Origin of the sequence: Bradyrhizobium sp. UFLA03-84 (genome assembly GCF_002289535.1) — a bacterium.
GTDB lineage: Bacteria > Pseudomonadota > Alphaproteobacteria > Rhizobiales > Xanthobacteraceae > Bradyrhizobium > Bradyrhizobium viridifuturi.
In genome coordinates, this window is sequence record NZ_NSJY01000013.1 from 1,019,624 (window position 1) to 1,245,139 (window position 225,516).

Annotated in this window: 216 protein-coding genes, 1 tRNA gene and 4 pseudogenes (2 of these 221 only partly in view); 114 read left to right on the forward strand and 107 right to left on the reverse strand. The window is 64.4% G+C overall.

The window, feature by feature from the left end; genetic code table 11:
• The 4 genes from CK489_RS18930 to CK489_RS18945 form a co-directional block, all read right to left on the reverse strand.
• A protein-coding gene (locus CK489_RS18930; protein ID WP_095733282.1) for an aspartate/glutamate racemase family protein crosses the window boundary here: on the reverse strand, nt 1–426 show its 5' portion. It extends 210 nt beyond the left edge of the window; the window shows 426 of its 636 coding nt (coding positions 1–426); it begins with the start codon at nt 424–426; its stop codon lies off the left edge, out of view.
• A 171-nt stretch (nt 427–597) separates the two neighbouring features.
• Nucleotides 598–1,608: an amino acid ABC transporter substrate-binding protein gene (locus tag CK489_RS18935; protein ID WP_095733283.1), complete on the reverse strand. Its 1,011-nt coding sequence runs from the start codon at nt 1,606–1,608 to the stop codon at nt 598–600.
• Nucleotides 1,609–1,620: 12 nt separating this feature from the next.
• Nucleotides 1,621–2,970 (reverse strand): aspartate aminotransferase family protein, encoded by a 1,350-nt coding sequence (locus CK489_RS18940; RefSeq protein ID WP_095733284.1) that lies wholly within the window; start codon nt 2,968–2,970, stop codon nt 1,621–1,623.
• 5 nt (nt 2,971–2,975) lie between these two features.
• Nucleotides 2,976–3,851, reverse strand: a complete 876-nt coding sequence (locus CK489_RS18945) for a MurR/RpiR family transcriptional regulator (protein ID WP_095733285.1) — start codon at nt 3,849–3,851, stop codon at nt 2,976–2,978.
• Between the two features lie 95 nt (nt 3,852–3,946).
• Here CK489_RS18945 and CK489_RS18950 point away from each other — a divergent pair, with 95 nt between their 5' ends.
• The 14 genes from CK489_RS18950 (at nt 3,947) to hemC (ending at nt 19,507) form a co-directional block, all read left to right on the forward strand.
• Nucleotides 3,947–5,134 (forward strand): amino acid ABC transporter permease, encoded by a 1,188-nt coding sequence (locus tag CK489_RS18950; protein WP_095733286.1) that lies wholly within the window; start codon nt 3,947–3,949, stop codon nt 5,132–5,134.
• 1 nt (nt 5,135) lies between these two features.
• Nucleotides 5,136–6,254 carry an amino acid ABC transporter permease gene (locus CK489_RS18955; RefSeq protein WP_095733287.1) on the forward strand — a complete coding sequence of 373 codons (1,119 nt, stop codon included), beginning with the start codon at nt 5,136–5,138 and terminating at the stop codon, nt 6,252–6,254.
• A gap of 124 nt (nt 6,255–6,378) precedes the next feature.
• The gene (locus CK489_RS18960) at nt 6,379–7,173 is read left to right on the forward strand and encodes a FadR/GntR family transcriptional regulator (RefSeq protein ID WP_158226472.1); all 795 of its coding nucleotides are present in this window, start codon (nt 6,379–6,381) and stop codon (nt 7,171–7,173) included.
• A gap of 24 nt (nt 7,174–7,197) precedes the next feature.
• Entirely contained in the window at nt 7,198–8,616 is a 1,419-nt protein-coding gene (locus tag CK489_RS18965; protein ID WP_095733289.1) for an amidase family protein, read from the forward strand.
• Nucleotides 8,617–10,086: an amidase family protein gene (locus tag CK489_RS18970; protein ID WP_502694134.1), complete on the forward strand. Its 1,470-nt coding sequence runs from the start codon at nt 8,617–8,619 to the stop codon at nt 10,084–10,086.
• Nucleotides 10,087–10,320: 234 nt separating this feature from the next.
• On the forward strand, nt 10,321–11,541 hold the full coding sequence (locus CK489_RS18975; protein WP_095733291.1) for an ABC transporter substrate-binding protein: 1,221 nt from the start codon (nt 10,321–10,323) through the stop codon (nt 11,539–11,541).
• 502 nt (nt 11,542–12,043) lie between these two features.
• Complete coding sequence (gene cnbZ, locus CK489_RS18980; protein ID WP_095733292.1) at nt 12,044–12,796, forward strand: 2-amino-5-chloromuconate deaminase CnbZ; 753 nt, start codon at nt 12,044–12,046, stop codon at nt 12,794–12,796.
• 124 nt (nt 12,797–12,920) lie between these two features.
• Nucleotides 12,921–14,513 (forward strand): NAD(P)/FAD-dependent oxidoreductase, encoded by a 1,593-nt coding sequence (locus CK489_RS18985; RefSeq protein WP_095733293.1) that lies wholly within the window; start codon nt 12,921–12,923, stop codon nt 14,511–14,513.
• Nucleotides 14,510–14,920: a c-type cytochrome gene (locus CK489_RS18990; protein ID WP_050627662.1), complete on the forward strand. Its 411-nt coding sequence runs from the start codon at nt 14,510–14,512 to the stop codon at nt 14,918–14,920. Before CK489_RS18985 ends, CK489_RS18990 begins: the two co-directional genes overlap by 4 nt.
• A gap of 25 nt (nt 14,921–14,945) precedes the next feature.
• Nucleotides 14,946–15,446, forward strand: a complete 501-nt coding sequence (locus CK489_RS18995) for a RidA family protein (RefSeq protein WP_063781815.1) — start codon at nt 14,946–14,948, stop codon at nt 15,444–15,446.
• A 130-nt stretch (nt 15,447–15,576) separates the two neighbouring features.
• Nucleotides 15,577–16,995 carry a M20/M25/M40 family metallo-hydrolase gene (locus CK489_RS19000; RefSeq protein ID WP_095733711.1) on the forward strand — a complete coding sequence of 473 codons (1,419 nt, stop codon included), beginning with the start codon at nt 15,577–15,579 and terminating at the stop codon, nt 16,993–16,995.
• Complete coding sequence (locus tag CK489_RS19005) at nt 16,995–17,813, forward strand: aspartate dehydrogenase (protein ID WP_095733294.1); 819 nt, start codon at nt 16,995–16,997, stop codon at nt 17,811–17,813. The genes CK489_RS19000 and CK489_RS19005 overlap by 1 nt, the downstream gene beginning before the upstream one ends.
• Nucleotides 17,813–18,433 (forward strand): bifunctional nicotinamidase/pyrazinamidase, encoded by a 621-nt coding sequence (pncA, locus tag CK489_RS19010; RefSeq protein WP_095733712.1) that lies wholly within the window; start codon nt 17,813–17,815, stop codon nt 18,431–18,433. The genes CK489_RS19005 and pncA overlap by 1 nt, the downstream gene beginning before the upstream one ends.
• A gap of 102 nt (nt 18,434–18,535) precedes the next feature.
• Entirely contained in the window at nt 18,536–19,507 is a 972-nt protein-coding gene (gene hemC / locus CK489_RS19015) for a hydroxymethylbilane synthase (protein WP_095733295.1), read from the forward strand.
• A gap of 8 nt (nt 19,508–19,515) precedes the next feature.
• On the opposite strand, the gene CK489_RS19020 is transcribed toward hemC, so the two are convergent.
• Nucleotides 19,516–20,304, reverse strand: a complete 789-nt coding sequence (locus CK489_RS19020; RefSeq protein ID WP_095733296.1) for a crotonase/enoyl-CoA hydratase family protein — start codon at nt 20,302–20,304, stop codon at nt 19,516–19,518.
• A 30-nt stretch (nt 20,305–20,334) separates the two neighbouring features.
• Nucleotides 20,335–21,465, reverse strand: coding sequence for an aromatic ring-hydroxylating oxygenase subunit alpha (locus tag CK489_RS19025; RefSeq protein ID WP_245350423.1), 1,131 nt, complete (start codon nt 21,463–21,465; stop codon nt 20,335–20,337).
• Between the two features lie 170 nt (nt 21,466–21,635).
• On the opposite strand from CK489_RS19025, the gene CK489_RS19030 reads away from it, so the two are divergent.
• Complete coding sequence (locus CK489_RS19030; RefSeq protein ID WP_245350424.1) at nt 21,636–22,556, forward strand: LysR substrate-binding domain-containing protein; 921 nt, start codon at nt 21,636–21,638, stop codon at nt 22,554–22,556.
• Between the two features lie 26 nt (nt 22,557–22,582).
• Here the strand turns inward: CK489_RS19030 and CK489_RS19035 are convergent, their stop codons facing one another.
• From CK489_RS19035 to CK489_RS19045, 3 genes are read right to left on the reverse strand one after another with little or no spacing between them, the layout of a single operon-like run.
• On the reverse strand, nt 22,583–23,275 hold the full coding sequence (locus tag CK489_RS19035; RefSeq protein ID WP_095733297.1) for a DUF1045 domain-containing protein: 693 nt from the start codon (nt 23,273–23,275) through the stop codon (nt 22,583–22,585).
• A gap of 9 nt (nt 23,276–23,284) precedes the next feature.
• Nucleotides 23,285–24,457 carry an alpha-D-ribose 1-methylphosphonate 5-triphosphate diphosphatase gene (locus CK489_RS19040; RefSeq protein ID WP_095733298.1) on the reverse strand — a complete coding sequence of 391 codons (1,173 nt, stop codon included), beginning with the start codon at nt 24,455–24,457 and terminating at the stop codon, nt 23,285–23,287.
• Nucleotides 24,454–25,119, reverse strand: a complete 666-nt coding sequence (locus CK489_RS19045) for an LbetaH domain-containing protein (RefSeq protein WP_095733299.1) — start codon at nt 25,117–25,119, stop codon at nt 24,454–24,456. The genes CK489_RS19040 and CK489_RS19045 overlap by 4 nt, the downstream gene beginning before the upstream one ends.
• A 210-nt stretch (nt 25,120–25,329) precedes the next feature.
• Between CK489_RS19045 and phnC the strand changes: the two genes are divergently transcribed.
• The 4 genes from phnC (at nt 25,330) to phnE (CK489_RS19065) (ending at nt 28,961) form a co-directional block, all read left to right on the forward strand.
• Nucleotides 25,330–26,145 carry a phosphonate ABC transporter ATP-binding protein gene (gene phnC / locus CK489_RS19050; RefSeq protein WP_021076809.1) on the forward strand — a complete coding sequence of 272 codons (816 nt, stop codon included), beginning with the start codon at nt 25,330–25,332 and terminating at the stop codon, nt 26,143–26,145.
• Nucleotides 26,146–26,220: 75 nt separating this feature from the next.
• Nucleotides 26,221–27,150, forward strand: a complete 930-nt coding sequence (gene phnD / locus CK489_RS19055) for a phosphonate ABC transporter substrate-binding protein (RefSeq protein WP_095733300.1) — start codon at nt 26,221–26,223, stop codon at nt 27,148–27,150.
• Nucleotides 27,151–27,231: 81 nt separating this feature from the next.
• A complete protein-coding gene (gene phnE / locus CK489_RS19060) occupies nt 27,232–28,116 on the forward strand; it encodes a phosphonate ABC transporter, permease protein PhnE (RefSeq protein ID WP_095733301.1) in 885 nt (294 codons plus the stop codon).
• A complete protein-coding gene (gene phnE, locus CK489_RS19065) occupies nt 28,113–28,961 on the forward strand; it encodes a phosphonate ABC transporter, permease protein PhnE (protein ID WP_095733302.1) in 849 nt (282 codons plus the stop codon). The genes phnE (CK489_RS19060) and phnE (CK489_RS19065) overlap by 4 nt, the downstream gene beginning before the upstream one ends.
• A gap of 181 nt (nt 28,962–29,142) precedes the next feature.
• Here phnE (CK489_RS19065) and phnF read toward each other — a convergent pair whose 3' ends face one another.
• On the reverse strand, nt 29,143–29,868 hold the full coding sequence (gene phnF / locus CK489_RS19070) for a phosphonate metabolism transcriptional regulator PhnF (RefSeq protein WP_050627652.1): 726 nt from the start codon (nt 29,866–29,868) through the stop codon (nt 29,143–29,145).
• 104 nt (nt 29,869–29,972) lie between these two features.
• Here phnF and phnG point away from each other — a divergent pair, with 104 nt between their 5' ends.
• The 9 genes from phnG to CK489_RS19115 are packed head-to-tail and all read left to right on the forward strand — an operon-like array spanning nt 29,973 to nt 36,946.
• Nucleotides 29,973–30,443 (forward strand): phosphonate C-P lyase system protein PhnG, encoded by a 471-nt coding sequence (gene phnG, locus CK489_RS19075; RefSeq protein WP_094193865.1) that lies wholly within the window; start codon nt 29,973–29,975, stop codon nt 30,441–30,443.
• Between the two features lie 4 nt (nt 30,444–30,447).
• Complete coding sequence (gene phnH / locus CK489_RS19080; protein ID WP_198960958.1) at nt 30,448–31,056, forward strand: phosphonate C-P lyase system protein PhnH; 609 nt, start codon at nt 30,448–30,450, stop codon at nt 31,054–31,056.
• Between the two features lie 3 nt (nt 31,057–31,059).
• Nucleotides 31,060–32,163 (forward strand): carbon-phosphorus lyase complex subunit, encoded by a 1,104-nt coding sequence (locus tag CK489_RS19085; protein WP_095733304.1) that lies wholly within the window; start codon nt 31,060–31,062, stop codon nt 32,161–32,163.
• On the forward strand, nt 32,160–33,044 hold the full coding sequence (locus CK489_RS19090; protein WP_050627649.1) for an alpha-D-ribose 1-methylphosphonate 5-phosphate C-P-lyase PhnJ: 885 nt from the start codon (nt 32,160–32,162) through the stop codon (nt 33,042–33,044). Before CK489_RS19085 ends, CK489_RS19090 begins: the two co-directional genes overlap by 4 nt.
• A complete protein-coding gene (gene phnK, locus CK489_RS19095; RefSeq protein WP_095733305.1) occupies nt 33,037–33,834 on the forward strand; it encodes a phosphonate C-P lyase system protein PhnK in 798 nt (265 codons plus the stop codon). The genes CK489_RS19090 and phnK overlap by 8 nt, the downstream gene beginning before the upstream one ends.
• An 8-nt stretch (nt 33,835–33,842) precedes the next feature.
• Nucleotides 33,843–34,541, forward strand: a complete 699-nt coding sequence (gene phnL / locus CK489_RS19100) for a phosphonate C-P lyase system protein PhnL (RefSeq protein WP_050627647.1) — start codon at nt 33,843–33,845, stop codon at nt 34,539–34,541.
• 13 nt (nt 34,542–34,554) lie between these two features.
• The gene (locus CK489_RS19105) at nt 34,555–35,709 is read left to right on the forward strand and encodes an alpha-D-ribose 1-methylphosphonate 5-triphosphate diphosphatase (protein WP_050627646.1); all 1,155 of its coding nucleotides are present in this window, start codon (nt 34,555–34,557) and stop codon (nt 35,707–35,709) included.
• On the forward strand, nt 35,706–36,299 hold the full coding sequence (gene phnN / locus CK489_RS19110) for a phosphonate metabolism protein/1,5-bisphosphokinase (PRPP-forming) PhnN (RefSeq protein ID WP_095733306.1): 594 nt from the start codon (nt 35,706–35,708) through the stop codon (nt 36,297–36,299). The genes CK489_RS19105 and phnN overlap by 4 nt, the downstream gene beginning before the upstream one ends.
• 35 nt (nt 36,300–36,334) lie before the next feature.
• Nucleotides 36,335–36,946: a pyridoxamine 5'-phosphate oxidase family protein gene (locus CK489_RS19115; protein WP_095733307.1), complete on the forward strand. Its 612-nt coding sequence runs from the start codon at nt 36,335–36,337 to the stop codon at nt 36,944–36,946.
• A gap of 191 nt (nt 36,947–37,137) precedes the next feature.
• Here the strand turns inward: CK489_RS19115 and CK489_RS19120 are convergent, their stop codons facing one another.
• The gene (locus CK489_RS19120) at nt 37,138–37,737 is read right to left on the reverse strand and encodes a TetR/AcrR family transcriptional regulator (protein WP_095733308.1); all 600 of its coding nucleotides are present in this window, start codon (nt 37,735–37,737) and stop codon (nt 37,138–37,140) included.
• Nucleotides 37,738–37,941: 204 nt separating this feature from the next.
• On the opposite strand from CK489_RS19120, the gene CK489_RS19125 reads away from it, so the two are divergent.
• Both CK489_RS19125 and CK489_RS19130 read left to right on the forward strand, forming a co-directional pair.
• Entirely contained in the window at nt 37,942–39,186 is a 1,245-nt protein-coding gene (locus CK489_RS19125) for an efflux RND transporter periplasmic adaptor subunit (RefSeq protein ID WP_050630894.1), read from the forward strand.
• 23 nt (nt 39,187–39,209) lie between these two features.
• Nucleotides 39,210–42,392 carry an efflux RND transporter permease subunit gene (locus CK489_RS19130; RefSeq protein WP_095733309.1) on the forward strand — a complete coding sequence of 1,061 codons (3,183 nt, stop codon included), beginning with the start codon at nt 39,210–39,212 and terminating at the stop codon, nt 42,390–42,392.
• 37 nt (nt 42,393–42,429) lie between these two features.
• On the opposite strand, the gene CK489_RS19135 is transcribed toward CK489_RS19130, so the two are convergent.
• The 4 genes from CK489_RS19135 to CK489_RS19150 form a co-directional block, all read right to left on the reverse strand.
• On the reverse strand, nt 42,430–42,648 hold the full coding sequence (locus CK489_RS19135; RefSeq protein WP_050423097.1) for a hypothetical protein: 219 nt from the start codon (nt 42,646–42,648) through the stop codon (nt 42,430–42,432).
• A gap of 216 nt (nt 42,649–42,864) precedes the next feature.
• The gene (locus CK489_RS19140; protein ID WP_050630896.1) at nt 42,865–43,665 is read right to left on the reverse strand and encodes an SDR family NAD(P)-dependent oxidoreductase; all 801 of its coding nucleotides are present in this window, start codon (nt 43,663–43,665) and stop codon (nt 42,865–42,867) included.
• A gap of 1 nt (nt 43,666) precedes the next feature.
• On the reverse strand, nt 43,667–44,221 hold the full coding sequence (locus CK489_RS19145; protein ID WP_095733310.1) for a carboxymuconolactone decarboxylase family protein: 555 nt from the start codon (nt 44,219–44,221) through the stop codon (nt 43,667–43,669).
• Between the two features lie 60 nt (nt 44,222–44,281).
• Nucleotides 44,282–45,232 carry a hotdog family protein gene (locus CK489_RS19150; RefSeq protein WP_095733311.1) on the reverse strand — a complete coding sequence of 317 codons (951 nt, stop codon included), beginning with the start codon at nt 45,230–45,232 and terminating at the stop codon, nt 44,282–44,284.
• Between the two features lie 224 nt (nt 45,233–45,456).
• On the opposite strand from CK489_RS19150, the gene CK489_RS19155 reads away from it, so the two are divergent.
• The 4 genes from CK489_RS19155 to CK489_RS19170 all read left to right on the forward strand — a co-directional run bounded on the left by CK489_RS19155 (nt 45,457) and on the right by CK489_RS19170 (nt 52,381).
• Nucleotides 45,457–48,930: an indolepyruvate ferredoxin oxidoreductase family protein gene (locus CK489_RS19155; RefSeq protein WP_095733312.1), complete on the forward strand. Its 3,474-nt coding sequence runs from the start codon at nt 45,457–45,459 to the stop codon at nt 48,928–48,930.
• Between the two features lie 145 nt (nt 48,931–49,075).
• A complete protein-coding gene (locus CK489_RS19160) occupies nt 49,076–49,501 on the forward strand; it encodes a hypothetical protein (protein WP_245350461.1) in 426 nt (141 codons plus the stop codon).
• A gap of 311 nt (nt 49,502–49,812) precedes the next feature.
• Nucleotides 49,813–51,393, forward strand: a complete 1,581-nt coding sequence (locus tag CK489_RS19165; RefSeq protein ID WP_095733313.1) for an alkaline phosphatase D family protein — start codon at nt 49,813–49,815, stop codon at nt 51,391–51,393.
• A 169-nt stretch (nt 51,394–51,562) separates the two neighbouring features.
• Nucleotides 51,563–52,381, forward strand: a complete 819-nt coding sequence (locus CK489_RS19170) for an aldo/keto reductase (protein WP_095733314.1) — start codon at nt 51,563–51,565, stop codon at nt 52,379–52,381.
• 85 nt (nt 52,382–52,466) lie between these two features.
• On the opposite strand, the gene CK489_RS19175 is transcribed toward CK489_RS19170, so the two are convergent.
• Entirely contained in the window at nt 52,467–52,682 is a 216-nt protein-coding gene (locus CK489_RS19175; RefSeq protein WP_050630900.1) for a hypothetical protein, read from the reverse strand.
• A 161-nt stretch (nt 52,683–52,843) separates the two neighbouring features.
• Here CK489_RS19175 and CK489_RS19180 point away from each other — a divergent pair, with 161 nt between their 5' ends.
• From CK489_RS19180 to hpaD, 3 genes are all read left to right on the forward strand, one after another.
• Nucleotides 52,844–54,124, forward strand: coding sequence for an amidohydrolase family protein (locus CK489_RS19180; protein ID WP_095733315.1), 1,281 nt, complete (start codon nt 52,844–52,846; stop codon nt 54,122–54,124).
• Between the two features lie 90 nt (nt 54,125–54,214).
• On the forward strand, nt 54,215–54,487 hold the full coding sequence (locus tag CK489_RS40880) for a helix-turn-helix domain-containing protein (protein ID WP_143278188.1): 273 nt from the start codon (nt 54,215–54,217) through the stop codon (nt 54,485–54,487).
• A 22-nt stretch (nt 54,488–54,509) separates the two neighbouring features.
• Nucleotides 54,510–55,388, forward strand: a complete 879-nt coding sequence (gene hpaD / locus CK489_RS19190; RefSeq protein ID WP_095733716.1) for a 3,4-dihydroxyphenylacetate 2,3-dioxygenase — start codon at nt 54,510–54,512, stop codon at nt 55,386–55,388.
• Between the two features lie 95 nt (nt 55,389–55,483).
• Here hpaD and CK489_RS19195 read toward each other — a convergent pair whose 3' ends face one another.
• Both CK489_RS19195 and CK489_RS19200 read right to left on the reverse strand, forming a co-directional pair.
• A complete protein-coding gene (locus CK489_RS19195) occupies nt 55,484–56,722 on the reverse strand; it encodes an aminotransferase-like domain-containing protein (protein ID WP_095733316.1) in 1,239 nt (412 codons plus the stop codon).
• Nucleotides 56,723–56,793: 71 nt separating this feature from the next.
• Nucleotides 56,794–57,336: a DUF3124 domain-containing protein gene (locus tag CK489_RS19200; RefSeq protein WP_050630903.1), complete on the reverse strand. Its 543-nt coding sequence runs from the start codon at nt 57,334–57,336 to the stop codon at nt 56,794–56,796.
• A 59-nt stretch (nt 57,337–57,395) separates the two neighbouring features.
• Between CK489_RS19200 and CK489_RS19205 the strand changes: the two genes are divergently transcribed.
• The 4 genes from CK489_RS19205 to CK489_RS19220 all read left to right on the forward strand — a co-directional run bounded on the left by CK489_RS19205 (nt 57,396) and on the right by CK489_RS19220 (nt 62,890).
• The gene (locus CK489_RS19205) at nt 57,396–59,117 is read left to right on the forward strand and encodes a cation:proton antiporter domain-containing protein (protein ID WP_095733317.1); all 1,722 of its coding nucleotides are present in this window, start codon (nt 57,396–57,398) and stop codon (nt 59,115–59,117) included.
• A 326-nt stretch (nt 59,118–59,443) separates the two neighbouring features.
• A complete protein-coding gene (gene ribB, locus CK489_RS19210) occupies nt 59,444–60,520 on the forward strand; it encodes a 3,4-dihydroxy-2-butanone-4-phosphate synthase (RefSeq protein WP_050630904.1) in 1,077 nt (358 codons plus the stop codon).
• A gap of 126 nt (nt 60,521–60,646) precedes the next feature.
• Nucleotides 60,647–61,861, forward strand: coding sequence for an acyl-CoA dehydrogenase (locus CK489_RS19215; protein ID WP_050402375.1), 1,215 nt, complete (start codon nt 60,647–60,649; stop codon nt 61,859–61,861).
• A 111-nt stretch (nt 61,862–61,972) separates the two neighbouring features.
• Complete coding sequence (locus CK489_RS19220; RefSeq protein ID WP_095733318.1) at nt 61,973–62,890, forward strand: MBL fold metallo-hydrolase; 918 nt, start codon at nt 61,973–61,975, stop codon at nt 62,888–62,890.
• 90 nt (nt 62,891–62,980) lie between these two features.
• On the opposite strand, the gene CK489_RS19225 is transcribed toward CK489_RS19220, so the two are convergent.
• Entirely contained in the window at nt 62,981–63,838 is an 858-nt protein-coding gene (locus tag CK489_RS19225; protein WP_050630906.1) for a DUF1499 domain-containing protein, read from the reverse strand.
• Nucleotides 63,839–64,095: 257 nt separating this feature from the next.
• On the reverse strand, nt 64,096–65,724 hold the full coding sequence (locus CK489_RS19230) for a fatty-acid--CoA ligase (RefSeq protein WP_095733319.1): 1,629 nt from the start codon (nt 65,722–65,724) through the stop codon (nt 64,096–64,098).
• 76 nt (nt 65,725–65,800) lie between these two features.
• Between CK489_RS19230 and CK489_RS19235 the strand changes: the two genes are divergently transcribed.
• The gene (locus tag CK489_RS19235; RefSeq protein ID WP_245350426.1) at nt 65,801–66,958 is read left to right on the forward strand and encodes an extensin family protein; all 1,158 of its coding nucleotides are present in this window, start codon (nt 65,801–65,803) and stop codon (nt 66,956–66,958) included.
• A 23-nt stretch (nt 66,959–66,981) separates the two neighbouring features.
• On the opposite strand, the gene CK489_RS19240 is transcribed toward CK489_RS19235, so the two are convergent.
• Nucleotides 66,982–67,659, reverse strand: coding sequence for a L,D-transpeptidase (locus CK489_RS19240; protein WP_095733321.1), 678 nt, complete (start codon nt 67,657–67,659; stop codon nt 66,982–66,984).
• 350 nt (nt 67,660–68,009) lie between these two features.
• On the opposite strand from CK489_RS19240, the pseudogene CK489_RS19245 reads away from it, so the two are divergent.
• Both CK489_RS19245 and CK489_RS19250 read left to right on the forward strand, forming a co-directional pair.
• Nucleotides 68,010–68,987 (forward strand): annotated as a pseudogene (locus tag CK489_RS19245) (magnesium transporter CorA family protein).
• A 130-nt stretch (nt 68,988–69,117) separates the two neighbouring features.
• Nucleotides 69,118–69,339 carry a hypothetical protein gene (locus CK489_RS19250; RefSeq protein WP_021076769.1) on the forward strand — a complete coding sequence of 74 codons (222 nt, stop codon included), beginning with the start codon at nt 69,118–69,120 and terminating at the stop codon, nt 69,337–69,339.
• Nucleotides 69,340–69,477: 138 nt separating this feature from the next.
• On the opposite strand, the gene CK489_RS19255 is transcribed toward CK489_RS19250, so the two are convergent.
• On the reverse strand, nt 69,478–70,230 hold the full coding sequence (locus CK489_RS19255; RefSeq protein ID WP_050630910.1) for an SDR family NAD(P)-dependent oxidoreductase: 753 nt from the start codon (nt 70,228–70,230) through the stop codon (nt 69,478–69,480).
• A 151-nt stretch (nt 70,231–70,381) separates the two neighbouring features.
• On the reverse strand, nt 70,382–71,023 hold the full coding sequence (gene pdxH, locus CK489_RS19260; protein ID WP_050630911.1) for a pyridoxamine 5'-phosphate oxidase: 642 nt from the start codon (nt 71,021–71,023) through the stop codon (nt 70,382–70,384).
• A 108-nt stretch (nt 71,024–71,131) separates the two neighbouring features.
• Here pdxH and CK489_RS19265 point away from each other — a divergent pair, with 108 nt between their 5' ends.
• Both CK489_RS19265 and CK489_RS19270 read left to right on the forward strand, forming a co-directional pair.
• A complete protein-coding gene (locus tag CK489_RS19265; RefSeq protein WP_050630953.1) occupies nt 71,132–71,539 on the forward strand; it encodes an RT0821/Lpp0805 family surface protein in 408 nt (135 codons plus the stop codon).
• A 124-nt stretch (nt 71,540–71,663) separates the two neighbouring features.
• Nucleotides 71,664–72,623, forward strand: coding sequence for a DnaJ C-terminal domain-containing protein (locus tag CK489_RS19270; RefSeq protein ID WP_095733322.1), 960 nt, complete (start codon nt 71,664–71,666; stop codon nt 72,621–72,623).
• Between the two features lie 388 nt (nt 72,624–73,011).
• On the opposite strand, the gene CK489_RS19275 is transcribed toward CK489_RS19270, so the two are convergent.
• A complete protein-coding gene (locus CK489_RS19275) occupies nt 73,012–73,776 on the reverse strand; it encodes an anti-sigma factor family protein (RefSeq protein WP_050630912.1) in 765 nt (254 codons plus the stop codon).
• 66 nt (nt 73,777–73,842) lie between these two features.
• Entirely contained in the window at nt 73,843–74,331 is a 489-nt protein-coding gene (locus tag CK489_RS19280) for a sigma-70 family RNA polymerase sigma factor (RefSeq protein ID WP_050402366.1), read from the reverse strand.
• Between the two features lie 244 nt (nt 74,332–74,575).
• Here CK489_RS19280 and CK489_RS19285 point away from each other — a divergent pair, with 244 nt between their 5' ends.
• The 4 genes from CK489_RS19285 to CK489_RS19300 all read left to right on the forward strand — a co-directional run bounded on the left by CK489_RS19285 (nt 74,576) and on the right by CK489_RS19300 (nt 78,547).
• Nucleotides 74,576–75,175 (forward strand): histidine phosphatase family protein, encoded by a 600-nt coding sequence (locus CK489_RS19285; protein ID WP_095733323.1) that lies wholly within the window; start codon nt 74,576–74,578, stop codon nt 75,173–75,175.
• Nucleotides 75,176–75,322: 147 nt separating this feature from the next.
• On the forward strand, nt 75,323–76,411 hold the full coding sequence (aroC, locus tag CK489_RS19290) for a chorismate synthase (protein WP_095733324.1): 1,089 nt from the start codon (nt 75,323–75,325) through the stop codon (nt 76,409–76,411).
• Between the two features lie 43 nt (nt 76,412–76,454).
• Nucleotides 76,455–77,648, forward strand: coding sequence for an adenylate/guanylate cyclase domain-containing protein (locus tag CK489_RS19295; RefSeq protein ID WP_095733325.1), 1,194 nt, complete (start codon nt 76,455–76,457; stop codon nt 77,646–77,648).
• An 11-nt stretch (nt 77,649–77,659) separates the two neighbouring features.
• Nucleotides 77,660–78,547 (forward strand): DMT family transporter, encoded by an 888-nt coding sequence (locus CK489_RS19300; RefSeq protein WP_050630916.1) that lies wholly within the window; start codon nt 77,660–77,662, stop codon nt 78,545–78,547.
• Nucleotides 78,548–78,554: 7 nt separating this feature from the next.
• Here the strand turns inward: CK489_RS19300 and CK489_RS19305 are convergent, their stop codons facing one another.
• Both CK489_RS19305 and clpS read right to left on the reverse strand, forming a co-directional pair.
• Complete coding sequence (locus CK489_RS19305; protein ID WP_095733326.1) at nt 78,555–79,217, reverse strand: hypothetical protein; 663 nt, start codon at nt 79,215–79,217, stop codon at nt 78,555–78,557.
• Nucleotides 79,218–79,406: 189 nt separating this feature from the next.
• On the reverse strand, nt 79,407–79,712 hold the full coding sequence (gene clpS, locus CK489_RS19310) for an ATP-dependent Clp protease adapter ClpS (RefSeq protein ID WP_024580653.1): 306 nt from the start codon (nt 79,710–79,712) through the stop codon (nt 79,407–79,409).
• Between the two features lie 221 nt (nt 79,713–79,933).
• Between clpS and CK489_RS19315 the strand changes: the two genes are divergently transcribed.
• Nucleotides 79,934–80,785 (forward strand): DUF1194 domain-containing protein, encoded by an 852-nt coding sequence (locus CK489_RS19315; RefSeq protein ID WP_050630918.1) that lies wholly within the window; start codon nt 79,934–79,936, stop codon nt 80,783–80,785.
• 87 nt (nt 80,786–80,872) lie between these two features.
• Here the strand turns inward: CK489_RS19315 and CK489_RS19320 are convergent, their stop codons facing one another.
• From CK489_RS19320 to CK489_RS19370, 11 genes are all read right to left on the reverse strand, one after another.
• A complete protein-coding gene (locus CK489_RS19320) occupies nt 80,873–81,706 on the reverse strand; it encodes a nucleotidyltransferase domain-containing protein (RefSeq protein ID WP_095733327.1) in 834 nt (277 codons plus the stop codon).
• A 53-nt stretch (nt 81,707–81,759) separates the two neighbouring features.
• Nucleotides 81,760–83,001: a class I SAM-dependent RNA methyltransferase gene (locus CK489_RS19325; RefSeq protein ID WP_095733328.1), complete on the reverse strand. Its 1,242-nt coding sequence runs from the start codon at nt 82,999–83,001 to the stop codon at nt 81,760–81,762.
• Nucleotides 82,994–83,767 (reverse strand): TlyA family RNA methyltransferase, encoded by a 774-nt coding sequence (locus CK489_RS19330; protein WP_244486353.1) that lies wholly within the window; start codon nt 83,765–83,767, stop codon nt 82,994–82,996. Before CK489_RS19330 ends, CK489_RS19325 begins: the two co-directional genes overlap by 8 nt.
• Nucleotides 83,764–84,327, reverse strand: coding sequence for a nucleoside 2-deoxyribosyltransferase (locus tag CK489_RS19335; RefSeq protein WP_095733329.1), 564 nt, complete (start codon nt 84,325–84,327; stop codon nt 83,764–83,766). Before CK489_RS19335 ends, CK489_RS19330 begins: the two co-directional genes overlap by 4 nt.
• A 96-nt stretch (nt 84,328–84,423) precedes the next feature.
• On the reverse strand, nt 84,424–86,352 hold the full coding sequence (gene dxs / locus CK489_RS19340) for a 1-deoxy-D-xylulose-5-phosphate synthase (RefSeq protein ID WP_050630922.1): 1,929 nt from the start codon (nt 86,350–86,352) through the stop codon (nt 84,424–84,426).
• A gap of 541 nt (nt 86,353–86,893) precedes the next feature.
• On the reverse strand, nt 86,894–87,145 hold the full coding sequence (locus tag CK489_RS19345; RefSeq protein ID WP_050630923.1) for an exodeoxyribonuclease VII small subunit: 252 nt from the start codon (nt 87,143–87,145) through the stop codon (nt 86,894–86,896).
• 125 nt (nt 87,146–87,270) lie between these two features.
• The gene (locus CK489_RS19350) at nt 87,271–88,197 is read right to left on the reverse strand and encodes a histone deacetylase family protein (RefSeq protein ID WP_095733330.1); all 927 of its coding nucleotides are present in this window, start codon (nt 88,195–88,197) and stop codon (nt 87,271–87,273) included.
• Between the two features lie 189 nt (nt 88,198–88,386).
• On the reverse strand, nt 88,387–90,060 hold the full coding sequence (locus CK489_RS19355) for a bifunctional metallophosphatase/5'-nucleotidase (protein WP_095733331.1): 1,674 nt from the start codon (nt 90,058–90,060) through the stop codon (nt 88,387–88,389).
• Nucleotides 90,061–90,139: 79 nt separating this feature from the next.
• Nucleotides 90,140–90,901 (reverse strand): crotonase/enoyl-CoA hydratase family protein, encoded by a 762-nt coding sequence (locus CK489_RS19360; RefSeq protein WP_095733717.1) that lies wholly within the window; start codon nt 90,899–90,901, stop codon nt 90,140–90,142.
• A gap of 209 nt (nt 90,902–91,110) precedes the next feature.
• Nucleotides 91,111–91,839 carry an alpha/beta fold hydrolase gene (locus CK489_RS19365; RefSeq protein ID WP_095733332.1) on the reverse strand — a complete coding sequence of 243 codons (729 nt, stop codon included), beginning with the start codon at nt 91,837–91,839 and terminating at the stop codon, nt 91,111–91,113.
• A gap of 106 nt (nt 91,840–91,945) precedes the next feature.
• A complete protein-coding gene (locus CK489_RS19370; protein ID WP_050630926.1) occupies nt 91,946–92,509 on the reverse strand; it encodes a DinB family protein in 564 nt (187 codons plus the stop codon).
• A gap of 121 nt (nt 92,510–92,630) precedes the next feature.
• On the opposite strand from CK489_RS19370, the gene CK489_RS19375 reads away from it, so the two are divergent.
• Nucleotides 92,631–93,314, forward strand: coding sequence for a VOC family protein (locus CK489_RS19375; protein ID WP_050630927.1), 684 nt, complete (start codon nt 92,631–92,633; stop codon nt 93,312–93,314).
• Nucleotides 93,315–93,349: 35 nt separating this feature from the next.
• On the opposite strand, the gene CK489_RS41415 is transcribed toward CK489_RS19375, so the two are convergent.
• Nucleotides 93,350–93,619, reverse strand: coding sequence for a hypothetical protein (locus tag CK489_RS41415; protein ID WP_158226473.1), 270 nt, complete (start codon nt 93,617–93,619; stop codon nt 93,350–93,352).
• Between the two features lie 90 nt (nt 93,620–93,709).
• Between CK489_RS41415 and CK489_RS19380 the strand changes: the two genes are divergently transcribed.
• Complete coding sequence (locus tag CK489_RS19380) at nt 93,710–94,444, forward strand: lytic transglycosylase domain-containing protein (protein ID WP_158226474.1); 735 nt, start codon at nt 93,710–93,712, stop codon at nt 94,442–94,444.
• Nucleotides 94,445–94,488: 44 nt separating this feature from the next.
• Here the strand turns inward: CK489_RS19380 and CK489_RS19385 are convergent, their stop codons facing one another.
• Nucleotides 94,489–94,893 carry a DUF1330 domain-containing protein gene (locus CK489_RS19385; protein ID WP_245350427.1) on the reverse strand — a complete coding sequence of 135 codons (405 nt, stop codon included), beginning with the start codon at nt 94,891–94,893 and terminating at the stop codon, nt 94,489–94,491.
• 117 nt (nt 94,894–95,010) lie between these two features.
• Between CK489_RS19385 and CK489_RS19390 the strand changes: the two genes are divergently transcribed.
• Complete coding sequence (locus tag CK489_RS19390; RefSeq protein WP_245350428.1) at nt 95,011–95,997, forward strand: LysR family transcriptional regulator; 987 nt, start codon at nt 95,011–95,013, stop codon at nt 95,995–95,997.
• Nucleotides 95,998–96,147: 150 nt separating this feature from the next.
• Here CK489_RS19390 and CK489_RS19395 read toward each other — a convergent pair whose 3' ends face one another.
• A complete protein-coding gene (locus CK489_RS19395; RefSeq protein WP_095733334.1) occupies nt 96,148–97,926 on the reverse strand; it encodes an acyl-CoA dehydrogenase family protein in 1,779 nt (592 codons plus the stop codon).
• 220 nt (nt 97,927–98,146) lie between these two features.
• Here CK489_RS19395 and CK489_RS19400 point away from each other — a divergent pair.
• Nucleotides 98,147–98,221: transfer RNA gene (locus tag CK489_RS19400), tRNA-Gln, on the forward strand.
• A gap of 322 nt (nt 98,222–98,543) precedes the next feature.
• Here CK489_RS19400 and CK489_RS19405 read toward each other — a convergent pair.
• The 3 genes from CK489_RS19405 to CK489_RS19415 all read right to left on the reverse strand — a co-directional run bounded on the left by CK489_RS19405 (nt 98,544) and on the right by CK489_RS19415 (nt 100,453).
• Nucleotides 98,544–99,623 (reverse strand): YeeE/YedE family protein, encoded by a 1,080-nt coding sequence (locus CK489_RS19405; protein ID WP_095733335.1) that lies wholly within the window; start codon nt 99,621–99,623, stop codon nt 98,544–98,546.
• Nucleotides 99,624–99,693: 70 nt separating this feature from the next.
• Nucleotides 99,694–100,044 carry an ArsR/SmtB family transcription factor gene (locus CK489_RS19410; RefSeq protein WP_095733336.1) on the reverse strand — a complete coding sequence of 117 codons (351 nt, stop codon included), beginning with the start codon at nt 100,042–100,044 and terminating at the stop codon, nt 99,694–99,696.
• A 37-nt stretch (nt 100,045–100,081) separates the two neighbouring features.
• Nucleotides 100,082–100,453 carry a thioredoxin domain-containing protein gene (locus tag CK489_RS19415; protein ID WP_095733337.1) on the reverse strand — a complete coding sequence of 124 codons (372 nt, stop codon included), beginning with the start codon at nt 100,451–100,453 and terminating at the stop codon, nt 100,082–100,084.
• Nucleotides 100,454–100,527: 74 nt separating this feature from the next.
• Here CK489_RS19415 and CK489_RS19420 point away from each other — a divergent pair, with 74 nt between their 5' ends.
• Nucleotides 100,528–101,259 carry a cytochrome c biogenesis CcdA family protein gene (locus CK489_RS19420; protein WP_095733338.1) on the forward strand — a complete coding sequence of 244 codons (732 nt, stop codon included), beginning with the start codon at nt 100,528–100,530 and terminating at the stop codon, nt 101,257–101,259.
• A 3-nt stretch (nt 101,260–101,262) separates the two neighbouring features.
• On the opposite strand, the gene CK489_RS19425 is transcribed toward CK489_RS19420, so the two are convergent.
• Entirely contained in the window at nt 101,263–101,976 is a 714-nt protein-coding gene (locus CK489_RS19425; RefSeq protein WP_198960959.1) for a hypothetical protein, read from the reverse strand.
• 47 nt (nt 101,977–102,023) lie between these two features.
• Here CK489_RS19425 and CK489_RS19430 point away from each other — a divergent pair, with 47 nt between their 5' ends.
• The 16 genes from CK489_RS19430 to CK489_RS19500 all read left to right on the forward strand — a co-directional run bounded on the left by CK489_RS19430 (nt 102,024) and on the right by CK489_RS19500 (nt 113,418).
• Nucleotides 102,024–102,644 (forward strand): SoxW family protein, encoded by a 621-nt coding sequence (locus CK489_RS19430; protein ID WP_095733339.1) that lies wholly within the window; start codon nt 102,024–102,026, stop codon nt 102,642–102,644.
• A gap of 127 nt (nt 102,645–102,771) precedes the next feature.
• A complete protein-coding gene (gene soxX, locus CK489_RS19435; protein ID WP_095733340.1) occupies nt 102,772–103,227 on the forward strand; it encodes a sulfur oxidation c-type cytochrome SoxX in 456 nt (151 codons plus the stop codon).
• 18 nt (nt 103,228–103,245) lie between these two features.
• Nucleotides 103,246–103,698 carry a thiosulfate oxidation carrier protein SoxY gene (gene soxY, locus CK489_RS19440; RefSeq protein WP_095733341.1) on the forward strand — a complete coding sequence of 151 codons (453 nt, stop codon included), beginning with the start codon at nt 103,246–103,248 and terminating at the stop codon, nt 103,696–103,698.
• A gap of 18 nt (nt 103,699–103,716) precedes the next feature.
• A complete protein-coding gene (gene soxZ, locus CK489_RS19445; protein WP_050630935.1) occupies nt 103,717–104,043 on the forward strand; it encodes a thiosulfate oxidation carrier complex protein SoxZ in 327 nt (108 codons plus the stop codon).
• A 29-nt stretch (nt 104,044–104,072) separates the two neighbouring features.
• Nucleotides 104,073–104,894 (forward strand): sulfur oxidation c-type cytochrome SoxA, encoded by an 822-nt coding sequence (soxA, locus tag CK489_RS19450; protein WP_095733342.1) that lies wholly within the window; start codon nt 104,073–104,075, stop codon nt 104,892–104,894.
• Nucleotides 104,895–104,921: 27 nt separating this feature from the next.
• Nucleotides 104,922–106,613 carry a thiosulfohydrolase SoxB gene (soxB, locus tag CK489_RS19455; protein WP_095733343.1) on the forward strand — a complete coding sequence of 564 codons (1,692 nt, stop codon included), beginning with the start codon at nt 104,922–104,924 and terminating at the stop codon, nt 106,611–106,613.
• Nucleotides 106,614–106,619: 6 nt separating this feature from the next.
• Nucleotides 106,620–107,891, forward strand: coding sequence for a sulfite dehydrogenase (soxC, locus tag CK489_RS19460; RefSeq protein WP_095733344.1), 1,272 nt, complete (start codon nt 106,620–106,622; stop codon nt 107,889–107,891).
• Nucleotides 107,875–108,567, forward strand: a complete 693-nt coding sequence (locus CK489_RS19465) for a c-type cytochrome (RefSeq protein WP_245350429.1) — start codon at nt 107,875–107,877, stop codon at nt 108,565–108,567. Before soxC ends, CK489_RS19465 begins: the two co-directional genes overlap by 17 nt.
• On the forward strand, nt 108,564–109,028 hold the full coding sequence (locus CK489_RS19470; RefSeq protein WP_095733345.1) for a DsrE family protein: 465 nt from the start codon (nt 108,564–108,566) through the stop codon (nt 109,026–109,028). Before CK489_RS19465 ends, CK489_RS19470 begins: the two co-directional genes overlap by 4 nt.
• Nucleotides 109,029–109,042: 14 nt before the next feature.
• Nucleotides 109,043–109,948: an alpha/beta hydrolase gene (locus CK489_RS19475; RefSeq protein ID WP_095733346.1), complete on the forward strand. Its 906-nt coding sequence runs from the start codon at nt 109,043–109,045 to the stop codon at nt 109,946–109,948.
• A gap of 8 nt (nt 109,949–109,956) precedes the next feature.
• Nucleotides 109,957–110,400 carry a DsrE family protein gene (locus CK489_RS19480; protein ID WP_095733347.1) on the forward strand — a complete coding sequence of 148 codons (444 nt, stop codon included), beginning with the start codon at nt 109,957–109,959 and terminating at the stop codon, nt 110,398–110,400.
• Between the two features lie 414 nt (nt 110,401–110,814).
• The gene (locus CK489_RS19485) at nt 110,815–112,068 is read left to right on the forward strand and encodes an aromatic ring-hydroxylating oxygenase subunit alpha (protein ID WP_095733348.1); all 1,254 of its coding nucleotides are present in this window, start codon (nt 110,815–110,817) and stop codon (nt 112,066–112,068) included.
• A gap of 8 nt (nt 112,069–112,076) precedes the next feature.
• Entirely contained in the window at nt 112,077–112,595 is a 519-nt protein-coding gene (locus CK489_RS19490) for an aromatic-ring-hydroxylating dioxygenase subunit beta (RefSeq protein WP_094194256.1), read from the forward strand.
• Between the two features lie 12 nt (nt 112,596–112,607).
• Nucleotides 112,608–112,766, forward strand: coding sequence for a hypothetical protein (locus CK489_RS42315; RefSeq protein ID WP_245350430.1), 159 nt, complete (start codon nt 112,608–112,610; stop codon nt 112,764–112,766).
• Nucleotides 112,766–113,152 (forward strand): Clp protease/crotonase-like domain-containing protein, encoded by a 387-nt coding sequence (locus CK489_RS19495; RefSeq protein ID WP_245350431.1) that lies wholly within the window; start codon nt 112,766–112,768, stop codon nt 113,150–113,152. The genes CK489_RS42315 and CK489_RS19495 overlap by 1 nt, the downstream gene beginning before the upstream one ends.
• Nucleotides 113,125–113,418, forward strand: coding sequence for an SDR family NAD(P)-dependent oxidoreductase (locus CK489_RS19500; protein WP_094194257.1), 294 nt, complete (start codon nt 113,125–113,127; stop codon nt 113,416–113,418). The genes CK489_RS19495 and CK489_RS19500 overlap by 28 nt, the downstream gene beginning before the upstream one ends.
• Here the strand turns inward: CK489_RS19500 and CK489_RS19505 are convergent.
• Both CK489_RS19505 and CK489_RS19510 read right to left on the reverse strand, forming a co-directional pair.
• Nucleotides 113,386–113,988 (reverse strand): TetR/AcrR family transcriptional regulator, encoded by a 603-nt coding sequence (locus CK489_RS19505; RefSeq protein ID WP_095733349.1) that lies wholly within the window; start codon nt 113,986–113,988, stop codon nt 113,386–113,388. The genes CK489_RS19500 and CK489_RS19505 overlap by 33 nt on opposite strands.
• 73 nt (nt 113,989–114,061) lie before the next feature.
• Nucleotides 114,062–115,402, reverse strand: coding sequence for a phenylacetate--CoA ligase family protein (locus CK489_RS19510; protein ID WP_095733350.1), 1,341 nt, complete (start codon nt 115,400–115,402; stop codon nt 114,062–114,064).
• A gap of 199 nt (nt 115,403–115,601) precedes the next feature.
• Between CK489_RS19510 and CK489_RS19515 the strand changes: the two genes are divergently transcribed.
• From CK489_RS19515 to CK489_RS19545, 7 genes are read left to right on the forward strand one after another with little or no spacing between them, the layout of a single operon-like run.
• The gene (locus CK489_RS19515; RefSeq protein ID WP_050630946.1) at nt 115,602–116,744 is read left to right on the forward strand and encodes an ABC transporter substrate-binding protein; all 1,143 of its coding nucleotides are present in this window, start codon (nt 115,602–115,604) and stop codon (nt 116,742–116,744) included.
• A gap of 55 nt (nt 116,745–116,799) precedes the next feature.
• Nucleotides 116,800–117,840 carry a branched-chain amino acid ABC transporter permease gene (locus tag CK489_RS19520; protein WP_095733352.1) on the forward strand — a complete coding sequence of 347 codons (1,041 nt, stop codon included), beginning with the start codon at nt 116,800–116,802 and terminating at the stop codon, nt 117,838–117,840.
• Nucleotides 117,837–119,609 (forward strand): branched-chain amino acid ABC transporter ATP-binding protein/permease, encoded by a 1,773-nt coding sequence (locus CK489_RS19525; RefSeq protein ID WP_095733353.1) that lies wholly within the window; start codon nt 117,837–117,839, stop codon nt 119,607–119,609. The genes CK489_RS19520 and CK489_RS19525 overlap by 4 nt, the downstream gene beginning before the upstream one ends.
• Entirely contained in the window at nt 119,606–120,370 is a 765-nt protein-coding gene (locus tag CK489_RS19530) for an ABC transporter ATP-binding protein (RefSeq protein ID WP_095733354.1), read from the forward strand. Before CK489_RS19525 ends, CK489_RS19530 begins: the two co-directional genes overlap by 4 nt.
• Nucleotides 120,370–121,767: an FAD-binding oxidoreductase gene (locus tag CK489_RS19535; protein WP_244486359.1), complete on the forward strand. Its 1,398-nt coding sequence runs from the start codon at nt 120,370–120,372 to the stop codon at nt 121,765–121,767. The genes CK489_RS19530 and CK489_RS19535 overlap by 1 nt, the downstream gene beginning before the upstream one ends.
• Before the next feature lie 53 nt (nt 121,768–121,820).
• The gene (locus CK489_RS19540; protein ID WP_095733355.1) at nt 121,821–125,315 is read left to right on the forward strand and encodes an indolepyruvate ferredoxin oxidoreductase family protein; all 3,495 of its coding nucleotides are present in this window, start codon (nt 121,821–121,823) and stop codon (nt 125,313–125,315) included.
• 7 nt (nt 125,316–125,322) lie between these two features.
• A complete protein-coding gene (locus CK489_RS19545; RefSeq protein WP_158226475.1) occupies nt 125,323–125,697 on the forward strand; it encodes a YciI family protein in 375 nt (124 codons plus the stop codon).
• Nucleotides 125,698–125,923: 226 nt separating this feature from the next.
• Here the strand turns inward: CK489_RS19545 and CK489_RS19550 are convergent, their stop codons facing one another.
• The 3 genes from CK489_RS19550 to CK489_RS42930 all read right to left on the reverse strand — a co-directional run bounded on the left by CK489_RS19550 (nt 125,924) and on the right by CK489_RS42930 (nt 127,794).
• Nucleotides 125,924–127,378 (reverse strand): multicopper oxidase family protein, encoded by a 1,455-nt coding sequence (locus tag CK489_RS19550; protein ID WP_095733357.1) that lies wholly within the window; start codon nt 127,376–127,378, stop codon nt 125,924–125,926.
• A gap of 114 nt (nt 127,379–127,492) precedes the next feature.
• Nucleotides 127,493–127,711, reverse strand: coding sequence for a PadR family transcriptional regulator (locus CK489_RS42780; protein WP_502694135.1), 219 nt, complete (start codon nt 127,709–127,711; stop codon nt 127,493–127,495).
• Complete coding sequence (locus tag CK489_RS42930) at nt 127,648–127,794, reverse strand: hypothetical protein (RefSeq protein ID WP_283807283.1); 147 nt, start codon at nt 127,792–127,794, stop codon at nt 127,648–127,650. The genes CK489_RS42780 and CK489_RS42930 overlap by 64 nt, the downstream gene beginning before the upstream one ends.
• 74 nt (nt 127,795–127,868) lie before the next feature.
• Between CK489_RS42930 and CK489_RS19560 the strand changes: the two genes are divergently transcribed.
• A complete protein-coding gene (locus CK489_RS19560; RefSeq protein ID WP_143278198.1) occupies nt 127,869–128,996 on the forward strand; it encodes an MFS transporter in 1,128 nt (375 codons plus the stop codon).
• Between the two features lie 223 nt (nt 128,997–129,219).
• On the opposite strand, the gene CK489_RS19565 is transcribed toward CK489_RS19560, so the two are convergent.
• The 3 genes from CK489_RS19565 to CK489_RS19575 all read right to left on the reverse strand — a co-directional run bounded on the left by CK489_RS19565 (nt 129,220) and on the right by CK489_RS19575 (nt 130,979).
• A complete protein-coding gene (locus CK489_RS19565) occupies nt 129,220–129,648 on the reverse strand; it encodes a universal stress protein (protein WP_095733358.1) in 429 nt (142 codons plus the stop codon).
• A gap of 207 nt (nt 129,649–129,855) precedes the next feature.
• Nucleotides 129,856–130,533 (reverse strand): dienelactone hydrolase family protein, encoded by a 678-nt coding sequence (locus CK489_RS19570; RefSeq protein ID WP_095733359.1) that lies wholly within the window; start codon nt 130,531–130,533, stop codon nt 129,856–129,858.
• 17 nt (nt 130,534–130,550) lie between these two features.
• On the reverse strand, nt 130,551–130,979 hold the full coding sequence (locus CK489_RS19575) for a DUF2267 domain-containing protein (RefSeq protein WP_050631650.1): 429 nt from the start codon (nt 130,977–130,979) through the stop codon (nt 130,551–130,553).
• 211 nt (nt 130,980–131,190) lie between these two features.
• On the opposite strand from CK489_RS19575, the gene CK489_RS19580 reads away from it, so the two are divergent.
• Both CK489_RS19580 and CK489_RS19585 read left to right on the forward strand, forming a co-directional pair.
• Nucleotides 131,191–131,757, forward strand: coding sequence for an HPF/RaiA family ribosome-associated protein (locus CK489_RS19580; RefSeq protein WP_095733722.1), 567 nt, complete (start codon nt 131,191–131,193; stop codon nt 131,755–131,757).
• 64 nt (nt 131,758–131,821) lie between these two features.
• On the forward strand, nt 131,822–132,817 hold the full coding sequence (locus CK489_RS19585; protein WP_095733360.1) for a ribose-phosphate diphosphokinase: 996 nt from the start codon (nt 131,822–131,824) through the stop codon (nt 132,815–132,817).
• A 16-nt stretch (nt 132,818–132,833) separates the two neighbouring features.
• Here the strand turns inward: CK489_RS19585 and CK489_RS19590 are convergent, their stop codons facing one another.
• Nucleotides 132,834–133,901: a hypothetical protein gene (locus tag CK489_RS19590; protein ID WP_095733361.1), complete on the reverse strand. Its 1,068-nt coding sequence runs from the start codon at nt 133,899–133,901 to the stop codon at nt 132,834–132,836.
• A gap of 103 nt (nt 133,902–134,004) precedes the next feature.
• Between CK489_RS19590 and CK489_RS19595 the strand changes: the two genes are divergently transcribed.
• Complete coding sequence (locus tag CK489_RS19595) at nt 134,005–134,673, forward strand: phosphoribosyltransferase (RefSeq protein WP_095733362.1); 669 nt, start codon at nt 134,005–134,007, stop codon at nt 134,671–134,673.
• A 79-nt stretch (nt 134,674–134,752) separates the two neighbouring features.
• Nucleotides 134,753–134,971: a hypothetical protein gene (locus CK489_RS19600; protein ID WP_095733363.1), complete on the forward strand. Its 219-nt coding sequence runs from the start codon at nt 134,753–134,755 to the stop codon at nt 134,969–134,971.
• 170 nt (nt 134,972–135,141) lie between these two features.
• Here CK489_RS19600 and CK489_RS19605 read toward each other — a convergent pair whose 3' ends face one another.
• The 4 genes from CK489_RS19605 to CK489_RS19620 all read right to left on the reverse strand — a co-directional run bounded on the left by CK489_RS19605 (nt 135,142) and on the right by CK489_RS19620 (nt 137,367).
• Nucleotides 135,142–135,609 (reverse strand): hypothetical protein, encoded by a 468-nt coding sequence (locus tag CK489_RS19605; RefSeq protein ID WP_095733364.1) that lies wholly within the window; start codon nt 135,607–135,609, stop codon nt 135,142–135,144.
• Between the two features lie 191 nt (nt 135,610–135,800).
• Entirely contained in the window at nt 135,801–136,643 is an 843-nt protein-coding gene (locus tag CK489_RS19610) for a universal stress protein (protein WP_095733365.1), read from the reverse strand.
• 62 nt (nt 136,644–136,705) lie between these two features.
• Complete coding sequence (locus CK489_RS19615; protein WP_094194365.1) at nt 136,706–136,945, reverse strand: ChaB family protein; 240 nt, start codon at nt 136,943–136,945, stop codon at nt 136,706–136,708.
• Nucleotides 136,946–136,950: 5 nt separating this feature from the next.
• The gene (locus CK489_RS19620) at nt 136,951–137,367 is read right to left on the reverse strand and encodes a DUF3775 domain-containing protein (protein WP_095733723.1); all 417 of its coding nucleotides are present in this window, start codon (nt 137,365–137,367) and stop codon (nt 136,951–136,953) included.
• Between the two features lie 180 nt (nt 137,368–137,547).
• On the opposite strand from CK489_RS19620, the gene CK489_RS19625 reads away from it, so the two are divergent.
• Nucleotides 137,548–138,003 (forward strand): baeRF12 domain-containing protein, encoded by a 456-nt coding sequence (locus CK489_RS19625; protein WP_050631646.1) that lies wholly within the window; start codon nt 137,548–137,550, stop codon nt 138,001–138,003.
• 264 nt (nt 138,004–138,267) lie between these two features.
• On the opposite strand, the gene ppsA is transcribed toward CK489_RS19625, so the two are convergent.
• Entirely contained in the window at nt 138,268–140,679 is a 2,412-nt protein-coding gene (gene ppsA, locus CK489_RS19630; protein ID WP_095733724.1) for a phosphoenolpyruvate synthase, read from the reverse strand.
• A 134-nt stretch (nt 140,680–140,813) separates the two neighbouring features.
• Between ppsA and CK489_RS19635 the strand changes: the two genes are divergently transcribed.
• The gene (locus CK489_RS19635) at nt 140,814–141,950 is read left to right on the forward strand and encodes an SbmA/BacA-like family transporter (RefSeq protein ID WP_095733366.1); all 1,137 of its coding nucleotides are present in this window, start codon (nt 140,814–140,816) and stop codon (nt 141,948–141,950) included.
• Here the strand turns inward: CK489_RS19635 and CK489_RS19640 are convergent.
• The 4 genes from CK489_RS19640 to CK489_RS19655 form a co-directional block, all read right to left on the reverse strand.
• Nucleotides 141,934–142,872 carry a 1-phosphofructokinase family hexose kinase gene (locus tag CK489_RS19640; protein ID WP_095733367.1) on the reverse strand — a complete coding sequence of 313 codons (939 nt, stop codon included), beginning with the start codon at nt 142,870–142,872 and terminating at the stop codon, nt 141,934–141,936. The two genes, CK489_RS19635 and CK489_RS19640, sit on opposite strands and share 17 nt — an antisense overlap.
• The gene (locus tag CK489_RS19645) at nt 142,869–144,212 is read right to left on the reverse strand and encodes a GH1 family beta-glucosidase (RefSeq protein ID WP_095733368.1); all 1,344 of its coding nucleotides are present in this window, start codon (nt 144,210–144,212) and stop codon (nt 142,869–142,871) included. The genes CK489_RS19640 and CK489_RS19645 overlap by 4 nt, the downstream gene beginning before the upstream one ends.
• 13 nt (nt 144,213–144,225) lie before the next feature.
• Nucleotides 144,226–145,851 (reverse strand): chaperonin GroEL, encoded by a 1,626-nt coding sequence (gene groL / locus CK489_RS19650; protein WP_095733369.1) that lies wholly within the window; start codon nt 145,849–145,851, stop codon nt 144,226–144,228.
• A gap of 177 nt (nt 145,852–146,028) precedes the next feature.
• The gene (locus tag CK489_RS19655) at nt 146,029–146,391 is read right to left on the reverse strand and encodes a hypothetical protein (RefSeq protein WP_349626935.1); all 363 of its coding nucleotides are present in this window, start codon (nt 146,389–146,391) and stop codon (nt 146,029–146,031) included.
• Nucleotides 146,392–147,725: 1,334 nt separating this feature from the next.
• Between CK489_RS19655 and CK489_RS41775 the strand changes: the two genes are divergently transcribed.
• The gene (locus tag CK489_RS41775; RefSeq protein ID WP_198960962.1) at nt 147,726–147,881 is read left to right on the forward strand and encodes a hypothetical protein; all 156 of its coding nucleotides are present in this window, start codon (nt 147,726–147,728) and stop codon (nt 147,879–147,881) included.
• Nucleotides 147,882–148,375: 494 nt separating this feature from the next.
• Here CK489_RS41775 and CK489_RS19660 read toward each other — a convergent pair whose 3' ends face one another.
• A complete protein-coding gene (locus tag CK489_RS19660; RefSeq protein WP_095733370.1) occupies nt 148,376–148,606 on the reverse strand; it encodes a hypothetical protein in 231 nt (76 codons plus the stop codon).
• Between the two features lie 233 nt (nt 148,607–148,839).
• Between CK489_RS19660 and CK489_RS19665 the strand changes: the two genes are divergently transcribed.
• The 3 genes from CK489_RS19665 to pucL all read left to right on the forward strand — a co-directional run bounded on the left by CK489_RS19665 (nt 148,840) and on the right by pucL (nt 151,229).
• Nucleotides 148,840–149,124, forward strand: a complete 285-nt coding sequence (locus CK489_RS19665; RefSeq protein WP_095733371.1) for a hypothetical protein — start codon at nt 148,840–148,842, stop codon at nt 149,122–149,124.
• Between the two features lie 146 nt (nt 149,125–149,270).
• Entirely contained in the window at nt 149,271–150,155 is an 885-nt protein-coding gene (gene uraD, locus CK489_RS19670) for a 2-oxo-4-hydroxy-4-carboxy-5-ureidoimidazoline decarboxylase (protein WP_502694127.1), read from the forward strand.
• 231 nt (nt 150,156–150,386) lie between these two features.
• Nucleotides 150,387–151,229, forward strand: a complete 843-nt coding sequence (gene pucL / locus CK489_RS19675) for a factor-independent urate hydroxylase (protein WP_050631636.1) — start codon at nt 150,387–150,389, stop codon at nt 151,227–151,229.
• A gap of 54 nt (nt 151,230–151,283) precedes the next feature.
• Here pucL and CK489_RS19680 read toward each other — a convergent pair whose 3' ends face one another.
• Both CK489_RS19680 and CK489_RS19685 read right to left on the reverse strand, forming a co-directional pair.
• Complete coding sequence (locus CK489_RS19680) at nt 151,284–154,007, reverse strand: molybdopterin-dependent oxidoreductase (protein WP_095733372.1); 2,724 nt, start codon at nt 154,005–154,007, stop codon at nt 151,284–151,286.
• A gap of 13 nt (nt 154,008–154,020) precedes the next feature.
• A complete protein-coding gene (locus CK489_RS19685; RefSeq protein ID WP_095733373.1) occupies nt 154,021–154,842 on the reverse strand; it encodes an FAD binding domain-containing protein in 822 nt (273 codons plus the stop codon).
• Between the two features lie 134 nt (nt 154,843–154,976).
• Here CK489_RS19685 and CK489_RS19690 point away from each other — a divergent pair, with 134 nt between their 5' ends.
• Nucleotides 154,977–156,326, forward strand: coding sequence for an 8-oxoguanine deaminase (locus CK489_RS19690; RefSeq protein WP_095733374.1), 1,350 nt, complete (start codon nt 154,977–154,979; stop codon nt 156,324–156,326).
• 79 nt (nt 156,327–156,405) lie between these two features.
• On the opposite strand, the gene CK489_RS19695 is transcribed toward CK489_RS19690, so the two are convergent.
• The 4 genes from CK489_RS19695 to CK489_RS19710 form a co-directional block, all read right to left on the reverse strand.
• Nucleotides 156,406–157,485, reverse strand: coding sequence for a BMP family ABC transporter substrate-binding protein (locus CK489_RS19695; protein ID WP_050631654.1), 1,080 nt, complete (start codon nt 157,483–157,485; stop codon nt 156,406–156,408).
• Nucleotides 157,486–157,564: 79 nt separating this feature from the next.
• Nucleotides 157,565–158,482, reverse strand: a complete 918-nt coding sequence (locus CK489_RS19700) for an ABC transporter permease (RefSeq protein ID WP_050631633.1) — start codon at nt 158,480–158,482, stop codon at nt 157,565–157,567.
• On the reverse strand, nt 158,469–159,560 hold the full coding sequence (locus CK489_RS19705; protein ID WP_050631632.1) for an ABC transporter permease: 1,092 nt from the start codon (nt 159,558–159,560) through the stop codon (nt 158,469–158,471). The genes CK489_RS19700 and CK489_RS19705 overlap by 14 nt, the downstream gene beginning before the upstream one ends.
• Nucleotides 159,544–161,115, reverse strand: a complete 1,572-nt coding sequence (locus tag CK489_RS19710) for an ABC transporter ATP-binding protein (protein ID WP_095733375.1) — start codon at nt 161,113–161,115, stop codon at nt 159,544–159,546. The genes CK489_RS19705 and CK489_RS19710 overlap by 17 nt, the downstream gene beginning before the upstream one ends.
• Before the next feature lie 551 nt (nt 161,116–161,666).
• On the opposite strand from CK489_RS19710, the gene CK489_RS19715 reads away from it, so the two are divergent.
• Nucleotides 161,667–162,764, forward strand: a complete 1,098-nt coding sequence (locus CK489_RS19715) for a hypothetical protein (RefSeq protein WP_050631653.1) — start codon at nt 161,667–161,669, stop codon at nt 162,762–162,764.
• Between the two features lie 100 nt (nt 162,765–162,864).
• On the opposite strand, the gene CK489_RS19720 is transcribed toward CK489_RS19715, so the two are convergent.
• The 5 genes from CK489_RS19720 to CK489_RS19740 all read right to left on the reverse strand — a co-directional run bounded on the left by CK489_RS19720 (nt 162,865) and on the right by CK489_RS19740 (nt 167,675).
• Nucleotides 162,865–163,368: a nucleoside deaminase gene (locus CK489_RS19720; protein WP_095733376.1), complete on the reverse strand. Its 504-nt coding sequence runs from the start codon at nt 163,366–163,368 to the stop codon at nt 162,865–162,867.
• A 128-nt stretch (nt 163,369–163,496) separates the two neighbouring features.
• Complete coding sequence (locus CK489_RS19725) at nt 163,497–164,375, reverse strand: ABC transporter permease (RefSeq protein ID WP_095733377.1); 879 nt, start codon at nt 164,373–164,375, stop codon at nt 163,497–163,499.
• A gap of 1 nt (nt 164,376) precedes the next feature.
• Nucleotides 164,377–165,258, reverse strand: a complete 882-nt coding sequence (locus CK489_RS19730) for an ABC transporter permease (protein WP_095733726.1) — start codon at nt 165,256–165,258, stop codon at nt 164,377–164,379.
• Between the two features lie 72 nt (nt 165,259–165,330).
• Nucleotides 165,331–166,623 (reverse strand): ABC transporter substrate-binding protein, encoded by a 1,293-nt coding sequence (locus tag CK489_RS19735; protein ID WP_095733378.1) that lies wholly within the window; start codon nt 166,621–166,623, stop codon nt 165,331–165,333.
• 17 nt (nt 166,624–166,640) lie between these two features.
• Entirely contained in the window at nt 166,641–167,675 is a 1,035-nt protein-coding gene (locus tag CK489_RS19740) for an ABC transporter ATP-binding protein (protein ID WP_095733379.1), read from the reverse strand.
• 302 nt (nt 167,676–167,977) lie between these two features.
• Here CK489_RS19740 and CK489_RS19745 point away from each other — a divergent pair.
• Nucleotides 167,978–169,037: pseudogene (locus CK489_RS19745) on the forward strand (ring-opening amidohydrolase).
• Nucleotides 169,038–169,114: 77 nt separating this feature from the next.
• Here CK489_RS19745 and upp read toward each other — a convergent pair.
• A complete protein-coding gene (gene upp / locus CK489_RS19750; RefSeq protein WP_095733380.1) occupies nt 169,115–169,750 on the reverse strand; it encodes a uracil phosphoribosyltransferase in 636 nt (211 codons plus the stop codon).
• Nucleotides 169,751–170,044: 294 nt separating this feature from the next.
• Between upp and CK489_RS19755 the strand changes: the two genes are divergently transcribed.
• The 5 genes and pseudogenes from CK489_RS19755 to CK489_RS19775 all read left to right on the forward strand — a co-directional run bounded on the left by CK489_RS19755 (nt 170,045) and on the right by CK489_RS19775 (nt 178,359).
• Nucleotides 170,045–171,292: a GTP cyclohydrolase II gene (locus CK489_RS19755; RefSeq protein WP_095733381.1), complete on the forward strand. Its 1,248-nt coding sequence runs from the start codon at nt 170,045–170,047 to the stop codon at nt 171,290–171,292.
• Nucleotides 171,293–171,300: 8 nt separating this feature from the next.
• Nucleotides 171,301–172,545 carry a URC4/urg3 family protein gene (locus CK489_RS19760; protein ID WP_245350433.1) on the forward strand — a complete coding sequence of 415 codons (1,245 nt, stop codon included), beginning with the start codon at nt 171,301–171,303 and terminating at the stop codon, nt 172,543–172,545.
• A gap of 28 nt (nt 172,546–172,573) precedes the next feature.
• Nucleotides 172,574–172,690, forward strand: a pseudogene (locus tag CK489_RS42785) (uracil phosphoribosyltransferase); the annotation flags it as partial.
• Nucleotides 172,691–172,888: 198 nt separating this feature from the next.
• Nucleotides 172,889–175,993, forward strand: coding sequence for a helicase-related protein (locus CK489_RS19770; RefSeq protein ID WP_095733383.1), 3,105 nt, complete (start codon nt 172,889–172,891; stop codon nt 175,991–175,993).
• An 815-nt stretch (nt 175,994–176,808) separates the two neighbouring features.
• A complete protein-coding gene (locus CK489_RS19775) occupies nt 176,809–178,359 on the forward strand; it encodes a porin (protein ID WP_095733384.1) in 1,551 nt (516 codons plus the stop codon).
• Nucleotides 178,360–178,857: 498 nt separating this feature from the next.
• Here the strand turns inward: CK489_RS19775 and CK489_RS19780 are convergent, their stop codons facing one another.
• From CK489_RS19780 to CK489_RS19795, 4 genes are all read right to left on the reverse strand, one after another.
• Nucleotides 178,858–179,892 carry an LLM class flavin-dependent oxidoreductase gene (locus tag CK489_RS19780; protein WP_095733385.1) on the reverse strand — a complete coding sequence of 345 codons (1,035 nt, stop codon included), beginning with the start codon at nt 179,890–179,892 and terminating at the stop codon, nt 178,858–178,860.
• 226 nt (nt 179,893–180,118) lie between these two features.
• Complete coding sequence (locus CK489_RS19785; protein WP_095733386.1) at nt 180,119–181,042, reverse strand: glutathione S-transferase family protein; 924 nt, start codon at nt 181,040–181,042, stop codon at nt 180,119–180,121.
• 107 nt (nt 181,043–181,149) lie between these two features.
• Nucleotides 181,150–181,908 (reverse strand): SDR family NAD(P)-dependent oxidoreductase, encoded by a 759-nt coding sequence (locus CK489_RS19790; RefSeq protein ID WP_050631231.1) that lies wholly within the window; start codon nt 181,906–181,908, stop codon nt 181,150–181,152.
• Nucleotides 181,909–182,004: 96 nt separating this feature from the next.
• A complete protein-coding gene (locus CK489_RS19795) occupies nt 182,005–182,574 on the reverse strand; it encodes a TetR/AcrR family transcriptional regulator (protein ID WP_050631221.1) in 570 nt (189 codons plus the stop codon).
• 104 nt (nt 182,575–182,678) lie between these two features.
• Here CK489_RS19795 and CK489_RS19800 point away from each other — a divergent pair, with 104 nt between their 5' ends.
• Nucleotides 182,679–183,467: a crotonase/enoyl-CoA hydratase family protein gene (locus tag CK489_RS19800; RefSeq protein ID WP_050631220.1), complete on the forward strand. Its 789-nt coding sequence runs from the start codon at nt 182,679–182,681 to the stop codon at nt 183,465–183,467.
• A 208-nt stretch (nt 183,468–183,675) separates the two neighbouring features.
• Nucleotides 183,676–184,527, forward strand: coding sequence for a division plane positioning ATPase MipZ (locus CK489_RS19805; RefSeq protein ID WP_094194312.1), 852 nt, complete (start codon nt 183,676–183,678; stop codon nt 184,525–184,527).
• Nucleotides 184,528–184,543: 16 nt separating this feature from the next.
• Here the strand turns inward: CK489_RS19805 and CK489_RS19810 are convergent, their stop codons facing one another.
• The 4 genes from CK489_RS19810 to CK489_RS19825 form a co-directional block, all read right to left on the reverse strand.
• Complete coding sequence (locus CK489_RS19810; protein ID WP_245350434.1) at nt 184,544–185,989, reverse strand: glycosyl hydrolase family 79 N-terminal domain-containing protein; 1,446 nt, start codon at nt 185,987–185,989, stop codon at nt 184,544–184,546.
• 129 nt (nt 185,990–186,118) lie between these two features.
• Complete coding sequence (locus CK489_RS19815; RefSeq protein WP_095733387.1) at nt 186,119–186,979, reverse strand: sugar phosphate isomerase/epimerase family protein; 861 nt, start codon at nt 186,977–186,979, stop codon at nt 186,119–186,121.
• Nucleotides 186,980–186,982: 3 nt separating this feature from the next.
• Nucleotides 186,983–188,326, reverse strand: a complete 1,344-nt coding sequence (locus tag CK489_RS19820; RefSeq protein ID WP_095733388.1) for an MFS transporter — start codon at nt 188,324–188,326, stop codon at nt 186,983–186,985.
• A gap of 78 nt (nt 188,327–188,404) precedes the next feature.
• Nucleotides 188,405–189,277 (reverse strand): phytanoyl-CoA dioxygenase family protein, encoded by an 873-nt coding sequence (locus tag CK489_RS19825; protein ID WP_095733389.1) that lies wholly within the window; start codon nt 189,275–189,277, stop codon nt 188,405–188,407.
• Between the two features lie 97 nt (nt 189,278–189,374).
• On the opposite strand from CK489_RS19825, the gene CK489_RS19830 reads away from it, so the two are divergent.
• Nucleotides 189,375–190,385, forward strand: coding sequence for a LacI family DNA-binding transcriptional regulator (locus tag CK489_RS19830; RefSeq protein WP_158226476.1), 1,011 nt, complete (start codon nt 189,375–189,377; stop codon nt 190,383–190,385).
• A gap of 35 nt (nt 190,386–190,420) precedes the next feature.
• Here CK489_RS19830 and CK489_RS19835 read toward each other — a convergent pair.
• Both CK489_RS19835 and CK489_RS19840 read right to left on the reverse strand, forming a co-directional pair.
• Nucleotides 190,421–191,662: pseudogene (locus tag CK489_RS19835) on the reverse strand (SulP family inorganic anion transporter); the annotation flags it as partial.
• A gap of 69 nt (nt 191,663–191,731) precedes the next feature.
• Nucleotides 191,732–192,631 (reverse strand): CHAD domain-containing protein, encoded by a 900-nt coding sequence (locus CK489_RS19840; RefSeq protein WP_245350435.1) that lies wholly within the window; start codon nt 192,629–192,631, stop codon nt 191,732–191,734.
• 9 nt (nt 192,632–192,640) lie between these two features.
• Here CK489_RS19840 and CK489_RS40890 point away from each other — a divergent pair, with 9 nt between their 5' ends.
• The 4 genes from CK489_RS40890 to CK489_RS19855 all read left to right on the forward strand — a co-directional run bounded on the left by CK489_RS40890 (nt 192,641) and on the right by CK489_RS19855 (nt 195,200).
• Nucleotides 192,641–192,910 carry a hypothetical protein gene (locus tag CK489_RS40890; protein ID WP_143278189.1) on the forward strand — a complete coding sequence of 90 codons (270 nt, stop codon included), beginning with the start codon at nt 192,641–192,643 and terminating at the stop codon, nt 192,908–192,910.
• A gap of 7 nt (nt 192,911–192,917) precedes the next feature.
• Nucleotides 192,918–193,352 (forward strand): MarR family winged helix-turn-helix transcriptional regulator, encoded by a 435-nt coding sequence (locus tag CK489_RS19845; RefSeq protein ID WP_095733393.1) that lies wholly within the window; start codon nt 192,918–192,920, stop codon nt 193,350–193,352.
• A 76-nt stretch (nt 193,353–193,428) separates the two neighbouring features.
• A complete protein-coding gene (locus tag CK489_RS19850) occupies nt 193,429–194,196 on the forward strand; it encodes an enoyl-CoA hydratase-related protein (protein ID WP_050631212.1) in 768 nt (255 codons plus the stop codon).
• A gap of 113 nt (nt 194,197–194,309) precedes the next feature.
• Nucleotides 194,310–195,200, forward strand: a complete 891-nt coding sequence (locus CK489_RS19855) for an aldose 1-epimerase family protein (RefSeq protein ID WP_095733394.1) — start codon at nt 194,310–194,312, stop codon at nt 195,198–195,200.
• 27 nt (nt 195,201–195,227) lie between these two features.
• Here CK489_RS19855 and CK489_RS19860 read toward each other — a convergent pair whose 3' ends face one another.
• From CK489_RS19860 to CK489_RS19870, 3 genes are all read right to left on the reverse strand, one after another.
• Complete coding sequence (locus CK489_RS19860) at nt 195,228–195,428, reverse strand: hypothetical protein (protein ID WP_095733728.1); 201 nt, start codon at nt 195,426–195,428, stop codon at nt 195,228–195,230.
• A 129-nt stretch (nt 195,429–195,557) separates the two neighbouring features.
• Entirely contained in the window at nt 195,558–196,559 is a 1,002-nt protein-coding gene (gene trpS / locus CK489_RS19865; protein ID WP_095733395.1) for a tryptophan--tRNA ligase, read from the reverse strand.
• A 205-nt stretch (nt 196,560–196,764) separates the two neighbouring features.
• Nucleotides 196,765–197,499, reverse strand: a complete 735-nt coding sequence (locus tag CK489_RS19870; RefSeq protein WP_050631210.1) for an SDR family NAD(P)-dependent oxidoreductase — start codon at nt 197,497–197,499, stop codon at nt 196,765–196,767.
• A 196-nt stretch (nt 197,500–197,695) separates the two neighbouring features.
• Between CK489_RS19870 and CK489_RS19875 the strand changes: the two genes are divergently transcribed.
• Together CK489_RS19875 and puuE are read left to right on the forward strand one after the other, a co-directional pair.
• Complete coding sequence (locus tag CK489_RS19875) at nt 197,696–198,109, forward strand: DUF3830 family protein (RefSeq protein ID WP_050631209.1); 414 nt, start codon at nt 197,696–197,698, stop codon at nt 198,107–198,109.
• A gap of 1 nt (nt 198,110) precedes the next feature.
• Complete coding sequence (gene puuE / locus CK489_RS19880; protein WP_050631208.1) at nt 198,111–199,049, forward strand: allantoinase PuuE; 939 nt, start codon at nt 198,111–198,113, stop codon at nt 199,047–199,049.
• A 9-nt stretch (nt 199,050–199,058) separates the two neighbouring features.
• Here puuE and CK489_RS19885 read toward each other — a convergent pair whose 3' ends face one another.
• The 5 genes from CK489_RS19885 to CK489_RS19905 are packed head-to-tail and all read right to left on the reverse strand — an operon-like array spanning nt 199,059 to nt 204,433.
• A complete protein-coding gene (locus CK489_RS19885) occupies nt 199,059–200,591 on the reverse strand; it encodes an ABC transporter ATP-binding protein (RefSeq protein ID WP_050631207.1) in 1,533 nt (510 codons plus the stop codon).
• On the reverse strand, nt 200,588–201,271 hold the full coding sequence (biuH, locus tag CK489_RS19890; RefSeq protein WP_050631206.1) for a biuret amidohydrolase: 684 nt from the start codon (nt 201,269–201,271) through the stop codon (nt 200,588–200,590). The genes CK489_RS19885 and biuH overlap by 4 nt, the downstream gene beginning before the upstream one ends.
• Nucleotides 201,272–201,289: 18 nt before the next feature.
• Nucleotides 201,290–202,216, reverse strand: a complete 927-nt coding sequence (locus CK489_RS19895; protein ID WP_095733396.1) for an ABC transporter permease — start codon at nt 202,214–202,216, stop codon at nt 201,290–201,292.
• Nucleotide 202,217: 1 nt separating this feature from the next.
• Entirely contained in the window at nt 202,218–203,327 is a 1,110-nt protein-coding gene (locus CK489_RS19900; RefSeq protein WP_095733397.1) for an ABC transporter permease, read from the reverse strand.
• Nucleotides 203,324–204,433 (reverse strand): BMP family ABC transporter substrate-binding protein, encoded by a 1,110-nt coding sequence (locus CK489_RS19905; RefSeq protein ID WP_095733398.1) that lies wholly within the window; start codon nt 204,431–204,433, stop codon nt 203,324–203,326. The genes CK489_RS19900 and CK489_RS19905 overlap by 4 nt, the downstream gene beginning before the upstream one ends.
• A gap of 371 nt (nt 204,434–204,804) precedes the next feature.
• Here CK489_RS19905 and CK489_RS19910 point away from each other — a divergent pair, with 371 nt between their 5' ends.
• The 3 genes from CK489_RS19910 (at nt 204,805) to CK489_RS19920 (ending at nt 207,847) form a co-directional block, all read left to right on the forward strand.
• Nucleotides 204,805–206,088 carry an allantoate amidohydrolase gene (locus tag CK489_RS19910; RefSeq protein ID WP_095733399.1) on the forward strand — a complete coding sequence of 428 codons (1,284 nt, stop codon included), beginning with the start codon at nt 204,805–204,807 and terminating at the stop codon, nt 206,086–206,088.
• Between the two features lie 149 nt (nt 206,089–206,237).
• Nucleotides 206,238–207,476 carry an ATP-binding protein gene (locus CK489_RS19915; protein ID WP_095733400.1) on the forward strand — a complete coding sequence of 413 codons (1,239 nt, stop codon included), beginning with the start codon at nt 206,238–206,240 and terminating at the stop codon, nt 207,474–207,476.
• 149 nt (nt 207,477–207,625) lie between these two features.
• Nucleotides 207,626–207,847, forward strand: a complete 222-nt coding sequence (locus CK489_RS19920; protein WP_245350436.1) for a hypothetical protein — start codon at nt 207,626–207,628, stop codon at nt 207,845–207,847.
• On the opposite strand, the gene CK489_RS19925 is transcribed toward CK489_RS19920, so the two are convergent.
• A complete protein-coding gene (locus tag CK489_RS19925) occupies nt 207,795–208,766 on the reverse strand; it encodes a LysR substrate-binding domain-containing protein (RefSeq protein ID WP_095733402.1) in 972 nt (323 codons plus the stop codon). The two genes, CK489_RS19920 and CK489_RS19925, sit on opposite strands and share 53 nt — an antisense overlap.
• A 125-nt stretch (nt 208,767–208,891) precedes the next feature.
• Between CK489_RS19925 and CK489_RS19930 the strand changes: the two genes are divergently transcribed.
• A complete protein-coding gene (locus CK489_RS19930; protein ID WP_198960963.1) occupies nt 208,892–209,920 on the forward strand; it encodes a YeiH family protein in 1,029 nt (342 codons plus the stop codon).
• 138 nt (nt 209,921–210,058) lie between these two features.
• On the opposite strand, the gene CK489_RS19935 is transcribed toward CK489_RS19930, so the two are convergent.
• Nucleotides 210,059–211,072, reverse strand: coding sequence for a formamidase (locus CK489_RS19935; RefSeq protein WP_050631197.1), 1,014 nt, complete (start codon nt 211,070–211,072; stop codon nt 210,059–210,061).
• Nucleotides 211,073–211,273: 201 nt separating this feature from the next.
• Here CK489_RS19935 and CK489_RS19940 point away from each other — a divergent pair, with 201 nt between their 5' ends.
• Nucleotides 211,274–211,951, forward strand: coding sequence for a cysteine hydrolase family protein (locus tag CK489_RS19940; protein WP_095733404.1), 678 nt, complete (start codon nt 211,274–211,276; stop codon nt 211,949–211,951).
• Between the two features lie 609 nt (nt 211,952–212,560).
• Here the strand turns inward: CK489_RS19940 and CK489_RS19950 are convergent.
• The 3 genes from CK489_RS19950 to CK489_RS19960 form a co-directional block, all read right to left on the reverse strand.
• Nucleotides 212,561–213,253, reverse strand: a complete 693-nt coding sequence (locus tag CK489_RS19950) for an alpha/beta fold hydrolase (protein ID WP_245350437.1) — start codon at nt 213,251–213,253, stop codon at nt 212,561–212,563.
• Between the two features lie 369 nt (nt 213,254–213,622).
• Nucleotides 213,623–214,156, reverse strand: a complete 534-nt coding sequence (locus tag CK489_RS19955) for a hypothetical protein (protein ID WP_095733406.1) — start codon at nt 214,154–214,156, stop codon at nt 213,623–213,625.
• A 73-nt stretch (nt 214,157–214,229) separates the two neighbouring features.
• Nucleotides 214,230–215,000 (reverse strand): alpha/beta hydrolase, encoded by a 771-nt coding sequence (locus CK489_RS19960; protein ID WP_050631192.1) that lies wholly within the window; start codon nt 214,998–215,000, stop codon nt 214,230–214,232.
• 216 nt (nt 215,001–215,216) lie between these two features.
• Between CK489_RS19960 and CK489_RS19965 the strand changes: the two genes are divergently transcribed.
• Complete coding sequence (locus CK489_RS19965; RefSeq protein WP_050631191.1) at nt 215,217–216,179, forward strand: AraC family transcriptional regulator; 963 nt, start codon at nt 215,217–215,219, stop codon at nt 216,177–216,179.
• Nucleotides 216,180–216,366: 187 nt separating this feature from the next.
• Here the strand turns inward: CK489_RS19965 and CK489_RS19970 are convergent, their stop codons facing one another.
• The 4 genes from CK489_RS19970 to CK489_RS19985 all read right to left on the reverse strand — a co-directional run bounded on the left by CK489_RS19970 (nt 216,367) and on the right by CK489_RS19985 (nt 220,485).
• Complete coding sequence (locus CK489_RS19970; protein ID WP_050631190.1) at nt 216,367–217,191, reverse strand: carbohydrate ABC transporter permease; 825 nt, start codon at nt 217,189–217,191, stop codon at nt 216,367–216,369.
• Nucleotides 217,188–218,126, reverse strand: a complete 939-nt coding sequence (locus CK489_RS19975; RefSeq protein ID WP_050631189.1) for a carbohydrate ABC transporter permease — start codon at nt 218,124–218,126, stop codon at nt 217,188–217,190. The genes CK489_RS19970 and CK489_RS19975 overlap by 4 nt, the downstream gene beginning before the upstream one ends.
• Entirely contained in the window at nt 218,123–219,445 is a 1,323-nt protein-coding gene (locus CK489_RS19980) for an ABC transporter substrate-binding protein (RefSeq protein ID WP_050631188.1), read from the reverse strand. The genes CK489_RS19975 and CK489_RS19980 overlap by 4 nt, the downstream gene beginning before the upstream one ends.
• A gap of 185 nt (nt 219,446–219,630) precedes the next feature.
• Nucleotides 219,631–220,485 carry a VOC family protein gene (locus CK489_RS19985; RefSeq protein ID WP_095733407.1) on the reverse strand — a complete coding sequence of 285 codons (855 nt, stop codon included), beginning with the start codon at nt 220,483–220,485 and terminating at the stop codon, nt 219,631–219,633.
• 78 nt (nt 220,486–220,563) lie between these two features.
• Here CK489_RS19985 and CK489_RS19990 point away from each other — a divergent pair, with 78 nt between their 5' ends.
• Entirely contained in the window at nt 220,564–221,931 is a 1,368-nt protein-coding gene (locus CK489_RS19990) for an NAD(P)/FAD-dependent oxidoreductase (protein WP_095733730.1), read from the forward strand.
• 14 nt (nt 221,932–221,945) lie between these two features.
• Here CK489_RS19990 and CK489_RS19995 read toward each other — a convergent pair whose 3' ends face one another.
• The 4 genes in view from CK489_RS19995 to CK489_RS20010 are tightly spaced (at most 23 nt apart) and all read right to left on the reverse strand, a layout consistent with a single transcriptional unit that may run on beyond the window.
• Entirely contained in the window at nt 221,946–223,571 is a 1,626-nt protein-coding gene (locus CK489_RS19995; protein ID WP_095733408.1) for an ABC transporter ATP-binding protein, read from the reverse strand.
• Nucleotides 223,568–224,398 (reverse strand): ABC transporter permease, encoded by an 831-nt coding sequence (locus CK489_RS20000; RefSeq protein ID WP_095733409.1) that lies wholly within the window; start codon nt 224,396–224,398, stop codon nt 223,568–223,570. The genes CK489_RS19995 and CK489_RS20000 overlap by 4 nt, the downstream gene beginning before the upstream one ends.
• 2 nt (nt 224,399–224,400) lie before the next feature.
• Nucleotides 224,401–225,378, reverse strand: coding sequence for an ABC transporter permease (locus CK489_RS20005; protein WP_050631185.1), 978 nt, complete (start codon nt 225,376–225,378; stop codon nt 224,401–224,403).
• A gap of 23 nt (nt 225,379–225,401) precedes the next feature.
• Nucleotides 225,402–225,516, reverse strand: partial view of an ABC transporter substrate-binding protein gene (locus CK489_RS20010; protein WP_095733410.1) — the 3' portion only. Its footprint extends 1,499 nt past the window's final position; the window shows 115 of its 1,614 coding nt (coding positions 1,500–1,614); the start codon falls outside the window, past its right edge; it ends in the stop codon at nt 225,402–225,404.

The following is a 225,516-nucleotide window of genomic DNA, read 5'->3' on the forward strand; positions in this document are numbered from 1 at the left end:
CGCGCCCTCGGCGAGCTTCGGCACCAGCGTTACGGACGACGGAAATTCCGGCGGCATCGACACCAGCGTCGGCGGGAAGGTCGAGAGCAGGCCGATCCGCTTTCCCCGTGCGATCGCCTGTTCGATCATCGCCTCGTTCGGCTTCAGCACCGGCATCGGCGCGTGCGCGCGTGCCACCGCCTCGATGCAGGGCCCGAATGCCGAGCAGGTGAACAGAATGCCGTTGGCGCCGGTGCCGGCCGCATAGCGGCCCATCGTGAGGAAGCGTTCGGTCATGCGCTCGGTCAGCCTGCCATCGCGCGCGAGATCGGCCGAAAGACTGTCGTCGAGCAGGTTCATCAGCCGCGCCTCCGGCCAATGCCGTGCGAACGAGGCCTCGATCGGCACGATCGAGTGCTTCAGGGCATGAATGAGGGTGATGCGCATGATTTTCTTCTCCCTCTCTCCGCAAGTCGGGGAGGTTGGAGGCTGATCCATCAACTCGTCATTGCGAGGAGCGATAGCGACGAAGCAATCCATCGCCGTACTTGTGGCGCGATGGATTGCTTCGCTTCGCTCGCAATGACGGGAGCAACAGGTTCAAGGCTTCTCAGGCCGTCACTTGAACGGGATCGCGTACATCAAGCCGCCCTTGCTCCAGGTGGCGTTGAGGCCGCGCTCGAGCTTTAGCGGGCTAGCCTTGCCGACATTGCGCTCGAAGATCTCGCCGTAATTGCCGCCGGCCTTGATCGCCGCCACCAGCCATTTGTTGTCGAGGCCGAGCCGGGAGCCGAGATCGCCGGACGCGCCGAGCAGGCGCTGGATCGCCGGCACCTGCGACTTCGTCATCTCGTCGACATTGGCCTGCGTGACACCGAGCTCCTCGGCCTCGACCAGGCCGTAATGCAGCCAGGTGATGATGTCGCTCCACACCTCGTCGCCGTTGCGGGTGAACGGGCCGAGCGGCTCCTTGCTGATGGTCTGCGGCAGCACGACGTAGTCGTCGGCCTTTGGCGCTGCGGTCGCGACCGCGCCGGCGAGCGCGGAGGCGTCCTGGGTCATGGCATCGCAGCGGCCGCCGAAGAAGGTCTGGTACATGGTGTCGGGACGATCGAACACCAAAGGCTTCCAATCGATGCCGTTGGCGCGGCCGTAATCGCCGAGCGTCACCTCATGCGTGGTGCCCTGCGCGACGCAGACGGTGGCGCCCTTGAGATCCTTCAGCTCCTTCACGCCGAGGTCCTTCTTCACCACAAAGCCCTGGCCGTCGTAGAAATTGACCGGACCCTGGCGCAGCCCGAGCGTGGTGCCGCGCAGATAGGTCTGCGTCGAGTTGCGGTAGAGCACGTCGATCTCGCCGGACTGCAGCGCGGTGAAGCGGTTCTGCGCGGTCAGCGCGACGTAGCGCACCTTGGCGGGATCGCCGAGGATGCCGGCGGCGAGCGCGCGGCAATAATCGACGTCGAGGCCCTTGAAATTGCCTTGCGAGTCCGGCGCCGAGAAGCCGGCAAAGCCGGTCGAGACGCCGCACACCAGCGTGCCGCGCTGCTTGATGGTGTCGAGCATCGCCGCGCCTGCGGTTGAGACACTTGCGACGAGCAGGCTCGCCGCGATCAGTACGTTCCTCATTCTGTCCTCCTCCTAATGACCGACGTCTTTCAATGCGCTGTCTACTGCAGCGCCGAGCCTTTCGACGATCATGTCGATGTCGCCGGAAGTTGCGATATAGGGCGGGGCGAGCAGCACGTGGTCGCCGCGCTGGCCGTCGGCGGTGCCGCCCGACGGATAGCAGCCGAGCCCGCCGGCGAACGCCGCGGACTTGATCCGCTGATGCAGCTTCAGCTTGGGATCGAACGACTGCCGCGTGCCGCGATCGGCGACCAGCTCGATGCCCCAGAACAGGCCGCGGCCCCTGATGTCGCCGACATGGCGGTGATTGCCGAAGCGTTCGATCAACCGCTGCTCGAGCTGGCGGCCGCGCTCCTTGACCTGATCGAGCAGCTTCTCCTCGGCGATCGTCTTCTGCACCTCGAGCGCGGCGGCGCAGGCGAGCGGATGCGCCAGGTAGGTATGGCCGTGTTGAAACGCGCCGGAGCCGTTGCGTACGGTGTCGACGATGCTGCCGCTCGCAAGCATCGCGCCGATCGGCTGATAGCCGCCGCCGAGGCCCTTGGCGATCGCCTGGATGTCGGGCGAGATGCCTTCCTGCTCCCACGCATGCAGCGTGCCGGTGCGGCCCATGCCGCACATCACCTCGTCGAGGATCAGGAGCGCGCCGTGCCGGCTGCAGATCTCGCGCGCCGCCTTGAAGTAGCCCTCCGGCGCCGGCACGCAGCCGGCGGTGGCGCCGACCACCGGCTCGGCGATGAAGGCGGCGACGTTCTCGGGGCCGAGCCGCTGGAATTCGGCATCGAGTTCAGCGGCAAGGCGCGCCACGAACGCGGCCTCCGATTCATCGTCGCGCTTCTCGTGATAGGCAAAAGCTGGGGTGACATGGCTGAACGACGGCGACAGCAGCGGTGCATAGGGCTCACGGCGCCAGGCATTGCCGCCGGCCGACAGCGCGCCGAGTGTGTTGCCGTGATAGCTCTGGCGGCGAGCGATGAAGCGCGCGCGCTTCGGCTCGCCGCGCTCGATGAAATATTGCCGCGCCAGCTTGATCGAAGCCTCGATCGCCTCCGATCCGCCGCTGACGAAGTAGACATAGCCGAGGCCGCCGGGCTCGTGGCCGACCAGCCGTTCGGCGAGCTCTTCGGCGGGCTCGGAGGAGAAGAAGCCGGTGTGTGCATAGGCGATCTTCGACGCTTGCTTGGCGATCGCGGCGAGAATGCGCGGGTGCTGATGGCCGAGGCACGACACCGCCGCGCCGCCCGAGGAGTCGAGAATGCGGTGGCCATCCTCCGCGATCAGCCAGACGCCGTCGCCGCCGATCGCTTTCGGCGGGGTTTCGCGCAGGCTGCGATGCATCACGCGGCTCTTGTTGGCTGCCATGACACTCATCCTTTCTCGACAGTATATTGCGACATCCTGGCAAGCCGGCCTTCGGTTTCTTCCAGCTTGCGTTTCGCTCCGGCGCCGCCGAGCGTGAAGGCGACGGCGGCGAGCGACTGCGCCACCGCGATCGCGCCGGTGAGGCTCGGGAAGAAGCCGGGCGAGGAGGCGGCCTCGAACAGCAAGAGATGATCGGCGCCCTCGGCCATCGGCGCACTGATCGTGTCGGCGATCGCGATCAGCGTGGCGCGCGCCTGATGCGCCGCACGCGCCGTCTCGACGCTGACCCAAGTGTAGGGCGCAAAGCCGATCACGACCACGGCATCCTCGGCGCGAAAGGCGCCATGGTCGAGATCGAACGGACCGGAACCGCCGACCAGCTGCACGGCGTCGGGACGGAACAGGCGGAGCTGATAGGTCAGCAGTTCCGCCACGCTGCGGCAGCTGCGAAAGCCCGTGATCCAGATCCGGTTTGCCGTGTGCAGCGTACGCGCGGCGTCCGCTATTGCGTTCGCGGAAATGCGTGCTAGCCCGGCGGCTTCGGCTTCGAGCTTGTCGTGAACCAGTTTGACGTCGGCATTCGGTCCGCCGCGGCGGCTTTTCGCGCGACCGGAGAACGGCGAGCCCTGCGCCGGCCGTCGCGCCTCGGTGAGTGCGGCGCGCAATTCGTCCCAGCCGGAATAGCCGAGCGCTTTTGCCAGACGGGTAAAGGAGGCGGGATCGGCGCCGGCGACGGATGCGAGTTCGCGCATCGAGCGGGTGGTGGCGTCGTAATCGTTGGCTGCGACAAACCGACCAACCTCCTGCAAGCGCATTGGCAGCGACGGCAATGCGCTGCACAATTCGGTCAAGGGCGATGGTTTCGGCTGAGCCTGGGCCATGAAACATATGTTGCACAGTTATCAATTTGGTGCAACATATGACGCGCGCACATAGCGCATGGCAGAAGATCGCTTCTCACCGGGATCCTTGTGCTGTGACGACATCGACGCCGAAACGCCCACCCGCCCGGCCTTGGCGGCTTTCGCTCAGCGATCCCCGCGTCGCCGGCCTGTTCTGGCAGGTCCTGGTGGTTGCCATTGCAGTCGCCGTCGTCGCGTTCCTGTGGTCGAACGCGGTCCATAATCTCTCGGTACGGCGCATCTCGACCGGCTTCGCCTTCCTCGGCCGCGAGGCCGGCATGCCGATCGCCGACAGCTGGATCGACTACACGCCGAAGGACACCTATCTGCGCGCCTTCATCGTCGGCGTCGTCAACACGCTGCGTGTCGCCGTGATCGGCATCGTGCTGGCGACCGTGATCGGCACGCTGGTCGGCATCGCGCGGCTGTCGTCGAACTGGCTGCTGGCGCGACTTGCCGCCGTCTATGTCGAGGTGCTGCGCGACCTGCCGCTGCTGCTTCAGCTCTTGTTCTGGTACGTGCTGATGCAGGGCTTGCCGGCGGCGCGCCAGGCGTGGAAGCCGATCGGGGGCGTCTTTCTCTCCAATCGCGGATTGATCCTGCCTTCGGTCCCGCTGCATGAGGCCAATTGGTGGACGGTCCTCGCGCTGGTCGCCGGCGTTGTCGCCTTCACGATCGTGAGGCGCCGTCTGATCGCGCAGCAGGTGCGCGACGGCCGGGCGCGGCCGGCCTGGCCCTACGCGCTCGGCCTCATCGTCGCGCTGCCCGCGCTGGTGTCTTTCCTCTCGGGCGCGAGCTGGAGCATCACGCTGCCGGAGCTGCGCGGCTTCAACTTCGTCGGCGGCCTGACCCTGGCGCCGGAATATTTCGCGCTGCTGATCGCGCTCGTCACCTACACCTCGGCCTTCATCGCCGAGATCGTGCGCAGTGGCATCCAGGCGGTGCCGCGCGGCCAGTCGGAGGCGGCCAAGGCGCTCGGGCTGAAGCGCGGCTTCGTGCTGCAACACATCGTGCTGCCGCAGGCGCTGCGCGTCATCATCCCGCCGATGACCAGCCAGTATCTGAACCTGACCAAGAACTCCTCGCTCGCGGTCGCGGTCGGCTACCAGGACATCGTGTCGGTCGCCAACACCACGCTGAACCAGACCGGGCAGGCGATCGAGTCGATCGCGCTGATCATGATGGTGTTCCTCACCATCAGCCTCGGCATCAGCCTGTTCATGAACTGGTACAACGCGCGGATCGCGCTGGTGGAGCGCTGACATGAGCTCGGTCGCCCACGTCCCGCAGGATCCGCTGCCGATCGGCCCGCGCCCCGCCCCGCGCGCGCTCGGCGGTCCCATCGGCTGGCTGCGCGCCAATTTGTTCGCCTCGATCCCGTCGAGCATCATGACCTTGCTGTTGCTGTTCGTGCTCGGCAAGGCCTGCATCGGGCTCTGGCAATGGGGCATCGCCAACGCGGTCTGGCTCGTCTCCGGCAACGACACCAGCGCCTGCCGCGCGCTGCGCGGCGTCGGTGCCTGCTGGGCCGTCGTCCCCGAGAAGTACCGCTTCATCCTGTTCGGCACCTATCCGTTCGACGAACAGTGGAGGCCGGCGCTCGCGGTGCTGATCTTCATCGCATTGTTCGCGGTCTCGAGCCGCCGCAGCTTCTGGCGCAAGGAGCTGTTCCTGCTGTGGGCCGCCGCATTGATCGTGATCGGCTGCCTGATGTGGGGCGGCTTCCTGGGTCTCAGCTTCGTCACCCAGGACCGCTGGGGCGGGCTGCCGGTGACGTTGATCCTGGCGACGTTCGGATTGGCGTTCGGCTTCCCGCTCGGCATCCTGGTCGCGCTCGGCCGCCGCTCGAAATTGCCGGCGATCCGCTCGCTCTGCGTACTCTATGTCGAACTGATCCGCGGCGTGCCGCTGATCAGCCTGTTGTTCATGGCGAGCGTGATGTTTCCGCTGTTCATGCCCGACGGCGTCAACATCGACAAACTGTTGCGCGCGCAGATCGCCTTTATCCTCTATGCCGGCGCCTATCTCGCCGAAGTCGTGCGCGGCGGCCTGCAGGCGGTGCCGCGTGGACAATATGAAGCGGGCGATGCACTCGGCCTGTCCTATTGGGAGAAGCACGCGCTGATCGTGCTGCCGCAGGCGATCCGCCACGTCATCCCGCCGCTGGTCAACACCTTCATCGCCTTCTTCAAGGACACCAGCCTGGTCCTGATCATCGGCATCTTCGACCTGCTCACGACGGCGAAGACCGCGATCGTCGATCCGGCCTGGCAGTCGTTCAGCGTCGAGGTCTACGTCTTCGTCGGCGTGATCTACTTCGTGTTCTGCTTCGCGATGTCGCGCTACAGCCGCAGCCTCGAGGCGCAGCGCGGAACGAGCTGAGCGATCGTCGCTCGCCAATTCCTGAATGTTGGGTTTGCCGCCATGCCCGGATGAGCTCCGGGCATGGGCCTTTTGGGGCGATCGCCCCTTGCCAATCCGTTCCGATCTTATTTATGATCATAAAATGGATAAATCGGCTCTGCCACCCCTGGACCCGTCCCGGCGCGCCTCGATCAAGCGCAAGCGCTCCGACGCCGTCGCGGACCTGATCCGCGGCCACATCTTCCAGGCCGGGTTGCAGCCCAACGACCGGCTGCCCCAGGAGGGCGAGTTGATCGAGATGTTCGGCTGCAGCCGCTCGACCATCCGAGAGGCGCTCAAATCGTTGGAAGTGCAGGGGTTGGTGCAGAACACCACTGGGCCCGGCGGCGGCGCGCGGGTCGCGCCGGTGTCGATCAACCGGATCGTCGGCCTGCTCAGCAACTACTTCTATTTCCAGTCGATCAGTACGGCGCAGATCTACCAGATCCGTCGCCTGATCGAGCCGGAGCTCGCCTTCAGCGTGGTCGGCCACCTCACGGCGGCGCATTTTGCGGCGCTCGACAGGGCGATCGCGGTTCAGGAGCATCATCCCGGCGGCGCGGAAGACTGGGAGCACCACCGCCACGCCGAGATCGACTTCCACGACATCCTGATCGAGGCCTGTCCCAATCCGCTGCTCGGCCTGGTCGCCCGCTTCGTCAACGAGGCGATCCGCCATCTGATCGGCAAGCTCGGCGTGCAGGAATTCGCATCGAGCTTCACCTGCGAGAACATCGAGTTTCACAAGCGACTGATGGCTGCGTTCCGCTCCGGCAACGCCGCGCGCGCCCGCCGCGTCATGCTCGATCACGTGCTGAGCGCCGAGGCCGTGGTCGTCCCCGCGGAAGACCGCCGCATGGACCTGCCGGTCTTTCACCAGCCGTTGCGGCTCGACTGAAGATTTGCGTAGGAGGCAACGACAATGGTCACGCAGCGCGAGAATGAGTTGTGGAGTTGGTCGGCGGTCGATCTGGCGCGTGCGATCGCGACGCGTGCGATCTCGAGCCGCGAAGCGGTGCAGTCGAGCCTCGATCGCATCACGCAGGTCAATCCGGCGCTGAACGCCGTGGTCGAGGTGCTGACGGACGAAGCGCTGGCGGCCGCGGATGCAGCGGACGCCGCAGTGAAATCCGGCGCGGAGCTCGGCGTGCTGCATGGCGTGCCGGTGACCATCAAGGTCAATGTCGATCAGCGCGGTCACGCCACCACCAATGGCGTCGTCGCCTTCCGCGACGTCGTCGCCGCCGAGGACAGCCCGGTGGTCGCGAACTTCCGCAAGGCCGGCGCCGTCATCGTCGGCCGCACCAACACGCCGGCGTTCTCGCACCGCTGGTTCACCAACAACGATCTGCACGGCGCGACCTACAATCCGTGGAGCCGCCGGCTGACGCCGGGAGGCTCCAGCGGCGGCGCCGCATCCGCGGTCGCTTCCGGCATGGGCGCGATCGCGCATGGCAATGATTTTGGCGGCTCGATCCGTTATCCGGCTTACGCCTGCGGCGTCGCCGGGTTGCGTCCGACCCCGGGCCGGGTTCCGTCGTTCAATCCGTCCGCGACCAGCGATCGGCCGATCACCGCGCAGATGATGTCGGTGCAGGGGCCGCTCGCCCGCTCGGTTGCCGATCTCGGCGTCGCGCTCGCCGCGATGGCGCAGCCGGACGCGCGCGACGGCACCTGGCTGTCGGTGCCGCTGCAAGGCGCACAGCTCAAGCGGCCGATCGGGGTTGCGATCGCGCCGGCGCCGTTCGGCGACGAGGCGCCGGAGGTGAGCGCTGCGGTCCGCGCTGCCGGACGCTGGCTCGCGGAGGCCGGCTTTGCGGTGGAGGAGACCTTGCCGCCGCGGCTCGCGGAGGCCGCCGATCTCTGGCACCGCCTCGTCATCAATGAGGAGCGGCGCGTGCTGGCGCCGATGATCCGCAAATTCGGCGACGCGAGGTCTCGCTACAATCTGGATTGCCACATCGCCTATGCGCCCGAACTCGACGGCGATCAGGTGCTGGCCTGTTTCGAGCAGCGGCTTTCGATCGTGCGGGCTTGGCAGTTGTTCCAGGAGCGTTGCCCCGTGATCATCTTGCCGGTTTCGGCGCAACTGCCGTTCCGTTTCGACCAGGATCAGGAGGACGCTGACGTCGTCCGCGCGCTGCTCGATGCCCAGCGGCCACTGCTCGCGGTGCCCGCGCTCGGCTTTCCCTCGGTCGTGGTGCCGACCGGGACCGCCGGTGGCGTGCCGGTCGGCGTGCAGGTGATCGCCGGCCGCTTCCGGGAGGACATCTGTCTCGCGGTGGCCGCCGTGATCGAGGCGCGCGCCTCGACGCTGACGCCGATCGATCCGCGCGACTGAATCAACAACAAGGCTCTGAGCACAACGGGAGAACACCAAGTGACGAATGCACCGATCTGGCAATGGTCCGCCGTCGAGACCGCCGCGGCGATCAGGAACAACAAGGTAACGTCGGAAGAGGTGGTCCGCGCCCATCTCGACCGCATGCATGCCGCCAACCCGGCGCTCAACGCCGTGGTCGTCGACCTCGGCGCGTCGGCGATGCAGGCCGCCAAAGCCGCCGACGAGACGCTGGCGGCGAGCAAGCGTGACGGCGGCGAGGTCGGCCCGCTGCACGGCGTGCCGGTGACGATCAAAATCAATATCGACGTCGAAGGTCAGGCTAATTCCAACGGCGTGGTCGCCTTCAAGGACAATATCGCGCCGGGCGATTCGCCGGTGACGGCCAATCTCAGGAAGGCCGGCGCCGTCATCATTGGTCTGACCAACACGCCGGAATTCTCGCTGCGCGGCTTCACCGACAATCCGCTGCACGGCCTGACGCGCAATCCCTGGAACGCGGAGGTGACCTGCGGCGGATCATCCGGCGGCGCCGGCGCGTCGATCGCGGCCGGCATCGGCACCATCGCGCATGGCAACGACATCGGCGGCTCGCTGCGCTGGCCGGCGCATTGCAACGGCATTGCCACCATCAAGCCGACCCAGGGCCGCATTCCGGCGTTCAATCCCTCAGCCACAGCTGAACGGCCGCTGATGGCGCAGTTCATGTCGTCGCAGGGACCGCTCGCGCGCCATGTCGCCGACGTGCGCCTCGGCCTCGAGGTGATGGCGCAGCGCGATCCGCGCGATCCCTGGTACGTGCCGGCGCCGCTACAGGGTCCGAAGCCTGCCTCGCCGGTCAAGGTCGCGCTCGCGAAGATCCCTGAGGACATGGTGACCGATCGCGGCGTGATCGCGCTTCAACGCAAGGCGGCCGATCATCTCGCCGATGCCGGCTATGCGGTGAGCGAGGTCGAGGTCCCTGATCTGAACAAGGTCTGGCAGCTCTGGTGCGACCTGATCATGACCGAGACCCGCGTGTTGCAGCAGGACCAGATGCTGGCGGTGAGCAGCGCCGACTTCCAGAAGACGTTCCACGGCTTCATCGCGCTGGCAAATCAGTTGGACCAGGCCGGCTACATGAAGGCGATCGCCGCGCGGTCGGGCCACATCAGGAACTGGATGACCTTCCTCGAGCAGTATCCGCTGGTGCTGATGCCGACCTCGGTGCGCAAGACGCCGGAGGTCAACGCCGATCTCGGTGGCGATCAGCGCGTCAAGGAGCTGTTCTGGAACGACCTGCGCTTCATTTCGTCGATGAACGTGCTGGGGCTGCCAGCGGCCGTGGTGCCAGTCGGCCTGCATGAGGGATTGCCGGTCGGCGTCCAGATCGTCGGCCCGCGCTATCGCGAGGACATGTGCCTCGACGCCGCCGAGGCGATCGAGCGCAAGGCCGGCATTTTGACCAGGCAATTGTGGGAACGGCGCTGAGACGATCTCGACGCCATCTCACATAGTCCATTGGTATCATCCAGGGCGCGCCGCGGCGAAATCTCGTCGCGGCGTTTGCGTGATGAGCGTGGCGCGCGAGCCGCGTCGCCGGCCGCGTTCCTCCTCCCGGAATTCTTGCGCGGAATTGCAGAGCGCCATGCCGGCCACGGGGTTGTCGGCGATGCCTGATTCCTTCAGGAGATCGCCCGAACCATCCGAACCCCTGGGAACGAAATGTCCATCACCAAACGCTCGCATCTCCTGGTCGCAATTGCCGCCGTCTGTCTCTCCTTTGCAGCCGGCGCTGCCCGGGCCGAGGATGGTGTGCTGCGGGTCGGCATCATCACCGACATGAGCGGGCAATATTCCGACGGCAACGGCCCGGGGTCGGTGATCGCGGCGCAGATGGCCGCGGAGGAGATCGGCGGCACGGTCGCCGGGCGCAAGATCGAGATCATCTCGGCCGATCATCAGAACAAGCCCGACGTCGCGACCGGCATCGTGCGCAACTGGATCGACAACAAGGGTGTCGACGTGATCGCCGAAGGCGTCAATTCCGCGGTGGCGCTTGCGATCCAGACCGTGACGCGCGAACGCAAGAAGCTGTTTTTGATCTCGGGGTCCGGTTCATCCGATCTCACCGGCAAGCAATGTTCGCCGACCAGCGTGCAGTGGACCTATGACACCTATGCTTCCTCGAATGCGACGGCGAAGGCCGTTGTGGCACGCGGCGGCACGCCCTGGTTCTTCCTCACGGCGGACTATGCGTTCGGCCAGGCGCTGGAGCGTGACGCCAGCAAGGCTGTGACATCGGCCGGCGGCAAGGTGCTGGGCGCGGTGCGCCATCCCTTCGATACCGCCGATTTCTCGTCCTTCCTGCTGCAGGCACAGTCCTCCGGCGCAAAAATCCTGGCGCTGGCCAATGCCGGCTCCGACTTCCGCAATGCGGTGTCGCAGGCCGATGAGTTCAACATCCGCGCCGGCATGCAGCTCGTCGCGCTGCAAGTGACGCTCACCGACGTGCCGGCGCTTGGCCTCGCGCATGCGCACGATCTGCTGTTCACCGATTCCTTCTACTGGGATCGCACGCCCGAGACCCGCGTCTTCGCCCAGGAGTTCTTCAAGCGCCACGGCGCGATGCCGACGGCCTACCAGGCCGGCGTCAACTCGGCGCTGCGGCACTATTTCAAGGCGGTCGCCGCCACCAACTCGGTCGATGCCGAGACCGTGATTGCACAGATGCGGAAGACCCCGGTGAATGATTTCTTTGCCCAGAACGGCGTCGTGCGCGAGGACGGCCGCATGGTGCACGACATGTATCTGATGCGGATCAAGAAGCCGGAAGAGTCCAAGAACAAGTGGGACCTCTACGAGTACCTCGCCACGGTGCCGGGCGACCAGGCCTTCCGTCCGCTCGCTGAAGGCGGTTGCCCGTACATCGCGAAGGCGCAGTAACGCATGCGGCGCGCTGCCCGGAACGCGGTGAGGTGAGCACGCCTCTCAGGCTCCCTCTCCCGCAAGGGGAGAGGGAACCCTGCCGCCGGTGGCTCCCTCACAATGACGACGCGCTGAGTTGCCCGACGGGCAACTCAGCAAAATGCGTCAAGCCTTTCACCCATGGGTGCGATCGGCACCCGGCTTTCCCTGCGCCCTCTGTTCGATAGAGGGCAAAACGAACAGCAAAGCTCGGCCAAAACGTGCGGCGAGAACGCGGAAGCGTGACACGCAGGCGGTGCAACAAACTCAGTGTCGTCCCTGCGAAAGCAGGGACCCATAACCGCCATTGGTCATTGCCGTCCGACGCTGGAACGACGAGTCCGGTTCACAACATCCGCCGCCGAGTATGGGTCCCTGCTTTCGCAGGGACGACAGCGGTGATGAAATCGGGCCGTTCGCGTGTATCTTGCATCGTGCGACGTCATCGTGACGGCCGCATCACTCCACATCGCGAGGCACCATGACCAGCACCATCGACACCCCCGACGGCGGCTATCGCTTCATGCCCGGCGTCAGTCAGTATTCCTGCGGCATCGGCGCGCTGCCCGGCTTTGCCATCGAGCGGGTCAGGTTCTCCGAGCCGGTGCCGCTGAGCGCGGGTTTCGAGCGGATTGCCGACATCATCAAGGCGGCGGGTCGTCCGCTGACGGCATTCGGGGCCTGTGAACTGCGCTCGCCGGCGCCGTTCACCGAGGATGGGTTCAAGGCCTTCAACGAGATCTACATCGAGACGTTGATCACCTGGGGCGTGATGCGCGATGGCGTCAATCCGGTGGCGCGCAGCAATGTCTGTCCAAAGCTCGATCCGCCTGGCGAGCCGAGCTTCCACGCCTTCTGCTACACGGTGCCGGCTGCGAAGGATGCGCCGACGAGTTTTGTCGTGGCCGGCAGCGGCGAGTCGGTCGAGGGCAAGGCCAATTACCGCGATCATACCGTGGCGCCCGGCGACACCAGCCCCGCCGGCATTCTGGCGAAGGCGACATTCGTGGCTAACGAGATGGAACGCCGGATGAGCGCTTTCGGTGGTTCCTGGCAGGACACCACCTCGGTGCAGCTCTACACCGTGCATGACGTCTATCCGGTGCTCGAAAGCGAGCTCGGCCGTCGCGGCGTGCTGCGCAATGGCTTGACCTGGCATTTCGACCGGCCGCCGGTGGTCGGGCTCGATTTCGAAATGGACTGCCGGCGCGTGCATCTCGAGCGTGTGGTGTGATGTATCGGTCGCGTCACGCATCAAAAGCGCGTGTGGGTGCATGTGGAAGCGTGTGCCCTTTCTTGACACGGATCGCGTCAACCGTTTCCCTTCTGCATCGACGTCAGTGGCTGGGTGAACGCGGGTGCAGAACGAATCTGTGATCAGGCGGCGGGATTTGCTGGCGCTGATCGGGACCATCGCCGGCAGTTCGGCGATGTATCACGCGATGACGAGCCTCGGCTTCGCATCCGAGTCCGCCTATAAGGGACCGCTCAAGCTCGCGGGCGACGTGAAGGGCGCTTCGGTGCTGATCCTCGGCGCGGGACTTGCCGGCATGACGGCGGCGCTGGAGCTGCGCAAGGCCGGCTACAAGGTCCAGATCCTCGAATTCAACAGCCGTCCAGGCGGCCGCAACTGGTCGATCCGCGGCGGCGACAGCTTCACCGAGCTCGGTGGCTTCAAGCAGACCTGCCAGTTCGAGCAGGGGCTCTATCTCAATCCAGGTCCGTGGCGGATTCCCTATCATCACCGCGCGCTGCTCGATTACTGCCGCCGGCTCAACGTGACGCTGGAACCCTTCATCCAGCTCAATCACAACGCCTATCTGCACGCGACGCGTGCATTCGGCGGCAAGCCGCAACGCTTTCGCAGCATCAAGGCCGATTTCCAGGGCGGGGTGGCGGAGCTGCTGGCGAAGGTCAGCCAGCAAGGCAGGCTCGACGAGTTCGTCACCAAGGAAGATCAGGAGATCCTGCTCCAGGCGCTGCGCGACTGGGGCGCGCTGGATCGCGATTACAAGTACAATGCCAACCTCGGCTCCGCCGAGTTCCGCGGTTATGCGCGCGATCCCGGCGGCGGCTTGATGGGCGATCCGCTGCCGAGCGATCCGATCCCGCTCCAGGAGCTCCTGCGATCGCGGATGTGGCGCTATCTGCAAAGCTTTGCACGCTACGATTTCCAGATGACGATGTTCCAGCCGGTCGGCGGCATGGACATGATCGGCAAGGCGTTCGCGCGCGAGGTCGGCGATCTCATCCGCTACAATTCCAAGGTGACGCAGATCCAGCAGAACGGCTCGGGCGTCACCGTGAGCTATGTCGACACCGCCAGTCCATCCGCGGTGCAGCAGGCGACCGCCGACTGGTGCATCTGCACCATCCCGCTGCCGATCCTGAGCCAGCTGCCGGTCGACGTCGGTGGGCCAATGAAGAATGCGATCGATTCCTTGCCCTATGCCGCCTCGGTGAAGGTCGGGCTGCAGTTCAAGCGGCGGTTCTGGGAGGAGGACGAGGCGATCTATGGCGGCATCAGCTACACCGACCTGCCGATCCGGAATATCGGCTATCCGAACTATGACTTCAACCGCGGCGGCCGCGGCGTGCTGCTCGGCGCCTATCTCTATGAGGGCGCCAATTCCTTCGAGTTCACCGCGATGACGCCGGCCGAGCGCGTCGCCAGCGCGGTCGAGTTCGGCTCCAAGATCCATCCGCAATACAAGAGCGAATTCGAGAATGGCGTCGCGGTGGCCTGGCATCGCGTGCCGTTCACACTCGGCTGCGCCGGCGAATGGACCGAGGCCGGACGGGCGCAGCATTACCGCAATCTCTGCCAGATCGACGGCCGCATCGTGCTGGCGGGCGAGCACGCCTCGCAGCTGCCAGCCTGGCAGGAGGGCGCAATCCTGTCCACACTCGACGCGATTACCCGATTGCACGAACGCGTGGTGAAGACATGATGATGCGGACCGCAACATCTGTGATCGCTACGCTGGCGCTGCTGTCGGCGTCCGCGGCCCTTGGGCAGGACAGCGGGGCGGGCAAGCGCACCTTCTCGTCGGGCTACCGTTTCGTCGAGATGACCGGTGAGGAGTTGTTCGCCAATGTCTGCCAGGGCTGTCACATGCCGGATGCTACGGGCGCCAGCGGCGCCGGCACCTATCCTTCGCTCGCCGGCAACAAGGCTCTCGAATCCGGAAGCTATCCGATCTACCTCGTCATCAACGGCCGCCGCGGCATGCCGGCGTTCGGCGACATGATGACCGATGGTCAGGTGGCCGCCGTTGTGAACTATCTGCGGACGCACTTCGGCAACAGCTATCAGGACGCGGTGACGACCAAGGACGTTCAGGACGCCCGCCGCTGACCACGCAACTCACGGGGAGAGTTTGATGAAATTGATCGGTATTGTGCTGGGCGCCGCGCTGTCGGCGATGGCAACCGCGGCCTCGGCTGACGTGGTCAGGCATCCGATTCCGAACTCGACATTCCCGATTGCGCAGGCCGTGACGGTCACCGGCAACACCACGACGGTCTATGTCAGCGGCCAGGTGCCCCCTGTCGTCAACAAGGACGCCGACCCGTCTAGCCCGCAGGCCTATGGCGACACCAAGACCCAGACCGTCGGTGTGCTCAACCGCATCAAGGCTATTCTGGAAGGCCAGGGGCTCGGCATGGGTGACGTGGTCAAGATGCAGGTGTTCCTGGTCCACAACGCCTCCGCGCCGATGGACTTCAAGGCCTTCATGGAGGGCTACACCCAGTTCTTCGGCGGCAGCCAGCCGAACTTGCCGGCGCGCTCGGTGGTCGGCGTCGCAGCCCTCGCCAATCCCGGCTTCCTGGTCGAGATCGAGGTGATCGCGGCCAAGGATACTAATAGGGAAGCCAAATAGGGGCTCCAAATAGCATGCGCGAAACTGCGGAGCATGCGCGCGGAAATTGAAGGGCTCGCCGTCTTGCCAAAGCGTGTGCCGCCTGTCTGAATTCGTCGCCAATCAGGTGGTGGAATTCTGGGAGAGCACGATGTCGCACAACGCCCGAAACATGGTTCGATCGCTGCAATTTGCGGCAGCGCTCGCTCCGATGCTGCTCTCGTCCGGCGCCAGCGCGGAGGGGCTGACCGAGCAGCAGCAATTTGCCCGCGGCCTCTATCAGGAGCTGGTCGAAATCAACACCACCACCGCGACCGGCGACACCCAGAAGGCGGCCGAGGCGATGGGCGCGCGGCTCCGTGCGGCCGGCTTCCCCGAGGCCGACGTGCATGTGTTCTCGCCCGCGCCGCACAAGGGCAATCTGGTGGCGCGGCTGCACGGCTCCGGCGCCCGCAAGCCGATCCTCCTGGTCGCCCATATCGACGTCGTGCCTGCGTTGCGCGAGGATTGGACGGTCGATCCGTTCAAGCTCACCGAGCAGGACGGCTATTTCTACGGCCGCGGTTCGAGCGACGACAAGTACATGGCCGCCTCCTTCATCACCAACCTGATCCGCTACAAGAAGGAAGGCTACAAGCCCGACCGCGACATCATCGTCGCCCTCGAGACTGACGAGGAGATCCTCGATGCCAACGGTCTCGGCATGCAATGGCTGATCAAGAACCACCGCGACCTGATCGATGCCGAGTTCGCGCTCAACGAAGGCGGCGGCGTCGGCCTGAAGAACGGAAAGGCGATCCGCAACAGCGTGCAGACCAGCGAGAAGGTCTCGATCGGCTATCAGCTCACCGTGAAGGATCGCGGCGGGCACTCGTCGCTGCCGCGCAAGGACAATGCGATCTACCACCTCGCGGAAGGCCTCGTCCGGCTTTCCAAATACGACTTCCCGATGAATTTCAACGAGACGACGCGGATCTATTTCACCAAGACCGCCGAGGTCGACAAGTCGCATGCCGACGACATCAAGGCCATCCTGGCGCCGCAACCCGACGCGGCGGCGCTGGCGCGGCTGTCGGAGAATCCCGGCTACAATGCGCAGCTGCGCACCACCTGCGTCGCCACCATGCTGGAGGGCGGCCACGCCATCAACGCGTTGCCGCAGCTGGCAACCGCCAAGGTGAACTGCCGGATCCTGCCCGGCGAACCGGTCGAAGGTGTTCAGGCGACGATCGAGCGCGTGCTCGACGACAAGCAGATTGCGGTGACCCCGACCGGCAAGGCCGTGCTGAGCCCGCCGTCGCCCCTGAACGAAGAGATCATGGGCTCGATCGAGAAGCTGTCGAAGGAGTTTTGGCCGGATGCCGCGATCGTTCCGGTCATGAGCACCGGCGCAACCGACGGCAGCTACCTGCGCAACGCGGGAATTCCGACCTATGGTCATTCCGGGCTCGGCGCCGATGTCGATGACAACCGGAACCATGGCAAGGACGAGCGCGTACTGGTCAAATCGTTCTATGAGGGGCAGGAGTATCTCTATCGCCTGGTCAAGATGCTCGCCGGCGGGAAATGATGGCTGACAACAAGACAAAGTTGCGGGTAGCGGTCGCAGGTCTCGGTGCGATCGGCACTGATGTCGTCAAGGCGCTCGATCAGGGCATCGAAGGCTTGACGCTGGTTGCCGTGTCCGCGAACAACCCGGACAAGCACCGCGGTTGGGTTGCGGAGCTCAAGTCCGCGCCGAAGCTGGTGACGATCGAGCAGCTGGCTGATGTCGCCGACATCGTGGTCGAGTGCGCCCCGAGCAAGGTGGTCCGCTCGATCGTGGCGCCGGTGGTCGAGCGCGGCAAGACCGCTGTTGTGCTCAGCGTCGGCGCACTGTTGCAGAATGAGGATCTCGTCGATCTCGCCAGGGCTCATGGCGGCCAGATCATCGTGCCGACCGGTGCGCTGATCGGGCTCGACGCCGTGACCGCAGCGGCGATCGGGACCATTCATTCGGCCAAGCTGGTGACGCGGAAGCCGGTCGCGGGCCTGCTCGGCGCGCCGCATCTGGTCGAGAACAACATCAAGATCGAAGGGATCACCGAGCCGCTGCGCATCTTCGAAGGCAGCGCGCGCGATGCCGCCAAGGGCTTTCCCGCCAATCTCAACGTCGCGGTGGCGCTGTCGCTCGCCGGCATCGGCCCTGACCGCACCAGGGTCGAGATCTGGGCGGATCCGACGGTGACGCGCAACACCCACCGCATCGAGGTCGATTCCGATTCCGCGCGGTTCTCGATGATGATCGAGAACATCCCCTCGGAGAATCCGAAGACCGGCCGCATCACCGCGCTGTCGGTGATCGCCTGCCTGCGCAAGCTGCGCGCCTCCTTGCGGATCGGCACATGATGAAGATCGGGCCCGACCACCTGCTGCTGATCATCGACGTGCAGAACGATTTCTGCCCGGGCGGCGCGCTGGCGGTCGCGGACGGCGATGCCGTTGTGCCGGTGGTCAACCGGCTCGCGGCGCGCTTCGACCATGTCGTGCTGACCCAGGACTGGCACCCGGCGGGTCACAGCTCGTTCGCGAGCTCGCATCCGGGTGCGGCGCCGTTCTCCTCGATCGCCATGCCTTATGGGCCGCAGACGCTGTGGCCGGATCATTGCATACAGGGCGCGGCGGGCGCCGCGCTTCACCGCGGGCTTGCGGCCGACCGGGCCGAGCTCGTGATCCGCAAGGGATTCCGGCCCGCGATCGACTCCTATTCGGCGTTCTTCGAGAACGACCGCACCACGCCGACCGGGCTCGCCGGCTATCTGCGCGAGCGCGGCCTGAGGCGCATCGTGATGGCCGGGCTGGCGACGGACTTTTGCGTGCAATATTCGGCGCTCGATGCGCGGCGGCTCGGCTTCGAGACCACGGTCGTGCTGTCCGCCTGCCGTGCCATCGATCTCGGCGGTTCGCTTGCTGTTGCCACCGCCGCGATGCGCGAGGCCGGCGTCGCGCTTGTTGAGGAGATTGCCTGAGCATCGCCAAATGGGGGCGAAAACCATTGTTTTAACTGGCCTTTTGTTCTATTCCCCAGCCGTTGATGACCACGCAGCGGAGCTTTCGTGTCGGGACAGGTTTTGCGGATCGGGACGCGCAAGAGCGCGATGGCGCTCGCGCAGACGGACGAGGTCGCGCGGCTGTTGCGAGCCTCGGCGGCCGACCTTGCCGTCGAGATTGTCAAGTTCGAGACCCGCGGCGATCAAGACCAGACCAGCAAGCTGTTGCGCCATGGCGGCAAGGGCGGCGCCTTCGTCGCCGAGATCCGCGAGGCCATGCGATCAGGCACGCTGCAGGCCGCGATGCATTCCTTGAAAGACGTGCCGGGCAATGAAGAGACGCCGGGCCTCGTCCTCGCGGCCATGCTGGCGCGCGATGCCGCCAATGACAGTCTCGTGCTGCGGCCCGGCCTGTCGCTGGACACCCTGCGCGCCGCGCGCGGCAAGGGCTTCATGATCGGCACCAACGCCGTGCGCCGCGCCGCCTATCTGCGCCGGCTGTTTCCGGAAGCGACCGTGATCCACTATCGCGGCGCCGCCGACACGCGTGTTGCAAAACTCGATCGTGGCGACAAGCAGCGACTGCCCGATGGCGGCGAGGTGGGACCGGCGGATGCGCTTGTCATGGCGCGCTCCGGCCTCGAGCGCATCGGCATGACCGCGCGCATCGCCCACGATTTCTCGGTCGGCGAGATGCTGCCCGCGGTCGGCCAGGGCATCGTCGCGGTCGAATGCGTCGAGACCGACTGGGCGACGCGGGCGCGGCTCGCGGCGATCGACAACACACCGTCACGGCTGGCCGCCGAGGCCGAGCGCGAGGTGCTCTGGGTGCTCAACGGCCATTGCAACTCGCCGATCGCCGGCCACGCGACGCTCGCGGGAGCTGAGATGACGCTGCGCGCCTCGGTGCTGGATGAAGCCGGTGCCGGCTTCATCGAGGTGACGCGGAGTGGGCCCGCCGATCGACCGCGCGAACTCGGTCGCGCCGTCGGCATGGAGCTCCTGGAGAAGGGCGCCGCCGAGATCATCGCCCGGACCCGGCCTGACGAGTAGCGTGCTGCTCAGGCGATGTCGGCGAAATCGCCGTGCCGACCCTTGCCGCTGGCGAAGCGGCGGGCGCCGGCCTCGGTCTCGCCGCTCGCGACCGTCGCAAGCCCGAGGCGGAATTCGTTCAGCGTGGCCTGCTCCCAGCCGAGCTCCCATTGCTCGATCGCGGAGAGCCGGTCGCTGCGCAGCGCCGCCTGCGGCAGGCGGCACAGATCGTGGGCGAGGCTGCGTGCCTCCATGAGCGCGGTGCCCGGTGCGACCACGCGGTTGGCGAGGCCGATCCTTCCGGCCTCCTCGCCGGAGACGCCGCGGCCGGTAAGGATCATGTCCATCGCGCGGCTGTGCCCGATCAGCCGCGGCAGGCGCACGGTGCCGAGATCCATCAACGGCACGCCGAAGCGCCGGCAATAGACGCCGAAGGTGGCGTCACGCGCCGCGACGCGGAGATCGCACCAGATTGCAAGCTCGAGTCCGCCTGCCACCGCCGGTCCCTCGACCGCGGCGATCACCGGCTTCGACAGTTTCATCCGCGTCGGGCCCATCGGACCGTCGCCGCTCTCGACGCGGTGGCCGCGATGCCCGGCCGCGGTGCGCTTGAGGTCGAAGCCGGCGCAGAACGCGCCGCCCGCGCCGGTCAGGATCGCGACCGACAGCGACGGATCGCGATCGAAGCTGCGAAAGGCCTGGGCCAGGCCCTGCGCGGTCTCCGGATTGACCGCGTTGCGCGCCTCGTCATAGCGATCGATGGTCACGATCGCGATGGCCTGCTCGGTTCGGTATTTGACGGTCGGGTGGTCCAGCATGCTCGGTCCTCTGGGCAGTGGTGCAACGGGTCAACGCGCGCCGGTGCGGCTGTCGATGATCGCGGCCAGGTTCTGGTGAAAATGCCTGATCGCGCCTTCGAACAGGCCGAAGGTGAAGTGCTCGTTGGCCCGCGTTGCGAGCCCGTGCTGCGCGGCGCAAGCCATCTCGCGATCCTCAGCCGCGCCCGCGGTGACGAAGTCGCGTCCCTGGGCGACCGCGGCGCGGCCATCTTCCGCCGTGATCTGGTTCGACAGCGTGTAGGTAACGAGCCGGGTGCGGTCCACCGCGAGCGGCTCGAGCACCGTCATCAACCGGTTGGTCGGGAAGGTCGACAGCATCACGTTCGGGAACAGGTGATAGACATGCGTGAGCATGCCGGCCGTTCTGCGCTCGCGTGGTGGCACGTTGCGCAGCTTCTCGATGCGCCGATAGGGGAAGCTGATCCGGCTGTTGCGCCCGAAGGCCTCGATCACGTTGAGATTGTGGTATTGCAGCGGATAGAACGTATCCTGATGCGTCGACCGGATGTGATAGCCTTCGAGGAAGCCTTCGGCGACGATCTTCCAATTGGCCTCAACCTCCTGCGATGCGGTCGAGTAAAGCTTCCAGTCGTCACCGAACAACGCCGGCATGCCGGTCGCGTCCGGGGGTGCGGCGGGATTGTCCTGCGCGACGAACACCAGGCCATCGCGTTCGATGCAGGTGACAGGCACAAGGCCATGCGTGTTCTTGTCGAGCCCGGGAAAACCATGGTCGTCGGGGACACCGCGCAGCCGGCCGTCGAGGCCGTAGGTCCAGCCGTGATAGCGGCAAGTCAGCGCCTTCTTGCAGCCCGCGCCGTCGACAAGCTGCACGCCGCGGTGCCGGCATGCATTGCGGAAGGCACGCGCGATGCCGTCGGCGCCGCGGATCGCGACAACGGGCGTCAGCGCCGCGTCGCGCGCAACATAGGCGCCGGTCTCGGCGAGCGCGGCGGACGGGCAGAACGGTGTCAGCGTGCGGCGGAACACCTGTTCGATCTCGGCCGCGAAGCGATCCTGCGACTGATAATGCGCGACGGGCTCGTGCCAGACGCCGTCGCTGAGATCGGTCGATTTCGCATCGATATGCCTGAGGATGCGCTCAACGATGGCGGCTTCGTCCGCGAGCTGTGTCGTCATCGCCGTTCTCCCTACATTGGCCGGACTTGCCGCCCGGTCCCGCTTCAGGGACAGACTCTCCCATTGTCCCGCATGCGACAAGCGAAAGGAACCCGGCTCGCATGAATGACATTCATCTGAAGTGGATTTTCCACGCGACATCGGCGGCGGCCGGCCGTTAGGATCGGCCGATGAGCAGGAACAACCCAAGGCCGGGGTGCCGGCCCGCAGCGCAGGAGCGGGACGACCTCGCTGCCGCGAGCCTCAGGCCGGCGCATCTGCTGGCGCTGCAGGCGTTCGACGTCGCGGTCAAGCTCGGCAGCTTCAAGGAGGCCGCCGGCGTGCTGAACGTCAGCGCCTCGGCGATCAGCCATCGCATCCGCAATCTCGAGGTCCATCTCGGCGTCGCGCTGTTTCATCGCGCCCATCGCGTTACCAGGCCGACCCATGCCGGCGAGAAGCTGGCTGCGGCGACCGGCCGCGCGTTCGCGTTGCTGGCGCAGGCGGAGTCGGTGGTCGAGGCGGCCGGTCAACGCCGGCTGCGGCTCAAGGTGCTGCCGCAATTCGCGTCGGCCTGGCTGATCCCGCGGCTATCCGCGTTCCTCACCCGGCATTCCGAAATCGATCTCGCGATCGAGACCTCGAACCGCAATGTCGATTTCGACACCGAGACGTTCGACGCGGGCATCAGCTTCGGGCCCGACAAGCCCGAAGGCGTCGTCGCACATCGCCTGATGGAGGTGAGGACTGTTCCGGTCGGCGCACCGGCGCTGGCGCGGCGGTTGAAGCTGCGCACCGCCGCCGACCTCGGTCGCGCCGTGCTGATCCACGTCACGACATTTCCGGCAGCCTGGCCGCTGTGGTTCAAGCATGCCGGCGAGCCGGCGCCGGCCGCGGCGCGCGCGATCTCGGTCGACAGCTTTGTCGCCGCGCTGCAGGCCGCCGAACGCGGTGCGGGCGTTGCGCTCGCGCTCGAGCCCTTCATCGCCGAAAGCGAACGGCGCGGCACGATCCGCCGGCTCCTGCCGGTCGGCCACGTCACCGGCAGCTACTGGCTGGTTCATCCGCCGGGCGCGCAGCGCAATCGCGCGCTGCAGACCTTCAAGAAGTAGCTGCTCGCCGAGATCGCCAAGCCGGACTAGTTCGCCCGCAGTGGCCAGCTTCCGATGATGCGGAAGCGTGATGCGCTGTCCGTCTGCTTGAATAGCGCGATGCGATCGATTGCGAGCGTCGCGAGCTCGATCGCCGCGAATCGCTCGCGCAACCGTGCCACGATCGGGCCGCGCCGCTCGTCGCTCAGCCGTCCCGTCAGCGTCATGTGGAAGCGGAATTCCTCCATGACGTAGGGATAGCCCCAGCGGTCGAGATAATCGCGCTGCCGCTCGGTGAGACGTTCGGGTTTGCGCCGCGCGCGATCTTCCGGCGTCAGCGGCGCACGGAAGGTGTCGAATTCCGTGACGCAGTCGGCGGCAAGCTGCTGCAGATCGTCGGAGCGGCTCGCCGGGATCACGGCAATGAAGCCGCTGATGGCGTCGACCACCGGTTCGATCACGGGAATCCGCCGGGCCTGGCCGGCGAAGGCGACGCAGGCATCGAGCAGTTCGGCCTCAGTCCTGCCATCGGCGAGCGCGGTTGGCGCCTTCAGCGTGGCGTGGAAGCCGTATTTGCGCGGGTCCTCGGTGACCTCGCGCCAGTCGGGTGCAACGCCGCCGGGAAACGGCAGGTCGCGGCCGTCAACGGCGTCGTAGCCGAGCAGCGTTGAGCCGAAGCGGTGCAGGGCGCTGTCGGGTGACGGCGCATAATAGATCGCGTAGCGCGGAGTGTTGGCCATGGGGCTGAGCTACGCCGCCGCAACCGTCTTGCGCGGCGCGAGCGAATGAACGAGGCAGCTCGCATCCGCCAGATGCACCAGGTGTCCCGCCGCGATCACCGCGACGATACGCGGGCGCAGCGGCACCTTGTCGTCGACGACGATGATGTCGGCGCGGCGGCCGGCGGCGAGCACGCCGCGATCGGCGAGTCCCGCCGCGCGCGCCGGCGCCGAGGAGATCAGGTCCCAGGCCTTGGTCAGTGGCAGGATGCCGTCGGCGGCGAGCCGGAACGCTGCGAGCAGCTGCGCCGGATAATAGTAGTCCGAGGCCAGCACCGAGCAGAGGCCCTGCGCGATCATGTCGGATGCCTTGGTCCAGCCGGTGTGGCTGCCGCCGCGCACCACGTTGGGTGCGCCGAACACGATGAAGTCGCCGGCCGCGGCGGCGTCGCGCGCGGTCTCCTCGTTGACGGGGAATTCGGCGATCGTGGCGCCCAGCGCGCGAAACTCCTGGCGCATCGCCGGGCTGTTGTCGTCATGCGAGAGCATCCGGATATCAGCCGCGCGTGCGGCCGCCGCGAGCCGCGCGATCGAGGCGGGCACGTCGGGACGGCGCGACACGATCCGGTCGAGCATGTCGTTGACGGCCTCGAGCGAGAGCCCGGTGCGCTCAGCCAGCTGGTTGCGCTTCTTCGGCTTGACATTGCTGTGGTCGTTGAAGGCGAACAGGTCGATGCGGCCTTCGGTGAGCCATTGAATGATCTCGGCTTCGGCTTCGAGATTGTGGGTCTCGTGGCGCAGATGGAAGCGCGTGTCGGCGGCAAGCTGCGGCCGCAGCGCTTCGATCGCATCGAGCAGCTTGCGCGCATTTTCCGCGCTGCGCAGGCCGGGCTCCCACGACCACGTCGCGCCATGGAAGACGGTGGTGATGCCGTTGGCGATCGCCTGCCGGTCGCTGTCGACCAACGCCACGTCGGTCGGGAAGTCGACGCTTGGCCGCGGCATCATCTGCCGCTCGAACGCATCGCCGTGCAGATCGATGATGCCGGGCAGCACTAGCAGGCCGCTGGCATCGATGTGGAGCGCGGCGCGGCCTTGCTCGGCGTCGAGCGCGCCGATGTCGCGGCCCGAGGTCCGCAGCGAGGTCTCGACCAGGGCACCGTCAACCAGCGTGCGTCCGCCCTCGATGAAAATGTCCGTCACGATGCGGCGCTCCGTTGCTTGTCCTGTGATTGGGATACGGCCTCGGCCTCATACTTGTCGAGGAATTCCTCGACCGCCAGTCCGCGAAAGTCGGGCAGGACACGACGAAGTGTTTCGTGATCCCAATCCCACCACGCGAGCGCAGTGAGGCGATCCGCTGTTGCCTCGGAGAAGCGCCGCTTCACCGGACGCGCCGGATTACCGGCAACGATGGTATAGGCAGGGACATCCTTGGTCACGATGGCGCCGGCGGCGACGACCGCGCCGGTTCCGACGTTCCGTCCCGGCAGTAAAATCGCGCCGTGACCGATCCACACGTCATGGCCGATATGCACGTGATGCGCACGTCGCCAGTCGAAGAAGTCGGTGTCGTCGCTCTCTCCGGGAAAATAAGCGCTGGCGCGGTAGGTGAAATGTGCCTGAGTCGCGCGATGCATCGGGTGGTTGCCGGGATTGATCCGCGTCATCGCCGCGATCGAGCAGAACTTGCCGATCGAGGTGTAGGTTATCTGGCTGTCGTTCACGACGTAGGAATAGTCATCCATGCTGACTTCAAGCAGGATCGTGCGCGCGCCGACCTCGGTGTATTTGCCGAGCTTGCTCTCGCGCACCGACGCAGTCGGGTCGACAGTCGGCACAACCGAGAGTGTTTTTCCGGCCATCAGGGCCTCCGCAAATCTCGAAGAATCTTGGGCTTCCGTGGGATGCGCGCTCGTCATCGGGATGCTTGATGACAACATCATGACGTTGCGATGACGGCAAGGGAGCGACGCGCGAGGGTGTGTACGATCGCCGCACCGCGGCGCAGCCGTCACATAACTGTAAAACGCCGGGGATAGCGATGGCCCAACGCGACGCGGTTGGAGCATTACATGCTGGTGGTGGAAGGGTTGACGTGCCGTTTCGGCGCAAAAGCCGCAGTCGACAATGCGTCCTTTTCGATCGCACCGGGCAGCTTTGTCGGCGTGATCGGCCGCTCCGGTGCCGGCAAGTCGACGCTGCTGCGGATGATCAACCGTCTCGCCGATCCGACCTCCGGCCGTATCCTGTTCGAAGGCACCGATGTCACCGCGCTGCGCGGCAAGGCGCTGCGGCAGTGGCGGGCTCGCTCGGCGATGATCTTCCAGCAGTTCAATCTGGTCGGCCGTCTCGACGTGCTGACCAATGTGCTGATGGGCCGGCTCGCCCAGATCCCGTCATGGCGCTCGCTGGCGCAGGTCTGGCCGGAGCAGGACAGGGCGCTGGCGCTGTCTGCGCTCGAGCAGTTCGATATCGCCCAGCTTGCGGCGCAGCGCGCCGACCAGCTCTCGGGCGGTCAGCAGCAGCGCGTCGCGATCGCCCGCGCGCTGGTGCAGGAGCCCGACATCATTCTCGCCGACGAGCCGATCGCCTCGCTCGATCCGCGCAACACCAAGATCGTGATGGATGCGCTGCTGCGCATCAACAAGCATTTCGGCATCACCGTGCTCTGCAATCTGCACTCGCTCGACCTCGCGCGCACTTACTGCGACCGCCTGGTCGGCATGGCGGCCGGCCGCGTGGTGTTCGACGGAGCGCCGGCGGCGCTCACCGACCATATCGCCCGCGAGCTCTATGACCTCGAGGCCAATGACGTCATCGGCGCAGCACCGCTGCCGGCGCCCGACGGCGCAACTGCTCCGGCGCTCGGCACCGCAGCCGCGGCCTGAGCGTCGCATCACCGAAAATCTGGACGACCGGGCATTTGGCCCGGCCAACAGGCGTAACTACCAAGGAGGGGTAACATGATCACTCGTCGCATCATTCTGGCCGGCGCAGCCGCACTGGCATTCGCCGGCTCGGCTTCGGCCGAGGACTGGAAGGCCAAATATCCGGAGATCACCTTTGCCGTGATCCCGGCCGAAAACGGCTCCGGCGTCACCGAGCGCTACGGTCCGCTCACCGAGTATCTGACCAAGGAACTCGGCATCAAGGTGAACCTGCGCGTCGCCAACGACTACGCGGCCGTCATCGAGGGCCAGCGCGCCGGCAACATCCACATCGGCTATTACGGCCCGGCGTCGTTTGCCCGCGCCCGTCTCACCGGCGTCAAGACCGATGCGTTCGTGATCGACGTCAATGCCGATGGTTCGAAGGGCTACTATTCGGTGTTTTACGTGCTCGCCAAGAGCCCGTACCAGAAGGTCGAGGACCTCAAGGGCAAGAACCTCGGCCTGGTCGATCCGAACTCGACCTCGGGCAACAACATGCCGCGTTTCAAGCTGAACGCGATGGGCATCGATCCGGAGACCTATTTCTCCAAGGTGGTGTTCACCGGCAGCCACGAGAACGCGGTGCTGGCGCTGGCGCAGGGCACCGTCGACGTTGCCGCCAACTGGTGGAATGCCGACGACGATTCCAACCTGACCCGCATGCTCGCCAAGAACATGGTGAAGTCGAGCGACGGCACGCCACTGAAGAAGGAAGACTTCCGCATCATCGTGAAGTCCGACCTGATCATCAACTCGCCCTACGCTTACCTCGAGAGCCTTCCCGACGACATGAAGGCGAAGATCAAGCAGGCCTTCCTCGACATGCCGAAGAAGGATCCGGAAGCCTTCAAGAAGCTGTCCGACGGCAAGAACCTGCCGTGGCAGACGGTCACCAACGCCGACTACGACAAGACCATCGAGCTGATCAAGTTCGTCGACGCCCTGCGCAAGAAGGGCTCCTGATCACACATCGTCGCTGACTTGGGCCGGGTTTCGACAACCCGGCCCTTTTCGTTCCTCCCTCGAGCAGACTGGCCCGCATCGATGGCGACCGCCATATCCATCCTTCCAGCGCAGCAACTGGCGACGCTGAACGATGCCTATCGCAAGGCGGTTGCGCGCAAGCGGCTGAAGGCGACGGTGGCGACCGCGGTGTTCTGCGCGGCACTGTTCATCGCCGCGCTCGGCGCCGAAGTGAACCTGCACACGTTCTTCACCTATTTCGGCAACTTCCTCAGCTATTTCGACCGCATCCTGACGCTGGACTCCGGTGCGCGGGTCTGGACCGACCCGCTGGAATGGTTCTGGGGGCTGAAGAAGTGGCTGCGCCTGCTCGGCGAGACGCTGCTGATCAGTTACGTCGGCACCCTGACCGGTGCGGTGTTCGCCTTTATGCTGAATTTCTTTGCCGCCCAGAACACCTCGCCGGGACCGTGGGTGCGCTTCATCATCCGCCGGCTGCTAGAATTCGCCCGCACAGTGCCCGGCATCGTGTTCGCGCTGATCTTCGTGATCGCGTTCGGCCTCGGGCCGATGGCCGGCGTGCTGGCGATCGCGATCCACACCACCGGCGCGCTCGGAAAGCTGTTTGCCGAGATCGTCGAGAATGCCGACATGAAGCCGGTCGAGGGCATCCGCTCCACCGGCGCCAGCTGGCTGTCCTGCATGCGCTTTGCCATCCTGCCGCAGGTCTCGGCGGGCTACGCCAGCTACGCGCTGCTGCGCTTCGAGATCAACGTCCGCGAAGCGTCGGTGATGGGCTTCGTCGGCGCCGGCGGCATCGGGCAGGAGCTCGTGGTCGCGATCCGCAAGTTCTACTATTCCGACGTCAGCGCCATCCTCGTCACCATCATCGTCACCGTCTTCATCATCGACATCTCGACCGGCTGGCTGCGCGGCCGGCTGTTCGGCAAGGAGACCCGCCGATGAGCCAGATGCCGAAACCGGACACCGCTGAGTTGCGCGGAAAATACCCCGGCGTGTTCGAACGTCCGGCGTCGGCGCGGCTGGCAATGCCGGCCATGATCGCCGCAGCGCTCGCGATCTTCGTCTACGGCCTGGTCGATCTCGACTTCTCGCCGACCAAGCTGATCACCGGGATGAGCCAGCTCGGCTGGATCACCATGATGATGATCCCGCCGAACCCCGGCTCATCGTTCCCGCTCTACATGCAGGCGCTCGGCGAGACGCTGTCGATCGCGCTGCTCGGCACCACGCTCGCAGCGCTGTTCGCGCTGCCGGTCAGCCTGCTGGCGGCGCGCAACATCATCCCGTCCAACCTGATCCGCTTTCCGGTGCGCCGTTTCCTGGACTCGATCCGCGGCGTCGATACGCTGATCTGGGCGCTGGTCTGGATCAACGTCGTCGGCCTCGGCCCGTTCGCCGGCGTGCTGGCGATCATGGTCTCCGACTTCGGCGCGTTCGGAAAGCTGTTCTCGGAGGCAATCGAGGCGGCGGACCGCAAGCAGGTCGAGGGTATCCGTGCCTCTGGCGGCAATGCGCTGCATGAGATCCGGTTCGGACTGCTGCCGCAGGTGCTGCCGGTCATCGCAGGCCAGGTGCTCTACTTCATCGAATCGAACACCCGTTCGGCCACCATCATCGGCATCGTCGGCGCCGGCGGCATCGGCTTGCAGCTCGCCGAGCAGATCCGCGTGCTGGAATGGCAGAAGGTGTCGTTCCTGATCCTGATGATCCTGATCGCGGTCGCCGCGATCGACTTCATCTCCAGCAAGCTGCGCTTTGCCATCATCGGCCAGCGGGCGGTAGCATAGCTTCTCCTTTCGCCTCTCCCGGCGTGCGGCTGCCGCCATTGCGCGCAGCCAAAATAACGAAAACAACCCCATGCAAAGGAGCCGGCGGTCGCCGGCATTCGACAAGGCAACTTGACGCGTCGGGCAACTCAGGGATAGATTTCCAGTATTCCGAAATCGTGCGGAGCGAGCGCGTATGCCGTCAGCCGTTCTCGACCAGGAACTCCATGCGCTCGGCGGCGAAGCGCGAGCGCTTGGTCACCAGCGGCTGGTCCAGCATATCGACGTCGGTCGCGTCGACCACCAGCACCGGCCGTCCCAGCGGCAAATCAAGCCGCGCGGCGTCGGTCGCATCGACAATGGCCGCGGTGATCCGGGTCGACGCGCGGTGGTAATCCTTCACGCCGTAATGCGCGAGCAGCTTGGTCATCGAGTGGACGTTGGCGAACACGCTGCCGGCATCGGGAAACCGCTCGGCCGACAGCCAGGTGGTGGAAACGCAGATCGGCGTCCGGTCGGCGAGCCGCACCGCTTCGATCCGGATCAGCGGGGCGCCGATCTTCAGGCCGAGCTCGCGCGCGATCTCGCGGTTGGCAATATCCTCGCCGGCATCGATCAGCTGGCCGCGCGGCTCGTGACCGCCGGCGCCGACGATTTCGGAAAATCGCGTGCGTGAGCGCAAGGGATAGGCCAGGCGCTGAGCTTCGACATAGGTGCCGCTGCCGCGCTCGGCGCGCACCAGGCCGCGCTCGGCCAGTGCGGCGAGCGCGCGCCGCACCGTGTGGCGGTTGACCCGGTACGTCTCCGCGATCTCCATCTCGCCCGGCAGCTTTTCGCCGGCGGCAAAGCGGCCGTCAGCGATGCCGCGCTCGATGCCGTCGGCAACTTGCCGCCACAAGGCGACGCCGGAACTTTCCTGCATGCTCATCGCGCGGTGATACCAGAAATCTTCGGCTTGTCACGAAACAGTCATGGCGCTCGGCTATCAAGTTGTCTATTATCATAGACAACTTGACGCACGCAAGGTTGCACATGAGTTCGACCAGTTCGACCGGACCAAACAGCAAGCAGGCCCAGCGCAAGGCTGCGATGACGGTGCTCGCGCACTCGGCCGCTGCCGACATCGCAGGCCGGCTGGCGGCGATCGCGATCCCAAAGCACGAGAACCTGCGCGAGCCGGAGAACGGCCTCGTGATGCTGCGCGGCCGGGTCGGCGGCGACGGCGCGCCGTTCAATCTCGGCGAAGCGACGGTGTCGCGCGCGGCGGTGCGGCTTGCGAGCGGCGAGGTCGGCTTCGGCTACACGCTCGGCCGTGACGCCGAGAAGGCGCGGATGATCGCGCTGTGCGACGCCATGGTGCAGTCGGCGGAATTGTCCGGCGAGGTGGAGGCCAAGGTGATCGCGCCGCTGCGTGCCGCTGTGGATGCCGAGCGCAGCCGCAAGGCGGCTGAGACCGCGGCGACGCGGGTCGATTTCTACACGATGGTGCGCGGTGAGGGATGATGCAATGACGACGATTGCCGAAATGCCCGCAGGCTTTGCCGACAAGGTGCTGTCGGCGCAATCAACGTTCCGCTCCGTGATGGATGCTATGGCGCGCCCGGGCAGCGTGCAGCGCGTCGCCGCTGATGTCGGAACGCCGGCCGGCTTGATGCGCGGTTCGGCCGCGATTGCGCTGACGCTGTTCGATCACGACACGCCGATCTGGCTCGACGCCGCGATGTCGGCGACGCCGGACGTCGCGCGATGGCTGAAATTTCACGCCAGCGCGCCGGTGATCGCGGATTCCTCGATCGCGAGCTTCGCGCTGATCGGCGATGCCGCGAACCTGCCGGCGCTGGAGCGCTTCGCGTTCGGCAGCAGCGAATATCCGGACCGGTCGACCACGCTGATCCTGCAGGTCGACAGCCTGACCCAGGGGCCGGCCTTCGAGCTGAAGGGACCGGGCATCGACGGCAGCGCGGTGCTGCAGGCGATGATCAAGCCGCGCGACCTGTTCCAGCGGCTGTCGATCAACGAAGCCCTGTTCCCGCGCGGCATCGATGTCGTGCTGGTCCATGACGACAAGATTGTCGCGATTCCGCGCACCACGCGGCTGATCGCAAGCGGAGTGTGAGCGATGTATGTAGCCGTCAAGGGAGGCGAGCGCGCCATCGAGAACGCTCATCGGCTGCTGGCGCATGAACGGCGCGGCGATCGCGATGTGCCCGAGGTGACGCTGGCGCAGATCTCCGAGCAGCTCGCGCTCGGGGTCGATCGCGTGATGACCGAAGGCTCGCTGTACGACCGCGAGCTTGCGGCGCTCGCGATCAAGCAGGCGCGCGGCGACTTGATCGAGGCGATCTTCCTGGTGCGCGCCTTCCGCGCTACGCTGCCGCGGTTCGGCGCCACCGAGCCGGTCAATACCGGCGAGATGCAGGTGCGGCGACGCATCTCCTCGACCTTCAAGGACGTTCCGGGCGGCCAGATCCTGGGGCCGACCTTCGACTACACCCACCGTCTGCTCGATCCGCAGCTCGCGGAAGGCTTCGTGCCGGAGCAGCCGATGACGGCGGAGGCCTCGCAGGCGGCCACGCCGCGGGTCACCGACATTCTCGGCCGCGACGGCCTGATCGAGACGTCGCCGCAGGCAGAAAGCGACGCGCCGGTCGGCGACCTCACGCGCGAGCCGCTGAGCTTCCCGGCCGATCGCGACCTGCGGCTGCAGAACCTGGCGCGCGGCGACGAAGGCTTCCTGCTTGCGCTCGGCTATTCGACGCAGCGCGGCTACGGCCGCAATCATCCGTTCGCCGGCGAGATCCGCTTCGGCGAGGTCGAGGTCGAGTTCTTCGCCGAGGATGCAGGCTTCGCCGTGCCGCTCGGCTCGATCGAGCTGACCGAGTGCCAGATGGTCAACCAGTTCAAGGGCTCGACCACCGAGGCGCCGTGCTTCACCCGCGGCTATGGTCTCGCCTTCGGGCAGAGCGAGCGCAAGACCATGTCGATGGCGCTGGTCGACCGTGCGCTCCGTGCGCGGGAGCTCGGCGAGGAGGCGGGGGCGCCGGCGCAGGACGAGGAATTCGTGATGTCGCACTCCGACAATGTTCAGTCGACCGGCTTCGTCGAACATCTCAAGCTGCCGCACTACGTCGACTTCCAGTCCGAACTCGGCCTGCTGCGCAAGCTGCGGCAGGAGTTCGCGGAGGCCAATCAGGCGGTCGAACTGCAGGAGGCCGCGGAATGAACGCGCCGGCATACAATTTCGCCTATCTCGACGAGCAGACCAAGCGGATGATCCGCCGCGCGATTCTGAAGGCGATCGCGATCCCCGGCTATCAGGTGCCGTTCGCGAGCCGCGAGATGCCGATGCCCTATGGCTGGGGCACCGGCGGCGTGCAGGTGACGGCGGCGATCCTCGGTCCCGACGACGTGCTGAAGGTGATCGACCAGGGCTCCGACGACACCACCAACGCGATCTCGATCCGCAAGTTCTTCGGCAAGACCGCGGGAGTCGCGACCACGACCTCGACGACCGATGCGACCGTGATCCAGACCCGGCACCGCATTCCCGAGGCGACGCTGCATGCGGGGCAGGTGATGGTCTATCAGGTGCCGATCCCCGAGCCGCTGCGCTTCCTCGAGCCGCGCGAGACCGAGACGCGGCGCATGCATGCGCTCGCTGAATACGGCTTGATGCATGTCAAGCTGTACGAGGACATCGCGCGCTTCGGCCACATCGCGACCGCCTACGCCTATCCGGTGAAGGTGAATGCGCGCTATGTGATGGACCCGTCGCCGACGCCGAAATTCGACAACCCGAAGATGGACAATTGCGCGGCGCTGCAGTTGTTCGGCGCCGGACGCGAGAAGCGCATCTACGCGATCCCGCCTTACACCACGGTGGTCTCGCTGGACTTCGAGGATCATCCGTTCACGCGCTACCGCTTCAACGCGCCCTGCGCGCTGTGCGGCGCCGACAATTCCTATCTCGACGAGATTGTCACCGACGACAAGGGCGGCCGGATGTTCGTCTGCTCCGATACCGACTTCTGCGAGCAGCGCCAGGCCGCCGGGCATCATGGCACCGAGAGCGCGGCACCGCACAAGGAGAAGGCGCATGTCTGAGCTTTCGAGCCCCGACAACGACCAGCCGCTGCTGGTGGCCGAAGGACTTGCCAAGAATTACGGCCGGCTGCCGGCCTGCCGCGATGTCTCGTTCGCGCTCTATCCCGGCGAGGTGTTGGCGATCGTCGGCGAATCCGGTTCGGGCAAGTCGACGCTGCTGCAGCTGCTCTCCGCGCAGCTCGCGCCGAGCGCGGGCCGCGTCTCCTACCGGATGCGCGACGGCGTGCTGCGCGATCTGGCCGAGCTCGGCGAGGCGGAGCGGCGCTTCTTGTTCCGTACCGACTGGGGTTTTGTGCATCAGGATCCGGCGCAGGGATTGCGCATGGGCGTCTCGGCCGGCGCCAATGTCGGCGAACGGCTGATGGCGGTCGGCTGGAATCACTACGGTCGTATCAGAGACACCGCGTCGACCTGGCTGGATCGGGTCGAGATCGATGTCGGCCGCATCGACGATGCGCCGAAGACCTATTCCGGCGGCATGCGACAGCGGCTTCAGATCGCGCGCAACCTCGTCACCGAGCCGCGGCTGGTGTTCATGGACGAGCCGACCGGCGGCCTCGACGTCTCGGTGCAGGCGCGCCTGCTCGACTTGATGCGCAACCTCGTCAGCGAGCTCGGCCTTGCCGCGATCGTCGTGACCCACGACCTTGCCGTCGCGCGCCTGCTGTCGCATCGCGTGATGGTGATGAAGGGCGGTCGCGTCATCGAGACCGGCCTCACCGACCAGGTGCTCGACGATCCGCGCGAGCCCTATACCCAGCTGCTCGTTTCCTCGATTCTGCCGCCATGAGCTTGCCAATGACCGCGATGATCGAACTTGCCAACGCCGAGAAGACTTTCACCATGCATCTGCAGGGCGGCGTCGAGCTGCCCGTGGTGCGCGGCGTCTCGTTCCACGCCGATCCCGGCGAATGCGTGGTGCTGTCGGGCCCGTCGGGCGCCGGCAAATCCTCGATCCTGAAGATGATCTTCGGCAATTATCGCTGCGACAGCGGCCGAATCGGCATCCGCCACCACGGCAAGGTGATCGACCTTGCGACCGCCGAGCCGCGCCAGGTGCTGAGCATCCGCCGCTCGACCATCGGCTATGTCAGCCAGTTCCTGCGCGCCGTGCCCCGGGTGGCGACCATCGACGTCGTCGCCGAACCCCTGATCGTCAATGGCGTGGCGCGCGAGGAAGCCCGCGAGCGCGCAGGGAAGCTGCTGCGCCGGCTCAACATTCCGGAGCGGCTCTGGTCCCTGCCGCCCTCGACCTTCTCCGGCGGCGAGCAGCAGCGCGTCAACATCGCGCGCGGCTTCATCTCGGACCTGCCGATCCTGCTGCTGGACGAGCCGACCGCTTCGCTCGATGCGGCGAATCGCGCAGTGGTGGTCGAGCTGATTGCGGAGAAAAAGACCAGGGGCGTCGCGATGGTCGCGATTGTCCATGACGACGAAATCCGTCATCTGATTGCCGATCGCATCGTCGATGTGACCTCGTTCGCTGCTGCTGCCTGAAGGACCGTTTGAAATGACTGCCAAGCAAGACACCATCATCGGCAACGCTCGGCTGGTCCTCGCCGATCGCGTGATCGAGCAGGGCTGGGTGGCTATCGTTGACGGCAAGATCGCGGAGTTCGGCGAGGGCAGGGCGCCCGAGGCCGCCGAGGATGCCGGCGGCGACCTCGTGATGCCCGGGCTGATCGAGCTGCACACCGACCATCTCGAGATGCACTACGTGCCGCGGCCCAAGGTGTTCTGGAACCCGGTCGCTGCCGTGATTTCCTATGACGGGCAGCTCGCGACCTCAGGCATCACCACGGTGCTGGACTCGCTGCGGGTCTGGCGCGAGGACGGCGCGGAGGATGTCGACGGCCGCGCCGGCGTGCTGGCGGCGGCGATCTCGGCGGCGCGCGAGGAGAATCTGTTGCGGGCCGATCACTTCCTGCATCTGCGCTGCGAGGTGCCGATGCCTGACGTCGTCGCCGAGGCCAAGGAGCTGATCGACCGGCCGGATGTGCGGCTGATGTCGCTGATGGATCATACGCCGGGCCAACGCCAGTTCCGCGACGAGGTCAAGCTGCGCGATTACTACCGCGGCAAGGGCGGCGGCATGACCGACGCCCAGCTCGACGTGCTGTTCGCGCGGCGCTTCGCCTATCAGAAGGAATATGCCGTTGCGAACACCCGCGCGATCGTCGCGTTGGCCCATGAGTACAAGATCCCGCTGGCAAGCCACGACGACACCACCGACGAGAACGTGGTCGACGCCGTCAACGACAGGGTCGCGGTCGCGGAATTCCCGACCACGATGGAAGCCGCGCGGGGCTTGCACGCCGCCGGCATCGACATCCTGATGGGTGCGCCGAACGTGGTGCGCGGCGGCTCGCATTCCGGCAACATCGCCGCCGTCGATCTCGCCAATGAGGGCATGCTCGATATCCTGTCGTCGGACTACATTCCGTCGAGCCTGTTGATGGCGGCGCTGCAACTGCCGCGGCATGTGCCGGCGATCGACCTTGCCTCCGCCGTGCGCACCGTGACCAAGACGCCGGCCGAAGCGGTCGGCCTGTCCGATCGTGGCGAGATCGCGGTCGGCCGGCGCGCCGATCTGATCCGCGTGCACGTCGCGCGTGACCTGCCGGTGGTGCGCAGCGTCTGGCGCGAAGGGGGGAGGGTCGCGTGACCGAAGCGTCCGTGATCGCCGAGCAGCGCGCTGCGATCGGGCCGGGCCGGTTGATCCTGGTGGTCGGACCGAGCGGCGCCGGCAAGGATACGCTGCTTGGGCTGGCGAAAGCGGCCTGCGCCGATGATCGCGACGTCGTGTTTCCGCGCCGCTTGATCACCCGCCAGGCCTCGGCGTCGGAAGACAATGAGGAGATCGGCGCGGAGGCTTTCCAGCAAGCGGCTGCCGCCGGCGACTACGCCATGCACTGGGAAGCGCATGGCCATCGCTATGCGCTGTCGCGGGCCATCAACGACGATATCCGCGCCGGACGTACCGTGATCGCCAACGTCTCGCGCATGGTGATCGCGGCCGCCCGCCGCAACTATGCCAGTGCCGTTGTGGTGCTGGTCACGGCGCCGCCGGACGTGCTGGCCGCCCGGCTCTCGATGCGGGCGCGCAGCAGCGACGGCCTGCTCGCGCAGCGGCTGGCCCGCACCGTCGACGAGAGCACCTCGACGCCCGATTTCACCATCGTCAATTCCGGCACCGCCGAGTATCACGCGCGACAGCTCGTCCGCATCATCAAGGGCGAACGCTGGGACGAGTGACAGCACACGAGTGGCCACAAAGGAGAACAGCACTGATGTCGGTGATCTCTACGATCGAGCAGCTTGAGGCGATCTACGGTTTCCCGAACGACGCGTCGACCGTGAAGGTCGCCGATCACGTGACGCCGCTCTATCGTGTGCTCATCGAGAAATCACCGTTCGTGTCGCTGGCGACCTCCGGCCCCGAAGGGCTCGATTGCTCGCCGCGCGGTGACCTGCCGGGCTTCGTGCGCATCCATGATGCGAAGACGCTGATGATGCCGGATCGCCGCGGCAATAATCGCTGCGATTCGCTGCGCAACATCGTGCGCGATCCCCGCGTCGGGCTGCTGTTCCTGATCCCGGGATCGGGCAGCACGTTGCGCGTCAACGGCCGCGCCTTCATTACGGCCGAGCCGGAGCTGCTGGCCTCCTTCATGATGGAAGGCAAGGCGCCGCGCACTGTCATCGTGATGAATGTGGAGGAGATCTACTTCCAGTGCGCCCGCGCGATCGTGCGCTCCGACCTCTGGAATCCGGACAAGCGAATCGATCCGGCAACCCTGCCGACGCCGGGCCAGATCCTTGCCGAGATGAGCGAGCACACGGTCGGCGGCGAGAAGTACGATCGGGAATGGCCGGAGCGCGCGCGGCAGACGATGTGGTGATGTCTTGTCTCCCTCGCCCCGCTTTTGCGGGGAGAGGGTCGGGGTGAGGGGTCGTGCCGCGATGACGGTGAGCGTGAGATATGCGGTGAGTCCCCCTCACCCGAATTCGAGCTGCGCTCGAATTCGACCTCTCCCCGCAAGCGGGGCGAGGTGACTTACGACGGCTGCGCCGAAATTCTTGCTGAAGCGGCTCAGCCCTTGGTCTGCTCCTCGAACGCCTTCAGCGACACCGCCGCGATCTCACGCAGCGTCTCGCGGTTCGCGCCCGACGAGGCCATCACGCACATGCCCGATGTCACCGCGGAGAGAAAGCGCGCAAGCGTGGCCGGATCGACGCTCTCGCCGAGGTCACCGTCGGCCTTGGCGCGGACAAAGCGTTCGCGCAGCTGGTCCTCGGTGCGGGTGCGACGCGCCGCCAGCTCGAACGGAACGTTCTCCGAGCCGGTGCCGCAGGCAAGGCCGCCCTGGACCAGCAGGCAGCCGGGCGGGTTGGCGGGGTCGGTCTGGGCGTCCGCATGCTCCATCAGAAATCGTTCGGCCACCTCGTGCGCGGTCGGGGAACTGACCACCCGGTCCATCCAGGCGTCGCGCTTTTCGGTGTAACGGTCGAGCGCGGCCTTGAGCAGGCCTTCCTTGCTGCCGAAGGCGGCATACAGGCTCGGAGGATTGATGCTCATCGCCTCGGTGAGCTGCGCGATCGTCGCGCCCTCGTATCCGTGGCGCCAGAACACGTCCATGGCCCGGTCCAAAGCGGCGTCCGCGTCGAAGGCGCGGGGGCGTCCCATTCCCATTTTTCGTTGCTCCGTAAGCGGGGGGCCGTTTCTGTGACGGACTGTCCCTAGCTTATCCTCTTGTTGCACCAGTAGTTTTTCCGCGGCTTCCCATTTCCCCATGAATGAGATAATAATTTCATAGTGTCTGATACATAAGTATCTTGCGAACCGGCGTCCAGCTCCACATCTGTAGCGAACACTACAGATCTCTGGAGCGCGTGAATGCCCTCGTCAACCCAAAATCCCCGTTCCGGCCGTTTCCGACGCGTCGTCGGCGGCGTCGTGATCCTGGGCGCCGTGGCCGCCGCCGGTTCGATCGCGACCGGCCATTATTTCCATGCCGCGCAGGCGACCGCCACCGCCGCCGCGCCCGAACCGGCAGTTCCGGTGACTGTCGCCGTGATCCAGCCGCGGCCGACCACCCTGTTCGATGACTTCTCGGGCCGGCTCGAGGCCGTCGACCGCGTCCAGCTCCGGCCGCGGGTCGCTGGCGCGATCCTTTCGACCAATTTCACCGAGGGCGCGCTGGTGAAGTCCGGCGACATCCTGTTCAAGATCGATCCTGCGCCCTACGCGGCCGAGGTCGATCGCGCCCAGGCCCAGCTCGAGGCGGCCAAGGCCCGCGTCGTGTTCACCACGAGCGAGGTCGAGCGCGGCGCGCAGCTGGTCGGCAACAACATCGTCACCAAGCGCGATTTCGACCAGCGCGACAACGCCAATCGCGAGGCGATCGCCAACGTCAAGGCGGCTGAAGCCGCGCTGCAGACCGCAAAGCTCAATCTCGACTACACCGAGGTCCGCGCACCGGTCGATGGCCGGGTCGGCCGGATCGAGGTCACCGTCGGCAATCTCGTCGCCGCGGGTACATCGTCGCCGGTCCTGACCTCGCTGGTCTCGGTCAATCCGATCTATGCGAGCTTCGATGCCGACGAGGAAGTCGTGCTGCGCGCGCTGAACTCGATCGCGGATGCCTCCGGCAAGCGCGGCAATCTGGACCAGATCCCGGTCGACATGGTCACCTCGGGCGGCCTCAGCGCCAAGGGGCATATCCAGCTCATCGACAACCAGGTCAACGGCCAGAGTGGCACGATCCGAGTCCGTGCCGTGTTCAAGAACGACGACGGCCGCCTGATCCCCGGACAGTTCGCCCGCGTGCGCATGGGCCAGCCCAAGCAGCAGACCCTGGTGTTGATCGACGAACGCGCCGTCGGCACCGACCAAGACAAGAAGTTCGTTATGCTGGTCGGCGACGACAGCCGCGCGGTCTATCGCTCCGTCACGCTTGGCGGCGCGGTCGATGGCCTGCGGATCGTCACCGCCGGCCTGAAATCCGGCGACCGCATCGTCGTCAACGGCCTGCAGCGCGTGCGTCCCGGCGCACTTCTGAAGATGGAAGTCGCCGAGATGGGCGCGCGCGGCATGCAGCAGGCATCCACTGAAACCAACCAGCACGTCGTGCAGCGCTAGGCGCTGCGCGCGGGGGCGGAGCCATGAATCTCTCAAAATTCTTCATCGACCGGCCGATCTTTGCCGGCGTGCTATCGATCCTGATCTTCCTGGCGGGCCTGATCTCGCTGGTGGCGATGCCGATCTCGGAATATCCCGATGTGGTGCCGCCGTCGGTCGTGGTGCGCGCGACCTATCCCGGCGCCAATCCGAAGGTGATCGCCGAGACGGTGGCAACGCCGATCGAGGAGCAGATCAACGGCGTCGAGGGCATGCTCTATATGTCGAGCCAGGCGACCACCGACGGCGCGATGACGCTGACGGTGACATTCCGGCTCGGCACTGACCCCGACAAGGCGACCCAGCTGGTGCAGAACCGCGTGCAGCAGGCCGAGCCGCGCCTGCCGGCGGTGGTCCGCCAGCTCGGCATCATCACCAAGAAAAGCTCGCCCGACCTCACCATGGTCGTGCATCTGCTGTCGCCGAACAATCGCTACGACATGACGTATCTGCGCAATTACGCAGTGCTCAACGTCAAGGACCGGCTGGCACGGATCGACGGCGTCGGCGACGTCCAGCTCTATGGCGCCGGCGACTATTCGATGCGGGTCTGGGTCGATCCGCAGAAGGCCGCCGAGCATTCGCTGACCGCGAGCGACGTCGTGCGCGCGATCCAGGCCCAGAACGTCGAGGCCGCGGCCGGCGTGGTCGGCTCCTCGCCCAGCGTCAAGGGCATCGACCTCCAGCTCTCCGTCAACGCGGAAGGACGGCTGTCGACCGAGGAGCAGTTTGGCGACATCGTGGTGAAGACCGGCTCCGCCGGCGAGGTGGTGCGGCTGCGTGATGTTGCCCGGATCGAGCTCGGCGCCTCCGAATACGGCCTGCGTTCGTTGCTCGACAACAAGCAGGCGGTCGCGATCCCGATCTTCCAGGCGCCTGGTTCGAACGCGCTGGAAATCTCTGATCATGTCCGCGCGACGATGGCCGAGATCAAGAAGAACATGCCGGAAGGCGTGTCGTACCAGATCGTCTACGATCCCACCCAGTTCGTGCGCTCGTCGATCGAGGCCGTCATCCATACGCTGCTCGAGGCGATCGCGCTCGTCGTGCTGGTCGTGATCCTGTTCCTGCAGACCTGGCGCGCCTCGATCATTCCGCTGATCGCGGTTCCAGTGTCGATCGTCGGCACCTTCGCGGTGATGCACGTGTTCGGCTTCTCGATCAACGCGCTCAGCCTGTTCGGCCTGGTGCTGGCGATCGGCATCGTGGTCGACGACGCCATCGTGGTGGTCGAGAACGTCGAGCGCAACATCGAGTCCGGCCTGTCGCCGCGCGACGCCACCAACCAGGCAATGCGCGAAGTGTCCGGCCCGATCATCGCGATCGCGCTGGTGCTGATCGCTGTGTTCGTGCCGCTCGCCTTCATCTCCGGCCTCACCGGACAGTTCTACAAGCAGTTCGCGCTGACGATCGCGATCTCGACCGTGATCTCGGCGATCAACTCGCTGACGCTTTCGCCGGCGCTGTCGGCACTGCTTCTGAAGGGCCATCACGAGCCGAAGGACTGGCTGACCCGGGTCATGGAGAGGTCGCTGGGCTGGTTCTTCCGCGGCTTCAACAAGGTGTTCACCAAGTCGTCCGCGAACTACGGCCGTACCGTCACCAAGGTGATCTATGGCAAGGCCGTCGTGATCGGTCTCTATGTGCTGTTGATCGGCGTGACCGGCGTGCTGTTCAAGCAGGTGCCGAGCGGCTTCGTGCCGGGCCAGGACAAGCAATACCTGGTCGGCTTTGCGCGGTTGCCTGATGGCGCCACGCTCGACCGCACCGAGGAAGTGATCCGCAAGATGAGCGAGATCGCGCTGACCCAGCCGGGCGTCGAAAGCTCGGTGGCGTTCCCGGGCCTGTCGATCTCCGGCTTCACCAACTCCTCCAACGCCGGCATCGTGTTCTCGACCTTGAAACCGTTCGACGAGCGCAAGGATCCCTCGCTGAGCGGTCCGGCGATCGCGGCGGCGTTGAACAAGAAATATGCCGGCATCCAGGATGCCTTCATCGCGATGTTCCCGCCGCCGCCGGTCAACGGCCTCGGCACCATCGGCGGCTTCAAGCTGCAGATCGAGGACCGCGCCGGCCTCGGCTATGAGGCGTTGAACGACGCCACCAAGGCGTTCATGACCGCGATGCAGAAGGCGCCGGAGATCGCCGGCGTGTTCTCGAGCTTCCAGGTCAACGTGCCGCAGCTGTTCGCCGACATCGACCGCACCAAGGCGTTGCAGCTCGGCGTGCCGGTCACCGAAGTCTTCAACACCCTGCAGATCTATCTCGGCTCCTACTATGTCAACGACTTCAACAAATTCGGCCGCACCTATTCGGTCTATGTGCAGGCCGACGCGCCGTTCCGCGCGCGTGCCGACGACATCAGGCAGTTGAAGGTGCGCTCGTCGTCGGGCGACATGGTGCCGCTGTCGGCCTTGCTGAAGGTCCGCCAAAGCGCGGGGCCGGAGCGCGCGATTCGCTACAACGGCTTCCTGTCGTCTGATATCAACGCCGCTGCCGCGCCGGGCTATTCCTCCGGCCAGGCGCAGGAGGCAGCGACGCGGATCGCGGCCGAAGTATTGCCGCCGGGCTTTGCCTTCGAATGGACCGACCTGACCTATCAGGAGTTCATCGCCGGCAATTCCGGGATCTGGGTGTTCCCGCTCGCGATCCTGCTGGTGTTCCTTGTGCTGGCCGCGCTCTATGAGAGCCTGGCGCTGCCGCTGTCGATCATCATGATCGTGCCGATGGGCCTGTTGGCGGCGATGTTCGGGGTCTGGCTGTCGAAGGGCGACAACAACGTCTTCACCCAGATCGGCCTGATCGTGCTGGTGGGCCTGTCGGCCAAGAACGCCATCTTGATCGTCGAATTCGCGCGCGAGCTCGAATTCGCCGGACGCTCGCCGATCAGAGCGGCGATCGAGGCCAGCCGGCTGCGGTTGCGGCCGATCCTGATGACGTCGATGGCGTTCATCATGGGTGTGTTGCCGCTGGTGCTGTCGACCGGTGCGGGCTCGGAGATGCGGCGCGCGATGGGTGTCGCGGTGTTCTCCGGCATGATCGGCGTCACGGTGTTCGGCCTGTTCCTGACGCCGGTGTTCTATGTGCTGTTGCGCACGCTCACCGGCATGAAGCCGCTGACGCAGCACGGCGAGGCGACGATCCCCGGAAAGGCACACGCGGCATGATGCCGCGTGTGTAACCTTTGTCTCATACTGCAAGAGGTCAGGCTGCGATATCGAGCAGCAGAAGTGACGAACCGCGGACCAGCACCTTGCGGCCCGCGGGCGTCAGCTCAAACGCGTCGCCTCGTACAGCGACATAACCGAGCGTGATCAGGCTTTCGACGGCAAACCGGTTCAAACGTGAAGGGTTTGCTGCGGGAGCCCGCAGCGCTTTCAGCGCATCCCACTGATCGGGTCTGAGTTCGAATTCTTCGCTCATTGGTCCAGGCACTCCGGAAGTTCTTGGCGTGCGAGATACAGAGCGCAGATGAATTTCGTGCGACCACAACGAGTCAGGATTTCGATTTATGTGGACGCGCCGTCACATCGCCGTGTCATTGGAATACTTCAATTTTTTCGAATCATTGCGGCGCAACAACGCGTGATTTCGTCACAGAGATTAATCCCGAATTGTCACACAGGTTAATCGTCTCGATTAACCGCGCCGCACGCTTGCGCCGCCATCGACCGGCAACGTGACACCGGTCACGAAATTCGCTTCATCGGACGCGAGAAATAGTGCGGCATTCGCGACATCCCAGCCGGTGCCCATCTTGTGACGCAGCGGCACCTTGCTGTCGCGCTCGGCCTCGACCTCGGCGCGGCTCTTCTTGAATTCGCGGGCGCGCGTATCGACGGCCATCGGCGTGTTCATCAATCCGGGCAGGATCACGTTTGCGCGAATGCCATATTGCGCATTCTGGTAGGCGAGCTGTTCGGTGAAGGCGATCATCGCCGACTTGGTCGCCTTGTAGGCGACGTAAGGGTAGGTCGTGATCGCGGCCATCGACGAGATGTTGATGATCGAGCCGCTCTGCTGCTGGCGCATGATCGGGATCACGTGCTTGGCGGCGAGGATGCAGCTCTTCAGATTAATCGCCACGCAGCGGTCGAATGCTTCCTCTGATATGTCGAGCAACTCGGCATCGCCGCCGGAGAGGCTGACGCCGACATTGTTGTGCAGGATATCGACGCTGCCCCAGCGGCCATGCGCATCCGCCACCATCGCCTTGATGTCGGAATTCTTGGTGACGTCGGCCTTGAAGGCAACCGACGTGCCGCCCTTGGCCACGATCAGATCGACGGTCTCTTGCGCCGAATCCAGGTTGTGATCGACGCACAGTACCTTTGCGCCTTCGCGCGCGAAGGTCAGCGCGGTGGCGCGGCCGTTGCCGATGCCCTCGCCGGGGCTTTGGCCGGCGCCGACGACGATGGCGACGCGATCTTGCAGGCGCATGTCACTTCACTCCCGGGATCGGGTACTGCTGCAGTACCTCTTTGTAGCTGGGTTCATTGTCGATCTGCATGGTGGCGAGCACCCGCACGACTGCGCAGTAGAATGCGATGGTCAACACCAGGTCGGTCATGTGCTCGTCGGAGAGATGTTGCTTGATCTCGGCGAAGGTCGCCTCCGACATCGCGAGCTCGCGCACCATCTCGCGGGCGCCCCTGAGGATCGCTCTTGCCAGCGGCTCGAGCTGCGACGGCTTGCCGTCGGTTTCCGCGATCAGGCCCTTGATGTCCTCATCGGTGACGCCGAACTCCTTGCCGATCTTCACATGGTGGGTGAATTCGTACTCGGACTTCTCCAGCCAGCCGACCTGCAGGATCGCGAGCTCGCGCAGCCGCGGGTCGAGCTTGCTCTTGAAGCGGATATAGCCGCCGATGCCGTTGAAGGCCCGCGCCATGTCCGGCGAGTTCACCAGCAGCTTGTGCAGATTGGTGTTGCGCTTGAGCATGTCGCGATACTCAGCTGCGACCTGGTCGGCTTCGAGATAGGGCAGGCGGGCCATTGTTGTTGTCCTTGGTTCGGCGGCTTGCAATATTAGCGTTGTCTGGCGGCGGCTGTCGCTTCAGCCGTAGAGGGCTTTGTGTTCGCTGGCGTAGTTGGCGTAGGAGTCCTTCATGCTGGCGCCGTTGAGCAGCATGGTCGCGACCACGGCGTTGTCGGCATCGTATACGGTCGAGCGCACCCACATGCTTTCGGTGCGCTTGCTGCCGGAGAGCGCCACGACCTCGCGCTCGACCCAATAGGTCTCGCCCGGGAACAGCGGCCCGCGCAGCAGCCGGATCTCCTGATCGGCGAACAGCCCGACGGCCGGGCCGCGGACCGGCAGCCTGTCCTCGCGCGCACGGTACTGGAACAGCACGCTCAGCATCTCCATCGGGATGACGGCGCGGCCCCAGGGATTGTGCTCCAGCGAATAATAGTCCGACGGCTCGGTGATCACCTTGAGCTTGTCGGTCAGCGAGAACGGGTAGAGATCGCCCATGTTCTGGTCGAAATCCATCTTGATGGCCTGCCGCGGCGTCTTCATGCCGACCTTGATGTCGGCGAGGATCACCGGATCGGTCAGCGGCTTCAATTCGCCGAGCCGGTGGCTCAGCGCGGTCTCGCTGCCATCGCCGTCGATCGAGGCGGTGCCGCGCAGGATCTCGGTGCCGTCGCGCTTGATCATGCCGATCGCGCAAACGGTCTGGCCCGGCTTCGGCTTCTCGATCTGGGCCTGCACCTCTTCGCCCTCGAATACCGGATTGCGGTAGTGCGCCGACAGGCACCCGGTCATGAACCAGGCGCGGCCCCAGATCCGCTCGCACAGCGGCGCGAACTGGCTGAAATGGGTCGGTCCCTCGATGGTGCCGCCGCGGAAGCCGAGCTTCTGCGCGGTTGCGTCGTCGTGGATCGACGCGTGGGAGTCGTAGGTCTGGGCCTGCAGCATCTGCTTCGGGCTGCGCCAGGGACCCACCAGCAGATCGCCATTCTCCACGATTTCCGTCGTGAACGCGGATTCGACTTTAATCATCCTTGGTCTCCCTTTGCGCGCCACCGTTTCAAAGATGCCGGGGTTCGGCAAGCCTCGCAGAGCAGCAGGGCCTCGCAGAGCAACAACACCGCACAACGAGATATGTGCTGCGACCATGGAAACGGGGCTGTTGATGCATAACAAAATCAGTGCATGCTGATGCATGATCATGGACAGACAATGAGACCGGTTCGGACCGGCGTGGCTGACTGACGGGGAAACTGATGGCGTTGATGGACGTTGGACTGGACGACAAGTACCGGTTGGACACGAAGCGAATCTTCCTCTCCGGTACCCAGGCTCTGGTCCGATTGCCCATGTTGCAGCGCGAACGCGATCGCGCGCACGGGCTGAACACCGCCGGGTTCATCTCCGGTTACCGCGGCTCGCCGCTCGGCATGTACGACCACGCGCTGTGGCGGGCGAAATCGTTCCTCAAAGAGCATGACATCGCCTTCGTTCCCGGCCTCAACGAGGACCTGGCGGCGACCGCGGTGTGGGGCAGCCAGCAGGTCGGCATGTTCCCCGGGGCCAAGGTCGATGGCGTGTTCGGCATCTGGTACGGCAAGGGGCCCGGCGTCGACCGCTCGCTCGACGCGCTCAAGCACGCCAATTCCGCCGGCACCTCGCCGAATGGCGGCGTGATCGCGCTCGCCGGCGACGACCATGGCTGCCAGTCCTCGACGCTTGCGCACCAGAGCGAGCAGGTGTTCGCCTCGGCGCTGATGCCGGTGGTCAATCCGGCGACGCTGCAGGACTATCTCGATCTCGGCATTCTCGGCTTTGCGCTGTCGCGATATTCCGGCTGCTGGGTCGGCTTCAAGGCGATCTCCGAGACGGTGGAGAGCTCGGCCTCGATCGTCAGCGATCCCGATCGCATCAAGATCATCATGCCCGACGATTTCGAGATGCCGCCCGGCGGCCTCTCGATCCGCTGGCCGGATCCGCCGCTCGAAGCCGAACGCAGGCTGCACGGGCCCAAGATGGAGGCGGTCGCGGCCTTCGCCCGCGCCAACCGGTTCGACCGCATCGTGCTGGATTCAAAGCCGGCGCGGCTCGGCATCATGGCGACCGGCAAGGCCTATCTGGACCTGCGCCAGGCGCTCGCCGATCTCGGCATCACCGATGCCGAGGCGCAGGACCTCGGTTTGCGCATCTACAAGGTGGCGTTGACCTGGCCGCTGGAAGCCAACGGCGCGCGCGCCTTCGCGGAAGGCTTGCAGGACGTGCTGGTCGTCGAGGAGAAGCGCGGCTTCATCGAGGACCAGCTGGTTCGCATCCTCTACAACATGGACGCATCGAAGCGTCCCTCTGTGGTTGGCAAGCGCGACGAAAGCGGCGCACCGCTGCTGCCGAGCGAGGGCGAACTGACGCCGACCATGGTCGCGGCCGCCGTCGTCGCGCGGCTGCGTAAGCTCGGTCACCGCAGCCCGCTGCTGGAGCAGCGCCTCGCCAAACTCGAGGCGTTCGATCGCCCGGCCGAGGGCACCGGCGCCGCGAAGCTGGCGCGCACGCCGTATTTCTGCTCGGGGTGCCCGCACAATTCGTCGACCAAGATCCCCGAGGGCAGCCGTGCCATGGCCGGGATCGGCTGTCACGGCATGGCGCTGTCGGTGCCGAACCGCAACACCCAGACCATCTCACATATGGGCGCAGAGGGCGTGAGCTGGATCGGGCAGGCGCCGTTCACCAGCGAACAGCATGTGTTCCAGAATCTCGGCGACGGCACCTACACGCATTCCGGTTTGCTGGCGCTGCGCGCGGCGGCTGCGGCCGGCGTCAACATCACCTACAAGATCCTCTACAACGACGCGGTCGCGATGACCGGCGGCCAGCCCGCCGAAGGCGGCTTCACCGTGTCGCAGATCGCGCATCAGGTCTGGGCCGAGGGCACCAGGAAGCTCGCGATCGTCTCCGACGATCCCGACAAATATCCTGCCAATTACTTCCCGTCCGGGGCCACCATCCATCATCGCCGCGAGCTCGACGCCGTGCAGCGCACCTTGCGCGAGATCGAGGGCCTCACCGTCCTGATCTACGACCAGACCTGTGCCGCCGAAAAGCGCCGCCGCCGCAAGCGCGGGCTGTTTCCCGATCCAGCCAAGCGCGTCTTCATCAATGAACGGGTCTGCGAAGGTTGCGGCGACTGTTCGGTGGCGTCGAACTGCGTCTCGGTGCAGCCGCTGGAGACCGAGCTCGGCCGCAAGCGCCGCATCGACCAGTCGAACTGCAACAAGGATTTCTCCTGCATCGAGGGCTTCTGCCCGAGCTTCGTGATGGTGCAGGACCCGAAGCTGCGCAAGGCGGACCGTACGGCCGCTGATCCCAAGGCGCTGTTCGCCGACCTGCCGAACCCGCCTGCGGCGGCCCTGAGCGCGCCCTACAACATCCTGATCACGGGCATCGGCGGCACCGGCGTCATCACCATCGGCGCGCTGCTCGGCATGGCCGCGCATGTCGAGGGGCTCGCCTGCTCGACGCTCGACTTCACCGGCCTGTCGCAGAAGAACGGCGCTGTCATGAGCCATGTCCGGCTGGCGCCGGCGTCCGACATGCTGACCACGGTCCGCATCGCGCCCGGCAATGCCAACCTGATCCTGGGCTGCGACCTCGTTGTCGCCACCAGCGTGCCGGCACTGAGCCGTGCCGAGCGTGGCGTCACCCGCGCCGTCGTCAACGCCGACCTGCTGCCGACCGCAAGCTTCGTGATCGACCCCGATATCGATTTCGAGGCCAGCTCGATGCGCGACGCGCTGAACGGCGCGGTGCGGCCTGACGATCTCGACATCCTTGATGCCACGGGACTGGCGACCGCGCTGATGGGCGACAGCATCGCCACCAACGCGTTCATGCTCGGCTTCGCGTTCCAGCGCGGCGCGATCCCGCTGTCGCTGGAGGCGATCCTGAAGGCGATCGAGCTCAACGGCGCGGCGATCGAGATGAACAAGACCGCGTTCTCGTGGGGCCGGCTTGCCGCGCACGATCTGCAACGCGTGGTCAGCGCTGCGCGCTTCAAGAGCGCAGGTTCCGCGCCGGCCAAGAAGACGCTCGACGAGGCGATCGCGTTCCGCGCCAAATTCCTCACCGACTATCAGGACGCGGCCTACGCCAAACGCTATCTCGACGATGTCGCGCGCGTCCGCGCGGCCGAGACCGCGGCGGCGCCGGGCTCGCAGGACCTGACCGAGGCGTTTGCGAAAGGCCTGTTCAAGCTGATGGCCTACAAGGACGAATACGAGGTCGCGCGGCTCTATTCCGACGGCGAGTTTACGAAGGCCCTGCGGGAGCAGTTCGAGGGCAATTCCGGCTTGAAGGTGCTGCTGGCGCCGCCGCTGCTGGCGCAACGCGATCCCGTCACCGGGCGCTTGCAGAAGCGCGAGTTCGGGCCGTGGATCTTCAAGGCGTTCGGCCTGCTCGCGGGGTTGAAGGGCCTGCGCGGCACCGCGTTCGACATCTTCGGCTACACCGCCGAGCGCAAGATGGAGCGCGCCTTGCCGGTGGAGTATTCGGCGATGATCCTGCGTCATCTCGGCGGCAACAAGCCGCTCGACCTGCCGCGCCTCGTGGCGCTGGCCAAGGCTGCGGACCTCGTCCGCGGCTATGGCCACATCAAGGAAGGCAACGTCGCCCGCTACCGCACCGAATGCGCGCGGCTGGAGCGCGCGATCGGCCAGCCGCTGGCGCAGGCGGCTGAATAGGCCAGGGCGGGGGCAGCGGGAACTTTCCGCTGTTCCCGTGGTTGACCGGTAACCCTGCCCGCAATCAGCGGCTGGAATCGCGCGGCCGGGTTCCTACATGATGGCTGTTCTGTTCGAGTGATTTCAGGAGGCCCTTTTGACGGTCCTGAAAAGCGTTTTCGTTGCAACAGTTTGTACCGCGTCCTTGGCTCTGGCCGGCGTGGCGTTGGCCGACGACTATCGTCCGAGCGAGTTCTTCAGCCTCGATCTCTCCCGGGCCGTGCTGTCGCCGAAGCCGCTCGGCCCGCCCGCGCAGTTCGAGCCGCTTCCGGTCGAAGCGAAGACCGACCACGGGCCGGATCAGCATGCAGCCGCCGAGCCCAAGGTCGAGGAGCCGACGGTCGAGCAGCAGAAGCCCTTGTGGACCACCCGGGTTACCGCGCCGCAAGAGCGGAAGCGTGCCGCTACGCACGTTCCCGCCCGCGCCAAGCTCGCGCGGCGACACTCGAACCCGCTCGACGCGGAAGCCCGCGACACCCGGATCCAGACCTGGCCGTGCCGGACCGGCGGCATCTGCAACTGGCAGCGGTGAGAGTCGGCGCTCTCGCGCCGATCTCCACGTACATCCCGCCAGTACCCAAACCCGTCATCCCTGAGGTGCGAGCGGAGCGAGCCTCGAAGGATGAATCGGCCACGAGCGCGGCCGTGCATCCCTCGAGACGCGCGCAAGAGCGCGCTCCTCGGGATGACGGGTCTAGCTTTCCGGGCGCTGTGGCTCCGATCGCCGCTCCCCGCTGAGTCATCCCGCCGTCGCAAAACCGTCGGCGGAGAGTCAAGAAACTGTAAGCCCGGAGTCAAACGGCGCAGGCAAAACCCTCGTCAGGATATGGCGAAGGTTACGGGATGCCGACAGCGATCTCCGCGAGGCGGCGAGGCCTCACAAGGCGTCAGCTTCTGGTGCGCTCGGCGTCCACGGCCGCGCTGGCGGGATTGGGCGCGCTGGCGAGACCCTATCTCAGCCGCGCGGCGGATCGGCCCGCGATCGCGGGCATCCAGTCCGGCGACATCGCCACCGATTCCGCCGTGATCTGGGCCCGCACTGACCGCGCCGCGCGGATGCAGATCGAATGCGCTTCCGTCGAAAACTTCGCCACCATCCTGCGCACCGCGTGCGCCGATGCGCTGCCCGAGCGCGACTTCACCGCGAAACTCCTGCTCGATGATCTGCCGCCGGGCCAGGACCTGTTCTATCGCGTGCGTTTCGAGGATCGCGACGGCGTTGCCGGTGAGAGCCGCGTCGGGCACTTCCGCACCGCGCCGCTCGATCGCCGCTCAGTCTCCTTCGTCTGGTCCGGTGACGTCGTCGGGCAGGGCTGGGGCATCGACCCTGCGCGCGGCGGTCTGCGCAGCTACCACACCATGCTGAACGAGCGCCCGGATTTCTTCATCCACTCCGGCGATCACATCTACGCCGATTGCACCGTGCCGGCGGAGCAGAAGCTGCCGAACGGCGAGGTCTGGCGCAACATCGTCACCGCGGAGAAATCCGTCGTCGCGCGCAGCCTCGAGGAGTTTCGCGGCAACTACAAATACAACTGGCTCGACGAGAATTTCCGCGCCTTCCACGCCGAAGTGCCGATGTTTGCGCAATGGGACGACCATGAGGTGGCCGACGACTGGTCGCCGATCGGCACCGCCGATTCGACCGGCTACGACGCGGACGGCAGCTCGCGCCTGGTGGCGCGGGCGCGCCGTGCCTTCCATGAATTCATGCCGATGCGGCTGATGCCGGAGCGCGACGGCCGGGTCTATCGCAAGATCCCTTATGGGCCGCTGCTCGACGTCTTCATCATCGACATGCGCTCCTACCGCGATTCGAGCTGGAACAAGCAGGGCGATCCGGACCAGGCCTTCATTCTCGGCGAGGGCCAGCTTGCCTGGCTGAAGCGGGAGCTGGTGGCGTCGGACGCGATCTGGAAGGTGATCGCGGCCGACCTGCCGATCGGGCTCGTCAGCCTCGATGCCGTCGCGCTCGGCGACGGGCCGCCCGAGCGGCGCGAGCACGAGATTGCCGATCTCTTGTCCTTCATGAAGCGCGCCGGCGTCCGCAACACGGTGTGGCTCACCGCCGACATGCACTACACCGCCGCGCATCACTATGATCCGAACCGGGCGGTGTTCCAGGAGTTCGAGCCGTTCTGGGAATTCGTTTCCGGCCCGCTGCATGCCGGCACCTGGTCGCCCGGCGAGCTCGACAACACCTTTGGCCCGAAGGCGATGTACCAGAAGGGCTGCTCGGCCGAGCAGGGCGACAACCTCGCGCCGTGCTTCGGCCTGCAATTCTTCGGCCGCGTCGACATCGACGGCAAGACCGGCGTGATGAAGGTGACGCTGAAGGACGTCGACAACCACGATCTCTGGTCGGTCGACATCGAGCCGCGGCCGGACGCGCGGCCCGGCCAGATCCTGGCGCAGCACATCTAGATCCGTCCCTCATCCCGTCGCGACATCTTGATTGCGGGGTGCCTTGCCCGACGGACCGGTTTGCGGGCAGACTGTCGCCTGGCAGTTCTGCCAATTTCATTCCTTACAGCCGATTTGCTGGCGTGACGTCGTCGATTTCCTCGGCGTCCCACGCGTCAGGAGCTATCCCATGGAAAATCTGCAAATACAGGGCATCAGCCTGCCGCAGCTCGGGCTCGGCACCTTCCGCATGCAGGGCGATGTCTGCCGTGCGGCGGTCGAGAGCGCGCTTGGGCTCGGTTACCGACACATCGACACCGCCGAGATGTACGCCAATGAAGAGGCGATCGGACAGGCGATAGCGGCTTCGAAGATCGCGCGCAAGGACCTGCATGTGACCACCAAGGTCTGGCACGAGAACCTGGCGCCGGATGCGATCCGCAAGGCGTTCGACGCCAGCCTGAACAAGCTGCGGCTCGATCACGTCGATCTCTATCTGGTGCATTGGCCGTCGCGGAACATGAAGCTGCCTGCCGTGTTCGAGACGCTGATGCGGCTGAAGGAAGAGGGCTGCACCCGCGCGATCGGCGTCGCCAATTTCACCACTGCGCTGCTCAAGACCGTGGTCGAGGACATCAAGGCGCCGATCGCCTGTAATCAGATCGAGTATCACGCGATGCTGGACCAGACGCCGGTGCGGAAATATCTTGCCGCGAAATCGATCCCGCTGGTGGCCTATTGTCCGCTGGCGCAGGGCCGTTTCGCGACCGACGAGACATTGGCGAAGATCGGCCGCAAGCATGGTGCGACCGCGGCGCAGGTGGCGCTGAAATGGCTGCTCGATCAGGACGGCGTTGCGGCGATCCCGAAAGCCTCGCGCGCAGAAAGCCAGCAGGCCAATCTCGATGCGCTGAAGGTCGAACTCGATGCCGACGACCGCAAGGCGATCGCCGCGCTGCCCAAGGACATGCGCTGCGTCAATCCGGGCTTTGCGCCGGCGTGGGATTGAGCCGTCGACCATCCGACGCAGATGTTGAAAAAGAAAATGGCTCCGTAAGGAGCCATTTTCCGTTGTGTCGGTCTCTTGTCGGCGGTTAGTAGCGGTCGCGCCGGATCACGACGGTGCGGTCATGGTCGTGATGCCAGCCGCGATGCCAACCACGGTCGTGGCGCATCTCGGCGCGCGCGCCCCAGCCACGATCCCAGTGATGGTGGCCGCGCTTGATCACGACGGTCTCGGCGCTCGCGATCGACGGAACGGCCACTGCAAGCGTACCAATCGCCGCAAGAACAAAACCAATCTTTTTCATTTCATCCTCCTCAAATGATGCGAGGAAGCAACCGGGCAGGCATCGAAACGTTCCTCAGGAACCGGCGGAGTTTTCTGAACGGTTGTTCAGGCGGACTTGCCTAACCACCGGGTCCGACGCATCATCGCGCCATAAAAATCAATGGTCGGGGGAACGGTGCCGTGAGTGGATTTTCGCGCCGGGATTTTTTGAAAGCCACGGGATCGACCGCTGCCGCCGCCATTGCAGGGCCGGCCGCTGCGGCGATGGGGCCGGACGACAAGTTCGACCTCGTGATCAAGAGCGGCGACGTGATCGATCCCAGCCAGTCGCTGCGCGGCAAGCGCGACATCGGCATCCGCTGGGGCTTCATCGAAGCCATCGAAGACGAGATCCCCGCCGCGCGCGCGGCCAAGACGATCGACGCATCGGGCAGGCTCGTGATGCCCGGCCTCGTCGATCTGCACTGCCACGTCTATCCCTATGGATCGGCGATCGGCATTCCCGCCGACGAGCTGGTGCAATTCCAGGGCACCACGACCGTGGTCTCGGCCGGCGATGCCGGCGTCAACAATCTCGCGGCGCTGCGGCGTTTCATCGTGGCGCAGTCGCGGGCGCGAATCTACGCCTTCGTCCACATCGCCAATAACGGCCTGTCGGCTTTCCCGGTGGCCGAGCTCTACAACATCGACAATGCCCAGGTCGAAGCCTGCGCGATGGCGCTCGCCGAAAATCCGGACTTCCTGATCGGGGTCAAGGTGCGGATGTCGGAGAACGTCATCTTCAAACACGGCATCGAGCCGCTGAAGCGCGGCATCCAGGCCTGCGAGATGTGCGGCTGGCCGGCGCGGATGATGGTGCATATCGGCGGCGTCGAGACCAGGGAGCTGATGTCCGACATCCTCGATCTGCTGCGGCCGGGCGATATCCTCACCCACGCCTATTCCGGTGCGCCGAACATGTCCGGCGCCTTCACCAACATCGTGCAGGACGGCAAGCTGCTGCCGGCCGCGCTCGCGGCCAAGCAGCGCGGCGTGCTGTTCGATGTCGGCCATGGCGGCGGCAGCTTCGATTTCACGGTGGCGGAGATCGCGATCCCCGCGGGCTGCACGCCGGATACGATATCCTCCGACATCCACGTCTTCTCGGGCAATTCGCCCGGCATCCCGTTCCTGCCGAACGTGATGAGCAAGTTCCTGGCGATGGGCTCCTCGCTGGATCAGGTCGTCGCGATGGCGACCTCGGTGCCGGCGCGGATCATCAACCGCGCCCCGAAGATCGGCACGCTGCAGCGTGGCGCGCCCGGCGATGTCGCGATCATGGACCTCGTCGAAGGCCCGGTCACCTTCCTCGATACCCGCAACAACAAGCGCGACGGCAATCTGCAGCTGAAGCCGGTTCAGACCGTGGTCAACGGCGTGCCGTTCGGCCGGCCCTACCAGGCGCCATTTTCGGTGCGGTGAACGGCGCGCCCCGCCGGTCCCTGTCATTGATCCGCATCAAGGACAGCAAATTCCGCTGGTCGATGATGAGCGATCATAAAGGGGCACGTCGTGACCGGGAATCATTCCTCCATCGACCGATCGGTACGCACTTCCGCGCCTGACGGCGCACCGTTCTCCGAAAGTGATTTCCTGCTGCAACTGGGCGCGGCTGTCCGCGGCGCGCGGGCGAATGCCGGCATGACGCGTCGCGAACTGGCCCGCCGCTCTGGCGTGTCGCAGCGCTATATTGCGCTCATAGAAGCCGGCAAGGGCAACGTCTCGATCGTGCTTTTGCTGCGCATCTTGAACGCCTTCCGCTACGTTGTCACCAAGGCGGCCTGACCGGGAAGAGGATATGGCTTTGATGGGCGAACTCGTACTGGCCGCCAAGGTCAGCCATGTGCCGTCTCTGATGCTGTCGGAGCCGGCCGATCATCCGCTGCACGATGTGAGGGCCGGCGCGGTCGCAGCATTGCGAGAACTCGGCCGCCGCGCCAGGGAACGCAGGGTATCGACCTTTGTGGTGTTTGATACCCACTGGCTATCGAATTTCGGCTACCACATCAACGCCAATGCCCGGCATCGCGGCTCGTTCACGAGCCACGAGGCGCCGCAGATGATCAAGGATCTGGGCTACGATCTGCCGGGGAATAGCGCGCTGGCAGAAGCGATTGCGCAGGAGGCGGCAAGCGTCGGCCTCAACGTGATGGCGCACCGGGTCGAAAGCCTTGGTCTGGAGTACGGCACCATCGTCCCGATGCACTACCTCAACCCGGAGGGCTGGGCGAAGGTGGTCTCGGTCGCGTCGCCGCTATTCACATCGATGGAGGAGAGCCGGCTGCTCGGTGAAGCGACCCGCCGTGCGATCGCGCGGTCCGGCGAGCGGGTTGCGCTGCTTGCCAGCGGATCGCTATCGCATCGGTTGTTGCCGAACAAGAAGCTCGGCCCCGAAGCCTGGACATCGATCGCCAGCGAGTTCAACCGCCAGGTCGATCTGCGCGTGCTGGAGCTTTGGCAGCAGCGTCGCTATAGGGAGTTTCTCGATATGCTTCCCGATTACGCAACGCGGTGTCACGGCGAAGGCGGGATGGCCGACACCATCATGCTGTTCGCGGCGCTCGGCTGGTACGATTTCCGTGGCCCAGCCGAACAACTCTGCGACTACTTCCCGTCGAGCGGAAGCGGCCAGGTGAACGTGGAGTTTCACGTGGCCTCTGAAGTGGGCTCGGCGGTGTCAGCCTAGAGCCCCGTTCCGATTGAATCGGAACGGGGCTCTAGATTCTTATTTTGACGCGTTTTTCTTCACGCGAACCGGTATCCACTTCGCTCGAAAACGCTCTAGCCGCGCTTCTCCACATTGCTGCTGCGCTCGGGTACGCCGAACTCCTTGCGGCACACCTCCGCCAGCACGGCGACGCCTTCGCGAATCTGGTCGTGCGAGGGGCTCGCGAAGCAGAGCCGGAGCCGGCTGCCGGAATGGGCCTTGCTGGTCGACCATTCCGGTCCGGGGTTGATCGAGACCCCGGCGGCGAGCGCCGCCTGGTAGAGCTTCAACGTATCGACGTTGTCGGGCAGCTTGACCCACAGGAAGATGCCGCCCTTCGGCGCCTCGAATTCGGCCGAGGTGCCGAATTGCTCGTTCAGCGCCTCCATCAGCGTGTCGAGCTTTGCGCGCAGGCCTTTGGTCAGTCGCGGCACGTGGGTCGCAAAATGCGGCGCGCAGTATTCCGCGAGCACCATCTGCTCCAGCGCGCCGGAGCCGGCGTCGGTCTTCAGCGGCAGCATCCGCGACATGATCTCCCACGGCGCGACGATGAAGCCGACCCGCAGCGCCGGCGCGATCGATTTCGAGAACGAGCCGATATGGATCACGCCGCCGTGCTTGCTCATCGCATAGATCGCGGGCGGCCGTTCGCCGTTCCAGATCAGATCGGCATAGCAATCGTCCTCGAAGATCGGCACGCCGTATTCTTTGGACAGCTTCAGCATCTCGGCGCGGCGGCCTTCGGGAAGGATCGAGCCGGTCGGGTTCTGCACCGTCGGGATCGTGTAGATGTATTTCGGCGTGATGCCGCGCCGCTTGTGATCGGCGAGCGCTGCGGCCAGCGCATCGATCCTGATGCCCTCGCCATCGAGGGGGATGCCGACCGCGTTGACGCCGAGCCGGGTCAGCCGGTTCAGCGAGCCCTGATAGGTCTCCTGCTCGATCAGCACGGTGTCGCCCTTGGTGAGCAGCGTCTGATTGACGAGGTCGAGCGCCTGCAGCGAGCCGGAGACGATCATGATCTCGTCCGGCGTGCAGGCGATCCCGGCATCGCGCTTCAGCTTCTCGGTCAGGAACTGGCGCAACGGCAGGTAGCCCTGCGGCCCGTGCGCGAGGTTGTAGGTCGCGAGATTCCTGCCTTCGCGCTTCAGCACGGCGTTGACCGCCTCCAGCAGCCCGTCGACCGGGACCTGGTCGGGATCGTTGTTGCCGCCGACGAAGCTGTATTTCGCGAGCCCGGTCCAGCGCGCGGCCGGTGCAGGCAGGCCGGCCGGGAGCAGTGGTGCAAAGTCGAACTGGGCCGAGGTGGACATGGACGTTTCGCTCCGTGTTGTTGTCGTTGAGAAGGTCCGCGGGAAGCGGCCTTCCGTGGAGTCAGTTCAATTCAGTTCTTGCCGGTCAGCCGGACCGGGCGACCCTGGCTGATGAAGGCGTAGTGCCCGGCGCCGACGCTGCCCACCATCAGGGCCTCGACCGCCGGTTCCGCGATTTCGCCGGCGGCCGCCCAATCGACCACGAAATTCGCGCCGGTGCCGCCGCGGGTATCGGTGGTGGCGATCGAAACCTCGACGGTCGCAAACGGTTTTAGCGCGACCGGCGCCTTGAGGTAGCTCTCCACCATCTTGCCTGATGTGTCGAAATAGGCGATCCGCTTCAGCACCAGGGGCCTGGTTTCGGAGGCGTTGTGCACGCTGAGCGTCACCGAGAAATCGGCCCTGAGCTTGCCCTGGCTCATCGATACGCTGGAATACACCGGCACGTAGAATGCACCGGATGTGGTGAGGCCTTCAGACGGCACCGCGGTGAGTGAGTTCGCAAAATTTTGTTCAATACTTGCCGGGGATTGTGCTAGCGCCTCAGTGATGCGCACGGTGAGCAGGCAGAGCAAAACTGCCAGAAAAATGCCGCCTGCGCGGATGTGACACATTGCTCGGTTGATCCTCACGCCCGGCCCTCTAGGTTGCGGCAACAGGAAGTCTTTGACGCATGCATGAACTGATTCCCGATATCACGCTCTGTATCCTGTTTGCCTGGGGGATTGGGCTGCTCGCCCATTTCTCCCGGCAACCGCTGATATTGGCCTACCTTATCGCCGGCTTTTTCATTGGTCCATTCGGCATGGGCTGGGTCAAGTCCCAGGAGTCGATCAGCGTCATCTCAGAGCTCGGCCTGATCTTCATGCTGTTCATGATCGGGCTGGAAATCGACCTCAAGAAGATCATCCGCGCCGGCAAGGTCATCCTGTTCGCCGGCGCCGGCGAGCTGATCGGCGGCTGCCTGATCGGCGCGGCATTCTTCGCCGGAATCGGGCTCGCGATCGGCGGCGGCAAGTTCGACGCGGTCTATCTTTGCGTCGCCTGTGCGCTGTCCTCGACCGTCATCATCGTCAAGGTGCTGTACGAGAAGCGCGAGCTCGATACGCTGCCGGGCCGCATCACGCTCGGCGTGCTGGTGCTGCAGGACATCTTCGCGATCCTGTTCCTGGCGGTGCAGCCGAGCCTCGACAATCTTCAGGTCAGCGTCGTGCTGCTGTCGATCGCCCGCGTTGCGGTGCTGGTCGCGACGGCGCTGGTGCTGAGCCGTTACGTGCTGCCGCGGCTGTTCCACCAGATCGCGCGGCGGCCGGAGCTCGTGCTGCTCGGTGCGCTCGCCTGGTGCTTCCTGATCGGCGAGATCGCCGAGCGGCTGCATCTGTCGCGCGAGATGGGCTCGCTGGTCGCCGGCGTCTCGATCTCGACCTTTCCCTACGCGCTCGACGTCACCGCCAAGGTGACGACGCTGCGGGATTTCTTCATCACGCTGTTCTTCGTCGCGCTCGGCATGACGATCCCGATCCCGGGCCTGCAGGTGATCTGGCTCGCGCTCGTCATTGCGGCGTTCACGGTGATAAGCCGTCTGATTACGACGTTCACGCCGCTCTACCTGATGAAGCAGGGTTTGCGCGCCAGCCTGCTGCCGGCGATCAACCTGGCCCAGATCTCCGAGTTCTCGCTGGTGGTGATCCAGACCGGCATTGCCGCCAACCACATCGGGACCGAGACCGCGAGCGCGGCCTCGTTCGCCTTCGTGGTGCTGGCGGTGCTCTCGACCTTTGCGATGGGCCGCAGCGACCAGATCGTGCGTGGCCTGATCGGTCCGCTGAAGCGGATCGGGCTGCGCGATCTCGACCATGTGGGCGAGGGCGGCCAGGAGGGGGGACACGGCGAGATCAGGCGTATCGTAATCCTCGGCTTTTTCCGCGCGGCGAGCGCCTTGGTCAGCCAGATCGAGCGGCAGAACCAGTCGCTGCTCGAACAGATCAGCGTCATCGACTTCAATCCGCTGGTGTTCCGCACGCTCACCGACCGCGGCATGCACGTGATCTATGGCGACATCAGCAATGTGGACACGCTCGTGCACGCCGGCATCGGCAAGGCCGAGATCATCATCCTGAGCGTGCCGGACTTCCTCCTGGTCGGTGCGGACAATGAGAAGCTGGTGCGCCACGTCCGCGCCCTCAATCCGACCGCGCGGATCGTCGCCACCGCGGATCTCCTCAGCGGCGTCGACGATCTCTACGAGGCCGGTGCCGACTATGTGACGGTGACCCGACTCAGCGACGCCGGCGAGCTCTATTCGGTGATCGAAGCCGCCGACGCCGGCCTGCTCGACGACAAGCGGGCCGAGATGGATGCCCAGCTCAGCGACCGGCGAGAGGTGCTGCCCTAAGGGTGCATCCACTTGGCGATTGCGTCGTCAGGCACGCCTTCGCTGGCGCGATTGCGTAGCCCGGATGGAGCGAAGCGAAAATCCGGGGCCACGCACGCAGAAACACCCCCCGGATTGCACTTCGCTCCGGGGCTACCGAGCACGATCCGGAAAAGTGGGCATCCGTTCTCCGGCGGTTCAAGTTCAAACAAGAAATCAAACAGGAAACGAGGTCCGTCCCAGGTCCTGGTATGCCTGCCGGACGCATGGCGGGTTGCATAATGATACTGGCGCTGACATCGGAACCCGGCTAATCCACTGCCTGCATAAAGCGAGATGTCAGGACAATGGCCGATACGATCCAGGAAGTGCTGCAAGCCTTTGCGAAGGGTGAGCTCGTCGTCGTCACCGATGATGACGATCGGGAAGGCGAGGGCGATTTGATCGTCGCGGCGTCGTTCTGCACGGCGGAGAAGATGGCTTTCATCATCCGCCACACCTCCGGCATCGTCTGCGCGCCGATCACCACCGAGGACGCCCGCCGGCTGCGGCTCGACCCGATGGTGGCGCATAATGAGTCCAACCACACCACGGCCTTCACCGTCTCGATCGACTACAAGCCCGATGGCGGCACCGGTATCTCGGCCGAGGAACGCGCCTCGTGCTGCCGCGCGCTCGCCAATCCCAATGCCGGCGCCAACGACTTTGCGCGACCCGGCCACATCTTCCCGCTGATCGCGCGCGACGGCGGCGTGCTGCTGCGCTCCGGCCATACCGAGGCCGCAGTCGACCTGTGCCGGCTCTCGGGCCTGCCGCCGGTCGGCGTCATCAGCGAGCTGATGAACGACGATGGAACCGTGATGAAGGGCGAGCAGGTCGCGAAATTCGCCGCCCGTCACAAGCTCAAGCACGTCACGATTGCCGACATGATCGCCTATCGCCAGGCGCGCGAGAAGCTGATCGAGCGGGTCGCGACCTTCACCACCGAAAGCCCGATCGGCCCGCTGCAGGGCTATGCCTACCGCTCGCCGTTCGACGAGATCATGCACGCGGCCTTCGTCTATAACGGCATCGGCGACGGCCGGGACGTGCTGACCCGGCTGCACAAGCCCAACATCGTGAAGGACCTGTTCACCGGGCCGGCGCGGATGGAAGCGGTGCTGCGGCACTTCAAGGATGCCGGCCGTGGCGTGCTGGTATATCTGCGCGACGGTGCCGCCGGTGTTCCGGTCCAGCCGGTCGGCGAGCAGAAGTCGGCAGAGGCCGATCGCAACAAGCAATGGCGCGAAGTCGGCGTCGGCGCGCAGATCCTGCGCGATCTCGGCATCACCTCGATCCGGCATTTGACCTCGTCGGTGCACGACTACAAGGGGTTGTCCGGTTTCGGCATCGAGATCGTGTCGAACGAAAAGTTCGATGTCTGATGCGGGTCATTCCGGGGCGATGCGCATCGCTCCGGGGCATGGCATCCACCCAATTCAATTGCGCTTCGCAGCATAGCGCTTTAATTTATCCGCCAATTTCCGAGTGACGATGCGAAAGGATGTTTCATGAGCGTGCGCCCCCAGGCCAAGGACAAGCCGGCTGCGGCCAGCTTCCAGTGGGATGATCCGTTCCTGCTCGACGACCAGCTCACCGAAGACGAGCGCCTGATCCGCGACACCGCGCGGGCCTATGCGCAGGACAAGCTGTTGCCGCGGGTCACCAAGGCCTATCTGGAAGAGAAGACCGATCGCGAGATCTTCAACGAGATGGGTGAGCTCGGCCTGATCGGCGTGACGCTGCCCGAGGAATATGGCTGCGCCAATGCGAGCTACGTGGCCTATGGCCTGGTGGCGCGCGAGATCGAGCGCGTCGATAGCGGCTATCGCTCGATGAACTCGGTGCAGTCGTCGCTGGTGATGTATCCGATCTACGCCTATGGCGACGAGAACCAGCGCAAGAAATATCTGCCCAAGCTCGCGACCGGCGAATGGGTCGGCTGCTTCGGCCTGACCGAGCCCGATGCCGGTTCCGATCCGGGCGGCATGAAGACCCGCGCGGAGAAGGTCGCCGACGGCTACAAGCTGAACGGCGCCAAGATGTGGATCTCGAATGCGCCGATCGCCGACGTGTTCGTGGTGTGGGCCAAGTCGGCCGCGCACGACAACCAGATCCGCGGCTTCATCCTCGAGAAGGGCATGAAGGGCCTGTCGGCGCCGAAGGTCGGCGGCAAGCTCAGCTTGCGCGCCTCGATCACCGGCGAGATCGTGCTCGACAATGTGGTGGTGCCGGAAAGCGCGCTGCTGCCCAACGTCTCCGGCCTCAAGGGCCCGTTCGGCTGCCTCAACCGTGCCCGCTACGGCATCTCCTGGGGAGCGCTCGGCGCCGCCGAGGACTGCATGCACCGCGCGCGCCAGTACACGCTCGACCGCAAGCAGTTCAACCGGCCGCTGGCCGCCACCCAGCTGGTGCAGAAGAAGCTCGCCGACATGGAGACCGAGATCGCGCTCGGCCTGCAGGCTTCACTGCGCGTCGGCCGCCTGATGGACGAGGGCAAGATGGCGCCCGAGATGATCTCGATCGTCAAGCGTAACAATTGCGGCAAGTCGCTCGACATCGCCCGCATGGCGCGCGACATGCACGGCGGCAACGGCATCCAGATCGAGTATCACGTGATGCGTCACGCCGCGAACCTCGAGACGGTCAACACCTATGAGGGCACGCACGACGTCCACGCGCTGATCCTCGGCCGCGCCATCACCGGCATCCAGGCGTTTTCGTAGATCATCTTGCAGTCATTCCGGGGCGATGCGTCAGCATCGAACCCGGAATCTCGAGATTCCGGGTTCAGCCCTGTCGGGCTGCCCGGGAATGACGTCGGAGTGAAATTCCAAATGGCCGACAACGACGACATCCCGTTCAACCGCGACTTTTCGCTGAAGCCCGGCGTGGTCGAACAGGTCCGCCCCGGCGTGCGCCGCGTGCTCTGCAACAATCCGAGCCCGTTCACCTTCACCGGCACGGTCAGCTACATCGTGGGTGAGGGCAAGGTCGCGATCATCGATCCCGGTCCCGATGACGAGGCGCATGCCAAGGCGTTGCTTGATGCGGTCAAGGGCGAGACGGTGAGCCACATCCTGGTCACCCATACCCATCGCGACCATTCGCCGAACACGCCGCGGATCAAGGCCGCGACCGGCGCGCCGGTCTACGCCGAAGGCCCGCACCGCGCCTCGCGGCCGCGTTTCGAGAGCGAGAAGCACAATCCGGAATCCGGCGCCGACCGCGATTTCCAGCCCGACGTCGAAATCAAGCACGGCGATGTCATCGAGGGCGCGGGCTTTGCCCTGGAAGCGGTCGCCACCCCCGGCCACACCGCCAATCACCTGGCCTTTGCCTGGACAGAGCGCAGCATCAATTTCGTCGGCGACCATGTGATGGGCTGGTCGACCTCGATCGTGGCGCCGCCCGACGGCTCGATGATCGACTACATGGCCTCGCTGGAGCGGCTGGAGCAGCGCCCCGAGCAGCTTTATCTCTCCGGCCACGGCCCAGAGATCCCGGAAGGCCCGCGCTTCGTCCGCTTCCTGGCGCGGCATCGCCGGGCGCGCGAGGCCTCGATCCTGCACCGCCTCGGCAAGGGCGAGGCCGACATTCCGACCATGGTGCGGGCGATCTATATCGGGCTTGATCCGCGCCTCGCCAACGCCGCCGGCTATTCGGTGCTGGCGCATCTGGAGGACCTGGTCGCGCGCGGCATCGTGGCAACTGACGGCGATCCGGTGATCGGCGGTACGTACCGGATGGTCTGATCGGCCTCCACCATCCATCCGTCATTCCGGGCTCGCTGCGCGCGCGCCCTCAGGTGCGCAATTGCGCACCGGGGAATGACGCTTAGGGCGTCACTTCTTCACCGTTTTCGCCGGCGGCGCCTTCGGCGCGGCAGGCGCGGCCTTCTTCGCCGGCTTGGCGTTGTCGTTTTCGGCGGCGGTGTTGAGGTCCTCGATCAGCTTCTTGACCCGTGCGGCGTTGCTGCCGAGATCGGTGTCGAAATAGCGCGAGGCCGAGCGGATATCGACGCGCGAATCCTCGTCGTCGGGCGTGACCCGGATCGAGACGTCCTCGCGGAAGCCCATGATCGGCGTGCGCGCCACCGCCTCGATGCGGCCGATGCGGCGCGGCGGCTGCGGCGCGCGTGCATCGATGACGAGCCATTTGCGGCGGTTCACCAGCCGCAGCGTCATCTCATAAGCACGGTCAGCCGGGACCTCGAGCTCGACGGTCTCGATGTCCGGGTAGGCGATGCGCTGCCGCTCGGCCGAGGCGAGGCCGGCGTAGGCGGCGGGGTTGGTGCCTTCCCCGGTGCGCAACCGCGCCAGCGCCTCGAACCGCGGCGGGTCGATCGGGTCGGTCGTGATGTCGTAGAGCCGCGGCAGTTTGTTGTACTGATAGGTCAGGTAGGCCGGGTAGCCGAGGATCGCGGCATCGATCAGGAACGCGAGCAGGATCCGGCCCATGCCGCGGGTGCCGTTCTGCCAGATCGCGGCGAAGGCGGCGAGGCCGAGCAGGATCGACAGGCCGGCGAGGCCCAGCGCGCCGAAGAAGGTCGCGAGCGCCGGCTTGACCTCCAGGAACCCGAACCGGACGATCAGGATCGAGACCACCACCGCGACGACGGAGAAGATGGCGAGGTTGCGCGACCAGGTGGCGAGGCCGGACACGGGCTCCTGCTGGTAGGGAGCGGAAAACCTGCGCGCCATCGTTGAAAAATCTGCCGGTTGATGTCCCCGGCGACCTCAGCCGCCGCCAATGACCGTGTGAGACCACGGACCTGCGGCGAATTCAAGGGTCTTACCCTCCCCTGGGGGGAGGGTCGACGCGAATGAAATGAGCGGCGGTGGGTGATCCCTCAGCACGGGCGCCTGTCTCGGAGGGACTGTCACCTCACTCCGGTTCGCATTCCGCTGCGCGTCATGCGAACCGATCCTCCCCCTTCCAGGGGAGGATGGAAGCTCGCCTACGCCGCGGCGGTCGGGAAGGTGTAGTCCTTGAACTGGTCGCGCAGCGCCGTCTTGAGGATCTTGCCCGTCGCGGTGTGGGGAATGCCTTCGACGAAAGCGACGTCGTCGGGCATCCACCATTTGGCGATCTTGCCGTCCATGAACTTCAGGATGTCCTCGCGCGTGGCGCTCTGGCCCTGCTTGAGCTGCACGATCAGCAGCGGTCGCTCATCCCATTTGGGATGGTGGACGCCGATCACGGCGGCTTCCGCGACCGCGGGGTGGCCGACCGCGAGGTTCTCGAGATCGATCGATGAGATCCATTCGCCGCCGGACTTGATCACGTCCTTGGAGCGGTCGGTGATCCGCATGTAGCCGTGCTCGTCCATGGTCGAGACGTCGCCGGTGTCGAAGAAGCCGGCATCATCGAGGATGTTGGCATCGACCCGGAAATAGGCCTTGGCGATCGCGGGACCCGAGACCTTGAGGCGGCCGAAGGTCTTGCCGTCCCAAGGCAGCTCTTTGCCGGCATCGTCGGTGATCTTCATCTCGACGCCGAACGGCGGGTAACCCTGGGTCTGCAGGATGTCGAGCCGCTCCTCGCCGGTGCGTTCGGTGAACGGCGGCTTCAGCGTCGCCAGCGTGCCGAGCGGGCTCATCTCGGTCATGCCCCAGGCGTGGCGCACCTGGCTGCCCATGTCGAGGAACGCCTTGATCATCGAGCGCGGCATCGCCGAGCCGCCGCAGATCACCATCTGCAGATCCGGTAGCTTGACGTTGTTGGCGGCCATGTATTGCAGCAGCATCAGCCACACCGTCGGGACGCCGGCGGTATGGGTCACCTTCTCGGTCGACAGCAGCTCATAGACAGAGGCGCCGTCGAGCTTCGGGCCCGGCATCACCAGCTTGGTGCCCATCGACGGTGCGGAGAAGGCGATGCCCCAGCTGTTGGCATGGAACAAGGGCACCACCGGAAGCATTGTGTCCGAGGCGGAGGTGCCGAGCGCGTCCTTCGAATTGGCCATCAGCGCGTGCAACACGTTGGACCGGTGCGAATAAAGTACACCCTTGGGATCGCCCGTCGTGCCGGAGGTGTAGCACATCGCAGCCGCGGTGTTCTCGTCGAAGGTCTTCCACTCGAACTTGCCGTCGGATGCTGCGATCCAGTCCTCATACGCGACCGCGTTCTTCAGCGTGGTCTGCGGCATGTGCGCCTTGTCGGTCAGCACCACGTAGCGCTCGACGCTCGGCAGCTGGCTCGCGATCTTCTCCAGCACCGGAACGAAGGTGAGGTCGGTGATGACGATGCGGTCCTGGGCATGGTTGACGATCCAGGCGATCTGTTCCGGGAACAGCCGTGGATTGACCGTATGGCAGATCGCGCCGATCCCCATGATGCCGTACCAGACCTCGAGGTGGCGCCAGGTGTTCCAGGCGATGGTGGCGATGCGGTCGCCGAGCTTGATGCCGTCGCGCTCGAGGCTCTGCGAGACCTTCAGCGCGCGGGCATGGATCTGGGCGTAGTTGGTGCGATGAATCGGACCTTCGACCGACCGTGTCACGACTTCCTGCGTGCCGTGATATTTGGCGGCGTGCTCAATAATCTTGTGGCACAGCAAGGGCCAATCTTGCATCAAACCAAGCATACGCAAATCCCTCCTCGATCCTCACACATGATCCGCCGGCATCTTGGACGGCCGGCAGTAAAATCATGGAACTGACATGAACTTTAGCGCGGAGAAAGCAAGCCGAAAATGGCCTGATGGCGCGTTTCGCCGCGCCGCCGCGGCAATGGTTACCGCTGCCGGCGCGCTGCTTTGCCTTTTGCTTTCCCTTGGCATGCAAGCCGGGCCCGCGCAGGCCGCCCGCGGCGTGCCCACCTTTCCGTGGGATGATTTGTTCGGCACCCGGCCGCACAGGGCGCACAAGGCGGTCCGCCGTTCGGCGGTGCCGTTGCCGAGGCCGCGCCCGGCTGACGCGCCTGCCGCAGCCGAGCCCGAGCCGCCGGCCGCCGAGACGCAGCCTCCAGCCGCGCCTGCCGAGGCTGCCAGGCCCAGCGAGACGGCCAAGCCGGCTGAAGCAGCAAGGCCCGCCGAGCCTCCCAAGCCGCAGCTGTCGGCCTGCCGGCAGGCGCTCACCGAGGAGATCGCGATCGCGCCGAGCATTCCGGATATCCACGGCGCAGGCGGCTGCGGCGGCGAGGATTTGGTGCGGCTCGAGGCCATCGTGCTGCCGGACAAGCGCAAGGTCGCGGTCAAGCCCGCGGCGATCCTCCGCTGCAAGATGGCGGCCGCAGTCGCCGACTGGGTCCGTACCGATATCGCGCCGCTGGCGCAGACCCTCGGCGGCGGGATCAGCAATCTCGACAATTTCGACTCGTTCGAATGCCGCGGCCGCAATCGCGTCGCCGGCGCGCAGCTCTCCGAGCACGGCCGCGCAAACGCGCTCGACGTGCGCGCTCTCGGTCTCGCCAACGGCAAGTCGATCTCGCTGACCGACCGCAGCGTGCCGCGCGATCTGCGCGAGACCGTGCTGCATTCGGTCTGCGCCCGCTTCTCCACCGTGCTCGGTCCGGGCTCGGACTGGTACCACGAGGATCACATCCATCTCGACCTGATCGAGCGTCGCAGCAATTACCGGATCTGCCAGTGGAACGTGTACGATCCGCTGCCGCAGGTCGCGCCGCTGTTGCCGGCCGAGCGACCGGAAGAGGCGCCGCCGCGCGAGGTCGCCGCGAAGTCCGATGCATCCAGGCATGATGCCACCAAGGCCGACGAGCCGGATGCGGCGAAATCAGGTGATGCGGCGGCCGTGCCCAAGGGCGCTCCCGAGACCAAGCCACAGCCAACAAAAAAGCGCCGGCAAAGCCGGCGCTTTTGATCGCGATTGCGACGTGATTGGGATCAGTAGGTGGTGCCGCCGGCGCCCTGCAGCGCCATCTGCGGCTTGTAGGGCGAGTCGCCGTGCTTGGGCTCCAGCACCACGACGATGGTGCCGAGCTTGACGCGGTTGTAGAGGTCGATGACGTCCTCGTTGGTCATGCGGATGCAGCCCGAGGAGATCGACGAGCCGATATACTCCGGCTGGTTGGTGCCGTGGATGCGGAACAGCGTGTCCTTGCCGCCCGAGTAGAGATACATCGCGCGCGAGCCCATCGGATTGTCCGGACCGGGCGCCACGAAGGTCGGAACGCCGAGGCGCGAGATTTCGCCGGGGGTCGGGTGCCAAGCCGGCCATTCGGTCATGCTGCCGACCTTGGCAATGCCGGACCAGGCCATCGCTTCTTCGCCGACGGTGATGCCATAGCGGATCGCCTTGCCGTCGCTCATCACGTAGTAGAGGTAATGGTTGTCGGAATCGACCACGATCGAGCCGGGGGCTTCCTTGCGGTGATATTCGACGATGGCGCGCCGGAACGGTTCAGCCACCGGCGTCTTGACGTAGGTGGTCTTGGCAAGCAGTTCCTTGTCACGCGGCTTGAAGGCAGCGGTATTGGTTGCCTCGTAGGTCGTGGCCTGCATGCAGCCCGACAACATCAGGCCTGCGGCCAGGATCCCGAAGGTAACTTTGAGCGACGACATGATTACATTCCAATCGAAAATCCGCGCCCGAAAGCGCCAACATTACGCCCCAAACGCCACGATTCCATGAGGGGCATTATTGCCTGAAACCCGCCATTCTTCCCAGACTTTAGATGGCTTTCCCGCATCGCGGGATGTGATCTGTGGCTTTTTTGCCGCAACTGTTCTGGCGTGGGTCGGTTTTTTGTGCAAACAGGCAACGGTCGTCGAGTCGGAGCTCCATCACTGCCACCCGACTGCCACAAATATGGACGCCCGGTTAATGCCCCGGTCATGAAGCGCCAGCCAGAATCGCGCTAAGTCGGCGGGTCCTCCAGCCCTGTTTCCTGCCCTGTATCTCGGAGTTCGTGATGCTGTCGGTGTTCGTTCCCTCCGATTTTTCGCTCAAGAAGGCCGCCGCCACCGAGCTCGGCGCGCTGCCGGAGGGCGCGGTCTGGATCGATCTGGTGAACCCGACCGTCGAGGAGGACCGGGCCGTCGAGAAGCTCGCGGGAATCGCGGTTCCGACCCGGGAAGACATGCAGGAGATCGAGATCTCCAGCCGGCTCTACATCGAGAACAGCGCCCGCTAAATGACCGCGACGCTGATGTGCCAGTCTGACACCGACATGCCGCGCACCACGGCGGTCACCTTCATCCTGACCAGCCATCGGCTGGTGACGGTGCGCTACGACCTGCCGAAGCCGTTCGCGCTGGTCGAGAACAAGCTGGCCCGCGCCTGCTCCCCCGGCATCACCGGCGAGCAGGTGCTGATGGAACTGCTGGACGCCGTGATCGACCGTTGCGCCGACCTGCTGGAGCGCTGCGGGGCCGACATCGACCAGGTCTCGCACGACATTTTCGAGCCGGAGAGCGAGCGCCACGGCCACGCCAAGCAATATTCCCAGATCCTGATCGCGATCGGCCGCAAGGGCGACCTGACCTCGAAGGTGCGCGAAAGCCTGGTCTCGATCGGCCGCCTTGTCACCTTCCTCTCCGCGATCGTCGAAGGCGTGAAATGGTCCAAGGACATGCGCGAGCAGCTCAAGACCATGCAGCGTGACGTGGCCTCACTGACCGACCACGCCTCTTATCTCTCCAACAAGATCACCTTCGTGCTCGATGCCATGCTCGGCGTGGTCAATCTGGAACAGAACAACATCATCAAGCTGTTCTCGGTGATGGCGGTGGTCTTGATGCCGCCGACGCTGATTGCGTCGATCTACGGCATGAATTTCAAGCTCATGCCGGAACTCGAATGGCCGCACGGCTATCCGTTCGCGCTGGTGCTGATGCTGATCGCGGCTGTTGTGCCGTACTGGATCTTCAAGTGGAAAAAGTGGCTGTAAAGCAGTTCCATTCGTCGCGTTTTGGGACGCGTTTTCTGCCTTATTTCCTCTCCTAAAATTTGAGTGTTGCGCTGAACGTTTGGGCGAAATTTGTCTGCGATAACGCCCGCCTCGAAGCCGGAGGACAGCAATGGTTGAGAAGATCATAACGCCACGGCGTAACGTCATCGACTTTGCGCGCTATCAACAGGACCGCGCAGCAGGCAGGGTGCAGGCGATCTCGCCGAGACTTTGCCGTTACTGTGACGCGGCGCTGCTTGATGGCGAGGACGAAGACGACTGCTCCAGCGCGCTGAATGACGTCGCGCTGCAGCGGACTGAGAAGAAGTCGCGTCGGTTCTATGCGGACTAGAGGCTGAGGCCTACTAGAGGCAGAAGCCTCGTCCGCGTCGTTACGCATGCCATCGAAGCAATCCCTCAAACTACGGCCGCGGCGGCGGCCGGGATCGCCTCGAACCTCTCTCCCCCGAAATCACATCCAAGCCGAAGCTCAGACGTGCTGGCCACCATTGATGTGGATCTCGGCGCCGTTCACGTAGGAGCTGGTTTCCGTGCACAGCACGTAGATGATCTTGGCGACCTCGTCCGGGGTGCCGAGGCGATGCATCGGGATTTGCTGATCGACGATCTTCTCGGTGCCCGGCGACAGGATCGAGGTATCGATCTCGCCTGGGGCGATCGCGTTGACGCGAACGCCGACGCGGCCGAAGTCCGATGCCATCTCGCGCGTCAGCGCCGCGAGCGCCGCCTTCGACGTCGCATAGGCCGCGCCGGCGAACGGATGCACGCGCGAGCCGGCGATCGAGGTGACGTTCACCACCGCGCCCTTGGCGTGCTTCAATTCCTCGATCAGCCCGCGCGCAATCATGATCGGCGCGAAGAAATTGACGTGGAAAACATGGGTCCAGGTCTCGATGTCGGTATCCATGGTGCCGAGCCGGCCGCCGCCCGCGGCCTTCGGCGAGATCGCGGCATTGTTGACCAGCGCATGCAGCTCATCGTTGTCCAGCCGCCGCCGGATCTCCGAGATCGCGCGCACGGTGTCGTCATGGCTGCCGAGGTCGACCTCGATGTGGTCTTCCGGTCCGGCGCCCCAGGGGCAGACCTCCGGAAACGCATGCCGCGAGAGGGTGATGACGCGCCAGCCGGCGGACGAGAACCGGATCGCGGTGGCGTGGCCGATGCCGCGGCTTGCGCCGGTCAGGAGCAGCGTGCGCCGCGGTGCATTGGATGGGCGGGTCATCGACGGTTTCTTTCGTTCTCGCCATGCGCGGCGCCGTGCCGGGCATCGACGTCTTCGAATGATAGGGAGATCATGACGTCGATGGCCGGGGTCATCTTACACGAAGACGCGCTTCGCACTTTCGCCCTTTCATGACAGTCGCGGCGGGTTTTCAGGGATAGAGCCGTACCTTCGACCATGCGTGACCGGCGTCATCGCGGCGGAATTCGATGCGATCGTGCAGGCGGAACGGGCGGTCGTGCCAGAACTCGAAGCGCTGCGGCGTGATCCGCCAGCCGCTCCAGCCCGGCGGCCGCGGCACCTCGCCGATGACGTATTTCGCGCCGACCTTGGCGATCGCCTGCTCGAAGGCGAAGCGGCTCTCCAGCGGCTGCGATTGCTTGCTGGCCCAGGCGCCGATCTGCGCCTGCTTCGGCCGCGTGGCAAAATAGGCGTCGGCCTCGGTATCGGTCACGGGGGTCACCGGCCCGCGGATGCGCACCTGGCGGCGCAGCGATTTCCAGTGAAACAGTAAAGCAGCCTTAGGATTTGCGGCCAATTCACGGCCCTTGGCGCTCGCAATGTGGCTGTAGAACACGAAGCCGTCGGCATCGAAGCCCTTCATCAGCACCATCCGCACGTCGGGCAGCCCATCGGCGTCGACGGTCGCGAGCGCCATCGCGTTCGGATCGTTCGGCTCGGACTTGACCGCTTCCGCAAACCATTCTGCGAACAGGGCGAACGGTTCCTCCGCCGCGGTGAAATCACCCGATGTTAACGGTGTCGGGTGTTTGATGGAGGTCGTGTCGGTCATGTCAGGAGTCCCGATTTGCATCCGCCCGCGTCCGAGAACGCGCTACTGGCCCTATATAGGGCATGGGGGCGCGTTGGCCTATCGGCGATCCACCCCGCGGGCGCGGTGGTGACATTGATCCTGATCGGCGTCGGTGCCAGCGGCTGCAGCCTGTCGCGCACCGATGCCTTCGCCAAGATGGACGACAAGGACGTGACGGGCTCGATCAGCCCGACTCCGGTCAGTGCTGTGATGCCGACCGACAGCGATCTGGCGTTTGCCCGCAACGCGGCCTCCGACGTGCTGACCAAGGGTGACAAGGATTCCAGCCAGCCCTGGGAAAATCCCGAGACCGGCGCGCGCGGCTCGGTGACGCCGCTGGCCCAGGCCTATTCCGGCGAGGACGGCAAGACGTGCCGGGATTTCCTCGCCAGCTATGTCAATGGAGCCACCGAGAGCTGGCTACAGGGGGCCGCCTGCAAGGCTGGACAAGGGCGGTGGGAAATCCATAGTTTGAAGCCTTGGAGAAAGTCCTGAGAGTTCCGGCAGAAGCTGGCAGCGGCCTAGTTGCAAAAATGCCACTGAGCCCCCACATGAAGGTAAAGTGGGCTCGGATGGGTTCCCGGCCAGGACTGATTTTCCCGTGAAGGAGACGTGACGGATGCGCGACCCCTATGAGGTCTTGGGGGTGCAGCGGAGCGCCAGCGCTGCGACGATCAAGAGCGCCTATCGCAAGCTCGCCAAGAAGCATCACCCTGACAACAACAAGAACGACCCGAAGGCGGCGGCCCGCTTTGCGGAGATCAACACGGCCAACGAGATTGTCGGCGACGAGGACAAGCGCAAGCAGTTCGACCGTGGCGAGATCGATGCCGAGGGCAAGCCGCGCTTCCAGGGTTTCCCTGGCGGTGGCGCCGGCGGCCGCGCCGGTCCGGGCGGCGGCTTCGAGTACAGTTTCCGTGGTGGCCCCGGCGGCGGCATGGGCGGCGGCAGCTTCGAGGACATCCTCAACAGCATGTTCGGCAACGCCCGTGGCAGCGCTGGCGGCCGTGCCGGGCGAGCCAGCCCGTTTGAATTTGACGGCGGCGGGGTCGGCGTCGACCTCGATCTTTCGGTCGCCATGACGGTGTCGCTGGAGGAATCGGTCAGGGGCGGCGACAAGCGTGTCCGCCTGCCGACCGGCCGCGAGCTCAACGTCAAGATTCCGCCCGGCGTCACCGCAGGCCAGCAGATCCGGCTGAAGGGCCAGGGCGACACGGCGCAAGGACACCCGCCCGGCGATCTCCTGATCACGATCTCGATCGCGCCGCATCCGTTCTTCAAGGTCGACGGCAATGATCTGCGGATCGACCTGCCGGTGACCCTCTACGAGGCAGTGCTGGGCGGCAAGGTCCGCGTGCCGACGCTTGGCAGCGCGGTCGAGCTGTCGATCCCGAAGAACACCTCCAGCGGCCGCACCTTCCGCCTCAAGGGCAAGGGGTTGCCGAAGGCCGGCGCCGTCGGCGACCTCTATGTCACGACCCGCATCATCCTTCCCGACGGGAACGATGCCGAGCTTGAGGCATTGATGCAGACGTGGCGGGAGCGAAATCCCTACAATCCGCGCAGCGATCTCGGCTGACCGCCGGGAGCGCGCTCCAGAGACGCGAAGACGCGAAACTGCAACTACCCCGGACTCTATCGGGGTAGACGCCGCGCCGTGAGCGCGTCAAAGGATGACCGGCTGTCCGAATTCCTGGTCTGCGGCGTGCAGACCGGATGGCGGAAAAAGGAGTGCGGCCTCGAGAGGGGGACCAGCGCGGTACACAAAACCCCAATCGAGGCCGCGTGCGCCGATCGGCGGATCGGGCGCAGATCATCTTCGCGTGAGCATCCGGTGCGATAATGAGACGCGGCAATGACGCGAATCGAAATTTTCAATGTCGGAATTGGGACGCTGAGTGAGGCTGGATTCACTTGCTCGAAATGGTGCAACTCGACGCCGTGATCTCCCGTAAAATTACGGGAGATCAGCCGCCGTTCTTCTCCATCTGATCGTAGACCGCCCGCGCGACCTGGGTCAGGCGGGTGCGGTCCGTACCGCCGCTGACGACATAGGCGACGCCGCGATCGGCCCAGAACAGCGCGCCGTCGCCGCCCTGTACGGCGTAGCGCATCTGCGTCGCCTCGGTCTTCGCCTTCGCGGTGTAGACCGTGAAGCGCTCACCGGACGTGCTCTCATACATCAGGAACGACGCCGGCCCGCTCGGCCCGGGAAGCAGGCGGCCGCCGACCAGCTTCAGCCCGGTCAGGTCGGGGGCGCGGACGTCCCAGCCGCAGCGCTTGGTCAGCCATTGCTGCAGATGATCGCGCTCGCTGCCGGGCACCTCGACCGGATGCCGGACCTCGACCACGTAGAGCCGATGCGCATCGAGCGCATCGAGCGTGAAGCTCTGGAAGGTGGACGGGGTTGCTGAGGCGCCGCGCGCGATCCAGCCGACGCCGCCGCCGGCGATGAAGGCGGCGAGCGTCGCCGCCACCGCGCCATAGACCCAGCGGCGCGGCTGGCGCACCAGCCGCTCAAGCTCGAGCCGCTTCGGCACCGCCTCGTCCAGCACGCTGTCGTAGCGCGCATGCAGCGTCTCGGCCATCGCGCGCCAGGATTGCACCCGTGCCGCGTCGTCAGGATGGGTGGCGAGCCACGCTTCGACATCGCCGCGGCGTTCGGCCGGCAGCTCGTTGTCGACGTAGGCGTGCAGCTCGTCTTCGGTGACGGGAATGTTCGGGTCGGTCATATCAGTCGTCTCTGCCAAATCTTGTTCGAAAATCGCTCATCGTAACGGCTGCCATCGCGCACCTTATCATTTCACCCGCCTGAGCGCCGGGCGTTGGCCCTCGATCGAAGCCCGCACATGGGCGCGCGCACGGGCGAGGCGGGACATCACCGTGCCGATCGGCACGCCCTGGATGTCGGCGACCTCCCGGTAGCTCATGCCCTCCAGCATCACGAGCAGCAGCACCGAGCGTTGCTCCTCGACCAGCGTCGACAGCGCGCGCTCGATGTCGCGTCCCTCGGCCTCGGTGCCGCTGGCGTCGGCGTTGTTGTCGAGCAGCGGCATCAGGGGCGGCCGCCGCGCCAGCGAGCGCCTGCGGTTCTTGTTCAGGTTGGTCAGGATCGTATAGAGCCAGCTCCTGACGTCCCCGCCGAGAAACAGCCGCTCCGAGCGCAGCGCGCGCACCAGCGTGTCCTGCACCAGGTCATCGGCGATATCCGTGTCACGCACCAGCGCGCGCGCATAGCGGCGGAGCGCTGGAATCATGGCTTCGACACTTTGACGAAACGCGGTCATGCATCCAGTCTTCGATGGTCGCGGCGATGGCCGCCTTGGCAAACATAACACCCGAACGACGTGCCTATTCCGGTTGCGCCGACCTGCGCGCAGTGCGCCTCTGCTGCGGCCGATTTGGGCTTGTCGCCAGCCAAAGTGCTGGTGTACCTCCGAACCGAAAAAATTCGAAGCGTGGAAGTCCAAGCGTGGAAGTCTTGGGTCAGCCGCCGGACAGCTCGCTCAGCAGGGACCAGCCGCTACGGGAATGCCGGTGCCAACGATCTACTACATCCGCCACGGCGAAACCTCATGGAACGCCGAGGGCAGGCTTCAGGGCGTGCAGGACATCGCCCTCAACGAGCGCGGCCGCGCCCAGGCGGTGCATGCCGGTCGCATCCTCGCCGATCTCCTGGCGCGCGACGGCCATGACAAGACGACGCTGCCGTTCGTCGCAAGCCCGTTGATCCGGGCGCGCGCGACCATGGAGCTGGCGCGCACCGAGCTTGGCCTGCCGCCGGGCGACTACACGCTCGACGCGCGGCTGCGCGAGATCGCCTACGGGACCTGGGAGGGCTCGACGCTGGCGCAGGCGCGGGCCGCCGACCCCGTGGTCTATGCGCGCCGCCTGGCTGAGAAGTGGCAGGTCGCGCCGGAGGGCGGCGAGAGCTATGTCGACGTGCAGGCGCGGATGACCGAATGGTACGGTTCGGTGACATCGGACACGGTCGCCGTCGCCCATGGCGGCACGGCGCGGGCGCTGATGGTCGCGCTCGGCTTCGAGACCCCGGCCTCGGCCGCCGACCTCACGATCGAGCAGGGCGCGGTCTACGTGTTCGGCGCGGCGGGCCTGCAGAAGTATAGTTAAGGGGACTCGTCATTCCGGGGCGCGAAGCGAACCCTCAGGTGCGCAATAGCGCAGGGAATCTCGAGATTCCGGGTTCGGTCGTGCGGACCGCCCCGGAATGACGGCGCAGAGGTTTGACCCCGCTGCCTGCCCGCGTTACGACACGGCATGTCCTTCAATACTTTCGGCCATATGTTCCGCGTCACGACCTTCGGCGAGAGCCATGGGGTCGCGATCGGCTGCGTGGTGGACGGTTGCCCGCCGATGATCCCTCTGACGGTGGAGGAGATCCAGCACGACCTCGACCGCCGCAGGCCCGGCCAGTCGCGCTTCACCACCCAGCGCCAGGAGCCGGATGCGGTGAAGATCCTGTCCGGCGTGATGGCGCATCCGGAGAGCGGGGTGCAGGTCACGACCGGCACGCCGATCGCGCTGCTGATCGAGAACACCGACCAGCGCTCGAAGGATTATTCCGAGATCAAGGACAAGTTTCGCCCCGGCCATGCCGACTTCACCTACGAGGCGAAATACGGCCTGCGCGACTATCGCGGCGGCGGACGCTCCTCGGCCCGTGAGACCGCGACCCGTGTCGCGGCCGGCGCGATCGCGCGCAAGGTGCTGCCCGAGGTGAAGGTGCGTGGCGCGCTGGTGCAGATGGGCCCGCACAAGATCGACCGCGAGAAGTGGGACTGGGACGAGATCGCCAACAACCCGTTCTTCTGTCCGGACAAGGACAAGGCGGCGTTCTTCGAAAGCTATCTCGACGGCATCAGGAAGAGCGGCTCCTCGATCGGCGCCGTCATCGAGGTGGTCGCCGAGGGCGTGCCGGCCGGTCTCGGCGCGCCGATCTACGCAAAGCTCGACAGCGAACTGGCGTCGGCAATGATGAGCATCAACGCGGTCAAGGGCGTGGAGATCGGCGCGGGCTTCGGCGCTGCCGAGCTGACCGGCGAAGAGAATGCCGACGAGATGCGGACCGGCAACAACGGAACGCGCTTCCTGTCCAACCATGCCGGCGGAGTGCTTGGCGGCATCTCGACCGGCCAGCCAGTGGTGGTGCGCTTTGCGGTGAAACCGACCTCGTCGATTCTGACGACGCGCCGGACCGTCGACCGCAAGGGCGCCGATACCGACATCCTGACCAAGGGCCGCCACGATCCCTGCGTCGGCATCCGGGCCGTGCCGGTGGGCGAGGCCATGATGGCCTGCGTGCTGGCCGATCATTTTCTGCGCGACCGCGGGCAGACCGGGCGCTGATCCCTTATATAGTGGCGGTACCAGACCGCCCTGGGGGACTACCATGAATGCGTCGGAGCTACGGGATATCATCACGTGGATGATCGGCGGCGCACGATCGGCGCCGACCCCGCAGCAGATGATGGCGGAATGCTGTGAGCGCCTGGTGCGGGCCGGCCTGCCCCTGTGGCGCGTCGGCGTCTTCGTACGCACGCTGCATCCGGAGATCTACGGCCGCCATTTCTTCTGGAAGCAGGGCGGCGAGGTCGAAACCGGCACCGTCGATCACAACATCCTCGACTCCCCCGATTTTGCTGTCAGCCCGCTGTCGATCGTCTTTAAGCAGAGCGTTGAAGTGCGCGCGCGGCTCGACGATCCCACAAGCCGGCGCTTTCCGATCGTGGTGGATCTGCAGGCGGAGGGCGTCACCGACTATATTGCGGTGCCGCTAATCAACACCGATGGCTTCCCCAATGCCTCGAGCTGGACCACCAAGCAGCCGGGCGGCTTCACCGACGAACAGCTCGATGCGATCCGCTCGATCACCGTCCCGCTGTCGCGCTATATCGAGATCGTGACGCTGCGCCGCACCGCCTCGCTGCTGCTCGACACCTATGTCGGCAACCGTGCCGGCGAGCGCATCATGGGCGGCCAGATCCGGCGCGGCCATGCCGATACGATGGATGCCGCGATCTGGCTCTCCGACCTGCGCGGCTTCACCGCGCTGTCGGACCGTTTGCCGGCCGAGACCGTCGTCGAGATCCTCAACCTCTATTTCGATTGCCAGGTCACGGCGATCCGCGACCATGGCGGCGAGGTGCTCAAATTCATGGGCGACGGCCTGCTCGCGGTATTTCCGGTCGACGAATATCTCGGCGACGAGGTGCAGGTCTGCTCGCGGGTGCTGGACGCCGCGCGGGCGTCCCGCGCCGGCGTCGAGGCGCTGCAATTCCCCAATGGCGACGCGGTCGAGCGCTTCCGCTTCGGCGTCGCGCTGCATCTCGGGCGCGTGCTCTACGGCAATATCGGCGGCGGCAACCGGCTCGACTTCACCTGCATCGGCCCGGCGGTCAACCTCGCCGCGCGGCTGGAGAAGATCGCCGGCCGTCTCGGCCGCACCGTCGTGGCCTCCGAGCGCTTCGCCGGGATCCATGACGGCGGCTGGAGCGATCTCGGCGAGTTTCCGATCGCGGGGTTCTCGAAGGCGGAACGGGTCTATGGCCTGTTCGACGAGGCGCCGGTTGCTGCGGCCAGTTAGGTGCAGCGTAGGTGATTGACACGGACGCGCAGCATCGCACCGGGATTGCGCTGGTCGTGGCGGCCGCGGCCGCCTGGAGCACCGCGCCGTTCTTTACCCGGCTGCTGCACTTCGATTCCTGGACCATCCTGTTCTGGCGCGGGCTGTTCGGCGGCGGTGCGATCGTGCTGTTCCTGGTCGCGACGCAAGGCCGGCGCGGCGCGCGCGATCTCGTCGCGATGCCATTGAGCGGATGGCTGGTGGCCGGTCTCTCGACCCTCGGCATGGTGACGTTCATTCCGGCGCTGCAACTGACGAGCGTCGCCAATGTCGCAATTCTCATCGCGATGCAGCCATTTGCGGCCGCCGCGATCGCCTGGCTCTGGCTGCGCGAACGGGCGCGGCCCGGCACCTTGCTGGCAAGTCTCGTCGCACTCGCGGGCGTCGCCATCACCGTGAGCGGCGCTGGCGGCATCACGGATTACAGGGGCATCGGGCTTGCCTGCGTGATGGTGCTGGCGATTTCGCTGATGACGGTGGTGATCCGGCGGCACAAGGGCACGCCGATGATACCAGCCGCGGCGCTCTCCAACTTCCTCGGCAGCGCCGTCAGCCTGCCGCTGGGGCTCGGCATCGGCGCGGTCGGCGGCGCCGATCTCGGCGTGCTCGCGATGTTCGGCGCATGCCAGGTCGGGCTCGGTCTCACTTTGTTTACGGTCGGCTCGAGATTGCTGCCGTCCGCGCAGGCGTCGCTGATCGCAACCCTCGAAACGCCGCTGATGCCGTTCTGGGTGTGGCTGGCGTTTGCCGAGGTGCCGTCGCTGCGCGCCCTGATCGGCGGCGCGCTGGTGATGGGCGCGGTCGTCGCCGACGTCGTGCTGAGCCAGCGGACGCAACTCGCGCAGCCGGCGGAGCGGTGAAGGGCGGCTAGCCGCGTGCGTAAGACTGCTTCAGGCCGAAGGTCAGGATCGACAGCGTGATCCACAGCCGCAGCATGGCGAAGCTGAAGATGAAAACGACGTAGACCAGGTTCTTGATCGGCTGGCCCACCTCGGAGGTCTGCCAGAATTGCCAGATCACAGTGCGCACAAACTGCTGCCCGTAGCCGAGCGCCACGTTGATCGCACCAAGCGCGAGCACTGCGACACCAAGCCAGAGCGCGTGCCGGCCAAGGTCCTTGGCGGCGGCAAACAGCGCGACGCGGCCGCCATTACCTTCGGCGTTGACGATGATCATCAGCACCAGCGCTGCGATCGCAGCACTCCATAGCCGGCCGAGATCGGCGCCTTGATCGAAGGCCATGCCGTCGAGGCCCCACAGCAGGTGCGGCGCAAACGAGGCGAAGCCGACCGCCGCAGTGGCGAGTGTCGCGATGATGATCACAAGCACGATCCGCCACAGGATCGATAGTGACAGCCTGATCTGCTCGGCCAGCGTCAATTCGCCGAGCGATGATTGGCCCCCGGCAGCCTGGATCGAATCCCGTGCTGTCGCGAAGAAGGCGAGCAGCACGCAGACGTCGGCCAGCACCAGTGCGGGCAATGTCAGGCCGGGCTTGCCGAAGCCGACGATCCGTATCGCCGTCGCCATGACGAGCCAGGGCAAAGCGGGTAGGGGGCGAAACGGCCCGAACGAGGTCTCCGGGCGGGTTTTCCGCAGTGAAAGCTGTTGGCGCAGTGCGACGGTCATGCCGCGTTGGTGCCATGCGATCCCTAAAGCAGGGGTGGCTGCGATCGATAAAATGCCCGGCAAGGCCTGCGGCAAACTGGCGCTGCCGCGCTATTCCTCGGGCTCGGTGGTGAACAGCAGCGGGTAGCCCTTGGCGCGGCCGGCGTCGGTGGCCCGCGTCGCCTTGGTCTCGGCGACGTCCCTGGTGAACACGGCGACCACGCAGACGCCGCGCTGATGCGCGGTCAGCATCACCTTATAGGCCTGGTCGTCGGTCATGCGGAATTCGCCCTTCAGCACGGTGACGACGAATTCGCGCGGCGTGTAGTCGTCGTTGACCAGGATCACCTTGTGCAGGCGCGGCCGCTCGACCTTGGTCTTCGTCCTGGTTTTCGGCTTGACGACGCTATCGGGCATCGCACTCCCTCGCGATTGCTCCGTAAGACTACCGTCTCCCGGCACATCTTGGAACCGTTCGATTTGCACGGCGTCATTGCGGCAACGGCACGGCGCGCGTTGCCTCATGCGTGACGTCTAACCTGCAGGCGTCTAACTTGAATGTGAAGGATAGATGATATCCGCGCTTTTCGCCGCCTGATTTGCGTGTCACCATGACGGGATACGACGGGAGGGCCGCAATGCGCTGGTATGTCTCGATCGGAGCGGTGCTTGTCGCGGGCATGTTGGCCAGCGGCGATGTGGCCGGTGTTGCCGCGCCCGGCCCGGGCAATCAGTCCGGCCATCGCGTTGCGGAAAAGGAATCCACGCCGAGCGTCGACATCGAGTTGATCATTGCGGTCGACGTCTCCTATTCGATGGACATGGACGAGCTCGCGATCCAGCGCGAGGGCTATGCCCAAGCGATCGTGTCCAAGGATTTCCTGCAGGCGCTGAAGGCCGGCCCGAACGGCAAGATCTCGATCACCTATTTCGAGTGGGCCGCGTCCAACGACCAGAAGGTGATCATTCCCTGGCGGGTGATCGACGGCCCAGAATCGGCGGACGCGGTCTCCGCCGAGATCATGAAGACGCCGGTGCGCCGCGCCTCGCGCACCTCGATTTCGGGCGCGATCTACTTTGCGATTCCGATGTTCGACGAGAACCCGCATCGCGGCATTCGCCGCGTGATCGATATTTCCGGCGATGGGCCCAACAACAACGGCGCGCCGATCACGCCGGCGCGCGATGCCGCGCTCGACAAGGGCATCGTCATCAACGGTCTGCCGATCATGGTGAAGGAGCCGTCCTATTCGACGATGGATATCGAGAATCTTGACTACTACTACGAGGATTGCGTGATCGGCGGGCCCGGCTCCTTCGTGGTGACGATCAAGGATCGCGAGAAGTTCAAGGAGGCGATCCGCACCAAGCTGCTGCTCGAAGTCGCCGGCCGCACCCCCGAGCGCCCGGTGGTGCGGACCGCCGAGAAGGAGCCGCGGGTCAGCTGCACGATCGGCGAGAAGATCTGGCAGGACCGCTGGGGACGATAGCGATCATGTAGGATGGGTAGAGCACAGCGAAACCCATCATCGTGCGGCGGGTTCGAAGTGATGGGTTTCGCTGCGCTCTACCCATTCCTACGGTTCTGCCGACATCTCGCCTAGCTCAGTCTCCAGAATCCGCAGCGTCCGCAATGCGGCGGCGTAGTCCGCCGCTCCGATCTGCCGCCAGACCTCGGCGACGCGCGCGGCGAGGTCCCGGACCGTCATAGGAAAATTCGCAGCCTGCGCCAGCGCGCCCTTTTCGTTGATCAGATACTGCCCGTTCAGTGCGAACAGCACCTGTGCGGTGCAGGCCAGCGCACGGTAGGCGCACCCTGCGATATGCGTGCCGTCGCCGCGCGGTACGGCAAGCTCGGCGTTCTCGATTGCGAACAGGATTTCCCATTGAAAGCGCCCGAGCAGTGCGTCGCGCAGGGCCGGCGGGAAGGGCGTGGTCTTCGCCTTCATTGCTGCGACGAGGCTGTCGGGATCATGCAGCGCACGGCACAGCGCGACCTCGCCCATCCAGATCGCCGAGCAGAAGCCGTGCGGATGGCCCGGCTGGTAATGCATGCCAATCTCGCCGTTCCGGCAGGCCTCGATGACATCAGTGACCCCTTCGGCGCTGCGGTAGAGCAGGTCGACTTTGTGGCCGCCGATCGCGAGCCAGGCGCCGCCGACGATCCACGGCCCCCAATCGCCGACTGGTGTCACATTCACGGCAGCGGGGTCGTCGACCAGGCCGGTCGCGGCCGCGCGCAGCCGATCGATGTCGAGAGCGGTGCCGTTCCGGTAGTAGAGGCCGAGATCGTAATCAGAGGCGTCATGCGCCGTGCCGCGCGCCCGCGAGCCGCCGAGCACGATGGCAGCGACACCAGGCACGGCGGCGAGGACGGGAATGATGTGCGCGAGCAGCGGATCGTGGGACATGCTACGCGGATTATAGCGAGACCACCGCACGCTGCGATAGGCGCAACGATGCTTCAGCGTGCGAAGGGCGCCACCAGCTCGACATGCGGGGTATGGCGGAACTGATCAACCGGCGTGACACCGGCGATCCTGTAGCCGCCGTCGATCAGGATCTTCGCGTCGCGCGCAAAGGTCGCGGCATTGCAGGATACCGCAACGATCACGGGCACCTTGCTCGCCGCCAGCTGGGTGACCTGCGCCTGCGCGCCCTGCCGCGGCGGATCGAACACGACGGCGTCATAGTCGCGCAACTCCTGCGGCATCAGCGGGCGGCGGAACAGGTCGCGTGCCTCGGCCTTGAGCGGCTTCAGCCCCGGCGTTGACTGCGCGGCCTTCTGAAGTGCCGTGATCGCGCCGGCATCGCTGTCGAAGGCCGCGACCCGCGCCCTCTCCGCGAGGCGGAGTGCGAACGGACCGACGCCGCAAAACAGATCGGCGATGTGCTTGGCGCGTCCGCAATGCTCGCGAACCAGCGCCGCCAGCGTCTCCTCGCCCTTGACGGTTGCCTGCAGAAACGAGCCCGGCGGCAGCACGACCTTCGCCTTTCCGATCGCAACCTCCGGAGAGGCGCGTTGCAGCACCAGCTCGCCGTGCCGCGTCAGCCGCGCCAGCCGGTGTTTCTCGGCGACCCGCGACAAAGTGGTGATCAGGCTGGTGGGCAGCGCGCCGGAGCCGCGCACGTCGATGTCGAGGCCGTTGAGCGTCGCCGTTACCTGGATGTCGAGCGGCTTGCCGGTCGAGATCAGGGGCTCGGCGATAGCCCAGGCCGCTTCGAGCGCGCCGTCGAGCGCGGGATCGAGGATCGGACAGCGATCGACCGGAACGATGTCGTGCGAACCAGCCGCGGCAAAGCCGACCTTCAGCACCTCATGGGTGCCCATGCGTCCGTGCAGCGTGATGCGGCGGCGGCCCGCGCCATGGGCGTCGAGCAGCGGCGCAATGTCAGCTGCGATCTTTGCCTGTGCCAGCGTCTCGACCACGATGTTGCGCTTCCAGGCGTGGTAGGGCTCCTCGCTCCAGTGCTGGATCGCGCAGCCGCCGCAGACGCCGAAATGCGGACAGAACGGCGCGATGCGCTCGGGACTCGCATGCCTGACGCGTACCAGCCGCCGCCGGTCGGGATGGTGCCCGGGGACGCCTTCGACCTCGACCGTTTCGCCGGCCAGCGCATAGGGCACGAAGATCGACTGCGATCCGTCGATCGCGACGCCGTCGCCGCGGTGGCCGACATGGTCGATGGTAAGAAGCTCAGCCACGGCGGGCGCCGAGGAAGAATTCGATGTTGCCGTCGCCGCCCGGTATCGATGACGGGAACACCTCGATGTCGGTGCAGCCGAGCGAGGCGGCGAAGGCCGTCATATCGTCGCAGATCTCCTGGTGCACCATCGCGTTGCGGATGACGCCGCGCTTGGAATGTTTGCGCGCCGCCTCGAATTGCGGCTTGATCAGCGCCAGCAGATGCATCGGGGCTGCCGCCAGCGACAGCGCCACCGGCAGCACCAGCTTCAACGAGATGAAGCTGACATCGATCACGACGACATCGGGCCGCGCCGGCAACCGCTTCCCCTCATAGTTCCTGATGTCGGTCTCCTCCATGGAGACGATCTTCGGATGGCCTTGCAGGGAGGGATGCAACTGGCCGTGGCCGACGTCGATGGCGAACACGAGGCTCGCCCCGTTGGCGAGCAGCACCTCGGTGAAGCCGCCAGTCGAGGCGCCGACATCGAGGCAGACGTGGCCCTCGACGTCGATCGGATAGTGCTCGAGCGCGCCGGCAAGCTTGACGCCGCCGCGCGAGACATAGGGATGCGCCGGCTCGGCCGTGAGCTCGGCGCCGGGAGCGACGATTTCGGAGGCCTTCGCAATCGGCTTGCCGTCGGCGGTGACGAGCCCGGCATCGATCGCGGCGCGCGCCCGTGCCCGGCTTTCGAACAGGCCACGTTCGACCAGCAGCACGTCGATGCGCTTACCGGCGGATGTGGCGTTGTCGTTGGCGCCCGCCTTGGTCACCTGCCTGCTCACATGACGCTCTGCTGGCGCTGCGCGGCGGCGAGCCGCACGCAGGCCTCGAAGGAGGTGAGGTCGTGCCAAAGGTCGGTCGCCGGCTCCCGCGGCGTCACCAGCGGGCTGCCGTGCAGATCCAGCGCGTGCATCATCATCAGATTGTCCGGCAATCCAAACTCTTCCACCGTCAGGCCCTCCGCGTCGATCAGGCGTCCGTCGGATGCCGGCACGACCTGGCCGAGCCGCGCCACGCGGTTAGCGTAGGACGTGGGATCGTTCGAATAGGCGAAGCACAGTTTGCCGCGTCCCGCCATGTAGCCGAGTTCGTAGACGGTGCCTGCGTCGGCACTGGGGCCGCGAAACGGCGTCAAATTGGCGATGATGGCGTCGGCAGACTCCATCATCGCCTCGTTGCTCTTGAAGATGGTGAGCGAGGCGCCGGCGACGGTGGGATTGATGCTGTTGTCGAGCGGATACAGCCCGGTCAGCCCGTGATAGGCGCAAACCTCCGCCTTGCGGCGGCCGATCTCCAAGGCATCCGGCAGGAATACGTCAGGACCTGCCAGATAGATTCTCATGGACTTGCCGGTGCTATGGCGTTTCGCGCGAACAGGAAACCGGAGCTCCGGTTCTGATTCAATCAGAACCGGAAATGCTCGTGCTGCCCGAAACGATTACGCGAGCTTGACGGTCTCGGTCTTGTAGTCCTTGCCGAGGGTTTCGAACACCTTGGCAACGATGCTCTTGGCGTCGAGACCGGCGCGGGCATACATCGCCGCCGGCGTGTCATGGTCGAGGAACACATCGGGCAGGATCATCGAGCGGAACTTGAGCATGCCGCTGTCGAGCATCGCGTTGTCGGACAGGAACTGCATGACATGCGAGCCGAAGCCGCCGATCGAGCCTTCCTCGATCGTGATCAGGATCTCGTGGTCGCGGGCGAGCTTCATGATCATCTCTTCGTCGAGCGGCTTCATGAAGCGCGCATCGGCGATGGTGGCGGAGAGGCCGTGGGCGGCGAGCTCGTCGGCGGCCTTCTCGCACTCGGCGAGGCGGGTGCCGAACGACAGCAGTGCGACCTTCTTGCCCTCGCGGACGATGCGGCCCTTGCCGATCGGCAGGGCGACGCCGACTTCCGGCATCTCGACGCCGCGGCCTTCGCCGCGCGGATAGCGCAGCGCGCTCGGACGATCGTTGATCGCAACCTGGGTCGCCACCATGTGGACCATTTCCGCCTCGTCGGCGGCGGCCATGATCACCATGTTGGGCAGACAGCCGAGATAGGCGTTGTCGAACGAACCGGCATGGGTCGCGCCGTCGGCGCCGACCAGGCCGGCGCGGTCGATCGCGAAGCGGACCGGAAGGCTCTGGATCGCGACGTCGTGGACCACCTGGTCATAGCCGCGCTGCAGGAAGGTCGAGTAGATCGCGCAGAACGGCTTGTAGCCTTCGGTGGCGAGGCCCGCGGCGAAGGTCACCGCGTGCTGCTCGGCGATGCCGACGTCGAAGGTGCGGTCCGGGAACGCCTTGTTGAAGATGTCGACGCCGGTGCCCGACGGCATCGCCGCGGTGATGGCGACGATCTTGTCGTCCTTCTGCGCTTCCTTGACGAGGCTCTGGCCGAACACGTTCTGGTAGGCGGGCGCGTTCGGCTTGGCCTTGGCCTGGGTGCCGGTCGCGACGTCGAACTTGACGACGGCGTGATACTTGTCGGCGGACGCTTCCGCCGGACCGTAGCCCTTGCCCTTCTGGGTCACGACGTGAACCAGGATCGGCCCGGTCTCCATGTCGCGGACGTTCTTCAGCACCGGCAGCAGATGGTCGAGATTGTGACCGTCGATCGGGCCGACATAGTAGAAGCCGAGCTCTTCGAACAGCGTGCCGCCGTCCATCATGAAGCCGCGGGAATATTCCTCGACGCGGTTGGCGCGGTTGGCGAGGATCTTCGGCAGGCGCTTGTTGATCTGCTTGGCGGCCTCGCGCAGCGAGCGGTAGGTCTTGCCGGAGTAGAGGCGCGACAAATAGGCGCTCATCGCGCCGACCGGCGGCGCGATCGACATGTCGTTGTCGTTGAGGATCACGATCAGGCGCGAGTTCATCGCGCCGGCGTTGTTCATGGCCTCGTAGGCCATGCCCGCCGACATCGCGCCGTCACCGATCACGGCGATAACGTTGTTCTTGCCGCCGGAGAGATCGCGCGCCACGGCCATGCCGAGGCCGGCCGAAATCGAGGTCGACGAGTGCGCGGCGCCGAACGGATCGTAGTCGCTCTCGGTGCGCTTGGTGAAGCCGGAGAGGCCGCCGCCGGTGCGCAGGGTGCGGATGCGGTCGCGGCGACCGGTCAGGATCTTGTGCGGATAGGCCTGATGGCCGACGTCCCAGATCAGGCGGTCGCGCGGGGTGTCGAAGATGTAGTGGATGGCGGTGGTCAGCTCGACCACGCCGAGGCCGGCGCCGAAATGGCCGCCGGTCACCGACACGGCGTCGATGGTTTCCTGGCGGAGCTCGTCGGCAACTTGCTGCACCTGTTCGACCTTCAGCTTGCGCAGGTCGTCGGGCGTGTGAATAGTGTCAAGAAGCGGCGTTTTACTAAATGTGGTCACAGCGAATTTCCAATTTTTGCCTGTCGGAACGAACCGCCCGACGCGAGATGGGTTGGCGCGCACATCGCGCAGCGAAAGCCAGACACTGGGTGCCGCCCCGGCAGACCGTGCCTGGTTGTAAGCCTAGATTCACTCCGGATTGGACCACGTGATACGCATCACCTTGGTCGCTCTTCACCCGTCCCGGTTCAGTTTTGTCGAACCATTTGAGGTGCATGCCGCCCGAAAACTTCGGGCCGCCCGCCACCCTCAAATGCCCATAGAACTGGAAGCATTACACCAAAGCCGTAACCAAAGCCAACCCGATAGGCGGCGCAGGGTTCCTATGCGTTGTCTTGAAAAACCTATATTTTTCAATGGCTGGGGCTTGGAGCGGGTTCCAATTTGGCCATTTTAGCGGCGACTAGCCGGTCCGGAACGGCCCGATTCGCGGCTGCGCCGGTCGCCGCGGTCACCCCACGGCGCGATCAATCAATGGAAATACGCAGCAACAATTGCCCGCCGTGGCGGACATCCTGTCGCATGGTTGCGGTGGTCGGCGCTACTGCACGTCGAGCGGTTCGGTCCCGGTTGCCTGGCCGGAGGCGTCGGTGGTGATCTTGTCGACCCTGGCTTCGGCCTGGCGCAGCAATTCCTCACAGCGCCGCTTCAATGCCTCGCCGCGCTCGTAGATCGCGACCGATTCCTCAAGCGGGACCTTGCCGTCCTCAAGCCGCTTGACGATCGATTCGAGTTCTTCGATCGCGCGTTCAAAGGAGAGCTTCTTGACGTCGGCTTGAGTATTTTCGGCCATCATATGTTCCCAGTGCGCCGATCAGACCGTGATCGGATCTTGTCGTCCAAGCATGACCCGTTGCGGGCCATACTTGCCCCGGCGCAGAATCAATCGAATTTTTGCGGGCGTATTGTGGCGGGGATTTAGGCGCCCATCAATGCGGTGACGTGAGATGCCACCGACTCTTTCAGGCCCTCGAGGTCGTAGCCGCCCTCCAGGACGGAGACGACGCGCCCGCCGGCGCTCTTGTCGGCGAGATCCATCAGCTTGCGCGTGACCCAGCCGAAATCCTCGCCCGTCAGGTTGATCGAGGCCAGGGGATCGCGGTGATGCGCATCGAAGCCGGCCGAGATGACGACCAGTTCGGGCGAGAATTTTTCGAGCTGCGGCAGGATCAGGTTCTCGAACGCGGAGCGGAATTTGGCGCCGCCGTCGCCGGGCGCGAGCGGTGCGTTGACGACGGTGTCGTGCTCGCCGCGCTCGCCTGACGCGCCGGTGCCCGGAAAAAGCGGCATCTGATGCGTCGAGCAGTACATCACGGTCGGATCGGCCCAGAAGATGTCCTGAGTGCCGTTGCCGTGATGGACGTCGAAATCGATGATGGCGGCGCGCTTGATGCCGTATTTGCGCTGCGCGTGGCGCGCGGCGATCGCGACATTGTCGAAGAAGCAGAAGCCCATCGGCGTCGATTTCTCGGCGTGATGCCCGGGCGGGCGCACCGCGACGAAGGCGTTCTGGTGCTTGCCCTCCATCACCGCATCGGTGGCGGCCACCGCGCCGCCGACGCCGCGCATCACGGCTTCCCAGGTGCCGGGCGACATCGAGGTGTCGCCGTCGATATAGATCATGCCCGAAGTCGGCGCGATGTGGCGCAGTTCGCCGACATAGTGCTCACCATGGCAGAGCAGCACGGTGTCGAGGTCGCCTTCCGGCGCGAGGTCGCGCACCAGTGCCTTGAAGCGGTCTTCGCCGAGCACCTCGGCAACCGCGCGCAGCCGGTCGGGGCGTTCGGGATGTCCGGGTGGGGTCAGGTGATCGAGGCAGGCGGAGTGCGTCAGAAGCAGGGTCATGCAAATTCCCGGCGCAATGGAGGCGCGTGCGAGGACTCATGATCCGGAAACATGCGCAGCGGGTTTCCGAGGATCATTCGCGAACGACCCCTAATCTAGGCCGTTACCCGCCCACCGGAAAGGCCCAAGCTTCGATCTCACCGTATCGTTCCGCTCACCCGCTCGACAGGGAAGTGCCCAGGTTGCGGCTCAATTGATCCGTTCGATGCGTTTTCCGGCCGTCGGGCCGACCGGGCTGTTGGCCTTGAAGTAGGCATAGAGCGCATCGACGTCGTAGATGCCGAACTGCTGCGCCGTTCCTTCCTTGAACACGGTGAAGCCGTCTCCGCCCTCGGCGAGATAATTGTTCACGGTGACGCGGTAGCTCGCGGCCGGGTCGATCGGCTTGCCGTCGAGCGACATCCGGGCGGCGATGATGCGCGCGCCGTCGCCCTTGCTCGCATCCCATGCATAGGCAAAGCCCTTCGAGACCTGCAGGGCGCGCGGCCGCTTCGGGTCGGCCCATTGCTGCTCCAGCACGTCCTTGAGCTGCCTGCCGCTCAGCGTCATCGTCACCAGCTGGTTGCGGAACGGCTGGCTTGCGAAGATGTCGGCATAGGTGACCGCGCCGTCCTCGCGCTTGACGATGTCGGTGCGGACGCCGCCCGGATTGGTGAAGGCGATCACCGCGCCGCCATTCGGCTCCGAAGCGGTCGCTGCGAGCTGCGCGTCGGCGACGATATCGCCGAGCACGCTTTCGCCGGTCTCGCCGGGCGTGCGCGACAGCGTCTCGGTGACCGAGCCGGCGGCGCGGTTGGCGATCGGCGCGGCCAGCCGGTCATAGGATTCCAGGAGCGCGCTCTGCTCGGGATCCTTGGCGATGCCGCCGATCTTCACGATAGTGTTGTTGGCCTTGGCGCTGATCACGTCATGGCTCTTCGGATCGAGCTGAAGATCGATCGCGGTGACCAGCGTGCCGTATTTGTCGCCTGACGTGACGAGCCGCCCGTCGATCTCGCAGACATAGGCCTGGTGGGTGTGGCCGGAGATCACGACGTCGACCGCGCGATCGAACTTCTTGACGATGTCGACGATCGGTCCTGAGATTCCGGGGCATTCATTATAATCGCCGGTCGGAAAGCCGCCTTCGTGGATCAAGACCACGATCGCCTCGACGCCCTTCGCCTTCAACTCGGGAACCAACGCATTGACGGTCTCGGCCTCGTTGAGGAATTCGAGGCTGGCGACGCCGGCCGGCGACACCAGGTTCGGCGTGTTCTTTAGCGTCAGGCCGATGAAGGCGACCGGAATGCCGTCGAATTCCTTGATCTCGTAGGGCGGAAAGACCGTCTTGCCGGTGGCCTTGTCGATCGTGGAGGCGGCGAGATAGCGGAATTTGGCGCCCGTGAACGGGTGCGGGCCCTGGCACTTGTCGACCGGATGGCAGCCGCCATTCTGCATCCTCAGCAGCTCGTTCTTGCCCTCGTCGAATTCGTGATTGCCGACCGAGGAGATCGCAAGCCCCATCATCGAGAGCGACTCGATGGTCGGCTCGTCATGAAACATCGCCGACAGAAATGGGCTTGCGCCGATCAGGTCCCCGGCCGCGACGAAGATATTGTTCTTGTGGCCTTCGCGCAGTTGCTTGACCAGGGTGGCGACCCGCTCCGATCCGCCGGCGGGCACCATCATCTTCCTGGTCGCATCAGCGGGATCGGTGATGCGGATGCCGCCGGGAGGCGGCCGCAGATAGCCGTGGAAATCGTTGATCGCGAGAATGCGCAAATCCACCGGCGCGGCGACACTCTGCGCCAGGCAAGGGCCAGTCGCAGCAAGGCCAAGCGCGCAGAGCGCGGCGAGTAGCGTAAGGCGGGGCTGTCTCATGACCTGTCCATGGAACACACGATCATGGCGCGACGCCACTACAATTTTGCGACGCTTCGTTTCAACCCCGGCGCTTCGTTCAATCTTTGGGGCGCGCCATGAATGCCTTGAACGCGGCGATCGCTTCGTTGGAGCGCATCCTCTCGCTGAACAGGTGGTTCTCCTGCTCAATGCGACGGGTCACGTCCTCCGGCGGCAGCCGGATCAGGCGCCGCGAGGTTGCCACCGCCTCCGCCGGCAGCGCACAGATCTCGCGCGCGACCTTGTGCGCCTCGACCTCGGCATGGCCCGGCGCCACCACGGTGTTGACGAAGCCGGCGACGCGGGCGTCGTCGGCCGACATGGTGCGGCCCATCACCAGCATCGCGAAGGCGCGCTGGTGGCCCATCATGCGCGGCATCAACAGGCTGGAGGCGCCTTCCGGCACCAGGCCGAAATTGGAGAACGGCGTCGAGAACAGCGCGGTCTTGCTGGCCAGCACATAGTCGCAGTGAAACAGCATCGTGGTGCCGATACCCATCGCGACGCCGTCGACCGCGGCGATGATAGGCTTCACATTGTGGGCCAACGAATACAGGAACTTGACGAGGTCGGAGGCGGGCGGTGTCTCGCCGGCCGAGGTGCCCTGCGCGAGCAGGTCCTCGATGTCGTTGCCGGCGGTGAATACGCCGGAGCCGCCGGTGATGATCAGGCAGCGGACCTTCGGATTGTTCTGCGCCTTGTCGATCGCGTCGCTGATCGCGCGAAACATCTCCTGGGTGATCGCGTTCTTCTTTTCGGGCCTGCGCAGCCGGATCACGCGTGTGGCGACTTCGTCGGTGACTATGACATGCGCGGTCATCAAGCGGTCCCAGGGTCGGCCGGCGGCGTCGCCGGGCGGAGTCATGCCGCTATCCTACATGATCCCGCGCAGGCCCCAAGCGCTCAGGGGTGTTCGAGGCCGCTTTTCCCCCTGCGCGAGCATGACGACAGCGCAATGCAGTCAACCGGAATTTCGCGATCCGCGGGCCAGCCAACGGGACGCTGTCGCACGATCCCAGACGTGTCCGCTCAGCCGCGTCCGACAAACGAGCCGATGCCGCGGCCGATCGCCGCGCCGTGCTGCAGGAGCGCACCGAGATGATCGCCGGGGACCGACATCGCATACAGGCCGTTCTCCGCGGCAAAGCGCTGCATCGGCGCATGCGGTCCGTCGTCCTGTCCGTTCCACAGCAGCACCGGCACGCGCGAGGAAAGCACGGCGTCCTTGGCGCCGTCGACCTGGCCGAGCGCGTCGAAGCAGGCGCGCACGCCGCCTTCGAGATCGGGCGTCACCCATTCGGCGAGCTCGGGCACCGTACGGCGGGCAAAGGTGATGAAGGCGCCATAGGTCAGCGGGCCGGCGTTGCCGCGCGGGAGTCCAGTGAGAAAGTCCCAGCCGCCGATCGCCAGCGATGCCAACCGCGCCGGAAAAAACCGGGCGACGCCGACCGCGACCCAGCCGCCCATCGAGTGTCCGACCACATGGGCGCGCTCGTCGCCGAGATCGTCGATCACGGCAACGATATCGCCGGCGCGCTGCGCCTGATCATAGAACTCGGGATCGGCGGGCTTGTCGCTCAAGCCGTGTCCAAGCGAATCGACGCAGACCACGCGGAAGCGATCCGCAAGCGCGTCGACCACGCCGCATTGCTTCCAGCTCGCCGCGTCGAGCAGCAGGCCGTGCTGCAGCACGATCAGCGGCCCGGATCCTTCGACGGTGTAATGGATGCGCTGGCCCCGGTGATTGGCAAAAGGCATTGATAGAGTTCCCCACGTTTCACCTGAGGTGAGCGTGGAGACGGGCTGTTTCAAGGCCTCGTTCCGAAATGGGAACCATTCCGCAATGGCGTTGCGCGCAGAGCTCTCAGCCGCCCCACACGGTGGCCTCGCTCCAGCCGAGCTCCCTGAACTCGGCTTCCCGGAGCGGGGCTTCGCCGGCGGCGAAGAATTCGTCGAGCTGCGGCGGCTTGACCGTGGTTTCGGACAGCATCGCGTGGGCCTGGCCGCGATGATGGATCTGGTGCTGGAACAGATGCATCAGCAGGCGGTCACGCCGCTCGGTCTGTACCGATGTGTCGCGATTGACCTTCACCACTTCATCGAGCCGGCCGGGCGTCAGCGCATCGCAGTGCACGATCAGCCGCTGGTCGATTGCGCGCTGCGCGCCTTGCAATGCCGCGACCGACGGGTAGGGAACTTCATTGGCCCACGCCCTCGGCCCGAGCCAGCCGCCTTCGAGCGCGTCGACATAGAAGAGATCGATGACATGGATATGGTTCAGCGTCGCCTGCAGGCTCGGGAAGAAGCCGGTCCGGGCCGCCGCGAACTCCGCCTGGTTGAGGCTGGCGCATGCCGTGAGCAGGCGATGATTGGCCCAGGCATTGTTGTACGCAAAAGCTCGAAAGGTCTGAACGAGGCTCGCAGGCATTTCGGTCCTCACTGGAGTGACTGCTTCAGGATCGGGGATGTCTTGGTGCTTGCGCGAAGGCCCTGATCCTCGCATAGCTGGTCCGGTCCGTCGCGGAACTATGTGTGAGGGCTGCAGGCAAATGCAACTGGCAAAGAATGTCATCGACGTCGGCCTCTCGACCAACAATCTCGAGCCGATGCTGCGGTTCTGGCAGCAGGATGCCGGGCTGCGCTTCGATCATGTGCTGCCGATCCGGCGCGGGCAGAAGCAGTACCGGCACGACGCGCACGGTTCGGTCATCAAGCTCAACCATCATGTCGAGCCGCTGCCCGATGCGGCACCGAGCGGCTATCGCGAGCTGATCGTCGCGCGTGAGGGAATTGCGGCGCCGCGGCGCATGGCCGACCCCGACGGCAACAGCGTTTGTCTCGTCGCGCCCGGACACGACGGCATCACCGGGATCGCGGTCGCGATGGCAGTGCGCGACCTCGCCGCGCACCGCAGGTTCTACGGCGACATCCTCGGCTTCGCTGAGCAATCCTGGTCGGGCGGCCCGGCCTTTCGCCTCGGCGACAGTCTGATCCTGCTCAGGGAAGATCGCGCCGCGAGTGTCGATCAAACCCGGCAGGCGCGCGGCTGGCGGTACATCACGTTGCAGGTTGCCGACATCGACACCGTGCATGACGAGCTGCGCGCCAAGGGCGTGCGCGAGGGCCTCGCGCCGGTAACGCTTGGCGAGGTCGCGCGGATCTCCATGATCCTCGATCCCGACGGCAACTGGATCGAGCTGTCCCGCCGCGCATCGATCGTCGGCAGCTTGTAAGCGGCAGATTTTCCGCCCGCCAGGCGGCACCGATGCTATGATCGCGCGGACACATACTCCGTTTTGATGATCGCTTCATGCAGTCGCTTTTCAGGCCGCGGCGGTTTCATCGATTTCGACGAGCGGCCATCGGCTCGGCTTGCCTGCTGCTGTGCGTCCGCGTGGCCGGCGCAGAACCGATCGGCAATCCGGCGCTGACGCCGACCGGGCAACACGCCGAGCCAGTGCAAACTGAAACGGCTCGTCCGAATCCGACTGTCGGAGAGAACAGCGGCGAGGCCGATCGGCCGGCGCAGGACCGGCAATCCTCATCCGCTCCGTCTTCGGCGCCAGCACCAGCGGGTCCGAAGCTTGATGGGCCGCAGCAATATTGCAAGGCGTTGGAGGAAGCCGCATTGGAGAACGGCCTGCCGCCGGATTTCTTGGTCCGGCTGATCTGGCAGGAAAGCAATTTCGATCCGAATTCGGTCAGCCGGGCCGGTGCTCAGGGGATCGCCCAGTTCATGCCCGGCACCGCGCGTTGGCGCGGCTTGGCTGATCCGTTCGAGCCTTTGCCTGCGTTGCAGGAGTCGGCACGCTGGCTCCGCGAGCTGCGCGCGCAGTTCGGCAATCTCGGCCTCGCGGCGGCTGCCTATAATGGCGGCCCGCGGCGCGTTCAGGATTGGCTGGCGGGGCGCGGCAACCTGCCGGGCGAAACCCGCGCCTATGTCATGATCATCACCGGCAAGTCAGCCGAGGAATGGGCGCAGAATTCGGTGGAGGATCGGGTCCACACCGACGCTGCGCTGGTCTGCGGTGACATCGTGCGCGGCATGCTGATCAGGGCGCTACCTGCGGCTCCAAAGCAATCCGTGACACTCGCGGAGCAAGCCGCGTGGGGACCTTGGGGCCTTCAATTGGCCGGCGGCCCGTCGCAATCCAGGGTTCTCGCCGACTACCAGCAACTTCAGAAACGATTTGCGCCCGTGCTCGGCGATCGCGCGCCGCTTGTTCTGAGATCGCATATGGCCGGGCCGGGCTCGGCCACCTGGTATCTGCTCCGGGTCGCCGAGACGACCCGTGAGCGCGCCAATCAGCTGTGCGCACGACTGGAGGCGATCGGTGGCCGCTGCCTGGTGTTTCGAAACTAGCTGGCGCGCGTTGCCGGTCGCCGCGATCGACGGCGCGATCAGAGTTAATTCGGGACAGAACCCTCGACCGCAAATGTGCGGTACCTGGCATATTTCTCGCCGACGGCTCGAACCTGCACATAGGCTGGATCGTTTCGCCAGGCCCAAAGCGCCTCCATGCTCGGATACATATAGATGACGACGCGCTTCGGCGGATCGCCGTCAACGGCAACGACTTGCGAACCGGTTGCCGCCGCGCCCGCGGCCGCAACCAGCTTCCCGCCATGTGCCTTGATGATCTCCCTCGCCTTGGGGAGATACTCCTTCGCGTAACCATCGGGATCGGTCACGTCGATCTGGCCGATCAGATAGGCGGGCTGTCTTGCTTCGCCGTGGAGCGCTTCGTTGCCGAGCGCGCCGAAGGCTGTGCACGTCAACATGACCAGACCGATCTTGCATCGCGAATTCATGCGGTCCTCCTGATGCCAGTGCCGCAAGCCGTAGCCTGAGAGGACTCTCCACAGCGCACTCTGTATGTCCAATGCATATATTCTCTCAAATCCTATGCCCGAATGATATAAAGGGGTATGAACCTTCGACAGGCCCTCACGTTCGTGACCGTGGCCGAACTCGGCACGGTCTCAAAGGCAGCGGTGCGGTTGCGCGTCGCCCAGCCCGCTTCGTCCAGGCAGATCATCGCTCTCGAGCAGGAACTCGGCCTGCGGCTGTTCGATCGCGTCGGGCGCCGGCTGCTGTTGACCGGTGAAGGCGAGCAGTTGATTGCGGGCTGCCGGCTGCTGCTCAGCAGCGTCAGTTCGCTGAAAGAGCAGGCTCAGCTGCTCCGCCAAGGCGACACCGGGGTTCTCAGGATCGGCGCGTCGCCGCAGCACATCGAGAGCGTGTTGTCGCCATTTCTCCACCGATACGCGGAGCGATATCCCAAGGTCGAGATCAGGATCAGGGAGGGCACCGGCAGCGAAATATTGACGATGCTCGAACGCGGAGAAATCCATCTCGGCCAGAACCTGCTGCACGCGGTCAGGCTGGACGACCAGCACTTCGGCAGCCTTCCACTTGGACCTGTGCAGTTGCTGGCGGCCTGCCATCCCGCGATGCCACTTGGTCCGCGTCGTAGCATCGAGATCGCCGACCTCGCCGGGCTTCCGTTGCTGCTGCTGGACAGCGGGTTCGGATTTCGCCGTGCCTTCGATGCAGCAAGCCGCATGTCCGGACTGAAGCCGACGATCATGTTCGAAAGCCGCAGCCCGCACACCTTGCTGGCGCTCGCCGAGGCAGGGCACGGCATAGCAATCGTTCCTTCCCAACTTCAGTGCTGGCGCTACGACGTAAGAATTGTCGGTCTCATGCATCGGCGCCGCGTGCTGCAAGAGCCGCTGACCATTTCTTGGGACAAGCGGCGTCCCTTGCCCCGTTTCGCAACTGATTATTGTGCAATGCTGGCCGCGCACATGCGCAAGACGTTTCCGATCACGCGTCCGACCGAGCCGGCTCCACCAAAAGAGCGGCGGTCGGCTCCACGCAAGCAGCGCCCCGCCCGTCAAGCCGGGCGATGACACCGAACGAGCTATTTGACAGGTTGAATCGAGCACGATCCCATCGTCGTCCCTGCTTTTGCAGGGACGACCGCAGTGTATGAAGCGCAACGTGTTCGTGAAAACGCCTGTGCTACGAACACAGCAATGACAGCGAAGAGATCTGTTGTCTTATCCCGCCAGCACCGCGTCCGCGCCGGTCACCGCCTCGGCGCTTTCGGTCACGGTCTTCTCCAGCGACGGCGCCTGCACGGAGATGTTCTCGGCGAAGAAGCGTGCCAATGCGACGTAGCGCTGCGGCTCGGCTTCGCCGCTTGCCTTGGCAGCGAGCGCCTCGCCGGCGAGCATGCAGCCGCCGAGCGTAGCGCCGAACAGTCGCAGATAGGGCGTCGCGCCGGCCAGCGCATCGTTCGGCGCGGAGGCGAGCCGCTCGAGCAGCCATTTGCTGCTGCGCTCGAGCGCGGCATGGGCATCGCGCAGCTTGGCGCCTGTGGTGCCGAACGCCGGATCGTTGGAGGTCTCGACTTGCTTGATGGTCGCATCGAGCTCGTCGAGCAGCGCCCACACCGAGGCGCCGCCGTTGGCGCCGAGCTTGCGGGTGACGAGGTCGATCGACTGGATGCCGTTGGTGCCTTCATAGATCGAGGTGATGCGGGCATCGCGGTAATGCTGCGCGGCGCCGGTCTCCTCGATGAAGCCCATGCCGCCATGGATCTGCACACCGAGATAGGCGACCTCGTTGCCGATGTCGGTGGAGAACGCCTTCGCGATCGGAGTCAGCAGCGCGCCGCGTGCAGCGGCGTCGGAACGGACCTTGGCGTCCTTGGCGCGCACCGAGACGTCGAGCGCGACCGCGGTGGCGTAGCAGATGGTGCGCGCCGCCGCCGTCAGGCCGCGCATCTGCATCAGCATGCGCTTGACGTCGGGATGCACGATGATCGGATCCATCCCGTCGCCCTTGTGGCCGACTGCCTTGCCCTGGCGGCGCTCCTGCGCATAGGCCAGCGCCTGCTGATAGGCACGATCGGCAATGCCGACGCCCTCGAGGCCGACGCCGAGCCGGGCCTGGTTCATCATCGTGAACATGCAGCGCATGCCGGCGTTTTCCTCGCCGATCAAAAAGCCGATCGCGCCGCCCTTGTCGCCCATCGTCATGGTGCAGGTCGGCGAGGCGTGCATGCCGAGCTTGTGCTCGACGCCGCTTGCATGGATGTCGTTGCGCGCGCCGAGCGAGCCATCGGCATTGACCAGGAACTTGGGGACAAGAAACAGGGAAATCCCCTTGGTGCCGGCGGGCGCATCGGGCAATCGCGCGAGCACGAAATGCACGATGTTGTCGGTCATGTCGTGTTCGCCGTAGGTGATGAAGATCTTGGTGCCCTTGATGCGGTAGGTTCCGTCACCAGCGCGTTCGGCGCGGGTGCGCAGCGCGCCGACGTCGGAGCCGGCATTGGGCTCGGTTAGTTGCATCGTGCCGGTCCATTCGCCGGTGACGAGCTTCTCGAGATAGATCTTCTTCAGCTCGGCGCTGCCATGGGCATCGAGCGCTTCGATCGCGGACAGCGTCAGCAGCGGGCAGAGGCCGAAGGCGACATTCGATGCGCTCCAGATCTCGGTGCAGGCGGCGTTGATCGCGAGCGGCAGGCCCTGGCCGCCGAACGCTTCCGGCCCGGACACCGCGTTCCACCCCGCGGCGGTCCAGCGCTGGTAAGCGTCGGGCCAGCCGGGAGCAGTGGTCACCTTGCCGTTGTCGAGCTTGATGCCGTGCTCGTCGCCGACCTTGTTCAGCGGCGCCAGCACATCGGAGGCGAACTTGCCGGCTTCTTCCAATACCGCAGCGGTGATGTCGCCATCGAAATCGCCGTAGTGGCCGGCCTCAACGGCGGCCGCAAGCCCCGCACCGTGATTGAGGGACAAGAGGATATCGTTGATCGGCGCACGGTAGGTCATGGCGTTACTCCCGACGAGGCGTTTGCGAATTGTCATCCCATGAAACCGGCAGGCTCTCAACTGTCCGAACGGACATCGCGCGGTCAGTTTCGGCCCCCGCAGCGGCGCTCATCAATAAGAGCAGCTTCATCATCCCACCGGTTTCGTGCGTTTTCGCCCTCCGCCCTGTTGAAATGGCGGGACTCACCCTATAGACCGGCGTTGCCTTCAATCGGCGCGTTGGGGCGTAGCCAAGCGGTAAGGCAGCGGATTTTGATTCCGCCATTCGGAGGTTCGATCCCTCCCGCCCCAGCCAATTTAACGCATTGATATTTCATGAGATTTTTGTTTCTTTCGATCCGCCGCTCTGAATGGCGGTAGCGGCCACATTCCGAACGTCCGTTGCCGCTTGGTTCGCAAGCATGGGGGTTTCACTTCCTCTGAGTACCCACCACTCTCATGATTGGATCTCAGGGGTGCTGCCCCTCGCGCGCGCCAGGGTAAAGCGCCGGCTGGCGCCGGCGCCACCCCGAGCGGTCTCCCCGGTTTTGCGCGCTTATTTCAACCTGCCGTCGTCGGGCTCATGACACATGCTTGACCCGCTCTTCGACCGGCCCTCGCGGGCGCGAGAGGGCCCGTTAGGTCGAGACGCCGAACAGCTTGCGCACTGCCGGCAACCACTCGCCAGTCATCGTGAACTCAAGTCCCAGTCGTGCTCCGTAGGCGATCGCCAGCATCGTTACCGGCGCCGAAACCGCAAGGGTCGAGAACGCGGTCAGACCCTGACCGATGGTGCACCCCATCGACATGATCCCACCGATGCCCATCAGAAGCGCGCCGGTCATATGACGCTTCAATTCGCGAGCATCGTCGCACGCCTCCCATCGGAAGCCGTGCGCCAGCAGCGCCGCGGCGAAAGAGCCCGCGACCACGCCTGCAGTGGAGCCGATGCCGAAATTCAGGCGCGCGCCAGAGAAAGTGGCGATGTAGAGGATGGTGTCGCCAAGAGGGGCGACAAAAGTGAGCGAGGAGACGCGGGCGGGGTCGAACTCGTCGTCCGCGAGCCATCCCGTCGCAAACCAGCCGAACGCGATCGCGCCACCGACTGCAAGCCCGGACATCAATAGCCGTGGCGATCGGATAAGCTTGCCATCTGCCAGTGACCAGAAGGCGAGAGCGCCTGCAATGGACACGACGAGGATTGCACGCATCGTGCTCCCGGCGCCCAAAAGCGATGTCAGCGTCTGGTCACTGCCCTCGGAGAGGCGCAGCGACAACGGCTCGATCAGCCTCACGCGCAGCATGCCGGTGATGCCCCGCATGGTTGCAAGCGCCGACAGGCCGAGCACGAGAAAGACCACGATAGCTCGCAGGTCGCCGCCGCCGACGCGCACCAGTGTGCCGAAGCCACAGGTGCCGACCAGAGCCATGCCGACGCCGAACATCAGTCCGCCGATGATCGCTCCGCCAAGTCCGATCGATGTCGTGAGATAGATCGACCGCGACAGGTCGACGACACCGAATGCTGCGAGCGCCTGCGTTGCCAGCAGCGCCACGGCTGCGGCGAGTGCAAAGGATTTCAGGCGGCGATGGTCCGATCCGAAGAACGCATCCTCGAGCATCGCGAGCGTGCAGAAACGGCCTGCTCGGCCGGCAACACCGAGGACGGCGCCGGCGGCAAGCCCGCATGCGAATGCTATGGTCGACGGATTGAGCATTCCTCCTGACGATGTGGTTCTGCGTTACGACAGTCTGCGCCGGCGAGTTACCAAAATCCAGCGCGGAAAACTACCGGCGCCGTCGGCGGACCGGCTCACAGAACACGTCGTAGATGGTCGTCAGAATCTTGCGGACGTCCTCGTTGGCGAGACTGTAGTAAATCGCTTTGCCGTCGCGGCGGGTCGTCACCAGCCGGTCGAGTCTCAGCCGCGCAAGTTGCTGCGAGACGGTCGACTGCCGCTCGCCCAGGAACTGTTCGAGCTCGGTCACGGATTTCTCACCCTCGGCGAGGATGCAGAGCAGCAGCAATCGCGACTCGTGCGACAGCGCCTTGAGCATGTCGCTGGCCTCGCGCGCCTTTTCGATCATCTGCTCGAGCTCGGCGGAGCCCTCGATCTCCTTCAGCTTCGGCAATGTCATCGCGTCAAATTCCCCTGAGCAAAGTCTTCGAGAGCGGTTACGTTCTTCCTGGCTTCGATCCTGTGTCGGACAAGATCCGGTCCAACAGGCCGAAGAAGAAGGTATCCCCCGGATAGCCGCGAATACGTCCTATCTCGCGGCCTTCCTTTACCACGACGAAGGTCGGCGTGAAAACGCCGGGATCGATTCCGGCGAGGTCGGCGGGCAGGGGGCTGTTCAGGTCGACCCGGCGCAGCGGTGCGGCCTGGCTTTCCTCCGTCCTGGCATAGATCGGTGCGATTTCGGCATCGAAGCGCGCGCACCACACGCAGCCGGGCCGCTCGAACATGATGAGCTCGGCCGCGCGCGATTCCGTCGCGGGCAGCACGAGCCCGACAGTGACTGCGAGCTGTGCGAGGATTCGTTTCATTGAAGTGACGGGTCTCTGGACTTCCTGAACGCTTTATATCATTAAATTCGTATGTGTGCTATGGATGAGGCCAAATGACCTTGGACGTCACGCTTGGCGCGGCCTTTATCGCAGGTCTGCTGTCGTTTCTGTCGCCCTGCATCCTGCCCCTGGTGCCGCCCTTCCTTTGCTACATGGCCGGCGTTTCGGTCACGGATCTGTCCGAAGACAGGCTTGATCTGCGGCCGCGCGTCCTGATCTCGGCACTGGCGTTCGTCGCGGGTTTTTCGCTGGTCTTCGTCGCGCTCGGCTCGACCGCGTCGCTCGCGGGGCGGTTCATTTCGGCGCATCTGTCGACGCTCGGCATCGTCGCCGGGGGGCTGATCATCGTGATGGGCCTGCATTTCCTGGGTGTGCTCAGGATTCCGTTGCTCTATCGCAGCGCGACGGTGCAGGTCGGCAACCGGCCGGCCGGCGTGGCGGGAGCATTCGTCATGGGTCTCGCGTTCGCGTTCGGCTGGACACCCTGCGCAGGTCCCATTCTCGCCGCGGTCCTGCTGATGGCGGGTTCGGAGGACACGACGGGACGAGGGGCGCTGCTGCTGTTGGCCTATTCGGTCGGCACCGGCATCCCGTTCCTGATCGCGGCCGCCTTCACCGGTCGTTTCATCACGCTGCTCGGGCGCGCGCGCCGGCATCTCGGCCTGGTCGAGAAGACGATGGGCATCTTCCTGGTCATGACCGGCCTGATGTTCCTGAGCGGCCTGATGCCGGCGGTGTCGGAATGGTTGCTAGAGCGATTCCCCGGCCTCACCAGCATCGGCTGACATTCAGCCGAAGCGAAAATCGAGCAATTGGGCGTAAGACTGCAACTCGATCACGTAACGATGCACGAGCGGCCCGTCGCCAGCCATTGCCGCATGCGCGATCTCGCCGCTGCTCGCGATCGCGCCGTCAATCAGGCGGCGGAACTCGCTCTTCTCGGCGATCTCGGGACTTGCCCATTCGTTGCAGCGCTGCAAACGATCGCGGAATGCGCTCGCCGCGGCGACGATGTCCTCGGCGTTCGCAGCCGCCGGATGCTCGCCATACCGCGTGGCTGCAGCACGCAGCTTTTCCATCGCCGGCGCAATCTCGAAAACGCAGTCGCCGAGATCGTAGAGGCCCGAGCGACGCCTGAACTCATGAAAGGACTGGCGAAGCGCAAGCAGCTCCCGGCCCGCGCCGACTGTGTCTCCGCTGTCCAGCGCACGGGTGACGGCCGTGAGCCGCTCGTGCCCTCGGCTGAGAAAGTCCGACACTTCGGCCGGCGCGTAGGCAGCCGGGGCACCGGCTGGTCCAACCCGCTTCCACGCGGCCATCGCCTCGTCGGCCTCGATCTGCGCAAGTGCAACGTTTCCGGTACGCGCATAGCTCGCCGCGGTTCGCAGATTCGCCGTGATCGTCCCCATTGCGGATGCGAAATCGGGCGGCTTGCCGGCCTCCGCGCCGAGAACGAGCGCGGTCGAAGCCAGCCATGTCAGCAGGGCGATGATGCAGCGCAAGATCGAAATCCGTTGTCATATTCTTGTATTTGAATATCATAATAAAAATGACCGATACGCAAGATCTTCCTGAGCGCAGAACCCCGGTGACCTCTAGCGCGCCCACAAGGCGCAGCTTTCTCGTTTTGACATCGGGCGCTGCCATTGCTGCAGGCTGCGGTCCGGCCGTGGCAGAGCCTGCGCTCGGAGAAGACGGGCTCTACCACGAGCCGTGGTTTCTTCAGAGCTTCCTCGATCTGCGTGAGGACCTCGACAGTGCTGCAGCAAACGGCAAGCGCCTCGCCGTCATGTGGGAGTTGCGCGGCTGCCCCTACTGCCGCGAGACCCACTTGACGAATTTCGCCGATGCCGGGATCTCGCAATATATCCGCGACAATTTCGAAGTGCTGCAGCTCAATCTGGTCGGCTCCCGCAAGGTCACGGATTTCGACCGCGAGGAACTGTCTGAGAAGGACCTCGCGCAGAAATACGGGATCAGATTCACCCCGACGTTCCAGTTCTTCCCGCCGTCGTCCGATGGAATCGAAGCGAAGGAAGCGGCGGCACGCGAAGTTGCGCGGGCACCGGGTTATCTCAAGCCGCCGCATTTCCTGGCGATGTTTCGCTTCGTGCGGGAACGGGCTTATGAGCGTGGCTCGTTCCGGGATTTCCTCGCCGCAAATGGATAGCGAAGAGCATCTTGCGAATTTCGCTTGACGCATTCGATTGCATCAACATATCGTAATAGATGAATTTGATGGATTGTTAGTCCATCGTCATCAAAGGCGGGCGTAACCCGTCATGAGGGTAGGAAACATGCGGCGCTCGCTTGTGGCTGCGTTTGCACTGTGTCTGTCGGCAGGCGGCGCGCTTGCCCAGCAATCGGCTGTGGAGCCGATCAAGCTCGATGTCGTCAACGACTCGCTTCCGAAGTCATTGACTGGCACGCCCGGTAATGCCGAGGCCGGCAAGAAGGTGTTTCTGACGCGCACGCTCGGCAACTGCCTGGCTTGCCATCAGGTCACCAGCCTGAAATCCGAGGAATTCCACGGCGAGTTCGGTCCGTCGCTCGACGGCGTGGCCGGCCGCTACAACGAGGCGCAGTTGCGCCTCATCGTTGCCGATCCGAAGCGCATCTTCACCAACACGGTCATGCCGGCGTTCTTCAAGAACGACGGCCTGAGCCGGGTGCGCCCGGAATTCGTCGGCAAATCCATCCTGACGGCCGCGCAGGTCGAGGACGTCATCGCATTTCTCAAGACGCTGAACTGACGGCGAGAAGGAGCAGGAATGAAAGCCATCAATCGACGGCAGGCTTTTGCGCTCGGAGGCGGCTTTGTCGTGCTGACCTTGATGCCCATGGCAGCCGACGCGGAGGTGACGAACGACGCGGCGAAGTGGATCGAGAAATTCACCGGCGGCAAGCAACCTGCCAAAGGCAAGATCTCGCTCGACCTGCCTGAGATCGCGGAGAACGGCAATACCGTGCCGCTCTCGATCAACATCGAAAGTTCGATGACAGCCGACTCCTACGTCAAGGAAGTCATGATTATCGCGGACGGCAACCCGAATGCCGGCGTCGCAACCCTGTCCTTCACGCCACTGTCGGGCAAGGCGGAAGCATCGATCCGGATCCGGCTCGCGACCACCCAGAACGTGGTTGCGATCGCGAAGATGAGCGACGGGTCGATGTTCGCGGAGCAGAAGATCGTGAAGGTCACAATCGGCGGCTGCGGCGGCTAAGGGTGCAGGAGAGGAAAGATGGCAGATAAACCGCGCATCAAGCTTCCGAAGGAAGCGGCCAAGGGCGAGGTCGTCCAGATCAAGACCCTGGTTTCGCATATCATGGAGTCGGGCCAGCGCAAGGATGCGCAGGGCAAGACCATTCCACGCAAGATCATCAACAAGTTCGCCTGCGAGTTCAACGGCAAGCCGGTGTTCTCCTGCGCGCTGGAGCCGGCGATCTCCGCCAACCCCTACATCCAGTTCGACGCCAGAATCGACGAGGCCGGAACGTTCAAGTTCTCCTGGACCGACGACGACGGCACGGTGATCACGGCTGAAGAGAAGATCGCGCTCAAGGCGTGATGCGCATCGCGCATTGAGGGAGGGCTCGAATGGCGCCGCGACATGTTGGGATAACTGCTGCGATCGTGGCCGTCGCATCAATTGCGACGGTCGCGCTCGCGCAGGACGCCGAGCGCAAGGGCATCCCGGCGCCGCCCGGCCACGTCTTCAAGACCATCATCTCCGGCTACGAGTTCCGCAGCAAGGAGACCCGTGCGCTGCAGGACGACGATCTTGAAAATCCGGGCTTTCTCGCCGTGGAGCGGGCGGCGGACGTCTGGAAGAAGGTCGAGGGCAGCGAAGGCAAATCCTGCATGAGCTGCCATGGCGAAGCCGAGACCAGCATGAAGGGCGTCGGCGCCACCATGCCGAAATGGGACGACAAGCTGAAGAAGCCGGTCAATCTCGAGCAGCGCATCAACATCTGCCGCACCGAGCACATGAAGGCGGAGCCCTGGAAGTTCAAATCCCAGGAACTGACCGACATGACCACCTTCGTACGATACCAGTCGCACGGCATGCCGGTGACGGTGAAGACCGATGGCCCGATGTCGCCGTGGTTCGAGCGCGGCAAGCAGATCTATTACACGCGCTATGGCCAGCTCGATCTCGCCTGCGAATCCTGCCACGAGCGCAACAACGGCAAGTTCATGCGCGCCGACTTCCTGAGCCAGGGCCAAACCAACGGTTTCCCGACCTATCGGTTGCGCGACCAGCGCCTGGTGCCGCTGCATGAACGCTTCGAAGGCTGCATGTTCGACGTGCGCGCCGAGCCGTTCAAGCCGCTGTCGGACGAATTCCTTGCGCTCGAACTCTACGTCGCCTGGCGCGGAATCGGGTTACCGGTCGAGACGCCGTCGGTGCGCAACTGACACGTTGAGCACGCAGGAGCATTGCGCATGATCTCTCGCCGCGAATTCATTCAGGTGGCTGCGGCAACGGCGGCACTCTCGAGCGGTGTGGGATCGGGCCTCGGCCGAGCGGTTGCCCAACAACTCCTGACCGAGAAGGAATTGCTGGCCTTCGAGCCGCTCGGCAACGTCACGCTGGTGCATGTGACCGACATTCACGGCCAGCTGATGCCGCTCTATTTCCGCGAGCCCTCGACCAACCTCGGGGTCGGCGAGGCGAAGGGGCTGCCGCCGCACATCACCGGCAAGGAGTTTCTTGCCCGCTTCGGCATAGCGCCGGGCTCGTCGGCGGCCTACGCCTTGACGTCCGAGGATTTCGAGGCGCTGGCCAGGAGCTACGGCAGGATCGGCGGCCTCGATCGGGCCGCGACCGTGATCAAGGCGATCCGTGCCGAGCGCGGCGAGAAGGTCGTGCTGCTCGATGGTGGCGACACCTGGCAGGGATCGTGGTCGTCGCTGAAGACGCGCGGCCAGGACATGATCGACTGCATGGCGCTGCTCAAGCCCGACGCCATGACCGGGCATTGGGAATTCACCTACGGCACCGAGCGCGTCAAACAGGCCATCGAGGGGCTCGGATTCCCATTCCTCGGCCTCAACATCCGCGACACCGAATGGAACGAAGCCGCTTTCGACGCTTCGACCATGATCGAGCGCGGCGGCGTCAAGATCGCGGTCCTCGGCCAGGCCTTCCCTTATACGCCGGTCGCCAATCCGCGCTGGATGATTCCGAACTGGTCATTTGGCGTGCGTGAGGAGGATGTCCAGGCGCAGGTCGACAAAGTCCGGAAGGGTGGTGCCCAACTCGTCGTTCTGCTTTCCCACAATGGCTTTGACGTCGATCGCAAACTCGCAAGTCGCGTCAAGGGCATCGACGTCATCCTGACCGGGCACACGCATGATGCGCTGCCCGAGGCCGTGAAGGTGGGCAAGACTCTTCTGATTGCATCGGGCTCGTCCGGAAAGTTCGTGTCACGGCTCGATCTCGACGTCCGCGACGGCGAGGTCAAGGGGTTCCGTTACAAGCTCATTCCGTTGTTCTCGGACGTGATCACGGCGGACGCCGAGATGGCCGCAAAGATCGCCGAGGTGCGCAAGCCGTTCGCGTCAGACCTCGCCAAGGTGCTCGGCAGGACGGATTCGCTGCTCTACCGGCGCGGTAATTTCAACGGCACATTCGACGATCTGATCTGCCAGGCGCTGCTGCAGGAGCGCGATGCGGAGATCGCGCTGTCGCCCGGTTTTCGCTGGGGCACCAGCGTGCTGCCCGGACAGGACATCACTTTCGAGGACGTCACCAATGCGACGGCGATCACCTATCCGGCGGTGTACCGCATGGGCATGACGGGCGCACGGCTGAAGGAGATCATCGAGGACGTCGCCGACAATCTGTTCAACGTCGATCCCTACTATCAGCAGGGCGGCGACATGGTGCGGATCGGCGGGCTGTCTTACGCGATCGATGTCGCCAGGCCGCAGGGCAGCCGCATCTCGGACATGCGGATGGTCAAGACCGGTGCGCCGATCGATCCAGGCCGGGAATATCAGGTCGCCGGCTGGGCCAGCGTCAACGAAGGAACCGAAGGACCGCCGATCTGGGAGGTCGTCGGCAACTACCTGACCCGACAGAAGACGGTTCGCCTCGAACCCAATAGAGCCGTCAAAGTCACCGGAGCGTAAGAAGCGATGTCGAAGATGGACAATCCCCGGCAATCCCGACGCAGTTTCCTGGCAGCTGGCGCCGGCGTTGCGGCGTCGGTGCTCGCGAAGCCCGCCCTGGCCGGCGGCGGGAATCCGGCGAACCAGCCGCCCAACGTCCCCGAGTGGACGAAGTCGCTCGGCGAAGGCGTCGCCGTGCGCCCCTATGGCAAACCGTCGAAGTTCGAGAAAGATGTCATCCGGCGCGACGTCGAATGGCTGACCGCCTCGCGCGAGTCCTCGGTGAGCTTCACCCCGCTGCATGAGCTCGAGGGCATCATTACGCCCAACGGGCTCTGCTTCGAGCGGCATCACGGCGGCATCGCCGAGATCGATCCGGCCGATCATCGCCTGATCATCCACGGGCTGGTGGAGCGTCCGCTGATCCTCACGTTGGAGGAGCTCAGGCGCTACCCGCGCGTCAATCGCATCCACTTCATGGAATGCGCGGCGAACTCGGGCATGGAGTGGCGCGGCGCGCAACTTAACGGCTGTCAGTTCACCCACGGCATGATCCACTGTGTGCAGTACACCGGCGTGTCGCTGCGCACGCTGCTGGAGGAAGCCGGCCTCAAGGCCAACGGCAAGTGGCTCCTGGTCGAAGGCGCCGACGCCGCTGCGATGGATCGCAGCCTGCCAATCGAGAAGGCGCTCGACGACTGCATCATCGCCTACAAGATGAATGGTGAGGCGCTCTATCCCGAGCAGGGTTATCCGATGCGGCTCGTGGTGCCGGGCTGGCAGGGCAATCTCTGGGTCAAGTGGCTGCGCCGCATCAAGGTAGGCGATCAGCCCTGGCACACGCGCGAGGAGACGTCGAAGTACACGGACCTCTTGCCGAACGGCAAGGCGCGGCGATTCACCTGGTCGATGGACGCCAAGTCGGTCATCACGAGCCCGAGTCCACAGGCGCCGATCAAGCACGGCAAGGGTTTCACGATCGTCTCGGGACTCGCCTGGAGTGGCAACGGCAAGGTCAAGCGCGTAGACGTGTCGCTCGACGGCGGCCGCAATTGGTGGCCGGCGCGTCTCGACGGCCCCGTGCTCGACAAGGCGCTGACGCGCTTCTACTACGAGTTCGACTGGAACGGCGAGCCGCTGCTGCTGCAATCGCGCGTGCAGGACGAGACCGGCTATGTGCAGCCGAGCAAGGCCGAGCTGCGCAAGATCCGTGGCGTCAACTCCATCTATCACAACAATGGCATCCAGACCTGGCATGTGCAGGCCAATGGTGAGGTCGAGAATGTCGAAGTCGCCTAAGTTCATCGCAGCCGCGTTGCTCGCTTGCGTGCTGACCGCACCCGCATCCGCGCAACAGTTCGCGGACGCCAAAGGCGGACCGCGCTATCACATCGGCCGCGCGCCGACCGCGGACGAGATCCGCGGCTGGGATATCGACGTGCGGCCCGACGGCCAGGGCCTGCCGGAGGGCAAGGGCACGGTTGCGCAGGGCGAGAAGCTGTTCATGGACAATTGCTCGACCTGCCATGGCGAATTCGGCGAAGGCAACGGGCGCTGGCCGGTGCTCGCCGGCGGCAAGGAGTCGCTGACTAGCGACAACCCGGTCAAGACCGTGGGCTCGTACTGGCCTTACGCCTCGACCGTGTTCGACTATATCCGTCATGCGATGCCTTACGGCAACGCCGAGTCGCTTTCGGTCAACGAATACTACGCGCTGGTCGCCTACGTCCTGTACCTGAATGACGTTGTCACTGATCAGAATTTCGAACTGACCAATAAGAACCTCGCGACGATCAAGATGCCGAACGAGCAGGGCTTTGTAATGGACGATCGCGCGACGAGCGAGAAATCCTTCTGGCAGAAGGATCCCTGCATGAAGGATTGCATCGCGCCAGTGAAGATCACCGCGCGCGCCGCGGTCATCGATGTGACGCCTGAGGACGGCAAGGACAGAAAGTCGCGGGGCGTGGAGTGAACTGCAGCCTGGCGAGCCGCCGTGGATTGGTTGGCGGCCTGTTCGCTGCGGCTTTCATCGCAACCGGTTTCGTCGTGCCATCCCTGGCCGCGGAGCCGCACAGGCTCGCATTGCAGATCAGCGACGACGATCCGGTCAAGATGCGCGCTGTCCTCGACGTTGCGGCCAACGTCTCGCGGCATTATTCGGGGCAGGGCGAGGATGTCGAGATTGTGGTGGTTGCCTTCAATGGCGGCCTTGACATGCTGCTCGATGACCGCTCGCCGGTGAAGGAGCGCCTGGTGAACTTCCTGAAATCGATGCCCAATGTGAGCTTCATCGCCTGTGGCAATACGCTGGAGACGCTGGCGGCGAAGGAAGGCCGGCGTCCGCCGTTGATCGACGGTATCAGCGTCACCCAGGTCGGGGTTGCCATGCTGTTGGATCTTGCGGAAAAGAACTGGACGATTGTCCGGCCGTAAGGAGAGAAGCGCCGATGCGATGGTTGGTGGTAGCGGCTGTCTTGCTCCTTCTCGCGCGGCCTGCCGGCGCGTCCGAGCAGGAGCTCGAACTATCGGTTAACGGCCGCACGACCTTGGCAACGCTGCGCACGCCAGCCTCGATGGGGCCGGACACGCCACTCGTCGTGATGACCCACGGCACGCTCGCGCATAAGGATATGGAGATTATTCAGGGCGTTTCGAAAGCGCTCGAGCAGCGCGGCATCGCTTCGCTTGCCCATACGCTTTCGCTCGGGGTCGATCATCGCAGGAGCATGTATGACTGCGCCGTGCGGCATGACTATGTCACTGCTGATGCGGTGACCGAGATCGCTGCGTGGGTCGCGAAATCCAGGAGCATGGCCCGGTTTGTGTTCACCTTCGGCCACTCGCGCGGTGGCAACCAGGTCGCTCGCTACCTTGCGGCCAGCGAAGCTCCTCCAGTGACTGGTGCGGTGCTGCTGGCGCCGGCAACCGCAAGGGCCGAGGCCGATCTGCGCGCCTCCTATGGCCGGACCTATGGCAAGCCGCTCGAGCCGTTCCTGGAGCAGGCGACGAAGGCCGTCACCTCCGGCCGCGGGGGAGAGTGGATGGACGTGCCCGGCTTCATCTATTGCCGCAACGCCGTGGTGACGGCGCGCGCGTTCGCGTCTTTCTATGGCGCTGATGTCGGTCAGGACACCGCGGCGCTCGTAGCGCGGACGAAGGTTCCCGTCCTCGTAATCGCCGCAACCAGGGATGCGGTAGTGCCCGATGTAACTGCTTCCTTCGCGCCGCTTGCTGATTCGAGCGGTGGCAGGGTGCAGCTCGATAGGATCGAGGACGCCGATCATTTCTTCCGCGACCTGTTCTCGGAAGATGTCGCCGATCGGATCGCCGAATTCATCAAGCAGACACGATAGGAGGGACCATGCAGCGTCGATCCATACTTCGCGCGAGCCTTGCTGGACTATTTGGTGCGTTCGCTGTGCGCGAGGCGGCTGCCGCAACCGAAATGCCGGTGCGACAGCGCGTGGTCTATCACCTCGCCGATGCCGAGCGTGTCGTTTTCGTGCTGGGTAACCTCCAGAACCACGTCGATGGCGTCGGCGGACCCGGCAAGGCCGACATCAGGCTGGTCGTGCATGGGCCGGCGCTGCGCGCCTTCCACGCGCTCGCCGCCGAGGACCACACCGTTGCGATGATGAACAAGCTCGTCGATGCCGGCGTCGGCTTCGACGCCTGCGCCAACACCATGAAGGCGCAGGGCGTCAAGCTTGACGACCTCACGCCCGGCTTCGTGGTGGCCGAGAAGGGCGGCGTGGTGCGGCTCGCCGAGTTGCAGCAGCAGGGATACGCCTATCTACGCCCGTAAGCCTGCAGCTCCAGTCCGGTGTCCTGCGACGTTGGAGCTTTGATCTGGCTCATAGGGCGCGGCTGCGCGCCGCAGCCATTGAATTCTCGCGTAGCGAAGGGGGCTCTTGCCCTGCGGTCTGGCTCCTGACCTCGGCGTGCTGCATCTCGACGATCTTGCGTTGACGATTGGGATCGCGCTGCTGATCCTTGTTGCGCTGGAATTGCTGAAGCGCTCGCATGTGTCCCGCACGAAGTGTCACCTGAGCCGCTCACGACTCCTGCGCCAAACTGATTTCCTGGGATTTCGTACATCTGCCAGTGGCCCTCCTGCAGAATCCTGTCAGCCGATCCGTGGTTTGGAATTTTATGGCTTGACGTCGGAAGCCTATTGGCTATTTATAGTCCGAACGATCGGACTAAATAAGTGAAGGCCATGCCACCTGCTTCAAGCTGCGATACTCGAGCCCTGATTGAGCCGACACGGGTTCACAGCCGTCTCTACTACGATCAGACCATTTTCGAGCAGGAGCTCGAGCGCATCTGGTATCGGAGCTGGGTCTATGTCGGACATATCAGCGAGGTGCCGAACCGGAACGACTATGTCACCAAGTCGATCGGGCCGATGCCGGTGCTTCTGATCCATGATCGAACCGGGCAGATCACGCTGCTGCGGAACAAGTGTCCGCATCGCGGCAATCAGCTCTGTGCCTACCGCGAAGGCAATCGCAGCACCTTCACCTGTCCGTATCACGCCTGGACCTTCAGCAACACCGGCGAATTGGCTGGATTCGCCTATGCGGACGGCTACGAGGGCGTCGACAAAAGCGAGTTTTCGCTTGGCAGGGTCCCGCGGGTCGGCATCTATCGCGGCTTCGTGTTCGGCTCGCTCGCAACCGACGGACCGTCGGTGGACGAGTATCTGGGCGGTGCCAAGGCTTCAATTGATCAGCTTCTCGATAACTCTCCCGAAGGTGAACTGGAGCTGACGGCCGGTTTTCTGCAGCATCGCACCCAGGCGAATTGGAAATTCATGCTGGAAAATGAGACCGATGGGTATCATCCCGGTTTCGTTCACAGCTCCGTCTTCCAGGTCACCGACAGCGGCATCGGCAAGCTCTATGGACCGCAATCGACCGCGTTGACGCGCGATTTCGGCAACGGCCACACCGAGTTCGATCTCAGGCCCGAATGGCGTCGCCTCGGCGAACCGCTTGCCTGGTTCGGCGCGACGGAAGATCGCTTGCCCGGTTATGTGAAAGCGATGGAGACAAGCTACGGCGCCGAGCGCGCCCGGCAGATCATGATCGATGGTTCGCCGCATATCATGATTTTCCCGAACCTGTTCATTGCCGAGATCCAGATGTTCGTGCTGCAGCCGCTTGCAGTCAACGAAACGATCCAGCATGTCACCGCCCTGCAGTTCAAGGGCGCGCCGGACTTCAACCGCCGCCTGCGGCAGCAGACGATGGGCTCGGTCGGGCCGGCCGGCTTCCTGCTCGCCGATGACACCGAGATGTACGAGCGCAACCATCGTGGCGCGCTGATCAGCGATCCGGAGTGGCTCACCCTCAGCCGCGGCCTGCATCGCGAGCGCCATGATGAGAACGGATACCTCATCGGTCATTCGACCGACGAGGTGCCGCAGCGAGGCATCTGGCGGCACTACGCCAGGCTGATGACGGCGTGAGGCTCTCGATGGACCAGCAGGAGATATTGACGGCTGCAAAGCCGGCCGGGAACGGGAAGGGCAACTTGCTCGAGCGGATCGAACAGTTTCTGTTCATGGAAGCGCGACTGCAGGACACGCATGCCTATGAGGAGTGGGAAGCATTGTGGACAGACGATGCGATCTACTGGGTGCCGGCGAACGGCGCGACTGATCCCGAAACTCAGATGTCGATCATCTATGATAATCGGTCGCGCATCCGCGTGCGCATCAACCAGCTCAAGACCGGCCGGCATCATACGCAGACGCCGCGATCGGAGCTGGCCCGGATCGTGTCCAACGTCGAGTTGATCCAGCAGGCCGGCAACGAGGTCGATGCTCGCGCCAATGTCCTCATCTTCGAGGATAATCTGCGCGGCGAGACCTTGTGGGCGGCGCGCAACGAATATCGCCTGCGTATGACGGCAGATGGCTTCAAGCTGGTCCGCAAGAAGGTCTCGCTGGTCAACAACCACAGGCCGATCTTCACGCTCTCTTTCCTCGTCTGAGGTTGATTGTCCATGCCCGATCAAGTCGGCGCGGACCTAGCGGAAGAATGGATGGCCGAGGGGCTGGTCTTGCTGAACTATGGAAAGCATGTCGCGACCCTGACGCTCAACCGTCCCGAAGCTTTCAACGGTATGAACATCGGCCTGATGTGCCATTGCATGAAGCAGTGATGCGCTGCCATGCTGAGCCCCGGGTCCGGGTGGTTCACCTGCGCGGCAATGGACCGAACTTCTGCGCCGGTGGCGACCTTCGCGAATTTGCTTCCGAAGACGAGCAACTGGGTGACTTCCTGCGCGAGGTCACAGCCTACCTGCAGATGGCGGTCGGGGCCTTGGTCCGCCTGAACAGCGTACCAAGGGCGATGGCTACGTCCAAGCGGCTGCTCTGGACCGGCCTTGGCATTGGCGTCGAGTCCTGCCTGCCGGAAGAGGCGCGAACGTTCGCGGAACTGTCGGCGACTGCGGACGCGCGCGAGGGGCTTGCTGCGGTGCTGGAAAAGCGTACGCCAGTCTTCGGCGGTCGCTGGGCATGGCGAGCGCAATCCGCGCATTGGTAACCGGAGGCGCCAACGGCATCGGCGCCGCGGTCTGCCGCCAGCTTGCGCGCGATGGCATGATGGTCGCCTTCTGCGACCGCGACGCGCCTGGCGGCAATACCCTGGCGGATGAGATCGGGACGAATTTCGTACCTATCGATGTGACCGATGATCAGACGGTGGCTTCCTGGCTCGACGCGGCGGGTCTCTTCGACGTGAAAGAATGTTCGCCGCCGTGCGGCTGTCGTAGCGGATCAGAAGACCTTCGACTTGATGTAGCCGTCTAGAAACAGGCTCACTGCGCGATCGGCGAGCTCGGTCGGCAACACGCGCCCGTCCGGTCGAAACCAGGTGTAGGTCCAGTTGATCATGCCGAAGAACAGCATGGAATCGATATGGACGCTGGAGGCGTCCTTGGCGCGGTCCGGGCGGATTCTCGTCAGAACATCGGCGACGATTTGGATGAGCTGGCGCTGCTTCCGGATCACGTCCTTGCGGACATTGGCTGGGAGGAATTCCAGGCAGGTCAGCATCACCGCGTGCTTGTCGCGCGAGACGGCATAGATTTCCATGAAGAAGCGGATCAGCCGCCGAAAGCGCGCCATGTCGTCTTCTCGGCCGGCCAGGATGTCGGTGCATCCGGTGAGCAACTTGTCGACATGCTCGGTCAGCATGAAGACAAGGATCGCGTCCTTGGACTCGAAGTAATGGTAGAGCCGTGATTTCGAGCAGTTGCAGGCCGCGGCGATATCGCTGATCGAGGTGGCGGCATATCCGCGATGGGCGAACAGCGAGGCGGCCTGCTTGACGATGGATTCCTGTATGTTGTCGTAGTCCGGCGAGCGCGGTCTCGTCACAAGCTGTCCTGCATGATCGTTCGAACGATCGGACTATATAGACCCGCGCTTCGGCCGAGGCAAATTGCTTTGGTCATGCGGGCGTCGCTGCCTCGGCTGCCTCCGCGCGATGTAATACGCGTGTTGCCTTGGCTTCGTAGCGGGGCAAGCTGCCCTCGGCGAAGCATTCGACGACGGCATTGAAGCCGAGTCGGGCCCGGATTTCCCGGCGGACCTCGGCGACCAACTCCTCCTGGGAGCGATTGGTGCGCGCATTGGCCTCGATGGCGACGCACATCGAGCCGATGGTGGTCTTCTGCTTGTCGACATAGATCTGCCAGGCCTCTTTCACCGTGCCGGGCGTCGCCGCGACGATATCCTCGATCTGCGAGGGAAAGACGATGACGCCCTTCACCTTGATCATATCGTCGGTGCGGCCAATGATGCGGCCAATCTTGCGCATGCCGCGGCGCCCCGATTTGCAGTCGAAGGGATGGGCGGAGAGGCGGACGAGGTCCCGCGTCCGCCAGCGCACCACCGGCGAGGCCTCGCGGGCCAGCGTCGTGATCACGATCTCGCCGATTTCGCCCGGCGCGACCGGTTTCAAGGTCGCCGGATCGAGGATCTCGGTGATGATGGTGTCCTCGTTGACGAGCTGCAGTTCGTCGGCGGCATGGGTGAACGGGGTCGAGATCGCCAGCACGGGTCCGCCGGCTTCTGTCGTGCCATAGATGTTGTGGCTGACAAAGCCGTCTGGCATCTCCGCCTCGAGCAAGTTGCGGAACTCGGTCGAAACGGATTGGCCGCCAAGAATGGCGAGCTTGATCGACCAGTCCTTCCTCGGATCGATCCCGGCCTGCTTGGCGATCGCGATCAGCGACATCAGCCACAAGGGTGACATCGAGGCGACGTCATAGCTGTGGTCGCGTAGCCATTTCACCACGAGCTCGCCGCGGCCGGGGCCGATCGGAAAGCTCGGGCAGTCGAGCGCGGCGAACCCGACGTCGAGCGCCGGCCCGCCGATCCACAGCCCATAGCCGTAGCCCTGATACGCGCGCTGTCCGCGCTGCACGCCAGCGGCCGACAGGATGCGAGCCATCTGATAGGGCAGCAGCCTGCCATAGTCGTTCTCGGTCATGCCGAACAGGACTGGCAATCCCGTGGTGCCTGAGGTCGCCATGAAGCGGCGCACGGAGGGCATGGCGGCGGTCAGGAATGGAAACGGATAGCGCTCGTGCAGTGCGCTCTTGTCGAGGAACGGCGCCCGCTCAAGTCCGTCCTTGGCCGCGAGATCGGATGGCTTCATTCCGGCCGCAGCGAAGTGCGCCGTCCAGTCGGGCTGTCCGTCGAGCCGCTTCGCCAGTTCAGCCAGCCGCGTGCGTTGCAGGGCCTGTATCGCCGGATAGTCGAGGCTCTCGATGTCGGCATGAAGCATGTCAGTTCCTCCCTACGCGGGCGTGCCGCCGGCTGTCCGGGACCTTCGGAACGCTTCGCATCTTCATTTTTCTCTTTCTTAGACCGACCGTTTGGTCTAAGTAAAGGACAAAGGCCGCCGTGGATCCGGAAGATCGATGGACGGACCAGTCCGGGTGGCAGTCCGGCCGACAGAAGAAACAGCGGTTGGAGGAGGATTCGTGAAGAAAACGCTCATTGGATTGGTCACCGCGCTCACGCTGGTCAGCGCGGCTCGCGCGGAAGTCAGGATCGGCGTGATCGTCTCGGCCACCGGGCCCGCGGCGTCCGTCGGTGTCACCCAGCAGCGCACCGTGCCGGTCCTGCCGCAGAAGCTCGGCGGGCAGGACGTCCGCTATATCCTGCTCGACGATGCGTCCGATACGTCGACCACGGTGACGAATGCGCGCAAGCTGATCACGGAGGAAAAGGTCGATGCCATCGTCGGCCCGAGCCTCACGCCAAATTCCCTGGCGCTGCTCGATGTCATCGCCGAGAGCAAGACGCCGATGATCAGTCTCGCCGGCTCGGCGCTGATCGTCGATCCGCCGGTCGACAAGCGACGCTGGGTGTTCAAGACGCCGCAGAGCGATGCGCAGATGGCGTCCATCGTACTCGAACACATGAAGCGCAAGAATATCAGGAGCGTCGGCCTGATCGGCTTCAGCGACGCCTATGGCGAAGGCTGGATCAAGGTGATGACGGGCCTGCTGGAAGGTGCCGGCATCAAGGTCGTGGCATCCGAGCGCTATCAACGCACCGATACCAGCGTGCTCGGCCAGATCCTCAAGATCACTTCGCAGAACCCCGATGCCGTCTTCATCGCGGCATCCGGCACGCCCGCGGCGCTGCCGCAAACCACGATGGTCGACCGCGGCTACAAGGGGTTCGTCTATCAGACCCACGGAGTCGCCAACAACGACTTCCTCCGTGTCGGCGGCAAGGCGCTGGAGGGCACTTTCGTGCCGGCCGGTCCGGTGCTGGTCGCCGAGCAGTTGCCCGACAGCCATCCGGCGAAGGCGGCCGGCCTCGACTTCATCAAGCGCTATGAAGCAATTCCCGGTGCGGGCGCGCGTTCGACCTTCGCCGCCTATCTCTGGGACGCGCAACTCATCCTCAACCAGGCGATCGCTGTCGCTTCCGATCGCGCCAAGCCTGGTACGGAGGAGTTTCGCATCGCGCTGCGTGACGCCATCGAGAACGTCAAGGACGTCGCCGGGCCGAACGGCGTCTACAACATGTCGCCGAACGACCATCTCGGGCTCGACGAGCGGTCGCGCGTCATGACGCAGATCGTGGGCGGCGAATGGCGCCTGGTGCAATGATGCCGCTCGCAGGACGGGTGCCCTTCGCGCGCCTTCAACAATCGGATAAGGCGGCATGAATACGGATGTTGCGCTGATCCTGCTGCAGGACGGACTGGTCAACGGTGCGATCTACACTCTGCTGGCGACCGCGCTGGTGCTGGTGTTTTCGGTCACCCGCGTGATCTTCGTGCCGCAAGGCGATCTGGTCGCGTTCACGGCGCTCACCTTGTCCGCCTTCGAGGCCGGCCAGCGGCCTGGCACGGTATGGATCGTGGCCTTCGCGGCGGCCGGCGCGCTGTCGCTTGAGATGATTGAGGCGGCACGGCAGCGGGATCGCGCCCGTGCCGTGCGGTCCGTGCTGCGTTTCGGCGTCATCCCGGCCGTCGTCATCCTGGCGGCGCTGTTTCTGGTACCGAAAAGCGCGCCGCTGTTCTGGAAGATGGCAGTCAGCGCGGCCCTGATCACCTGCCTCGGCGCGTTGATCTACCGGATCGTGTTCCAGCCGATGGCGGCGGCTTCGCCACTGGTGCTGCTGATCGCCGCGATCGCAACGCATCTCGGGCTGAACAGCATCGGACTGCATGTCTTCGGCCCGGAAGGCGTGCGTACGGAAGGCTTTTCCGGTTCGCCGTTCGCCCTGTTTGGCATGATCGTGACGTCGCAAGCGGCCGGCGTGCTCGCCAGCAGCGTCGTGGTCGTGGCCGCGCTCTATATCTTCTTCCGCTTTTCGCTGCGCGGCCGCGCGCTGCTCGCGGCGGCCCACAACCGGCGTGGCGCGGAGATCGTCGGTATCAGCACGGTCGCCGCAGGCCGGACCGTGTTCGTGCTGGCGGGCCTTGCCGCGGCGGTCTCTGGCCTTTTGGTCGGGCCGACGACGACGCTCTACTACGATTCCGGCTTCATCCTCGGTTTGAAGGGCTTTGTCGGCGCGATCGTCGGCGGCATGGCAGTCTATCCGCTTGCCGCCGCCGGAGCGCTTCTGGTCGGCACGGTCGAAGCCTTTGCCTCCTTCTGGGCGAGTGCCTATCGCGACGTCATCGTCTTTCTCCTCATCATTCCCGTGCTGTTCTGGCGCTCCGTCTCTACGCTTGCGCCGGAGGATGGCCTCGAATGACCCGCGCCCTGGTCCGTTTCGCGCCCTCGATCGCGCTGGCGCTGGCCGCTCTATCTCCGCTGGTCTTGCCGACCTATCAGGTCGCGGTCGTCACCTATGTGATGATCGCCGCCGTCGCCTGTCTTGGCCTGGTGCTGATGACCGGCATCGCCGGCATGGTCTCGTTCGGCCATGCCGCCTTTGTCGGGCTCGGCGCCTATGTGTCGGGCTATCTGTCCTCGCAGCTCGGCTGGCCGGCCTGGATCGGGCTTGCCTGCGCGGTGATCGCCGCGGCCCTTGCAGCCGGCTTGATCGGCGCCATCACCGTGCGCATGAGCGGACATTATCTCGCGCTGGCGACGCTCTGCTTCGGCATCAGCTTCTACTTCCTGGTCGGCAATTCGGAGATGCTCGGGCGCTTCAACGGCCTGACCGGGATTGCACCCGTCAGTGTCGCGGGCTTCGAGCTGCGCAGCGAGCGGCAGACCTATTATCTCGTGCTCGTGATGTTGGTACTGGTGATCGCCTGGTGCCGGCAACTTCTTTCGTCGCGGACCGGGCGCGTCCTGCGCTCGCTGCGGAGCGGTCCCGTGATCGCCGAGACCTTCGGCGCCAATGCCCACCACTATCGCCTGATGGCCTTCGTTCTCGCCGCGGTCATTGGCGCGGTCGCAGGCTGGCTCTACGCCCATGTGCAGCGCTTCCTCAGCCCGACGCCGTTCGGGCTGACCGCCAGCATCGACTATCTCTTCATGACCGTGATCGGCGGCAGCGGTCAACTATGGGGCGCGCTGCTCGGCGCCGGGCTCGTGACGATCATCAAACACGAGCTGCAGGATCTCCTCAAATTCGTATTCGGGCCCACCACGCGACTAGAGCTGCTGGTATTCGCGGCGATCATGATCGTGGTGCTGCAGAAAGCGCGCAGAGGCCTCTGGCCGTTCCTGGAGCAGAGATTCGCGACGGCTATTGCGCCCGTGGCCGGCATCGAGCCGGCTATCATGCCGCGCCGCCGTGCCAAGCCGGAACATGGCCTGACCGTGCTCTCGGCAGGCCGCCTGCGGCGAAGCTTCGGTGGCCTCCTGGCCGTCGACGACATCAGTTTCGACGTCAAAGGCGGCGAGATCCTCGGTATCCTCGGCCCGAACGGCGCCGGCAAGTCTACGCTGTTCAACCTGATCAGCGGTGCCCTCTCGCGCAGCAAGGGAGAGCTCAGCTTTCTCGGCAGCCCGTTGTCGAAAGCAAGTGCGCGCGACATGTGCCGGCGCGGCCTGTCGCGAACGTTTCAGCATGCCGCGCTGGTGCAGGACATGACGGTTCTGGAGAACGTGGCGATCGGAGCCACGCATCTGGGCCGGCGCGGTCTCTTCGCCAGTTCGCTTCGGCTCGATCGAGTCGAGGAGCGGCAATTGCTGGGATGGTCGATGCATCTGCTCGATCGCGTCGGCCTTGCGGACAAGGCCTTCGAGCTCGCAGGGAATCTGTCGCTCGGCCATCAGCGCCTGGTGGAGATCGCCCGCGCGCTCGCAGCCGATCCGGTGTTGCTCCTGCTCGACGAGCCCGCCGCCGGGCTGCGCACGAATGAGAAGGCGGTCCTTGCGGATCTCCTGGCCGAGCTGCGCGCCGAAGGCCTCGCGATCGTACTGGTCGAGCACGACATGGATTTCGTGTTCAGCCTGGCCGATCGGCTGATGGTGATGAATTTCGGCCGCCGCATCGCCGTCGGCCGTCCGGAGGAGGTGCGTGCCGACACCGGTGTGCAGGAAGCCTATCTCGGAGCGGCGGCATGACGGCGCTTCTCAAGCTCGAGCGCTTCTCGGTCCGCTATGGCCGGCTGCTCGCGGTAAACGATGTTTCGCTCGAAGCCCGCGCCGGCGAGGTGACGACGGTGATCGGCCCGAACGGCGCCGGGAAGACATCGCTGGTGAATGCGATCATGGGCCTCATTCCCTTTCAAGGCAGCCTTGCCTTCCCGGCCTTGCCCGAGGCGTCGCGCTCGATCGAGGCCCGGATCCGGGCGCGCATCTCGCTGGTGCCGGAGACGCGCGACCTGTTCGGGCCGATGAGCGTGCTCGACAACCTCAAGCTCGGCGCTTTCGCGCTGCGCCGCGAGGCCGGATTCGACATGGCGTCACGGGTTGCCGAGGTCTTTGCGCTGTTTCCGCGCCTTGCCGAGCGGCGCGACCAGCGCGCCGACACCTTGAGCGGCGGCGAGCGGCAGATGCTGGCGCTCGGCCGCGCGCTGATGCTGGGTCCCTCGTTCCTGATGCTCGACGAGCCGAGTCTCGGACTTGCGCCGATGATCGTCGCCGAGATGTTCCGCATCATCCAGCGTTTGAAGGACGACGGTGTCTCGATCCTGCTGATCGAGCAGAACGCGCGCGCCGCGCTGCGCATCTCAGATCGCGCCTATGTGTTGGAGAACGGCGCCGTTCATCTTGCCGGCAAGGCCGCCGAGATCGCGGCCGACCCTCGCGTCATCGACGCCTATCTCGGCGGATCGATGGCGCATGCCGATGATGGCCGCCAACGCCTGTCGGGGAGACGATGATGAAACGCCACACCATGCAGGCGATCGCCTGCCTCGGCGCACGCTTCGGCGACCAGCTCTCGACCGTTGAGGCGATCCGCCGCCATCACGCCACCGGAGTCACCGCGCATCGCACCGAGCTGCCCGACGCGGTGCTGTTTGCGCGCGCGGCCGCGGATGTCGTCGATGCCGTGCGGATCTGTCATGAGCATCGCTGCGCGATCGTGCCGTTCGGCACCGGCACCTCGACCGAGGGGCAGATCAGCGCAGAGCAGGGTGGTCTCACCATCGATCTCTCGGGGATGAACCGTATCCTGCGGGTCTCGCCCGATGATCTCGACTGTACGGTGGAGGCAGGCGTCACGCGCAAGACTCTCAACACCTCGCTGCGCGACACCGGGCTGTTCTTCCCCGTCGATCCCGGAGCCGATGCGTCGATCGGCGGCATGGCTTCGACCCGGGCCTCCGGGACCAATGCCGTTCGCTACGGAACGATGCGGGATGTCGTGATGTCGCTTGTGGTGGTGCTCGCCGACGGCCAGGTGGTCGAGACAGGGACTAGAGCGCGTAAATCCTCTGCCGGTTACGACCTGACGCGCCTCTTCGTCGGCGCCGAGGGAACGCTCGGCATCATCACGGAAGTGACGCTACGGCTCGCGCCGGTTCCGCAACGCATCGCCGCTGCGGTCTGCGCGTTTCCGACCGTGCGGGCCGCGGTATCGGCCGTGGTGGCTGCGTTGCAGAGCGCGATCCCGCTGGCACGTGCCGAGCTACTGGATGCGCTGCAGGTCGAGGCCTGTAACCGCTATTCCATGCTCGATCTGGCGGCTTGCCCGACCCTGTTCCTCGAGTTTCACGGCACGGATCGCGCCGTCGACGAGCAGGTCGAGCTGATGGCCGAGATCGCGAAAGAGCACGGCGGCGGTGACTTCCGCTGGGCCACGGCAACGGAGGCGCGCAACCGGCTCTGGCAGGCGCGTCATGATATCTGGTGGGCGGCGCTGGCGCTGCGGCCGGGCTCGCAGGGCGTCCCGACCGATATTTGCGTGCCGATTTCGGCGCTGCCCGACGTTATTGCCAGGACGCAGGAGGATGTCGCCGAGCTCGGCCTGATCGCGCCGATGTGCGGCCATGTCGGCGACGGCAATTTCCACCTTTGCATCCTGGTCGAGCCTGACAATCAGGATGAGCAGGCGCGCGTCGCCGAGCTGAACGGCCGGATGGTCGCGCGTGCCCACGCCGTCGGCGGCACCTGCACCGGCGAGCACGGCATCGGCACCGGCAAGATCGGCTATCTCGCGGCCGAGCGCGGCGAGGCGATGATGGCGCTTGCCGCGATGAAGCGCGCGCTCGATCCGCGCAACATCATGAACCCCGGCAAGATCCTGGATGCCGGGGCTTACCGTCCCTATCAGTAACCGGCGTGATGCGCGGGGAAGCCCCGCGCCAACAACGAACAGAGCAGCTCGTCATGACTCTTCTCGAACCCAGCCAAGCCAGCGTCGATCTCGACTATCGACTCGAAGATGCCGTCACCAGGCCTGAGGGGCGTGTCTTTGCATCGGGTACGCAGGCGATGGTGCGGATGATGATCATGCAGCGGCTCGCCGATCGCCGTGACAACATCCGCTCGGCAGGCTTCATCAGCGGCTATCGCGGCTCGCCGCTCGCCGGCGTCGACACCGAATTGTGGCGTAGCAAGGCGGCGCTTGCACAGCACGAGATCAGGTTCCTTCCGGCGGTCAACGAGGATCTCGCCGCGACCGCAGTCGCCGGCACGCAGCGCGTCGGCAGCGATCCTCACCGCACGGTCGATGGCGTGTTCGCGCTCTGGTACGGCAAGGGGCCCGGCGTCGACCGCGCCGGCGATGCCATCCGGCACGGTCATGCGGCCGGTGCCTCGAATAACGGCGGCGTGCTGCTCGTGGTCGGTGATGATCATGCCGCGACATCGTCGAGCATTCCGAATGCCAGCGACAATTCGCTGATGGGGTGGAGCTTGCCGATCATCCATCCCGCAAGCGTGGACGAATATGTGCCGTTCGGCCTGTGGGGCTGGGCCGCCTCGCGCTTCTCCGGCGCCTGGGTCGCGTTCAAGGCGATCTCGGAGGCAGTCGAGAGCAGCCGCAGCTTTGCGGCCGAAGCTTTGCCACGCTTTGCCGTTTCGGCAGGCGAGAACCTGGCGCGCGAGGACCTGGGTTACGGCACGCGCGACTTCCTCACGCCGGCGATCGAGCTTCGCATGATGCGCCGGCTCGAGGCGATCTCGGCCTTTGCGCGCGCCAATCCGCTGGACCGGCTTCTGATCGGCGCGCCGCGCGCCGACATCGGCATCGTCGCCGTCGGCAAGACCGCGCTCGATTTGATGGAAGCCTTGTCGCGTGCCGGCCTGTCACCGCAGCGCCTGGCGGAGCAGGGCGTGCGCATCTGGAAGCCCGGCCTTGTCTTCCCGCTCGATCGCGAGGGCTTTGAAGCGTTTTCCACCGGACTGAAGCACATCCTCGTCGTCGAGGAGAAGACCAGCCTCGTCGAAGGCCAGATCAAGGAGATCCTGTTCAATCGTCCGGCGGATGTCAGGCCGAGCGTCGCCGGCCGCCACGATCTCGGCGGCGCACCGCTGATTTCCGCGCTCGGCCAGCATCGGCCGTCATCGCTGCTGGCGCCCTTGTCGAAATGGCTGGCGGCGATCCGGCCCGACCTTGCGCCGGCGGATGCCGCGGCCTTGTTCGAAAAGCCTCCAGCGCTCAGCAACGCGGCTGACGGCATGCGCCGCCTGCCTTATTTCTGTTCGGGATGCCCGCATAATTCCTCGACCAGAGTGCCCGAAGGCAGCGTCGCGCTTGCCGGAGTCGGCTGCCATTACATGGCGAGCTGGATGGACCGGCAGACCTCCGGCCTCACCCAGATGGGGGCCGAGGGCGTCGACTGGGTCGGACAGTCCGGATTCACCGCGACGCCGCATGTGTTCCAGAACATGGGCGAGGGGACCTATTTTCATTCCGGCTATCTTGCGATCCGGCAATCGATCGCAGCCGGCAACAACGTCACGTACAAAATCCTGTTCAATGACGCGGTGGCGATGACCGGCGGGCAGCCCGTCGACGGCCAGCTCACCGTACCGCAGATCGCTCGCCAGATGCTGAGCGAGGGCGCCAAGAAGGTGGTGGTCGCGACCGACGATGTCGGCCGCTATGCCAAAGTCGCGCTGGAACCTGACGTCACCGTGCATGACCGCCATGAGCTTGACGCGATCCAGCGCGAGCTGCGCACCATCAAGGGCGTCACCGTGCTGATCTACGATCAGACCTGCGCGGCTGAGAAGCGCCGCCGCCGCAAGAAAGGAACTTATCCCGATCCTGACAAGCGCATGTTCATCAACAGCGCCGTCTGCGAAGGCTGCGGCGATTGCGGCCAGGCCTCCAACTGCCTGTCGATCGTTCCGTTCGAAACTGAGCTCGGCCTCAAGCGGGCGATCGACCAGACCTCCTGCAACAAGGATTTTTCCTGCGTCGACGGCTTCTGCCCGAGCTTTGTCTCCGTGAGCGGCGGCAAGCTGCGCAAGCGGCAAGCGTCCGGCACGGACTGGATCGCGCGGGCCGAGCAACTCACGAAGCCGAAGCTGGCAATCCCTTCGAATCGTCCGCACAACCTGCTCATCGCAGGTGTCGGCGGCAGCGGTATCATCACGGTCGGCGCGATCGTCGCGATGGCGGCGCATCTCGATCATCTCGCGGTCGCCGAGCTCGACTTCACGGCGCTGGCACAGAAAGGCGGCTCGGTGATGTGTCATCTGCGGCTCGGCCGAGCCGGGACAGAGATCAACCAGCCTCGCATCGATTGGGGCGAGGCCGATGCGGTGATCATGGGTGACCTTATCGTCGGGTGCCTGCCCGACAGCCTCGGCACCATTCGCCATGGCGCGACGCGGGTGCTCGCCAATACGCATATCGGGTCGACGGCGGAATTCACCCGCAACCCGGATTTCGATCCTCGCACGGATGAGCTGCTGCAGAAGGTGCGCCATGCTGGCGCGCGAGAGATGTTGACCAGCTTCGACGCGCATGCGCGCGTGCAGCAGGAGTTCGGCGACAGCACCGGCGTCAACATGTTCCTGATCGGGCATGCCTGGCAGCAGGGACTGATCCCGGTCAGCGAGGCGGCGCTCTCGCAGGCGATCGCACTCAATGGCGTTGCGATCGACGCCAATCGGCGTGCGTTCGCCTTCGGCCGCGTCGTTGCCGCCGGTGGCGGGCAGGCGGCGCCGGCCGTGGTCGTGCCGGCGCAGGCGGAGGATTGGCGGGCGCTGCTCGAACGGCGCGCGTCGCAACTGGCCGACTACCAGAACGCGGCCTATGCAGCGCCATACCGCGCCTTCATCGAGCGATGCGCCGCGGCCGAGCAGCGAACCGGCCTCGGCGCCGATCTGCCGCTCACGCGTGCGGTCGCGAACAATCTCTTCAAGCTGATGGCTTACAAGGACGAATACGAGGTCGCCCGGCTTTATCGGTCACCGGAGTTTGCGGCCGCGCTGAAGCACCAGTTCGAGGGCGACGTCACCCTGCGGTTTCACCTTGCGCCGCCCTTCATTGCGAAGCCCGGCCCAAACGGTGCCGCGCCGCGCAAGCTCAGCTTCGGCCCATGGATGATGCGACTGTTTGGCCCGCTCGCATCGCTAAAATTCCTGCGCGGCACGCCCTTCGATCTCTTTGGCTACACCGAGGAGCGCAAGACCGAACGCAGGCTGATCCGCGATTATCGGGCCTTGGTGGAACGGTTGCTGGCCGGCCTGTCACCGGCGACGCTCGATACGGCGGTGCGGCTCGCGGCGCTTCCCGAGAAGATCAGGGGGTTTGGCCACGTCAAGGCCAGGAGCCTCGATGCCGTCGAGCGCGAGCGGCAGAATCTGCTCGCGCAGTTCGATGCGATTCGTGCGCCGTTCGCCGGGCCGAGCAGGGGAGCGGCGTAGCAAGGTCATGCTGACGGTCGTACGTTGTCTTTACCGGTCCGGCGGCGCGGAGGAGCGGCTGCACATCCGTGACGTCCATGTCGAATACATGATCGCCAATCGCCGCTTTCTGGAGCAGGGCGGCGCGCTGGTCTCGCCCGACGGCGCGGTCGAAGGCATGTTCCTGATCCTGCGGCACGATAGCCGTGCGGCGGTCGAGGCGTTCCTCGCCGGCGAGCCCTATACGCGCGCCGGCTTGTTTGCGAGCACCACGATCGAATGCTTCGATCGCTTCGTGCCGCATGCGGATCCGCATTTCCTTGAGAATCTGCTGGTGGCCGCGCGAGCATGGATCGCCGCGGATGATCTATCGAGCCACGCTGGGAAGCGTTCTTGTAGCTAAGCATCTGCAATAATTTCGGCAATCGGTATGGGGTGTTCACGGCCAAAGGCATTTGGCCGGCCGTGCCGATGCTGAACCTCGCCAAGAATGGCTCGTTCGACGGCTTCACCTCGCAAGGTTAAATCTGTAGTCGGCGTCGCCGCGTGACCGCCGGGAGCATCGGACGCACTTGCGCTATCGTCGCGGCGGACGGCGACGGTTGTTGTTTCGGGGGGATGCCGTTGCGTCACGCATAGTTGAACAGGGCCATGAAACCAAAGTCCATGTGCAGTTGCTGATGGCAGTGGAAGAGCGTCGCTCCCGGATTATCGGCGACGAAGTCGAACTCGATCTCCTGGAAGCCGGCGAGCATGACGACGTCCTTGAGCACGCCGGCAGTCGGCTTGCCGCCGACCCGCACCAGCTCAAAGCTGTGACGGTGGAGGTGCAGCGGGTGGATGTCGTCGCTCGCATTCCGGAACTTCAGGCGATAGCGCCGCCCCTCGCGCACCTTGCGCGTCGGCTTCATCATCTCCATCGAGAATGCCTCGCCGTTGAGCGTCCACTGATTGAAGCCGTTCAGCGCACCGTTGCGCTTGACGATGGTGAACTCCATCGTCTCATCCGGCTTGGCCGGCAACGCGTCGGGCTTGCCGAACTGCGTGTAATCCCACTTGTAGGGCTTCGGCTTGGCCCATTGCGGCTTACCCTTGGCGCCGGCGTACTCGACGATGATTCCCATCCCGCGCTTGCGGTCGTCATCGGCGAGGTCGCCCAATATCCACACGCCCGGATGATTCATCTCCACGATCGCCGAGATGCGCTCGGCCGTTCCGAGCCAGAGCACCGGCACGTCCTTCGGCGTCGGCACGGGGTTGCCGTCGAGCGCGACGATCTTGAACGAGTGCCCCGGTAGCGCGAGGCTCCGGATCTCGCCGGCGCTGCCGTTCAGGACGTGGAACAGCACACGTTCGCCCTGTTTGACGCGAACGGGCTCGCCATGTCCCAGCGTCTTGCCGTTGATCGAGAAGAGGTCGTAACCGACCTCGAAGCCCTTCGTCTTCTCCTGGGCCTCATCGTCGGATTTCCTGCCGAGATCCTTCAGCGCCCCGATTTCCTCACCGGCAAGGAAGTCCATTGCCATGTCGCCGCCGTGGCTGAAGGACGGTGCGAACTCCTTGAGCACCAGAAACACCTCGCGATCGTAGGCGCCGGGCTCGTTCTTGGGCTCGATGTAGACCGGGCCGACCTGGCCCGTGTACGTCCCTCGATTAAGGTCGCCGCCGGCCACGACGTGCGTGTGATAGAAGCGAAAACCGGCGGGCTTCGGCACGAACGAGATGCGCCGCATGCCATGCGGCGGGATGAAGGGCGTGCCTTCCTCGGCCGCCCCGTCGACGTCGCTCGGGATCAACTGGCCGTGCCAGTGAACCAGCTCCGGCACGTCGGTATCGTTGTGGACATCAACGACGGTCCGCTGCCCTTCCTTGAAGCGCAGCAGCGGGCCCGGGAACTGGCCATTGTAGAGTGTCGTCGACACGATGTGTTCCGGAGCCAATTCAGCGAGGCCCGTCGCGATACGCAAGGTGTAGTCGGCCTTCATCTGGTCGGCCTGGGCGAATGCGGGTGCGATCCGGCTCTGCAGGCCGACCAGAGGGACGAGTGTCCCGCCGGCGAGCAGGGAACGGCGGTCTATCGGCATGTCGGGGACCCCTCCACCAGGCTGCGCCGCAGCCAGCAGTTCTCTTATCGGGTCCCGATATCGATAGTCGATGTCCAGGTGAAGGCAAGTAACTTCCGGGTGGGACGGCCGTTCCTATCCCCCGATGGCCTCGCCGGTGAATTCCTTGACGCGGAGCCTGGCCAGCGCGAGCCCTTTCTTGCCCAAAGGCGTGGCCCGATAAAACTCCCGGGCGGTGCGGTCCTCGCGCTGCTTTCGGGATTTGAGGTAGCCCCACTGTTCCATCGCGCTCAGAAGGGGATACAGTGTTCCGGGGCTGAGCTCATAGCCGTGCCGCGCGAGCTCTTCGATGATCCACTGACGTAGATCTCATGCTCGGCGGCATGGTGCAGGACGTGCAGCCGGACGAAACCGCTCAGCAGATCCTTGAACTTCATTTCGGCGCACCTTTATCGGGCTCCGTAAATCCATGGCTCGTCCGTCGGTCACTTCACCTGCATTTCTCTTCGTGATGACGACCGGGGTCGTCAACCTGTTCGGCGATATCACCTACGAAGGCGGCGCCAGCATCAATGGACCGTTCATGGCGACGCTCGGCGCCAGCGCCGCCATCATCAGCGTCGCGGCAGGACTCGGGGAGTTTCTCGGCTACGCGCTGCGCCTGCCGGCCGGCTATGCGGCGGACCGTACAGGCCGCTACTGGCTGATTACGTTCTTGGGCTACGTCATCAATCTATTCGCGGTGCCGGCGATGGCGCTCGCCGGAAGCTGGCAGATCGCCGCCGCCCTCGTCCTCGCGGAGCGGATAGGGCGGGCACTCCGCAAGCCTACCGTCGAAGCGATGCTGTCCTACACAACGGGCGAGCTCGGCAAGGGATGGGTGTACGCGCTGAACACCGCGCTCGACGAGACCGGCGCGACCTTGGGGCCGCTCATCATCGCTCTGGTGCTTCTGCTGAAGGGCGATTTTCGGACCGGCTACGCCTGCCTGTCGATCTCGGCCGCGGCTGCGCTGGTCGCGCTGGTGGTCGCCCGGGTGAACTTTCCGCTGCCGTCGCGCCTTGAGCAGGGCCGCACGGCGCCGGCCAAGGATTTCGGCCGGGCCTATTGGCTGTACATGCTGGCTGGCGCCCTGTTCGCGGCCGGGCTCATGAGCTTCGAGTTGATCTCCTACCATCTGTCCAAGGCGAACATTGCCTCCGAGCAATGGATTCCGGTGATGCTCGCGATCTCGACCGCCTTCGGTGTGCTGGCGAACCTCGCCTTCGGAAAGGCCTACGATCGAGTCGGGCTTCCGGTCGTGATCGGCGCCGTATGCGTCTCGGCCGCGTTCTCGCCCTTCGTCTTTTTGGGAGGCTTCTGGCTTGTGCTGTTCGGCATGCTGCTCTGGGGCGTCGGCTACGCGACCCAGGACACGCTGCTCAAGGCGATCGTCGCCAAGCTGTTGCCCGAAGGAAAGCGCAACTTCGCGTTCGGGCTGTACTATGCGGGATACGGTGTCGGCTGGCTCGTAGGCAGCATCGTGACGGGCTTGCTCTACGAAAACTCGCGAGCTGCGCTGATCGCGTTCTCGATCGTGATCCAGCTTGCCTCGGTGCCGGTATTCATCCTGGCGGGGCGGCAAGAGCGTTCAAGCTGATTGCCGGCGGATGCGTTGGCTAAGGTCGTCGCGGCTTCTCCACCAGGCTTGCGCAGAGCTGCCATGATCGCAGCGCCGCGATCGCGATTGCCGGCAGGACGACGGGATCTGGTTCGATCAGTTGGCAATTTTGGAAAGCGTGCGTCGTCGAAAGGCCATCCCAGATTCAATCTTCCGAACTCGCTCTGGGGCTACGTTGGGCTGCGTCGCCCCCGATCGAAATCTAAGGGACGACGACGACTGCGCAGGGAGCGAGACTGACAACCTTGTGTGAGACGCTGCCGAGCAACAGCCCCGCCAACTGGCCGCGGCCGCGGCGGCCCACGACGATCATTCTGGCCGAGGTCGTGGTGGCGAGATCGATCAAGCATTGGGTGACGTCACCCCAACAGGTCCGAACTTCAATCCGGGACAGCCCCAGCTCGCGTGCACGCGCTTCGGCGGCCTTCAGCGTCTGACCGGTAAAGGCCTCCAGCAGATCGCTGGGGCTGGCTCCGGTGTGCGGCAGTTGCCGCACTTCTTCTCCCAGAAGGCGATCTGCAACTGTCACGATCAGGAGATCGCACGACAATGCCCTGGCGAGATCTGCCGCCACATCGATCGCGCGACAAGCTCCCTTTGAACCATCTGTCGCCACCATGATATTCGTCATGACAGTCGTCTCCAGCTGACTGGAAAAATTGTGACGGGACTGGGCGGCTCCATCATGATCCAGGTCAAATCTGGCACGGTGCAGCCAGCCATTGGATCGGGGCCAGCGATGAGTGCTGGACAGGTTTTTGTCGGCTCGCGCGCCGAGTAGGCAAGGCGTTGTCTCAGGTGAAGCGTGGAGCCGTCTACGAAGGTGTTCGACAGCAGTTTATTGGCTCTGCCGGCTTGCGGCGCGGACCGAGCTCGGCGAGTGCAAGTATCGCTCAAACCATCGGCTCGCATGTTCGATGACGGCATCCATTGCGCCTGGCTCGGGAAACAGGTGCGTAGCGCCGGGAATGATTTCGAGGGCCTTCGGCTCCTGAAGACGGGCGAGGGCGCCTTCGTTGAGCCCGATGACGCCGCTATCGGCGCCTCCCACGATCAACAGGGTCGGCGCGCGGACGTGAGGCAGAGCGTTGCCGGCCAGATCGGGACGGCCGCCACGCGAGACCACTGCGGCGACTCGATCCGGGAGCCGCGCCGCCGCAATGAGGGCGGCTGCGGCGCCGGTACTGGCGCCGAACAATCCGATCGGAAGATCGGCAATCGCTGATGTCTGGCTTTGAAGCCAGTCGATTGCCGCAACCAAACGATCTCCCAGCATGACGATATTGAAGACGTTTGAGCGATCCTGCTCCTCCTGCGGCGTGAGAAGATCGAACAGCAGTGTCGCAAGGCCGCGATGATTCAGCGCCCTTGCAACCAAAGTATTCCTTGGGCTGAGCCGGCTAGAACCGCTGCCATGCGCGAAGGCTATCAGACCGCGTGCGTTGACCGGTAGCGTCAGCGTTCCCGCGAGCCCAAGTGGCGGAATGAGGACGTCGCGCGGCCGGTCACTGTGCATGAATCGTCCCCCTCCGGTCAGTCCTGCAAAGTCCGCAACGGGGCCGGCAGGTGGGCCATGAGCTTTCCGAATTCTCCTGGGTCCAGCTTTTCCCAGAGAATTTCGTAGACGCCGCGGGCGGTCATCAGCGGATCAATGGGAAACTGCGGGGAAAGGTCCCTAAGGATATGCTCCGCAAACTCCTCGAGATGGCGTTCTTTGGTCGGGGTCGCCGCCATATGCCATCCCTCATAGAAGATGCCGCGCACCATGATCGGCAGTTGGGCCCCGAACTTGACGGCGACCTCCGGCGGCAACCGATCGCGCAGCGCATGAAGGACGGCTCGCAACGCATTGTAGGCGTGGTGGCGATTTTCCAAGGCCAGCTCCTGGTCGATCGCTTTGAGCCAAACGTTCGTTTCCTGGACTGTATGGTCCAATGCAGTCACACCCGTTGTCGTGCTCATGTCGTGCTCCCGGATTAGAGGCGGGCCGTCAATTAGTCGCAGCCCCTGCGTCGGCAGGCTTTGACGTGCCTCAAGGTTTCCTGCGGGAGCGAAAAAAGGAGCAGGGGCGCAGAGTGCCTCGTGACGCCTCGTCATCGAGCCGGTTTGATTTCGCTCAAGGAGACTGGCGCCCGGCATGGTCAGATCGACAGCCCAATCGGAGGAGCAGGTCATGCAGACCCCGACCCAAGTTGAATTCGAGAATCTGACCCCGACCCAAGCCCTGCAAGCGAGCATTGACCAGCACATCTCCGAGCTGGAAGACAAGTATGGTCGAGCGACCGCGGGGCGTATCGTCGTGCGAGGCCCCGGTGATCGCCACAAGACAGGTGGTCAGTATCAGGTAAGCATCCGGCTGGCGCTTCCGGAAGGGCGCGAGGTCAATGTCGGTCGAACGCCCAAGAAGGATGAGCGGTACGCAGATCTGACCTTTGCGGTTGACGACGCGTTCAAGCGAGCGCGCAGGCAGTTGCAAGACCAGGTGCGCCTTATGCGCGGCCAGACCAAGTTCCACGAAGGGGAGCCGGTCGGGACCGTCGTGCAGATCGATCCAAGCGGTGAGTTCGGCTTCCTTGAGGGCGCCGACCGCCAGGAAATCTACTTCAACTGCAACAGTGTTCTCGAAGGTCGCTCGAACATCGCCGTCGGCTCACGTGTCAGCTACGTCGAGGAACGCGGGGAGAAGGGGCCGCAGGCGAGCACGGTGAGAGTACTGAGCAAACACAGCTTGCGGGCGTAAGTGTTTCCTCGTCACGATTGGCGGAGCGCCTATGACAGATAGTAGGTGGACGTCTCGGACTGCGTTGGCGCGGAGTGATCGGCTGCGTCTATTCGCGCTGAACGGAAGCACGGAGCTTGGCGGAAAAATCGCGACCGCGTTGGGCTGCACGCTTGCAGCCCACGAAGAACGCAGCTTTGAAGACGGCGAGCACAAGGCTCGTTCGCTCGATACGGTTGCCGGTTGCGATGTCTATGTGGTTCACAGCCTTCACGGCGGCCCGGACCAGAGTCCGAACGACAAGCTTTGTCGCCTGCTGTTCTTTATCGGCGCACTGAAAGACGCGGGTGCCACGAACGTGACCGCGATCACGCCATATCTTTGCTATGCCCGAAAGGATCGTCGAACGAAAGCGAACGATCCCGTCACCATACGTTACCTGGCATCCTTGTTTGAGGCGGTAGGTACAAGCCGGATCGTCACGCTCGATGTGCATAACGAGGCGGCCTTTGAGAACGCATTTCGCTGTCCGTCCGTCGCGCTCACCACCGCGCCACTGCTGATTGGAAAGATCAGGTCGATCGCGGGCGATGGGCCGATCAGTGTCGTCTCTCCGGATTTGGGCGGTGGAAAGCGGGCCGAGGTGTTGCGGGAGGCGCTGGAAAACGCATTGCAGAGACCAATAGGAAAGGCCTTTGTCGAAAAGCATCGCAGTTCAGGCCGCGTCTCCGGAGATCTGTTCGCCGGCGAGGTGACCGATGCGCTTTGTGTGGTGGTCGACGATCTGATCAGCAGCGGCGGAACTTTGGTCCGTGCCGCAAAAGCGACGCGTGCCCATGGTGCCAAGAACGTGATTGCGTGCGTCGCCCACGGCCTGTTCATGCCGGGAGCTGAAACGGCGCTGGCCGATGCATCGATCGATCGCATCATCGCGACCGATACTGTTCCGCCGTTCCGGCTTGCTCCGGGGCCGGTGCTTGCGAAGCTTGAAGTGATTTCGGCGGCGCCGCTGCTCGCGGAAGCCATCAAACGGCTGCATCAGGGTGAGCCGCTGGCCGATCTCCTGATGTATCAGGCTTGACGAGGTTCGGCCCAATCTATCGGGCGAGGAGCTGTTCAAGCCGCTTCGCATCGGCTTCCGCGATCGCCAGGTAGGCTCGCGCCAGGCGAGGCCATTTTTCGGGCGTGCGGGGGTGCGCGTCGAGCAAATGCGCGATGGACAAGCGCGCCCTGAGCATCGCGCGGCCAAGTCGATAGAATAGAAAGACGCCACTTGCCGGGTCATCCTGCAGCGCGCGCGCCAGTCGCTGCCGGATCGCATCGCCGAACCATCGGCCGCCAAGCCTCTCGCATTCCAGGTGCAAGAACGCGATCTCGGCCAATGCATCGCTGGCCCGCAAACGGGAATTGAACTCGAGGCAGTCGATGACGGGATTGGGAGGCGCAAGCCAGATGTGCTCCGGTCTCAGGTCGCCGTGGCCATCGACGATAAGCCTTCGACGGACCCGTCCGACCAGTATCGAAGCGTTGTCCTTGAGGAATCGCCGTTGCACGGCCGCAATGCGCAGCAGCCTGCCGTGCGGCAGATCGAAACGGCGATTTAGCAGCACCTGCCAATCGAGGGCAGCGGCTTCGTGTAGTGAAGCCAGATAGGTCTCTGGAGCGACCAGGATTCGCGCGGCATGCGAATAGAAGCGAGAGAGAACCGCCGCCAGCCGGTCGGCGTCGGCTCGGCCAGCGCTGCCCCTGCGGAGAACGGCTTCAAGCGTTTCGTCCTCGTTCAGCCTGCGCATCACGACAAGCCAGTCCGCCACCCGGCCGGAACCGCCGATCGCGTAGTCTGAAGGACCCTCGGTCAACGGCACGACGCCGAGGTAGACTTCGGGCGCGAGCCGGCGATTGAGGCTGGCTTCCGCCAGGCACGCCGTCCTGCGGCGCTCCAGCGTCGAGAAATCGAGATAGGAAAAGCGGACCGGCTTCTTGAGCTTGTAGACCCGCGCGCCGTTCATGAAGACCCAGGACATGTGGGTCTCGCGCGCCTGAAGGCGATCGGGAACGGGGGTGTAGCTCTGAGGATGGCTCAGGAAGGCGACCTTGCGAGCAAGGGCAGGGATGCTGTCATTCTCGGCATCCTCGGTCGAAAGCTCGTTCTGGCGGTCCAGCATGGCAACTTGGTGCCAAACGAAGATCTGAGACGGTTTGACACTGATCAACGATCGGAGGCGCCGGAGCAATACTGTTGTATTAAACGCGAACGGACCCAGCGACATGCTGTTTCAGGATAGAGAAGATGCTGGCCGTCAGCTGGCCAGGGCCTTGCTGAAGTACAAGAGCCGGCACCCCGTGATCCTGGCGCTGCCTCGCGGCGGCGTTCCCGTGGCCGCTCAGGTCGCCGAGCGGCTGGAAGCGCCGCTTGATCTGATTCTGGTGCGCAAGATCGGCGTGCCCATGCAGCCAGAACTGGCGATGGGGGCGGTGGTGGACGGTGAGCAACCGGTCATCGTTCACAATCAGGATGTCATCGATTTGACCGGCGTGAGTGAGGCGACGTTCGACGGCATCTGCGTGGAGGAGCTTGCGGAGATCGACAGGCGCAGCGAACGGTATCTCGGCGATCGCGCCCGGTCCGACGTCAAAGGGCAAGTCGCAATCATCGTCGACGATGGTATTGCGACGGGCGCGACCACCCTCGCCGCGATCCGGGCGCTGCGAAAGCGGGAGCCAAAGGAACTGGTCCTCGCTGTACCGGTCGCGCCGCTCGCGACGCTCCAGCGACTGCACTCGGAGGTCGACGCGATCGTTTGCCTTGAAACGCCGCGGGACTTTGGAGCGATCGGCTACTACTACCGCGATTTTCGGCAGGTCGGCGATGATGAGGTTATCGCGATCCTGAAGCGGTTTCCGGCGACGAAGAAAATGTCAACACCAGCCTCCTGATTCAAGGGAGGAGCGCGCCCGTGCCGGTCCTGAACGCCGAAATCGCCGAGATGTTCGACCAGACCGCCGAACTGCTGAGATCAAGGGCGACAATGCCTTCCGGTCCCGAGCCTATCGGAATGCTGCTCGCTTGATCGAGCGGCTGCCTAAGAGCATCACCAGCCTTCTGAACGCAGGGGAAGACCTGTCTGAACTGCCTGGTATCGGCAAGGACCTTGCCGGAAAGATCGCAGCGATTGTCGAGACCCACAAACTCGATGTGTTGCTATCCAGATTAAAGAAGGGTCTGAAGCGATAGCAGGGTGTGGAATGACGCTGCTATTGGTCGCCAGGCAGTTCTGTCGCGGTCATTAATGGGTCGCGAGTTTCGCTGATACCGCAAATCTGATTTGCTTGCCGGTCCAGGGACGCTCACGCCTGCGCTTAGGACCGAGTCTATGACTACACGCCCTCATCGAACGACCTGCGTCAGGAAATATGCGTCCGGGTTCGTGCGATAATGCCGGCGGCGATTTGCATCGACGCGCCAAGAACCCAGCCAACGAATGCGGACATCGCGCCGCGAGGGCGCGCAACCTCGTCGAGGATGATGCTGCTGACCGCAATAACCGCCACAACTGCGGTGAGAAAGGTGCCGGTCGCACTCAGCAGCTCCACGGCATCCGCCCTGGATCCAAGACCGCGCAGAGACAGCTCTCGCAGCTTCTGCGGAGCAGGAGGCAAATCGATGCCGAGATAGAAGCCGCTCGCACCGTAAACCATCATGCCGAGGATAGCGGCGGTGGTGTCGATCAGATTGAAATTGGACCTTGCAATGTGAGCCGCCACGAACAGGCCGCACGAGCCACCGGCCAAGGCGAGGCCTGTTCGTTCCATGAGATGGGCGAACCTGCTGAGGAGGGACCGCGTTCTCCAGCTCTCGTAGCGTTTGACCATATTCTCTTTCAGAGGGCTCCGTTCTCTCTGAGAAAAGTATTAGCGCTGTTATATCGTCAATTGATCCAGCTCAACCGGAGCTTTCTGATCTCGAAAGTTCGTCGGGCGCTCGCCACGGCTTGGATGATGTCCGCGCGACTGACAACAAAGTCGCGTCCGCAGGGGATCCGGCCAGAAAAGCGACCGTCAATCTAATGGGACATGAGGGTCGGCACGGTCATCGTCTTGAGCATCTCCCGCGTGACGCCTCCGAGAATTCCTTCTCGCAGGCGAGAGTGCCCGTAGGCACCCATGACCAGCATGTCGAGGCCTTCATCGGCCGCCAAAGACAGGATCGAAGGCTGAATTTCCGACCGCTCGGCCGTCAACTCGATCAGCCTTGCCGAGAGCGTGGTCCGCCCCATGTGTCGCATCAGTTCCTGCGCGGAGGCCTCCGCGGGAGCAACCTGGGTTTCGTTGATGGAAATGACCACGGCTGCTTCGGCGTGCGCAAGAAAGGACTTTGCATCTCTCAGCGCTCGCCCGGCAAGGCGGCTTCCGTCCCAACAAATGCCGATGCGCCTCGGGTTGAAGGGCCCACGGAAGATATGAGGCACGAACAGCACGGGGCCTCCGGCCTGCAGCAAAATCTCCCTCGCGGTGGCGTTGTCGTGGGTCTCCAGGGCCGCGTCCGGTTGCAGCACGACGACAAGATCATAGAGCCTGGCGGCAGCACCAATCGAGGAGGCCGCTTCCGCCGGAAAGTCCTGAATCGAGCGGCATTCATACGCAATTCTTGCGTGTCGAGCCTCCGTCTCGAAGACCGCAAGTGCAGCCGCGCTGCGTTCGGCGGCGTGCCGCTGCTCCGCCGCGAGTACGGCAGCAACCGCGGTAACGACGGCACCGTCTGCGGAGTAGGCCATACTAGGCTGCATGTATCCGATTGCCATTGCATCGAGAGAGGCGCGAAATGATTGTGCGAGCGAGATCGATGCATCAACGACCGGCCGGAATGACCGTTCGGTCGGAATGTGAACAAGAATTTCCTTGATCATGAGGAGTTTCCCGATTGGGAGGGCATTTTCTCAATCAGCAGGAAGGGCCGTACTGATATGCATCATGAGTGCCTGCCGTGCGCCTGGTGCGCGCCTTGTCGCGACACCCATTCATCATCGAGTTTGATGTAGGACCGCTTGACCGCCGCCCATGCGGTGCGATGTGCAATCTCTTCTTGTCGCAAGTCATCAGCGTGCGCCGCAAAAGCATGGTTGAAAGCTTCGCGATAAATGTCTTGGGCGTGCGGAGGCAGGCGGTGTTGGACCGGCGCAGGAAGATCCGCGTTCGATCGATAGGGCATGATGACTAGACCGGCTGTTCGAACTCTTCGATGGAATGACCGAATTGGGACAGCGCCTCTTCCAGATAATCGCCGAGCAGCGGTATTCCCAAAAGATACCGGGCCGTTCGTTTGTTGTGCGCGCGGGCCGCCTCAGCGCGAAGTTCGTCCCAGTCATCGAGACTGCCGTCGCCGCGTCCGAGCCAGGCAAGTGCGACCAGGTCGATCTGCTCGTCCTCGTTCAGCCCGCGAATGAGGGCCACGAGCTCGGTCTGGACGGGGTCGTCAGCGTGATCCTCGAGAACGGAAATCATCGAGTCGTCACATGCGTTCGATCCGGAGTCGGGATCCGTCACGGGGCCCTTGGTATCGAATTGGCGAGCCTTGGTGAGGACCGCAGCCACCTTTTCCGAAGAAATGGTCAGATCAGGAATTGTACTCATGACGAACCTCCTGAGACACACAATAAAAGTGCCTGCGGGTGGTTCCTTTGATGAAAATCAAGCTTCGTGCCGGCAGATAAGCTTACAGACATCCATCGCTCGTAGGAGCATGTCCAAGGGCTCCTCGGTGGCACCGTTCTGACGCGCGTTCGGAGAGCGCAGAGGCGAAGGATCTTCATCATGAACAAACCAGCAATCCCACACAACACGATCGTCCTTGTCGGCGATGGCCGCAAGGCTCTGTTTCTGCGCAACGAGGGTGATGAGAAGTTTCTGAACCTTAAGCTCGAGCAGGTATTTGAGGACGAGAATCCGCCAACGCACGTGCAGGGCAGCGAGGGACCGGGGCGAGTCAGCAAGGCGATGCATTCCGGCCAGAGGAGTGCGGTCGAAGCGGTCGATTGGCATGATCTGGAGAAGCATCAGTTTGCGCGCAAGATGGCCGCTGCCCTCGAGCAGTTGGTTCGGCAGCGCAAGACCAAGGCGGTCGTCGTGGTGGCGCCTCCTCGGGCCTTGGCGGATCTTCGTGGGGCCCTCCATGACGATGTGAAGGATTGCCTCGTGGCCGAATTGCACAAGGACCTTACGAAGCATCCGGTCGCCGAAATCGAGAAGCATTTGACCGAGAACTTGTAACGTTCCCGTGGCATGGATCCGCAAGGAAGCAAGCGTAAATCCCAGGGGGCAAGTATGTGAGCTGTGCCAGCGCGCCTGCGACGGCAATGTCTCCAGCGAAACCGATGCTGAAGGCAGCAGCCCTGCGCGCTGCGTTCAGTGCGAGATGGTCGCCGCACGGAGACCCCTATCGGGACAGATCCGGAATTTGCCCTCGTAACCGTGCTGGACGTCGATCAACGTCTCGAGTGCCGGTTCGTGCGAGCGCCAGCCAAGGCATAGCCTTCACCCCACACGGCGAAGCGTCTCCTGTTCGGCTTCACGTACGATATTGATCGTGCGCAGGACGCTCGATGGATTGACGCTGATCGAATCGATTCCGAGTTCAGCCAGGAATCGAGCGATCTCGGGGTAGTTTGCCGGCGCTTCGCCGCAAATGCCGATGTGACGCCGATTACGTTTCGCGCCTGCGACGGCGAGGCGAAGTATTTCGAGCATGCCGGGATCGCGCTCGTCGAAGTCGAAAGCGACAATGTCGGAATCGCGATCCACGCCGAGCGTGAGTTGCGTGAGGTCGTTGGAGCCGATCGAGAATCCGTCGAACAGCCTGGCGAACTGGTCGATCAGGATGACGTTGTTCGGGATCTCGCACATCATGTAGATCTCGAGTCCCTTGTCGCCCTGCTTCAAGCCGTGCTCATCCATGGCCTGGATCACGCGGCGGGCTTCATCCACGCGGCGGCAGAATGGGATCATGATCTTCAGATTGGTCAGGCCCATGTCCTCGCGGACGCGTTTGAGCGCAGTGCACTCCAAGGCAAAACCCGGTGCGTAGGCTGGGTGGGCGTAGCGCGCGGCACCGCGAAAGCCGAGCATTGGATTCTCTTCCTTCGGCTCGAAGTCGGCTCCTGCCGTCAAATTCGCGTATTCATTGGTCTTGAAGTCTGACAGCCGGATGATGACGGGGCGGGGGTAAAAGGCCCCTGCGATCAGGCCAACGCCCTCGGACAGCCGCTCGACGAAGAAATCGGACGGTGTGGCGTAAAGCCGCGTAAGCTGTTTGATGCTCTGCCGATCCTTTGCGGATTTGACTTTGTCCGGACAGGCCAATGCCATCGGATGCACGCCGATGTGCTCGTTGATGATGAACTCCATTCGGGCAAGACCAACGCCGGAGCTGGGCAGCATGCCCGTCTTCAACGCGATCTCCGGGTTGCCGAGATTGACCATGATCTCGGTCTTTGGCGCTTTCAGCGCATCTGTCACCACCTGTTCGACCTCGAATCGCAATGCTCCCTCGTAGACGTGACCGATGTCGCCTTCACCGCAGGAAACCGTGACCGTCGCGCCGTTCTTGACTTTGCGACTGAAGTTCTCGGTTCCGACAACTGCCGGTACCCCCAGTTCGCGGGCGACAATGGCGGCATGACAGGTCCGGCCGCCGTGATCTGTGACGATAGCGGCCGCGAGCTTCATCACAGGCTCCCAATCGGGACTGGTCGATGGTGCGACGAGCACTTCTCCCGGCTTGAAGGCGCGCAAATCCCGCTTGGTGGCGACCAAACGAATGTCGCCCGTTGCGATCTTCTCGCCGACAGCGCGTCCGCGCGCCAATTCGCGGCCGCTGGACTTCAGGGTGTAACTGTTCAGCGCTGCGGGGCTCTTGCGGGACGCAACGGTCTCGGGTCGGGCCTGGATGATGTAGAGCTCACCGTTCTTTCCGTCCTTTGCCCACTCGATGTCCATCGGCATTGGCATGGCCGCTTTCACCGAGTAGTGATCTTCGACGGCGATCGCGTAGCCGGCGAGCTTGAGAACATCCTGGTCGGAGATGCAGAAGCGTCGTCGTTCGGTCGCGGACGTGCGCACATTGCGCGTCGTCGCATGGCCGCGCCCGTACACCATTCTCTTGTCCTTGGCACCCAGGTGACGGGACAGGACCGCGCGGGAGCCTGTCTTGAAGGTCGGCTTGTGGACGTAAAACTCGTCCGGTTCGACCGAGCCCTGGACGATGTTTTCGCCAAGTCCATAGGCACCGGTTACAAAGACGACGTCGCGAAACCCGGATTCCGTGTCCAATGTGAACATCACGCCGCTGGCGGCGAGATCGGATCGCACCATCTTCATCACTGCCACCGAGAGCGCGACCTTGAAATGGTCAAAGCCGTTGTCGATGCGATACGAGATCGCGCGGTCGGTGAAGAGGGAGGCAAAGCAGCGGCGGCACGCATCGAACAGCTCGCTTGGTCCGCGTATGTTGAGGAAGCTGTCATGCTGACCGGCGAAGCTCGCCGTTGGCAAATCCTCTGCGGTTGCCGAACTGCGCACCGCGACTGCAAGGTTTCGGCCGTATTCGTCTTGAAGCCTGCTGTAGCCCGTACTTACTTGAGCGCGCAGATCGTCCCGATCGGTCGCGGCGTACACGATCGCTCGGGCCGCAGCGGCGCGCCGCGCAAGGTCGGCAATCTTGCGCTTGTCCAGGCCGGAAAGCAGCTTGCGCAATTCCTCAGCTGCTCCACTCTCTGTCAGGGCATCTCGATAGGCGGCGGCGGTGATTGCAAACCCGTTTGGTACCCTTACGCCCTGGCTTGTGAGAACCGAATAGAGCTCGCCGAGCGACGCGGTCTTGCCGCCGACTGAGGGCACATCGTTGAGGCCAATCTCACCGAACCATCGGATGTAGCTGGAGCTAGTCATCGGGTTCTCCCGCAATGCAGCATGCATGCGCCTCATGGCAACCGAAGTTGCGATTGGCAGTGTGCGGGATTGGCCCCGTCAGGCCTTGCGAAAGATCAATTGAGAGGCAGCGATGATCCGTATCCTTCAATCAAATGATCCTCGATCAGAGCCTCGGCGAGCCATCCAAGGAGTGGTCCCGCTTCTGGGAAAGCGCATCAGCCTTCTGGCGCGGCCCGTCCGCGCGGCAGGTTTGGCTGCTCTGCGCCTGCCTGGTGGTTATCGTTGTCCTGCAGCTCTACACGCAGTTCCTGTTCAACTACTGGAATCGTGATTTCTTCGATGCGCTGGAAGCAAGGGATGCGCACCGTCTCCAGACGCAGGCGGTTCGGTTGATCCCACTCTGTCTGGCGAGTATCGCGCTCGCCGTCACCTCGGTTTGGGGACGCATGACAGTTCAACGCAGATGGCGCGAGTGGCTAAGCCTGCACTTGATCAGTTACTGGGTCGAGAACGACCGATATGCTCGCCTGGCACAAGTTCAAGTCGAGCAGCAGATTCCCGAATATCGGATTGCGGAGGACGCCCGCATTGCAACGGATGCACCGATCGATTTCGCGCTCGGATTGGTTTCGTCGCTCCTCACGGCAATCATCTTCCTTCAGGTGCTCTGGAGCGTCGGAGGGAGCATCAATTTCACCGTCTACGGCCACGGCGTGTGGATTCCGGGATATCTCGTCGTAGGTGTCGTCGTCTATTCGAGCATTGCGACGAGCGCAATGCTCGTTGTCGGATCGCCCCTGCCAGGAGTCATTCAGCTCAAGAACCAGAGCGAGGCGGAGTTGATTACAGCGGCGCATCTGCTCAGAGACATCGGGGAAGGAATAACGTCCAGGGAGCAAGAAGCCAGCGTGAAACGTGCGCTCGGAGAGGGGCTTCAGAATGCGCTGACCCGGTGGCGCCACTTATGCTGGCAGTTGATGCGCACGACCCTGGTCTCGCAGGGCAATTCGCTGCTGGCGCCGGTCATGGGTCTCGTTTTGTGCGCACCCAAATTCCTGGCGGGCGCCATGACCCTTGGCGAACTAACCCAAGCGGCCGCGGCATTCACCCTTGTGCAGGGGTCGTTCAACTGGCTCGTCGACAACTACGGCAGGGTCGCCGATTGGGACTCCTCGCTTGAGCGCGTTGGAGGGCTGCTGTTGGCGCTCGATCAGCTCGACCACGCAACGCCGACGGAAAAAGCGGCTGAGCCGGCTATTCCGGCGGCGACCCTCACGACACTTCCGTGACGACAAGGTCGGCGAGCCGGTTAACATCATCAGGCCGGCACAATTCCGTGCCTTCATTGAGAAGGGCGGCGGCCCCGGCGGCCATTGCCCAGCGGAAGCAGTCGCGAAGGTCGGCGTCAGCAGCTAGCCGCCATATCAGGGCGCCAAGAAAGCTATCGCCGGCGCCTACCGCACTACGAGGGGTTATGGGCAGCGGCTGCGCGCGCAGAACGCGGTCATTGGTGACAAGTGCCGCGCCCAGATGCCCCATCGTCAGTGCAACAACCTTGGCTTGCCGCTCATTCACGACATCTTTGGCTGCGGCTATCCACTCGTTGACGTCCGCGGGCTGGTATCCGATGAGATCCCGCATCTCCCGCAGATTCGGCTTGATGACGTCGACTCCCGCTGAAACTGCAGCGGAAAGCGCAGGGCCGGATGTGTCGACAACTGTTCTCGCCCCACGTCGTTTGGACAGGGCAATGACCCTTGCGTAGAAATCGTCGGGCGCTCCTTCGGGAAGGCTCCCGCTCGCGACGACGAAATCGGGAAACGGGTCCAGGCTCGAGAGTAGATCGAGGCAAGCGGACCATTCATGTTCGGCGAGTTGCGGACCGGCCAGGATGAACCGGTATTGCTGGCCGGTACTGGCTTCCGCGACGAAGAAATCCTCGCGCGTGTTGCCCGCGATGCGGACGGTCTTGCTTGCGACGCCTTCCTTTTCGACGAGCTTGGTGAGCAGTTCGCCGATGGGGCCGCCTGCTGGATATATCGCGCTGACCGACCCGCCCAGCCGGTGGATGACGCGGGCAACGTTGATACCGCCGCCGCCTGGGTCGTGCCGTTGCGATTTTGCGCGCAGCTTGAAGATGGGGCGGATCGTGTCAACTGTAATGGCGACGTCTACAGCAGGATTGACGGTCAAGGTTACGATGTCGCTCATGCCAATGCCGCTGATTCCACGCCACCTCGAGCGTCTTGCGAGCGATGGGCCGCCACCAGGTCGGAATACCAGTGAGCTGATGCTTTGAGCGTCCGGCGTTGCGTGACGTAATCGACGTGGACGAGGCCAAAGCGTTGGGAGTAGCCGGCCGTCCACTCGAAATTGTCGAGAAGTGACCAGACGAAATAGCCGCGCACATCGGCTCCTGCCGTGATCGCCTCCTGCATTGCCTTGATGTACGCCTGCAGGTAAGCGATCCGCTCAGAGTCATGCACGGTGCCTGAACGGTCGAATCGATCATCGGCGGCGGTGCCGTTTTCGAGCACATAGATGGGCAGGCGGAAACGCTTGCCGACGTCGATGATAGTATCGCGAAACGCGTTCGGAACGATCGGCCAACCGATGGCAGTTCGAGGGATATCGACAGGAGGCGCACCGAATGTGGCGCCAAGCAGGTTGGAGTCGGCCTTGATGTAGTGCGGTGAATAGTGATTCAAGCCAAACCAGTCGACCGGCTTTGCGATCGCTGCCATGTCACCGGGTTGCTGAAATGGCTCCATGAGTTTGGCGAGAAGGGGAGGGTAGGACGCGAAGTGCTGGGGAAAGGGAAACGCGTCGTTCCAATAGTTCGCGAATTTCAGGGCGGCTGCCTCATCGGCGGGATTCGGGGTAGCCGGATAGCACGGCTGGCGATTGTGAATCGCTCCCAGTGAAGCTCCCTTGACCAGGTCGCGAAGCACTCCGACGGCAGCGCCGTGGCTCAGATTGACGTGATGAATCGCCTTATGCAGCGCATCGGCGTCGGCGATGCCGGGAGCATGCCAACCCAATCCGTATCCGAACAGGGTGAAGACGCAGGGTTCGTTGAACGTGGCATATCGCTTGACGCGATCGCCGTAGCGCTTCCCAACCAGTGCCGCATAGTCGGCGAACCAGCCGACAATGTCCCTGGCCTGCCAACCTCCGAGTTCGTGAAGTGCTTGCGGCAGGTCCCAATGATACAGGCAGATCCAGGGCTCGATGCCTGCAGAGAGAAGTCCGTCGATCAATCGATCGTAGAAAGCCAGTCCAGGTTCGTTGCACAGGCCGCGTCCGCCCGGCTGGACGCGGGGCCATGATATCGAAAAACGGTAGGCACCAACTCCCATATCGCGCATGAGGGCGATGTCTTCGCGGAAGCGGTGATAGTGATCGCAGGCCAAATCGCCGGTATCACCGTTCTTGACCTTGCCCGGCTGGCGGCAAAACCTGTCCCAGATGCTCTCGCCCCGTCCGTCGACGCGCGCTCCGCCTTCGATTTGAAAGCTGGAGGTCGAAACGCCCCAGACGAAATCGGACATCGGGCAGCTCCAATCAAAAGGCCATCTCTGGATCAGGGCGCCGCTCCAGTTTCGGCTCCGGAATTTCCGTCATGGTGGCTTCCGTGAGAAGGAGCACACTTGCTACGGAAACGGCATTTTCGAGCGCGATCCGCACCACCTTGACAGGATCCACGATGCCGGCCGCGACGAGGTCGACATAGGTTTTGCGAGCGGCGTCAAAGCCCGTGTTGTCCTGGCCGGCCATCATCCGCGCGACGACAACTCCACCGTCCGCGGCCGAGTTCTCGGCGATCTGGCGGGCCGGCGCCTCAAGGGCCCGCTTGAGAATCTGAACGCCAGTTCTTTCGTCGCCCTCGCAGCGCTCCTCTTCCCTGCCCACCTTTTCGATGCAGCGCAGGAGGGCCAGTCCGCCGCCGGGTACAATGCCCTCGGCAACTGCCGCCTTGGTCGAACTGATGGCATCGTCCAGCGCTTCCTTCTTGGCCTTCATTTCGGCTTCCGTCGGGGCGCCGACACGAATGACCGCAACGCCACCGGACAGCTTGGCCAAACGCTCCTGGAGCTTCTCGCGATCGTAGTCGCTGGTGGTCTTCTCGATCTCGCGACGGATCTGCTGTATCCGACCCTCAATGCGGGCCTTCTCACCGCCACCCCCGATGAGCGTCGTATTTTCCCGGTCGGCAACCACGCGGGTTGTGCGGCCCAGTTGTTGAAGGCCGGCGCTTTCGAGCTTCAACCCGAGTTCCTCGGAAATGACCTGCGCCCCGGTCAGGACGGCAATGTCCTCCAGCATCGCCTTTCGACGATCACCAAAGCCTGGCGCCTTGACGGCGCAGCCCTTCAACACCCCCCGAAGCTGGTTGACGATCAGGGTAGCCAGGGCCTCACCCTCGATGTCCTCGGCAATGACGAGGAGCGGACGTCCTGACTTCACAACCTGTTCCAGCAGCGCAACGACATCCTGCAGCGCGCCGATCTTGTGATCGCAAAGCAAAACCACCGGATCCTCGAGTACGGCCTCCATTCGGTCGGCGTCGGTCACGAAATAGGGCGACAGAAAACCGCGGTCGAACTTCATGCCCTCGACGACTTCGAGCAAGGTCTCCGTGGTCTTGGACTCCTCGACAGAAATAACGCCGTCGTCGCCGACCTTCTCCAGCGCTTCGGCGACGAGCGCGCCGATCGATGGGTCATTGTGAGCCGAAATCGTTGCGACCTGCGCCTTCTCCGCCTGAGTCTTGACTGGTCGAGCCATTGCACGCAGCGCGTCGATCGCAGCATGCGACGCGCGATCCAGACCGCGCTTGAGGTCGATCGCACTCGCCCCTGCAACGACGTTGCGGACGCCGTCCGCTAGAATGGCATGAGCCAGGATCGTCGAGGTACTGGTTCCATCGCCAACCACGTCCCCGGTTCGCTCAGCGGCTTGCCTGAGCACCTGCGCACCGAGATTCTCTTCCGGATCCTTTAGATTGAATTCCTTCGCAATGGTCACGCCGTCATTGCACACGACCGGCGGTCCCCAGCTCTTCTGGATCAACACGGATTTGGACTTGGGGCCCAGCGTTACCCGCACAGCGTCGGCGAGCAGAGTGGCGCCGTGCAGTACCTTCTCACGCGCAGCCGAATGAAACAGGACCTGCTTATGGGGGGGCATTGGTTGGTCTCCAGAGGCTTGATTTGAAAGGATATGCCTCGCGAAAACCCCGGTACTTGATCTTGCTCAAGACGAGGTTCGGCCCGGAGATCACGCTTGCCCTGTCGCAAGAATGAGAAAGATCAGACCGCTGTCGCCAGAGAGTTGGGGCCAAGAGCAGTATGCGCGAGGCCGGTGTTAACGCCTCACGTCGGCCTTTCCTTGGGGCGCAAACAACTGATTGGCGGGCAAGAACCGGTCGGTTGGCAGTCTCACGACGACGAAGCCGCGTTCCATCGAGCTATGACACGCATTGCAGCCATCGGTGAGTCCTTTCATAGAGCCAGCGAACTTGCGGCTATCCTTTGCTGCAATCGCATCTGAGACTGAGAGCAGTGGCGCCATCATTGTCGTCACGTTGTCTACAGGAATGCCTGGATAGAGCACAGCAGCCTCGGCGATGCTGTCGGTCAACTGGCGCAATTCATATGCAGCCAGATCCCAATTCTTGTCCTTGCCGGCCAACCAGAGCTTCAGATGCTGGAGCTGCGCCGCGCTCATGATCTCGACCAAACGGGGGGCATACTTTCTTGCGGTGGGAGAGGGTGAGAAGTCCGATTGGGCTACTGCGGAGGTAACCGCGCCCGAGAGCGCTAGGGCCGCACACCAGTTCCGTAATTTCATCTGAGGATCCCTCGTTGACGGGCGCCAAACTAACGAAGGTCGCGGCCCGACATCTTGCGCTGGATCAAGCTCTGAGGTGCTTGGCCCCTGTACCTCGTTGCCGCTGCAGGCATTGCTCTGGTCGGTTGAGCCGCTTTGGGCACGCCGAAGCCGACCCATCCCGATGCCGTTAGCCGTGTGTCAGCCACCTCTATTGAGAGCAACTAGCAACTGCATCGCGCCGACCGTTGATGAAGCATGGAAATGGAAGAGGCCGCCGATAAGGCGGCCTCTTTCGGGTGACTGCTAGCAAGGGGTCGCCCCAACAGCCGCCCTAGTTGCGCGCTCCAAATCCGGGTTCCCGCACGGCAAACCCATTCGCAACCGAACGAACCCTTATGGTTCCTTCCATCTCGTTCGTTGCGCTACATCAAATAATCGTAGCGCCACGGGACGCTGCATCGGCGCAATTCAACGTTGCCGCGGGCATAGCGAAAAGATGCGGCCCGTTAGCGCCATCCATCGGCATCAACGCGCGACGGCTCAGACGAGCCCCAAGGCGACGAAAACCCCGATCTCGATCAGCATGACCATGCCTGTGATCGTGATCACAAGGCACACATCACCCAATGTCGGAACTTGCATGGCCCACCTCCCGATCTTGCAAGTTCTGGAAGGCTAAAGCCGAGCATGAGCGGAGGTGCTGACGTGGATCAATCCGAGCAGAGCCAAACGGGATGGCAGACGGCCGCTCGAAGCCGCGCGGCCAAAGCCGAGCAGCGCACGCACAGAGGAAAAAGGGCGTGAGGGACTGCAGCGCCTTGGCCTCAACCCATGGGGCATCTTTGCGGACCCGCTTTGACCCACGTACAAACTCCGAGCGTAGTCGCCCGGATAGCACGCACAGAAAAAATCCGGCAGAAGGGGAATGCATTTCATCCCCGAGACAATACTGGCGTTCACCCGGCGGTCTTCATTGGCTGCCGGGTTTTTGCTTTCAGCTGCATCGAATTGCAGGCGCATCTACCTTACGTATTTTCCCGAACGTATTCGACCGGAATAGCGCTCCCGGCAAAAAGCGAGCAGAAGGCAACGCTAGAAGAAGCAGACCAAGGCGCAGATGGTCCACCAGTATGGACGCGATGCCATAAGCGGTCGTCCAGGCCCCGACAACGCACTCCTACTGCACCTCTGGACGTCTTAGGAACGCGGGTTCTTCGAGGAACGCTCCAATGATCATCAACATTCAGAAGCTTAATGGCCTTTGGCACCTCGTCGTCGGGTCGTGCAAAATCCAAACTCCGTTCCTGGAGACCCAGCAGCGAGAGCGGGTCGTCGCGTACGCCAGGCGAATCTACCCTGGCGCCAAGATTTTCGAACGCGACTGACGCCTCACAGCGCGCGCTGTTGTGCTCTTGCATGTGAGGGGAGATCGCTGCTCGTCTTCTGACCTCCGGACCACACACGGTGACCGCGATCAGCCGCGCACGGTCTAGTGGCGCTCGCGCGGAATCGATCGCTCCTCCATTCATCGCCAGATTCTTCGCTTCGGCATCACCGTGCCGCCGAAAGTCCGGTTTGCGCCGCAAGCGAACAATTTTGATTCCTCAGTTTGGAGGTTCGATCTCTCCCGCCAAACCATATTCAACATATTGATTTTACTGAAATAATCGATACGATGCGACGCGCGTCTCGGCGGGGATCGGTTTGCCCAACGCGCTGCTGATCACGTCGCCGTATCTCCCGGCGCTGCTCGCCGTTGGCGGCCCGGTCGGACGGCAGATGGCGCCAGCCACCCCGGGGGAGTCCTACCTGCGTTGAGGGTCCCCAGAGATAGCCGGCGACATTGTGAGCCGACGTAGCCGCAACTTTGGTGCTGGCGTCAGCGCCCAGCCGGGGCCGAATAGCCGCCCCGATAATAGCTCGACAGTCCGGCGTACGCTTCAGGCGTCGGCCGCGGCCAAGCCGCGTAGGCGTCGATGGTGCGCGCCGGGGTCTGGACGCTGGCATTCCGGTCCGGCTTGGCGGGATGACGTTCGGCTGCCGTCGCGGGCCCAACCAATGCCGCGCCGACGAGAATCGAGCCGAGTGCGATGAGGAATAGCCTGGACAATGTCTCTCTCCCTTTGGCGATTTGGTGCACCGACGTGATGCGCATTGCCTGCGAACCACGTCGTTGAGCCGCTTATCTATCGCTCGCATGAGCCAGTCGCGATGGCGGCAGGGGTCACGAAGTAGCGAGCAAATTTCTTGGTCACGACCAAATAATCGGCACTGGCGGGTCGGTGTTGTCGTGGACTTTGCCGGTTCGGTCCGGTTCAATGCACGGATGTTCGAGAGCCGCCCATGAACAAGGTCCTGCCGATCCTGCTGTTGCTGGGGTCGCCCGCCCTGGCGCAGACCAAGCCGACGACCATCAAACCGGCCGCAAGGCCCGCGCCGCCGGCTGTCGACGCGTGCGCTCCGATTGGTCGTACCGCGAAGGGTGAACTGGTCTACTCGCTGAAGTGCGACAACTTACCCGCACTCGCACCGGCTGCGCCGCAGGCGGAAGCGCCGGCGGCCGCTCCAGCCGCGGAACCCGAAGTCCGCCGCAGCGGAGTGTTCGGCTGGTCCTACGACCGCCGTTAGATGAGCCTCTGCCGGCGACGCGGCGCGGATGGAATAGTCCTTGCTTTCAGATCGTCCTTGCGTCCCCGGTGTCACATGGATTGTTTGGAGGAAGTTCGGTCATTGCGAAGTTCGGTGCCGAATATGCAGCCACAATTGGATCGCTGATGTCCAATGCGCTTGTCGAGTTGAACGCCTGCAGCCGCGACGAGTTTGTCGCGGCGCTCGCCAATATCTTTGAGCATTCACCGTGGATCGTCGAACAGGCGGCGGCCAGGCGGCCGTTCGCTGGCCTCGGCGACCTGTTCGCCGCGATGAGAGCGGCCGTCGACCAAGCGCCGGCCGACCTGCGGATGGCGCTGATCAAGGCGCACCCCGACCTCGCCGACAAGACCCAGCGTGCCCTGGGGCTGACTGCGGAGTCCGGTGCCGAACAGAACAGTGTTGGTCTCGACTGCCTGTCGGATGCTGAATATGAGGCGTTCGAGCGCGTCAACACCGCGTATCGCTCGAAATTCGGCTTTCCATACATCGTCTGCGTGCGTCGGCACACCAAGGACTCGATCCTGCACGACTTCGAACGGCGTCTGCCGAACGACCTTGTGACGGAAACGCAAACCTCGATCGACGAAATCTGCCGGATCGCGGCGTTGCGGCTGGACCAGTCGGTGACCGGCAGCGATCGTCTTGCAGTGACCGGCCGCCTGTCGACACACGTGCTCGATACCAACAGCGGCAAGCCGGCTGCGGGCGTCGCTCTCGAATTGGTTGAATTGGCCGAACTCGGCGCCAACCGGGTGGTGATGCGTACGACGACCAATACGGATGGTCGAACCGATGCGCCGCTGATTGGCGGACGCCCCGTGCCGATCGGAAGATACGAACTCACATTCAGCGTCGGCGAATATTTTGCCGCGCGCGGTGTGCCGTTGTCGGATCCTCCTTTTCTCGATCGCATCACCCTGCGCTTCGCCGTGAGCGAGCCGGAAGGTCATCTGCATGTACCACTCCTGGTGACGCCGTGGAGCTACGCGACATACCGGGGAAGCTGATCCCCGCCTGCCACGGCGGGAACGATCGGTCGCCGCGTCGGCAGGCGAGGAATGGGCAATATCTCGCCAACGGCGGAGTTTCGGCGCTCAGGCGGCCCCTTCGTCTCGTGTGGCCTGGGCAGCCCTCGACGAGACGACGGCAGTGCCAGCTTGCCTCTGGCACGAACGTTGCTCCTTATCCAGAACCCGAGTTAGCATCCGTAACGATCGCCAGCCTGTTGGAGCCGAAACGTGCCGCTGATCATGAACCGATATGGGAAGGGCCGCGTCCGCGTGATGCGCGTTCATCGCGACGGTGACCGGAATGAGGTCAGCCAACTCAACATCAAGGCCATGCTCGAAGGCGATTTCGCCCGCACCTTCACGGATGCCGACAACTCTTCGACGGTGTCGACCGACACGATCAAGAACATTGTGAACGTGGTCGCACGGGAGAATACCGGGTTGAGCCCGGAAGAGTTCTGCCAGGTCCTGGCGCAGAAATACCTCGATACGTATCCGCAGGTCTCCTCGGCGTCGATCACCTCGCACGAGACCAAATGGAGCCGGCTGAGCTTCGACGGCAAGCCGCATCCGCACAGTTTCGTGCTCGACGGCAATGGCAAGCCGACCGTGGACGTCGCCGTGACTCGGGGCGGTCCAATGGTGATGTCGTCCGGCATCGACAACTTTGCCTTCATGAAGTCGACGCAGTCCGGCTGGGAGAATTACGTCAGGGACCGCTATACGACGATTCCGCCAACCAACGATCGGATCTGCGCGACCAGCATGGTGGCAACCTGGAAATGGTCGGGAAAGCCGGCGAGCTACCCCGCGACCAATGCCAGGATTCTCGATACCGTGCTCGAGGTGTTTGCCACGACCTATAGCTGGAGCGTGCAGGACAGCCTCTACCGGATGGGCGAGGCGGCGCTCGCAGCGGTGCCGGAGATTTCGGAGATCAGCATGGCCTGCCCGAACATGCACTTCATCCCGATGAACCTCTCCGCCTTCGGACTGGACAACAACAACCAGGTCTTTCTGCCCACCGACGAGCCGCATGGCCAGATCGAGTGCACCGTGGCCAGGGGATAGGTGAAGGCCTGGCCCGGTTTGTCGGGCATTGGCCGGCTTCGGTCCTCGCAGGTCTCAGCCAAACTTTTGATTGAGCGCCGGAAACAGCTTGTCGGGCTTGAACGGCGTGTTGGTGATGCGAATGCCGATGGCGTTGGCGATGGCATTGCCGAGCGCCGCGGTGACCGGGTTATAGGGGCTCTCGCTCATCGATTTCGCGCCCATCGGGCCGATTGCGTCCGACGTCTCGGCGAAATAGACCTCGGTGCGCGGCACATCGGCGAACGACGGCAGATGGTAGTCACGGAACGTCGGGTTGATCACCCTGCCGCCATCGTCGATGAGCAGCTCCTCATAAAGCGCGGCGCCGAGTGATTGCGCGACGCCGCCCTCGATCTGGCCGCGGCATTGCATCGGATTGGCGACGCGGCCGGCATCGGCGGCCTGTACGCTCTTCAGGATGCGGACCTCTCCCGTACCCTTGTTCACGGCGACCCGAAAGCCCTGCACATTGAACGCGACCGAGCGCGGCGTGCCGGCCGAATTGCCGCTGGCTTGCAGCACGCGCCCCTTTGCCCTTGCGGCCGATGCAAGCTCTGAGAACGACCGGCGTTCGCTCCCGCAGATCGCGGTCTCATTCTCGACGATGCATGACGAGGCGGCAGCGTTGCTCAACTCCGCCGCCAAGGCCTTGATGCCATCGGCTAGTTGCTCTGCCGCCGCTTGCGTCGCGCGGCCGGCCACGAAGGTGCCCGCGCTGCCATAGGCCCCGGTGTCGTGGCCCCCCAGCGCGGTGTCGGACTGCCGCAGGCTGATGCGATCGACGGTCGTCGCCAGCGCCGTCGCGGCGATCTGTCGATGCACGGTGCTGGTGCCGTTGCCGAATTCGGCGGTCCCCACCGTCAGCTCGAATCCGCCGTCGTCTCGGAGCGTGATCGTCGAATCGGAGAGATGCCCGGCCGGCGGCACGGTGTCGATCATGGTGAGCGCGATGCCGTCACCGATCAGCCAGTCCTCGGAAAGCCCGTAGTCGGGGCGTTCCGCGGACATTGCGCGCTCGACCAGATCGAGGCATTGGTCGAGCCCGTAGGAGCCGTAGAACACGTCATGGTATTGCGATGGCGGCGGCGACAGCATGGCATCGCCGGGCTTCACGATATTGCGTCGGCGGATCTCGAACGGGTCGATGCCGAGCTGTCTTGCCAATTCGTCGATGGCGGCCTCGACGGCAAACAGCGTCTGCGGCAAGCCATAGCCGCGGAAGGCGCCGGCCGGCACCGTGTTGGTATAGGCCGCGATCGCATCGACCTTCTTGTTCGGACAGTTATAGACACTGATGCATTCGCTGACGGCGTGGAACAGCACGGGCCCGGCATGGTTGCCATAAGCGCCGGTATTGGAGAGCACGTCGAGCTGCAGCGCCGTCAGCTTGCCGTCGCTGTCGGCGCCGGCCTTGACAGTGACGCGCATCGGATGCCGGGTCGAGGTCGCGATGAACTGTTCCTCGCGGGTAAATTCGAGCTTGACCGGCTGGCCGGTTGCAATCGCGGCGAGCGCCAGAATGTCTTCAACGAACATTTCCTGCTTGCCGCCGAAGCCTCCGCCGACGCGCTCGCAGAACACCCGTACCTTGTCGAGCGGGAGATCGAAGATCTGCGCCAGCGATCTTCGGACCAGGAAAGGCACCTGGGTGCTGGAGCGGACATTCAGCAGGCCGCCGGCATCGATCCAGGCAAGTCCGCCGTGGGTTTCCAGGGCGGCGTGCTGGACCCGCTGAGTGGTGAACGTGCCTTCATAGGTCGCGGCTGAACTTACGAGCGCGCTGGCAACATCGCCGAATTCGCCGTGCTTTTCGGCGACCACATTGCGGGCTGCGTTGCTGACACGATGGGTTTCGGCGGTTTTGTCGCCGTGGATCACCGGCGCACCCGGCGCGATCGCCAGCGCCGGGTCCGTGACCGCCGGCAAAATGTCGTAATCGACCTTGAGCCGGCGGCAACCTTCCTCGGCCGCCGCCTCGGTCTCAGCCACCACAGCCGCGACCTTCTGCCCTATGAAACGCACCGTGTCGTCGAGCACGCGGGTGTCGTCCGGATCCATCCAATCCCTTTCGTGCCGCGCGGTCGAAAACAGGATTTTGGGTGCGTCCTCATGCGTCAGGACGGCATGTACGCCTGGCACCGCCAGCGCCGCAGTCTTGTCGATCCCGATGATCCTCGCGTGCGGATGCGGCGAGCGCAGCAGCTTGATGTGCAGCAACCGGTCAAGCGCGATATCGAACGTGTAGGGAGCCGCCCCCCGTACCACGAGCGGTCCGGCCGGTGCGGGCAGACTGCGCCCGAAGGCGTCACCGGCGGCGGCTTCTTCAACATTTGTCGTTCCGTCCATCGCGTCCTGGATCGAGCGATAGCCGGTGCAACGGCAGATGTTGCCCTTCAGCGCAACACCAAGCTCCTGCCGTTGGGCCTGATTGAGCGAAGCGCAGGTCAGGATCATGCCGGCGGTGCAGAAGCCGCATTGAAACCCCTGGGCATCCAGGAACGCGCGTTGCAGCGGATGCGCGCCGCTCTCTGACCCGAGGCCCTCGATTGTTGTGACGGCGTGCCCTTCGGCGCGGAACGCCGGGATCACGCAGCTATGCACCGGCTCGCCGTCCAGCAGGACGGTGCAGGCGCCGCAATCGCCGGCGTCGCAGCCCTTCTTGACACCGAATTGTCCGCGCTCTCGCAGAAACGTACGCAAGCATTGGCCAGGGCCGGGCGTCTGCGCAAACCTCTTGCCGTTGACATCGATGCTCATGCGACACCAGCGATCATGAGCCAATCGCGAGTTCGCTGCGGATCTCTTCGGCCAGACGCAAGGTCATATGCTTGCGCCAGAGCGGCTCGCCGTGAACATCGTCATGGTACATGGAGTCCGGAACTTGCTGCAGGATGGCTGCGCGAAGCGCATCTCGTACGGGCAAGTCCGCAAAGGAGAGCTTGATCGGCCGCACAGTCGAGGCGGTGACGGTCAGCGACAGTGCGCCGTCGCTATCCAGAGTTCCGATCAGAAGCGCGGCCGAGCGGCCGACCGGCGTCAGCGAGATCTGACGGAAGACCGAGCGTCGCCGTAACGCGGTCAGGGGAATATCGATCTGCCGCAAGAGATCGCCACTGGCCAGCAGATTTCGCTGGTTGCCGACGACGAAATCCGCCACTGGAATTTGATGTTCACTGCCGTTTGCGCGCCAGATCGTGCAGACGCCATCGAGCGCCGAAGCCAGTGAGATCATCGGCCCCGCCGGCAGCGACATGCAGATATTGCCGCCGACGGTCGCCGTCTTCCATATCTTGAAGGACGCAAGGAAGGCACGGCAGCACTGGCCGATCAGCGGGGCCGCAATCCAGTCAGGCGCGCAGGCGAGAGCGTCGAGTTGCGCCACAGTGCAGGTCGCCGCGATGCTGAGGTGCTTTTCACTTACGGTCAAGGCAGGCCACTTCAGGTCGGTCAGGTCGATCAGGCGGTTCAAATGGACTTGCGGTTCGGAAAACAGCCATGTTCCGCCCGCAAGCCATGCATCGCCTGCTGCCCAAACGGGCAATTGTGCGCGGGTCTGTGGGCGCGCGATCTCTCTGATCGTGTTCAGGTCCATGGCGATGTCAGCGCTTTCTCCGGGTTGTGTCCCTCGGATGATCCTTGCAGGCAGTCTTGCAAGACTGACGCCAATTGTGGGCCGATCCTTGCATCTCTGGGCTTTGCCCGGCAGTCGGGTATGATGTTGGGATCATGGCTCAAACGCAACCAATCTGGATCAAGGATCCGCTTTCCATCCTGGCGAAGGGCGCCGAACGCGGCGTTGTGGTCCGGGATGGCAAGATCGTCGAACTGATCGGTCGCGGCCGCGAAGCAGCGGCCTCCAACGCGGTTATCTTTGACGCCGGCGCCCATGTCGTGCTGCCTGGCCTGATCAACACCCATCACCATTTCTACCAGACTTTGACCCGCGCCCTTCCGGCTGCGCTCGATCGCGAGCTGTTTCCGTGGCTTCAGGCGCTCTATCCGGTGTGGTCGCGGCTGACGCCGGCCTCGCTGCAGCTCGGCGTCACGGTAGCGATGTCGGAATTGCTGCTCTCGGGCTGCACGACGACGACCGATCATCACTACGTGTTTCCTGCGGGGCTGGAAGACGCGGTCGACATCGAGGTCGAGGTGGCCCGGCGTCTCGGCATGCGCGTGCTGCTGACGCGCGGCTCGATGAATCTCTCGCAGCGCGACGGCGGCTTGCCGCCCGACAGCGTGGTGCAGGACGAAGACACCATCCTCGCCGACAGCGAACGCGTCGTCTCCCGGTATCACCAGCGCGGCGAGGATGCCATGGTACAGATCGCGCTGGCGCCGTGCTCGCCGTTCTCGGTGACGACGTCGCTGATGCGCAAGACCGCCGAGCTCGCCCACAGGCTCGAGGTTCGTCTGCACACTCATCTCGCCGAGACCGAGGACGAGAACAGATTCTGCGAGGAGATGTATCGCTGTCGTCCGCTGGACTATCTCGAACAGTGCGGCTGGCTCAACTCTCGCACCTGGCTTGCCCACGGCATTCATTTCACCGCCGAAGAGATGGTGCGGCTCGGTCGGGCGGGGACGACAATCAGCCATTGCGCATGCAGCAACCAGGTCCTGGCGTCGGGCTGCTGCCCGGTTTGCGAGATGGAAGAGGCCGGTGTTGGAATTGGGCTTGGCGTCGACGGCTCCGCCTCCAACGACGGGTCCAATCTGATGCAGGAGGTGCGCGCTGCATTCCTGGTTCAGCGGGCGCGCTATGGCGTCAATCGAGTCAGCCACATCGATGCGCTGCGATGGGCGACGCAGGGCTCGGCAACTTGCGTCGGGCGCCCCGAACTCGGCGAAATTGCGGTCGGCAAGGCGGCCGATCTCGCGCTGTTCGAGCTTGACGAGCTGCGCTTCTCCGGTCGCGGTGACCCTCTTGCCGCGCTCGTCCTGTGCGGCGCGCACCGCGCTGATCGCGTCATGGTCGGTGGCCGTTGGACCGTCATCGACGGAGCGATCCCGGGTCTCGACGTCGCCGATCTGATCCGCCGCCACAGCGCGACCGCGCGGGCCATGCACGCCGGTTAGGTTTCGGGCGAGCACCGGGAGGCGCAATCGCCCAAGGTGCCCTCCGCGGAGGGAGGACACCTGTTGTTCGCGCGATCGCTCATTTGCCGGGAAGCTTGTCGTCGATGCCCTTGACGTAGAAATTCATGCTGAGGATCTGGCCGTCATCCAGGTGATCGCCGCCCTTGCATTCGACTTCCTTGCCGTCTTGCCCGACAACCGGACACTTGAACGGATGCAGCTTGCCGGCCGCGATGGCAGCCTGGGTATCTTCAGCCAGTTTCTTCACGTCATCCGGCATGTTGGTGTAGGGCGCCATCTCGAACATCTTGGTCTCGAGACCGCCCCAGGTATCCGCGGACTTCCAGCTGCCGTCGAGCTGCGCCTTGACGCGCTCGATGTAATACGGCGCCCAGGTATCGAGGATCGAGGTGAGCTGGGCCTTGGGGCCGAATTTGATCATTTCGGAATCCTGGCCGAATGCAAACTTGCCGCGCTCGCTTGCGATCTGCATCGCTGCGGGCGAGTCGGTATGCTGCATGATGATGTCGGCGCCTTGATCGAGCAGCGCCTTGGCGGCGTCGGCCTCTTTGCCGGGATCGAACCACGAGTTCACCCAGATGATCTTGACCTTGATGTTGGGATTGACGGTCTGGGCGCCGATCATCGTCGCGTTGATGCCCGAGACGACTTCGGGAATCGGGAACGAGCCGATGTAGCCGAGCACGCCCGCCTTGGACATCTTGGCTGCGATTTCTCCCTGGATGTAGCGGCCCTGGTACCAGCGCGCCGAGTAGGTCGCCATGTTCTTGTCGCGCTTATAGCCGGAGCAGTGCTCGAAATGCACGTTGGGATACTTCTTCGCCACCTTCAAAGTGGGATCCATGTAGCCGAAGGAGGTGGTGAAGATCAGCGTGTTGCCGGCGCGGACGAGCTGCTCGACGGCGCGTTCGGCGTCGGGGCCTTCGGGAACATTTTCGAGAAAGGTGGTTTCGATCTTGTCGCCAAACTCCTTCACGACCGCCTGTCGGGCAAGTTCGTGCTGATAGGTCCAGCCGAGATCGCCGACCGGTCCGAGATAGATGAACCCGACCTTCAGCTTCTCGGCGGCAATGGCGCTGCTCGTCAGGCCTCCTGCCAACAGAAGCGTCGCGGCGGCTGCAAGCAAATTCTTTCTCATCGTGATGTCCTCCAACAACAGTGGGGGTGAACCATGGTCCGGGATGGCGCGCCCCATCGCGCTCGCCCGGAAACGAATGTCATCGATCGGGCACGAACACGGTGCCGAGCGCCGCTGGCGCGGTTGAACCGCCGGTCCGCGCGCGCGACAGCAGCACCAGGACGATCACGGTTGCGAGATAGGGCAGGGATGACATGAACTGAGAGGGAATGCCGATGCCGGCACCTTGGGCGTGCAATTGCAGGATCGTCACCGCGCCGAACAGATAGGCTCCGATCACCAGCCGGCCGGGCAGCCAGGAGGCAAAGACCGTCAGCGCGAGTGCAATCCAGCCGCGGCCGGCGGTCATGCCCGGAATGAAGAACGGCGTGTAGGCGAGCGGCAGGTAGGCGCCGGCGAGTCCGGCGCAGGCGCCGCCGAACATCACGGCATACATCCGGATCTTCAGCACCGGATAGCCCAGCGCATGCGCCGAGACATGGTTGTCGCCGCAGGCACGCAGGATCAACCCGGCCCGCGTCCGGTACAGGAACCACCATACCGCCGCGACCAGCGCCAGCGACAGGTAGACGAACCCATCCTCGCCGAACAGGATGCGCCCGATCAGCGGAATGTCGGTGACGAAGGGGATCTGGAGATGCGGCGCCGGTGTGATCCGCTCGCCGACAAAGCCGGCGCCGATCAGGCCGGACAACCCGACGCCAAAGATGGTCAGCGCCAGACCGGTGGCGACCTGGTTGACCGCAAGCCCGAGCGCCATCGCGGCGAACAGCAGCGACATCAGCACGCCGGCAAGCATCCCGCAGAGCGCGCCGATGATGATCGAGCCGGTCAGCCATGCCCCGCCGAAGCCGCACGCGGCGCCGACGATCATCATGCCCTCGACGCCGAGATTGAGCACGCCCGAGCGCTCGGCCACCAGTTCACCGGTCGCTGCCAGCAACAGGGGTGTCGATGCCGCAAGCACCGACAGGATGATGGCTTCAATGAGCTCCACGCGCCACCTGCGGAGAGGAGGAAACGATACGGAAGCGATAGAGAATGAGGGAGTCGCAGGCGAGCACGTAGAACAGCAGGATTCCCTGGAAAACCTTGGTGACGTCCAAAGGGATCTTCATGGTGATCTGCGCCTGCTCGCCGCCTATGAAGGTGAGTGCGAGAAAGAGCCCTGCAATTAATATTCCAATCGGATTGAGGCGGCCGAGGAAGGCAACGATGATCGCCGTGAAGCCGTAGCCCGGCGAGATACCCGGCTGGAGATGACCGACCGGGCCCGCGACCTCGATGATCCCGGCGAGCCCCGCAAGCGCGCCGGAGATTGCAAACGTCAGCAGGATGAGTTGATTGGCGTTGAACCCGCCGAAACGGGCTGCACGGGGCGCTGCGCCCACCACGCGGATTTCGAACCCCTTGATGGTCTTGCCAAGCAGCACGGCCCCGGCGGCCACCACGATCAGCGCCAGGATGGAGCCGAGATGCAGTCGGCCGCCTTCGATCAGCGTCGGCACCGTGGCGACCGGGTCGAACTCGGCGGTGGTCGGGAAGTTGAAGCCTTGCGGATCGCGCCAGGGTCCGCGGACCAGATAGTCGAGCAGCAGGTCGGCGACGTAGACCAGCATCAGCGAGGTCAGGATCTCGCTGGCGCCGAACCTGACCTTGCAGATCGCGGGGATCAGGGCATAGAGCGCGCCGGCGACGGCGCCGAGCAGCAGCATCGCCGGCAGCACCCAATGGCCGGCCTCGGTGCCCTGCGTTTTCACCGCAATCCAGCTTCCCGCGACCGCCCCCATCAGGAACTGGCCCTCGGCGCCGATGTTCCAGGCATTGGCGAGGTAGCAAAGCGACAGGCCGATCGCGATCATCACCAGCGGGGTCGCCTTCACGGCGATCTCTTGCAGCGAGTAGCCGTCGGTGAGCGGCACGATGAAATAGACGTAGAGCGCCGAGATCGGATTCTTGCCGAGGACCATGAACAGGATGGTCATGGTGACGATCGTGAGGCCGATCGCGATCAGCGGGGAGACCAGCGCGACGGTCTTCGATCGCTCGGCGCGCTTCTCAAGTATCAGCTGCATGCGCCTGCTCCTTTGTCTCGAGGCTGCTGCCGCCCATCAACAGGCCGAGCTTCTCGCGGCTGGCCTCCGCCGTTGGCAGCGATGCGGACAGGTGGCCGTGAAACATCACGGCAATTCGGTCGGAGATTTCGATGAGTTCATCGAGGTCCTGGCTCGTGACCAGCACTGCAGCGCCGCCGGCCGCGAGATCGAGCAAGGCCTGTCGGATCACGGCAGCCGCGCCGGCATCGACGCCCCAGGTCGGCTGGCTGACGACAAGCACGGCCGGATTGCGCAGGATCTCTCGGCCGACGATGAATTTCTGAAGGTTGCCGCCTGACAGGCTCGCGGCTTCCGGATCACGCTTTGCCTTGCGCACGTCGAAAGTCTCCGTCGCGCGGTCGACGGCATTCAGTGTCGCCGCCGTGTTGACGAAACCGTGCTGCACCATGTTGCCGGCGGCGTGTCCGGTCAGCAGGGCATTCTCCGAAAGCCTCATGCGCGGCGCGGTCCCGTGACCGAGACGTTCTTCGGGCACAAAGGCTGCTCCAAGCTTGCGCCGCCGGCTGATCGAGAGATGGCCGGCCGCGATTCCCTCGATCACGATCGTGCCGGGGTCGCTGGCGAGCCGCTCGCCCGACAATGCCGCAAACAACTCGTCCTGTCCGTTCCCGGCCACGCCCGCAATGCCCAGGATTTCTCCACCTCTGAGCTCCAATGAGATGCCCTTGAGGTGCACGCCATGCGCATCGTCAGGTTCGAGGTTGAGATCGTTGATCACCAGCCGTGGCACGGTGATCTTGCGGCTTGCCGCCGGCTTCACTTCCTTGATTTCGGTGCCAACCATCATGCGCGCCAGCGAGGCGGCGGTCTCCGCTTTGGGATTGCAGGTCGATACCCTCTTGCCGCCGCGCAGGATGGTTGCCGTATCACACAGCCTCTTCACCTCTTCGAGCTTGTGGCTGATGTAGAGAATTGCACGCCCTTCGCTCTTGAGGCGCTCGAGCACGACGAACAATTGGTCGGCTTCCTGCGGCGTCAGCACCGCGGTTGGCTCGTCCAGGATGAGAAATCTGGGATTCTGCATCAACGCGCGGACGATCTCGATGCGTTGACGTTCGCCCACCGAAAGCCGCCAGACCTCGCGCTTGGGATCGAGCGGAAGCCCATAGCTGCGAGACACCTGCTCGAGCCGCGCGGACATCTCCCTGAACGATTCCTTGCCATCGAGGCCGAGTGCAACGTTCTCGGCAACGGTGAGGTTGTCGAAAAGCGAGAAGTGCTGAAACACCATCCCGATGCCGCGGGCGCGAGCCTGCGACGGACCCGACAGCACCATGGTCTGGCCTTCCCAGCGCAGTTCGCCCTCGCTGGGTTGCACCAGACCGTAGATGGTCTTGACGAGGGTGGACTTGCCTGCGCCGTTCTCGCCGAGCAACGCATGGATCTGCTGCGGCCAGACGTCGAGATCGATCTTGTCGTTGGCGAGGAAAGAACCGTATCGCTTGGTCAGGCCGACCGTCTGCAAGAGCGGGGTGGCACTCGTGCGCGGCGCGGCCGATGTCGTGTCTCGCATCCCAGGACTATCGCATTCGTGAGGAGAGGGAGCGGCAATAGTGAGCCAGTTTGCCTGCATGCGTAAGTAGCAAAAAGCGCCAGCGCTTGCTCAAGCCTTCGGCATAGTTGAGCTTTCCCGTCAGTCCACCGGGTGCGTCCGCGGTGCGCGCGGCTTGGCGCCGTTGGCCGACCATGCACCCGAACTTCGCTGTTGCAGAATTGTGACTGTCGATCCAATTCGCACAGGGGTAGGCATCGATGGTGGAAATTTGAGCAGAGCGTGACGGCGCGGCTTTGTCTGGCTTTTTCGCGTGTCGACGGCGCTCCGCGCGTTGCGCGGAAATGTCGCGGAAGCCGAACAATGATGGGCATAATTCGAAAAGTTCTGAATTCAATCGAAGCAAAATCTTTGGCGCGCCAAATCCGATCGAGCCGGACCAACTCGCAGAGGTTGTTGATCAAACTCGCATCAGCAGCTGAAGAAACTTCAGGCTTCCTGTCCGCCCCGAAGCTGCGCAAGGCTCCCATTGAAGCCTGAATTCCTGACGCTTCACTTTGGGGGTCTTCACGATGTTCAATTTCCGCCGAACCCTATCAGCCGCCGCGCTATCGCTCGGGCTGATACCGGCAGCCACTAACCTTGCAAGCGCCGCCGATCTGCCGGTCAAGGCGCCGAAGCCGGCCGCCGACCTGCCTTTCTTTCTGGTGATCGATGACCGGGTGACCTACTCGTATATCTTCTCCGGCACCGATCCCGGCGTCTTTTCCGTCCGTCCCGACGGCAGCATCAACGGAAAGACCGCCAAGCAGGTCTACTCGTTCACGCACTTCGACATCTGGGCCTACGGGCAGAACTTCTTCACGATCTCGATGTTCAAGTCGGATCACAACGACCCGGCTTCGCCGTGCTCGAACGTTGGCGTGACCATCACCGGAGCTCCAGCCACCTGCGCCGGCGCTACCGAGATCTACGGCCTGTTCCGTTCGACTTTCGGCTGGAATCAGATCTTCAACACGAAGGCGTTCAGCATGGGGCCGCTGAACAATATCTCGTTCGAAGTCGGCATGGACGCCAATACGGAGAACAACTTCCTCGCGCCGGCCAAGCGTGACGTCGTTGCCGGTCTCCAGTTCGAATTCAATCTTCCCTACAAGGGCTACATCAACGTGTCCCCGCTGATGTACTACGAGTTCTTCAACCACAATGCGTTCGACCAGTGCGGTCTGTTCGGCGCGGGCGTACCGGGCGTGAGTTGCATCAGCGACGGCAACACGAAATTCAAGCCGACATGGGCCGTCGAAGTGAACTACTACATGGATCTCGGCTTCCTGCCCGAGAACATGCAGTATTTCTCGATCAGCGGCCGCGCCGGCTGGTATGGCAAGAAGGGCACCGAGAACGAGCCGATGGCCTTCAACCCGGTCACCAATGTCAGCACGGCGGTCGAGCTCAACTCCGAGCCGATCCGCCTGACCTTCGATGCGAGCAAGGCGTTCTGGGGTCCGAAATACTCGCACTTCGTCGACGTCTGGGTCGCCTATCGCTATTGGCAGAACAAGTTCGGCCTCGACCACGCCAAGAGTGTCGTCTGTAACGTCGCTGCCGGCGTCAGCAATAATTCCTGCACCGAGGAATCGCTCTATTCCGGCATCAGCGTGAAGTTCTGATCCACCCGGACCGCTCCACCGGGTGGCACTGATGGCGCCGCGATGTTCCCCGCGGCGCCATTCTTCTTTCTCCAGGGGAAGGGGGCGAAGCCTGGCCAGCTCAGCTCTTCCGCCAGACACCTTGATGCAGCGCCGCGGCCTCCGTCTCCAGCAGCGGTCCGACGATCTCGGTCGACCGCTGACCGCTGCGGAACACCTCACGGCAAGGGAGGTCGAGCGTCGGGTTCTCGGGGTGGTCGCCGGTGAGCTCGCGCAAGGCATGCTCGCTCAGGCCGTAGACGAGGCGGCCGATGCCGGCCCAGTAGATTGCGCCCGCACACATGGCGCAAGGCTCGGCGGAGGAATAGAGCGTTGCCTGCCGCAAGACGTCGGCTGGAAGGGTCACGCAGGCCTGCGTTGCGAGCAACCGCTCGGCATGCGCCGTGCCGTCGCGAGCAGGCATGAAGCCATTTTCGGCTTCAAGCAGCACCCGCCGGTCGTGGTCGACCAGAACGGCGCCGAAGGGATGATTGCCGTGGGTCAGCGCGCGGCGCGCCACGTCGAAAGACTGTCGCAGAAAATGCTCGTCGGCTTGCGCCTGACTCAATGCCGGGATGTCAACCATGAGCGTTTGCGGTCCCCTCCATCGACTACGGGCAGCTCGTGGCCTGCCGAAAGCCGCCCTGACCGGTCCTCGCCGTCGTCGCGGCGGTGACGTTCGGGTCGATGATCGAGATGCGCATCGGGCCGGTCCTACACCATTCCCTTGCCTGCGTCCGATCCGTGACGCCTTTGCCGAGCCCGAAGTGCAAGAATCACAATCAGCGCCAGCAGAATGACGAGAAAGGAAACCGCGCTGGTCAGGGTCCCCAGCGCATAGATGTCCGGCTTTGTAACGGTCGTCGTCAAGCCCTGCAAATCAAGCGGCAAAGTGTTGACGGAGCCGATGGTCTGGCTTGAGCGTGCGAGTTCGTCCCAGGACAGGGTAAATCCAAACAGGCCGATACCCACGACGGATGGCAATATGATCGGCAGCACGACATACCGAAATGTCTGCCAGGGTGTCGCGCCCAAGTCGCGCGCCGCTTCTTCAAGGCGGCTATCGAACCTGTTGAAAATCGCAAACATGATCAGCAGGCCAAAGGGCAGGGTCCAGGTCAGGTGAGCACCAAGACCCGACGTAAAGAGCCCCATCGCCGTCGTCCAACCTGCAGCGCCGCTCTTGATGATGAAATCGTCAAGCAGGCGGAATTCCAGGGCGATGCCGAGCGAGGTGATAATCGACGGCATGATCAGGCTGGCGATGGCAACATAGAACAGGAAGGACGCACCGCGAAACGATCTGCGGAAGGCCAGGCCGGCCGAAACCGAGAGAACGACCGTAAGCACCATGACGACGAGGCCAAGCTGAAGCGATCGTTTGAAGGACGCCCCGATGTCGATGATGCCCGAACCGGAGAACACCTTGCCGAACCAGACGAGGGACACGCCATTCATTGGAAAGGTCAGGCCACCTTCGGGCCCCTGAAACGACAGGATGTAGATCGCGAACATCGGTCCGTAGAGAAACAGGACGTAGGCCGTGAAAAACGCGGCGAGAAAATAGAAAGATCGCGGCCGCTTCTCGCCCATCTCACAGTTCCTTGCGGATATTGACGACTCGCGTCAGCGCCGAAATGATCAGGATCGTGATGCCGAGCAGGATGACCGCATTGGCCGCGGCCGCGGGAAATTGCAACGCATTCAGGCGTGCCTCGATGATCTTGCCTGCGGATGCAATCTGTTGGCCGCCCATCACCCCGACCGTGACAAAATCACCCATGACGATCGTGATCACGAAGATCGAGCCAATGACGATTCCGGGCTTTGCCAGGGGAATGATGATGTTCACCAGGGTTTGCCACCCGGTCGCGCCGGCGTCATAGGCGGCTTCGATCAACCGCTTGTCGATGCGGATCATCGAATTGAAGATCGGCACCACCATGAAGAACGTAAAGAGGTGAACCAGAGCAAGTACGACGGAAAACTCCGAGAACAGCAGCCACTCCAGCGGTTGCTTGATCAGGCCCGCGGCCTCGAGGCCCCGGTTGACCAACCCGTTCCGGCCAAGAAGCGGAATCCAGGCAATCATGCGGATCACGTTCGACGTCCAGAACGGGATGGTGCAAAGCAGGGTGAGCACGATCTGCCAGGTCTTGGACCGGACGTGGAATGCGAGAAAATAGGCGACGGTGAAGCCGATCAGAAGGGTCAGGACCCAGGTCAGCAGGCATAATTCCAGCGTCTTCAGATAAGTCTTCAGGATGGTGCAGAGGTTGGGCAGTTCGACAATGCATCCCTCGAACGTATCGGTGTAGCCTCGCAGGCTGAAGGCCGGGATCATCTCATATTCGTTGTAGTCCCACGCGCTGACAATCGTCACGAACAGCAGCGGCAGCAGGAAGAACAGTGCGAAAACGAGCATCATCGGTGCGGCCTGAAGCCACGCCACGAAGGATTTCCGGTCTTGCATCATTGAAATGTCGATTGCGGTGATGGTGAAGAAGGATTTGCCGGGCGCTTGGCCCGGCAAATCCGTTAGGCGGCATCAAGCGGCGATGAACTCATTCCACTTGCGCACCATGTAGTCGTTCTCATCCATCACGGCGTTCCAGCAGGCGACGGCGCCCATGCGGTCGTCGTAGGATCCTCCGTCGCGCTTGGCTCCGGCCTTCTCGAGAACCGTGCCGTCCGGCGCCTTGATGTCGCTGACGGCGGCCTTGCCTTCCATCCAGTAGCCCCATTCGTCCGCCGTCATGTTGGCCTTGGCGGTGGACAGTACGGCCGAATAATAGCCCTGGCGGTTGAGATAGGCGCCTGCCCAGCCCGACAGATACCAGTTCACGAACTCATAGGCCCAATCGAGCTTTGCTCCGGAAACTGCCTTCGATACGCAGAATCCCGATGCCCACGAGCGATAGCCTTCCTTGAGCGGCTGGAACACGCAGGGGATTCCCATCGAGCGCACCTTGGTGACCGCGGGCGACCACATCGACTGGATCACGGTTTCACCCGACGCCATCAGGTTGACGGACTCGTTGAAATCCTTCCAGAACGCGCGGAACTGGCCGGCCTTCTTGGCTTCCGTCATGATCTTCATGGTGAGATCTATCTCGGCCTTGGTCATGTTGCCCTTGTCGGCATAAGTGTGCTGACCGGTGGCTTCGACCACCATCGCGGCATCCATGATTCCGATCGACGGAATGTTGAGAATCGAGGCCTTGCCCTTGAATTCAGGATTGAGCAGTTCGGTCCACGATGAGATTGGCCGCTTGATCAGATCGGGCCGGATGCCGAGCGTATCGGCATTATAGACCGTCGGGATCAGCGTCACGAACTCGGTCGGCGTTTTGGAGAACGTCTTGGAGTTCGCGCCCTCAAGATAAAGCACCTTCCACGGTGCGGTGCCCTGATCGCCGATCTTCTTGCCGTTCGGCAACTGCCCCTTGGTGAACACCGGCGTGATGTTATCAAATTCTTTGATCTTCTTGGCATCCAGCGCGAAAATATTGCCTGACGGCACCAGCTTCTTCAGCGAGAAATATTCGGTATCCAGCACGTCGAACGAGTTCGGCTGGGTGATTACACGTTTGGTCACGTCGTCGGTGGTGGCGGTGATGTATTCGATCTTGATCCCGGTGTCGGCCAAGCATTTCTTCGAAATCTCGTCACCTTCGTTCACCGCCGTTCCGAGATAACGCAGAACCTTCGGATCGGCCGCCTGGACATAGGGAAATCCGGTAATTGCGCCCGAACCCGCCGCAATGCCGGCCGCTCCGGCTGCGCCCTTCAGCACGGCGCGCCGGCTGATGCCACGATTGAGTTTCGAGGATTTGGTCATGACTGTCTCCCTTGGTGTCACGCCGCCGTTTCGGGCGATTGGACGATTGCAGAACTGGTGGTCGTGAGAAGGCTGGCTTGCGCCGGGTCCCATGTGGCGAGAACGCGCTCACCTACGGCGTAGTTGTCCGCATCGAACTGGGTTTCCGTGACCTGGGCCGAGATCTCGGATCCGCCGTCGATGGCAATGACCACGCGGACATAGGTCCCCTGGTATTCGACCTCGCTGACGGTGCCGGCGACCGACGGACCAGCGACGGTTTCGTTCGATCTTTTCAGCATCAGCCGATCAACCCGAACGGCGAAGGTCTCGGAGCCCGCCGCAATGACATTGTGGCCGCCGATGAATTTCGCCGTGAATTCGGTTTGGGGGTGGTTGAAGATTTCACGCGGCGAACCCTGCTGTTCGATCCGGCCGCCATTCATGAGAACCACGATGTCGGCGAGGGCCATCGCCTCGTCCTGGCCATGCGTCACGTGGATGAAGGTAAGCCCGAGCTCGCGCTGCAGCTTCTTCAGTTCGGCTCTCATCCGCAGCCGCAGGAACGGATCGAGCGCCGAAAGCGGCTCGTCCAGCAGCAGGATCTGGGGCGAGGTAATCAGCGCACGCGCGAGCGCCACGCGCTGCTGCTGGCCGCCGGAAAGCTGACCCGGCAGCCTTGCCGCATAAGGCTGCATATCGACGAGCTCCAGCAACTTCATCGCTTCGGCGCGACGCGCAGCCTTGGCGACGCCCTTCATTTTCAAGGCAAAGCCGACATTGTCGATGACGGAAAGATGCGGGAACAGGGCGTAGGACTGGAACATCATCGCCGTGCTTCGATCGGCAGGGGGCAGGCCCGTCACATTCTTCGGCCCGACAATGATGTCGCCTGACGTCACCGATTCATGACCGGCCACCATGCGCAGGGTGGATGTCTTGCCGCAGCCCGATGGCCCAAGCAGGCAACAATAGGAGCCGGCCGGAATCTTGAGGTTGATGGCGTCAACCGCGGTGATGCCGCCGTAGGTCTTGGTCAATTGCACCAGTTCGAGCGCCGCCGTCGTCGTCATCCGCACCATTCCGCCAGGTCTTACCGAGGACCCTGGGCGGTCGCCCCGGGACGCTATCCGGAATTGGATGCAACAGATGTGCCAAAAATTGCGACAGGTGAGACAAAAAGTGGGCAATTCCGCCGTTCGACGCAGCGGACTTGGCTGCCCGCGGCCTTGTTCGTGGAGGCAGGCGGTCGAGGCGATGTTGAAAACGATCCTTTCGCCAGAACCATCTTGATGCAATCAATGCCTTTCCGCGGAACGCCGCGAGCCGCTATGGCCCGCGAATTCTTTGTGACCCTGAAGATCTGGGGAAGTGGATGCGCACAAAATCGGTCAACGTCGTTCGCATTTCCACCAAAGGCCCCGGTGATGTCTCCGGCCTGCTGAGCCTGATCGAGCAGGGCGAGATCGATCCAAGGTCGATCGTCGCGATACTCGGCAAAACCGAGGGCAATGGTGGCGTCAACGATTACACGCGCGAATACGCCGTTTCAGCCCTCAGCGCGACCCTGGCGCCTTATGTCGATCTGCCGCCGCATCGCGTCGAGCAACGGATCGCGTTCGTGATGTCGGGTGGGACGGAAGGTGTGCTCAGTCCACATATCACCGTCTTTACCCGCGATGGCCCTGCCGATCACCGGGTCGAGGAGATTTCCGGGAAGCGCCTCAGCATTGGGATGGCACACACGCGGGATTTCCTGCCCGAGGAGATCGGTCGTGGCGCGCAGATCAGGGAAACCGCGAAGGCGGTAGCCGCTGCCATGGCCGACGCTGCTATCGTCGATCCGCGGGATGTCCATTTTGTGCAGATCAAGTGTCCGCTTCTGACGAGCGACCGCATCGGCGCTCGGCGTCGCGGTGGCACTTGGCGAGATTGAAGGTCGGATTGACGACGAACACGTTCTGCGGCGGCTCGATCTGTTTTCGTCGGTCGCGTCCACGTCGGCGGGCATCGAGCTGATGCATAATGTCGTCATCGTGCTGGGCAATTCGGATTCCTCTGCCGCACCATTCGAGATCGGGCACGCCGTGATGCACGACGCCATTGATACCGCAGCCGTGATCGATGCATTGAAAAGCGTGCGACTGCACATCGAACACGGTTCCAAACCGCCGACGGCGGCCCGCCAGCTCGTCAACATCTTTGCCAAGGCAGAGGCCTCGCCAAGCGGCAGTATTCGCGGATTTCGTCACATCATGCTTGAGGACACGGACATCAGCTCAACCCGGCACGCCCGCGCTGCCGTAGGCGGATTGATCGGTGGCTTGTCGGGTACCGGCGCCGTCTATGTCTCTGGTGGAGCCGAACATCAAGGGCCGCCCGGCGGCGGGCCCGTAGCTGTCATCGCCCGGCTATTGCCGATCGCTTCCGACTGAGCATTCGGGCTTCGCTAATGCCTGCGAACGTCGATTTCGCTCTGAGGCTGCTGAGCTAGCCAGGCGATGTCGCGCGCTCACCGGGTGCCGAACATTCTGTCTCCGGCATCGCCCAGGCCTGGCACGATATAGCCGTGATCGTTCAGTCTCTCGTCGATCGCAGCAGTCCAGATCGGGACGTCGGGACACTCGTCCTGAAGTCGGGCAATCCCTTCGGGCGCCGCCAGCAGGCAGACGAAGCGAATGTCCCGGGCGCCTCGCGACTTGAGCAGGCTGACCGCAGCGCAGGCCGAATTTCCCGTCGCAAGCATTGGATCCAACAGGATCACGATACGTTCCGACACGTCCTGCGGGGCCTTAAAGAAGTACTCCACGGCTTGAAGTGTCTCCGGATCACGGTAGAGGCCGATATGCGCGACGCGCGCGGACGGAACGAGCGCAAGCATTCCATCGAGAAATCCGACGCCGGCCCGCAAGATTGGAGCGAGCGTGAGTTTCTTGCCTGCGATTTTAGGCGCCTTCATCGCGGCGACCGGCGTATCGATGTCGACCATTTCCAGGGGCAGGTCGCGGGTGACCTCGTAGCAGAGAAGCATTCCGATCTCGTTCAGAAGTTCGCGAAACCCCTTGGTGGAGCGATCCTTGTCGCGCATCAGCGAGAGCTTGTGCTGGACCAGGGGATGGCTGACGAGGTTCACGCTGCTCTTGGTCATAAGGTCGCTCTATCCAGATGGGTTGCATGCGAGATCGTGCAAGTCGCGTGCCCGGGCATGTACGCCGCTGCTTCTAGCCATCGCGCACCGCGTGGTTGATTGACGGGCAGGCGGTTAGGGAGCGCTTGGCCCCGCAGGTCATGGTCGCGTCGCAAGCACTACGGTTAATGCGCGCGACGCTCTGAAACGGCCGTTGTGTTCGACCGCAGTTCAGCCATACTGAAGAATCCTTCGATTGTTGGCAATCGGATCTATCCCGCCCGGCTAACGATCGACATCTGTGGGTGCGTAGCGATGACTCGCTCTAATCGAACTGATCATATTCGGATTACGTCCCATCCGGCGCCGGGCGCGAAGATTGACTTTCCGATTTCCTGGGGAGCGGCCACGGCGCATGTCCGCGGGCCGGTAATTGGGACGGTTTCACGTCCCCAGCAGCGTAATGTCGTCGGCACCCACGGCGGCTCCTATTCGATCTATCGCGCGCTGGCGGTCTCGTCCGGCGCGCTCGATCCGATCCGGCGTCCGGACCTGACCAATACGCAACCTGCCGCCACGGTCGGGCCATTCCCGCAATGGACCGAACCCAACCGGATCGTCTCGCTCGATCCATGGGGGCACCTGGCCGCAGAAGCGTTCTCGAAAGAGATCGCCGAGGGCGTCGATATCCGTCCGAGCATTGCGATCACCCGCGCCCGCCTCGATCTGCCGGAATTGCAGGCCGCGATCACCGCCGGTCGGCTCAAGCGCGACGGGACCGTCGTTCACGAGACTGGCAGCATCTCTGTTGTCAAGATCGCGATCGACCCGGTCTGGTATCTGCCCGGAATTGCGGCGCGCTTCGCCACGACCGAAAGCAATCTGCGCAGGCAGTTGTTCGAGCAGACGGCAGGCATGTTTCCGGAGCTGGTCACGCGGCCTGACCTTCATGTGTTCTTGCCGCCGATCGGTGGCACCACCGCCTATCTGTTCGGTGATGTCGCCAAGCTGCCGGACCATCGCGCCAGCATCACCTGCCGCGTGCACGACGAATGCAATGGCTCCGATGTGTTCGGCTCGGACATCTGTACCTGCCGCCCATACCTGCTGCATGGAATCGAGGAATGCGTGCGCGCCGCACAGGCCGGCGGGCTTGGCATCACGATCTACAACCGCAAGGAAGGCCGCGCGCTCGGTGAGGTGACCAAATTCCTGGTCTACAATGCGCGCAAGCGGCAGGAAGGCGGCGATGCCGCCGCGCAGTACTTTGAACGCACGGAATGCGTTGCAGGCGTACAGGATGCGCGGTTCCAGCAGTTGATGCCGGATGTCGTGCACTGGCTCGGGCTGAAACGCATCGACCGCTTCGTTTCCATGAGCGACATGAAGCACGATGCGCTGGTGAGCCAGGGTATCGATATCGTCGAACGCGTGCCGATCCCCGACGATCTCGTGCCGGCGGATGCCCAGGTCGAAATCGTTGCGAAGAAGGCTGCCGGCTACTACTCACCCGAAGCGCCAACCCAGCGGGACTTCGTGGGTCGTTCGCTCGACAAGTATTGAGAGCGGCCGTGTCATCCGTGAATCCAGAGACGTCGGCGGCCCTGTCACTGCTGAATGCCGGGGCGGTGCGGGAGCGCGCAAATCGGCTTCTTGCCATCGGCCTCGAGGACGGGCTTGCGAACTTCCGCATCGATCTCGACCGTTTGGACGGAACGGCCGGCCTGGTGGTGGAGACCACGTCCAAGGCCTACCCCTCGCTGGCGGTACCGTTTCATTCGCGCTGGCGGCATTTTTCCATGAACGGCGTCGATCGCTGGGCGACGTTGGCCGGCCAGACGGCATGGCACGATCCCGCGGGACGGCCCCGCGCCGAGTTCGATCTGGCCGTGGTCAGCGTCTTCCTCGACGCCGGTGCCGGCCCATCATGGCGTTACCACGACCCCGCGACCGGATGGGCGATCGGCCGTTCGGAGGGGTTGGGACTGGCCAGCCTTGCGATGTTTACCGGCGGTGTATTCTCGTCGGATCCACGACAGCCCCTTCGAGCCGATGCCGACGTGCTGGCGAATCTATCCGTCGCGGACCTCGTCCGCGGCATGCAGGTGTCTGATGCCAATCCGTTGGTCGGCATCGAGGGCCGGGTGAACTTGTTACGCAGCCTCGGCCGGCTGCTGGCCTCGAAGCCGGCGGTGTTCGGACGCTTCGACACGCCGCGGCCGGGCGGCCTGTTCGATTGGCTGGCATCGTTGGCTGACGGCCACAGGCTTCCGGCCCCCGCAATATTGTCGGAGCTGCTCAGGGAATTCGGCCCGATCTGGCCGTCGCGGCTGACGCTCGGTGGAGTGGCGCTCGGGGATTGCTGGAAGCATCCGATGCTGACGACCGCAGATCCGACCAGTCACCTGATGCCGTTGCACAAGCTTTCGCAATGGCTCGCCTATTCGCTGATCGAGCCGCTGCAGCGTGCGGGCATTGAAGTAACGGATATCGACGGTCTGACCGGCCTTGCCGAGTATCGAAACGGCGGGCTCTTCGTCGACGGTGGCGTGTTGACATTCCGCAACGAAGGCGATGCAGGCCGGGAGCACGATGTTGCCTCGCCGCTGGTCGTGGAGTGGCGGGCGCTGACGGTGGCGTTGCTCGATCGCGTCGCGGATCATGTGCGACGCCGTCTCGGGCTCGACGCAAATGCATTGCCGCTGGCGAAAATTCTGGAAGGTGGCACTTGGGCTGCGGGCCGACGGCTGGCGCGCGAACGCCGCGCCGACGCATCGCCCCCGATCCGGATCATCAGCGACGGCACGGTATTTTAACGCAGAGAATTGCCATGGAAGCGTCACGATCGTTAGACACCCGCTGGTGCAGCACAAGCTGACGCTGTTGCGCAGTAAAGATACCTCGACTAGGTCGTTTCGCGAACTCTTCAAGGAGATCGATCGGGGTTTATATCTGGAAATCCGTGCCGCTTTGGTTTCCATGCCGGTGGCCGACAAGCCCTGAGTCGCCCCGAGACCCACGTCAACGGGCGATCGGACTCACGAAAATAACGATGGATTTGACGTGGCGAATACCAAGAAGGCCCGCGCTGCTGCTGGCGCGAACAAGAAAAGTAAGGGAGCGGCGCGTTCCGGGATCTCATCTTCCTCGCCTCTCGGCATGTTGGCGCTGCATCTCCTTGAGCAATGGAAGCAGTCCGGCCGCGACGGCATCGTCTTCCTGGCGGAAAGCGAGAACAGGGCCGAGCGCCTCGGCAGCGTGCTGCATTCGCTCGATCCGTCGCTCGAGGTGCTGGTGTTCCCGCGGCTGAATACCTTGCCGTTCGACGGGCTGGAGCCGTCGCGCGAGATCGCTGGCCGACGCGCTTCAGTGTTGCGGCGTCTTGCCAAGAGCAAGAGGCCCGTCTTCCTGGTGTCGACCGCCGAGGCGGTCATGGAGCGGTTGCCGTTGCCCGCGAGTTGGAGCCGCCTCAGCATCAGCTTGAAGGTGGGGGCGCGCCATTCCGAGCAGGATCTCAAGGATCGTCTGGAGGCGCTCGGATACGATCTCGACGAAGAGGCGGATTATCCGGGAAGCGTTCTGTTCCACGGCATGACGTTCGAGGTGTTTCCGGCCGGCGCCCTTGGGCCGTTCAGGATTGAGCATTCCGGCGGCGTGATCCGCAGGATCGCCAGCGTCGATCCGGACGAGCACGACGTCGTCTTCGACGCGCAGGAACTGCTGATCGATCCGATGTCGGAGCAGATCGCGCTGGGAGGCAAAAGGGCGCAGCGCGCGGCGCTGCCGGACTATTGCGACCGCGCACGCTGGATCGCGGACGCCGGCGTCTCCGCTCACGCCGACAGCTGGCTGAGCACGATCAAGGAGGCGGCCGGCCGCCGCGAGGCGGAGCGCGAGTACCTGGGCCCCCCCGACTGGAAGCGGCTGACCAAGCGGATGAGCGTGCTGCCGCGCAAGGCGGCGTTCATCCCGACGCCGGATTTCTCCAAGGTCGCCTCGTCGCGCAAAGCGCTCCGCGCTTTCATCGCCGACACGGAGCGCGCCGGATCGCGGCTGCTGCTCGTCGCGGCAGTGGAGGACGACCTGCGCGCGATGGAGCGAATGGGCGGGATCAAGGCGGAACGCTTCACCGACTGGAGCGAGGCGGCCAAGGGACGGGGCGGCGAAGCTGCGCTGTTGGCCGACTTCGACACCGGCTTCATCGGTTCAGGCCGCAAGCCGCTTGTCGTCGTGACGGCGACCGATGTGCTCGGCAGCCGGGCTCATCATCCGCAGCCGATGGCCAGAGCCTGGAGTGCGGCATTCGATCACCCCGACGTGCCGGAGCGGGGCGCGGTCGTCGTTCATCTGCAACGGGGCCTCGCCGTGCTCGATGGCCTGCAGACCTACGACATGGGGAAGGGATCATCCCGCGAGATGATCCGGCTGGCATTTGCGGGCGACGATGCCGTCCTGGTGCCGCCCGCCGACCTTGCGCTGATCTGGCCGTATGCCGCGGAGCTCGGCCGGCTGACATTGGACAGGGCCGATGGCAGCACGTGGTGGGCGCGGCGGACCAAGGCGGAGCAGGAAATCCAGATCGCCGCCAAGGCGCTTGCCAAACATATCGCGCAGCGGCGTCGCCGGCGCGCGCCCAAGCTGGTTGCTCCCGGTCCCGCATATGAGCGCTTCGTCGCGCGCTTTCCGTATTTCACGACCGTCGACCAGGCAAAGGCGATCCGCGACGTGCTGGATGATCTTGCGTCGGGTCATCCGATGGATCGGGTGGTCTGCGGCGACGTCGGATTTGGCAAGACCGAGGTAGCCTTGCGCGCGGCGGCCGCCGTCGCGCTGTCGGGCAAGCAGGTTGCCATCGTCGTGCCGACCACCGTTCTGGCAAGGCAGCACGTCGCGACGTTCCGCAAGCGGTTTGCGCCGCTCGGCATCGAGGTGGGAAGCTTGTCGCGCGCGACGTCGGCGCAGGAGATGCGGGAGACCAAGGAAAGCCTGCGAAGCGGCAAGATGAAGGTCGTGGTCGGCACGCAGGCGATCGCATCGAAGGACGTCAAATTCGCCAAGCTCAGCCTCGTCATCGTCGACGAGGAGCAGCACTTCGGGGCAGCGGAGAAGGCGAAGCTCTCGGGCCTGGCGAAGGGGGTCCATACGCTTTGGATGAGCGCCACGCCGATCCCGCGCACGCTTGCGGCGGGGCTCGCCGGCTTCAGGGATCTCAGCGTGATCGCATCTCCGCCGGTGCATCGGCTGCCGGTCGTGACCAAGATCGCGCCGCTGTCGGACGCCGCCATGGCCGCGGCATTGCTGCGCGAGCAGCGGCGTCACGGGCAGAGCTTCCTGATCTGTCCGCGCATCCAGGATCTCGATCCGCTGCTGGCGCGCGTGCAGGCGGTCGCCCCGGAGCTCCGCATCGTTTGCCTGCATGGCAGACTGCCCGCCGATGAGCTTGACGACCGCATGATGAGCTTCGTCGAAGGCGAGGCAGACGTTCTCCTGGCGACCAACATCGTGGAAAGCGGTCTCGACATTCCACGGGCGAACACCATCGTGGTCTGCTGGCCGGAAAAATTTGGTCTGGCGCAGCTGCACCAGCTGAGGGGACGGGTGGGGCGCGGCGGAACGCGCGCCTTCGCGTACATGCTGACGGAATCGAGCTCGGAGCAATCCGGCAAGCGTCTGGCCGTTCTGGAGGAGTTCAGCAGGCCGGGCGCCGGGTTTGCGATCAGCGAACGTGATCTGGACCTCAGAGGTGCCGGAGACCTGTTGTCCGAGCGGCAGTCCGGCCACGTGCAGGTGTTCGGGCCGGTGCTCTATAGCCACCTTCTGAAGCAGGCTTCGGAGAAGACCAACGATCGGTCCGCCGATCTGTGGGTGCCCGACCTCAACCTTCCGCTCGCGGATCTCTTGCCACGGAGTTATGTGCAGTCGGAATCGATGCGCCTTGAAATTTATGGCCGCGTCGCCAGGTGCCGGAACGAGGACGATCTGGAAGATCTCGAGGAAGAGACGTCGCGCCGTTTCGGCAAGCTGCCGCCGGCGGGGCGGGATTTCTTCGCGGCGGCAAGGCTCAGGATCGATTGCAAGCGGCGAGGCATCGTGAGGCTCGACGTTGGACCGGAGGCCGTCGCGGCGACCTTCCTCCCGGGGCGGCTGCCGAAATCCAGGGCACGATCGCTACAACGCGACGGCGATCGCGTCTTCTACTCGGGCAGAACACAGGAGCCGCCTTTCGAGCGGATCAACGATCTGCTGGATGTTCTGGACGAGTGAGTGCGACGTCAACTTAGCTGCGCGGGGCTGCGTCACCCGCCCGCTGCTTCGCGGACTGGCTCAAGATACGAGTCTTATGACTCGATCCGACTGCATCGCGCCTTGTGACTGCATCACGCACGCAGTGGAGATATTTCGTCGCGCGCCTGCTGCGGAGAACAAATCGACTGATCCGGCGCGCTGACATCGCGGTGACATGTAGCGCCGGTACTGCACACATGAAGCGGTCCGTCCGCCGTTCTACGACCTGATCCGAGCCATTGGAACGCCCCCTTTCAGGCCCGAGTCGGCGGTATCGGGAGCGGGCTATGTTGTTCAGCCATCGGTATTTTTGGGCTGAAATCTTGAGCCCGACACCGGAATCAGTGCCGTCCAAACAGGCTCCGATTTTCGCTTTCTCCGTAGCACTACGCGTTTTGCACACCGTTCCGCCCGGTGTTGCCCAAACTTGTGCCCGCCAGCGGTATCTTAAATATTCCTATTTAATTTCAATGGCTTGTCGGAATGCCGCAGTTCAAATGCCCGTGATATTTGTGCAACATTTGCCCGAAAACAGCCGCAACTCCTGCTCACCCGAGCGGTCTTTTGTTGCGTGATCGGGGGCCTTCTGTCTCATATGGAACTGCGACGGAGGGGGGCATCCCGAGGTCGTCCCGTTCTAGGTGGTTCGCTTAAGTCCCTCGCGTTCATGCGGGTGTGTCCGAAGGCGCGAAGCGACTGAGCGGGGATTTAAGGGACAAAGGGAACCAACCTGAGGGTGTTTTACCCGGCGGAACCGGAACCTTCCCTGAGATAGAGCAACTTGGAGGTTTAACATGAAGATGGTTAAGAGCCTTATCCTCGGCTCGGCGGCGGCACTCGTCGCGGTCGGCGGAGCTCAGGCGGCCGATCTTCCCGTCAAGGCCAAAGCGGTCGAGTACGTGAAGGTTTGCTCCCTGTATGGTCCCGGTTTCTACTACATCCCGGGCACCGATACCTGTATCAAGCTGGGCGGCTACGTCCGTGCCGACGTTCTGGTGAACACCAACTCGGACAACACCGGCAACACGTCGGGTGCCGGCGGTGCGAACAACCGGTTCACCAACGGCTACACCTGGCGCTCTCGTGAAGACCTGAACATCGATACGCGTACCGCGACCGAATACGGTGTCGTCCGTACCTTCTTCGATGCGACGTTCTCGTGGACTTCGGATACCTACGCCGGCCAGGGCAACGGCGCGACCGTTTACTCGCCGATCGGCGCGGTTCAGGCTCCGAACAACGCGAACTCCGGTGCGGTCGCTGGTGGTACGGTTGGCGTCTACTACGCCTTCATCCAGTTCGCCGGCTTCACCATGGGTAAGGCGGTCTCGCAGTTCTCGGCTCCGTGGGCCAACTATCCGGGCAACAACTTCGACGGCCTCGTCGGCGGCGGCGGTACGATCACTGGCGTGAACCAGTTCACCTACACCGCTCAGTTCGGCAACGGCGTGTCGCTGTCTCTGTCGGCTCAGGACCAGAGCGCCTACTACCAGGCTGGCGTGAACAACATCCTCGCGGGTGGCGCTTACGGCACCAGCGACTACGCCGGCACGATCGCTCCGGACTTCGTCGCAATGCTGCGCGTCGACCAGGCTTGGGGTCTGTTCCAGGCGTCGGTCGCGGCGCATGACAACCACGCGGCCTACTACGGCGGCACTGAGTTGACCGGTCATCCGGACGACAAGTGGGGCTGGGCAGGTCAGTTGGCCTTGTCGATCAAGAACATCCCGACCGGACCTGGCGACACCATCAACTTGCAGGGCGTCTACACCAACGGTGCGACGCGCTACAACATCCAGGACCTCGCTGGTTCGGCTGGTGCGAACACCATCTACGGCGGAACCGGTCTGGCCGGCGCGTACCAGAGCGTTGGTATCGGCGTTGCTCCTGACAGCGTGTTCGGTGCCATCGGTGGCGTGAACACCGGGCAGCAGCTGGTCTCGACCTGGGGCTTCCGCGGTGCATACGTGCACAACTGGAATCCCTACTGGAACACCTCGATCTACGGTGCCTATGCCGGTATCTCCTACAACGATACGGCTAAGACCCTGCTCTGCGGCGTCGGCGGCGTGGGTGGTTCGGTTCGGGCCAACCTCAATGCTCTGGGCGGCGCGATCACCACCTGCAACCCCGACTACAATATCGCGCAGATTGGTACCCAGACCCAGTGGACCCCGGTCAAGAACCTGACCTTCACGGCAGACCTGACCTACACCCATCTGGATCAGAAGTATGCTGGTACGGTCTCGGCGCCCAGCGCCACGATCGGCAAGCCTGCTGCTCTCTACGAGATGAAGGACCAGAATACGCTTCTCCTGCTGCTCCGCGCTCAGCGCAACTGGTAATACCGGTTGATCTGATAGCCAGCTAACAGAGCCCCCGGTGGAAACGCCGGGGGTTTTGCTTTATTCAGGCCGTGCGCCAGCTCTCACAAGAGCGCCATTTTTTTGTACGATGTCATATTTGGTTCATTAATTAGTACCCAACCCACCGATGGATCGTTTTGGCGACCGATGACGGTAGCTCAACAAATAATTCGGCTCATTCGCGAACAGCCCGGTCTGACCGAACGCCAGATTGCCGAGCGTATCTTCGGCGACGGAGGTTCCATACAGCGCGTCAATCCAACGTGCCGAAAGTTGGTGGCAGAGGGCTGGCTGGAGCGACATGGTCGAGGATGGGCGGCGGACCCGTTCACGTATCACGCCGTGAGGCCCAACCTCTGAACCAAGATTGAGGTTGATCCGATTGTTTCGGCCAGCCAGGCATCGCGTGGTCTGTCTGTAATGACCCCCGGCGCCAAAACGCCGGGGATCTTGCTTTGTGCGGGCGGCTCGCAGGCGTCACGCGGCGAGCATGTCGCGCACCATCGGCACCACCTTGCTGCCGTAGAGCTCGATGCTCTTCATCAGCTTCTCATGCGGCAGCGGGCCCGCCGAATATTTCAGCTGGAAGCGCGCGGCGCCGAGCGCCTTCACGGTCGCCGCGATCTTGCGGGCGACGGTTTCCGGCGCGCCGACATAGAGCGAGCCGTGCTCGGCCTCGGCGACGAACTCGTCACGGCCCATCGGCGGCCAGCCGCGCTCCTTGCCGATCCGGTCACGCATGACCTTGTAGTCCGGCCACAGCTCTTCGCGGGCCTGCGCGTCGGTCTCCGCGACGTAGCCCGGCGAATGCACGCCGATCGGCTGCGGCGTCCGTCCGAACTGCTGGTAGGCGCGCTGGTGCAGATCGACATAGGGCGCAAAACGCTTGGGATCGCCGCCGATGATGGCGAGCATCAGCGGCAGGTCGTAATGCGCCGCCCGCACCACCGATTCGGGACTGCCGCCGACACCGATCCAGGTCTTCAGCCGGCCGTGCTCGACCGGCGGATAGACCGACTGGCCCTTGAGCGGCGGCCGCAGCTTGCCCTCCCAGGTCACCGGTTCCTGCTTTAGAAGCTCCGTGAAAAGGTCGAGCTTCTCCTCGAACAGCTCGCTGTATTGCCTGAGGTCGAAGCCGAACAGCGGGAACGATTCGGTGAAGGAGCCGCGGCCGAGGATCACCTCGGCGCGGCCGTTCGAGACCGCATCGACGGTGGCGAAGCGCTGGAACACCCGGATCGGATCGTCCGAGCTCAGCACGGTCACCGCCGAACCAAGCCGGATGGTGTTGGTGCGTGCGGCGATCGCCGCCAGCACGGTCTCGGGCGAGGAGATCGCAAAGTCGGCCCGGTGGTGCTCGCCGAGCCCGATGAAATCGATCCCGAGCTGATCGGCCAGCACCGCCTCGTCGACGACGTTGCGGATCACCTGGGCGTGCGGAAGCGGCGCGCCTGCGGCGTCCTTGGTGACGTCGCCGAACGTATCGAGCCCGAATTCGAGGGAGGTCGTCATCACATAGTCCAGTTGTCGGCGTGGCGGAGCATCCGCCACGGGCCACCCATCGCACGCAGGCCGAGAGGTCATGTTGCTTGCTGAGATGTCCGCAAGCCTGCGCTGTGGAGCCTTCGGTTGGAGATCATTTGGAGCTATTGCCGGCTCGGGCGCGCGGCAAGGTCAGGCCACGAAACGCAGCGTTTCCAGGTTGCGGGAGTGCAGCCGGCGGCTGCAGCCGCGGCGATCAGCCCGGGACGACCAGGAAGCCGGCGCGTGGGAAATGCACCACGACCTCGCCGACGCGTTCGTCCGACCGCCGGATCGCAATGTGCTGTGCCGACAGCGAGACGATCTCGCCGCGGACCGGGATCTTGCCGTAGTCATCCGGCATCACGTTGACGATGTCGCCGGGCCTGCGGCCGTTCGGATCCGCCGGGTCGGCGCACACGGGCGTCTCCGGCTGCGCCTTCGCTGCGATCTCGAGCGCGTCGGCCGACGACATCTCGCTGCGCGTACCGTGGCCGATGGCGCGGACGTGTGCCTCCCAGGCCAGCGCGTGCGGGAAGGGCTTCATCATCTCGTCCATCGCAGCGAGGCTCTGCCGCGCGTACCACACGTTCATGTAGGCGCTGACATCGGCGAGGCTGAATTCGCCGAGCAGAAACGGCCTGTTGTCGCCGAGTTGCGCCTCGATCCAGTCGACATTGGCGCGGAACTGGTCGCGCATCTGCGGCAGCGCCGCGGTCATCGCGGCGACGTCGAACTTGCCGCCGCGCAGCTTCTCGCGATCCTCGATGAAATCCCGCGGGACCTTGTCGCCGATGAAGCCGAACACGAGGTTGACCGTGCTCTGGAAGAACGGCCGGTCGGTCCACATGCCAAGCGCCCAGGGCATCCCGGCATTGCCTGCGGGAAACAGCGTCGGCGTCGGATAACGCCGCTCCAGCTCGCGGATGATGATCTGGGTATCGCAATAGATGTCGGCGCCGACCTGCATCGTCGGCGTCCGGCGATAACCACCGGTCATCGGCATCAGGTCCGGCCGCGGCATGATCCGGGAAATCCGCACCGAGTGCCAGGCGAGCTTCTTGAATCCGAAGATGATGCGGATCTTCTCGGAAAACGGCGACTGATCGAAATGATGCAGGATCGGCGTGGGCTGCGACATGGCCTCCTCCCGGGATATGGTGCGATCTCGACAAACCCTGCGGCATAGCCTGACAAGATTTCGGCGGATCGCAACCGATATTCAGGGGTGAGGGCGGCGCAGGGTGCTCAGAACTGCTCCGCCCACGGCCGCAGGTCGAGCTCCAGCGTCCAGGCACTGCGATGCTGGTGATGCAGCACCCAATAGGCGTCGGCGATGGCTGCGATGTTGAGCAGGCCGTCCGGCCCGCGATCGTCCTTCAATTGCGGGCGCAGGCTCAGCAGGCGATCGCCCTCGATGCCGCCATCGACCACGACATGGCCGACATGAATGCCCTGCGGACCGAACTCGCGCGCCACGCTCTGCGCCATCGCGCGCAGCGCGGCCTTGGCGGCGGCGAATGGCGAATAATTGGCCTTGCCGCGCAGCGAGCCGCTGGCGCCGGTGAACACCAGCGTGCCGCCGCCGCGCGCGAGCAGAGCGGGGATCGCGGCCTGCGCGAGCTGGAAGCCGCCGAGCGCATGTTCGCGCCAGTGCTCCTCGAAGCGCTGCTCGCTGACCTTGAGAAACGGCGCCGGCCGGTTGGAGCCGGCATTGTGTACGGCCATCGCAAGCGGGGCCAGCTTCTGCGCAGCCTCGACGAAGCGGGCGACATCAGCCGCAGTCGATGCATCGCCGACGACATGAGTGACCCTGGCGCCATCGGCGGCGAGTTCGGCCGCGGTTGCTGCGAGCTTTTCGGCGTTGCGGCCAGCGATCGCGACCGGATAGCCGCCGGCGGCAAAGCGTCGCGCGATCGCGGCGCCCAGGCCGTTGGATGCGCCGACGCCTGATATCAGCACGCTGCCCTGCACAGCCGTCGGCTCGAGGGTGGATCGGTCGTTCATGGCTCGCTCCATCAACAGCATGATCCGGAGAAGTGGAAACCGGTTTCCCGAAAAGATCATGCTCAAACAAACAAGGTACCCGCGGTGCGGGCGCAATCATTCGTCCGAGGCCATCGCGACGATACTGTCGCGCACCGTGCGCAGAATGGCATCGGATCGCTTCGGGTCGGTGATGACGCGCGAGATCGCGAGTGCGCCGACCATCGCGCTGACAGCGACGATCGCGCGGCTGTCGTCATCATCACCGAACGTCTCGGCGACCTTGGCGATGAAGGATTCGATGTGCGGCTCCATCACCGCGCGACATTGCGCGTCGGCGCGGCCGACATCGGAGATCAGCGCGCCGATCGCGCAACCCGACTTGGGCTGGTCGCGATGGGTGCGGCTCAGATAGCTTCGCACCAGCGTGTTGATGCTGACCGGCTTGTCGGGATCGCGCGCGGCGTGCGCCGACGCTTCACCGGCATTCAGCGCCTGTTCCAGCGCCGCGGCGACCAGGTCGGAGCGCGAGGCAAAATGCCCGTAGAATCCGCCATGGGTCAGCTTCACCTGCTGCATCAGGTTTCCGATGCTGAGGGCGTCGAGCCCCTTCTTGCGGATCTGTGTCGCCGCCTCGTTCAGGATCCGCTCCCGGCTCCTGGCCTTGTCGGCCTGGGAATGGCCCATCTCGCAATGCCCCTGTTTGACTCTCAATCTGGATTATGACCATCATGCTTCTGGATGACAAGTATCATCCAGAAAATTGTCAGTCACAAAGCAGGGAGCAACAGATGTCCGGCAGCGCGAGCGAAGGGCGGGTCCGTCACGAGCGGCACGACCGCATCCTGAAGATCATCATCGACAATCCCGCGAAGAAGAACGCCTTCAGTCCGGAGATGATGACTGAGCTGTCCGACGCGCTGACCTTGCTCGACAATGATGACGGCCTTTGGGTCGGCGTGCTCTGCGCCGCCGGCGGCAGCTTCACCGCGGGTCTCGACATGCCGAAATTCTTCGGTCCGACGGCGAGCCGCAAGCCGCTGCCGGAGGGCAACGTCGATCCCTTCGGATTGTCGAAGCGGTGCCGGAAGCCGATCGTCACGGCAGTGCAGGGCATCGTATTCACGGTCGGCATCGAGATGATGCTGGCCGGCGATATCGTCATCGCCGCGGACGACAGCCGCTTCTGCCAGATGGAGGCCAAGCGTGGCATCGCGCCGCTTGCCGGCGCGCATTTCCGCTACATCAGCCGTGCCGGATGGGGCGATGCGATGTATCACCTGTTGCTGTGCGACGAGTTCTCCGCCACCGAGGCGCATCGGATCGGCCTGGTGCAGGAAGTCGTGCCGGCCGGTCAGCAGATCGAACGCGCGATGGCGCTTGCAGCGATCATCGCGCGCAATGCGCCGCTCGGAATCCAGGTGACGAAGGAAGCGGGCCGCAAGTTCATCGAAGCCGGCGAGCAGGCGGCGATTGCGATCATCCCGGAGATCCGCGAGCGCGTGCTCAACACTGCGGATGCCGCCGAGGGCATCAAGTCCTTCGTGGAGCGTCGTGCGGCCGTGTTCCAGGGGCGCTAGTCTCAGCGACGTTAGTCCCTGAAACGTGCATTGCGTTCACGGTACGTGCCCTCGATGCGGTTGTGACAATGATGTCGCAGCCGCACGAATTTCGATCATGACGATGTCGCGACGACTCTTGTCGAGATTCGTCGAATCAGGGAGATTCGTACCATTCATTAAATTCTGTTTCGTCCTGCTTTGACTCAAGCGTCCGGTAGGGATTCCCATGACAAACGCACGCGTAATCGTTGTAGGAAACAACAAGGGTGGCTCTGGCAAGTCGACGATTGCCATGCACGTCGCCATCGCGCTGATCAAGGCGGGGCAGCGTGTCGCCACCATCGATCTCGACAACAAGCAGAAGTCGCTGACGCATTACGTCGAGAACCGGCGCGACTGGGAGCGGGAAACCTCGCTGGATCTCGGCGTCCCGGCGCATATGTGCTTCGAGACGGTGAGCGGCAGGAGCAGCGAGGTCGAGACGCTCGGGCGCAGCGCGCTCGCCGAGATCGTCGAGCGGCTCAGCCGGTCGCATGATTTCGTCGTCATCGACTGCCCCGGTCACGATACCTATCTGACGACGTTCACGCATTCGCTGGCGAACACGCTGATCACGCCGCTGAATGACAGTTTCCTCGACTTCGACGTGCTCGGCACCGTCGATCCGAACGACTTCAAGGTGACCGGTATCAGCCACTATTCCAAGATGGTGGAGGAGGCGCGGCAGCAGCGCACCGGAAACGATCAGCCGGCATTCGAGTGGGTGGTGCTGCGCAATCGCCTCTCGACCCTCGGTTCACGCAACAAGCGCCTCGTTGGCGAGGCGCTCAGCGAGCTGTCGAAGACGCTGAATTTCCGCCTGGTCGACGGCCTGGCCGAGCGCGTCATCTTCCGCGAATTCTATCCGCGCGGCCTGACGGCGGTCGACGATGTCAACCAGCTCGCGCTGGGCAGCCGGCCGACCATGTCGCATGTCACCGCACGGCTCGAGATGGAGCGGTTGATGACGGCGATCATGCTCGGCCATCTGGTGGCGCGTCCGCCGGAGGCCACCGAGGCCGGCCGCGACGCGGCATAAGCCGAAGTCTCGGTCACTACGGGCAATTGATATTGCCGGCATTGGCAACGGTCAGGAATGTGATCGTTGCCGGCGCAAATACGATCGCTCCCGCCGCAGCTGGCGTGCCGTTCAGGGCGGGAAGCTGGTCGGAAGCTCCAAGCGCGAGCGTGCTGCCATTGAGCCGAACATTGCCGTCGGCGAGCTTTTCGCTTGCCAACGTGTAGCGTTGCGAAGCGGCCGGGAGCGTCAGCTTGCGTTGTCGTCGGCGGTCATTGTTGATGACGAGCAGGGCTATTCCGCCGGGCATGTCGCGTGCGCAATGCGCATAGACATGGAAGCCGGGCTGCACGGGAATGCCGGCATCGAGCACGGTCGTTCCCATCAACCGCCGCCATAGCAGCGCGGCCCAGTAGTTCGGCCGCGGCAGATGGGTTCGCTCGTCGAGCAGCCCATAGTCGCTCGCGGCAAGCGTGTTGTGCATGACAATCTGAACGCCGGCCTTGGCCAATCGCCCGAGCTGATCGAGGTAGCGGAAAGTGTCGGCGAAGGTGGCGGCCCAGCGGTTGCCGCCGCACGCCGTCTCGGCAGTCTCGGTCAGCCAGATCGCCTTGCCGGGTGTGAGACGGTCGCGCAGCGTCCGATAGAACACAAGTGTGTTGCCGGTTCGCGCCAGCCATTCGTCCGACAATGCCTGACTCGCCGTGCGATCGCCGCCGCATCGCGCCGAGAGCGCACCGTAGTGATGGTAGGAGACCACATCGATGCCTTTTGCCGATACGGCGAAGCGCGCTTGCGCATCGGCGCCGGTGCCGATCGTGCCGGGCCCGAGGATCGTCACGTCAGGCGCTGTCGTCTTCATGAAGGTGCGGAACGCAGCAAAGTCCCTGCCGTAGGCCGCGGCATCGTAGCGGTCAGGGGCGCCGCCGATTGCCGGCAGGTCGGGTTCGTTCATGAACTCGGCGGCGGCGATTTCGCCGCCGGTCGACCGCGTGAAGGCGAGAAGCTGCCGGGCCTGTTCGGGGGTCCATCGTCCCGTAGCGTCTCGCGTGCCGGCGCTGATCGCAAAGGACGTGACGATGCGGGCATCGACGGCGTGCGAGAAGTCGATCACATCTAGCCATTGCCGGCGTGTCAGCACGCCCTTGAAGCCGGCCGGCGGTGTGGTCGGCGGCGCACCGGTATCCGCAAAGAACGTGCTGTTGGCCCAGGTTCCGCTGACGCGAAGGTAGGCCGGAGAGAGCGCTGCCGCGAGTCTTCGCAGCCTGTCATCGCGCAGATCGATCGGCGTGCGCGGTGCGAACCGTTCTGCCTTGGCATCCGCCGTGGCACCGGCGGCGCCATAGGGCTTCCAGAATCGTCCGCCGGTCACCTCGACCATCTCGATGTTGTACGACTGAAAGCGCGGATCGATCGTCGCGACGCGCGGCATGGCCGCGACATCAAGCGTCAGTTCGGCTGCGGTCGCCTTCGTGCAGACCAAGGCGGCAATAGCCGGGACGACGACGCGGGCGAGGCGTCGAATTGGATCTGCCCGGCCATGATTGCGCACGGTTGCTCGCTGCGTTCTGAGTTGCGCTTCGGGTCAGAATGCCGCCGGCGCCTGATTGAATCAACGCGGGAGCGCGCCTTGCGGCTCGCTTGCGATGCGATCCCACAGCGCGCGGATCATGTCCTTCATGGCCAGCGCGTCCTGCCAGCGGTCGGACAATTCCCGGCCGTCGGGGCCGGTGATGGCATAGGGCGCGGGCCCGAGCTCGCACAGGAAGGTCAGGGTCGCATCGGGCCCGGCGCGCTTCCGCCAGGACCGGATGCCGTACTCCCACCAGGCTGTGAACAGCGACACCCAGCCCTGGTGCTGCGGGAAGCCGGGCGAGATCTGCACCTGCTCGCGGCTCGCGATGCGGCCGTGGATGCCCCAGGCATGGTCGAGGATGCGATGGATCATCGCGTGGTTGACGTCATCGACCGGCCAGGCGAATTCGCGGCCGACCAGATAATGCGAGAGATCGGCGGTAAGCCGCAGGTCGGGAAAGCAGTCGAGCAAATCGAGCATGAAGAACAGGTCGGTCGTCATGCGGTCGCGATGGGTCTCGACATGCACGGCGATGCCGGCCTCCGTGGCGAGCCGCCGCCAGCCTTCGAGCAGGGGAATGCAATCGGCGAGCCTGCGTGGCCGGACGTCCGGCTGCAGGTTGACGTGATCGGCGCCGAGCTCGGCGACCAGCTCGAGCACCGGCTTCAGGTCGTCGATGCCCTTCGGGTAGCATTGCGCCTGCCAGATCATGCCATGCGCGCGCAGGAAGCTCGTCACCTCGCGCGCGAAGGCCGGATCGATGAAGCGAACGCCGGCGCCGTCAAACCCGGCATCGCGGATCATCGCGAGCTGGGTTTGCAACGGCCATTCGGCCTCGTCCGCCAGCCGCCGCTCCATCGCCCAGAGCGACTGCAGGATACGCAGTCGTTGCGCCACCGATCAGGCCCGCGCCGGGATCGCCGCGGGCAGCTCTGCCTGTTCGCTGGCATCGGCGGCGATGTTCTCCTGATAGGTCTCCGGTCCGATCCAGATCGCAACCACCGTACAGGCCGATAGGAACATCGCGTAGCAGGCGACCGGCCACCAGGTGCCGTATGCCGCCACCAGTGCGGTGGCAACGAACGGCGCCGGGCCACCCGACAGCAGCGAGCCGAGCTCGCGGGCGAAGGCGAAACCGGCAAAGCGGCGCTGCGGCGGGAACAGCTCGGCGAAATACGCCGCCTGCGGCCCGAACATCGCCGCCGTCACCACGGCGCGCGCCAGGATGAAGGCGAGCGCGATCATGATCCATTCCTTGGTGCCGACCATCCAGAAGAACGGGAAGGCGAGCGCGACGCCGGCCAGTGCGCCGAACATGTAGACCGGACGCCGTCCGATTCTATCAGACAGCGCCGCAAAGCCGAGGATCGCAAACAGCTCGACCGTGAACGCCAGCATCAGCGCGCTGAGCGCTTCGGCTTTCGGCACGCCGAGCGTCGTGATCACGTAGCTCAGACCGAACACCGGGAAGAAATAGCCGAGCCCGTTCTCGGCCATCCGCGCGCCGAGCACGACGAAGAAGTTGCGCGGGTGCTGGCGCAGTGCCTCCATCGCCGGATTGCTCTCGACCTTGCCGCGCGCAACCACCGCCTCGGTATAAACCGGTGTCTCGGTGATGCGCATGCGGACGAAGATGCCGACCACGATCAGGAGGAAGCTTGCCAGGAAAGGCAGCCGCCAACCCCAGCTCATCAGCTGCTCGCGCGGCAACATCGTCACCAGCGCGAAGGCGCCGGCGGCGAGCAGATTGCCGACGGAGACGCCGAGCGGCGCGAAGCCGCCCCAGAAGCCGCGATGCTTCGGCGGCGCGTTCTCGACCAGATAGATCACCGCGCCGCCATACTCGGCGCCGGCGCCGAGGCCTTGGATGACGCGCATCGCGACCAGCAGGACCGGCGCCCAGACACCGATCTGCGCATAGGTCGGCAGGAAGCCGATCGCGGTGGTGCCGATGCCGATCATCAGCAGCGTTGCGACCAGCACCGGCTTGCGGCCATAGCGGTCGCCGAGGATGCCGAACAACAGGCCGCCGAACGGCCGCACCACGAAGCCGACGCCGAAGGTCAGGAACGACAGCAGCGTGCCGACCACCGGATCGCTCTTCGGAAAGAACAGCTCGCCGAACACCAGCGCGGCGGCGGTGCCGTAGAGGAAGAAGTCGTACCATTCGAGCGCGGAGCCGATGCTGGCTGCAAGAATCACACGCAGGCGCGAATTGCTGGCGCCATCTGCCATCTTGGTCATTCGTTTCCCCGTAGTGTCTGTTTTTATGTATTGAAAGCAGCAATGCCCGCGGCTTGGCCGCGGGCATTGTCGTCGTCTTCAGGCCGCGCGCGTGAAGTAGGATTTCTTCGACGCCGACTGGGTCTCGTAGATCGATCCCTGCCGTTTGGCCGGCGGCAACGGCATCCGCACCGGCACGTCGGTCAGCCGCGGCGCGACCACCGGCGGGCCTGCCAGCAGGCGGCTGTTGAACTCGTCGAAGTCCTTCACGCCCATCAGCGGCCAGGCGTCGCTGGCGGCGACTTCATAGAGCAGCAGATTGCGCGGCCGGTTCGACGTATTGGTCGCCGAGCCGTGCAGCGCGCGCACATGGTGGAACGACATGCTGCCGGCCTTGCCCATGCAGGGCACCGCGCGCTTGATGTCGTCCTGGATCTGGTCGGGGTCGATCAGGCCGGCGAAGCAGCCGTCCTCGCCGTGATGATCCCACATCGTGTCGCCGGTGTGCGATCCCGGCGTCACCAGCATCGGGCCGTTCTCGATGTCGCAATCGTCGAGCAGCACGCCGATCGCGAGAATGTCGTCATTGGTGTGCGGATAGAACGCCCAGTCCTGATGCCATTCGACCGGCGAGCCGTACTGCGCAGATTTCATGTTGAGCTTGGAGCCGTGCAGGCGAAGCCCGGGGCCGATCAGTCTGGTCAGGATCGAGATCACGGCGGGGCTGCGGACGATCTCATCGAAGATCGGATGCACCTTGTGCGGCGCCTTGATGCGGCGGACGCGCGGGGTCTCCGGCGTATGGCCCGGTTCGAGGTCGTAGACATCGGTGTGCTCGGTCACCGCGGCGGCGCCGGCCACCAGCTCCGCGAGCACCGTGCGCACCCGCCCCAGGGTCTCCTGGTTGAGCACCTCGGGGACCACGATCACCCCGTCGCGCCTGTAGGCTTGGGCCTGCTCGTCCGAAATCATGCTGTTTCTCCCATTTTGTCTCATGTTAGCGCTAACATTGGCTGATGCTAGCGCTAACATCATGGCTTGGCAACCCGGAATCGTGCAGGCTCCAGCCATGAACTCCGAACTGACCGAACCCGGGACCGGCCCGGCTGGCGCCGCGCCCACCCTTTCAGAGGTGGCCAAGCGCGCCGGCGTGTCCTCGATCACGGTAAGCCGGGTGGTGCGGATGCCCGATCTGGTCGCCCCGGAGACGAGGGCGCGGGTCGAGCGGGCGATGCGCGATCTCGGCTATATCCCGAACCTGGTGGCCGGGGCGTTGGCGAGCGCGCGGACCAATTCGGTCGGCGTGCTGGTGCCGACCATCGCCAATTCGATCTTCGCCGATACGGTGCAGGGCCTGTCAGACAAGCTCGAGCCGCTCGGCTTCTCGGTGATCCTGGCGCAGTCGCGCTACGACGCGGTGCGCGAGGACCGCATGCTGGCGGCGCTGCTGTCGCGGCGGCCCGAGGCGATCATCATGGTCGGCTCGCCGGCAACGGAGGAGGGCAGCCGCCTGCTGCGCAATGCGCGCATCCCGATCGTCGAGACCTGGGATCTGCCGGCAAACCCGATCGATGCGGTCGCGGGCTTCGACAATTACAAGGCCGGCACGGCCGTCGCGAAGCATCTGGTTGCGCAAGGACGCAAGCAGCTTGCCTTCATCGGCGGAGACGATCCTCGGGGCACGCGCCGCTGGCTCGGCTTCAGGGACGAGGCGGTGGCAAGCGGCCTCGCCGAGCCGCGCCGGTTGATCCTGGAGCGCAACGCCTCCGGCAGCGTGGCGGCGCATGCAAAGCTGCCCGACGTCGATGCCGTGTTCGCCGCCAACGATGCACATGCGATCGGTTTCATGTCGGGGCTGCGCAAGGCCGGGCTGCTGCGTGACGGGCCCGCATCGGCGCAGCCGGTTGCCGTGATCGGGCTCGGCGATCTCGAAATGGGCCAGCTGATCTCGCCGACGCTGAGCACCATCAGTGTGCACGGCGACGCGATCGGCCGCACCGCGGCGACCTTGACGCTTGAGCGCGGCGGCGAGCGCCGGATCGATCTCGGCTTCGAGCTGGTGCTGCGCGACAGCGGTTAGTTGGTTCCCCTTCGCTGCCAACGGTCGGCGCCGGCGAGCAGCGCGGCGATCACGCACCCCGAGATGATGCCGAACGTCAGATCCTCGAACACCGTCAGGCCGAAGGTTGGGAGCAGCACTGCGGCAGCGCGCCAGTTCGTGATCAGGTGCACGAACGCTTCCTTCTCCGCCATGTACCAGCAGACGACGACGAGGACGCCGGCCAGCGCCGGCAGCGGGATGTAGCTCGCAAGCGGTGCCGCCACGATCATGAACGACAGCAGGAACGCCGAATGCAGCATGCCGGACAGCGGGCTGCGCGCGCCGGCCCGGATGTTGGTCGCGGTGCGCGCGATCGTGCCGGTGACGCTGATTCCGCCAAAAAACGCCGATGCGACGTTGGCGATGCCCTGTGCCACCAGCTCCATGTTGGAGCGATGCTTGCGGCCGGTCATGCCGTCGGCGACTTTTGCCGAGAGCAGGCTCTCGACGCCGCCGAGCAACGTGAAGGACAGCGACGCCGGCAGGATCTGCAGCAGCAGCGCCCAGGAGAATTCCGGCAGATGCGGCACCGGCAGGCCGCGCGGAATTTCGCCGAACCGCGTGCCGATGGTCTCGACCGGCAAATGCAGCAGCAGCGCCGCGACCGACGCGATCGCGATAGCAATCAGCATCGCCGGCCAGGCCGGCCGCCAGGCGCGCAGCACGAAGATCGCCGCCGCCGAGCCGACGCCGACCGCGAGCGCGGACCAGTTCAGCGTCGGCAGGGCGTGACCGAGCGCCGCGAGCTTCGGCAGGAACGGCCCTGGCTCGGCACCCGAAAGCGTCAGCCCGCCGAGATCGCGCAACTGGCTGGCCAGAATGGTGACCGCAATTCCGCAGGTGAAGCCGACGGTCACGGGATGCGGAATGTAGCGGATCAGCGAGCCAAGTCCCGATGCGCCGATCAGCGTCAGCATCAGGCCGGAGACCATGACGGTGAGCAGCAGGCCTTCGACGCCGAACTTCGCGGCGGTTGCCGCGACCAGCACGATGAAGGCGCCGGCCGGGCCGCCGATCTGAAAGCGGCTGCCGCCCAGCGCGGAGACCAGGAAGCCGCCGACGATGGCCGTGAAAAGCCCGCGCTCCGGCGTCACGCCGGAGGCCACCGCGATCGCCATCGACAGCGGCAGTGCCACCACGGCTACCGTCAGGCCTGCCATCACGTCGTGCCGGAAGGCGGCAAGGCCGTAACCTTCGGTAAGCGTGGTGAGGAGCTTGGGACGATAGAGATGTGTCGTAGAGGAGCCGTCAGGCATGGGAATGACCACAAAGGAGAGGATGATGAAAACGGGCGGAATCGCCGTGTGCGAATGGGAGGACTGTGTTCATTCGGCAAGCTTCCGGTAGACCGCCGCGGCGCGGCGCAACAGCTGGCTCTTGCGCTTCCGCTCGTGCACGCGCTGGTGCTTGGCTTTGCGCTCGTGGGCGCGCTGCGCAAGGGAATCGGCATTTTCGAGCAGCGCGCGACGGACCTCGTCGTCGTTCAGCTCGCCGAGCAGTTGCTGTCCCTTGCGCAACTGCTTCAGCACGTGCCGCCAAGACGCGTAGACATCGGCAGGCAAGCCACCCTCCGAGAACTCGATGGCGTAGCGCAGCCGCTTGCTGGCGAGCCGGACCCGGTGGCGCTTGTTCTTGCCCATGCCTTGCAGCCCGCGGCTCTTCTGGCACAGTTTGCCATGCCACCGCGCCAACCGGCGGGCGTGAAACACCGCGACCGGTACCGCCCGCCGCTGCGCGGCGCGGCGGTTCTGCGGTGTGGTCCAGGGGCCGCTGCCGACCCAGTCCCACATGCCGTCGAACCATTGCCAGTATCGATCGCTTTGCAGCGCCTCCTTGAGCGCGTCGAAGGCGTCGGCTCGCGCGGTCTGGAGCATGCGCTCCTCGGGCAAGCCCTTGCTGTTCGTGATCGCCACATCGAGGTCGCGCGTTGCGCCGAGATGGGCGCTCAGCCATTTCAGTTCGGATTTCAGTCGCGTCCATTCGCTGTCTGCCACCATCGGGCCGTAAAAGGCGACCGCCGCCTTCAGCCGCGTCAGTGCGATCCGGGTCTGGTGCAGCGCCGTGGGATCGCCGGAGCTCAGGGCCTCGTGATTGGTCGCGACTTCCTCGAGGCATTCCGACAGGATCAGGCGAAACGCGGTCTCACAACGCATGGCCTGGCTGAGATGGCGCGGCCGCATCGGGCGGGCAACGCGCTCCCTGTCCGGACTAGCCGCTGACGTCATGACACTCCCGTGGTGCCGCCGAAGCCGCAAAGCAAGGCGCGGCTGCCCGATGCAAGATTTCCCGTTTGGTCGATGTCGATCAAGGGTTTTCTGCTGGAGCACGGCGCAACGATCCGGCGACGCGATCAAAATGTCGCAATCAAAGCGGTTGAGAGGGCTCATCTTTGGCATTTTACGGGACTTGGATGCGGAATTATTGAGGCGCCGCAAAAAGCAAACGGACATCGCCAGATATTTCGCGCACGAAATATCTTGATATTTCGCGAGCGAAATATATAACGACCGCATGAAAGCGGAACACCGGCTGATCTTCCTTCTGACCGTGGCCTATCGACGGCTGCAACGCGCCATCGATCAGGAGACGGCCGCGCACGACCTGACGTCGGCGCAGGCGGGCGTGCTGTTCTTCCTAGGCCGCAATGATGGCGCGCTGATCGGCGACGTGTCGCAGGCGCTCGACATCGTGCCGTCGGCGATGACCGGGCTCGCCGACCGGATGGAGCGCGCCGGCCTCGTGAAGCGCCGGCGGGATGGTGAGGACGGACGCAGCCAGCGGCTCTATCTGACGCCGGCAGGGCAGGAGCTCGGCAAGCGCGCCGCGACGCGGACCAGGGTGATCAACAATCGCCTGATGGACGGGTTCTCGGAGGCCGAGATCGACGTGGTGTCGCGCTGGCTGACCAGCCTGCAAGAGAAGTTTCCGAAGGACAAAGACGGTTAGAGCGTTTTCGCGCGAAGCGGGTACCGGTTCGCGTGAAGAAAACGCGCCAAACAAGTAGCAATCAAAGGAGTGAGACATGAGTGAAGTGACCGTGGCGCTGGACAATGGCGTTCTCACCGTGACGATGGCGCGTCCGGACAAGAAGAATGCGATTACCAATGCGATGTATGGCGCGATGGCCGACGCGCTCGAACGCGCGGAAGGCGATTCCTCGATCCGCGCCGTGCTGTTGCAGGGCGACGGCGACAGCTTTACCGCCGGCAACGATCTTGCCGATTTCGCGGCGGTGTCGCGCGGCGTGCAGGGCGAGCGTCATGTGAGCCGCTTCCTTGGCTGTCTTGCCAAGGCGACGCGGCCGCTGGTCGCTGCCGTGCAGGGCAATGCGGTCGGCATCGGCACCACCATGCTGCTGCATTGCGACCTCGTTTATCTCGCGCCGACCGCGCGGCTGATCACGCCATTCGTCAATCTTGCGCTAGTGCCGGAGGCGGCCTCGACCTATCTGCTGCCGCAGCGGATCGGCTACGCGCGCGCCTATGCGATGTTCGCGCTCGGTGAACCGGTCGAGGCGGAGACCGCTGTTGCGATCGGCCTCGCCAACGCGGTGGTGCCGCTCGCGGATCTCCGGGCCAGGGCACGCGGCGCGGCGGACGCATTGGCGAAGCGGCCGTTCGGCTCGCTGCAGCACACCAAGGCGCTGATGCGTGATCCCGCAGCGATCAGCGCGCAGATGGCGCGCGAGGGCAAGATCTTCCAGGAGCGATTGATGAGCGCCGAAGCGCGCGAGGCTTTTGCGGCGTTTGCCGAGCGCCGCCAGCCCGATTTCTCCAAGATCACCGGTTAGGCTTGGCGCCCGGGGCCGCCACGCGCGGGCGGCCCCATCGCTTTGGGGTTGACGGCTTCGCCGGTATCGAACATCTCGTGACGGGGCACAGTGCAACCCCGACGAGGCCATCCATGAGCGACAGTCACACCCTGCGCGGCGACGGGATTGCCGCAACCATCAACGCCCAGGGCGCCGAATTGTCGTCGCTCAGGAACGCCGAGGGCAGGGAACTGCTGTGGCAGGCCGGCCCGCAATGGCCGCGCCATGCGCCGATCCTGTTCCCGATCGTCGGCCGGTTGAAGAACGACACGCTTCGCCACGACGGCAAGACCTATCCGATGACGCAGCACGGCTTCGCGCGCGACCGCCGCTTCGACTGGCTGGAGCAGAGCGCCCGGTCGTGCAAGCTCGCGCTGTCAGACGATGCGGAAACCCGGGCGCGCTATCCTTTCGCGTTCAGGCTGGAAGTCACCTACGCCGTCGATGGCGCCGATCTCGAGGTCGGCTTCGAGATCATCAACACCGGCGACGAGATGCTGCCGGCCTCGCTCGGCGGTCATCCCGCGTTCAATTGGCCGCTGGTGCCGGGGCTGCCGAAGGAGGCCTACACGCTGAGCTTCGGCAAGCCTGAACCCGCGCCGATCCGGCGGTTGAAGGACGGATTGATGCGGCGGCAGCCTGAACCAAATCCGGTCAAGGGCAGAACGCTTGCGCTGTTGGAGGAGCTGTTCGATGACGACGCGATGGTCTTCGATCAGATCGCAAGCACATCGATCCTCTTCACGGCGACACTGGGTCCGGCAGCAGCCACGCAAGGCCCGGCGATCGAGATTTCCTGGCGCGGCTTCCGCGAACTTGGCGTCTGGTCGAAGGTTGGCGGGGCTCCGTTCCTTTGCATCGAGCCATGGTACGGTTTTGCCAGTCCGGCGGAGTTCGATGGCGAGTTCGCCGACAAGCCCGGCCTGATGCTGATCGCCCCGCGAGCGCGTCAGTCGCTCAGCTACCGGATTCGCGTCAGCTGACAAAACGACATCGCTTGCGCGAGCAGCTCAATGCGGGCGGCTGCCGAGCGCTCCCGTGAGCGCGCCGACCGATGGCGGGTTTTCATGCGCCCAGGCCTCATGCGCGGCGAGATCGCGATAGTGTTCGGCCATGCGCAGCAGCCGCTCGCGGATGCCTTGGTCCTCTTCGCCCTTGGCCTGATTGGCCAACTGCGCGGCGCGTTCGAGAAGCGTTTTCGGATCGATCACGACAGGCTCCAAATCCGGTTTCGCCACAGCGTGATCCGGAAAAGTGCGAAGCGGTTTCCGAGGAGATCATGCTGAAAACGGACAACTGCCCTAGCCAAGCACAGTTCCTGCCATGGTTTGATGACAGGTTCAGAGCTGGAACAATCCGAGCCCCGCCATGACGTCGCGCTTGGTGCGCTCGGTGATCTCCCGCGCCTTCAGGGTTCCGCGCCTGATCGCGTCGACGACGTGATCGCGATTGGTCGAGAGCTCGGCGCGCCGTGTCCGGATCGGCGCGACCAAGGCTTGCAGGATGTCTTCAAGCCGCCGCTTGACCGTCGCGTCGCCGAGGCCGCCGTGCCGATAATGCGCCTTCAGCTCCTCGACGGCGTCATGATCGTCGTCGAACGCGTCGAGGTATGTAAAGACGACATTGCCCTCGACCTTGCCGGGGTCGGCGACGCGCAGATGACCGGGATCGGTGAACATCGCCCGCACCGCGGCCGAGATGTCATCGGGCGAGGCCGAGAGCGGGATCGCATTGTCCGCGGACTTGCTCATCTTCGCACGCCCGTCGATGCCGGGCAGCCGTCCGGCGCGCGGGATGATGGCCTCGGCCTCCGGCAGCAGCGGCCGGCCGGCGAGCGTGTTGACGCGCCGGACGATCTCGTTGGTCTGCTCGATCAGCGGTGCCTGGTCCTCGCCGACCGGGACGACAGTGGCACGAAACGCGGTGATGTCGGCAGCCTGCGCCACCGGGTAGCACAGGAAGCCCGCCGGGATGTCGCGCCCGAAACCGCGCGCGCGGATCTCGTCCTTGATGGTGGGGTTGCGCTCCAGCCGTGCGACGGTGACGAGGTTGAGATAGAGCATCGACAGTTCGGCGAGCGCGGGAAGCTGCGACTGCAGGCAGATTGACGTCCGCTCGGGATCGATCCCGACGGCGAGATAATCCAGCGCAACCTCGATGACGTTGCTGCGGACCTTGCCGACGTCGTGCGCATTGTCGGTCAGCGCCTGCATGTCGGCGAGCAGCAGGAATTGCGTATGGGTGTCCTGAAATCTCAGGCGGCTGCGCAGCGAGCCGGCGTAATGGCCGAGATGCAGCGGCCCGGTGGTGCGGTCGCCGGTGAGGATGATCGGTTTGGTCATGGCTATCTCCATTCGGTTGAATGGGGACGCCGCATGCGGGCTGCTGACATGAAAAAGGCCGCTCAATGCGGCGGCCCCGAAAATGCATGAACGCGTTTCGGCCCGCCTGTCAGTCGGCGAGCCACCAGAAATTGGCGATCAGGATCGAGCGGTTCATGGCGTGACCCGTAGGGCAATCGCGCTGTCGGGTCAAGATGTGCCAGCCCTAGTTGAACGCCATGCCGCCGCTCATCGCGATGGTCTGTCCGGTCATGTAGGGATTGTTGACCAGCAGCATCACGGCCTGCGCCACCTCTTCGGCGGTGCCGAAGCGGCCGACCGGGATCCGGCTGACGAGGTCGCTCTGTCCCTTCATCATGTCGGTCTCGATCAGCGAGGGCGCGACCGCGTTGACGGTGATGCCCTCTTTGACGAGGCGTGCGGCATAGCCGCGGGTCATGCCCTCCATGGCCGCCTTCGATGCATTGTAGTGCGGGCCGATCGAGCCCGCGCCGCGCGCGGCACCGGAGGAGATGTTGACGATGCGGCCCCATTTCCGGGTGCGCATCATCGGCAGCACCGCCTGCGTGCACAGGAACGCCGACTTGAGATTGACCGTGATGGTGCGGTCGAAATCCTCCTCGGTGAGATCGTCGACACCCCTGACGATCGCGATCCCGGCATTGTTGACGAGGATGTCGATCGGGCCGAGCTCGGCCTTGGCACGCTCGACCAGGCCGGCGACGGCTGCAGCCTCCGAGACGTCGGCGGCGATCGCGACCGCCCGGCCGCCGGCGGCAATGATGCCCTTCGCCAGTGTCTCGGCCTCGGCCGAGCGTTCGCGATAGTTGATGGCGACGGCAGCTCCGGCCTCCGCCAGCATCTTGACGATCGCAGCACCAATGCCGCGCGATCCGCCGGTCACCAGCGCCACATGTCCGTGCAAGCTGTTTGTTGTCATCAACCGTCCTCCTGTGAGTGCAGTCAGGTTCGCAAAGGGGGAGGCGGGGCGCAACGCAACCCTGCTCAAATCTGCGTTGCGGCAGCCGCCCTTGCGGCAAAAAACCGGCATTTTGGGCCGGAATCGGCCTTGCGTCCGGCGCGGGCCGGCGGCAATGGTTGGAGCATCACTTCTTCCAGCTACCCACGAGAGTCCGATGAGCAAACTGATTGTCCGCGCCGGCGATTTCACCTTTGACGCCCGTTTCGAGGAACAGCTGGCGCCGAAGACGGTCGCCGCGTTCCGCAAGGCGATGCCGTTCGAGAGCCAGGCGATCCACGTGCGCTGGAGCGGCGAGGGCGTCTGGATGCCGCTCGGCGATCTCGATTTCGGCGTCTCCTACGAGAACCACACCAGCTATCCGGCGCCGGGCCAGATCATCCTCTATCCCGGCGGCATCAGCGAGACCGAAATCCTGCTCGCCTATGGCGGCGTGCACTTCGCCAGCAAGATGGGCCAACTCGCCGGCAATCATTTCATCACGCTGACCTCGGGGCTGGAGAATCTCACCGCCTTCGGCAAGACCGTTTTGTGGAAGGGCGCGCAGAACATCCGCTTCGAGGAAGTCTGATGTGACCGAGGCCCGCTACCCGCGCGATCTCCGCGGCTACGGCCGCACGCCGCCGGATCCGAAATGGCCAGACGCCGCGCGTGTCGCGGTGCAGTTCGTGGTCAATTTCGAGGAGGGCGGCGAGAACAACATCCTGCACGGCGATCGCGCCTCGGAAGCGTTCCTGTCCGACGTGCTGGGCGCGCAGCCCTGGGTCGGCCAGCGTCACGCCAACATCGAGACGATGTTCGAATATGGCTCGCGCGCCGGCTTCTGGCGGCTGTGGCGGATGTTCACCGAGCGGAAGCTGCCGGCGACTGTGTTCGGCGTCGCGATGGCGCTGAAGCGCAATCCGGACGTGGTCACCGCGATGCAGGAGGCGGGCTGGGATATCGCAAGCCACAGCCTGCGCTGGGTCGAGCACAAGGACATGTCGGAGGACGAGGAGCGCGCGGAGATCGCCCGCGCCGTCGCGGTGCATACCGAGGCGACCGGGGCGCCGCCGCTCGGCTGGTACACCGGCCGCTCCTCGATCAACACGCTGCGGCTTTTGATGGAAGCGGGCGGTCTGCGCTATCTCTGCGATTCCTATGCCGACGATCTGCCGTACTGGATCAAGGCTGCCGGCACCGAGCCGCATCTGGTGATCCCCTACACGCTCGATGCCAACGACATGCGCTTCATCAACGCACAGGGTTTTGGCGGCGGCGACGAGTTCTACACCTATCTGAAGGACAGTTTCGACGTGCTCTATGCCGAGGGCGCGACGTCACCCAAGATGATGTCGGTCGGGCTGCATTGCCGCGTCGTCGGCCGTCCCGGCCGCGCCGCCGCGCTGATGCGCTTCCTCGACTACATCGCGAAGCACGAGCACGTCTGGGTGCCGACCCGGCTTCAGATCGCCGAGCACTGGCACGCCAATCTCAGGCATCTCGCCGCAGAAGCGTTCGAGATCGCCTAGCGCCCCGATCTAATGCCCCGCCATATGCCGGCCGATCTCGGTGAGGTCGGCTTCGCTCGCACGGGCTTCGTGCACGAACGCGCCGTGGAACATCACGACCAGCCGGTCCGACAGTTCCAGCAATTCGTCGAGGTCTTCGCTGACCAGCAGCACCGCCGCGCCGCGGTTGCGGGCAGCCATGATCTCGGCGTGGATCTGCGCCACCGCCGCGAAGTCGAGCCCGAAGCAGGGATTGGCGGCGACCAGCACCTCGACGTCGCCCGAGAGCTCGCGCGCCAGCACCGCGCGCTGCACGTTGCCGCCCGACAGCGCCGCGATCGGCGTCTCCGGCGTGCGGGTCTTGATCTTGTAGCGGTTGATCTTGCGTTCGGCGTCAGCGCGGAACGCCGAGCGATTCAGCCACCAGCCGCCGCGCGCGAACGGGGCGCGGTCGAACTCGCGGAAGGCGATGTTGTCGGCGACGCTCATGCCGCCGACACAGGCGTTCTTCAGCGGCTCTTCCGGCAATAGCGACATCCTGTGCCGCCGCATCTCCTCGCGGCTCGCCGAGTAAGTCTCGCCCTGGACGCGGATCACGCCACTTTCGGCTTCGCGCTGGCCCGCCAGCACCTCGACCAACTGGCGCTGACCATTGCCGGACACGCCGGCGATGCCGACGATCTCGCCGCTCTTCACCGTCAGCGAGACGCCGTGCACGGCAATCGCGCCGGCATCGTCAAGCGCAGTGAGCTTGTCGAGCTCGAGCCGCGCTGCGCCGGTCTCGCCGGTGCGCGGCGGCTGCACCGTCAACTGCTCGGCGCCGATCATGGTGCGCGCCATCTCGTCGGGCGTGAGGTCGGCGACCCGGCCGGTGCCGGCGAGCTTGCCGCGGCGCAGGATCGTCACCTCGTCGGCAAACGCCATCACCTCGCGGAACTTGTGCGTGATCATCAGGATGGTCAATTCGCCCGCGACCACCATCGCGCGCAGCATGCCGAGCACCTCGTCGGCCTCGCCCGGCGTCAGCACCGAGGTCGGCTCGTCGAGGATCAGGAAGCGACGCTTCAGATAGAGCTGCTTGAGGATCTCGCATTTCTGCCGCTCGCCGGCGGAGATGTCGGAGACCTTTGCGTCGAGCGGCACCTTGAACGGCATCCGCGCCAGGAAGGCCTCGAGCTCCTTCTTCTCCTTGCGCCAGTCGACCACCGGAGGCACGTCGTCGCGCGCCAATACCAGGTTCTCGGCAACCGTCATCGCCGGCACCAGCGTGAAGTGCTGGTAGACCATGCCGAGGCCGAGCGCATGCGCGTTCTTGGGATTGGCGATGCTCTGCTGGCGACCGCCGACGATGATGTCGCCCTCGGTGGCATGGTAATAGCCCATGATGCATTTCACCAGCGTGCTCTTGCCCGCGCCGTTCTCGCCCAGCAGCGCGTGGAACGAGCCGGGGCGCACCTTGAGCTCGACATTGTCGAGCGCGAGGAAGTCACCGAACCGCATCGTCATGGCGATGGCGTCGACGCCGAACGCGCCTGACGGTGCGGGCGGTTCGCCGATGATCACGACAATGCCCCGATCAGGTCAGCGGATTTCGTCACTGCGCCGAACACGCCGCCCTGCATCTTGATCATCTTCAGCGCGTGGTCGTGATTGCTCCTGTCGGTCGCCCCGCAGCAATCCTCGACCAGCACGCATTCGAAGCCGCGGTCATTGGCCTCGCGCATCGTGGTGTGGACGCAGACATCGGTGGTGATGCCGGTCAGCACGATGTTCTCGATGCCGCGCAGCCGCAGCATCAGTTCGAGATCGGTGGCGCAGAACGATCCCTTGCCGGGCTTGTCGATGATGGGTTCGCCCGGCAGCGGCGCGAGATCGGGGATGATTTCCCAGCCGGGTTCGCCGCGCACCAGGATGCGGCCGCAGGGGCCGGGGTCTCCGATTCCGGCGCCGATCTGGCGCGAGCGCCAGCGCTTGTTGGCGGGCAGATCGGCCAGGTCGGCCCGGTGGCCTTCGCGGGTGTGGATGATGTGAAAGCCCTGCGCACGCATCACGGCGAGCAGCTTCCTGATCGGCTCGATCGGCGCCCGCGTCAGCGACAGGTCGTAGCCCATCTTGTCGACATAACCGCCGACGCCGCAGAAATCGGTCTGCATGTCGATGATGATGAGCGCGGTGTTCTCGGGCCGCAGGTCGCCATTGTAGGGCCAGGCATAGGGCTCGGACTTGATGAAGCGCTCGGGCATGGAATGATCTCACTGGCTCTATCGGGTGATGGACAATTCGGCGGGTGCGCCGGTCAGCGTGCGCTTCGGCGAGCAGGTGATGATCATGATCGCCAAGGTCAGGATGTAAGGCGCGGCATTGAACAAATGATAGCCGGAGGTGATGCCGACCGATTGCAGCGCGGGCCCGAGCGCCGCGGCGCCGCCAAAGGCGAGCGAGGCCCATAGGCACAGCATCGGATCCCAGCGCGCGAAGATGACGAGCGCCACCGCGGTGATGCCCTGGCCGGAGGAGAGGCCTTCGTTCCAGCTGCCGGGATAGAACAGCGACAGGAACGAGCCGCCGATCCCGGCGAGGAAGCCGCCGACCATGGTGGCGCGCAACCTGATCAGCAGCACCGAATGGCCCATCGCGCGCGCGGCATCCGCGCTCTCGCCGGCGGTGCGGATCAACAGGCCCCAGCGCGTGGTCCGGAATGCCCAGTAGAGCAGCGGCGCGATGGCGACGCCGATCAGGAACAGCACGTTGATGCGCAGCGCCGCGCGGATCTGCGGCACATCGCTCCACCAGCCGAAATCGATCGCCGGCAGCCGCGCGGCGGTCGGCTCGATCAGCGGCTTGCCGAGGAAAAAGGCGAGGCCAGTGCCGAGCAGCATCAGCGCGATGCCGACCGCGATGTCGTTGACGCGCGGCAGCGAGCAGATCCCGGCATGCAGTGCGCCGAACAGCGCGCCGGTGATGCCGGCCGCGAGCACGCCAAGCCACGGCGAGCCGGAGAGATAGGAGATGCCATAGGCACTCATCGCGCCCATCACCAGCGTGCCCTCGAGGCCGAGATTGATGCGGCCAGACCGCTCGGTGATGCATTCGCCGAGGCTGACGAACAAGAACGGCGTCGAGACGCGGATGGCGCCGCCGAACACGGCGAGCGGGACGGTCCAGAGCCCGAGCGATGCATCCGCCATGTCAGGACTTTCCCTTCAGGAAGCCGATCCGCCCGTAGAGCGCGTCGCTTGCCAGCACGAACACGAAGATGATGCCTTGCAGTACCAGCACCGAGGCGTCAGGTAAGCCGAGCCGCCGCTGCAACAGACCACCGGAAGCGCTGATACCGCCGAGCAGGATCGCCACCGGAATGATCGCGAGCGGATTCTGCCTCGCCAGGAACGCGACCAGGATGCCGGTGAATCCGTAGCCCGCCGCGAGGTTGGCATTGGTGCGGCCCTGCACGGCCGCGACCTCGATCATGCCGGCAAGCCCGGCACAGCTGCCGGCAAGGAAGCAGACGGTGAGGATCAGCTTGCCGACGGAAAGCCCGACGATCTTGGCGGCGCGGATGTTTCCGCCGGCAACGCGCGCGGCGAAGCCGAACGTCGTGTGATAGATCAGGATATAGGCGGCAATGGCCGCGACGAGGCCGAACACCAGGCCCCAATGCACGTCGGTGCCGGGAATGCTGCCGATCATGTTGGCCGCGCCGATCTCGCGCGTCGACGGCTTGTTGAGGCTCGCCGGATCGCGCATCGGCCCCTCGACCAGATGGTTGAGGATGGCAAGCGCGATATAGACCAGCAGCAGGCTCGAGATGGTTTCGTTGACGCCGCGATACTGCCGCAGGCCGCCCGACAGCGTGATCCAGAGGCCGCCGCCGATCATGCCCGCGATCACCATCGCGATCTGCACCACGATCGGCGCAGCGCCCTGCAATGCCAGCGCCGCCGACGTCGCCGACAGCGCGCCGATCAGGAGTGCGCCTTCGCCGCCGATGATCACCATGCCGAGCTGTGCGGGCAGCGCCGTGCACAGCGCGGTCAGGATCAGCGGCGCGGCGCGGGTCAGCGTGTTCTGCCAGGAGAACCAGGTGCCGAACGCGCCGTAATACATGTAGAAATAGAGATCGAGCGGGTTCTTGCCGTAGAGCGCAATGAAGCCGCCGAACACCGCGAGCGCGCCGACCAGCGCCGCGCCCGGGATCAGGATGTACTCGATGCTCGCGCCGTAGCGCTGGAGGAATCCGGGATCGGCGGTCGGAGCAACGCCGGCCGCCTCCACCGATTCCGCCGCCTCGGTCGTCACGCGGTGGCTCCGATCACGCCCTCGACCAGATAGTCCATCTTCTCGAGTTCGGGATCCTGCTGGCCGCGGTCGGTGCCGGAAGCGATCACCGTATTGCCCTTGTTGTCGACGAGCGGGCCCTTGAAGATGGTGTATTCGCCGGACATGAACTTGGCCTTGACGTCGTCGGCATGCTTGCGCGCCTCGGCCGAGACCATCTCGCCATAGGGCGAGACCTTGACGATCTCTTCCTTCAGGCCGCCGCGATAGAAGTTCGGGATCGGTTCGCCGGCGACGATCATCTTGACGAATTTCGGGTACAGCGCTTCCCAATTCCATTCGGCGCCGGTGAGATAGGCCTTCGGCGCCAGCGGCGACTGGTTGACGTGATAGCCGCACACCATCGCGCCGCGACGCGCGGCGTTCTCGACCATCGTCTTCGGTCCGTCGACATGGCAGGTCAGCACGTCGACGCCCTGGTCGATCAGGCTGTTGGTGGCCTCGGCTTCCTTGACCGGCATCGACCAGTCGCCGGTGAAGATCACCTGGGTGGTCGCCTTCGGATTGGCGAGCCGGGCGCCGAGCGTGAACGCGTTGATGTTGCGCAGCACCTGGGGGATCGGCTTGGCCGCGACGAAGCCGAGCTTGCCGCTCTTGGTCGAATAGCCGGCGACGATCCCGGAGATGTACTGCGCCTCGTCGATATAGCCGAAATAGCTGCCGGCGTTCTTCGGGTCCTTGTCGGTCCACAGGCCGCCGCAATGCTCGAAGTGCAGCTTGGGAAACTTGGTCGCCATCTTGACGACGTGCGGGTTGTAGTAACCGAACGAGGTCGGAAACAGCAGCGTGGCGCCGTCGAGATTGACCATGGACTCGATGGTCTTCTCGACCGCATCGGTCTCCGGCACTTTCTCTTCCTCGACCACCTTGATGCCGGGGAGCTTCTTCACCGCCGCCGCGCCCTGGGCGTGGGCCTGGTTGTAGCCGTAGTCGTCGCGCGACCCGACATAGATGAAGCCGACCGTGGTTTCCGCCGCCGCCGCGCCGCGAATGCCGAGCGTGCTGCCAAGCGCCAATGCCGCGCTTCCCTGCAATAAATGCCTTCTTGAAATCCTGCCAAAATCCATCGCGTGCTCCCTCCGGCGGGCCGGTCCGCCTGTCCTAGTCGCAGCCGCCGTAACGGCAGCGCTTGATGGAGTGTCGCAAGCTTCGTGCCAGAGCACGTTTGGCAGTCACGGTTCCGTAAGTAGCTGATTGTGAATACGAATGATGATCGATGTGGTTCGCCTTTGGAATCAGCAACATCAATCATGCCTAATTTATAGGCGATCATTCTTCGTTGTATGCAATGCCGTTAAGCAACCGCTAACCGCCGAGCGGTCGCTGCGAGCCGGGCTCGCAGCGTCGCAGACGGCGGCATTTGCCGGCTGGTGAATCGGACCGGGCCTGCTACCAGTGAAGCGGGCTCCGGCGCCGGGTTGGACCGATGGGAAACAGCATGAGTGAGACAAAACCGTCCTCGAATCCGTCCTCAAACCCGTCTTCCCTTGGCGACGAAATCGTGGCGCGGATCGATCAGCTCGCGGCGATCTCGGAGACGCCGGAGCATCTGGCGCGCGTCTTCCTCACCGACGAGCATCGCAGGGCGGCCGATCTGATCCTGTCCTGGATGCGCGAGGCCGGCATGAGCGCGCATCTCGATGCGATCGGCAATGTCTGCGGCCGCTACGAGGGCGAGCGGCCGGGCCTGCCGGCGCTGATGCTCGGCTCGCATTACGACACGGTGCGCGATGCCGGAAGGTGGGACGGCCCGCTCGGCGTCATCACCGCGATCGCCTGCGTCGCCGATCTGAACCGGCGCGGCAAGCGGCTGCCGTTCGCGATCGAGATCGTCGGCTTCGCCGACGAGGAGGGCGTGCGCTTCGCCTCGACCTTGCTCGGCAGCCGCGCGGTCGCCGGCACGTTCGACGAGAGCGTGCTCAACACCCGTGATCGCGCCGGCACGACGATGCGCGATGCGCTGATCGCCTTCGGGCTCGATCCGGATCATATCGGCAAGGCGGCGCGTGCCCGCCGCGAATTGCTCGGTTATGTCGAGCTGCACATCGAGCAAGGGCCCGTGCTGGAACAGAAGGCGCTGCCGGTCGGCGTCGTCACCGCGATTTCAGGTGCGACGCGGCTCGCCGCCAATCTCACCGGCTTCGCCGGCCATGCCGGCACCGTGCCGATGCCGCTGCGGCGCGATGCGCTGACCGGCGCCGCCGAATGCATCGTTGCGATCGAGCAATTCTGCCGCAGCGATGAAGCCGGCCTCGTCGGCACCGTCGGCTATATCAGTGCCATGCCCGGCGCCACCAACGTGATCCCGGGCAAGGTGTCCTTCACGATGGACATCCGCTCGCAGAGCGACATGCATCGCAAGCGCGCCGTCGCCGACATCGTGCGGCAGATCGAGGCGATCGCCAAACGCCGCGAGCTCGCTTTGCAGATCGACGTCACCCACGAGAACCGCAGCGTGCCCTGCGCCCCGTGGCTGAAGACGCAGATCGCCGAGGCGGTAGCTAGCGAAGGCCATGCCGTGTTCGAACTGCCGAGCGGGGCAGGGCATGATGGCATGGCGATGGTCGATGTCGCCGATATCGGCATGATCTTCGTGCGCTGCCGCGGCGGGATCAGCCACAATCCGGCCGAGCATGTCGAGCTCGCCGACGCCGACACCGGCGCGCGGGTGCTGTTGCGTTTCGTCGAGAATTTCCGAGCGCACGGTACAGTGAATAGCTGAGGCTGCCGCGAGCCGGCAGGTACCGATCCCGGCTCCGCCAACCTCAACCCGTGCCGAATCTGGACAGGCCGACCGCGACTGCCGGCTCGGCTCCGCCTATTGCGGGAACATCGTGAACCGCTAGACTTGGCGCCAACGGGGGGAAGGACATGCGGTCGTCCGTCGTCCACGACGTTCAGTTCCCAAAACAACCGGCGCTGCAGCTGATCTATGACACTGCACCGATCGGTCTTGCCTACCTCTCTCCCGACTGCCGTTATCTCCAGATCAATCAGCGCCTCACCGAGATCTGCGGCATTTCGGTCGAAGGTCATCTCGGACGGACCGTGCATGATTGCGTGCCCGCGCTGGCCACCGCGGTCGAAGGCATCGTGCGCTCGATCATGGAGACCGGCGAACCCGTGACCGGCGTGGAGGTCTACGGCCAGCGCCCCGGCCACAATGACGAGCGATGCTGGATCACGCATTGGCATCCGCAGCGCGAGCCGAACGGCAGCATCGTCGGTGTCAACGTTGCGGCCGAGGAGATCACTGATCGCAAACGCAGCGAACGCGAGATCCGCGCCGCGCGCGATGCGGCCGAGAAGGCCTTGCATCATCTGCAGGAGACCCAGGCGTCGCTGATCGAGGCGGAGAAGCTCGCGGCGCTGGGCCGGCTGGTGGCCGGCGTCGCGCACGAGATCAACAGCCCGGTCGGCACCAGCCTCACGGTCGCTTCGGTGCTGGAGCAGAAATGCGCCGACTTCGCCGCCGAAGCTGCGCGCGGCAAGCTGAAGCGGTCCAGCCTCAGCGACTTCATCGAGGTCGTCGAAAGCGCCTCGTCGCTCTTGGTCGGCAACCTCAAGCGCGCCGCAGACCTTGTGCAGTCGTTCAAGCAGGTCGCGGTCGATCGCAGCTATTTCGACCGCAGCGCGTTCGATCTCGGCGAGGTGACCGAGCAGGTGCTCTCGAACCTGCGTCCGGCATTGCCGAAGAACAATCTGGCGCTCGAGGTCGATTGCCCGTCGGGTCTCGTGATGAACAGCTATCCGGGTCCGTACGGCCAGGCGCTATCAAACCTGTTCGTCAATTCGGTGGTGCACGCATTTCCGGACGGCAAGGGCGGCACCATCACGATCCGGCTGCGCGCATCGGGCGTGGACCAGGTCGAAATCCTGTTCGCCGACGATGGCTGCGGGATGGACCGCGATGTGCTGCGGCAGGCCTTCGATCCATTCTTCACCACGCGCCGCGACGTCGGACGGATCGGGCTCGGCCTGCACATCGTCCACAACATCGTCACGAACCGGCTGGGCGGCGAGCTCCATCTCGACAGCGCCCCGGGCATGGGGACGCGCGTGCGGATCACCCTGCCGCGCACGGCCCCGCAGCGCGGGACCGATAGTTGACGGCGGATTGAAGCGCCGAGAAGGAAATCCTCCCGGCCTTTCAAGCCGGAAAACGTCCTTCCAAGGTACCGCCGTAAAAGGCATTCTGCTACCCTTGCTTTCGCCCCCGCCGTCGCGACATTCTGCGGGTAGTCCAGATGGTTACGACGATGAGCCAATCCGCATTCGATCCCTTCGGTGAGCCGGTCCCCGCAGTCGATTCTTCGGCCGCGACCGAGGGCGTGTCGAAATGGCTGAAGACCGCGGGCACCAGCGTGTTCTGGGTGCTGGTGGTCGGCATCGTGCTGGCACGCGCGGTCTATTTCGAGCCCGGCGTGTTCAGCTTCGAGCGTGCCGCTGCCTGGGCGCAGGGTCTGTTCGCCGCGCTCTAGCGGCAGCTATCCGCGGCGCCGTCTTCGCGGCCCGCGCCTCCCGAATGATCCCCTCGAACGCCACCGCCGCCGGCACGTCGAGCCGGCCGGGCGATTTCAGCTGCCACAGCGTGCGTTCGATATGGACGCCCTTGATCGGGATGACCTTCAGTTTCCCGAGCTTCACCTGATCGTCGATCGTCGCGATCGACACGATGGCGACGCCGACGCCTGATGCCACCGCCTGCTTGATCGCCTCGGTGCTGCCGATCTCCAGCGTTCGTTGGAGCTCGACGCGGTGGGCGGCCAGCGCCTGCGCCACCACCTCGCGCGTGCCGGAGCCGGGCTCGCGCACGATCAGGATCTCGTCGTTGAGCAGGCGGACGTCGATCGGGCCTGCGGCAGCCGCGAAGCGGTGATCGGGGCCTGTGATCAGGACCATCACGTCGGTACGCCAGGCCTCGCTGGTCAGGTTCTCGTCCTCGACCGGCCCCTCGACCAGCGCGATCTCGACCTCGTGCCCCAGCATCAGCGCCGCGATGTCGCTGGTATTGGCGCTCACCACATGCAGGTCGATGCCGGGAAAGGCGCGGTGGAACACGCCGAGATATTCCGGGATCATGTAGGTCGCGATCGTCGTGCTGGCGCCGATCCGCAGCGAGCCGCTGTCGAGGTTGCGCAGCGCCTGCAATTCGTCCTCGGCGGCGCGCTCGGCCGCGAACAGGGTCTCGGCATGGCGGGCCAGCGCCGCGCCCTCCCGGGTCGGCCGCACCCCCTTCGGCGTGCGGTCGAGCAGCCGGCAGCCGACCTGCAGCTCGAAATCCCGCACGCCCTTGGAGATCGCCGGCTGGCTGATGTGCAGGAGGTCGGCGGCGCGGGAGAAACTTCCACTTTTCGCCACGGCCGCGAACAGGCGGAGCAGATGCAGGTTGAGGGACATAACTTCTCTCTATCGGGGCAGTCCGAAAAGATATTAGCCAAGAGGCCCGCCCGAGCGCATAAAATCTTCTCCGAAAAGAGGATTTCGTGCCGGAACAAGAACAAGATCAAGGGCAGGAGCAGGGGATGCTGAAGGGCATCATCCTGCTCATTCCGGGCATTCTGCTCTGCGGGGTGGTCACGGTCATCTCGCTCGGCATCCAGGCCGCCGAGGAGCGGGTGTTCGACCACCCCTATATCGAGGCGCTTGTGGTCGCGATCCTGCTCGGGATGGCGGTGCGGACCGCCTGGGAGCCCTCGGAGCGCTGGCGCTCGGGCATCGCCTTCAGCGCCAAGCAGCTGCTCGAGGTCGCGGTGATGCTGCTCGGCGCGTCCATCAGCTTCGCCGCAATCCTGGCGTCGGGCTGGCTTCTGATCGGTGCGATCGCCGCGACCGTCGTGATCATGCTGGCGGTGAGCTATGGCCTCGCCCGCCTGCTCGGGCTCAAGACCAAGCTTGCGATCCTGATCGCCTGCGGCAATTCGATCTGCGGCAATTCCGCGATCGCCGCGGTGGCGCCGGTGATCGAGGCCGATGGCGACGACATCGCCTCGTCGATCTCGTTCACCGCCATCCTCGGCGTGCTGATGGTGCTCGGCCTGCCGCTCCTGATCCCGCTCTTGAAGCTGACCGCGACGCAATACGGCATTCTCGCCGGGCTCACGGTCTATGCCGTGCCGCAGGTGCTGGCGGCGACCGTGCCGGCCGGCATCGTCTCGACCCAGATCGGCACGCTGGTGAAGCTGGTGCGCGTCCTGATGCTGGGCCCGATCGTGGTCGGCCTCTCGCTGTTCGTGGCGCGGCGGCGCAAGGGCGCAGCCAAGGAGGACACTGCAAAAACCGCCTCGATCAGCCCGTTCAAGCTGGTGCCCTGGTTCATTATCGGCTTCCTGGTGCTGGCCGCGCTGCGCTCGTTCCAGCTGGTGCCCGACATCGCGATCGCGCCGGTGACCAGGACGGCGGCGATCCTCACCGTCGTCTCGATGGCAGCACTCGGGCTCGGTGTCGATGTGCGGGTGCTGTCGACCGTCGGCGGCCGGGTGACGGCCGCGGTCACGCTGTCGCTGATGCTGCTGCTGGCCTTGAGCATCGGCCTCGTGCACTTCTTCAAGTAGGGCATGATCCGGAAAAGTGTGTAGCGGTTTTCCCTCGCGACAAACGCGCAGCGTTTGCGCGGAGATCATGCTCAAATCGAACGGCTGGAGCGGGATGACGGTTCGAAGAGCAGGCATCCCGCTTGAGCCACCGGCCGCCTATTCTGCGGCCTTCGCGGTCTTGCCGAACATCCGTGTCGGCGCGGCAAAGCCGCAGGACGTGCCGTCGGTGATCTTGACCTGATCCTCCCAGGGCAGGCGGAAGCGGCCGGACACCATGTCCTGCATGAAGGTGTAGGGGCAATCCATCGCGCCGCCCTTCACCGCGACATAGCCGCGGTGCCACAGCTGATAGATGTTGTTCTCGACGCCCCAGTTGATCCGCGCCTCGCGCACGAGGTCGGGCCGCACCTCGGCGGTGATGATCTCGTCGGCCCGTCCCGTGGTCCCGTGCGCGATGATGCTGCCGTCGAAATTGACGATCATGCCTTCGCCCATCGAGTCGAACGAGCCGTCCGAGCCGCACATGCAGACATTGGCGGTCACCATCAGGTTCTGGAACGCGTTGGCCTGGTTGGTGAAGCGCCAGCTGTCGCGGATCGGCGCGGTGTAGCCCGCAGTGCGGATCATGATCTCCGCGCCCTTGTAGGCGCATTCGCGCGCCATTTCCGGGAACATGCCGTCATGGCAGATGATCAGCGCGATCCTCGCACCTTTCGGCCCATCGATCACCGGAATGCCGATGTCGCCCGGCTCCCACGGCTCGACCGGAATCCAGGGATGGAATTTGCGGTAGTAGAGCTTGATCTCGCCGTGATCGTCGATGATCAGCCCTGAATTGTAGGGATTGCCGTGCGGGTTGAACTCCATGATGGAGAAGCAGCCCCAGATCTTGTTGTCGATGCAAGCCTGCTTGAAGGCCGCGACTTCGGGCCCGTCGAGCCGGCACATGATCTCCGGATTGGTATCCATCGAGAGGCCGTGCAGCGAATATTCGGGAAACACCACCAGATCCATGGTGGCGAGATTGCGCCGCGCCTTGCCGACCATCCAGACGATGCGCTCGGTCTGCCGCGCCAGATCGGCCTTGGTCGCAACCACGGGCAGCTGCAGCTGCACCAGTCCGATCACGACGCCATTGGGTGACTTGTTGAGGCCGCCAAGTCCGTTCATGCCTGTCCTCCCGCCTGTTTGAAATCGGCTGTCATTTCGCGAACGATGATCTTCGTTCGGTCGGGCTCCGGTCCAGCTCCCAGCTAGCAACGATCATGCCAGCAGGATCGGACGATCGGCAAATCAGCTGCCGGTGATTGCTCAGTGGCACGCGGTTTGCTTAATCAAGCGCGGATCTTCTCGCATTCGGGGGAGTGCGTCATGGCGAATTCAGGCGGGACAATCGCGGCGGAGCCGGCGCCGATCACGCTCGACTGGAGCAAGACCGCGCTCGTCATCATCGACATGCAGCGCGATTTCATGGAGCCCGGCGGTTTCGGCGAGACGCTCGGCAACGACGTCAGCCAGCTCGCCCGCGCGGTGCAGCCGATCGCCGCGGTGCTCGCGGCGGTGCGTGAGGCCGGGCTGCTGGTGGTCCATACCCGCGAGGGCCATCTGCCCGATCTCTCCGACGCGCCGCCGGCGAAGGTCGAACGCGGTGCGCCGTCACTTCGGATCGGCGATCCCGGACCGATGGGGCGGATCCTGATCCGCGGCGAAGCAGGGCACGACATCATCCCGGAGCTTTATCCGCTCGACAGCGAGATCGTGATCGACAAGCCGGGCAAGGGCGCGTTCTACGCCACCGAATTCGGCGACGTCCTGCAAAAATACGGCATCGAGAATCTGCTGGTCTGCGGCGTCACCACCGAAGTCTGCGTCAACACCACGGTGCGCGAAGCCAACGACCGCGGCTACCGCTGCGTCGTGATCTCGGACGGCTGCGCGTCCTACTTCCCGGAATTCCACGAGATGGGCCTGAAGATGATCAAGGCTCAGGGCGGCATTTTTGGTTGGGTCACCAATTCAGCCGCGGTGCTGAAGGCGCTTGCTGCCTAGGGCAAGATGAAATCAGGCTGGGACGCCAACAAGGCGTGTTGCCTCTCGCGTCGCACTTCTAACTTTGGAACGCCCGCTTTCAAGGATGAAGCAGACACACGACCCGACGTCGGCGATATCGCCTTGTGACCCATTGCGGACCTATGGAAGGTCTGCTCCTGTGACTCCCTGTTGCTTTCGGAGATCAGCATGGCGGGTGAGCGAGACAAGTATGGCGATTTGGTCGATCCGGCCGAACGATACCAAGAGTTCATGCTCCGGGTTTATGACCTTTGGTCTCAAGCCGAAGAATACGGCTATTCGAAAGAAGCTCGGGGTATCCTCAACCAAGCCCGCCTCATGTTTATGGACGAGTTTCAGACTCTTCATCCGGGTTTCGGAAGGGGCCGCGCGACATGGAGGTAAGGCCGCCGCTGTCGGCGGCTTTCTTCGTTTTATGTCGCCTTGTGGCCCTTAGCTGACCATCGCTCAGAGCCTTCCAACGTCCGCTTTCGGGAGGTGAGCCGACCCGGATCAGGCGGGCCGCCATGGTCGGCTTGTGACCCCAAGGCGGACATATCGCACTAGAGCACAATGTCTGCACCCGGCGTTACAGAGGATCGATCCCGCTCACGCGGCTTGCAATATCAACTCGCTTAGGCGGTCTGGTGCGTCGAGCATGGCCATGTGCCCAACATCAGGCAACTCGAACGTGGCCCAAGACTTGTCGCTCTTGCATTCTGCCAGTGCCTTATCAAACGGCGGCTGTGGAAATTTGGGGAGACGGATATAGGTCTTCTTCGCGACCTTTTGGAGCGCCCCGGTAACCTTGATCGGCTGAAGATAGGTGCCGACTGGATGCGGAGTCACTTTGGACTCGGCGAACGCTCGATCGCGTTCGGCAACGACAGCGGGCGGATACGTCGTCGATCCACGAACACCTGCCTCGCCCTTGTCGATGGCAGTTTGTATGCCTTTGCGAACCGGCTCGGCTGCGGTGTCCGCCCCCCTTTGTCCGTCGGCTGGAATGAAGGCATCAAGCCACACAACCGATGAGACGCGATCGCCTATGCTTTCGAGCGCGCCGGAGCCTACATAGCCTGCGAAGGACCACGCCACGAGGCAGACGTTCTCGAGACCTTCCCACTTGATCAAGTTGACGACATCGGCGATGTGGGTGTCCAGATTGACGTCCTTGCTCAGCAAGTGCGAGCGATCGGCCAAACCGGTGAGCGACTGAGCAAATACCTTGTTGCCGCTCTGTTCGAGCCGGTCAGTGACCCGGCGCCATATCCAGCCGCCGCAAAAAGCCCCCGAGACCAAGACGAAGGTCTTTCGCGCTGATTGGGCGTGGGCTGCACCTATTACGGCGGGGGCCGCTGATGCCGCGAGACCGCCGGCTGCAGCACTGCGAAGCATGCGACGGCGAGTAATTCCACAATTCAACATGACAAATTCCTGTTGTTTGAAGAATGGAATATTGGACTATTAGCGGATTGCAACCTGTAGGATATCCGCGCATCGTTTTGCTGCCAAGATCTGCAATTGGCCCAAAGCCCACATGACCAATCGCGCCTCTTCTGTCGGATTCTGGCGATAATGCGGACGTCGTTCAACGGGCGGATTTATGGATACACGACTTGGTTGAGGACGCGGACTCATTAGCGCGTAGCCATAGCCGGATCGAAGCGCCTAGCCCTTCGCGGCGGGGGCGGGCGGCACCGGCAGAATGATTTCGGAAGCGACCTTCCAGTCCTTTCCGATCCGAAGCCAATTGATGATCATCAGAAACGGCCTGGGTGTTCCATCCTGCCCCGCATAAGAGACCGTGATGTTCATCGGCACGTAGGACTCGGCGACGTCGCGCGTCAGGCCGACAATCCTGAGCTTCGAATAATCCGGCTCGAGCACGACCGGGCCGGAGGTGCCGATATCATGAAGCTTTTGGTCAATCGCCTCGTTGCCCCAAAAGCCGGCCCAGTTCCCCTCGGACTGGATCGCGCTCCTGGCCACCAACAGGGTCGAAGGCGATTGCCAGAACATCCCATGCAGAGCCTTGAAATCGTGCTTGTTGGCTAATTCCATCAGTTTGCCGAACTTCGATTTTATCGCGCTGAGGGTCGTAGCATCCAGCGGCTCTTGCCTGGCGGCGGGGGATGCTGACGTGACAGTGCCGGTGGCAAGAACTGAGGCCGCGATAGCGACCAGAAATGTCTTGTAGTACATGCAGGAAATTCCCTTCGAACGTCCAGCTCGCGTCGTGACCGCTCCCGGCGCGAAAGCGCCGGGAGCAGTACCCTCACTTCGCGAGCGCCGCCTTTTCGATGACCTCAGCGACTTGCTTCGCATGGACGACGAGCGAGGCATGGCTGCCGGCGACTTCCGTCGTCTGGGCCTTCATCCTGGCTGCGAACGACTTCTGGGCCTCCGGCGCGATGACCTTGTCCTTCGTGCTGATGACGTAGAACGTCGGCTTGTCATGCCAGGCCGCAATGTCGACGGGGGCTTCGAACGCAACGTGGTTCAACGGAAGCTGCGAATTGGCCAGGTGCGCGGCGATTTCCGGCGGCAGGTCGGCCGCGACAGCCGACGGAAACACCTTGGGATCGATGTACAGATTGCCCTTCGCGTCGGGATGGATCGCATTGCCGCCTTCCGTCGGCGGGCCGGCCTTGGCCAGTGACGCCAGGGATTCGCCGACCTCCGGCGCGAAGGCGGAAACATAGACCAGCGCCGAGATCTTGGGATCGTTGCCGGCTTCCGTGATCACCACGCCGCCCCATGAGTGGCCGACGAGGACGGTCTTGCCGTCCTGCTTCGCGAGCGCCTGCTTGGTGGCATCGACGTCGGCGGTAAGCGAAGTGAGCGGATTTTCTACGAGCGTGACGTTGTAGCCTTTCTTCGTGAGAATATCGGCGACGGGTTGCCAACTGGTCTGGTCCACGAACGCGCCGTGCACCAGCACGATGTTGTGGGCTGCCCCCTTGGGCAGTTCGGCGGAATTGGCCGAGCCGACCAATGTCGATCCGGCCAGGAGTATGGTGGCGGCTGAGAGGAGGAGATTTCGCATCGATTGTTCCTGTTGACGTATCGGACGAACATGGTCCGGGGGAATGGGGCAGGCGTTTCCAGCAGGTCGCGGTTCTTCCATCTGCCGTTGGCGAAATGGTTGCCGCACGTCACGTCGGCCCGCGGCGGTATCTGGTATTCCACGGCCCCTTCGGACGATAGAGATCCATCGTCCGCATGTTGTGTCCAATCGTCCGCAGGACTAATCTCGGCGGGCATGGACATACTCGCGCAGGTGCTCGATCGCGTTCGTCTGAGCGGGACGCTGCTCTTTCACTTCGAGCTGGGTCATCCCTGGCGTCTTGAGTTGCCGGCGCGTCCCTACGCTCTGTTTCACTATCTCAGCCAAGGCGCAGCGACCCTTGCGGTCGGACAGGGGCAGAAAATCCAGATGACCGGGGGCGACTTTGTCGTCATCACGCGCGGAGAGCCCCATGTGTTTTATTCGGATCGCCGGGCCGAGCCGCTGCGGATCGTGGATATCGATCGATCGTCGCCGCGTCTTGGCTTCATTCGTCACGGCGGCCGTGCCAAGCCGCTCTCGGCCATGCTCTGCGGCAATTTCACGGTGTCGCGGCCGCTGCTTGGCAACGTGCTGGAGTTACTTCCACCCGTGCTCTTGCTGAAGCCAACGGCGGACAATGGTTGGCTTGAAGCAATCCTGCGCCGCTTGATGAGCGAGTCTGCGACTGAGCGTCCCGGTCAACGCGTCGCGCTTTCGCGATTGACGGAAGTGCTCTTTGTCGAGGTGCTCCGAAGCTGGATCGCATCTCTCGGTCCCGGAGAGGGCGGGTGGCTCGGAGCGATATCCGACCCGCACATCGGGCCCGCACTGAAGCTGATCCACGAAAACCCGGAGCGGCCCTGGGCCCTGAGCGACCTCGGCCGCCGCGTGGGGCTCGGCCGTTCGGCATTTTCGGCCCGTTTCACCAGGCTCGTCGGCCAGTCCATGCATCGTTACGTCATCGAACGCCGGATGGCAGAAGCCGCGTTCCTGCTCGAAACCAGCGACGAGCCGATCGCACGCATTGCGAGCCGGGTCGGTTACGAGACGGCGGCGGCGTTCTCGAAGCTGTTCCACCGGCATCACGGCCTGTCGCCCGGCCGGTATCGTGCGGCTCGACGATCTGACGGCGGAGGAAGGCAAGGGGACGCTCAGGAAGCCGAAGTTGCCGAATGAGCTTGGTCGAGGCGTCCTGGCGAGAGCGGATGTCCGCGCAATTTCGGAATATTAGAAACTTATCCCTGAGTTGCCCGACGTGTCAAGCTGACCGATCTACCTGGAGCCGCCGCCGGCACCTTTGCATGGGGTTGTTTTCGATATTTTAGCAGCGCCCCCTGCGAGGCCCCCATAACTTCATCTTGCCCTAGCCGCCCTTCACCGCACCGGCCGTCAGTCCCGCAACGATCTGCCGCTGCGCCATCACGGTGAGCAGCAGCACCGGCGCGGTCACGATCAGCGCCGCGGCAGCCAGCGGGCCCCAGCTCAGCTGGTCGAACGAGATCATGTTGTAGACGGCGACCGGCAGCGTGCGGGTCTCGCGCCCGGCCAGCACGATGCCGAACACGAAGTTGTTCCAGGAGAAGATCACCGCGAGGATGAAGGCGACCGCAAGGCCGGGCCTCGCGATCGGCAGCGCAACATGGCGGAACACCTGCCAGCGCGTCGCGCCGTCGATCAGCGCGGCTTCCTCCAGCTCCAGCGGCGTGGTCTCGAAATAGCCGATCATGATCCAGATCACGATCGGCACCGTGACCACGAGATGGATGATGATCTGCGGCACCAGCGTGCCGAGCAGGCCGAGCCACTGGAACAGCAGGAACAGCGGGATCAGGTAGGACAGGCCCGGCGTGATGCGCGCGATCAGGATCACGATCGCCGATTTATGCGCCGCCATCCGCGCGATGCCGTAGCCCGCGGGCACGCCGACCAGCATTGCAAGTCCGGTGGCGCAGCCGGTGACGACGAGGCTGTTGGTGAAATAGGTCAGGAAGCGGTTGGAGGCGAACACGTCGGCATAGTTCTTCCAGGCGATATGCTCCGGAAAGAACACCGGCGGATAGGAGGCGTTGTCGATCTCGAATTTCAGCGACAGCGAGCCCATCCAGAGGAAGAACAGGATCGCCGGTGAGACGATGACGAACACCGACAGCCACAGCCCGATCCGGCCCAGCACATAGCGCAGGTTCATGCCTCGCTCCCGAGCTGGGACGTCCACAGCAGGCGCTTGCGCAAGTAGAGCAGCAGCGCCGCCAACGCGACGATCAGCAGGAAGAACACCACCGCGATCGCCGAGCCGTAGCCGAGGTCGTAATAGACGAAGGCGACGCTGTAGAGATAGACGTTGATGGTCTCCGACGCCGAGCCCGGCCCGCCTTGCGTGATCGCGAAGATGATGTCGAAGCTTTTCACCGCGTCGATCATGCGGATCATGCCGGCGATGAACAGGAACGGCATGATCAGGGGAAGCGTGATGAAGCGGAACACCTGCCAGAAATTGGCGCCGTCGATCTGCGCGCTCTCATAGGGTTCGGTCGGGATCGCGGCGAGGCCGCCGAGCACGATCAGCATCACCAGCGGCGTCCATTGCCAGGTCTCGACCAGCACCAGCGAGGGGATCACCGTCGTCGGGTTGAACACCCAGAGCTGCGGCGGCAGGCCGACCAGCGACAGCAGATAGTTCAGCACGCCGAGCTGCGGGTGGAACATCATGGTCCAGACCAGCGCGATCGCCACCGGCGTTGCCATCATCGGCATGATGAAGATGCCGCGCAGGAAGCCGCGCGCGGCGAATTTCTGGTGAAACACGACAGCGGCCAGCGTGCCGAACACCAGCGGCAGCAGCACCGAGAGCGCGGTGTAGGACAGCGTGTGCCCGACCGCCTCGACGAAGCGCGGATCGGTCGGCAGCCGCAAATAGTTGGCGAGGCCGACGAAGGTGGTGGGCGAGCCGACCTTCCATTCCTGCAGGCTCATCCAGATCGTGAACACCCAGGGAAAGATGATCACCGCCAGCACCACGACGAGCGCTGGGATCACGAACGGCCAGTACGACGGCGGCCGCCATTCACGCGCCGGGGCGGCCTGTTCGGCTGCCACCGGCGAAGCTTGTGTCACCACACTCACGCTTTTTCGCTACGCTCCAGGATGGGGCGGAATTGCTCGTGCGCCTTTTTCAGCTCGGTGGCGGGATCGGCGCCCGACAGCGTCGCGGTCAGCGCCGCACCGACGATGTCGCGGAATTCGGCGACCGGGATGATGACGGGCAGGCCGAGCTTGGAGATCTTGGCCGAGTCGACCACCGACTGCAGCCATTCCTTGGTCTTCACACCCTTGGCGACCTCGGCATCGTCGACGATCGAGTTGCGGAATGGCACGCCGCCGCCGGCCTGCAGCAGGCGGGCGCCCTGGCCCCGCGAGACCACCCATTGGCACAGCAGATAGGCGGCTTCCTTGTTCTTGCTCGCCGCCGCAATTCCGACGCCGTCGCCATAGGTCGAGGAGAATTTCCCCTTCGGGCCGGCGGGCACCAGCGTGTAGCCGACCTTGCCGACGACACGCGAGGCGGCCGGGTCCTCCAGCGGTGGCGCCCAGCCGTCGGCATCGATCCACATCGCCGATCGGCCTTGCGTGAACGAGGCCATCGACTCCATCCAGTTGAAGCCGGCGACGCCGGGCGGCGCGCATTTCGTCAGCAGTCGTTGATACAGCTTGGTGGCCTCGATCGCCTCGGGGCCGTCGGTCAGGATGTTGCCCTTGGCATCGAGGAATTCGCCGCCATAGTTCAGATAGAAATTGGTCCACATCGCCATGTTGGCGTTGCGCAGGCCGCGGCCGACGAAGCCGTAGATGCCTTCCTTGGGATCGGTGAGCTTCTCGGCTGCGACCGCCATCTCGTCCAGTGTCTTCGGGACCTCGACGCCCTTCTTCTGGAACAGCTCCTTGTTGTAGTAGAGGATGAAGTAGTCGACCGACCACGGCAGCGACAGCATCTGGCCCTTGTCGTTGCGCGCATATTGCAGGCCGGCCGCGGAGAAATCGCTCTCGACCAGATCCGGCAGGGTCATGCTCGGATCCTTGAGATAGGGCGACATGTCGGCGAGCCAGCCGGCCTTCTCGAACTGCCGCTTCTGCACGTGATAGCTGAGGTGGACGACGTCGAAGCTCGGCTTGCCCGACGACAGCTCGATCACGCATTTCTGGCGCTGCTGCTGCTCGGGGACCTGCTCGGATTCCACCTTGATGCCGGTGAGCTCGGTGAATTCCTTGATGTATTTTTGCAGATTGTCGCCGCGCGGTCCCTTGGCGAGGCTGACTTCGAGCGTGGTGCCGGAGTATTTCTTCCAGTTGACCTCGGCGCGGGCCGGAAACCCGGTCAATCCAACCGCGCCGGCGGCGGCGGTGCCGGCCAGCATCTGCCGGCGCGAGATCAGGTGATGCGACATGTTTCTCTCCCCTGGGACGGTTCTTATTTGGGAGAGATACTAGAGCATGATCCGGAAAAGTGAACACCGGTTTTCCGGACGGATCGTACATCAATCGATGCAGGTCAAGCATCGATGCAATCAAGGTTCGCATCGATGCTCGAGTGGCGGCGCCGCATGATGCAGCGCCGCGCGAGCTTGGGTCGCTATGCCTTGACGAAGGCGAGCAGGGTGCCGTTCGCCGCAGCCGGCGGCACGGTGACGCCGCCGCCGCTCTTCACGCCGGTCGCGCCCAGCACCTTCTCGGTGGCGGCAAGGTCGGCTGCGATCACGAGGCCGGCGCCGCCGCGATCGGACAGGCCATCCAGCGACAGGCCGGGATAGCGCTTGCCGAGCTGCTCCCTGGTGAGGAACACGAAGTCGGCGCGGTCGCCGCCGGATTGCACCGCAACCGCACCGTCGGGATCGTTCCTCACCGCGATATCGATCATCTTGGAGAGATGCGCAGCATCGGCTGCGGGATCGGGCGAGACGATCAGCACCTGCTTGAGGCGTTTTGCCCCATTGGCGTGCGTCATCAATTCGGGAATCCACACCGTCTCGCGGGTCTTGTGCTGGCAGGCGAAGATGCGGACGCCGCCGGGCGCCTCTGCGGTCGGCCACTGGAAGGTGCGGAATTTTGCCGCCGAGACCGTGCCGTTCGGCAAGGTCACCGGACGCTCGAAATCGGTCGGCCCGATCGGCGTGTAGCCGCGGGAGCGAATCTCCTCGGCGCCGGCGGCGGAATCCACCGCGGTGAAGGCGATCCGCTCGATGCCTTCGCCGCGCTTCTCGAGGAAGGCGCGCGCCGGAGCATTATGTTCCGTCGGCGTCAGCACGCCGAGCAATTCCATGTAGTCGGGATCGAACATGATGGTGTAATTGCCCGATCCCATATGCGCACTGTGGGTGCCGCGCGGCGACACGGTAAAGCCGAGCCGCTTGTAATTCTCGGCGGCCTTGTCGAGGTCTTTCACCATGACCACGGCGTGATCGATTCCGATGACGTTCTTGAGTGCCACTTGTTGTCTTCCCGGCTGAAATAGGAGAGTAGAGTAAAGCTAACCAGAATGACCGGGCGCCCGCAAGAAAGGATCATGATGAGCAGCAATGCCGTGCGCTGGCCCAATTCGCTCTGGGCCGCAGCGACGCCATCAGGCCCCGATTGCCCCGAATTGACCGGCACGCAGCAGGCCGATGTCGTCATCATCGGCGGCGGCTTCACCGGGCTGTCGACTGCGCTGCACCTGCGCGAGGCCAATGTCGACGTCGCGATCGTCGAGGCCGCCGAGCCGGGCTGGGGCGCCTCAGGCCGCAACAACGGGCAGGTGATCCCGACGCTGTCGCGCCCCGATCCCGATGACATCATCAAGCGGCACGGCGCCGCCGGCGAGCGCTTCGTCGCGATGCTGCGCGACAGCGCGGCCATGCTGTTCGAGGTCGTCAAGCGCTACAACATCGCAGCCGAACAGGAGCAGGCCGGCTGGGTGCAGCCGGTGCATTCGCCGGGCCGCATCAAGATCGCGGAGCGGCGGGTGCAGCAATGGTCGAAACTCGGCGCGCCGGTCGAATTGCTGTCGCGCGATCAGACGAGGGACATGCTCGGCTCGGATGCGTGGTATGGCGGTTTCTGGAACAGCACCGGCGGCCACGTCAATCCGCTGGCGCTGGCACGCGGCCTTGCGTGCACCGTGCTCGGCCTCGGTGGGCGGATCTATGCCCGTTCGCCTGCGCTGAGCTTCGAGCGCCGCGGCGATCGCTGGGTGGTGAAGACCGAGAAGGGCGAGATCTCCGGCCGTGCGCTTGTTGTCGCGACCAATGCCTATAGCGGCGAGTTCGCGAAATCCTTGGTGCCGGAGATCGCGACTGAGGTGATGCCGGTGCTGTCGTGGCAGATGGCGACGCAGCCGCTGTCGGACAATGTCCGCAAGACCATCATCCCCGGCCGGCAGGCGATGTCGGACACCCATGGCGAGCTGTATTTCGCGCGCTACGACGCGCGCAATCGCCTCGTCACCGGCGGCGCCGTGCTCGGCCCGGGCGACAAGACCGGGCGGCTGAAGGCGCGGGTGACCGAGCGGTTGCAGCGCCTGTGGCCGCAGATCGGCGATGTCTCGTTCGACTATGTCTGGAACGGCTATGTCGGAATGACGGCCGATTTCCTGCCGCGCATGCATCGGCTCGGACCGAATGCCTTTGGCTGGACCGGCTGCAACGGCCGCGCCGTCGCGCTGACGATTCCGCTCGGCCGCGAATTGGCGAAGGCAGTGCAGGGTGTGCCGGAGAGCGAGCTGGCGCTGCCGTTCACCGAGCCGGTGCAGTACATGGCGCATGGCTTGCTGCGCAAGCTCGCGCCCTGGATGCTGGTGCTGTACCGGCAGCGCGACGCTCAGGAGCTGGTCAGGGGTGATCGCTTCGAGCTGCTGCGCTGGGCCGAGTACTTCCTGGCCTCGCGCCGCTCGCGCTAGAGGGCGCGGCTTGATCAGGCGATCAAGGCGTCGCGCTTGCGCGTGAAGTCGCCGCCGGGAATCGCCGACAGCAGTGCCTGCGTATAGGGATGCTGCGGCTTGCCGAACACCTCGGCGGTCAGCCCTTGCTCGACCACGGCGCCATCCTTCATGACAGCGACGAGATCGCAGATCTGCGCGGCAACACGCAGATCGTGGGTGATGAAGATGATCGAGAGGCCGAGCTGCTGGCGCAGTTCGGCAAGCAGTTTCAGGACCTGCGCCTGCACCGAGACGTCGAGCGCCGAGACCGGCTCGTCGGCGACCAGCACGTCCGGCTTCAGCGCAAGCGCGCGCGCCAGCCCGATGCGCTGGCGCTGGCCGCCGGAGAATTCGTGCGGGAAGCGGTCGCCGGCGGACGGGTCGAGCCCGACCAGCTCGAACAGCTTTCGCGCTTCTGCGATCGCGGTGGCGCGGTCGGTGCCGTGCACGATCGGTCCCCGCGCCACCAGTTCAGCCGCCTTGCGGCGTGGGTTGAGCGAGGCGAACGGATCCTGGAACACCATCTGGATATGACGGGTCTCGCGCCTGATCTCGTCGCGGCCAAGCTTGGCCCAGTCCTTGCCGTCGAGCACGATCGAGCCGGTCTCGGGATCGATCAGCCGGACGATGCAGCGCGCCAGCGTCGATTTGCCCGAACCGGACTCGCCGACGATGCCGAGCGTCGCGCCGCGTGGCAGATGCAGTGAGACGTTCTTGACGGCCTCGGTGACCCGCGCGCCGCGACCGAGGAAGCCGCCGGTGCGGTAGGTTTTTGAAACCCCGTCGATGGTCAGGATGTCCTTGCCGGACAGGATGCGCGGCGGCGGCGCCTTCAGCGGCGGCACGGCTGCGATCAGCTGCCTGGTGTAGGCATGCTGCGGATCGTTCAGCACCTCGTCGGCGGTACCTTGCTCGACGATCGCGCCGTGCTGCATCACCACGACGCGGTCGGCGATCTCGGCGACCACGCCGAAATCATGGGTGACGAACAGCACCGCGGTCTTCTTGCGCTGCTGCAGATCGCGGATCAGCTTCAGGATCTGGGCCTGCGTCGTGACGTCGAGCGCGGTGGTCGGCTCGTCCGCGATCAGGAGTTTTGGGTCGAGCGCGAGCGCCATCGCGATCATGGCGCGCTGACGCTGGCCGCCGGAGAGTTCGTGCGGATAGGCCTTTGCGGCCGCCTTGGGATCGGGGATACGAACGTCCTCGAGCAGCGCCAATACCCGCGCATTGATCGCGGCCTTGGACAGGCCGGTGTGGATCGCGAACATTTCGCCGATCTGGTCGCCGATGGTGCGCAGCGGATTGAGCGCCGTCATCGGCTCCTGGAAGATCATTGCGATGCCGGCGCCGCGGACCTCGCGCATCGCGGCCGGGGCGGTCGCACAGAGGTCGCGGCCGTCGAACATCATACGGCCGCGTTCGATCGTCACCTCGTTCGGCAGCAGCCGCATGATGGCGTTGGCCATCATCGACTTGCCGGATCCGGATTCGCCGACCACGCAGAGGATCTCGTTCGACGCGACAGACAATGAGACGTCGGACAGCGCGTGCGGCCGGTCGGCGCCCTTGGGCAGGCGTACCGTCAGGCCGTCGAGCGAAAGGACGGGTTCGCTCATCGGCTCTTCAGCCTCGGATTGAGCGCATCGTTGAGGCCCTGGCCGACCAGGGACACCGCGAGCACGGTGACGAGGACCGCAATGCCGGGGATCGCCGAGACGTACCACTGCACCCGCAGCACGTCGCGGCCGAGCCCGATCAGATTGCCCCAGGAGGCGACGTTGGGATCGGACAGCCTCAGAAATGCCAGTGCGCTTTCCAGCAGGATCGCGACCGCCATCACCACGCTGGCATAGACGATGACAGGCGGCAGCGCGTTGGGCAGGATCTCGCCGAGGATGAGCTGGACGTCCCTCATGCCGAGCGTCTTGCCGGCCTGGACGAATTCGCGGTTGCGCAGCGACAGGAACTCGGCGCGGGTCAGCCGCGCCGGCGCCGGCCACGACACCACGCCGACTGCAATGGTCACCGTGGTGAGGGTCGAGCCGAACACCGCGACCAAGACCAGCAGCAGCACGAAGTTCGGCAGGGTCTGGAACGCCTCGGTGATCCGCATCAGGACATTGTCGACCCAGCCGCCGTAATAGCCGGCGAAGGCGCCGACCAGAATGCCGATCAGGATCGCGATCACGGTGGCGACGCCGCCGATCAGCAGCGAGATCCGCGCGCCGTAGAATATCTGCGCGGCGATGTCGCGGCCGGAATTATCCGTCCCGAGCAGGAAGCGTGGATTGGAGAACGGCCAGACCAGCGGCCGGCCGGCCAGCGCGAGCGGATCGCGCGGATACAGGAAGCCCGCGCTGATCGCCATCGCGATCACCAGCAGCAGCAGGATCAGGCCGATCACCGCGGCCGGGCTGCGGAAGTAGCGTTTCAGCGCGTCCATCGTCAGCCCTCCGCCGCGATGCGGGGATCGAGCCGCGCGTAGAGCAGGTCGACCACGAAGTTCACCGCGATGACCAGCAGCGCGGACACGAACACGATGCCGAGCAGGGTGTTGAGGTCGCGCTGCACCACCGATTCATAGGCGAGGCGGCCGAGGCCGGGCAGCGAGAACACGCTCTCTACCACGACCGAGCCGCCGAGCATGGTGCCGGCCTGCAGTCCGATCAGCGTCACCATCGGCAGCAGCGCGTTGCGCAGCACGTGGCGGGTGATGACGTGGGTCTCGTCCAGCCCCTTGGCGCGGGCGGTGCGGACGAAGTCGAGGTTCAGGACCTCCAGCATCGAGGCACGCATGATGCGCAGGTAGATCGCAAGGAAGATCAGCCCGAGCGTCAGTGTCGGCAGCACGAGGTGCGCGGCGATGTCGAGCACGCGCCAGATTCCGGTCTGCACGGTGCCGATGTCCTCGAAACCGCCCGGCGGCAGCCATTGCAGATAGACCGAGAATACCACGATCGCCATCAGTCCGAACCAGAACGAGGGGGTGGCGTAGAAGATCAGGCCGAGGGTGGAGATCAGCGTGTCCGGCCAGCGGTTGACGCCGCGCGAGGCGATCACGCCGAACACGAGGCCGAAGAAGAACGCAAACGACAGCGATGCGGTCATCAAGAGGATGGTCGGCGGCAGCCGTTCCAGGATCACGGTCGCCACCGGCTTGCCGTAGATCGAGGAGAAGCCGAGATCGAGCCGCACCAGGTGCCACAGATAATTGCCGAGCTGCGCCGGAACCGAGAGGTCGAGACCGTACAGTTTACGCAGCTGTTGCGCCGTCGCGGCATCGCCACCGCCCATCTGCGCCATCAGCGCGTCGACGGTGTCGCCCGGCGCGAGCTGCAGCAGCAGGAACACGCCGATCAGGATCAGGAACAAAGTCGGAATCGAGGCGGCGAGCCGCCGCCCCGCAAGGCTCAGGATACGCATGCCGCTATTTTACTGATCCAGGGCTAGGCCGAAAGCCAAAGATCGTGCCAGCTCGCCGAGCCCCAGCGCGGCGTATTGGAGTGGTTGCGCGCCTTGGCGGTGATCACGGTGACGAAGATCTGCTCGATCGGCATCCAG

Excerpts from the sequence above, each read along its gene's own strand:
- CK489_RS18935 (WP_095733283.1), bottom strand. The coding sequence starts at position 1,608 with ATGAGGAACGTACTGATCGCGGCGAGCCTGCTCGTCGCAAGTGTCTCA.
- CK489_RS18940 (WP_095733284.1), bottom strand. The coding sequence starts at position 2,970 with ATGGCAGCCAACAAGAGCCGCGTGATGCATCGCAGCCTGCGCGAAACC.
- CK489_RS18945 (WP_095733285.1), bottom strand. The coding sequence starts at position 3,851 with ATGGCCCAGGCTCAGCCGAAACCATCGCCCTTGACCGAATTGTGCAGC.
- CK489_RS18955 (WP_095733287.1), top strand. The coding sequence starts at position 5,136 with ATGAGCTCGGTCGCCCACGTCCCGCAGGATCCGCTGCCGATCGGCCCG.
- CK489_RS18960 (WP_158226472.1), top strand. The coding sequence starts at position 6,379 with ATGGATAAATCGGCTCTGCCACCCCTGGACCCGTCCCGGCGCGCCTCG.
- CK489_RS18965 (WP_095733289.1), top strand. The coding sequence starts at position 7,198 with ATGGTCACGCAGCGCGAGAATGAGTTGTGGAGTTGGTCGGCGGTCGAT.
- CK489_RS18975 (WP_095733291.1), top strand. The coding sequence starts at position 10,321 with ATGTCCATCACCAAACGCTCGCATCTCCTGGTCGCAATTGCCGCCGTC.
- cnbZ (WP_095733292.1), top strand. The coding sequence starts at position 12,044 with ATGACCAGCACCATCGACACCCCCGACGGCGGCTATCGCTTCATGCCC.
- CK489_RS18990 (WP_050627662.1), top strand. The coding sequence starts at position 14,510 with ATGATGATGCGGACCGCAACATCTGTGATCGCTACGCTGGCGCTGCTG.
- CK489_RS18995 (WP_063781815.1), top strand. The coding sequence starts at position 14,946 with ATGAAATTGATCGGTATTGTGCTGGGCGCCGCGCTGTCGGCGATGGCA.
- CK489_RS19000 (WP_095733711.1), top strand. The coding sequence starts at position 15,577 with ATGTCGCACAACGCCCGAAACATGGTTCGATCGCTGCAATTTGCGGCA.
- CK489_RS19005 (WP_095733294.1), top strand. The coding sequence starts at position 16,995 with ATGGCTGACAACAAGACAAAGTTGCGGGTAGCGGTCGCAGGTCTCGGT.
- pncA (WP_095733712.1), top strand. The coding sequence starts at position 17,813 with ATGAAGATCGGGCCCGACCACCTGCTGCTGATCATCGACGTGCAGAAC.
- CK489_RS19020 (WP_095733296.1), bottom strand. The coding sequence starts at position 20,304 with ATGCTGGACCACCCGACCGTCAAATACCGAACCGAGCAGGCCATCGCG.
- CK489_RS19025 (WP_245350423.1), bottom strand. The coding sequence starts at position 21,465 with ATGACGACACAGCTCGCGGACGAAGCCGCCATCGTTGAGCGCATCCTC.
- CK489_RS19030 (WP_245350424.1), top strand. The coding sequence starts at position 21,636 with ATGAGCAGGAACAACCCAAGGCCGGGGTGCCGGCCCGCAGCGCAGGAG.
- CK489_RS19035 (WP_095733297.1), bottom strand. The coding sequence starts at position 23,275 with ATGGCCAACACTCCGCGCTACGCGATCTATTATGCGCCGTCACCCGAC.
- CK489_RS19045 (WP_095733299.1), bottom strand. The coding sequence starts at position 25,119 with ATGGCCGGAAAAACACTCTCGGTTGTGCCGACTGTCGACCCGACTGCG.
- phnC (WP_021076809.1), top strand. The coding sequence starts at position 25,330 with ATGCTGGTGGTGGAAGGGTTGACGTGCCGTTTCGGCGCAAAAGCCGCA.
- phnD (WP_095733300.1), top strand. The coding sequence starts at position 26,221 with ATGATCACTCGTCGCATCATTCTGGCCGGCGCAGCCGCACTGGCATTC.
- phnE (WP_095733301.1), top strand. The coding sequence starts at position 27,232 with ATGGCGACCGCCATATCCATCCTTCCAGCGCAGCAACTGGCGACGCTG.
- phnE (WP_095733302.1), top strand. The coding sequence starts at position 28,113 with ATGAGCCAGATGCCGAAACCGGACACCGCTGAGTTGCGCGGAAAATAC.
- phnF (WP_050627652.1), bottom strand. The coding sequence starts at position 29,868 with ATGAGCATGCAGGAAAGTTCCGGCGTCGCCTTGTGGCGGCAAGTTGCC.
- phnG (WP_094193865.1), top strand. The coding sequence starts at position 29,973 with ATGAGTTCGACCAGTTCGACCGGACCAAACAGCAAGCAGGCCCAGCGC.
- phnH (WP_198960958.1), top strand. The coding sequence starts at position 30,448 with ATGACGACGATTGCCGAAATGCCCGCAGGCTTTGCCGACAAGGTGCTG.
- CK489_RS19085 (WP_095733304.1), top strand. The coding sequence starts at position 31,060 with ATGTATGTAGCCGTCAAGGGAGGCGAGCGCGCCATCGAGAACGCTCAT.
- CK489_RS19090 (WP_050627649.1), top strand. The coding sequence starts at position 32,160 with ATGAACGCGCCGGCATACAATTTCGCCTATCTCGACGAGCAGACCAAG.
- phnK (WP_095733305.1), top strand. The coding sequence starts at position 33,037 with ATGTCTGAGCTTTCGAGCCCCGACAACGACCAGCCGCTGCTGGTGGCC.
- phnL (WP_050627647.1), top strand. The coding sequence starts at position 33,843 with ATGACCGCGATGATCGAACTTGCCAACGCCGAGAAGACTTTCACCATG.
- CK489_RS19105 (WP_050627646.1), top strand. The coding sequence starts at position 34,555 with ATGACTGCCAAGCAAGACACCATCATCGGCAACGCTCGGCTGGTCCTC.
- CK489_RS19115 (WP_095733307.1), top strand. The coding sequence starts at position 36,335 with ATGTCGGTGATCTCTACGATCGAGCAGCTTGAGGCGATCTACGGTTTC.
- CK489_RS19120 (WP_095733308.1), bottom strand. The coding sequence starts at position 37,737 with ATGGGAATGGGACGCCCCCGCGCCTTCGACGCGGACGCCGCTTTGGAC.
- CK489_RS19125 (WP_050630894.1), top strand. The coding sequence starts at position 37,942 with ATGCCCTCGTCAACCCAAAATCCCCGTTCCGGCCGTTTCCGACGCGTC.
- CK489_RS19130 (WP_095733309.1), top strand. The coding sequence starts at position 39,210 with ATGAATCTCTCAAAATTCTTCATCGACCGGCCGATCTTTGCCGGCGTG.
- CK489_RS19135 (WP_050423097.1), bottom strand. The coding sequence starts at position 42,648 with ATGAGCGAAGAATTCGAACTCAGACCCGATCAGTGGGATGCGCTGAAA.
- CK489_RS19140 (WP_050630896.1), bottom strand. The coding sequence starts at position 43,665 with ATGCGCCTGCAAGATCGCGTCGCCATCGTCGTCGGCGCCGGCCAAAGC.
- CK489_RS19145 (WP_095733310.1), bottom strand. The coding sequence starts at position 44,221 with ATGGCCCGCCTGCCCTATCTCGAAGCCGACCAGGTCGCAGCTGAGTAT.
- CK489_RS19150 (WP_095733311.1), bottom strand. The coding sequence starts at position 45,232 with ATGATTAAAGTCGAATCCGCGTTCACGACGGAAATCGTGGAGAATGGC.
- CK489_RS19155 (WP_095733312.1), top strand. The coding sequence starts at position 45,457 with ATGGCGTTGATGGACGTTGGACTGGACGACAAGTACCGGTTGGACACG.
- CK489_RS19165 (WP_095733313.1), top strand. The coding sequence starts at position 49,813 with ATGCCGACAGCGATCTCCGCGAGGCGGCGAGGCCTCACAAGGCGTCAG.
- CK489_RS19170 (WP_095733314.1), top strand. The coding sequence starts at position 51,563 with ATGGAAAATCTGCAAATACAGGGCATCAGCCTGCCGCAGCTCGGGCTC.
- CK489_RS19175 (WP_050630900.1), bottom strand. The coding sequence starts at position 52,682 with ATGAAAAAGATTGGTTTTGTTCTTGCGGCGATTGGTACGCTTGCAGTG.
- hpaD (WP_095733716.1), top strand. The coding sequence starts at position 54,510 with ATGGGCGAACTCGTACTGGCCGCCAAGGTCAGCCATGTGCCGTCTCTG.
- CK489_RS19195 (WP_095733316.1), bottom strand. The coding sequence starts at position 56,722 with ATGTCCACCTCGGCCCAGTTCGACTTTGCACCACTGCTCCCGGCCGGC.
- CK489_RS19200 (WP_050630903.1), bottom strand. The coding sequence starts at position 57,336 with ATGTGTCACATCCGCGCAGGCGGCATTTTTCTGGCAGTTTTGCTCTGC.
- CK489_RS19205 (WP_095733317.1), top strand. The coding sequence starts at position 57,396 with ATGCATGAACTGATTCCCGATATCACGCTCTGTATCCTGTTTGCCTGG.
- ribB (WP_050630904.1), top strand. The coding sequence starts at position 59,444 with ATGGCCGATACGATCCAGGAAGTGCTGCAAGCCTTTGCGAAGGGTGAG.
- CK489_RS19215 (WP_050402375.1), top strand. The coding sequence starts at position 60,647 with ATGAGCGTGCGCCCCCAGGCCAAGGACAAGCCGGCTGCGGCCAGCTTC.
- CK489_RS19220 (WP_095733318.1), top strand. The coding sequence starts at position 61,973 with ATGGCCGACAACGACGACATCCCGTTCAACCGCGACTTTTCGCTGAAG.
- CK489_RS19225 (WP_050630906.1), bottom strand. The coding sequence starts at position 63,838 with ATGGCGCGCAGGTTTTCCGCTCCCTACCAGCAGGAGCCCGTGTCCGGC.
- CK489_RS19230 (WP_095733319.1), bottom strand. The coding sequence starts at position 65,724 with ATGCTTGGTTTGATGCAAGATTGGCCCTTGCTGTGCCACAAGATTATT.
- CK489_RS19235 (WP_245350426.1), top strand. The coding sequence starts at position 65,801 with ATGAACTTTAGCGCGGAGAAAGCAAGCCGAAAATGGCCTGATGGCGCG.
- CK489_RS19240 (WP_095733321.1), bottom strand. The coding sequence starts at position 67,659 with ATGTCGTCGCTCAAAGTTACCTTCGGGATCCTGGCCGCAGGCCTGATG.
- CK489_RS19250 (WP_021076769.1), top strand. The coding sequence starts at position 69,118 with ATGGTTGAGAAGATCATAACGCCACGGCGTAACGTCATCGACTTTGCG.
- CK489_RS19255 (WP_050630910.1), bottom strand. The coding sequence starts at position 70,230 with ATGACCCGCCCATCCAATGCACCGCGGCGCACGCTGCTCCTGACCGGC.
- pdxH (WP_050630911.1), bottom strand. The coding sequence starts at position 71,023 with ATGACCGACACGACCTCCATCAAACACCCGACACCGTTAACATCGGGT.
- CK489_RS19270 (WP_095733322.1), top strand. The coding sequence starts at position 71,664 with ATGCGCGACCCCTATGAGGTCTTGGGGGTGCAGCGGAGCGCCAGCGCT.
- CK489_RS19275 (WP_050630912.1), bottom strand. The coding sequence starts at position 73,776 with ATGACCGACCCGAACATTCCCGTCACCGAAGACGAGCTGCACGCCTAC.
- CK489_RS19280 (WP_050402366.1), bottom strand. The coding sequence starts at position 74,331 with ATGACCGCGTTTCGTCAAAGTGTCGAAGCCATGATTCCAGCGCTCCGC.
- CK489_RS19285 (WP_095733323.1), top strand. The coding sequence starts at position 74,576 with ATGCCGGTGCCAACGATCTACTACATCCGCCACGGCGAAACCTCATGG.
- aroC (WP_095733324.1), top strand. The coding sequence starts at position 75,323 with ATGTCCTTCAATACTTTCGGCCATATGTTCCGCGTCACGACCTTCGGC.
- CK489_RS19295 (WP_095733325.1), top strand. The coding sequence starts at position 76,455 with ATGAATGCGTCGGAGCTACGGGATATCATCACGTGGATGATCGGCGGC.
- CK489_RS19305 (WP_095733326.1), bottom strand. The coding sequence starts at position 79,217 with ATGGCGACGGCGATACGGATCGTCGGCTTCGGCAAGCCCGGCCTGACA.
- clpS (WP_024580653.1), bottom strand. The coding sequence starts at position 79,712 with ATGCCCGATAGCGTCGTCAAGCCGAAAACCAGGACGAAGACCAAGGTC.
- CK489_RS19315 (WP_050630918.1), top strand. The coding sequence starts at position 79,934 with ATGCGCTGGTATGTCTCGATCGGAGCGGTGCTTGTCGCGGGCATGTTG.
- CK489_RS19320 (WP_095733327.1), bottom strand. The coding sequence starts at position 81,706 with ATGTCCCACGATCCGCTGCTCGCGCACATCATTCCCGTCCTCGCCGCC.
- CK489_RS19335 (WP_095733329.1), bottom strand. The coding sequence starts at position 84,327 with ATGAGAATCTATCTGGCAGGTCCTGACGTATTCCTGCCGGATGCCTTG.
- CK489_RS19345 (WP_050630923.1), bottom strand. The coding sequence starts at position 87,145 with ATGGCCGAAAATACTCAAGCCGACGTCAAGAAGCTCTCCTTTGAACGC.
- CK489_RS19350 (WP_095733330.1), bottom strand. The coding sequence starts at position 88,197 with ATGACCCTGCTTCTGACGCACTCCGCCTGCCTCGATCACCTGACCCCA.
- CK489_RS19355 (WP_095733331.1), bottom strand. The coding sequence starts at position 90,060 with ATGAGACAGCCCCGCCTTACGCTACTCGCCGCGCTCTGCGCGCTTGGC.
- CK489_RS19360 (WP_095733717.1), bottom strand. The coding sequence starts at position 90,901 with ATGACCGCGCATGTCATAGTCACCGACGAAGTCGCCACACGCGTGATC.
- CK489_RS19365 (WP_095733332.1), bottom strand. The coding sequence starts at position 91,839 with ATGCCTTTTGCCAATCACCGGGGCCAGCGCATCCATTACACCGTCGAA.
- CK489_RS19370 (WP_050630926.1), bottom strand. The coding sequence starts at position 92,509 with ATGCCTGCGAGCCTCGTTCAGACCTTTCGAGCTTTTGCGTACAACAAT.
- CK489_RS19375 (WP_050630927.1), top strand. The coding sequence starts at position 92,631 with ATGCAACTGGCAAAGAATGTCATCGACGTCGGCCTCTCGACCAACAAT.
- CK489_RS19385 (WP_245350427.1), bottom strand. The coding sequence starts at position 94,893 with ATGAATTCGCGATGCAAGATCGGTCTGGTCATGTTGACGTGCACAGCC.
- CK489_RS19390 (WP_245350428.1), top strand. The coding sequence starts at position 95,011 with ATGAACCTTCGACAGGCCCTCACGTTCGTGACCGTGGCCGAACTCGGC.
- CK489_RS19395 (WP_095733334.1), bottom strand. The coding sequence starts at position 97,926 with ATGACCTACCGTGCGCCGATCAACGATATCCTCTTGTCCCTCAATCAC.
- CK489_RS19405 (WP_095733335.1), bottom strand. The coding sequence starts at position 99,623 with ATGCTCAATCCGTCGACCATAGCATTCGCATGCGGGCTTGCCGCCGGC.
- CK489_RS19410 (WP_095733336.1), bottom strand. The coding sequence starts at position 100,044 with ATGACATTGCCGAAGCTGAAGGAGATCGAGGGCTCCGCCGAGCTCGAG.
- CK489_RS19415 (WP_095733337.1), bottom strand. The coding sequence starts at position 100,453 with ATGAAACGAATCCTCGCACAGCTCGCAGTCACTGTCGGGCTCGTGCTG.
- CK489_RS19420 (WP_095733338.1), top strand. The coding sequence starts at position 100,528 with ATGACCTTGGACGTCACGCTTGGCGCGGCCTTTATCGCAGGTCTGCTG.
- CK489_RS19430 (WP_095733339.1), top strand. The coding sequence starts at position 102,024 with ATGACCGATACGCAAGATCTTCCTGAGCGCAGAACCCCGGTGACCTCT.
- soxX (WP_095733340.1), top strand. The coding sequence starts at position 102,772 with ATGCGGCGCTCGCTTGTGGCTGCGTTTGCACTGTGTCTGTCGGCAGGC.
- soxY (WP_095733341.1), top strand. The coding sequence starts at position 103,246 with ATGAAAGCCATCAATCGACGGCAGGCTTTTGCGCTCGGAGGCGGCTTT.
- soxZ (WP_050630935.1), top strand. The coding sequence starts at position 103,717 with ATGGCAGATAAACCGCGCATCAAGCTTCCGAAGGAAGCGGCCAAGGGC.
- soxA (WP_095733342.1), top strand. The coding sequence starts at position 104,073 with ATGGCGCCGCGACATGTTGGGATAACTGCTGCGATCGTGGCCGTCGCA.
- soxB (WP_095733343.1), top strand. The coding sequence starts at position 104,922 with ATGATCTCTCGCCGCGAATTCATTCAGGTGGCTGCGGCAACGGCGGCA.
- soxC (WP_095733344.1), top strand. The coding sequence starts at position 106,620 with ATGTCGAAGATGGACAATCCCCGGCAATCCCGACGCAGTTTCCTGGCA.
- CK489_RS19465 (WP_245350429.1), top strand. The coding sequence starts at position 107,875 with ATGTCGAAGTCGCCTAAGTTCATCGCAGCCGCGTTGCTCGCTTGCGTG.
- CK489_RS19475 (WP_095733346.1), top strand. The coding sequence starts at position 109,043 with ATGCGATGGTTGGTGGTAGCGGCTGTCTTGCTCCTTCTCGCGCGGCCT.
- CK489_RS19480 (WP_095733347.1), top strand. The coding sequence starts at position 109,957 with ATGCAGCGTCGATCCATACTTCGCGCGAGCCTTGCTGGACTATTTGGT.
- CK489_RS19485 (WP_095733348.1), top strand. The coding sequence starts at position 110,815 with ATGCCACCTGCTTCAAGCTGCGATACTCGAGCCCTGATTGAGCCGACA.
- CK489_RS19490 (WP_094194256.1), top strand. The coding sequence starts at position 112,077 with ATGGACCAGCAGGAGATATTGACGGCTGCAAAGCCGGCCGGGAACGGG.
- CK489_RS42315 (WP_245350430.1), top strand. The coding sequence starts at position 112,608 with ATGCCCGATCAAGTCGGCGCGGACCTAGCGGAAGAATGGATGGCCGAG.
- CK489_RS19495 (WP_245350431.1), top strand. The coding sequence starts at position 112,766 with ATGCGCTGCCATGCTGAGCCCCGGGTCCGGGTGGTTCACCTGCGCGGC.
- CK489_RS19500 (WP_094194257.1), top strand. The coding sequence starts at position 113,125 with ATGGCGAGCGCAATCCGCGCATTGGTAACCGGAGGCGCCAACGGCATC.
- CK489_RS19510 (WP_095733350.1), bottom strand. The coding sequence starts at position 115,402 with ATGCTTCATGCCGACATCGAGAGCCTCGACTATCCGGCGATACAGGCC.
- CK489_RS19520 (WP_095733352.1), top strand. The coding sequence starts at position 116,800 with ATGAATACGGATGTTGCGCTGATCCTGCTGCAGGACGGACTGGTCAAC.
- CK489_RS19525 (WP_095733353.1), top strand. The coding sequence starts at position 117,837 with ATGACCCGCGCCCTGGTCCGTTTCGCGCCCTCGATCGCGCTGGCGCTG.
- CK489_RS19530 (WP_095733354.1), top strand. The coding sequence starts at position 119,606 with ATGACGGCGCTTCTCAAGCTCGAGCGCTTCTCGGTCCGCTATGGCCGG.
- CK489_RS19535 (WP_244486359.1), top strand. The coding sequence starts at position 120,370 with ATGAAACGCCACACCATGCAGGCGATCGCCTGCCTCGGCGCACGCTTC.
- CK489_RS19540 (WP_095733355.1), top strand. The coding sequence starts at position 121,821 with ATGACTCTTCTCGAACCCAGCCAAGCCAGCGTCGATCTCGACTATCGA.
- CK489_RS19545 (WP_158226475.1), top strand. The coding sequence starts at position 125,323 with ATGCTGACGGTCGTACGTTGTCTTTACCGGTCCGGCGGCGCGGAGGAG.
- CK489_RS19550 (WP_095733357.1), bottom strand. The coding sequence starts at position 127,378 with ATGCCGATAGACCGCCGTTCCCTGCTCGCCGGCGGGACACTCGTCCCT.
- CK489_RS42930 (WP_283807283.1), bottom strand. The coding sequence starts at position 127,794 with ATGAAGTTCAAGGATCTGCTGAGCGGTTTCGTCCGGCTGCACGTCCTG.
- CK489_RS19560 (WP_143278198.1), top strand. The coding sequence starts at position 127,869 with ATGACGACCGGGGTCGTCAACCTGTTCGGCGATATCACCTACGAAGGC.
- CK489_RS19565 (WP_095733358.1), bottom strand. The coding sequence starts at position 129,648 with ATGACGAATATCATGGTGGCGACAGATGGTTCAAAGGGAGCTTGTCGC.
- CK489_RS19570 (WP_095733359.1), bottom strand. The coding sequence starts at position 130,533 with ATGCACAGTGACCGGCCGCGCGACGTCCTCATTCCGCCACTTGGGCTC.
- CK489_RS19575 (WP_050631650.1), bottom strand. The coding sequence starts at position 130,979 with ATGAGCACGACAACGGGTGTGACTGCATTGGACCATACAGTCCAGGAA.
- CK489_RS19580 (WP_095733722.1), top strand. The coding sequence starts at position 131,191 with ATGCAGACCCCGACCCAAGTTGAATTCGAGAATCTGACCCCGACCCAA.
- CK489_RS19590 (WP_095733361.1), bottom strand. The coding sequence starts at position 133,901 with ATGCTGGACCGCCAGAACGAGCTTTCGACCGAGGATGCCGAGAATGAC.
- CK489_RS19595 (WP_095733362.1), top strand. The coding sequence starts at position 134,005 with ATGCTGTTTCAGGATAGAGAAGATGCTGGCCGTCAGCTGGCCAGGGCC.
- CK489_RS19605 (WP_095733364.1), bottom strand. The coding sequence starts at position 135,609 with ATGGTCAAACGCTACGAGAGCTGGAGAACGCGGTCCCTCCTCAGCAGG.
- CK489_RS19610 (WP_095733365.1), bottom strand. The coding sequence starts at position 136,643 with ATGATCAAGGAAATTCTTGTTCACATTCCGACCGAACGGTCATTCCGG.
- CK489_RS19615 (WP_094194365.1), bottom strand. The coding sequence starts at position 136,945 with ATGCCCTATCGATCGAACGCGGATCTTCCTGCGCCGGTCCAACACCGC.
- CK489_RS19620 (WP_095733723.1), bottom strand. The coding sequence starts at position 137,367 with ATGAGTACAATTCCTGATCTGACCATTTCTTCGGAAAAGGTGGCTGCG.
- CK489_RS19625 (WP_050631646.1), top strand. The coding sequence starts at position 137,548 with ATGAACAAACCAGCAATCCCACACAACACGATCGTCCTTGTCGGCGAT.
- ppsA (WP_095733724.1), bottom strand. The coding sequence starts at position 140,679 with ATGACTAGCTCCAGCTACATCCGATGGTTCGGTGAGATTGGCCTCAAC.
- CK489_RS19635 (WP_095733366.1), top strand. The coding sequence starts at position 140,814 with ATGATCCTCGATCAGAGCCTCGGCGAGCCATCCAAGGAGTGGTCCCGC.
- CK489_RS19640 (WP_095733367.1), bottom strand. The coding sequence starts at position 142,872 with ATGAGCGACATCGTAACCTTGACCGTCAATCCTGCTGTAGACGTCGCC.
- CK489_RS19645 (WP_095733368.1), bottom strand. The coding sequence starts at position 144,212 with ATGTCCGATTTCGTCTGGGGCGTTTCGACCTCCAGCTTTCAAATCGAA.
- groL (WP_095733369.1), bottom strand. The coding sequence starts at position 145,851 with ATGCCCCCCCATAAGCAGGTCCTGTTTCATTCGGCTGCGCGTGAGAAG.
- CK489_RS19655 (WP_349626935.1), bottom strand. The coding sequence starts at position 146,391 with ATGAGCGCGGCGCAGCTCCAGCATCTGAAGCTCTGGTTGGCCGGCAAG.
- CK489_RS41775 (WP_198960962.1), top strand. The coding sequence starts at position 147,726 with ATGATCATCAACATTCAGAAGCTTAATGGCCTTTGGCACCTCGTCGTC.
- CK489_RS19665 (WP_095733371.1), top strand. The coding sequence starts at position 148,840 with ATGAACAAGGTCCTGCCGATCCTGCTGTTGCTGGGGTCGCCCGCCCTG.
- uraD (WP_502694127.1), top strand. The coding sequence starts at position 149,271 with ATGTCCAATGCGCTTGTCGAGTTGAACGCCTGCAGCCGCGACGAGTTT.
- CK489_RS19680 (WP_095733372.1), bottom strand. The coding sequence starts at position 154,007 with ATGAGCATCGATGTCAACGGCAAGAGGTTTGCGCAGACGCCCGGCCCT.
- CK489_RS19685 (WP_095733373.1), bottom strand. The coding sequence starts at position 154,842 with ATGGACCTGAACACGATCAGAGAGATCGCGCGCCCACAGACCCGCGCA.
- CK489_RS19690 (WP_095733374.1), top strand. The coding sequence starts at position 154,977 with ATGGCTCAAACGCAACCAATCTGGATCAAGGATCCGCTTTCCATCCTG.
- CK489_RS19695 (WP_050631654.1), bottom strand. The coding sequence starts at position 157,485 with ATGAGAAAGAATTTGCTTGCAGCCGCCGCGACGCTTCTGTTGGCAGGA.
- CK489_RS19705 (WP_050631632.1), bottom strand. The coding sequence starts at position 159,560 with ATGCAGCTGATACTTGAGAAGCGCGCCGAGCGATCGAAGACCGTCGCG.
- CK489_RS19710 (WP_095733375.1), bottom strand. The coding sequence starts at position 161,115 with ATGCGAGACACGACATCGGCCGCGCCGCGCACGAGTGCCACCCCGCTC.
- CK489_RS19715 (WP_050631653.1), top strand. The coding sequence starts at position 161,667 with ATGTTCAATTTCCGCCGAACCCTATCAGCCGCCGCGCTATCGCTCGGG.
- CK489_RS19720 (WP_095733376.1), bottom strand. The coding sequence starts at position 163,368 with ATGGTTGACATCCCGGCATTGAGTCAGGCGCAAGCCGACGAGCATTTT.
- CK489_RS19725 (WP_095733377.1), bottom strand. The coding sequence starts at position 164,375 with ATGGGCGAGAAGCGGCCGCGATCTTTCTATTTTCTCGCCGCGTTTTTC.
- CK489_RS19730 (WP_095733726.1), bottom strand. The coding sequence starts at position 165,258 with ATGATGCAAGACCGGAAATCCTTCGTGGCGTGGCTTCAGGCCGCACCG.
- CK489_RS19735 (WP_095733378.1), bottom strand. The coding sequence starts at position 166,623 with ATGACCAAATCCTCGAAACTCAATCGTGGCATCAGCCGGCGCGCCGTG.
- CK489_RS19740 (WP_095733379.1), bottom strand. The coding sequence starts at position 167,675 with ATGACGACGACGGCGGCGCTCGAACTGGTGCAATTGACCAAGACCTAC.
- upp (WP_095733380.1), bottom strand. The coding sequence starts at position 169,750 with ATGACCAAGAGCAGCGTGAACCTCGTCAGCCATCCCCTGGTCCAGCAC.
- CK489_RS19755 (WP_095733381.1), top strand. The coding sequence starts at position 170,045 with ATGACTCGCTCTAATCGAACTGATCATATTCGGATTACGTCCCATCCG.
- CK489_RS19770 (WP_095733383.1), top strand. The coding sequence starts at position 172,889 with ATGTTGGCGCTGCATCTCCTTGAGCAATGGAAGCAGTCCGGCCGCGAC.
- CK489_RS19775 (WP_095733384.1), top strand. The coding sequence starts at position 176,809 with ATGAAGATGGTTAAGAGCCTTATCCTCGGCTCGGCGGCGGCACTCGTC.
- CK489_RS19780 (WP_095733385.1), bottom strand. The coding sequence starts at position 179,892 with ATGACGACCTCCCTCGAATTCGGGCTCGATACGTTCGGCGACGTCACC.
- CK489_RS19785 (WP_095733386.1), bottom strand. The coding sequence starts at position 181,042 with ATGTCGCAGCCCACGCCGATCCTGCATCATTTCGATCAGTCGCCGTTT.
- CK489_RS19790 (WP_050631231.1), bottom strand. The coding sequence starts at position 181,908 with ATGAACGACCGATCCACCCTCGAGCCGACGGCTGTGCAGGGCAGCGTG.
- CK489_RS19795 (WP_050631221.1), bottom strand. The coding sequence starts at position 182,574 with ATGGGCCATTCCCAGGCCGACAAGGCCAGGAGCCGGGAGCGGATCCTG.
- CK489_RS19800 (WP_050631220.1), top strand. The coding sequence starts at position 182,679 with ATGTCCGGCAGCGCGAGCGAAGGGCGGGTCCGTCACGAGCGGCACGAC.
- CK489_RS19805 (WP_094194312.1), top strand. The coding sequence starts at position 183,676 with ATGACAAACGCACGCGTAATCGTTGTAGGAAACAACAAGGGTGGCTCT.
- CK489_RS19820 (WP_095733388.1), bottom strand. The coding sequence starts at position 188,326 with ATGACCAAGATGGCAGATGGCGCCAGCAATTCGCGCCTGCGTGTGATT.
- CK489_RS19825 (WP_095733389.1), bottom strand. The coding sequence starts at position 189,277 with ATGATTTCGGACGAGCAGGCCCAAGCCTACAGGCGCGACGGGGTGATC.
- CK489_RS19830 (WP_158226476.1), top strand. The coding sequence starts at position 189,375 with ATGAACTCCGAACTGACCGAACCCGGGACCGGCCCGGCTGGCGCCGCG.
- CK489_RS19840 (WP_245350435.1), bottom strand. The coding sequence starts at position 192,631 with ATGACGTCAGCGGCTAGTCCGGACAGGGAGCGCGTTGCCCGCCCGATG.
- CK489_RS19845 (WP_095733393.1), top strand. The coding sequence starts at position 192,918 with ATGAAAGCGGAACACCGGCTGATCTTCCTTCTGACCGTGGCCTATCGA.
- CK489_RS19850 (WP_050631212.1), top strand. The coding sequence starts at position 193,429 with ATGAGTGAAGTGACCGTGGCGCTGGACAATGGCGTTCTCACCGTGACG.
- CK489_RS19855 (WP_095733394.1), top strand. The coding sequence starts at position 194,310 with ATGAGCGACAGTCACACCCTGCGCGGCGACGGGATTGCCGCAACCATC.
- trpS (WP_095733395.1), bottom strand. The coding sequence starts at position 196,559 with ATGACCAAACCGATCATCCTCACCGGCGACCGCACCACCGGGCCGCTG.
- CK489_RS19870 (WP_050631210.1), bottom strand. The coding sequence starts at position 197,499 with ATGACAACAAACAGCTTGCACGGACATGTGGCGCTGGTGACCGGCGGA.
- CK489_RS19875 (WP_050631209.1), top strand. The coding sequence starts at position 197,696 with ATGAGCAAACTGATTGTCCGCGCCGGCGATTTCACCTTTGACGCCCGT.
- biuH (WP_050631206.1), bottom strand. The coding sequence starts at position 201,271 with ATGCCCGAGCGCTTCATCAAGTCCGAGCCCTATGCCTGGCCCTACAAT.
- CK489_RS19895 (WP_095733396.1), bottom strand. The coding sequence starts at position 202,216 with ATGGCGGATGCATCGCTCGGGCTCTGGACCGTCCCGCTCGCCGTGTTC.
- CK489_RS19905 (WP_095733398.1), bottom strand. The coding sequence starts at position 204,433 with ATGGATTTTGGCAGGATTTCAAGAAGGCATTTATTGCAGGGAAGCGCG.
- CK489_RS19910 (WP_095733399.1), top strand. The coding sequence starts at position 204,805 with ATGAGTGAGACAAAACCGTCCTCGAATCCGTCCTCAAACCCGTCTTCC.
- CK489_RS19915 (WP_095733400.1), top strand. The coding sequence starts at position 206,238 with ATGCGGTCGTCCGTCGTCCACGACGTTCAGTTCCCAAAACAACCGGCG.
- CK489_RS19920 (WP_245350436.1), top strand. The coding sequence starts at position 207,626 with ATGAGCCAATCCGCATTCGATCCCTTCGGTGAGCCGGTCCCCGCAGTC.
- CK489_RS19925 (WP_095733402.1), bottom strand. The coding sequence starts at position 208,766 with ATGTCCCTCAACCTGCATCTGCTCCGCCTGTTCGCGGCCGTGGCGAAA.
- CK489_RS19930 (WP_198960963.1), top strand. The coding sequence starts at position 208,892 with ATGCTGAAGGGCATCATCCTGCTCATTCCGGGCATTCTGCTCTGCGGG.
- CK489_RS19935 (WP_050631197.1), bottom strand. The coding sequence starts at position 211,072 with ATGAACGGACTTGGCGGCCTCAACAAGTCACCCAATGGCGTCGTGATC.
- CK489_RS19940 (WP_095733404.1), top strand. The coding sequence starts at position 211,274 with ATGGCGAATTCAGGCGGGACAATCGCGGCGGAGCCGGCGCCGATCACG.
- CK489_RS19955 (WP_095733406.1), bottom strand. The coding sequence starts at position 214,156 with ATGTACTACAAGACATTTCTGGTCGCTATCGCGGCCTCAGTTCTTGCC.
- CK489_RS19960 (WP_050631192.1), bottom strand. The coding sequence starts at position 215,000 with ATGCGAAATCTCCTCCTCTCAGCCGCCACCATACTCCTGGCCGGATCG.
- CK489_RS19965 (WP_050631191.1), top strand. The coding sequence starts at position 215,217 with ATGGACATACTCGCGCAGGTGCTCGATCGCGTTCGTCTGAGCGGGACG.
- CK489_RS19970 (WP_050631190.1), bottom strand. The coding sequence starts at position 217,191 with ATGAACCTGCGCTATGTGCTGGGCCGGATCGGGCTGTGGCTGTCGGTG.
- CK489_RS19980 (WP_050631188.1), bottom strand. The coding sequence starts at position 219,445 with ATGTCGCATCACCTGATCTCGCGCCGGCAGATGCTGGCCGGCACCGCC.
- CK489_RS19990 (WP_095733730.1), top strand. The coding sequence starts at position 220,564 with ATGAGCAGCAATGCCGTGCGCTGGCCCAATTCGCTCTGGGCCGCAGCG.
- CK489_RS19995 (WP_095733408.1), bottom strand. The coding sequence starts at position 223,571 with ATGAGCGAACCCGTCCTTTCGCTCGACGGCCTGACGGTACGCCTGCCC.
- CK489_RS20000 (WP_095733409.1), bottom strand. The coding sequence starts at position 224,398 with ATGGACGCGCTGAAACGCTACTTCCGCAGCCCGGCCGCGGTGATCGGC.
- CK489_RS20005 (WP_050631185.1), bottom strand. The coding sequence starts at position 225,378 with ATGCGTATCCTGAGCCTTGCGGGGCGGCGGCTCGCCGCCTCGATTCCG.